A 224,402-nucleotide genomic window follows, 5' to 3' on the forward strand; every position below is an offset into this window, starting at 1 on the left:
ACCCGAACCGGCTGATGATCGTCTGCACGTTGGTCGAAGGGGAGCGATCGGTGAGTGAGCTTGAGGGCCTGCTCGGCATTCACCAGCCGACGCTATCGCAGCAACTGGGTGTCCTTCGCGATGGCGGTTTCGTCGAAACGAGGCGGGATGCCAAGCAGATCTTTTACCGCCTGACCGAAGACAGGGCCGCGCGCCTCGTCACCGCCCTCTACGACATCTTCTGCGCCGATGGAGGCGGCATATGAGCGTATACCTGATCTCGCTTGCGGGCGGCATGCTGATCGGCCTTTCGGCGGTGATCCTGATGTTGGCGAACGGCCGGGTCGCCGGAATAAGCGGTATTGCCGGGCGGCTTCTGCAGGGCCGGCAAACGGGTGTGGGTACTGCGTTCGTAGCCGGCCTCATGCTCGGCCCCATATGCTACCGGGCCATCGCCGGGGCATGGCCGGCAGTCACGATACAGGCCTCGACGCCGCTTCTGATCGTTGCCGGCCTGCTCGTCGGCTTCGGCACGCGGATGGGCTCCGGCTGCACCAGCGGCCACGGCGTCGTCGGGCTGGCGCGCCTGTCGCCGCGCTCGCTTGTCGCCGTCGCGACATTCCTGGCAACGGCGGTGCTGACGGTATTTTTAATGGGAGCCGTTTCATGAGAACGCCTGCCGGCCCCCGCATGATCGCTGCCCTGGTTTCCGGGCTTGTTTTCGGTCTCGGCCTGTCTTTGTCCGGAATGCTCGATCCCGCCCGCGTGCGTGGTTTTCTCGATATCACCGGTGCCTGGGATCCGAGCCTTGCCTTCGTTCTCGGGGGCGCGGTCGCGGTCGCGGCTTTGGGCGCGCTTGTGGCCAACCGCATGCCGGCGCCGATGCTTGACGACCAGTTCCATTTGCCGCACGGCCGGCTGATCGATAGCCGCCTGATCGCCGGCTCGGCCATCTTCGGCATCGGCTGGGGTATTGGCGGGCTTTGCCCCGGACCGGCGCTGGCATCGCTGCCGCTCGGATTACCGGCGACGGTCTGGTTCGTCGCTGCCATGCTGGCGGGCATGATCGTTCACGACCGTTTCGTGGTGCCAAGGACATGAGCGCCACCCTTGTCGCTACGCTCTGTTCGGGTGGCATCGTCGGCTTTACCCTCGGTCTCGTCGGTGGCGGGGGATCGATCCTCGCCGTGCCGCTGCTTCTCTACGTGGTCGGCGTCGCCAATCCACGTGTGGCGATCGGGACGAGCGCCGTTGCCGTTTTGGGTCAATGCCTTCGCCAAGTTCGTCTCTTCTGGCCATTGGCACATTCGGGCTTGCGACAGCGCTGAACCATGCCGCCTCCGGCCTGATTGACTGGGTGGTGGCCGCTGAATTCGTCGCCGGCGGAATCCTGGGCGGCATTGGTGGAACCATGCTCGGGGCACGCCTAGCGCGGCGCAAGGCGGTCCTCAACCGGATATTCGCGGTGCTGATCCTGGCAGTCGCACTCTCTGTCCTTGCCCGCAGCGCCTTGGTCTTCTGATCCGCTCGGGCAAAAAAAGGCATCTGCCTATTTTTGCGATGCCGGGGTGAACATTGCTGCGGAAAGGTCCATATAGAGCATCTCTTTCTGCACCTACCCCTCCGGAACACAATTCATGGCACCCATCGTTTCCGTTTCCAATCTGGTGAAAACCTATGCGTCCGGCTTTCAGGCGCTTAAAGATGTCAGCCTCGAGATCGAGGAAGGCGAAATCCTCGCGCTGCTTGGCCCGAACGGTGCCGGCAAGACGACGCTGATCTCGATCATCTGCGGCATCGTCAATCCGACGAGCGGCGAGGTCAGGGTCGGCGGTTTCGACGTCATTCGGGATTTTCGCGAGACGCGCTCGATCATCGGCCTGGTGCCGCAGGAACTGACGACCGACCAGTTCGAGACCGTCTGGAATACGGTGTCCTTCTCGCGCGGTCTGCACGGCAAGAATCCGGACCCGGCGCATATCGAGAAGGTGCTGAAGGACCTGTCGCTCTACGACAAGAAGGACAACATGCTGCGCGAGCTTTCCGGCGGCATGAAGCGGCGGGTGCTGATCGCCAAGGCGCTTTCCCACGAGCCGCGCATCCTTTTCCTCGACGAGCCGACAGCGGGTGTCGACGTCAACCTTCGCAAGGACATGTGGCAGGTAGTCGAGAAGCTGCGCGCAACGGGCGTAACGATCATCCTGACGACGCACTACATCGAAGAGGCGGAAGAGATCGCCGATCGGGTCGGCGTCATCAATGGCGGCAAGATCCTGTTGATCGAGCAAAAGAACGAGCTGATGAAGAAGCTCGGGCGCAAGGAACTGCGTGTCGATCTGCAGGAGCCGATCTCGATCATCCCCGAAACGCTGTCCGGCTACGAACTGACGATCGAGGACGGGGGGCATTCGTTGATCTACGATTACAACACGGCAAGCGAGCGCACCGGCATTACCACGCTTTTGACGGCGCTGGCCGAGGCCGGGATCAGGCTCAAGGACATCTCGACACGACAGAGTTCGCTCGAGGATATTTTCGTCGAACTGGTGGGAGCACGCGCATGAACGTCGAAGCGGTCAAGTCGATCTATTTCTTCGAGATGGCGCGGACAAGGCGCACGCTGCTGCAGAGCGTCGTCTCGCCGGTCATCTCGACCTCGCTCTACTTCATCGTCTTCGGCGCCGCCGTCGGCTCGCGCATCCAGGAGATTGACGGCGTCTCCTACGGTGCCTTCATCACGCCGGGCCTGATCATGCTGACGCTGCTCACCCAGTGCATCGGCAACGGTTCCTTCGGCATCTACTTTCCGAAATTCACCGGCACGATCTACGAGATCCTGTCGTCGCCGGTGTCCATGACCGAAATCGTGCTCGGCTATGTCGGGGCGGCGGCGACCAAGGGGGTGATGATCGGCACGATCATTCTCGGCACCGCGGCGCTGTTCGTGGACCTGCACATCGCCCATCCCCTGGTGATGATCCTTTTCTTCGTCTTGACGGCCATCACCTTCAGCCTGTTCGGCTTCATCATCGGCATCTGGGCCAAGGATTTCGAACAGCTCAACCTGATCCCGATGCTGGTCATCCCGCCGCTCGTCTTCCTCGGCGGCAGCTTCTATTCGATCGACATGCTGCCGCCCTTCTGGCAGGCGGTCAGCCATTTCAACCCGGTACTCTACCTGATCAGCGGCTTCCGCTGGAGCTTCTTCGAAATCGCCGATGTGAATCCGATCGCCAGCTTAACGATCATCATCGTCTTCCTGGCGGTGCTGATGGGACTGCTGACGTGGATTTTCCGGACGGGGTATCGGTTGAGGAATTAGGACCGCCACCTTTGCGACCAAGCCTGCGGGCTCAGCTTCTGGTCGTCGGGTTTTCCTCGGACGGCTTCCTGTAAATTGCCTTGATCGAGCTGGTCGTGCCGTCCTTGGCTTTGACCAACATCAGCAGGTGCAGGTCTTCGCCGCTGAGCGCCAAGCCGATATCGAGGGGCTGATTTCCCTCCCGTTTGCTGCCCGATCCCGTGGCGAAACTGGAATGCCCTGGAAGTTCCGTTTGCCAAATCGCCGACCAGCCCGTGTTTGCTGTGAGCATCAGCACAGTCCCGTGTTGGACGACTGCGATCAGGCAGGACTTGCAGAAACCGGCGCTTGAATACACCTGCTGCCACCGTCCAGCGAACTGGTTTTCATCGGCATGCGTAGCGCTTGCCGACAGAATCGCCGCGGATAGAAACAGGAGAGTGTTCCACGGCATCACATCACCTAATCCCTCAACCGCAACTCATCCGTCTGCATCTGCAGGAAACCCAGCGTCGAGAGAAAGCTCATGCCGAGCAGGCTCTGGTCGAGCTTGCCTTCCTCGGCGACGCTGGCGCGGATGTTGTTGCGGACGATCGCGCCGATGGCGACTTCGGCGAGCGTGACGGGGGCGGCGCGAGCCGTGCCGTTGGCGGTCAGCACGGTCTGGGAGTAGGTGAGGCCGGCGGGATCGAGGCCGAGCTTTTCGGCGTCCTCGAAGGATATTGCGACGGTACTTGCGCCTGTGTCGACCAGCATCTGGACGCTTTCTCCATTGATCGTCACGGGCGTTTCGAAATGGCCGTTCAGAACCTTGTGCAGCACGACTTCCTGGCGACCCTCATTGTCGGTGAAGACCGTTGCGCGGCCGGGAATGAGACCGCCCGCCAGCCGGTTGCCGAAGGACTGCAGGTCGGTGCGGTAGAGATAGACCGCAACGAGAACCAGGATGATCAGCACCCAGATGGCGAACTGGCGCAGGCTCTGGCCGATATGGCGCCGGCTCCGAAGGATGCCGGTGCTGATCAGGGCCGCGATCGCGCCGAGCGAGACAAGACGGCCGAAGTCGTCGTTCATGATGCCGAAGGTGCGGCCGCTGTCGTGGTTGAGGATGAGAAAGAGGAGCCCGACCCCAAGGATACCGAGAAGGATGGCGAGCCTGTTCATTCGCTCTCGACCCTTTCGCGGGCCATGCGGGTCCGGCGTGTTTCGCGGCGCGGCTTGCGCTCCACGGTTTCGAGCCGGGCGGGCAAGAGGTCCATGATGTTGCGGCGCTCTTCGGACGTATAGAGCGTCCAGGCGCCTATCTCGTCACGCGTGCGGCCGCAGCCGAAGCAGTAGCCGGTTTTCATGTCGATCGAACAGACGAGAATGCAGGGCGATTCCATATAGGCGTAACGTCCATCAAGAGCGGTTCGAGATTATATCGGCGTTTCAAATCGCCAGCGCAAGGGCGGCGAGAACGGCGATTTCGCTCAGTTGTTGCGCGGCGCCGATTGTGTCGCCCGTGTGGCCGCCGATCTTGCCGGCGACGATCCGGGTGAAGGCGGGAACGGTGGCGGCAAAAGCGGCAATGGAAAGCACCGCGGCAAGCAACGAAACACCCGAGACAAGCAGAAGAAGAGCCGCCGAAACCACGCCGAGAACAAGCGCGAAGGTCACCGCAGCCGCATCCGGTTCGCCCGCCGATGCGGCAACGCCATCCTTGCGAGCCGGCGGCAGTTTCGACCAGTGCCAGACCATCGCCGTGCGGCTGAGTGCGGCGGCGGCAAGGACCAGCAGACCGGCGCCGCTCGGCGAGACCAGCGGGATCACCGCGGCAAGCGCCGAGACCCGGAGGCCGAAGGACAGGATGAGCGCGACCGCGCCGTAGGTGCCGATCCGGCTGTCCTTCATGATGATCAGCGCGCTTTCCTTCGTTCGGCCGCCGCCGAAGCCGTCGGCGGTGTCGCTGAGACCGTCCTCGTGCAGGGCGCCGGTGATCAGCGTCTGGATGGCAACAGCAATGAAGGCGGTGAAGAGCGGGGCCGCCTGGATGGCGCTGAAGATCGACACGATGGCGGCGGCCGGCAGCACGATCAGCAGGCCGGCCACCGGAAAGGCGCGCACGGCGCGGCCGAGGCGTCCGTCGAAATTGACGAAATGACGCTGCGGCATATGGATGCGGCTGAGGAAGGCGACCGAGCGCGCCACGTCGTCGATGAAATCGCGGAATTCGAACATTGATGCTCCCCCCGCGTTTTTCCGCCGTTCGAGCGAACGTGGCAAACGCTTCGATGTGATTTTAGGGCATCTTATCCGCTTGCAAGTGCTTCCACTTGAAGCGGGGATGCTTCCCCCGCGAATCGGTGTTTTCAGGCTGATCATGCGACGGCGACACGAACAGGCGCAAATGCCGTTGCCGGATTTGTCATCGCGCTCTATGAGGAAGCACCTTTGCGGGCGAAACATCCGCTGACGACGAGACGACAAGAGGATACCGATCATGAGTGCCAGCGGCCTGCCGTTCGACGATTTCCGTGAGTTGCTGCGCAACCTGCCTGGCCCCGACAGCGCGGCGCTGGTGGCAGCCCGCGAGCGCGACGCGCAGCTGACCAAGCCGCCGGGTGCGCTCGGCCGTCTGGAGGAAATCGCCTTCTGGCTTGCCGCCTGGACGGGCAGGGCGCCTGCCGTCAACCGGCCGCTGGTGGCGATCTTTGCCGGCAATCACGGCGTGACGAAGCAGGGCGTGACGCCTTTTCCGCCCTCGGTGACGGCGCAGATGGTCGAGAATTTCGCAGCCGGTGGTGCTGCCATCAACCAGATCTGCGTCAGCCACGATCTGGGTCTGAAGGTGTTCGATCTGGCGCTGGACTACCCGACAGCCGATATCACCGAAGAAGCGGCGCTTTCGGAGCGCGACTGCGCGGCCACGATGGCTTTCGGCATGGAGGCGGTTGCCGGCGGCACAGACCTTCTGTGCATCGGCGAGATGGGCATCGGCAACACGACGATTGCCGCCGCCATCAACCTGGCGCTTTATGGCGGGACTGCTGAAGACTGGGTCGGCCCCGGCACCGGTTCGCAGGGCGAGGTGCTGGCGCGCAAGATCGCCGCCGTCGAAAAAGCGGTTGCGCTGCATGCCGACCATCTGTCCGATCCGCTCGAAGTGCTGCGGCGTCTCGGCGGCCGCGAGATCGCCGCGATGGCCGGCGCGATCCTTGCCGCGCGCATGCAAAAAATCCCCGTCATCATCGACGGTTACGTGGCAACGACGGCTGCCGCCATTCTGTGCGCCGCCAACCCGGCAGCGCTCGATCATTGCCTGATCGGCCATGTCTCGGCCGAGCCCGGCCACATGAAGGCGATCGAGATGCTCGGCAAGACGCCGCTTCTGGCGCTCGGCATGCGGCTCGGCGAGGGCACCGGTGCCGCGTTGGCCGCAGGCATCGTCAAGGCCGCCGCCGCCTGCCATTCGGGCATGGCGACGTTTGCCCAGGCTGGCGTCAGCAACAAGAGCTGACGGGCGTTCACGGTAGTACGGCCGGTTGCGTCGATGAATGCGGCCGGGCGATGCATGGATTTGTTCTGATGCAGGCCTGAAGGCCGGTTTATACGGTTAATTGCAGCGCTTGCCGCCATCGTCCGGCCATGATGGGGCTTGATACCGCATGCCTTCTCACTTATGCGGAAGCGGCGATCTGATCACAACCCGCAGCCGTTCGACAACATTCAGGCCGGTGTCAGAATTGCATGCTCGATGCATTCGCTCCACGCGGCGCTAGGAGCGAACATGTATCTGGACAGGGACTTTCGTGGCATGGGCAAGCCGGTAAAGAAGCACACGGGCATCCGGCATTTCTTCGCCGCTGCGAGCTACTCGCTGGGCGGTGCCAAGCGCCTGTTGAGCGAGGCCGCGTTTCGCCATGAGCTCATGGCCTTCGGGATCGCCATGGTTGCCTTCGTCATCAGCGGCGCGACCTTATTCCAGTATGTTGCGATGCTGGTCTTGTTCCTGCTGATGATCGCCTTTGAAGCGCTGAACACGGCGATCGAGGAGATCGTCGATCGCGTCTCGCCGGAAATCTCCGAGATGGGCAAGAATGCCAAGGATCTCGGATCGCTGGCCTGCCTTTGCCTGATCCTCGCCAATGCCGGCTACGCGGGCTATGTTGTTTTCCTTTCGAAGATTTTCGCCTTCTGACGCGCGAAGGCTTTATTCCCCTGTGAGCGGTCAAATTAATTTGAGCGGCGGTACGGCATGCCGGAGCCGATCAAAGTTGACGCCGGAAATCATAATTATATACCGGAACCGCTGGGCAGATGGTCCGGCCAAACATTTCGAGAGGCTTCCATGAAAATTTCGATCCCGGGTTCCGCACGTGCGCTTGCGCTGGCAACTACGCTGTTTGGCGCGTCGATGCTTGGCGCGACCGCCGCCAAGGCCGACGACATCGGCATTGTCGTCTACAACGCCCAGCATGAGAGCCTCGGCGTCGCCTGGGCCGAGGCCTTCGCCAAGGAGACCGGCATCCCGGTGACCTTGCGCAAGGGCGGCGACATGGAGTTCGCCAACCAGATCGTCCAGGAAGGTGCGGCATCGCCGGCCGATGTGTTCCTGACCGAGAATTCGCCGGCGATGTCGCTGGTCGACGGGGCGGGCCTGTTCGAGCCGGTCGCCGCCGACACGCTCAAGCAGGTGCCTGAGAATTTCCGCCCGTCGAACGGCCACTGGATCGGCGTTGCTGCCCGCTCGACCGTATTTGCCTATGACAAGACCAAGCTGAGCGAAGACAAGCTGCCGAAATCGATGCTCGATCTGGCGGATCCGAGCTGGAAGGGCCGTTGGGCCGCGTCGCCTTCCGGCGCCGACTTCCAGGCGATCGTCAGCGCGCTTCTGTCGCTCAAGGGCGAGGAGGTGACGGCCTCCTGGCTCACCTCGATGAAGGAAAACTTCACGGCCTACAAGGGCAACTCGACGGCGATGAAGGCGGTCAATGCCGGCGAAGTCGAGGGCGCGGTGATCTATCACTATTACTACTTCGGCGACCAGGCGAAGACCGGCGAGAACAGCAAGAATGTCGCGCTGCATTTCTTCAAGAACGAAGATCCGGGCGCTTTCGTCAGCATTTCCGGCGGCGGCGTGCTTGCCTCCAGCCAGCACAAGGAAAATGCTCAGAAGTTCCTCGCCTGGGTAACGGGCAAGGGCGGCCAGGCAATCCTGCGCGACGGCAATTCCTTCGAATACGCTGTCGGCAATGGCGAAGCGTCGAACGCAGCGCTGCCGGCTCTCTCCGATCTGCAATATCCGAAGGTCGATCCGGCGACGCTCAACAGCGCAAAAGTCACGGACCTGATGACGGCGGCCGGTCTGCTGTGATAGGCAGGGCTTAAACCTGAACGGAACTCTCCGCTTAGGTATGTGATCGGAACTACTGGTGATGTTCGCAGCGGTTCGGGACGGGCGGTTGCGAATATTCTTTTGGTTTGAAGGCAGAGATATTGAGTGCCACTGCGTTTCACGTCGAATCCACCCCCGCCCTGCGGCGGCTGGTTGTTGCCGCCAGAGGCCGTGCACGGGTTCCCTATCTCTGGGTCACGATCCTTGCGGCCCTCGTTTCGCTCGTCAGCCTCGTGCCGCTCGGCTTCATCGCCTGGATCACCATCCAGACCGGCTGGGAGACCGCGTCAAAGCTGATCTTCCGCGCTCGCGTCGGCGAGTTGCTGATCAACACGGCGCTGCTTGAACTCTGCACCATTCCGCTGACCATCGTGCTTTCGGTCGTGCTCGCCTGGCTGACGGAGCGGACCGATCTCCCCGGTGCACGCCTCTGGGCGTGGCTTGCGGTGGCGCCGCTCGCGGTCCCGGCCTTCGTGCACAGCTATGCCTGGATCAGTCTGTTTCCCGGCCTGCACGGCCTGCCGGGCGGCGTGCTGGTTTCAGTGCTTGCCTATTTCCCGTTTCTCTATCTGCCGGTTGCCGCGCAACTCAGGCGTCTCGACCCGGCGATCGAGGATGCGGCAGCCTCCCTCGGGCTCAATCCGTGGCAGGTCTTCTTTCGCACCATCCTGCCGCAGTTGCGACTGGCGATCTGTGGCGGCTCGCTGCTGGTGGGCCTCCATCTTCTGGCCGAGTACGGTCTCTACGTGATGATTCGCTTCGACACGTTCTCGACCGCCATCGTCGACCAGTTCCAGTCGGCCTTCAACGGCCCGGCAGCGAACATGCTGGCCGGCGTTCTCGTCTCCTGTTGCCTGCTGCTTCTCGGCATTGAGCTGATTGTGCGTGGCGGCGAGCGCTATGCCCGTGTCGGTTCAGGTGCTGCACGGCCGGCGGACAGGCGGCGGCTCGGCTTCATGGTGGTTCCGGCGCTTGCGCTCAACATCGTGACGATGGCGCTTGCGATCGGCGTGCCCTTCGTCACCCTGACGCGCTGGCTTTATATCGGCGGTGCCGAGATCTGGCGGATCGATCTTGTCGGTAGCGCGTTCGGGCAGACCATCGTGCTGGCCGTCGCGGGTGGCGTTATGGCGACGATCACTGCTGCGCCGATGGCCTGGCTGTCGGTGCGGGCGCCCGGTCGGCTGCAGCGGATTTTCGAAGCCTGCCATTATTATGTCGGCTCGCTTCCCGGCGTCGTCGTGGCGCTGGCGCTGGTGACGATCACGGTGCGGCTGATCCTGCCGCTCTACCAGACATTCGCGACGCTGTTCCTTGCCTATGTGCTGCTGTTCCTGCCCCGCGCCATGGTCGGTCTGCGCACCAGTATCGCGCAGGCGCCGGTGGAGCTTGAGCGCGCCGCGATGGCATTGGGGCGCACCCCGTTCCAGGCGGTTCGCCAGACGACGATGCGGCTGGCAGCACCCGGCGTTGCGGCAAGTACGGCACTGGTGGCGCTTGGCATCACCAACGAACTGACGGCGACGTTGATGCTGTCGCCAACCGGCGTTGAGACCTTGGCCACCAAATTCTGGTCGCTCACCAGCGAGATCGACTATGTCGCGGCAGCGCCCTATGCGGTGATGATGGTGATTTTGTCGCTGCCGCTGACCTTCCTCCTTTACATCCAATCCAGACGGGCAGCCGGGCAATGACGTTTCTGACCATCGACGCCATCAGGAAATCCTACGGCCCGACAGTGGCATTGGACGCGATCGACATGACAATCGAGGCGGGTGGCCGCACGGCGATCGTCGGACCCTCCGGCTCCGGCAAGACGACGCTTTTGCGCATCATCGCCGGTTTCGAGACGCCCGATGTCGGCTCGCTGATCCTGGACGGACGAGCGCTGGCCGGCAAGGGTGTGCTCGTGCCGGCCCACAAGCGCGGCATCGGCATCGTTTCGCAGGACGGGGCGCTCTTCCCGCATCTGACGGTGGCCGACAATATCGGTTTCGGGTTGGCCAAGAAGGCCGCGGACCGTGACAAGCGGATCGCCGAGCTGATGGAAATGGTCGAGCTCGACGGCATCATGGCGGCACGGCGTCCGCATCAGCTTTCCGGGGGGCAGCAGCAGCGTGTCGCACTGGCGCGGGCGCTAGCGCTGAAGCCCCGGCTGATGTTGCTGGACGAGCCCTTCTCGGCGCTCGATACCGGCTTGCGTGACACGATGCGGCGGACGGTCGCGCGGGTGCTGCGCGCCGCCGGGACGACGGCGATCCTGGTTACGCATGATCAGGCCGAGGCACTGTCCTTCGCCGATCAGGTGGCCGTGCTGCGACAGGGGCGGCTTGTCCAGTTCGGGTCTCCACGCGCGCTCTACGGAAAGCCGCGTGACCGCGAAACAGCGACCTTCCTCGGCGAAGCCATTCTGCTCGACGCCGATATCGTCGCTGGCCGCGCAGACTGTATTCTGGGTTCGCTCCCCGTGGAGCCGGGATCGAAAACGGGGCAGGCGACGATCATGCTGCGCCCCGAACAGATCCGGCTTACGACAGCTGTTGCCAGGAGCGTGCCGGATGGCCCTGTGGGGCGCATCGACGATGTCGAGTTCGGCGGCGGCGACTGCATGGTTCTCGTCCGGATCGATCGCACCGACCGCGCGATGCCGGATTTCCTGTCGATCAAATGTGTCGGTTTCGAAATTCCCGAGCCGGGCGATCTGGTGCAGATCAGCGTCCACGGCCCGGCGCATGTGCTGGCCGACTGACGAGCATCGCGGCGCAGTTCGAGCGAAAGGCTTGGCGGCCTCAGGCGAAGCTTTTCCGGCGCCGCTCGATCGCCGGCGCGTCCTCGACGGCGGGGATGCTCTGCAGCACCCGCTTTGACGGCAGGATGGCGATGGCTTCCGTGCCTTCGCGCAGCTTGGAGCGCAGGATGAACTGGCCATTGTGCTTGGCAAGGATCGCCTGCACGATCGGCAGGCCGAGGCCGGTTCCCTGTTCGGCGCTCTTGATGGCGATCGACCCCTGGCCGAAGGCCGAGAGCACGACCGGGATTTCGTCTTCGGGAATGCCGGGGCCATTGTCCTTGATGGAGAGATACTGCCCGCCGCCGGCCGTCCAGCCGGCCTTCACCGAAATTTCGCCGCCGGACGGCGTGAACTTGACGGCGTTCGACAAGAGATTGAGCGTCACCTGACGCATCGACTTCTCATCGACCCAGACCGCCGGCATACCGTGTTCGAACTGCTCGGTGATAGTGATGTTCTTGGTGCGGGCGCGCAGCTGTACCATGCCGATACAATCCTCGGTGATCTCGACGAGCTGTACTGCCTCCTCGTTGAGGTCGTATTTGCCGGCCTCGATGCGCGAAAGGTCGAGGATCTCGTTGATCAGGTCGAGCAGGTGCTGGCCGGAGCGATGGATATCGCCGGTGTATTCCTTGTAGATCGGATTGTTGAGCGGCCCGAGCACTTCCGTCGACATGACCTCGGAAAAGCCGAGGATAGCGTTGAGCGGGGTGCGCAGCTCGTGCGACATCGAGGCAAGGAAGCGGGATTTGGCGAGGTTTGCCTCCTCGGCGCGGCGCCGCGCTTCGTCCGACATCGACTTGGCGACTTCGAGTTCGGCGATCAGGTCGTCCTTTTCGGACTGCATCGACAGAATATGGATATTCGAACGGTGCATGCGGTTCGTCATGAAGACGAGGAAGATCAGCGACGTCGAAACAACCGCGGTCAAGGCCAGGTAGCCGGGGCTGCCGGTCTTGAGCGTCAGGCCGGCAAGCACCAGCATGACCGGAATGAAGGTGAAGAGCAGGGCATTGCGCAGCAGGAAGGTGCCCATCGCCGTTGCGGCAAGCGCAATCAACAGCACGGCGCCCTTGTAGAAACCGAAATTGACCTCGCCGCAGCGATCGCAATCCTGAAGCATGAAAGCTGCCCAGCAGAGGCCGAGAACGATCTGCACGATCAGGAAGCGGCGGTGCCAATAGGATACTTTTTCTGCAGTGATCTCACGGGTCTTGGCCCGGCGTGCCAGGAGAATGCCGATGGCATGGACGCAGAGCGTCATCAGGCCCCAGGCGACGATGTCGAGTGTTTGAGACAGGTAGACGCCGACGCCGGTGACCAGAAACAGGAAGAGCGGCGTGGCGATGGCGCCCTGCAGCATCGCATCGACATGGAGCCCGAGCATCTCCCTGGCAAAACCGGACGCATTCGACGGGCCGGCCTGCAGCCGTTCGCGGGTCGCGCGCACGGCTTTCGACACAGCCTTGTTGCGATGGCTGCGCGACTTGTCGACAATGATCTTGTCGGTCGAGGTGCTGACGCCCTTACTCATGATCTCAAACGCGTTAACGGAATCCGTTGAACCATAAGGGGAAATCCTTAAGAAGTTGCTGCGATTTCTTGTTTTTAGAGCTGCCTTCCGTAAGGTGAGTTTATCGTTTGCGGCAGTAGGGATAACCATGAAACGTCTGGTGAGCGTCAGCCGCGATCTTCTCCTGACGGTTTTGATTCTCCTCTTTCTCGGGCTTGTGGTGACACGCCTCGACGCTGGCCGTCAGGAACTGAGTTCGGGCCACGTGAAAGTTGTCGATGGCGACACGCTGGTTCTTGACGGCAAGCGTATCCGGCTCGTCGGTATCGATGCGCCGGAACTCCGGCAGATCTGTCAGCGCGACAATCAGCCATGGCCGTGCGGCAAAGGGGCCAGGGACCATCTGGACGCTCTGATCGGTGACGCGAAAACCACATGCGACGCGGGTGGCAGCGACCGCTATGGCCGGCTTCTGGCCGTGTGCTCGTCGGGCGGCCGCGACCTCAATGCGGCGATGGTCGGTGCAGGTTATGCCGTTGCCTTCGGAGACTACGAGGCCGAGCAGGATGCCGCGAGGGCGAAGCGGCTCGGCATCTGGGAGGGTACGTTCGATGCGCCGCGCACATGGCGCCAGACCCATGGCGGAATGGAGGAGGCACCCCATATACCGGACGGCTGGCTTGACGCGGTGATATCGCGGCTTGGCGCATGGTTGAAGACGTAGCTTTCAAGGCTTGAGGGAATGACGGACAAGGCAAGGGATGATCTGGCGGATTTATGCGCGGCGATTGCCGCCTGCCGGATCTGTCGAGACACGCCGGCGCGCGGCCCCGACCATCGGTTGCCGCACGAGCCGCGTCCGGTCGCGGTCATCTCGCCGACGGCGCGCATCCTGATCTGCGGCCAGGCGCCGGGCCTGCGCGTCCACGAGAGCGGTCTGCCGTTCAACGACGCGTCCGGCGATCGGCTCCGGCAATGGCTCGAGGTGACGCGCGATGAGTTTTATGATGCGAGACTATTTGCCATCGTGCCGATGGGTTTCTGTTTTCCTGGTTATGACGACAAGGGCAGCGATCTGCCGCCGCGCCGGGAATGCGCGCCGCGATGGCGGCAAAGGGTCATGGATGCCATGCCGCAGATCGAGCTTGTGCTTGCCATCGGCCAATATGCGCAAGGCTGGCACCTGGGCGACCGCCGCGCCGCGACGATGACCGAGACGGTGCGCAACTGGCGCAGCTATGTGGGCTCCAACACCGGACCGGCGGTGCTGGCCCTGCCGCATCCGAGCTGGCGCAATACCGGCTGGCTGAAGAGGAATCCGTGGTTCGAGGCGGAGGTGTTGCCGGTCTTGCGCGAGCGGGTCAAAAAATTGATTTCCTGAAACAATTTTCTTCCATTTGGCTTTTTTCGCGTTATAGAGAGAAAAATATTCGAAGGAGCTACTTGATGGATCGTCTTGACCGCAAAATCCTGCGTCTTCTGCAGGAAGATTCCACACTCGCCGTTGCCGACCTCGCCAAGAAGGTCGGCCTGTCCACCACGCCGTGCTGGCGCCGGATCCAGAAGATGGAAGAGGACGGCGTGATCCGCGGCCGCGTGGCGCTGCTTGATCCTGTCAAGGTCAATACCAAGGTTACGGTCTTCGTCTCGATCCGCACCAATACCCACTCCATCGAATGGCTGCGGCGCTTTTCCGAAGTGGTCGGCGAATTTCCGGAAGTGGTGGAGTTCTACCGCATGAGCGGCGACGTCGACTACCTGCTACGCGTCGTCGTGCCCGATATCGCGGCTTATGATGCCTTCTACAAGCGTCTGATCGCCAAGATCGAAATCCGCGATGTCTCATCGGCATTCGCGATGGAGCAGATCAAGTACACGACGCAACTGCCGCTCGACTACATGCAGATCGAACAGGCGAAATCGGGCGAGGAGTGAGGCCGGCGGGGCTACAGGCTCAGACGGTCAAGCACCGTGGCGCTCGCCAGTTCGCGGACGGCATCCTTGCCGATCCATCGAGCACTGCGATCCTGGCGTGCGGCGAGCGTCTCAGCCAGCGACAGGGCAGGGCCGTGGCAGCAGGCGCTACGCTTGCCGATCTGGCGTAGCGCCCAGTTTACGGCTTTTTTAACGAAATTGCGCTCGTCGCCGGCATAGGCTTCGATCAGCGCAAGCCAGGCGAGGATGGTGTCATCCGGCTCGTCCCGCAGATGAACGGTACTGACGGCGATCATCGCAAAAGCGGACCGCCGGACGAATTCGCGTTCGTCGGCGGCAAACTCCGGGATGAGGATGTCTTCCAGCCGGGCATCGACAAAGAGATCGGCGACGCCGTCAACGATTTCCCAGGAATTGAAATCCCCGGCCCAAACTCTGGCCGTCTCCAGTGCCAGCGCCTTCGGCTCGGCCGTGAACGACGCAAGCAGCCGCGCCTCGCGGATGCCGCTGGTCCACAGTTCGAGTGCGCGGCTATGATCACGCTTGATCGCCCGCGCGATCCGCCGCAGTTCGGCATTGGAAATGCCGAGCGCCGTTGTGGTTTCGATGCCGAAACGCGCCATTCCCGCACGGTTTTCCTCCCTCCGCAGTGATTTCAGATGGGCAATGACCGCATCTGCCGGAGAGGAAGGCGACAGGTTCATTTTTCCAGCCGCGCCAGCAGCGAGGAGGTGTCCCAGCGGTTGCCGCCGAGCGCCTGTACGTCGGCGTAGAACTGATCGACGAGGGCAGTGACCGGCAGCTTGGCGCCGTTGCGGCGGGCCTCGGCGAGCAGGATGTCGAGGTCCTTGCGCATCCAGTCGACGGCGAAGCCGAAATCATATTTGCCCGCGTTCATCGTCTTGTGGCGATTTTCCATCTGCCAGGAGCCAGCGGCACCCTTGGAAATGACGTCGATGACCTTCTCGATATCAAGCCCGGCCCTCTTGCCGAAATGGATGCCTTCGGCAAGCCCCTGGACGAGGCCGGCGATGCAGATCTGGTTGACCATCTTGGTGAGCTGACCGGAGCCTGCGGGACCCATCAGGCCGACCATGCGGGCATAGGCATCGATGACGGGTTTGGCGCGTTCGAAGACAGCGGGATCGCCGCCGCACATCACCGTCAGAACGCCGTTTTCGGCGCCAGCCTGGCCGCCCGACACCGGGGCGTCGATGAAATGGAAGCCGCCAGCCGACGCGGCCGTGTCGAGCTCGCGGGCGACTTCGGCAGACGCGGTCGTGTTGTCGATGTAGATCGCGCCTTTCCTCATGGTTTCGAACGCGCCATCCTTTCCGATCGTAACGGAGCGAAGGTCGTTGTCATTGCCGACGCAGGAGAAAACGAAATCCTGTCCGTCCGCCGCTTCGGCAGGTGTCGCGGCCGCGCGTCCGCCAAATTCTGCCACCCATTTCTCGGCCTTGGCGGCGGTGCGGTTGTAGACGGTCAGGTCATGCCCGCCACGCGTCTTGAGGTGACCGGCCATGGGATAGCCCATGACGCCGAGACCGATGAAAGCGACCTTTGCCATTCCAATGCTCCTCTACCGCGTATCGCGAGAGACTTAGCGGAAATGGTCCGGAGGCGGAAGGGAGAATGCCGCCGTGCGGCAGCATTTCATGAAAATACGCGGCATGGCAATCAGGATGCGAACGAACTCAGGGTGAAGTAGGCGGCTGCACCAGCAGCGATGGCCGCAAGCGTCGCCAAAGTGAGCGTTGTCGCGTAGGGTCCCTTGCCGCCAGCCGTGAATGCCAGCACGACTTTCGTCATGAGATTGACGACGACCGCGATCAGGATCGCTGCGACGGCGGTGGGAAGATCGACCGACGTCCCTGCCATACGTGCCGTCGAAAGCGTGATGGCGTCGAGATCCATCAGGCCCGACACGGCCGCGACGGCAAAAAGCATGGTTTGGCCGATCCTGTCGACCAGAACCTTTGACACCACGATGACGACGCCAAGCAGGGCGCCGAAACGCAGCACCTCGCCAAGCTCGAATGGGTTTTCGAGTTGAAGATCCGGCGCACCATGCTTGCCGTTGCCACGGCGCACGATCCAGAAGCTTGCGGCCAGCATGACAAGTACGGCCGGCACCAGCGCAATCGCCAGCGGTATCAGAAGGACGGGTGCCAGGGCGGCGCCGATAACGAGGACGCGGATGAGCGACAAGGCCCCGGCAATGGTGGCGCCGGACCCCAGTTGCCGGGCGCTTTCCGGTGCTTCGGCGGCGAAGCGGGCGAAGGAGAGCGTTAGCGCCGTCGAGGAGGCCAATCCGCCGGCGGCGCCGGCAAACAGGATGCCGCGACTGGGTCCGGCAACACGGATGGCGACATAACCGGCGAAGGAGATGGCGGCGATCGTGACCGTCAACAGCCAGAGAGTGAAGGGGTTCAAGGTGTCCCAGGGATCGATGGTCTCGTTCGGCAGCAGCGGCAGGGCGACGAGCGTCATGGCCAAAAGAATGAGGGCTGCCCTGATCTCCAGCCAGGTCAATTTCTCCAGAAAACCGTGGAGGCTGCGCTTGGCGGCGAGCAACGCGGTGGTTATGACCCCGCTGGCCGCCGCGGCCCGCACGTCGCCGACGACCGCTATCGCACCAAGCGCGAAGACAACGAAGGCCGCGACGACAGTGGTGGCGCCATAATCCTCGTCTGCCTCCGACTCTCGCAGTTTGAAGACGACGAAAGCAGCGCCGAAGAGCAGCAGCAGCACTGCAGGCAGGATGGGTCCGGCGAGTGTCTGGATATAACCGGCAAGCCCGCCGAGAAAGCCCGAAAGGCCGAACGTGCGGATACCGGCGGTTCTGCCGCCAGAGGGCACGTCGCGGTCCTGCCAGCCCCTCTCGCAGCCCACGAGGAGGCCGATGGCGAGCGCCACACCGAGGCGCTGGAAAACTTCGACAATTTCCATTCGAGAATGATAGGGCCCGGCGGCGTCAGGGCAAGAGTGGCATTCCGGCTTGCGTCACCGCGGTCCGACACGGAACACGGGAGGATGATTTTTTGCGGAAGAGGGCGGTCAGGCCCGCAGTCTTGCAATCACCAGATGGCCGGCGATCGGTTCCCCCTCTTCCATGCGCACGATGATGTCTGTGAGTTCGACGATGTCGAAGCCGATGGCGTCGAGGCGTTCGCGGACGTAGGTTTCGGCATGGGCGAAGCGCTGGTGCGGGCCGACCATGAAGGTGCGGCCGGCGAAGGTTTCCGCTGGCAGGGTTTCGCTTGAGAAGATGAACAGGCCGCCGGGGTTCATGTTTTCGGCAGCGCCGAAGAACAGGGCCTCGAGCGCGCCGAGATAGGGCAGGACGTCGGTCGCGGTGATCAGATCGAAGGGCTCGTCGTCATTGTCCTCAAGGAAATCGACGACTTCGGCGACATAGAGCGTCTGGTAGAGGTCCTTCTCGTGGGCGATCTCGACCATGTTCTCGGACAGGTCGATGCCGGTGATATCGTCTGCCATGTCGCGCAGCGCGCCACCGGTCAGGCCCGTGCCACAGCCGAGATCAAGCACCCGGGCAAACGGGCCGAGCTTTAGAGCCTGCAGCCGTTGGCGCACCATCATCGGTACGTGATAGTCGAGCTGCTCGACGAGCACATCCTCGAAGACATCGGCGTGCTGATCGAAGAGAGTAGTTACATAGGCGTCCGGCGCCTTATCGGGCGTGTCGCCACGGCCGAGCGACGCGATGCGGATGGCCGCGCCGCCGTGATCGTCCGGATCGATCGCAAGCACCTCCTCATAGGCTTTCACCGCGGCATCGACATTGCCGGATTTCTCCAGTGCAAGGGCACGGTTATAGGCTTCGGCGAGGGCTTCTTCATCAATCTTCTGCATGGCCGCGTCTTTACGGCCGCGCCGTTCTTTTGGCAATGCGAAAACCCGCTTTCCCGGGCATTTTGGGGGTGAAAAACGTTTATCGTGGCCAAAATTGAGCGCATGATAGGCCCAATAACAAAAAGCCCCGGAGGAAAATGGTCATGGACGAACTCAGCCCGGTCGAACTGCTGAAGGATGATAACGAGGCGAAAAGCCCACCCTTGCCGGCAACGCCACCGGAGACCATCACGGCCCTCGTCCACTATTATCGCGGCGAAATCGGCCGCATGGCCGGCTGGCGCGACCGCATTGACCGGACGTCGAACTGGGCGATCACCGTAGCCGCGGCATTGCTTTCGGTTTCACTTTCAACGCCGACCTCTCATCACGGGGTACTGCTGTTCGCGATGCTGCTCATCTCGCTGCTTCTGTTCATCGAAGCGCGGCGATACCGCTTCTTCGACGTCTATCGCGCTCGCGTTCGCAGAATGGAACGCGGCTATTTTGCGCAGGTCCTCAGTCCGCAAGCGCCGTTCAAGGTGAACTGGGCGACGCCGATCGCCGACAGCCTGCGGCGGCCGGCCTTCCTGATGAGCTATCGCGCGGCCGTCTGCCGGCGGTTGCGGCGCAATTATTGCTGGATGTACCTGATCCTGCTCTTGGCCTGGGCCTTGAAAATCTCGTCGCCAGTTCTACAGCCCGATGGTAGCGAGACACGGCATGTGCGCTCCCTCGCGGACGTGGCTACCAATGCGGCGCTCGGGCCTGTTTCCGGCTGGGTGGTGTTCGGCCTTGTTGCCCTGTTCTACGCTGCGATCGCCTATTTTGCGCTTCACAAGGAGCTGGGCGAGGGCGAGCTGGCACATGGCGAGGTTCATGTCTGATCCGTTGCTGCATAATTCCTTAAATCGGAATCGATCTAGGGATAAAAGTGCAGCACTTTAAAATGCTACAGCGTCCGTTGCGCGTCAGGTTTGACGTGCGGCGCTGTAGACGATATCCGCTGATGGCATGTGCAGGATTTCTTGATTGTGATTGGCGACAACTGCTGATTTTATCGCGCCTTCATTGACATGAGGAGACGACGATGACGGATCGGAAGGTTGCAATCATCACTGCGGGCGGGTCCGGCATGGGGGCTGTATCGGCGCGACGGCTGGCGGCGGAGGGCTACCGCGTCGCGATTCTTTCCTCTTCCGGCAAGGGCGAGGCGCTGGCAAACGAACTTGGCGGCGTCGGAGTGACGGGTTCCAACCAGTCCAACGACGATCTGAAGCGGCTGGTGGATACCGCCTATGCCAAATGGGGCAGGGTGGATGCTCTGATCAATTCAGCCGGGCATGGGCCGCGCGCGCCGGTGCTGGAACTGACCGACGAGGACTGGCACAAGGGAATGGACGTTTATTTCCTGAACGTCGTGCGGCCGACGCGGCTGGTGACACCGATCATGCTGGAGCAGAAATCCGGCAGCATCGTCAATATCTCAACCTATGCCACTTTCGAGCCGGACCCGCTGTTTCCGACATCGGGCGTCTTCCGCTCAGGTCTTGCCGCCTTCACCAAGCTGTTTGCCGACAAATATGCGGCCGACAACATCCGCATGAACAATGTTCTGCCGGGCTTCATCGACAGCCTGCCGGAGACCGAGGAACGACGCCAGCGCATTCCGATGGGTCGCTATGGCACATCGGAGGAAGTGGCCGAACTGGTGGCGCTTCTGGCGACCGACCGCGGCGGGTATATCACCGGCCAGAACATCCGCATCGATGGCGGCATCACCCGATCGGTGTAAATTCCTCAAGCTTCGGGGCGAGACACAATTTAACACTGGAGCGACCTTAGCGCGTCCGAAAGGACGCGCGGCGCTCTAGTTGATGATGAACTCGCCCTTGAGTGCCCGCCAGTCCGAGGCCGAGATCAGTTTCCGGTGCACGTAGCGCACTGAATGCAGGGGCCCCTCGAGCGATTCCTGCCAGAATTTCAGGAAGCTTTTCATTTCCGGAAAATCGGGCGCGATATCGTAGTGCTGCCAGATATAGGTCTGCAGGAAGCTCGGATGATCGGGCATGCGATAAAGGATCTGGGCCGTCGTCAGGCCGTAACCCTTGAGCTGCAGTTCCAGTTCATTTGTCATTTGGAACCTCATTCTCGTCAATGATGGTCCCTGGAATTGAAGCACCGATTTGGTTAATCGGGAACTAACAAAATTGTCGCACTGAAATAAATATTCAGCGAAATCAATCTATTAGCAGCGCATCGGCGTGAGTGCTGCTAAGGATGGCATCTGCGCTCAGCGCTTGAGGTGACGGGTGATCCGATCTTCCAGCCAGGCCCAGAGATTGCGCAGAATCTCGACCATGATCAGGTACAGGATCGCTGCCCAGACATACATCTGATAGTCGAAGGTGCGTGAGAAGGCGCGGCGGGTTTCACCCATGAGGTCGAAGACGGTGACGATCGCAACGATGGCCGAACCCTTGATCATCAAAATGATCTCGTTGCCGTAGGGACGCAGCGCCACGATCAGCGCCTGCGGCAGGATGACCTTGAAGAAGGCGATGCGCGCCGGCAGCCCGAGCGCTGCGGCGCCCTCCGTCTGGCCGCGCGGCACACTCTGGATGGCGCCGCGCAGGATCTCCGCCTGATAGGCGGCCGTATTGAGCGTGAAGGCGAGCAGTGCGCAGTTCCAGGCGTCGCGGAAGAACCACCACAGTCCGATCGCTTCCATCTGCGGCCGGAAACTGCCGAGGCCGTAGTAGACGAGAAACAACTGGGCGATCAGCGGCGTGCCGCGGAAGAAATAGACATAGGTATAGGCGGCCCACCCCAGGATCTTGTTTTTCGACATGCGTGCGAAGGCGATCGGCAGCGACAGGATCGCGCCGAGCGTGATGGAGCTGCCGACGATCCCAAGGGTGACGCCGAGGCCGGAGAGGAAGCTCGGTCCGTATTTGGCGAATTTTTCCGGGTCCCAGCCATCGACCATCAGCAGGAAGAGCCCGACGCTTGCCGCGAGCCAGACGCCGAGCGCAATGTTGCCGACCAGGCGTTGTGCGGTAAAGGGCCGGACTGTGCCCGGTGGAGCCGGTTGCGGCGGGATCATGGTTTCGGAGTGGCTCATCGGACCGCCTCCGAACGCTTGGTCCAGCGCTCCAGCGCCGAGAAGACGATGGAGGACAGCATGGCGAGAATGAGAAACAGAAGGCAGGCAACGGCGAAGAACTCGAAGGCCTGCTTGCTGACGCGAGCGGCGACGCCCGTCTGGCGAAGGATATCCGGCAGACCGATCACCGAGACCAATGCGGTATCCTTGAGAAGCGCCATCCACAGATTGCCGAGGCCGGGCAGGGCGATGCGCACCAGCTGCGGCAGGATGATCAGCCGCATCGTCTTGCCGCGATGGAAGCCGAGCGCGTCGCCCGCCTCATACTGGCCGCGCGGTATGGCCTTGAACGCCGACAGGAGCACTTCCGAACAATAGGCCGAGAATACCACGCCGAGCGCGATCATGCCCGCCACGAAGGCGTTGATCTCGACCGCGCCCTGATAGCCGAGCGAGGCGAGGAACTGCTGCACCAGAATCTGCAGGCCGTAATAGACGATGAACAGCGTCAGGAGCTCCGGCAGGCCGCGGAAGATGGTGGTGTAGATGTTGGAAGCAAGCCGCAGCGATTTTTCCTCGGACTGCTTGGCAAGCGCAATGAAGAAGCCGAACACCAGCCCGATAGGCAGGGTCGCAAGTGCCAAAGTCGCGGTGATCATGAAGCCGTAGGAGATTTCGTCGCCCCAGCCGGCATCGTCGCAGGCGAGCAGCGTGCCCGAGCCGAACAATCGGAAAATTCCGATGGGACCGCACAATGGGTCGATCACCGAGCCGAGCCAGACCACGGCGGAAGAGAGGGCGGCAAACAATCCGCTCATGCCAGAACATTCCCCTTTGAAGCGTTTTTAGATGAGCTTCTTTTTATATAGTCCTTGTCAGGCAAAAACGGCGGAAGGGCAAGCCTTCCGCCGTCGCATTTTCGTCATGGGCCAATGCTTTTCCCGCATGGGCGCTTCCCGAATACGGGATGCTCGGCCACGCTCCGGTTCAGCTGCCGTAAACGTCGAAGGGGAAATACTTGTCGTTGATTTCCTTGTATTTGCCGTTCTTGCGGATCGCGTCGATCGCGGCGTTGAATTTTTCGCGCAGCGCATCGTCACCCTTGCGCACAGCAATGCCGGCGCCTTCGCCGTTGATGACCGGGTCGATCGGCAGCACGCCGAGCAGCTTGCAGCAGGCGCCGTCAGCCGTCTTCAGCCATTCCGACAGCACGACGACGTCATCGATGACGCCGTCGATGCGGCCATTGGCGATGTCGAGCTTGTATTCTTCCGAGGTCGGATAGAGCTTGAGCTCCGACTTCTTCATATGCGCTTCGGCATAGTTGGAGTGGGTCGTTGCTGACTGGGCGCCGAGTATCTTGCCGTCGAGCGCGTCTTCCGTCGCTTCGGTGATCGGCGAATCCTTCGGGACGACGATGGCCGGCGGGGTGTTGTAATACTTGTTGGTGAAGTCGACCTTTTCCTTGCGCTCGGCGGTAATCGACATCGAGGCGATGATGGCGTCGAATTTCTTCGAGATCAGCGCCGGAATGATGCCGTCCCAGTCCTGCGTCACGAACGTGCATTCGGCCTTCATTTCTTCGCAGAGCGCCTTGGCGATGTCGATGTCGAAGCCGGTCAGCGAGCCGTCGGACTCCAGGTTGTTGAACGGCGGATACGCGCCTTCCGTGCCGATCACGATTTTTTCGCCCGCAGCCATGGCGGTGCTTGCCATCAGCGCGAGTACGGCTGCTGAAGCGGCCATGGCGAGACGTCTTGAAATACGCATGTTGATCCTCTCTGTTGGCTGGCGGCCGATTTTTCTTCTTCGCGGCCGCCGATAAGCCGACCGTCGTTGTGGTCGGGCTGGCGCGGATATTCCTACGCTTTACGCGAAAAAATCAACAGGAAAGCAGCAAAACCTTCATGAAAAGTCTGAACATCGCCATGCCCGGGGTGGCTTCCCGGTGATGCCGACCTATGTCTGCCCAACATGAACGGACTATTCATGTTGAGTTAATGCAGGATTGGCTAATCCTCGTGGGGTGATTTGGCCGGTGTGCCTTTTTTTGACCGCCTTTTGACGGCTTGGGATTGCCCAAAAGGCGAAGAAAGAAAAAGGCCGGTACGTCCTGCCGGTTGAAAACGACGAAACGGGACCTCTGAAGGAGGAATACATGACCATTCGATCCAAACTCTTTGCGACCGTCGCGTTGCCGATGCTGTCGATGTCGATCGCCATCCAGCCGGCGCTGGCCGATAGCCTGATGAAGCCGTTCCAGGTCGCGCAGGAAGAGGGTATCGCGCAGGAAGGCGGCGAGCAGGTGCCGGAAGAGCTGCTGCGCAAGAAGCGCAAGAAGCGGCAGGACGCCGAGCAGCCGCAGGAACAGCCGGCTGAAGAAGCCCAGCCGCAGCAGGAACAGCCGGCTGAAGAAGCCCAACCGCAGCAGGAAGAGCAGCCGAGCCGCGCCGAACGCCGCAAGAAGCGGCAGGACGCCGAGCAGCCGCAGGAACAGCCGGCTGAAGAAGCCCAGCCGCAGCAGGAACAGCCGGCTGAGGAAGCCCAGCCCTCGCAGGAAGAGCAGCCGAGCCGTGCCGAACGCCGCAAGAAGCGGCAGGAGGCCGAGCAGCAGCAGGAACAGCAGCAACAGCAGCAGCAGCAGCAGGAAGAGGCTCAGCCGTCCGCCGATGACGAGGCGGCCCGCCAGGCGGCCGAAGAAAAGCAGAGGATTCGCGCCGAACGCAAGAAGCGCCAGCAGGCCGAGGAGCAACAGCAGTTGCAGCAGCAGCAGGAAGAGGCCCAGCCTTCCGCCGAGGACGAAGCAGCCCGCCAGGCCGCCGAAGAAAAACAGCGTGCCCGCGCCGAGCGCAAGAAGCGCCAGCAGGCGGAGCAACAGCAGCAGCAGCAGCAGGAAGAGGCTCAGCCGTCCGCCGAGGATGAGGCTGCCAAGGCCGCCGAGGAGCGTGCGAAGGCGCGCGAACAGCAGCAGCAGCAGGAAGAAGTCCAGCCGTCCGCCGAGGATGAGGCTGCAAAGGCCGCCGAGGAGCGCAGGAAGCTCCAGCAGGCCGAAGGGCAACAGCAGGAAGAGGGCCAGCCGCCCGTGACCGAGGAGCAACTGCGCCCGGCGGTCGAGGGTGAGGCCGAGCCGACCGAAACCCGCCGCAAGCGGCGCGACCGCCGCGAGCCTATCCCGGAGATCGTCGATACGCGCACCGAGGAGGAAAAGCAGGAGATTGCCCGCGATCCGGCGGCGACTGACGATACGGTCGTGCTGCCCGTCGATAAGGGTGCTGCCGTTCTCGACAGCGACAAGGAGGCAGACAATGCCGGCGACGAGGGTGTGCGCGAGAAGCGTCGCAAGCGTCGTGAACAGGCGCGTGCCCAGGAAGAAAACGTCGAAATTCCGAAGAGCGACGAGGAAGCCCAGTCGAGCCGCACCGACAGCCGTCCAACCCAGGAGGAACTGGGCGCTGCCATTCGCGAGGAGGGCCGCCGGGTCGAGCGCGTTCCGGAGTTTGGCGTCAATGATCTGATCGACGCCTTTACCGGCGCCGACCGGCCGCGGATCGATGAGACCCGCGATAACCGTGTCGTCCTTGATTTCGGCGACCAGATCATCGTTCGCGGCGACGATCGTCCCCGCCTGCGCCGCAATGCCCAGGAAACCTATTATGAAGAGCTTTCGCGTGGGCGGACCCGCGAGATTATCGAGCGGCCGAACGGTATCCGCATCGTGACGATCTACAATCGCTACGGCGATATCGTGCAGCGCCTGCGCATCGATCGGGACGGACGAGAATATCTGATGATCTATGCGCCGGAGGTCGATGAAGGCCCACGTCCGCCGATTTACGATGTCGGTGAAGAATTGCCGCCGATGCGCCTGCGCGTGCCGGTTCGTGACTACATCATCGATACGTCGAGCGAGCCGGATCGCGATTACTACGACTTCCTGGCCGAGCCGCCGGTGGAACAGGTCGAGCGTGTCTATTCGATCGACGAGGTGAGGAACTCGGCTCGTATCCGCGACAAGGTGCGCCGTATCGATCTCGATACGATCACGTTTGCGACCGGCAGCGCCGAAGTGCCGATGTCGCAGGCCAAAACCCTGCGCAAGGTTGCCGACGCCATGCTGCGGGTGATCGAGAAGGATCCGGGCGAAACCTTCTTCATCGAAGGCCACACGGACGCGGTCGGCAGCGATCAATCGAACCTCGTTCTCTCCGACGAACGGGCTGAATCGGTCGCCTCGCTGCTGACGGAAGTCTACGAAATCCCGGCCGAAAACCTGGTGACCCAGGGCTATGGCGAGCGCTTCCTCAAGGTCCGCACGCTGGAAGCCGAACAGGAGAACCGCCGCGTGACGATCCGTCGCGTGACGCCACTTGTCCGTCCGGTGGCACAGAACTAGCCATAGTCCGGCTTCTCAAAGAGACGCCGCAGGAACGGCCCGGTGCCCAGTGCACCGGGCCGTTTTGCGTTCGCGCCGGTGCAGCCAGATGGATCGACGGGGTCCTGCAATTCGAAGTTCGGGGATCAGTCCGGCTGCCTGGCCGGCTGCCTGGAAAGCCCCGTTGTGGCTTCGATGAAGTCGGCGATCGCCATCGTATCGTTGAGATCGAACAGGCGCAGCCCTTGATCCTCGACCGGATGGTCGGATGCGATGGCGACGATATGCGGGTCGGTGGGGGCGAGCGGTTCGCGGTTTGCCGCCTCCAGCCGCCGTGCCTCGATCTTGGGGATCGGCTCGCGTTTGTAGCCCTCGATCAGGACGATGTCGCACGGGGCGAGGCGGGCGAGAATCTCCGGAAAGCTTGGCTCGGGCGCGCCGCGCAATTCATGCATGATGGCATAGCGGGTGCCGGAAACGATCGTCACCTCATGGGCGCCCGCCTCGCGATGGCGAAAACTGTCGGCGCCGACCTTGTCGATATCGAAATCATGATGGGCGTGCTTGACCGTCGAGACGCGATAACCGCGCCGCGTCAGCTCGGTGACCAGCCGGACGGCGAGGCCGGTCTTGCCGGAGTTCTTCCAGCCCGCGATTCCGAAGATCTTTGGTCCGAAGATTTTTGGAGACGTCATCTTTCCAGGTCCTCGATGAGCGGCAGCCAGCGTTCGGCCGTTTCCAGGTCCGCCGGCGTGTTGATGTTGAAGAAGGGGTCGATCGGGCCGGCGGCGGTTTCGATCAGGGGGAAATCGACTGCTACCATTGCATGGCTCTCGATGAAGCTGCGCACCCGGCGCTTGTCGTCGGTCAGTAGCCAGTGCTCAAGCTCGCCCGCGAGACCGACCGGCCAAAGTGCGAAGACCGGGTGCACTGCGCCCGCCGAATAGGCGACGGCGATCTGTGCGGGGCCGGTGATTGCGCCCCGCAGGCGGGGGACGAGGTTGCGCGGGACGAACGGGGTGTCGGTTGGCACCGTGGCGACGTGGCTTGCGGCGGGAAAGCACTCTGCTGCGTGACGCATCGCGGCGAGCACGCCCGCCATGGGGCCGGCATGGCCTGGAACTGTATCGGCGAAGACGGCAATGCCCGGAGCGAAGTCCAAGCGCGCATTGGCGTTGCTGTTGACGCTGAGCCCGGCGGCCTGAGGGGTGAGGCGTTCGATGATGTGGCTGAGAAGTGGCCTGCCGCCCAGCATCACCGCCGCCTTGTCGCTGCCCATGCGCGAAGACCTGCCGCCGGCAAGGATGACGGCGGGCGGGCGATCTGTCGATGCGCTCATCGAATGTCTCTGTCGTTGCATCCGCTCATTTCGGCGATCCCGGGTCCGATTGCTGCGCCAAGGCCGCCGCCCGGCGCTTGTTCTCGCGGGCGAAGGCATAGAGGCCGGAGGCGATGATAATTATAACGCCGGTGACCATCCAGAGATCCGGTTCCTCGGCAAAGAAAAGGACGCCGATACCGATCGACCAGATGAGGCTGGTATAGCGGAAGGGAGCGACCATGGCGATTTCGCCGTTTCGCATCGCGAGCACGATGCACTGGTAGCCGACGAAGAGCAACAGGCTTGCTGCTGCGAGATGTCCGACGGATATCAGCGACATCGGCTGCCAGCCGCCCAGCGGCACCACAAGGGCCGCGCCGACAAGCGTGATGACCACTGCGGTAATGACGGAGATGAAGAGCGACGGCACGGCCGGATCGATCCGCCGGGTGCACAGGTCGCGGATCGCCGCGCAGACGACGGATGCGATCACGCTGAGTGCCGCGCCGGTAAACCCCTCGGGTCCGGGGCGAAGCACGACCAGCACGCCGATGAAGCCGGCAAGGATCGCGAGCCAACGCCGCCAGCCGACCGGCTCCGAAAGGAACAGGGCGGCGCCGAGGGTCACGGCAAGTGGCAAGGCCTGCAGAATGGCCGAGGCGTTGGCAAGCGGGATCTGGCCGAGCGCCGTGATATAGGTGATGGATGCGAAGACTTCCGCCACGATGCGCAGCGCGATGACGGGGGTCAGCACGAGGCGGACCGAGCGCATGGCGCCGAAGTGGCGGGCAAGCAACAGCACGAACAATGAGGTGAAGAAGCCGCGCACCAGCATGATCTGACCGGCATTCATAACGCCGGTGACGGATTTCACCAGCGCGTCATTGCAGGTGAAACCCGCCATGGCGAGGCACATGAAGATTGCACCGCGAAAATTGGCGTTGGATTGCATTATTTTTATTGGCCTATTCTCGTCGCAATCCGGCCTTTTGGCATGGAATGCATTCGCTTCGAAAGCACTGGGGATTGGTCTTGCCTATCTCTAAAGCATCGGCACGCCTTTTATGCAACGTCTATCGGATGGCTGACTTATTTCTCGGCAGATTTGAAAGAATAGTCGTTTCTATCAATATTTTAGAATGTACAAAAAGACTCCGCGCAATTTCGCGCGTACCGGCTAAACCACCGGATTTTTTGGGAAAATATTAAGCTTCGCTGCCTATTGTGCCGATATTCCGCTGCCCTTCGCATGACGCGATTATGGTTGACGTAACGGCAGGTACTTCCGTTCGAGGTCAACCGGATGATGTTCCGGACAAGCGCCATTGGTCGCGTGCCGGTATGTCCGTTCTCCACCGGGAGAGCAGTCTGGCGGGAATGTCCGATTTGCTCAAACTGGAGTTCGGAATGTCCCTGATCGATCGTTCGCTGCAGCGTCTTCGCATTGTCACCAAGGTTCTCCTGTTCGTCGTGCCGCTGGTCGCTCTCATCGCCGGCATCGGCCTTGTCGGCTATTTCACCGCCAGCACGCTCAACGGGCACATGACCGTGACGCGCGAAACGATCAACAACCTTTCCGATTTCCAGGCGCTGCGCAGCGGACTGCAGAGCTTCGCCGACAACCCGACCGAAGAAGCGCGTGCAACGCTGATCGGCCGGATCGATGAGCAGGAAGCAGGCATCCGTGTGCTGAACGACCTGCTGACGGCTGAGGCTGACAAGGCCAAGATCGGTTCGGTCGTCGCGCTCGGCGAGGCGATGCGCGGGCAGCAGGAGAAACTCTGGGCGATCAAGACCGAACGCGACGGTGTGACGGCATCGCTCGACGCCGCCCTTGCCGATATGACTGCACAGGGCAACACTGCCTTCAAGCAGATCGACATCCTGCGCAAGGAGGCCGGTGAGAAGGAATCCTTCGCAAAGGCGCTGCTTTTCGATGCGGCGGCCTATCAGGGGCTTGCCGAGCGCATCAAGAAATTCCGCCTGCCGGTCACCATGGCGATTGCTCCGGACGCCAAGGTGCAGCAGGCCACAAATCTCCTGCCGCATCTGTTGAAGCAGATCGCCGAAGCCGAGAAGATCGCTTCCGACAAGGTGCTGAAGAAGATCGCCGTGGTGAAGGGTGACACGCAGAAAATCCAGGACATCCTGAAGAGCAGCGATACGAATGATATCAAGAAGGGCCTCTTGAGCACGGCGCTGATCAAATTCTCCAAATACGAAGCCGATTTCGCCAAGGAGGCGGTGACCAATTCGGATACCGCCGCGAAGCGCTTCGTCGGCATGGACGGCGAGATTTCGCTTCTGAAGACGCTGATCGGACTGATGAACGAAACCTTCAAGGGGCTCGACGACACGCGGCTGCACATCAGCGAACTGCATCGCAAGCTTGATACTGCAGGCCGCGAGCGCGTGATCGCCGACATCTCCGCCGTGCGTGCGAGCGTGAAAAAGCTTTCGGAAACGGGCGGCAAGAACGCCGCCCTGCGCGATCTGGCGGGCAAGCTGAAACCCTCGCTCGAAGCGATCGATACCGGTACCGCACAACTGATCGATGTCGGTGGACGCTGGCAGACTGCCAAGGCCGAGGCTTCTGCGCTGGTGGCCGACGCCAGCCAGACACTGGAAAACTTCGTCAGCAGCGCACAGGAAGCCGGCAAGCAGGACAGCCAGCGTTCCGCCGACGTCTCGATCATCGCCATGGTCGCCGGCACGCTGCTTGCCATCATTGGCGGCCTCATGCTGATCGAAACCCTGCGCGGACCGCTGAAGCGGGTGACCGAGACGATGACGCGGCTTGCGCAAGGTGATCTCGAGGTCGCGATCGAAGGCCGCAACCGCGGCGATGAGATCGGCGACATGGTGCGCTCGGTTGCCGTGTTCCGCGACAATGCGGTGGAGAACGTCCGGCTCGGGCAGGAAGCCGAAGCCGCCCGCACGCTGTCGGGCGAAGAGGAAGCCCGCCGCCGCCAGGAGCGCGCCCGCATCGAGGCCGAACAGATGGAGGCGCTGAACGCTCTCTCCGACGTGCTGGCCAAGCTTGCCGACGGCAATCTGGAAGAGGGCATGGCGGAAAACCTGTCGGAAGACTACATCGTCATGGCCAGGACCTATAACAATGCCGTCGAGGCGCTGCGCGCGACGCTGATCGACGTGCGTACGGTCACCGACGAAATCACCGGCGGCACCGGGAACCTGGCCTCGTCGGCAGATGACCTTGCCCGCCGCACGGAGCAGCAGGCGGCGGCGCTTGAACAAAGCTCGCGCGCTCTGCGCCAGCTGACGGAAATCGTCCGCTCGACCGCCGAAAGCGCGCGCAAAACGACGGTGTCGGTTGACGAGACTCACAGCTATGCCAAGCATTCCGGCGAAGTCGTCGGCAAGGCGATCGATGCGATGGCAGCGATCAATCGCTCCTCGGAGAAGATCAGCACGATCATCGGCGTCATCGACGAGATCGCCTTCCAGACCAACCTCCTGGCGCTGAACGCCGGCGTCGAGGCGGCCCGCGCCGGTGAGGCCGGCCGTGGCTTCGCGGTCGTCGCACAGGAGGTTCGCGAGCTGGCCCAGCGTTGCGCCGGTGCTGCCCGCGAGATCAAGGGACTGATTTCCGAAAGTTCGGCGCAGGTCCGCGGCGGTGTCGAGCTGGTGCAGGAAACCGGCAAAGCGCTGACCGTCATCAACGACCACATCTCGACGATCCATCAGCTCGTCAGCAACATCGAATCGGCCGCCGCCGACCAGTATCGCGGTTTGAACGAGGTCAACCAGGCCGTCCATGAGGTCGAGCTCTTGACCCAGCAGAACGCTGCGATGGTCGAGGAGAACACCGCCGAAATCCACGGCCTGCGCCACCAGGTGGATACGCTCAACGAAAAGATCGAGCGCTTCAAGACGGGCACGCGCCGGTCTGTCGCGGGTGGCCGAATGCAGGGCTACGGCCGAAGCTACGCCGCCTAAGTGGCAGGCATCAACGAAGATCAAACTCGCGCCTGGACCATGGGCGCGGGTTTTGTCGTTTCAGCCGGGTAGGTGTGAGACCGGACCGCCGGGCGGTAGGCCGAAGAACACCTCTACCGAATGGATTTGCCCTTCCGATACCTCGAAGAGCTCGGTGTTTCGTGCGCGGTTTCCGTTCTTCCACGTTGCGTCGTAAAGCACGAAACATCGGTTTTCAGAAACGACGAGATGCTGCAGCTCCAACGATTCGAACGTACCGGCGACCGGCCAGCAGCGCTCGAAATACGTCCTGCGATCGATATGGTCGTCGTAGGGGCTGGTGAAAGTGAAATCCTGTGCGAGCAGCGTTTCCAGACGAAGCCTGTCGGCCGTAAGGTAACAATCGAAACTGCTGCGTACTATGTCTTCGATAGAAGCGAACATGACAGCGTTCCGCAGATTGCGTTGATCGGTTCAGCCGAACGTGATCCGCGGAAGTTTGTTCCGTTGGCCGCATCCTACAGAGCAAGAAGACTGGTCGCGGCGAGGGGATGTCTACAACGCTTTTTCCGGCCCGTGACAGGTTCAGCCGCCCGTGACGCTCATGTGACGGGCGACGGCGGGTTTGTTGCGGGTGCGGTCGATGATGAAGTCGTGGCCCTTGGGCTTGCGGGTTATGGCCTCGTCGATGACGCGCGACAGATAGGCATCGTCGTCGGAGGCGCGCAACGGCGTGCGCAGGTCGGCCGCGTCGTTCTGGCCGAGGCACATATAGAGCGTGCCGGTGCAGGTGAGGCGCACCCGGTTGCAGCTCTCGCAGAAATTATGGGTCATCGGCGTGATCAGGCCAAGCCGGCCACCGGTCTCGGCGACACTCAGATAACGCGCCGGGCCGCCGGTTTTGTAGGCGATGTCCGACAGGCTGAACTCTTCGGCAAGGCGGTCGCGCATCTCGGAGAGCGGCAGGTAGTGATCGGTGCGGTCCTCGTCGATCTCGCCCATCGGCATGGTCTCGATCAGTGTCAGGTCCATGCCGCGGCCGTGCGCCCAGCGCAGCATGTCGGGGATTTCTGCATCGTTGAAGCCCTTGAGGGCGACGGCGTTGATCTTGACACGGATGCCGGCAGATTGCGCCGCGTCGATGCCTTCCATGACCTTCGACAGCTCGCCCCAGCGGGTGATCTGCCGGAACTTGTCGGCGTCGAGCGTGTCGAGCGAGACGTTGATGCGCCGGACGCCGCAATCGGCGAGTTCTTCAGCGTATTTCGAAAGCTGCGAACCGTTGGTAGTCAGGGTCAGTTCATCGAGGGCGCCGGAATGGACGTGCCTGCCGAGTTCGCGCACCAGGAACATGACGTTCTTGCGCACCAGCGGCTCGCCGCCGGTGAGCCGCAGCTTACGCACGCCCTTGGCAATAAAGGCGGAACAGAGCCGGTTGAGCTCCTCCAGCGTCAAGAGGTCCTTTTTCGGCAGGAAGGTCATGTTCTCCGCCATGCAATAGGTGCACCGGAAGTCGCAGCGGTCCGTCACCGAAACCCTGAGATAGGTGACGGCGCGCCCGAACGGGTCGATCATCGGCGTTTTGGCATCGACCAGCTTGTGGGCGCCGGTCCTGTCGATGGTGACGGTATTCAACGAAATTCTCCCTGTTGCATCAATGTCGTGAGCAAAGCAGGCGGCGTCAAGGCGAAAGCACTTAAAACCGTAAGAAAACCGGCGAAACATTGTCTTTCATCGGAAGGAAGCGAAGGCCCGGAATTCCCTCCGGCGGGAATCTGCGCTAGAGCATGATGCCGAAAAGTGTAAGCGGTTTTCGGACGACATCATGCTCTTCTTTGATACTAGAGCGGATTCAGATTTCAGGTCGATTCGACCTAAAATCATCCGGCTCTGGTGCTCGGGTGAAGCAAGGAGACTGACATTATGAGCGACATCTGGCCGACCGAACTGCGCGTCTCGAAGGACCGCCACCGGCTGACGGTGACCTTCAACGATGGCGCTTCCTTTGATCTTTCGGCGGAGATGCTGCGGGTGCTGTCACCGTCGGCCGAGGTTCAGGGCCACGGGCCCGGACAGGGGCTGACGGTGCCTGGCAAACGCAACGTTTCTATCATCTCGATGACGCCGACCGGCAATTACGCGGTACGCATCGGTTTCGACGATTTCCATGATACCGGGATTTTCACCTGGACCTATCTGCGCGAACTCGGGGAAAACGGCGAAACGCTGTTTGCCGCCTATGAGCATCATCTTGCCGAAAAGGGCATGACCCGCGACAAGGCGGAAAAACCGCGCTGACCGGCATCGCGCCCTGTTTCAGTCGAGATCGTTCTCTTCCTTCAAAAGGCGGCTGATCAATCGCTCCATCGACTTGGCGACAATCAGGCACTCTTCGATCGGTTCGTTGTCCAGCGATTTCTCGATCAGCGTAGTCTGAATTTCCATTGCTTGCTCGGTCAGTTCCCGGCCGCTCGTCGTCAGCGACAGCCGCAATACGCGCTTGTCCTTCGCGTCGCCGCGCCGCTCGATCAGCCCGCGTTTTTCGAGCTGGGGCAAAAGCATGCTCATGTTGGAGCGTCCGACCAGAAGTTTTCGCGCGAGTTCCTGCTGCGAGATGCCGTCGAAGCGATAGAGATTGATCAGGATGTCGAGATGCGGCGGCTTGATGTCGAGGTCGGTGAGTGCGCGCGTCAGCGTCTGCTGCATCAGCTGGCAGGCGCGTGCGACTGCGATCCAGCTGCGGAAACGCGGATGGTCCCAGGGAAAATGATGGTGTTCGATCGTTGCTTGCTTTTTGTTCATCGTTGTACAATAATGTTCATCATTGAACATTTTAGAGGGAATCCCACTATGGCATCCTTTGCGATCGAGGTCACCCGTCTTGCACTCAGATGCGTGTCGGCCTTTTCTCCGGAAACGGCGGGGCGGCTGGCGTTTCGGCTGTTCAGTGTCACACCCGGCCGTAAGCCGTCGAACGGTAAGGAAAAGGCGTTGCTGGCGGCGGCCGCGCCCGCGATGGCCAAGGCACGACCTGTCACGCTGTCCTTCTCCGGCGGTTGGGTTATGGCCAGGCATTTCGAAGCGCGGGCTGACCGCGGTGCGACGAAACGCGTGCTTCTGGTCCACGGCTGGGGATCACGCAGCGATTATCTGGCGGCGATGATCGAGGGGCTTCTGGCCGGGGGTGCCGAGGTGGTCGCGCTCGACTGGCCGGGACACGGCGCCTCACCTGGGCGAACGTTGACGATGCCGGCCGCGGTGCGGGCGATCGATGCCGCCTGGAGGCATTTCGGCCGGTTCGACGTCGCGGTCGGCCATTCGTTTGGCGGTGCGAGCCTCGCCTGTGCTGCGGGTGGCCTTGTTTGCGACGTCCCGCCCCAAATCGCCAAAAGCATGGTGCTGATCGGCGCGCCGAGCGAGATGACATGGCTTTTCAAAGGGTTCGGAAAGCTTCTTCACCTTTCTGCGAAGGCCCAGGGCGCGCTGGAAGGCATGGTCGTGCAGCTATCCGGGCGGCGGATCGAGGACTACGATGCAGCCCGGATTCTCGGTGTGCTCACCGTGCCGACCCTGGTGATCCATGCGGAAGACGACAAGGAGGTTTCTGCCGATCATGCGCGCCGTTATGCGGCGGCCGGCCCGAATATCGAACTTCATTGGGCCAACGGTTTTGGCCACCGCCGTATCGTTTCGGCGACGCCGGTGATCGAGCGGATCAATGCCTTCATTCATGCGGAGGATAGAAGGGCTGCCGCCTGAGCAATTTTTGCGGGTGTCGTCCTGAAGCCGTCATGCTACGGTCGAAAAGATCGCTCGGACCCTGGGAGAACAGCATGACGATCATTCGCTCGGTCGAGGCACTGAACGCGCTCTATGGGGAAGCCGGTGAGGCGTCGCTGGTCAAGGTGACGACCAGGCTGACGCCGGACTATGCCCGGATGATCGAGGCTTCCCCATTTGCCGCGCTCGCCACCGTTGGCCCCGAGGGGCTCGACTGTTCGCCGCGCGGCGACGATGCCCGTGTCGTCAGGATAGAAGACGAGAAGACCGTGCTGATGCCGGACTGGCGCGGCAACAACCGGGTCGATTCGCTCGCCAACGTCGTGCGGGATCCGCGCGTGGCCCTGATGTTTCTCGTTCCCGGCTCGAACACGACGATGCGGATCAACGGCACGGCCGTTGTCAGCGTCGATCCGGCGCTGACCAATTCCTTCGAGGTCGACGGCAAGCATCCGCGCAGCGTCATCGTCGTCACCATCGGCGAGGTCTATTTCCAATGCGCCCGCGCATTGATCCGCTCGCAACTCTGGAACCCCGAGCGCTTCGTCGATCCGCAGTCGCTGCCGACGCCGGGCGCGCTGTTGAAGGCGGCGAAGGCCGATTTCGATCGGGAGACGTATGATCGCGAATGGCCGGAGCGTGCCGCAAAGACGATGTGGTAGGCGCTTGCGCACCCTGAATAAAACAGGTCAGTCGCGCGTCATTTAGAGGACGGCGCGCGTGCCCTGATGGATTGGGCTGGCTTTGGGCGCCGCGGATTGGGGAACATATGAAAAACAGGGGCGTCTTCTTGCTGACGGTCGCGGTGACGGTCGGACTTTCCACCGGAGTGGCGAGGGCCGATCGGCTCGTTGAGGAATACGATGCCTATATCGGCGAGCAAGATCTCTATAATTCCTATGGAGAGCGGCTGTCCGAGCCGTGGCAGATCATCCGCCAGGACCGGGCGAACTATCATCGCTTCGGCACTTCCCAGCCGGGCGATGAAGGCGACAGCTTCTTCGGTTCCGCAGGGAACCGCGAAAAGGCCGAGCGCATGATCGAACATGGCACCATCGAAACGCGTGCCGCCCGGGCGCTGGTGCGAGGCAATGTGCTGATCAACGTGCAGATTTTTCGCGGTGCCGACGGCGACTATATCAATGTCACCGTCGACTGACCGGGCGTCGCTTGTTTTCGCTGCAATGCTGCTTGTGGCTGTTGCGGCTCAAGCCGACGATCTCAGTCTCGCGCAAAAAATAGATCTGCTGACCGACGCCTATCCGGAAACCCTTGGTGGGAGCGAAGACGGATCAATCCTCTTTCGTGATGGCGGACAGAGCCTGCCGATCGATGACGGCAAGACGAAGGACCATGCGCAGAAACTGGCGTCCGGCGATATCGAGGACAGCCTGTCGCAGGTGTATCCGCCGGGACCCTGCGAAAGCCGGCCGGAGGTCAATTTCGATCCGGGCCGCATTCGCAGCGAGGTGCTGATGAAACGCCTTTACGGCGGATCGGCACGGGACGTGGAAGCGTCTCTGGTGGAGGTCGACTGGTTCGGGAGTAAGCTGCCAGTGACAAAAAGACAGGGCGTGGCGCAGGCGCTGGAGCAAGTTCGTGACGAGCTGAAAGCAATGCCCGACCTCAAGGTCTTTCTCACGCCTTCCGCCGGCACTTTCAACTGGCGCAACGTTGCCGGCGCTTCGAACCTCTCCGTGCACAGCTTTGGCGCGGCGATCGATCTCAATACCCGTTATGCCGACTACTGGATCTGGGCGGGCGGCAAGCCGGGCAGGGTGCCGCACTACAACAACAAATATCCGATGACGATCGTCGATGCCTTCGAGCGGCACGGCTTCATCTGGGGCGGGCGCTGGTATCACTACGACACCATGCATTTCGAATACCGGCCCGAACTTCTGGCCATCGCCAAAGCGGCCGGCGTTTCGGCCTGCCGCTAAAGAGTGTTCGCCGTAAAATCAGGTCAGTCGCGGACGATGACCTTGGTGCCGATCATCACATTGGCGTAGAGATGCTCGACATCCTCATTGGCCATACGGATGCAGCCGGAGGACATCGCCTTGCCGATCGAGGACGGCTGGTTGGTGCCGTGGATGCGGTAGATGGTCGAGCCGAGATACATGGCGCGGGCGCCAAGCGGGTTATCGATGCCGCCCTTCATGGTGACGGGCAGGATATGACCCTTCCTGGCTTCACGGACGCGCATCTCCGCCGGCGGGTTCCAGGTCGGCCATTCGGCCTTGCGGCTGACCGTATTGGTGCCGGTCCAGATGAAGCCATCGCGGCCGACGCTGACGCCGTATTGCATGGCGACACCGTTGCCCAGCACGTGGTAGAGGCGGCGGTCGGAATTGTCGACGATGACGGTGCCAGGCGCGACGTTTTCGTTGAAGGCGACCAGTTCGCGCGGGACTGGCGACTGGTTGATGTCCTTCTTCGCGGTCTTGGTCTTTGCCTGCTTGCCCTGCGACAGAATCTGCAGCCAGCCAGTCTTTTCGGTCGCGGTCTGGAGCGAGGCGACTTCGAAGGCTCCGTCCCGGTCGGCGGCCTGTGCGGCAGGGCTGAGAAGGGCGGTTGTGATCAGGGCTGCGATGATGGTCTTCATGTCCGTATCTCCCAGTTCGTGCGGGAGATTTTTTCCGGTTCACTCCGGCTCGCTCCCTTGCATGGAGCCTTTCTAGACAATCACCGGGAGAGCGGCTGTTTCCTGGGGAACGCGAAAAAAAACGGCAAAAGGCGCCGTTTGGGCTCCTTCGGCCGAGATGTATCTTTTTGCTATTTCCGGTAGATGAGCCAGCTTTTGCCGGTGTCTTTCCTCATTCCTTCCTCAAACAGCATGGATCTGTTTCGGCCGGCATTCTTGGCGCAATAGAGCGCTATATCGGCCTTATTGTAGAGGTCGGTCGGGTCGTCGGCCTGCGTTGCCTGGCAGAGGCCGACGGAAAGCGTGATCGGGCCGTAATTGACGCCGGTCTTGGAATTCTTGAAGGGTGTCGTCGCCAGCGCGGTGCGGATGCGCTCGGCCACCTGAAGACTTTCCTCGAGCGTATTGTCGCCGAGGATAATGGCGAATTCCTCGCCGCCGGTACGCGCAACAAAGGCGTCGCGGCGCAAATTGGCACGGATGACCGTACCGACGGTTGCCAGGATCTTGTCGCCGACCGGATGGCCGTAGCTGTCGTTGATCTTCTTGAAATGATCGATATCGGCGACCAGAAGACCCGTTTGGGCGCGAAGATGCTCGGAATTGTAGACGGCGGAAAGTTTCTCGTCAAAGGCCCGGCGGTTGGCGAGACGCGTCAACGAATCGGTATTGGCGATGCGCTTGTACTCGTCGAGCTCCTGCCGGATGATCTCCATTTCGAAGGACTTCAGCGAGACGTTTTCGACCCGTTCCTTGCCCTGGTTCATCGTATCGGCGGTCGCTTCCGTCAGGATGCTGACCGCCTGGCGCAGGATTTCGGCGCTGGCGTTGCTCTTGCAGGTTATGTTCTGATAGGTTTCGTCGAGCAGCCGGTTGTAGTTCTCAAGTGCCGACTGCTCTTCCTTCAGAAGCTGGAGAAGATCGCCGAGTTCGCTTGCCAGATGTGTATGCGCCCGGTCGATGCCGGCTGCGTGGTGTACGTGGGCGAAGTAGCGCGCGCCGATCTCGTCCAGTTCCTCCTGGGTGGCGCGGCTGCCGAGCGCTGCCAGTTCCTTGGTCAGCTTTGGGTTCGAGCCGATATAGGCTTCGTAGTAGAGCTCATAGTTTCGCGGAAGGGGGGCGATCCCCATGATCCGCATGGCATAGGTCACCTGCGCCGCGATATCCGGTATCTGCGCCTTGCTCAAAGCCGCTCGCATTGCAGGCTCCCGTCTTATTGTCTCCAATTGCAAGTTTTAGGGATAAATGATTTTGGAAGGCTTAACGTTTGGCAAAATCGATCGGTAAAATTGAATGCACTTGAAGCCGGTACTCAAACGACAATCAGGCAGCGATCTCTCGCTGCCTGATGTGATTGGTGAATGATGTCAAGGGACTGATCAGGAAGGGCTGATCATGGTTTCCGGGCGGACCACGGCGTCGAATTCCGCGTCGGTGACATAGCCGCCGCCGACGGCTTCCTCGCGCAGCGTCGTGCCGTTCTTGTGGGCCGTCTTGGCGATCTTGGCGGCGTTGTCGTAGCCGATCTTCGGGGCAAGGGCGGTGACCAGCATCAGCGAGCGGTCGAGCGCCGCCTTGATATTGTCCTCGCGGGCCTCGATGCCGGTGACGCAATTGTCGGTGAAGGAGACGCTAGCATCGGCCAGCAGCTGCACCGATTGCAGGAAATTGTAGGCCATCAACGGATTGTAGACGTTGAGCTCGAAATGGCCCTGGCTGCCGGCGAAGGTCAGCGCCGCATTGTTGCCGAACACCTGGACGCAAACCTGCGTCAGCGCTTCGCACTGGGTCGGGTTGACTTTGCCCGGCATGATCGACGAGCCGGGTTCGTTTTCCGGCAGCGACAGTTCGCCGAGACCGGAGCGGGGGCCGGAACCGAGCAGGCGGATGTCGTTGGCGATCTTGAACAATGCAGCTGCGGCGGCATTGATCGCGCCGTGGCTGAAGACCATCGAATCGTGGGCGGCCAGCGCCTCGAACTTGTTGGGAGCGGTTACGAAGGCGATGCCGGTGATCTCGGCGATCTCTGCGGCGACCTTCTCGGCAAAGCCGATCGGCGCGTTGAGGCCGGTCCCGACGGCGGTGCCGCCCTGCGCCAGTTCGCAAAGGCCGGGCAGCGTCATCTCGATCCGCTTGATCGATGAGGCGACCTGTGCGGCATAGCCGGAAAATTCCTGGCCGAGCGTCAGCGGTGTCGCGTCCTGCGTGTGCGTGCGGCCGATCTTGATGATGTGATCGAAGGCCTTCACCTTGGCTTCGAGAGCCGCGTGCAGATGCTTCAGAGCCGGAAGGAGGTCGTGAACGACGCGCTCGGCGCAGGCGATGTGCATGGCCGTCGGATAGGTGTCGTTCGACGACTGGCTCATGTTGACGTGATCGTTCGGATGCACCGGCTGCTTCGAGCCCATGACGCCGCCGAGCATTTCGATCGCACGGTTGGAGATCACTTCATTGGCATTCATGTTCGACTGCGTGCCCGAACCGGTCTGCCAGACGACGAGCGGGAAGTGGTCGTTGAGCTTGCCGTCGATGACCTCCTGGGCCGCGTTGATGATGGCGTTGCCGATCGTCGGGTCAAGGCCCTGCAGTTCCATGTTGGCGCGGGCGGCGGCCTGCTTGACGATGCCGAGCGCGCGGACGATGGCGAGCGGCTGCTTTTCCCAGCCGATCTTGAAATTGCCGAGGGAGCGTTGCGCCTGAGCGCCCCAATAGCGGTCGCTCGCGACCTCGATCGGGCCGAACGTATCTGTTTCCGTGCGCGTTGGTGTCATCGTAATCCCTGCTTTCGTCATGCGGTATCAAGACCGGGAGGTGGATATGGCCGCCGCGTCACGGCGGTCCGAGGCTGTTATGCGGTTCTCTCTGGCCCAGTGCCCGGTGCTTGTAAAGAGGTTGCGAGGGGCTGCAGCATGCTACAATCGTTTAAAATACGGTGCTTCATCAAGCCTTCCATTCCCGCTGGGAAATCGCTCTGCGCGAGCAAGCGCTGCTGGCATGCTGTGCCTTTTCAGACACATCCCGCTGGATAGTTTCCTTGGCCCCGTTGGCGATTTTCGCAGGTCGGGGCGATTTTTTGGGTACGCAAAAAAATAATGCAAAGAATTCAAATTTTTGGCCGCGTTCACCCGTCTTTCTAACCGGGCGCCGTGACGGATTTGTAACGGCCGCGGGAGACCGGGAATGGGTGGCGTTTCCTTTTCATTCACCATCCTTTCTTATAAGTACCAAAGCTCGGTGACATGAAGGGCATCGGGCGCGAACCGCTGATGGCGGCAATGCGATACGGGGACGTGTGAGCCAATGAAATTGATGAAATCTGCAGCGATCGTGACACTCCTTGCCGGGTGCGCGTTCACCTCTTTCGGCGTCCAGGGCGCAGAGGCATATACCTTGATGGATCTCTTTCGCAAGAAGAGGCCGCCCGTGGAAGAGGTGCAGGTGTGGCCCCGCTTTGGCGGCATGCAGGAAGCGAACCCGGCGCAAGATTCGGTGCCCCGTGCCCTGCCGCGCGTGACCTCGCCGCGCTACTACACCTACAAGGCCGAACCGCTGCGGCGCATCGACACTGCAAAGCTTCTCGATCCTGTCGTTACCGGTTCCGTGCGCAACGATGCGCTGCCGCTGGCGCAGGGTACGTCGCTTGCCGATGCCCGCCAGTTCCTGCCGGATGTGGCGGCCTATGCGCCGGCCGATGTGGCCAAGGCCGTCGAGGCCTTTTACGCTGGCCGCGAGGGGTTTGTCTGGATTGAGGGTGACAGCCCGAATGCGGCGGCGAAGGCCGCTCTGGCTGTCCTCGGTGACGCTGCAAGCGTCGGGCTTGATCCGCAGGATTATGCCGTTTCCGTGCCGTCCGACACGTTCGAAGGCAACGACATGATGGCGCGTGAGAAGGCGCTGGTCGATTTCGAAATCCGCATGTCCGCCGCGACGCTGACCTATGTCCAGGATACCGTTCGCGGTCGCATCGATCCGAACAAGATTTCCGGCTATCACGACTTCAAGCGCAAGAGCGTCAACCTGACGGGCAAGCTCGAGAACATCGCCAGAAGCCATGATGTTGCAGCCTATCTCAAGGCCCAGACGCCGACCGGTCCGGAATTCCTGGCGCTGAAACGGGAGTTGGAAGCACTTCAGGCCAAGAGTGGCGATGCGCCGCGGATCACCATTGCGCCGGGCACGCTGCTGAAGCCGGGCATTGCCAATCCGGAGCTTGCCAATGTCGTCGCGGGCATCCGGCAAAAAGGTTCTGACGCGCTGAAGGTCGAGCACGCGCTCACACTTTCCGCCTATCAAGGAACGCCGGACTATACGCCGGAGCTGGTAGCGCTGGTCGAGGGGTTCCAGAAGGAAAACGGCTTGAAGCCGGACGGTATCGTCGGCAAGGCATCGATCCGCATCCTGAGCGGTGGCGATACGACCGAAAGTAAGATCGACAAGGTGCGCGTCGCCATGGAGCAGGCGCGCTGGCTGCCCGCCGACCTCGGCAGCCGTTACGTCTTCATCAACCAGCCGGCCTTCATGGCCTATTATCACGACCAGGGTGCTGAGCAGTTTTCGATGCGTGTGGTTGTCGGCTCGAAGGCGAACCAGACCTATTTCTTCGAGGACGAGATCCAGACAGTGGAATTCAACCCCTATTGGGGCGTGCCGCAGTCGATCATCATCAACGAGATGCTGCCGAAGCTCAGGAACGATCCGGGCTATCTCGACCGCCTCGGCTACCAGGTGGAAGTGGCCGGTCGCGCCGTTTCGTCCTATGACGTGAACTGGAACGGCTCGACCAGCGGCGTGGCCGTGCGCCAGCCTCCAAGCAGCGACAATGCGCTGGGCGAATTGAAGATCCTCTTCCCGAACAGTCACGCGATCTACATGCACGACACGCCGTCGAAGAGCTTCTTCCAGAAGGACCAGCGGGCGCTCAGCCATGGCTGCGTGCGTCTGGCCGATCCGCGCCGGATGGCTGCTGCCGTGCTCGGTACCACCGTCGATGACGTGGCCCAACAGGTCGCCGACGGCCGCAACAAGGGCGTTCAGGTGCCGCAAAGGATTCCGGTCTATGTCGCCTATTTCACCGCCTGGCCGAACAAGGACGGGGCGGTCGAGTATTTCGACGATGTCTATGAGCGCGACATGTATATGAGCCGCGCATTCGAGGCGACGCGGGTCGCCCGCCGCGCCGAAGGCTGAGTGCAGGAAAATCGATGATTCCATAAAGGCGGCTTGAAGGCCGCCTTTTTCATGCCTGCGCGATCAGTCGCTCGATCAGGTCCGGCGTCAGTTCATCGAAATGGCGGATGACGAGATCGGGCGCCAGGCTTTCGACCGGCACGTCGGAATAGCCGAATGGGATGCCGATCGAGCGGACGGATGCGTTGCGGGCAACGAGGATGTCGTTGAGGCTGTCGCCGATCATCACGGATTTTTCTGGCGCGCCGCCAGCAAGGCGGATCGTGGACAAGAGGTGTTCGGCGTCCGGCTTTCTCACATGAAATGTGTCGCCGCCGGTGATCGCGGCGAAGCGCGGGGTGAGGGCGAGCCCTTCCAGCAGGCTTTTCGCCAGCATTTCCAGCTTGTTGGTGCAAACGGCGAGTGTGTAGCCGGCTTCGGAGAGCCGGTCCATAGCCGCGATGACGCCGGGATAGGGGATGGACAAGCCCGGCATCGAGCCGTGATAGAAATCCACGAATTCCTTCATCTGCCAGTCGAGATCGCCGGCGCTCAGCGGTTTGCCGCGCAGCGTGAACGTGCGCTCGATCATCGCCTTGGCGCCGTGTCCGACGAGATGGGTGAGGTCGTGATAGGTCACCGGCGCAAGGCCGGCCTGGGTAACGGCATGGTTGAGGCTTGCAACGAGATCCGGTGCGGTATCGACCAGGGTTCCATCAAGATCAAAGACGACAACGGGGGCGGACACGAAAACCTCTCGGGTGGACTGCGAAACGTTGCAGTTCGGGTAGGGGAACCTGTGGAAAAAAGCAATCGCCACTTTCCGTTTAAGCTGTGGCAGCCATTTGTACCTCGCCTGCTATTTGGGCTTTTGTTTGCCGTGGCAGCCGTGTAAACGTCTCAGCGGAAAAAAAGGACCGGGCGTCTTCGCTCTGGTCCTTGGGATAAGATTTGGGGAGTGCGTGGCGCATGGACGCCCGTGAAATGAAGATCAAGGCTGCCGCGGCAGCACTCGACTATGTCGAAGACGGCATGCGGCTCGGCATCGGCACAGGTTCGACGGCGGAGGAGTTCGTTCGTCTGCTCGCCGAAAAGGTGGCGTCCGGTTTTCGCATCGAAGGCGTGCCGACGTCAGAACGCACGGCGCGGCTATGCCTGGAACTCGGCGTGCCGCTGAAATCGCTGGACGAGCTTCCCGAACTGGATCTGACGGTCGATGGCGCCGACGAAGTGGACGGCAAGCTGCGCCTCATCAAGGGCGGCGGCGGCGCGCTGCTGCGTGAGAAGATCGTTGCTTGCGCTTCATCGCGGATGATCGTGATTGCCGACGAAACGAAGGTGGTCGATACGCTTGGCGCCTTCAAGCTACCGATCGAGGTCAATTCCTTCGGGCTTGCCGCCACGCGTATTGCGGTCGAAAAACTTGCCGCACGGCAGGGGCTTTCCGGCGAAATCGTCGTGCGCGCCTCCGGCGACGGAGCCTTCATGACCGACGGCGGACATTTGATTCTGGATGCATCTTTTGGCCGTATTCCTGATGCAGATGCGCTGGCACATGAACTCAATGCTATTCCCGGCGTGGTCGAACACGGGCTATTCATCGGCATCGCTTCCCTTGCCATCATTGCCGGTCCGGCGGGGGCGCGGGTGATGACGGCCTAGAGGCGAGATTTCCAGCCGTGGCCGAAGGCGGGCGCGGCGGAGTGTTACAACAGCGTTGCCGCCCAAGGGGATCGAGCCCCGATGGTGGCGGCGGCTTAGAAATTGGATTATGCGGGGTTCGCAGGAGCAAGACGCGCACGGAACCCGGCGTCAACTGACAGGAGCGTTTCAGATATGATCAATCTCGCAGGCCTCGGCCGTACAGTGGCTGCAACCGCCATCATCCTTTCCGCCGTCATGGTTCCTGCCGTGCGGGCGCAGGATGTAACGGACGAGCAGGTCAAGGCTGCCCGCGCCGCGATCGAGGCAATCAACGCCACCAACGGCTTCGACAATATTCTGCCTAATCTCGCCGAACGCCTGAAGACGAATTTGATCCAGTCTTCGCCGAACCATCAGGAACTGATCACCAAGACGGTCGATGAAAAGGCGCTCGAGCTTGCTGTGCGCCGCGCCGATCTGGAGCGCGAGGCCGCGACGATCTACGCAAAGACCTTCACCGTCGATCAGCTGAATGCCATTACGGCTTTCTACACGTCGGACGCGGGCAAGAAGCTTCTGAAGGATGGCCCGATCGCCTCGCGCGAAATGATCAAGGCTGCCGATATCTGGGCGGCGGGCATTTCCCGCGACCTCAACACGGCTGCGACCAAGGAACTCGGCGCGACCCTGACCGCCGGGCAGCAGCCGGTACCGGACGCCACGGCCGAAAAGCCCGCTCAATAAGCGGCTTGCCGGTTTCGCCCGGTGCACGCCGGACGACGAATTGCAAAGCCCGGATCATTCCGGGCTTTTCATTTTGTATCGCTCCACCCTATATCAGCAACACATGGCGGGAATCGCCGGGGTCCAGCATAGCCGACCCGGCTCCCAGACGATCCGCCTCCCTCGCACTGACCCGTCCGGGAGTTTTTCAGCATGACGTCTTTCGACTATGACCTTTTCGTTATTGGCGGCGGCTCCGGCGGCGTGCGCAGCGGCCGCCTCGCAGCAGCCATGGGCAAAAAGGTCGCCATCGCCGAGGAATTCCGCTACGGCGGCACCTGCGTCATTCGCGGCTGCGTGCCGAAGAAACTCTACGTCTATGCGTCGCAGTTCACCGAGCATTTCGAGGACGCGGAGGGTTTCGGCTGGAGCGTCGGCGAGCACAAATTCGACTGGACGAGGCTCGTCGCTGCCAAGGAGAAGGAAATCACGCGGTTGGAAGGCCTTTACCAGAAGGGGCTTGCCAATGCCGGCGCGGAAATCCTCAACACGCGGGCTGAACTGACCGGGCCGAACAGCATCCGGCTAGTCGCCACGGGAAAGACCGTGACGGCGGAGCGCATCGTCATCGCCGTCGGCGGCCACCCGACGCCGCATGAGGCGCTGCCCGGTCACGAACTCTGCATCAGCTCGAACGAAGCCTTCGACCTTGCGGAACTGCCGAAATCGATCGTCATTGCGGGCGGCGGCTATATCGCCGTCGAATTCGCCAATATTTTCCATGGCCTTGGCGTCGAGACGGCACTGATCTATCGCGGCCGCGAAATCCTGTCGCGCTTCGACCAGGATATGCGGCGCGGTCTCCACGCGGCGATGGAAGAGAAGGGCATCCGCATCCTGTGCGAGGACCTGCTGCAGTCGATCACGAAGAATGCTGACGGCAAGCTGGCTGCCGAAACCCTGAAGCACGGTACGCTGATTGTCGATCAGGTAATGCTGGCGCTTGGCCGGGTGCCGAATACCAGGGGGCTTGGCCTCGAGGCGGCGGGAGTTGCGGTCAACGAGCGCGGTGCCATAATCGTCGATGCGTTTTCCCGCACCAGCGCGCCGGGCATTTATGCACTCGGCGACGTGACGGATCGCGTTCAGCTGACGCCGGTAGCCATCCACGAGGCCATGTGCTTCATCGAAACGGAATACAAGCGTAATCCGGTCTCACCGGATCACGACTTGATTGCCACCGCCGTCTTCTCTCAGCCCGAAATCGGCACCGTCGGCCTCTCGGAAGAGGATGCTTCAAAGAAATACGACGAACTCGAAATCTACCGCGCCGAATTCCGGCCGATGAAGGCGACGCTGTCGGGACGCAGCGAAAAAACGATCATGAAGCTGATCGTCAATGCCGCCGATCGCAAGGTCGTTGGCGCTCACATTCTCGGCCACGAGGCCGGCGAAATGGCGCAACTGCTTGGAATTACGCTAAAAGCCGGCTGCACCAAGGACGATTTCGATCGCACCATGGCGGTGCATCCGACGGCGTCGGAAGAACTGGTGACGATGTACAACCCAAGCTACCGCCTCAAGAACGGCGAGAGGGTCGGCTAGGCTCCGGCCGGCAACGAGCGAGTTTACCGGCAAACTGCGTGCCAAAATCTCGCAGTGCGTACTTTGGTGGAACAATCGCTTTTCAATCCCCATGTTAACGTTTATAAGCCCGCATCCGCAAAATCGCCGTTTTCCCGGCTGGGGAAGCTGCGGTCAGGAATTGGGCCGATGGAAACGCGATTTCAGATTCCGTTTCCAGCCAGCGTTGACCGGACCTCTCCGGAACGCGGCAGCGACGGCGGACCTCGCGCAAGAGAACAGGTGATTGACATGGCACAGAATTGGACCCCGAACAGCTGGCGGCAGAAGCCCATTCAGCAGGTGCCGGATTTTCCGGATTTGGCAGCGCTCAGCGCAACCGAAGCGCAGCTCACGACCTTTCCGCCGCTGGTGTTTGCGGGGGAGGCACGCCGTCTGAAGAACCAGCTTGCCAACGTGTCGGAAGGCAAGGGCTTCCTGCTGCAGGGCGGCGATTGCGCCGAGAGCTTCGCCGAACACGGCGCCGATACGATCCGCGATTTCTTCCGCGCGTTCCTTCAGATGGCCGTCGTCCTGACCTTCGGTGCCCAGCAGCCGGTCGTCAAGGTCGGCCGCATTGCCGGCCAGTTCGCCAAGCCGCGTTCGTCGAACATCGAACGCCAGGGCGACGTCGAGCTGCCGAGCTATCGCGGCGACATCATCAACGGTATCGAGTTCAACGAAAAGGCCCGTATTCCGGATCCGGAACGTCAGATCATGGCGTACCGCCAGTCGGCTGCGACGCTCAATCTGCTGCGCGCCTTTGCGATGGGCGGTTATGCCAATCTCGAAAACGTGCACCAGTGGATGCTCGGTTTCATCAAGGACAGCCCGCAGGCCGAACGCTACCGCAAGCTCGCTGACCGAATCTCCGAAACCATGGACTTCATGAAGGCGATCGGCATCACGTCCGAGAACCATCCGAGCCTGCGCGAGACCGATTTCTTCACCAGTCACGAGGCGCTGCTGCTTGGCTACGAGCAGGCGCTGACCCGCGTCGATTCGACCTCCGGTGATTGGTACGCGACCTCCGGCCACATGATCTGGATCGGCGATCGCACGCGCCAGCCCGACCATGCACATATCGAATACTGCCGCGGCATCAAGAACCCACTCGGTCTCAAGTGCGGCCCGTCGCTGACGGGTGACGGGCTGATCGAGCTCATCGATCTGCTCAACCCGCAGAACGAGCCTGGCCGCCTGACGCTGATCTGCCGCTTCGGCCACGACAAGGTTGCCGAGCACCTGCCGCGCCTTATCCGCGCCGTCGAGAAGGAAGGCCGCAAGGTCGTCTGGTCCTGCGACCCGATGCATGGCAACACGATCACGCTCAACAGCTACAAGACCCGGCCGTTCGAGCGGATTCTGTCGGAGGTCGAAAGCTTCTTCCAGATCCACCGCGCTGAAGGCACGCATCCGGGCGGCATCCATATCGAGATGACCGGCAACGATGTCACCGAATGTACCGGTGGCGCCCGCGCGCTCTCCGGCGCCGATCTGGCCGATCGCTACCACACCCATTGCGACCCGCGCCTCAACGCCGATCAAGCGCTTGAACTGGCCTTCCTTCTTGCCGAGCGCATGAAGGGCGGTCGCGACGAGAAGCGAATGGTCGTGAATGGCTGATCTTGGGGGCGATCAGCGCCGCTGATCCTCGGCTGAATGAATTGAAATTGACGAAACCGGGCTGGCTGGAGAAGCTGGCCCGGTTTTTTCATGCCCGCGCGATGGGCCAGTCATAAGCTTGAGGGGATAAACATGGCGGAAGAGCATACTGGTTCCTGCAATTGCGGCGCGGTCCGTTTTCATACGCGGGGAAGGTTGCGGGAGGTGATCGCCTGCCACTGCTCGCAGTGCCGCAAACAGACTGGACTCTATTATGCGGCAACCAATGTTCTCGACGCTGACCTGGGCATTCAGGGCGCCGACGCCATCACCTGGTACCGCTCGAGCCCGCAAGCATGCCGGGGCTTCTGCAAGACCTGCGGTTCGGCGCTGTTCTGGAAGATGGATGGCCTCGACTACACCTCGATCATGGCCGGTGCCTTCGATCCGCCAACCGGGCTGGCTTTCGGCTATCACATCTTCTGCGCCGACAAAGGGGATTTCTACGAGATCAACGACAGCCTGCCGCGATTTGCGCAGTCAAACGCCTGACGGGCTCGTATCGGCACGGTTCGGTTCGAGGTCATGCTCCTCTGCCTCAATCGAGCGGACCGCCTTGCTAAAGGCCTGGTCCAGTGCGCAGAATTTGATCGATTGCCAGCGCTTGTAATCATCCACGAACGAGGCCGCGACCCATACCTTGTTCCGGTTGTTGCTGCGGTCCCGCCAGCCAAGCGATCCGAACGCTTCGGCGCGGGCAAAGAGGCGCCGGATATGCGTGCGCGACAGGGAGTAGTGGTTGGACAATTCTGCGAAACGAAGGTCTTCCACCCAGTGGTAACCGTCCTCGGGGACCGCATTGACAATCCGTGAGACGAAATCGTCGAGGATCAGTCCGCCATATTCCGTCCAGACGAAACAGGCGATGCTGAGCGGCGGTTCCCGCCACGCCCTGTCGGCGATCAGCCGCTTGGCGGCGATCGGCTGGGCGCGGCGAAAAATTTCCGGATTGGCCTCCAGCCGCGTGACGCGCTCGCCGCCGTCGAGAAGATCAAGGCTGCGCATCTGGCCACGAAACCACAGCATCATCGCGTCGTGGCTGACCTCGGTCGGCTCCAGGGGACGGCTGCGTTTGCTGGGCGACCCCGGTACGTCGCGGATCAGCTTGTAGGCGAGCAGTTCGGCCAGAAAGGCTGTCGCCGTGTTGCGGCTGGCTGCGCCGAATTCGACGATGATGTCGAGAAGCCGCGAGGCTGTGATGCCGGAGAGGGGATCGGTTGGGTTGCGCTGCAGGTGCAGCGCGTAGGCAGCCTGGGTAAGGAGCCATTTCTGCTGGGCGGCGACCAGGCGACCGATCCTCGGAAAACGGTCATAGAGCTCGATCATGTGTCGCGCGCCCTGTTGCAGAACCGCAAACAACGCCGGGTTCGATGCAAATGTCTCAATCTCGGCGGACGCGCCGGTTTCCGGGCTTTTGATCTCTGGCAACGGCGTACCTGTCATGGCTTTAACGAAGTCTAATAGATAGGCTCATCGGTTTCGGAATTAGGGTGTGTGCAGATAATATTGCTCGTAAAGAGTGTAGTGTCCATCTTTTGTTTCAGGAACAGGCCGGTTGGTTGTCGAAATAAGTGTCGCATAGTCACATTGGCTTTCAAGGAGCCACCGTCGATCCGGCTACCGCAGCAACGCTTCGCTATCCATGGACCAAGGACATTTCAATACACTCTATTGCGCGCTAAAATGACACAAGCAACTCCTGCCGGCGGCGCAATTGTCCCCATCGGTTGCCGGATAAGCGCGAGATCGCGCCGCGATGCGCAAAATCCCTGAGCGGATGGGAGAGCAAACGGTGCACATGAGCGCTTGCAGGAAAGGCAGCAGTCCCATGGCCATGAACGAGACACGCGAACCTACCCGCCGTGACTTTCTCTATATTGCGACAGGCATGGCCAGTGCTGTGGGTGCCGCTGCATCGGCCTGGCCATTCATCGATCAGATGCGCCCCGACGCATCGACGCTTGCGCTGGCCTCTATCGAGGTGGATGTATCCTCGCTTGCCGAAGGTATGGCACTTACGGTCAACTGGCGCGGTCGTCCGGTTTTCATTCGCAACCGGACCTCCAAGGAGATCGAAGCGGCAAATGCGGTTGCAATTGAGGAGCTCAAAGACCCCGTGGCGCGGAACGCCAATCTTGACGACGATCAAACGGCGACTGATCTTGCCCGCTCTGCCGGCGAGGGGCGGGAGAACTGGATCGTGATGATCGGCGTCTGCACCCATCTGGGCTGCGTCCCGCTCGGGCAGGCTGGCGATTTCGGAGGCTGGTTCTGCCCGTGCCACGGATCGCACTACGATACCGCAGGTCGGGTCCGCAAGGGGCCAGCACCGGAGAACCTCGCCATTCCGCGCTTTGAATTCATCTCCGAAGCTGTCGTGCGGATCGGCTAAGCTCCCGCTCGTAAAGACCGTTGTTCGCCTGCCAGAGCATTGTCATGAGGCTCGCCGATGCTTCTGGCCAAAAAGGCTCGAGACCCGCTCGCCAGGGTGTTCGGTACCTTTTTTTTCATCGGCCCGAAGCGCCCCACCCAAGATAATCAAAGATGAGCTCACGCCGAATGTGCCATCCAATCCATCATCACATCGGAGGATTGGCCCCTGCACCTCTTACCAACTTTGGAAGTGTCGTGCAGACCGATTGCTAAGGTCTGCGGTCCGGCAAAAGCTGGCAGGATGGGTGTAGAAGCTTGATCTGGTCAACCCATTTTGGGCGGCAGCCACGTGGATGAGAAAATCCATGCGGTCGCAAGGCCAGGTCAGACGTCCCAACATGATCCAAATTGCCCCGGGAAACACCATGACCCATTTTCGCGAGATCGCTTTCATCGACCCCGCCGTAGCGGATTTCGAGACACTGCTTGCCGGTCTCCGGCCCGACGTCGAACCCGTCGTGCTTTCGCGGGACGAGCCGGCCATTCCGCAGATGGCGCGGTTCCTGCAGGGGCGGACGAACCTGGATGCGATCCATGTGATCGCGCACGGCCGGCCCGGCGAAGTGAGCTTCGCTGCGGGCGCGGTCTCGTACGAGACGATCAGGCACGAAACTGCTGAACTTTCCGGCTTCGGCACAGCGCTTGGAAAAGAGGCGGCGCTGCAGATTTGGGCCTGCGAGGCCGGCGCCGGGGAACGGGGGACGGCCTTCGTCGATTTACTTGCAGCAAGGACGGGCGTTTGTGTCGCGGCTGCGAGTGGCATCGTCGGTGCGGAATTCCGCGGCGGAACCTGGTCGCTGGATCGCGGTGCCGGCCCCGGACGTCCTCCGCTTACACCGGAAGGCATGATGACCTATGCCGGGATCATGGCGACGTTCACCGGTACCAGCGGCAACGACAGGGCGAACGCGACGACGGGGACGCTCACCGGATTCTCCGGCGGTACGGTCGCTCAGCTTCAGGACGCCAGCGGCGACACCTTCAATCCCGGCAGCGGCGCAGATGAAATCGTCGCCGGCAGCGGCGACGACACGATCAACCTGGGTAGTGGGCAGTTTGTGGCCGGCGAGTCGATCGAGGGCGGCGGCAACAGCGCCAGCGGCACACGCGACCAGATCGTGCTGACTGCCGGCGGTACGTTCAACTTTTCGCTTGGCATGGTTTCCGGCATCGAGACGCTTACCGGAAGTACCGGCAGCGATACTGTAACGATGACCGCGTCGCAATGGGCCGGGTTCATCACAATGGATCTGGGCAGCGGCTTGTTGACCACCGATGTGCTGAATGTCCTGGCGAGCGGAAGCATCTCGGCGCTCGCCACACCGACGATCAGCAATGTCGAAACCGGCAATCTCACCGGCACGTCCGGCACTGACACGGTGACACTGAGCGGCGCCCAGCTCGACGCGATCCTGATCGGCACGGGCACGATCAATCTCGGCAGCGGAACCGGCGACACGATCAATCTGACTTCGACCTCGTCCGACCTTAATACACTCGGGGCGACGATTCAGGGTGTCGAGGTGATCTCCGCTTCGGGCGCAGCTGCCGGCGTGACGGTCACGCTAAGCGGCCAGACCGAAGCGTTCACCGTCACCGGCAGCAATCAGGCCGACAATATCACCGCCGGTTCCGGTGGCGACACGATTGTCGGCGGTGCTGGCGCCGACACGATAAACGGCGGGGCAGGCAATGACACGATCACCTATGACGGCACGGATGTTTCGATCGCCGGCGGAACGAACACCGACACTTTGGTGGTAACGGGAGCGGCGACGATCAACCTGTCGTCTGCCGACCAGAGTTCCGGCGACACGGCGAATATCACCGGTTTTGAGAACGTCAACGCGAGCGGATCGAGCGTGGCCCTCAGCCTGACCGGCAGCAGCGCCGCGAACGTGCTCAACGGCGGGTCCGGTGCCGATACGATCGTCGGCGGTGCCGGCACGGACACGATCGCCGGCGGAGCCGGCAATGACACGATCACCTATGACGGGTCGGACACATCGATCGCCGGCGGGGCGGATATCGACACGCTGCTGGTCAACGGTACAGCGACGATCAACCTGTCGTCTGCCGACCAGAGCTCCGGCGACACGGCGAACACGACCGGCTTCGAGAACGTCAATGCGGGCGGATCGAGCTCGGCGGTCAGCCTGACCGGCAATGGTGGCGCCAACGCGCTCACGGGAGGGTCGGCAAACGACACGCTTAACGGCGGCGGCGGCAATGATACGATCAATGGCGGCGGTGGAACAGGCGACACCGTGGTCTTCAGCGGGGCATTCGCGAACTATACGATTTCCCTGGCAGGAGGCACCTACACGATTGCCGACAACCGCAGCGGCTCGCCGGACGGTGCCGATACCGTCACCGGTGTCGAAAATTTCCAGTTCTCCGATGGAACGCGCACCGCAAGCCAGCTCAACCCGACCCAGAACAAGATCGTCCTGGAGAACCAGAAGCAGGGCAATCCGGTCAGCGAATGGGGCATCATCGGCGACGGCGACGTCAACATCCAGGGCTTTGCAACCGAGATCAGCACCAATATCGGTGGGACGGTCAGTTTCAAGATCGCCACCGATTCTACCGACTACCGGATCGAGATCTACCGACTGGGTTATTATGGCGGCGCCGGCGCCCGCAAGGTGGGGACCGTCGATGTGAACCTCGCATCCGCGCAGGTCCAGCCGCATCCGATCGTCGACATGTCGCGCGGCCTGATCGATTGCGGCAACTGGTCGGTCTCGGCAAGCTGGGCCATCCCTTCAGACATGGTCTCCGGCGTCTACATCGCCAAGCTTGTCCGTGAGGACGGCACGGCAGGCGCCAGCCACATCCCCTTCATTGTCCGGGACGATAGCTCGACCAGCGATATCGTCTTCCAGACTTCCGACACCACCTGGCAGGCTTACAACGCCTGGGGCGGCGCCAGCTTGTATTATGGAGAAGTGCCGGTCGATCCAGCCGATATGATCGGCTACAGGCCGCCCAACTGCGGTTGCGGCCTGACCGCGATCGGTCGCGCCTCGGCAGTCAGCTACAATCGCCCGTTCATCACCAACACCAGCCCGATCGGCGGCACTCACGATTTCATATTCGGGGTGGAACATTCGGCGATCCGCTGGCTCGAGCAGAACGGCTATGACGTCTCCTACGTCTCCGGCGTCGACGCAACGCGAAGCGGTAGCCTGTTGCTCAATCACGAGGCTTTTCTTTCGGTCGGCCATGACGAGTACTGGTCGGCTGAACAGCGCACCAACGTTGAGGCGGCGCGCGACGCGGGCGTCGACCTCGCCTTCTGGAGCGGCAACGAAGTCTACTGGAAGGTTCGCTGGGAAACCAGCATCGACGGCAACGGCACGCCATACCGCACGATGGTCTGCTACAAGGAAACCTGGGGTGGGACCCCAGATCCGAGCTCCACGGGCACCGGTACCTGGCGAGACCCGCGGTTTGCCGATCCAGGGCAGGAGCCGGAGAACTCGCTGACCGGCACCATGTTCACGGTGGACAGCTACCGGCAGGACACGATCACCATCCCTTACGACTATTCCAACCTGCGGTTCTGGCGCAATACAGACGTCGCCGAGCTGCAGCCGGGCCAGACCTACTCCCTTGTCCAGAACCTGCTCGGCTACGAGTGGGACTCCGACGTCGAAAACGGCTACCGGCCCGCCGGGCTGATCAACATGTCGCTGTCGACGGTTTCGGTTAACACCTATCTGCGCGACTATGGCACGACGGTCGGTCCCGCCGATGTGACACATAGCCTGACCATGTATCGGGCTGAAAGCGGCGCCCTCGTCTTCGGTGCGGGTACCGTCTTCTGGTCCTGGGGTCTTGATTCGAACCATGAGGGGGCGAATACACCAACCGATCCGAATGTCCAGCAGGCGATGGTCAACATGTTCGCCGACATGGGCATCCAGCCCGGAACGCTCGACGCAAGCCTGATCCTGGCGACGCAATCAACCGACACGGTCAAGCCGACCTCGACCATCACCTCTCCGACCTTGGGCGCGAGTTTCGTCGAAGGACAGAAGGTCACTGTCACCGGCACTGCACAGGATTCCGGCGGCGGCATCGTCGCGGGCGTCGAGGTGTCCCTTGATGGCGGCCAGAGCTGGTGGAAGGCCACGGGCCGCGAGGCCTGGACCTACAACTGGGTCGTGCAGGCGTCCGGGACCTACAACATCATGTCTCGCGCGGTGGACGACAGCCTCAACCTGGGCAATCCTTCCGCGAGCGCCCAGGTCACGGTCAACCTGCCTTCGACATCGAGTGTCTGGACCCTTGCCAGCAAACCGCAAGTCGAAACCAATCTCGACCGGGACGGGGTTGAACTTGGCGTCCGCTTCCAGGCGTCGACGGATGGCGTTATCAACGGCATTCGGTTCTACAAGGGTTTCTATAATGTCGGCCAGCACGTCGTCAGCCTTTGGACTTCCACCGGCACGCGGATAGCCACCGGCACGTCCATAACGGGCTGGCAGACGGTGACGTTCGCCAATCCGGTGCGTCTCACCCCCGGAACGACCTATGTCGCGTCCTATCACACGGGTGGATATTGGTCGTCGAACGCCAACTATTTCACGTCGAGCTATACGAACGACCTGCTCACGGTTCAGGGCGGTGTCTACGCGTATACCAGCAGCAACGGCGTGTTCCCGGGCAACAGTTCCAACACAAACTACTGGGTCGACGTCGTATTCAGCCCGGACCCCAACCAGGCGCCGACAGCGACGGCCGATTCGGGGTTCTCGGTCGGCAAGAACGGGATGCTGCCGATCTCCTTCACCGCACTGGTGGCCAATGACAGCGATCCTAACAACGATCGGCTGACGGTCAGCGCGGTCAGCAATGTCACCAATGGAACCGCGACGCTGGATACGCAGACAGGCAATGTCATCTACACGCCCAACACCGACTATAGCGGGCCGGCAAGCTTCACCTACACGGTTTCGGATGGGCGCGGCGGCACGGCGACCGCCAATGTATCCCTGACAGTTGAACAAGACCCCGCCGGCGTGTCGCTGTTCCAGTGGACAGAAGGGCCAGCGGGACCGGCGGTCAGCGACGGCCAGCCACTGGAGCTTGGAATGAAGTTCACCGCATCCGTGGTCGGCACGATCACGGGCATACGCTTCTACAAGCCAGCCACTGCCACCGGGCCGCACACCGGTTCGCTGTGGTCGTCAACGGGCACGCTGCTGGCGACCGTCACCTTCACCAACGAATCCACCAGCGGCTGGCAGACTGCCACCTTCTCCAATCCGGTTGCGATCACCGCGGGAACGACCTATGTCGCCTCCTACCACACGACCGGAGTCTATGCGACTACCGCGAACTATTTCAACAGTGCGAAGGTGAACGGGTCACTGACGGCCCCCTCAGCGGCGACAAGCGGTGGAAACGGCCTCTATGTCTATTCGTCGGGCACCGCGTTTCCAACGACTGCGAGTTTCCAGGCCTCCAACTATTGGGTCGACGTCGTCTACAAACGTTCGACGGTCAACACCGTGCCGATTGCCAGCAACGACAACGGCTTTACGGTCTCCAACCGCAACTCGATTTCGATTGCCGCATCCACGCTGCTTGCGAACGACAGTGACCCCGACGGCGATCCTCTGACGATCACCGGCGTGGGCGGCGCCACAAACGGCACGGTGGCGTTCAACAGCCAGACCAACGCCGTCACGTTCACGCCGACGTCAGGCTATATCGGGCCGGCAAGCTTCTCCTACACCATATCGGATGGCTGGGGCGGAACGGCGTCTGCCGTCGTAAGCCTGACGGTGGGCCAATCGGAGACGACGGTGAGCCTGTTTTCTCCGTCCAACGCGCCGAGCACCGCTTCCGCCAACGACCCCGGGTCCGTGGAACTGGGGGTGAAATTTATCGCTTCGTCCGCCGGCATCATCACCGGGTTGCGCTATTACAAGAGCGCCCAGGACACCGGCACGCATACTGGCTCGCTGTGGACCAGCGGCGGCAATCTGCTCACGTCTGCAACCTTCACCAATGAGAGCGCCAGTGGCTGGCAGACCGTGACCTTTACCCAGCCGGTCTCGATTTCCGCGGGGGCGACCTATGTCGCAAGCTATCATTCCAATGGCTTCTACGGGGTGACGCCGAACTTCTTCGCCACCAGCTACACCAACGGCCCGCTGACGGCGCCCTCCAGCGCGTCGAGCGGCGGCAACGGTGCCTATGCTTATGGCACGAGCAGTCTCTTCCCGACCGCCACCCACAATGCGTCGAACTACTGGGTGGATGTCCTCTACGAGCAGGCGACGGGAAATCTTAGCCCTGTAGCACTCGACGATTCCGGATTTGAGACGCCGTTCAACACAGCGTTCTCCGTTCAGGCGAGTACACTGCTTTCGAATGACAGTGACCCCAATGGCGATCCGGTGGTCATTACCGGCGTCGGAAGCGCCGTGAACGGCACCGTCACCTTCGACAGCCAGTCGAATGCCGTCACCTTCACGCCGACGGGCGGCTACTCCGGTCCGGCGAGCTTTACCTACTCCGTCTCCGACGGGCAGGGCGGAACCGACACGGCCCAGGTGTCGCTCAACGTCCTTCCCCATGAACAGACCCTGTTTTCGTCGGCCAGCACGCCGGCGACCGTGACGGTGAACGACTCCGGCGATGTCAATCTCGGCATGAAGTTCCAGGCGGACGTGGCAGGCTCGATTACCGAGATCCGCTTCTACAAGGGCCAGAGCAACACCGGCCCGCATACCGGATATCTCTGGACGTCGACGGGAACGCTGCTCGCAAGCGCCACCTTCACGAACGAGGGCGCCAGCGGCTGGCAATCAGTCAATCTTGCCCAACAGGCGATCCAGGCAAACACAACCTACGTCGTCTCCTACAGCACCAATGGTTTTTATTCGGCGACCGGCAATTTCTTCAGTTCCAGCGTAGACAACGGCAATCTGCATGCCTTGTCGTCGGCGCTCAGCGGCGGCAACGGCGTCTATGCCTATGGCGCAGCCGGGCTGTTCCCGACGAACAGCTACAACAGCACCAACTACTATGTGGATGTGGCGTTCAGGCCGCAACTGGCGGCGTAGAGGCGGGCTCGGGCGGGCCCGGCGGACCAGTACTGTGGCTGAACGCGTCGGTGACGGACGTAGTCGTCATTTGTCCCGCGCAAGGCAGGGCAACTCCTTAAAGAGGCCGCCCTGTCGTTTGTGTTTCTGGTGATGATTAGAGCGTTCCATCCGCAAGCAGTTCGCGGGTCCGCTTCAGCGTCGCCAGCAGGGCGGCCTTGTAGCCGTTTTCGCCGCCGAGCTGAGCCTGCTGGGCCTGCTCCTCAAGAGAATTCGGCTCATTGCCGCGCAGGCCCATGTAGCAGTAGAAGCGAAGCTGCAGTGCGCCTTCCTCATCTTCGAACAGTTCGTTGATAATCACTCCCTCGCGTGGACCGGCCGCCTGGAAGAAGGTGATCTTGCTTTCCGGCTCAAGAATGACGATTTCGCGCAGGTCGTGGCCACCGATCGTGGCTTCACGCACGAAGTGCGTCGCGCTTTCCTCAACAACCTCACAACGGGTGCAGAGACCTGGGACGAGGAACAAGCGCGCGTCGCGTGCCTTGAGTTCAAGACCCTTCCACGCCTGAGCGCGCGTCAACCGGATTTCGCCTTCCGGGTTTACCGGAACAATGGCGGTCGAATAGATCATGGTGATAATCCTTTCGAGATGACTGTTGCGTCTGTTAGGCGGAAGCAGCAGTTTCAGAGGCGAAGTCACGATATTGGCGCAGTGGGCGGCCAAGAAGCGCAGTCAGGCGCTCGACATCGCCAGCATCGGGGAGCATCCCGTCGGTCAGGAAGCGCTCGCCCATCAGGCGCATGTCGTAGGCCATCCAGGCGGGCACGAACTGCTTGAGATTCTGCTCAAAGCCCTCGGTATTGTTGCCGCCGTAGTTGATCGGGCGGGCAAGCACGTCTGACCAGATGGCAGCGATATCCGCCCCAGTCAGTGTCTCTGGACCGACGAGGTTGATCCGGTCGAGCGCAAGCGGCTCAGCGGCCTGTTCGCGGCGCAGCAGCTCAAGGGCGGCGATCTCGGCGATATCACGCACGTCGATCATGGCGAGACCCTTGGCACCGATCGGCATTGTGTAGGTGCCGTAGCTGGTGATGACGTCTTTGACCATCAGATCGTTCTGGATGAAGTAGGCCGGGCGCAAGATCGTGGCCTTGAAGTCCATCTGCTCGATCATGCGCTCGACGCTGAATTTTCCCGCGAAATGCGGCACGTTCACATAGACGTCGGCGTGGATTACCGACAGATAGACGATCCGTTCGATGCCAGCCGATCGGGCGACGTTCAGCGCGACCAAAGCTTGGGTGAATTCGTCCGCCACTACTGCATTCAAGAGGAACAGAGTGGAAACTCCAGACATGGCTTTGCGCAGCGAATCGACATCGAGAAAGTCGCCTTGCACGATGGATACGCCTGCCGGGACGTTGGCTTTCGACCGATCGCGGATGAGCGCACGTACATCAGCGCCGCGCTTGACGAGGTGTTCGACGACTTGGCGGCCAACATTGCCCGTAGCGCCGGTAACTAGAATGGTCATGAATTTCTCCGTGTGGGGTTGCTTGACACGTCCAACATGTGTGGTTCACTGAGAGTCCAATAGACGGAAATTTTAGACACACCGTCTCGCTGGCGGAACACATATGGATCTTCTTGCCCTCGCCGATTTTAATCTCGTTGCCCGCCATGGTGGCTTCGGCAAAGCGGCAAGGGCCACCGGCCGGCCTAAGGCAACCCTGTCCCGGCGCGTCGCGGAGTTGGAAAGCAGCCTTGATCTGCGCCTGTTTGAACGGGGTGCGCGTAACCTGAAGCTCACCGAAGAAGGACGGGCGCTGTTCGAGCGGACGGGGGCGTTGCTCGCCGAACTGGACGAGACGGCTTCGGCGATTGCCTCGGGCGGTCAGAGACCCAAGGGGAGATTACGGATCAGCGCACCTTTACATTTTTCTCAGACCGCAATGGGGAGGATTGCTGCAGGGTTTGCCCTTAAGTATCCGGAGGTAAGGCTGGAGGTGACGACCGAGGACCGGCCCGTGGACATGATCGAGGAAGGCTACGATCTGGTAATCCGAGTCAATCCAGATCCCGACGAAAGCCTGGTCGGACGGGCGTTTCTGCGTGACCGCCTGGTCGTTGTGGCGAGCCCTAACCTTCCCCGCCCGACCGGTGGGCTCGCCGCTCCTGGCGTTGCGCGCGGGGCAGGCGAACCGCAAACATGGAACGTGAAGACACCCGGTGGCCGGTCAACCATCAAGATCGAACCTGTGCTCACTTTGTCAACGCTCATCACGATCCGGGATGCGGTGCGAGCCGGCGTCGGTGCAGGACGTCTTCCCATTTCGTTGGTGAGCCACGACCTGGCTGACGGCACACTGGTAAATTGGGGGGATATCGACGGTCCCGAGATCGCTCTATGGACGCTCTACCCATCCCGGCGGCTGCTCAGCGCGCGAGTGTCGGCGTTCTTGGACTTTCTAAAACAGGCCTTCCCAAATGGGACGCCGGACGAACTAGCCGCCTATATTGGCAGATGATCACCGAACCCGCTTTCGGGCGTCATAGATCACTCCGTCGATCCTCATGCCCTTGTCATTATTTGTTTTGCGATGAAGGCGTCTACGTCAATCGCCCTTGAAAAGCCTGCTTCGAACTCACATTTACTGTCCTCACCCGTAGCGATAACTTCCTGCAACGACGATGTCGTGCGTTCGAAGCTGTCCGGGTTTGCGAGGGCGCTCCCCGAAAGGGTCGAGCGCCTTTCGTGTTTTGATCGAGTGATCTTTGACCGCTAGTTCAATGCGCAATCGCGAGAAAGTCTCCGGGCTCCGCGACATCAGTAGCGGAACTCACCATTGCGCTCGCAAACAGATCCGCGTGCGACTGGAAGAACCGGTCGGTCCCGAAACGCTTGCCGAACATCATATCGTGCTGCAGGAAGCGATAGTCGCGAATAAGCGACGGAACCGTCTTCTTGCGGCCCCAGGCGAGCGTATCCTTGCCGGCGGTATCAACGAGCATGTAGCGGTCGATGACGTGATACTGGTCGAAGACATTGCCGAGGAAACCCGTGTAGTAGGGATGCTCGAAGCCGCCCTGCTTGAGGATCTGATAGGATAGGAAGGCCGGGCTGATCGTGCCGATATCCTTGACGGGGCCGGTTTTGTTCGACCAGACCACCAGCGGCGTCTCGTGCTGCGCCTTCATCTGCTCGAGCGAGCCCTTGCGCGAGGCCGTGACGTCGTTCATGTAGCCGGTATTCGGATAGACCGTGTTGAGCGGCGGCAGGTGATCACCGAAGAGCACGATGATTGTTTCGCGGTCGCGTTCCTTTGCCCAATCCATCAGCATCTTCAGGCTGTCATCGGCTTCCTTGATGCCTTGCGCAAAGGTCGCCAGCACCTGCCTGTCGGCTTCCGGCAGGTTTCCTTCGACCTTGATGGTGTTCTTCGCATAGCGGTTCGCCTCGTAGGGGCCATGGCCCTGCAGCGTGACGGTGAAGAAGAAGAACGGGTCGCGCAGTTGATCCGCCTGGCGGATGATCTCCCTGGTCAGCGATTCATCCGAGGCGAACATGCCCCGCTTCTGCATGACCGGCAGGTTCTCTTCGGACCTGAACTGTTCGAAACCGAAGGCCTTGTAGACGGCGCTGCGGTTCCAGAACCATTTCTGGAATGGGTGAACAGCGCGCGCGACATAACCTTCGCCGCGGAAGAAGGTGGCCAGCGACGGGATCGGGTTGCGGATATACTGCTGGTAGGGAATGCTGCCATAGGGCAGAAAGGCGTTCGAAAAGCCGGTCAGTGCTTCGAACTCGACATTGGCGGTCATGCCGCCGAACTCCGGCGAAAACACGTTGCCGGACTGCATCTTGCGAATGGTCGGCATCGGATCGGGCGAAAGCTTGACATTCGGCAGGCGCGTTGGATCCCAGAAGGATTCGCTCATCAGCACGATGACATCCGGCTTGCCACGATGCGTCGTCCCGGCCGGCACCGGCTTTGTCGGGATCTTGTCGATGGCATCGGACATGTAGCCAGACGGGGCCGTGACATTGGCCATCGGCAGGTTGAGGGCGAACGCCATGACGAAACCGTTGTGGCGGTAGTTTTCCGTCTGGTCCCACATGATCGGGATGACCTGCAGCCGATCGCGCAGCCAGGAGAAATTGTTGTAGTCCATGATGTGGTGGAAGGAGGCAAGCAGCGGCAGGGCGATCGCCAGCCGCGCCAGCCGCTGGCGGCGTGCCAACCGTGGAAAGCGGCGCCAGGCGAAACGGGCAAGCCAGGCAAGGGCGATGATCGAGGCGATGAGGCCGACGACAATGCCGGCGGCAGTCCAGGGGCGGTCCCGCACGAGGACGGGCATCAGTTCCATGATCTGGCGTCCGAAGAGAAAATCGGTCGGATAGAGCGGGTCGGAAAGAAAGATCTGCTTCTGGCGGCTGACGAGCGCCGGTATCAGCGCGAGCGGGGCGATCAGGACAATGCTGTAGTTTTCGCGCCCGAGTGCAGCGTCGAATGCCAGGAACAACAGAAAAAAGACGCCGACCGTCGTCCAGGCCGGGCGCACCGGATCAAGGAAATACGATACGGTTTCGGAGGCCGAACTACGCGCGATCCATTCAACGGCGAAGATGAGAGTAATCGACAGCAGCACTGACAGAGAAAGGCGTCCTGCGATCGACAACACTTTGCTGTAGCGGGCGCCGAACGCGATAGAGGGGCCATAGACCTCGGTGGCGGTGGCAGCATGGACTGCCGATTCAAAATTGGCCAAGGCCTTCTCCAATTTTCACAAAACTGTCGTCTCAATGTCATACAGACGTCATCTTGAACGGAGGATGAATAAGCCGGACAAGGCTTTCTCCGTGCCTTTTCCCGTCCGGATTCGATGCGCGAAACGCGCACGCTGGCGCGGTCCTGCGGTTGTGCCGTGGGTCCACAGATCCCAAGCCGGCGCTTTTTTTCTATTTTGACGGCAGGTACGGGTTTTTTTGGCGCGGAATGCGTTAGATATCTCCCCGGGTGCCGCCGCATCCGCGACAGCAAGATAAAGTACGGGCCTGTTTCATGAGCGCGCAAAAGACCATTTCGAACACGTTCCGCATCGCCGTTGCCCAGCTCAACCCTGCCGTTGGCGATATCGCCGGCAACCTTGCCAAGGCGCGCGACGCCCGTGCCGACGCGGCCCGCCACGGGGCCGACCTGCTTCTTTTGACGGAACTCTTCATTTCAGGCTATCCGCCGGAAGACCTGGTGGTGAAACCCGCATTCCTGAAGGCCTGCCGCAAGGCAGTCGATGCGCTGGCGGCGGACACCGCCGATGGCGGACCGGGGATCGTGATCGGGTTTCCGCGGCAGGACAATACGGGGCGTTACAATGCGGTCGCGGTCCTTGACGGCGGGCAGGTGATCGCGATTCGCGACAAGGTGGATCTGCCGAACTACGGCGAATTCGATGAAAAGCGGGTGTTCGATCAGGGACCAATGCCCGGACCCGTCAATTTCCGCGGCGTGAGGCTTGGCATCCCGATCTGCGAGGATATCTGGGGCGAGCTCGGTGTGTGTGAAACGCTCGCCGAAAGCGGCGCCGAACTCCTGCTGGTGCCGAACGGATCCCCCTACCACCGCGCCAAGATGGACGTGCGCCACCAGGTCGTGATCCGCCAGGTGATTGAGACCGGCCTGCCGATGCTCTATGCCAACCAGCTCGGCGGCCAGGATGAGCTGGTTTTCGATGGCGCAAGCTTCGCCGTCAATACGGACCGGCAGGTCGCCTTCCAGATGAGCCAGTTCGAAGAATCCGTATCGATTTCCGAATGGAAAAAGCAGGAGAGCGGCTGGGTTTGCACGCCTGGAATGATGTCGCGCCTGCCGGAGTTGGAAGAGGCGGATTATCGCGCCTGCATGCTGGGCTTTCGCGACTACGTCAACAAGAACGGCTTCAAGAATGTCGTGCTCGGCCTCTCCGGCGGCATCGATTCGGCCATCTGCGCGGCGCTCGCCGTCGATGCGCTCGGCGAAGAGCGCGTGCGCACCGTGATGCTGCCCTATCGCTATACGTCGTCGGATTCCTTCAGTGATGCCGAGGATTGTGCCAGGGCGCTCGGCTGCCGCTACGATATTGTCCCGATCGAGGAGCCGGTCCAGGGCTTCATGAGCGCACTTTCCGAGATGTTCGAGGGCACGGAACCGGGCATCACCGAAGAAAACCTGCAGAGCCGTACCCGCGGCACGATCCTGATGGCGCTTTCGAACAAGTTCGGCTCGATGGTGGTGACCACCGGCAACAAGTCGGAAATGTCGGTCGGCTATGCGACGCTCTACGGCGACATGAACGGCGGCTTTAACCCGATCAAGGATCTCTACAAGATGCAGGTCTACAGCCTGTCGCGCTGGCGCAACACGACCGTGCCGCCCGGTGCGCACGGTCCTTCCGGCGAGGTGATCCCGAAGAACATCATCGACAAGGCGCCCTCTGCGGAGCTTCGCCCGAACCAGACCGACCAGGATTCCCTGCCGCCCTATCCGGTGCTGGACGATATCCTTGAATGCCTGGTCGAAAAGGAGATGGGCACCGAAGAGATCGTTGCGCGTGGTCATGACGAGGCGACGGTGCACCGCATCGAGCATCTGCTCTATATCGCCGAATACAAGCGCCGCCAGTCGGCGCCGGGCGTGAAGATCACCAGGAAGAATTTCGGCCGCGACCGCCGCTATCCGATCACCAACCGGTTCCGCGACCGGTAGTTTTCGGAACGAGGGGAAACGATATGCGCAGTTCGGTTGAAATCTGCACGCTTGAAACCGGCGAAAGCCGCGTCGTCTGGCAGACTGAGCAACTGGTCGAAGCGCCGAATTGGTCGCCGGATGGACAATCGCTCGTCATCAATGGCGACGGGCTGCTCTATCGGCTGCCACTTTCCGGTGGCGAGCCGGCGTTGATCGATACCGGCTTTGCCCGCACCTGCAACAATGACCACGGCATCTCGCCCGACGGCAAGACGATCGTCATCAGCGACAAGACTGAGTTCGGCGCATCCACGATCTATACCCTTGCGGCGACGGGTGGTCTCCCGAGGCAGGTGACGCAGAACAGGCCGTCCTATTGGCACGGCTGGTCGCCGGATGGAACGACGCTTGCCTATTGCGGCATCCGCAACCAGGTCTTCGATATCTATACTATCCCAATTGAAGGCGGCGACGAAACGCGGCTGACCTTTGGCGAGGGCCGAAACGACGGCCCCGACTATAGCCACGACGGAAAATGGATCTACTTCAACTCCAGCCGGACCGGCCGGATGCAGATCTGGCGTGTCCGCCCGGACGGCTCGGATGTCACGCGCATCACCGACAGCGAGTTCGGCGACTGGTTTCCGCATCCATCGCCCGACGGAAAACACCTGCTTGTGCTCTCCTATGACGGCGACGTCTTCGATCATCCGCGCGACCTCGACGTGCGGCTGCGGCTGATGGACCCGGACGGCGGTAATGCGCGCGTCCTGTTCGAGTTGTTCGGCGGGCAGGGCACGATCAACGTTCCCAACTGGTCGCCTGACGGCAGGGCGTTCGCCTTCGTCAGGTATGAGCCGGTGCCCTGAGCGGTATGAAATACGCCTTTCGGTGATTGTGTCTGAGCCTTGTGCGCAACCATTCCCGATCCTATTGTTTTTCTAAAACAGGGGAACGGGAAATGCCCATTCATCAGCGTTCGTGAATCGCTCCGACGCTTCCATGACGATATCGATGCCGAATTTCCGCCCCTCCATGCCTGCCTGTTGTTTTTCCAATTCGCGGATGGCGGCGTGCACGCAGTCTGGTCTGCGTGCGAACACCTTGGCGGCCGTTCAGGTCGTGATCGACGGTGGCGGTGCTCAAGCCGGCCCGGAAGGCGATATCCTGGACCAGAAACTCACGGGTCATTTGGTTTCGCTCTGATGGATTTTTGATGGATTCCTGCTCTATATCGGATTTCTTCGCCGCGTATAGTCAAGCCATCGAACGGCATCCAGCGGGAGGAAAAAAGATGAAGACCGACAATGTCCTGAGGCAGCGCGCCGATCGAGTGTGGCTAACGGCGGCGGCCTGTGATCTGGAGGATTTCCGCGCCGAAGTGGAGAAAACCACCCAACGCGGCGACTATCCGCATGCTGCACGTGTTGAGAAAAACGTGCTGATTTATGACGGTGCCAGCGTTCTGAAGGCGGCGTCGAGCGAGGAGAGACGCCGTGCGGTGCTGGCGGAGATCTGCGAGGCCTTCGCGACCGGGCCGGGCGTCGTCGTTCTGAAGCGGGCTTTTGAGGATACGGCGGTCATCGATGCGGCAAGTGGCATCTTCGACGAGATCATCAACGAGCAGCGTCGCACCAATACCGGCGGCGGCGACCATTTTGCCAAGCCTGGCGCCAATGACCGCATCTGGAATTCGTTGGAAAAGCACTGCCTGACGGATCCGGAGAATTTCGCGGCCTATTACGGCAATGCGCTGATTGCGCTGGTCAGCGAAGCCTGGCTTGGACCGAGCTATCAGATGACGGCGCAGGTCAACCGGGTCAATCCGGGCGGCGCGGCGCAATCGGCGCATCGCGACTATCATCTCGGCTTCCAGACATCCGCTGTGATCGAGCAATTTCCGGCTCATGTACATAGGCTGTCGCCGGTGCTCACCTTGCAGGGTGCGGTTGCGCACTGCGACATGCCGCTCGAAAGCGGGCCGACGCTGTTCCTGCCCTACAGCCAAACCTATGTGCCGGGCTATCTGGCACTGACGCGACAGGAATTTCGCGACTATTTCGATAGGAACCATGTGCAGCTACCGCTGTCGAAGGGGGATCTGGTGTTCTTCAACCCGGCGCTCTTCCACGCTGCCGGCACCAATCGTTCGGCCGGCATCAAGCGGGTCGCCAATCTGCTGCAGGTTTCCTCCGCCTTCGGCCGGGCGATGGAGACGGTTAACCGCGAGCGGATGAGTGCAGTGCTCTATCCGGCCCTGAAAGCCATGCTGGCCGATGGCCGTCTATCGGTTGCGCAGGCGGCCAATGCGATCGCGTCCTGCGCGGAAGGCTATTCCTTCCCGACCAATCTGGACCGCGACCCGCCGCTCGGCGGTCTGGCACCGAAGACGCAGGCGCAGTTGATGCATGAGGCGCTGTCCGGCGGGTGGAAGGCGGAGACCTTCGCTGCCGCGCTTGCGGCACAGGCGCAGAAGAAGCTGAGCTGATGCCAAACTCGCCAAATATTTCAAACTTTCGTCCGGTTCCGGGCGGACGTTTTTCCGGTCATGGATATCAAAAAATGGAGGAACGGAATGAGCAAGGATTATGGGCGGCTCGACGGCAAGATTGCCATCGTGACCGGTGGCACGCAGGGGCTCGGGGCAACGATTGCGGCGCTGTTTGCCGAGCGGGGAGCTGCAGGCATCGTCATCTGTGGGCGCAATGCCGCGAAAGGCGAGGCCAAGGCGGCCGAGATCGGTAAGGCGACGGGTACCAAACTGGTGTACGTACAGGCCGATCTCGGAAAGGTGGAGGATGCTCGCAAGGTAGTCGCCGCCTGTGACGCGCAGTTCGGCCGTGTCGACGCACTGGTGAATGCGGCTGCGATTACCGACCGCGGCACCATCATCGATACAAGCCCGGAACTGTTCGACCGCATGTTCGCCGTCAACGTGCGTGCGCCGTTCTTCCTGATGCAGGAGACGATCAAGATCATGCGGCGGCAAAAGATCGAGGGAACGATCGTCAATATCGGTTCGATGTCGGCCAAGGCCGGCCAGCCTTTCATTTCCGCCTATTGCGCTTCCAAGGGGGCGCTGGAAACGCTGACCAAGAACACCGCCTATGCGGTGCTGCGTAACCGCATCCGCGTCAATGGCCTCAACATCGGCTGGATGGCGTCGGAAGGCGAGGATCGCATCCAGCGCGAGTTTCACGGGGCTGCCAGCGACTGGCTTGAAAAGGCGGCGGCAACCCAGCCCTTCGGCCGTCTCGTCGATCCTGCCGAAGTGGCGCGGGCCTGTGCCTATCTGTCGTCGGCCGAATCCGGCCTGATGACCGGATCGGTCATCTGCTTCGACCAGTCGATCTGGGGCGCCTATGATGGTTCGCCGCATCCGATTGCCGCCTTGTAAAGAGAACAGGCGGGGCCGCTTGCATTCGGCGGCCCACTATGCCTTTATCGGTTTGGTTCAGGTGCCTGCGAAAGCGGGAGAATCGGGAATCCGGTGAAAGTCCGGGACGTGCCCAACGCTGTGACGGGGACGGCTCTTGCTATAATGAATTTCTGATTATTTTCAGAATTCTGCCACTAAATCCTCATGTGATTTGGGAAGGCGGCAAGGCCGGTTGATCCGCAGTCAGAAGACCGGCCTGACGAGATAGACCAGCCCCGCGCGGACGGCGGGAGGTTTCGCATTGTTGGGGATCAAACGATGCAAACGGAACCGCAAGACCGCCTTGTCAGGGCGGAGGCATTTTCATCGGACGAGCGCGCCGCCGTCTACCGCGCCATCGAGACCCGCCGCGACGTGCGGGATCAGTTCCTGCCAACGCCGTTGCCGGATGACGTGATCGCTCGGCTGCTTGCCGCGGCCCACAGCGCGCCATCAGTCGGCTTCATGCAGCCATGGAACTTCATTGTCGTGCGCGATGAAGACAGGCGCCGGAAGGTGTTTGAAGCCTTTCGGCGGGCCAATGAGGAGGCGGCGCTGATGTTCGAGGGTGCCGCGCGCGATACCTATCGCTCACTTAAGCTCGAGGGTATCCGTAAGGCGCCGGTGAGTGTCTGCATCACCTGCGACCCCACCCGCGCCGGCAAGGTCGTTCTCGGCCGGACACATAATCCGCGCATGGATGCGTTTTCGACGGTCTGCGCGGTGCAGAACCTTTGGCTTGCCGCGCGGGCCGAAGGCGTCGGTGTCGGCTGGGTCAGCATTTTCCATGAGCGCGACATCAAGGCAGTTCTCGGCATACCCGATCACATCGAGATCATTGCCTGGCTTTGCCTCGGCTATGTCGATCAGCTCTACGCGGAACCCGAACTGGCGATCAAGGGCTGGCGGCAGCGTCTGCCGCTCGACGAGCTGGTCTTTGCCGACGCCTGGGGGATCAAACCGGGCGAGTGATCAGTTGGGCTGCTGCGGCTGGTATCCGGGGCCGGCCGGATGCATCAGGTCGATCGACGATTCCTGAGAGGGCAGGAAGCGCGGTCCGACGACGCGTACCTTGCTGTTCTGCGGGTCATAGGGACGGTCCGCAACCAAAGCTTTTGCCTCCGTTGTGTCAGCCTTGCGGGTTCGGATTTCAAGAACGCCGGTGCTGTCTGCCGGCGTGCTCTGGTTCGTCGCGGTCTGGCGGGCGGGCGCACAACCGCACTGACCGGGCTGACCGAGGTCACGCGTCTTATAGGCGAAAGCCGTCGGTAGTTCGATATAGGGCTCGCCGGTTGACGCCGAGACCATCTGATCAGTCTCTTCAGTCGCAAGCGCATGGTAATACAGCGCTGTTTCCGCGCCCGGGCATCGGCGCTGGCAAGCCTCGGCATCGCGCAGGAAATCGGCGGGCGTAGCGCGCGACGAGATCGGGAAGAAAGCGCCGTCGCAGGTACGAACGCACAGGGTCCGCAGGCTGCCGCCATAGTCGTCACCCGGATGGGTGAAATCGAAGACATCGGTACTGCCGCGCAGGGGCGGGTCGCTTTCGCTGATCGGCGGCAGGTCCTCCAGGATGTTGCGGTGCGTTTCCGGCTCTTCGCCCGCAGCCACCGTTTCGTCCTGTTCTTCGAAGCACCGATTGACATAGAGCGCGGTAAGAATCCGCCGGCGGCTGATTTCGCTATCGCCGCCGGTGACAAGGTTTTCGCGGCGGGCCTTCAACGTTTCGAGTTTGATTTCCATCTGTGAGATTTCGCTGTCGAGGGCCTCGCAGATCTCCTCGTTCGGATCACCCACGACGATCACGCTACCGGAACTGCATCCAAGGCGCCGCCGGTCGCTGCGCGCCTTGCGCAGATCAAGGTTCTGCCGTGCGATTGCGCCGGTGTAGTCGCGCAGATTGGCAGTGGAGGCGACGATCTTCGGCAGGTTCGACAGGCGCGCATTTAGCCGTTCGCACACCGTCGAGGCGTCGGCAGGGGCCGTCATAGCAATAAGTAGCGGAGCGATAAGCGCCGCGAAGCGAACGGAACGGAAAATCACTGTTTTCTCTCGTCTGAGCGAACCGGCACTCTATCGGATGCGGCGGATTATTGCCGCGCTCCAAGCCATGTGCCTATCATATCGCCATTCGAAAGAGGTGCAACGCAGTCCGCTTGCCAGCGTTAACGCGAACCCGGGAAATTCTGCCGATGTGGCCGGAGAGCCGCGGTCGCAGCCCTCCGGAAGCTGGCGTTAGGCGGCGCGGGCGGTTTCGAGCGACATCGGCCGTTCGAGCACCGATCCGCCGATCTCGGCGACGGCTCTCATCGTCTCCAACAGTTCGCGTGTCACTTCCCAGGCGACGGCGACCGCATAGACGGAACCGATGCGCTGCGGTTCACCGATCCGCTCGCCGGGGCAACCCATGCGGCGGAACATCCGCTCGAGGAAGACATCCGTCACGGTGACGATGTGGCTGAGGCCGGAGGACAGTCCGAGTTCGCCGACGCCGCACATCAGTTCCGCGGCGGCGATGGTCACCTGATTGGAACCGCGATCCTGCGAAATCTCCGGGTCGATGCAGAAACGGCTGGATTCCCATATGGAGGCGCTGCGGACCTCAGGATTGTCACCGAGCAGGATCGGGAAGGTGTCGTCGAGCATGTTTGGCCCAAGTGTCGGAAGCAGTCGCAGTGCACCGCGCAGGCGGCCGGTCTGGTCCGAGTAAGACAGGACGTAGAGCGGGTTGGCGTCGTCGTAGTGGTCGATCTCCCAATCGCCGCGCACCGACACGTCCCATTTCAGCAGATCATGGAAAACGCGCTTGCGCAGCCTGAACATGGCGTCAATATCCTGGGGGTATTGCTTGCGGCTGTTGCGGTTGAAAATCCTGATCATTTTTTTGCTCCTGTGATTGCCAATGCGAGGAGCAAATGCTGTCAGTGATCGGCGATCGGCAAAACTGTCGGTAGTGACAGGTTTCAAATGCACGCCAATATGCGATGAAATCCAGTGCGTCCTTTTGGACGCACTGAGTTGGCGATTGCGGGACCAGAAATGGGTTGCAGGCGGCGTGGGATGAAGCCGCTTCGCGCGGTCAGAAAGTCGGGATAAGGTCGCGCCGGACGGCCTGGGCGACGGCTTGCGTGTTGGAGACGACGTTCAGCTTGCGGCGGGCATTGGTCATGAAGAAGCGGACGGTCCGCTCGGAGATGCCGAGGATGGTGCCGATTTCCCAGTAGCTTTTGCCGGCCGCTGCCCAGCCGAGCACTTCGGTCTCCCGATGGGTCAGTGTCTCGTTACCATGCTCCGAAAGGTGGATCCTGTCGTCGTTTTCCAGAAGAGAAGCATGAAAAAGATTGGCGAGCAGCTGGAAATCACGCAGATGGCAGCGCCGGTAGGCCGGCCACTCTTCTTCGGGGACATCGGCATGGATCGCTAAAAAAGCGAGGCGGCGTGTCGGTGTCGCGAGCGGCAGGGTCACGCCATCGACACCAAGCCCGAGTTGCGCCGCGGCGGCAAAGAGCGGCTCGCTTTCGGGGTGAAGCGCGCGGGCGGTTGCCCAGTCCACCGGCCTGACGCCACCCATGATCGAGCGAAGGACCGGATCGATCCGCAGAAATCCTTCATCAATATAGGTTCTGGCTACACTGGCGTTGAAGGTATGGTGGAGCCTGTGTACGACGAAGCCCGATGCCAATATATCAACATCGGCGTACAGTAGATTTGCAATACTGAAAGTGCTGCGCATCAGGGCGAAAAACCGTTTTGCTTCAACGAGTTTCTCGTTTTCCATAATGTCCAGCAGGTCAAAGAACGCCTGTTGGTCAGTCATGTTGCAAATACCCTGTTATTTAAAGGTATTTTACCATGATAACTGTTTTCGCTCTTTGTCTAGTGCAATCTTTGGTTAATGATAAGTTTCCAAATATTTCAATTAAAGGTGGTATTTTTGAGCAGATCTATTGTGTCGATTGAGCCGGTTCCGGTCCGGCTCAATCGATCAGCCTCACGCCGGATGCGACGCTTCGACCACAGCGAGTGCCGCCATATTGACGACACCGCGCGAGGTGACGGACGGCGACAGGATGTGGGCGGGCAGGGCGGTACCGAGAAGGATCGGGCCGACATGCAGGCTGTCGGTCATGGTCTTGACGACGCCGAGCGTGATATTGGCCGCATCGAGATTGGGGAAGACAAGCAGGTTGGCTTCTCCGGTCAACGTGCTGTTGGGCATGACACGTTTGCGCAGAATTTCCGAAATCGCGGAATCGCCGTGCATTTCGCCATCGACCTCGAGATCCGGCGCCAGTTCATGCACGATCTGCATCGCCTTGCGCATCTTGGACGCGCTGTCTGAATCCCGTGATCCGAAATTCGAATGCGAAACGAGGGCGGCGCGCGGCGTGATGCCGAAGCGGCGGATTTCCTGGGCGGCCATGATCGTCTTCTGGGCGATCTCCTCCGCCGTCGGATCGAAAGTCACGTAAGTATCGGTCAGGAAGGTGGTGCCGCGCTGCGAGATCAACAGGCTGAGCGCCGAGAAATCGAGCACGCCTTCGCGCTTGCCGATGATCTGCGAAACGGCGCGCAGATGGGTGCTGTAACGGCCTTCGACACCGCAGATCAGCGCGTCGGCTTCACCACGCCGGACGGCGAGGGCACCGATAACGGTCTGGTTGGTTCTGACGATCGTGCGCGCCGCTTCCGGAATGACGCCAAGGCGGCCGACCAGCGAGAAATACTCATCGACATAGTCACGGAATCGCGGATCGCCTTCCGGATTGACCACCTCGAAGTCGGTGTCCGGGCGGATGCGCAGACCGTAGCGCTTCAGGCGCGTCTCAATGATCTGCGGGCGGCCAATCAGGATCGGGCGGGCCGTGTCTTCTTCCAGGAGCACCTGGGCTGCGCGCAGCACACGCTCATCTTCACCTTCGGAGAAGATCACCCGGTTCTTCTGGGCGTTCTTGGCTGCGGCGAAGATCGGCTTCATGATGAAGCCGGACCGGAAGACGAAGCGGTTGAGCTGGTCGAGATAGGCGTCGAAATCGGTGATCGGCCGGTTGGCGACGCCGCTTTCGGCGGCAGCCTTGGCGACAGCCGGCGCGATGCGCAGGATCAGACGCTGGTCGAAGGGCGAGGGGATGAGGTAGTCCGGGCCGAAGACCGGCGTTTCGCCGGAATAGGCGCGCGCCGCGACGTCTGACGGCTCTTCTCGGGCAAGGGCTGCGATGGCACGCACCGCGGCCATCTTCATTTCCTCGTTGATCGTGCGGGCGCCGCAATCGAGCGCGCCGCGGAAGATATAGGGGAAACACAGGACGTTGTTGACCTGGTTCGGGAAGTCCGACCGTCCGGTGCAGATCATTGCGTCAGGCCGAGCGGCACGGGCAATTTCCGGCATGATCTCCGGATTGGGGTTGGCAAGCGCCATGATGAGTGGTTTTTCGGCCATCTGCACCAGGAGTTCCGGCTTCAGAACGCCGGCTGCGGACAGGCCGAGGAAAACGTCGGCACCGGCGATGCTGTCAGCGAGGACACGGTTTGCGCTGTCCTGCGCATAGACCGACTTCCACTGGTCCATCAGCACTTCGCGGCCGACATAGACGAGGCCTTCGAGATCGTGCACCCAGATGTTTTCGCGCCGAGCGCCGAGCGTGACGAGGAGATTGAGGCAGGCAAGGGCTGCGGCGCCTGCGCCGGACGTGACGATCTTTGCCTTGGCGATATCCTTGCCGGCGAGTTCGAGGCCGTTGAGAATGGCCGCGGCGACGATGATTGCTGTACCATGCTGGTCATCGTGGAAGACCGGGATATCCATCTTCTCGCGCAGCTGGCGCTCGACCTCGAAACATTCCGGCGCCTTGATATCCTCAAGGTTTATGCCACCGAAGGTAGGCTCCAGCGCTGCGACGACATTGACCATCTGGTCGATCTCGGGCGCGTCGATCTCGATATCGAACACATCGATGCCGGCGAATTTCTTGAACAGGACGGCCTTGCCTTCCATGACGGGCTTGGAGGCGAGCGGGCCGATATTGCCGAGCCCGAGTACGGCTGTTCCATTGGAAACGACGGCGACCAGATTGGCGCGGGCCGTGTAATCGGCGGCAGTCGACGGATCGTCGCGGATGGCAAGGCAGGGGGCTGCGACGCCCGGTGAATAGGCGAGCGCCAGGTCGCGCTGGTTGCCGAGCGGCTTGGTCGGCTGGATTTCAAGCTTGCCGGGACGCGGATAGCGATGGAAGAACAGCGCCTGTTCGTCAAGATCGCCGCTTGCTGGAACCGTAGGGGTCTTGGCTTTGTCGCCGGTGCTCATGTTCGTGAATCCTTGCCTTTTCGTCGCGGCTCTTTTTGCACGAAACGGAGGCCCCGTACAGTTTTGAACTACTCAATCACCTGCGGTTTTCCGCAACGGTCGTTTCAGCCGGAAAATGGCCGATCCACAGGCTGTCATTCTCCTGAAACAAGAGTCTGTTTTTGACAGGGGTAAAAGAGGCCCGATAGATCTGCGAGGCAGCATGACTGAGAAAGAGCAAGACCCAGCCATTCGCCGTTTCAGGACCCTGTTCATTTCCGATGTGCATCTGGGATCGAAAGCGGCCAAGACCGACTATCTTCTGGATTTCCTGCGTGTCACCGAGGCCGAGACGATCATCCTGGTCGGCGACATCGTCGATGGCTGGCGTTTGAAACGCAGCTGGTATTGGCCGCAGGCGTGCAACGACGTCGTCCAGAAGCTGTTGCGCAAAGCCCGCAAGGGCAGCCGCATCATCTACATTCCCGGCAACCACGACGAATTCATGCGCGATTTCCCCGGCGTGCATTTCGGCGGCATCGAGGTTGCCCAACGGCATATCCACGAGGGCGCCGATGGAAAGACATATCTGGTGCTGCATGGCGATGAATTCGATGTCGTGGTGCGCAACGCGCGGCTGCTCGCCTATCTCGGTGACTGGGCCTATGACATGGCGATCCTCATCAATATCGGGCTGTCCGCCGTCCGCCGTCGTCTCGGGTTGCCTTATTGGTCGTTCTCAGCCTGGGCGAAACTGCAGGTCAAGCATGCGGTCAATTTCATCGGCGAATTCCAGAAGGTGGTCGCCGACGAGGCGCGGCGGGAAAATGCCGATGGCGTCATCTGCGGCCACATCCATCATGCGGTGATGGAGGATATCGACGGCGTCCGCTATATCAACACCGGCGACTGGGTCGAAAGCTGCACGGCGATCGCCGAGCATCACGACGGCACGATGGAGCTGATCACCTGGCGCGAGTTGAGCGGCGTTCCTGCCGTTCGTGAGGATACGACCGAGGTCGAAGCGATGATGGCGCGGGCTCTATCGCAACAGGCGGCATAAAAGCGACCGAGCAACGACTGTAGGGAAATCTAGCTTCTAGCGCCGCTCGTAGGCGCTGTGATAAATCATGGATGCGTTCATCAGGTCCTTCCATGATTCCCTCGTCTCCGCCTCCTTATCGTGAGGATGCGCCGGCTTATTTCGTGCCGCGCATCGCCTTGCTCTTCTGTGCGCCATTGATCGTCAACGGTTTTGCCATGCCGTATTTTCCGGTCTGGTTGAGCACGCTCTCCCTTAGCGATGCCGAGATCGGTATCATTCTCGCAGTGCCGATGTTCGTGCGCGTCATCACGGCGCCGCTGGTCGGGCTCCTGGCAGACAGGATCGGCGAGCGCGCTCGCGTGCTCATCTGGTCGGCGGTTCTTTCGCTGTTGACGGGCCTCGCCCTCTTCGTCTCCCACAGCTTCTGGTTCGTGCTGGTCATCTGCGCGCTGCAGGGCGGCGTGTACTCGCCCTACGTTCCGATCGTTGAGGCGATCGCGCTGACGGGCGTGCGGCGCTGGGGTTTCGACTATGCGAGCATGCGCCTGTGGGGGTCGGTGGCCTTTATCGCCGCAACGATGCTCGGCGGCACGATGATCGGTCTCTATGGCGGCGCTTTGGTGCTGCCCGCCATGGTGGGCGGTTTTCTGCTGATGATCCTCTTGACGCTGATCGCGCCGCGCGTCGGCCGCCCGCGGCGCCCATCGACGCTGACGACGCTGACCGAGCCGCCGCCCAAGGCCTTGCGCAAACTCGACCTGCAATTGCTTCTGATCGGCGTGACTTTGGCAAACAGCAGCCATGCGATGCTGTTTGCCTTCTCGGCGATCTACTGGCAGCATATCGGCTTCAGCGGCACGCAGATCGGTCTGCTTTGGAGCGCCGGCGTCGCAGCGGAAGTGGTGATGTTTGGTTGCGCCAAGATGATCATCCGGCGCTTCAGCCTGTGGACGATGATCTTTTCCGGCTGTGGTCTTGCCGTCGTGCGCTGGATCATCTTTCCGATGGAACTCGGTTTCTGGGGCTATTTCGTCCTGCAGTGTTTTCACGCCTTTACCTATGCGATCATGCATACGAGCATGCAGACAATGCTGGTCCAGCGGGTGCCGGAAGAGCAGGAGGCTTCGGCGCAGGGGCTGTATTTTTTTTATACCGGTGTGTTTACGGCGATCTGCACCTTTGCGTCCGGTTACTTCTATGCCTGGTTCGGGGTCCACGGGTTCTATTCGATGTCGGTGGTGGCGATGATCGGCTGCGGCTCGGCCTTGACGGCCTGGTATCTTCAGCCCCAGAGGGCGGGAAGCGGCGGGAAGACCAGCGAGGCCTCGTAGCGCAAACCCGGCTCGCGGTCGCGGGCGAGAAGCAACGGTCCGTCGAGATCGACGAATTCGGCTCCCTGCGCCAGCAGCACGGCCGGTGCCATGCCGAACGAGGTGCCGACCATGCAGCCGACCATGATCTTCAGGTTCAAGGCGCGCGCCGCATCGCGCATGCGCAGCGCCTCCGTCAACCCGCCCGTTTTGTCGAGCTTGATATTTACGGCATCGTAGAGCCCGGCGAGCTTCGGCAAGTCCTCGGTCTTGTGCACGCTTTCGTCGGCGCAGACCAAGACGGGGCGGGACACGGACGCCAGCAGATCGTCACGCCCTGCGGGAAGCGGTTGTTCGATGAGGGTGACGCCCGATTCGGCGCAGACGGCGAAATGATGGGCGAGATTCGCCTCCGTCCAGCCCTCATTGGCATCGAGAATGATGGCGCTGTCCGGTGCCGCGGCACGCACCGCACGAATGCGGGAGGCGTCGTCAGCGGTGCCGACCTTGACCTTGAGCAGTGCCCGGTGGGCGTATCGCGCGGCTTGACTTGCCATGGCCTCCGGTTCGCCGAGCGAGATCGTATACGCCGTCGTAAGCGGCTGCGGTTCCGCGAGATTTGCTATAGCGAAGACGTGCTTGCCCGATGTTTTTGCTTCGAAATCCCAGAGCGCGCAGTCGACGGCGTTGCGTGCCGCACCGGCCTTCATGGCCGTCAGCAAGCCGTTGCGGCCAAGGCCCGCCTCAATTTCCGGGCGGATCGCTTCGATTTCGGCGATCACGCTGTTGATGGTCTCTCCGTAGCGACCATAGGGCACGCATTCGCCGATACCGGCAAAACCGTTTTCAGAGATGCGGCAGGTGACCACGGAGGCTGTCGTCTTGCTGCCGCGAGAAATCGTGAAGCTGCCGGCGATCGGGAAATGTTCAATGGCGGTCTTGAGCGAACGTGTCATCGGTGTCTCCTGTGACATCCATATCGCAGCGGCCAACCGTTTGTTTCAGAAACGTCTCAATCGGTGACAGATGAGGCTCGAGCGGTTATGAGTCGCTGACCTTTTATCAAATGCAGCCATCTCCGGAAGACAAGAACAGACGTGACGCCTTCGCAAATGAAAACCGACGCCGACGTGCAGCTCGATGAGGCTGGCAAGACCGGAACGCGGATCTACCGTTTCAGCGGTGATTGGCGCAGCGCGACTGTGCACACGATCACGCAGCGATTGGGCGAGCTGTCGTTAGAGGACGGCGGACCGGCAGAATTTGACCTTAGCCGTGTCACGGCTATGGATACAGCGGGCGCGTGGCTCATTCGCCGCCTGATGACGCGCGTGGGCGGTCAGGTCAGGCTGACTGGCGACAAGCCGCGCTATGTCGAGCTTCTCGGCGCCTTGCCGGAGGAATTGCCCGAACCGGCCGAGGATAACGCGAGCCGCGGCTCCCGCTTCACCCGGTTCTTCGCGCCTGTCGGTGAGGCTGTAATGTCAGCCTGGGAAGACACTGTTGCCGCGATGTTCATTCTCGGCTCCGCGGTTCGGGGCGCGCAACTGAAGCTTGGACGCCACAGCGGCCTTTCGCCGGCCGCGATCGTCAACCAGATCGATCGCATGGGCGTTCAGGCCGTGCCGATCATCACGCTGATGTCCTTCCTGATCGGAGCGATTATCGCTCAGCAGGGTGCTTTCCAGCTGCGCTATTTCGGCGCTGAACTTTTCGTCGTTGATCTGGTCGGTATCCTGCAACTGCGCGAAATCGGTGTGCTGTTGACGGCAATCATGATCGCCGGGCGGTCCGGCAGCGCCATCACCGCCGAAATCGGCTCGATGAAGATGCGTGAAGAGATCGACGCGCTCAAGGTGATGGGGCTCAGCCCGATCGGCGTGCTGGTATTTCCGCGGCTCGTCGCCCTCACGGTGGCGCTGCCGCTTTTGACGATCATCGCCAACTTTGCCGCATTGACGGGCGCCGCCGTCGTCGCCTGGAGCTATTCCGGCATCACCTTTGCGACCTTCCTCGCCCGGCTGCAGGAGGCGATCGATTTTTCCTCCGTGCTGGCCGGTATGATCAAGGCGCCCTTCATGGCGCTGATCATCGGCGTCGTCGCCGCGGTGGAAGGCCTGAAAGTCGGCGGCAGTGCCGAATCGCTCGGCAGGCACGTCACGCAATCGGTCGTGAAGTCGATCTTCGTGGTCATCCTTGTCGACGGCTTGTTTGCGATGTTTTACGCGTCGATCGATTTCTGATGGAAGAGGCTTTTACGGTGGAACCGACAGATGATGATATGGCGGGCCGTAAAAACGGCGCGGAGACCGTTCTGGCCGTCCGAGATCTGACTGTCGGCTTCGGCTCCAATATCGTGCTCGACAAACTCAATCTTGACATCTATCGCGGCGAAATCCTTGGTTTCGTCGGCGCTTCGGGCACCGGCAAATCGGTGCTGATGCGCACGGTGCTACGCCTGCTCCCGCGCCGCTCCGGCTCGATCAAGATCCTCGGCGTCGAATATGACGAGGTCAGCGAAGAGGAGCGCATGGAACTCGATATGCGCCTCGGTGTGCTCTTTCAGCATGGCGCCTTGTTTTCCTCGCTGACTGTGCTGGAAAATATCCAGGTGCCGATGCGGGAATATCTCAACCTGCCGCAGGACCTGATGGACGAACTGGCACGGCTGAAAATCGATATGGTAGGCCTGGCTCCGGAGGCGGCGGACAAGTTTCCCTCCGAGCTCTCAGGCGGCATGATCAAACGCGCGGCGCTTGCCCGCGCGCTCGCGCTCGACCCTGACCTGGTTTTCCTCGATGAGCCGACCTCAGGGCTCGATCCGATCGGCGCTGCGGAGTTCGACAACCTGATTGCCAAACTGCGCGACACCCTGGGTTTGACGGTGTATATGGTAACTCACGATCTCGACAGCCTGTTTTCGGTCTGCGACCGGATCGCGGTACTCGGGCAGAAGCGGGTCCTGGTCGAGGGCACGATCGAGGACATGCTCGCCTGTGAGGACGATTGGGTGAAGTCCTATTTCCGGGGCAAACGTGCGCGCTCAATTGTCCGTGACGACTAAAGGGCATCCTGACCGCGCCATGATTTTGATTGAAGCAAGGAACCGCGTGCGCGGCCTCCCTGAAGGACACCGGTAGCAATGGAAACAAAAGCCAACTACGCCATCGTCGGTTTTTTCACCGTCATGGTCATCTTCGCGGCCTTCGGCTTCGTCTACTGGATGTCGCAATATGGCCGCAGCGGCCAGATGGTGGAACTGGTGATCAGCATTCCGGGCTCGGCCAATGGGTTGAGTGTCGGCTCTCCCGTGCGGTTCAACGGTATTCCCGTCGGTTCGGTCCGCAGCCTGGCAATCAATGCCAACGACCCCCGTTTTTCCGTTGCCGTAACCGAGGTCTCCGCCGAGGCGCCCGTTCTCAAATCGACGACCGCAACGCTTGAAATCCAAGGGCTGACCGGTGCTGCCTATATCGAGCTCAGCGGTGGCAATAGAGGCGAGGAAAACATCCTGAAGAAGGCGCTCGAGGAGGGCAAGCCGGCGCAGCTGCAGGCCGATCAGTCCAGCGTCACAAGCCTCCTGGCAACCGCCGACAAGATCATGGATCGGGCGAACGCTGCGATCGGCGATATTCAGGGGTTCGTCAAGGATGTGCGCGGGCCGCTGACCAGCACGATCTCCAATGCTGACCGCTTCAGCCGAGCCCTGGCCGACAACTCGGAAGGTATCGACGAGTTCCTGAAGAGCGTCAGCGCCCTGTCGACCTCGATTACGGCGGCAGCCGGCAAGCTCGATTCGACGCTGACAGCAGCCGAAGCGCTGGTGAGCTCCGTCGATGCGAGGAAGGTTGATCACATCGTCAGCAATGTCGAGAAGATGAGCAATGAGCTGAGCGCGGCATCCAGCAGCGTGGCCGACACCATAGCCAGCTTCAGGAAGACGGCCGAGACCTATCAACGGTTTGGCGAGAATGCGACCGCGACGCTTAGCCGTGTCGATACCCTGATTGCAGCCGTCGACAGCCAGAAGGTGACCGGCGTCGTCAATGACGTGTCGGCGGCAAGCGCTGACGCACGCAAGACTGCCGCTTCCATCAGCGAACTGGCCGATCGGATCAAGGGCCGTCAGAACGATATCGACCAGACGATTACCGACGTTACCCAGATGGCCAACAAGCTGAATGCCGCATCGAGCCGCGTCGATGGTATTCTGGTCAAGATCGACGGCTTCCTCGGCGATGCTGACGCGCCTTCCTTATCGGCCGATGCCCGTGCAACGCTCGCCTCCTTCCGCAAGATGGTCGACAATCTGAACGCGCAGATCGCACCGATCGCTGACAATTTGAAACGGTTCTCCGGCTCGGGGCTGCGGGACGTCGAGACGCTGGTCGGCGAGACGCGGCGGGCGATCCAGAACCTCGACACGACAATCTCGACTTTCGATAGGAATCCGCAACGGCTGTTGTTCGGAGGCGAGACCGTCAAGCAGTATGACGGCCGCACACGCCGTTAGCGAGTCGTCCTTCAAATCCTGCCCTTTCTGTCGATGCGGCCGGCTCGGAAAGGCCGGCGCAAATCGCCGCCGACAAGATACTGCCGGCGGAGCGTGCGAATCAAAGAACGTCAGGCGGAGGACCGGTGACTCTGGCCGTTATTCTTCGATAATTCTCGCTCGGATGACGCACGAATCGCGTATTGCGCTGCTGCGTGCCGATCTCGCGTGGCAAGGGTGCAAGCATCGTCGGATTTTTGCTGTGTCTGCGCCCGCCTAGCCGCTTTTGTGCTTGTCTTGACCAGACGAGCCTCTAAGTTGCGGCTGATTGGGCAAGGATAGTGTTTGAAATGAATTTTCCCGGTGTTTCGTGTGGTCGAAAGGCAGGATTGATCCGGGCCTGCATCCTTCTTTCCCTGGCAGCCACAGTGTCGGCCTGCGCCAGCAAGGCCGCCCCCAACGACACCTATAGTCTTTCCACTGCGCCAGTCCTCGTGGGACCACCGTCCACCGCCAAGCAGATCCTCGTTCCCGATCCGACCGCGCTGAAGGCGCTCGACGGCGATCAGGTCGTCATCCGGCTATCCAACTCGGAAATCCAGTATCTGGCAAAATCCCAATGGAGTGACCGCCTGCCGAAGATGGTGCAGGCGAAACTGGTGCAAACTTTCGAAAACACCGGCAAGGTCGCTGGCGTCGGCAAGCCGGGCGAGGGGCTCGCGATCGACTATCAGGTGATCACGAACATCCGTGCGTTTGAAATCGCGACGCAAGGCGCCGACACGGCGGTCGTCGAGATTTTCGCCAAGATTCTCAATGATCGCAACGGCACGGTCATTGCGCAGAAAGCCTTTAAAGCAACGCTGCCCGTGACCGGAAGTGGAAACCTGGCCTTTGTCGCCGCGCTAGATGGGGCCTTTGCACAGGTCGCTGCCGATATCGTTGCCTGGACGCTGACGACGATCTGATCAGGCGACCGCAATTCTGTTGACGATTTCAGCGACCCCTTCAACCGTCCTTGCGGCCTCTTCGGCCCTTTCAACCTCTTCGATCGTGGAAACGGTGCCGGTCAACAGGACCGTGTTTCCCTTGGCGATCACGGAGACATCCGAGGCATCGAGCCCGTCGACCGTTGCCAGGCAATTGGCGACGCGCGTCTCCAGGTCAGCCCGGTCCTGCGGAAAGAATTCCTCCGGTGTCTTGCCGTAAAATGTACGCTCCTTGAAGATCATGGCTTCAGGTCTCCACTCTCGGTTCACGCACAGAACAACGCACATGCCGGGCTTTTGTTCGGCGCTGTTCCATTCGAAACAGCGCAGATAAGGGCCTCGTGAGATTGTTGGGTCACTGGATGAGACGACCTCATCAGCAACCAACAGAGGAGAACAACATGCGCAAGTTCATCATTTCTGCCACCGTCGCTGCAATCGCAGCTATCTCGTTTGCAGCTCCGTCGTACGCCGGCGGTTATGGTCACCACCACGGTCACCATCGCCATCACGGCCACTATCATGGCGGTTTCTCGATCGGCTTCTATGACGGCGGTTATTACGGCGGCTACTATGAACCGTCCTGCTACATCAAGAAGGTGAAGCGCTGGGACCGCTGGGGCAACCTGCGCATCAAGCGCGTCCAGATCTGCGATTAATGCGCAGGCGTTCCTCTCAACGAAAAAACCCGGCCGTTTGCGCGGCCGGGTTTTTCGTTTGGAAAACAGGCCCGTATCAGGGCCAGCGCACCACCGGTGGCAGCGACGACAGGATCGATTCGACATTGCCGCCTGTCTTCAGGCCGAAGATTGTTCCCCGGTCGTAAAGCAGGTTGAATTCGACGTAGCGGCCGCGGCGCACCAGTTGCTCGTCGCGGTCCTCCTCCGTCCATGGCTTGTTGAAGTTTGTCCGCACGATCTTCGGGTAGATCAGGCTGAAGGCCTTGCCGACGTCCTGGGTAAAGGCGAAGTCGGCATCCCAGCCGCCTTTCTCGTCATCCGAATGCAGCCAGTCATAGAAGATGCCGCCGATGCCGCGCGGCTCGTTGCGGTGCTTCAGGAAGAAATAGTCGTCGCACCATTGTTTGAAGCGCGGATAGTCGGCAACCGGATGGCGCTTGCAGGCGATTTCCATGCCCTTGTGAAACAGCATCGTGTCCGGATCGGTCTGCGTCCGGCGGCGATCGAGCACCGGTGTCAGGTCGGCGCCGCCGCCGAACCAGTGGCTGGTGGTGACGACCATGCGGGTGTTCATATGGACGGCGGGCACGTTCGGGTTCACCGGATGGGCAATCAGCGAGATGCCCGAAGCCCAGAACCGCGGATCTTCGTTGGCGCCTGGTATCTGGCTGCGGAATTCCGGCGAGAATTCGCCGTGCACCGTCGAGGTATGGACGCCGACCTTCTCGAAGACGCGGCCTTCCATCATCGACATGCGGCCGCCACCGCCTGACCCTTCGTCGCGCAGCCAATCCTTGCCGATGAAGCGGCCGGGTTCGCGATCGGACAAGGGACCGGTGAGTTCGTCCTCGATCGTTTCGAACGCCACGCAGATGGTGGTGCGCAGGCTTTCGAACCAGGCCTTCGCCTTGGCCTTCTTGTCCTCGATATCCGCGGGCAATCCCTGCGGCAAGTCCGGTCGTTCCATGGAAATCATCCTGTCTGGCGGGGGATGGGAGTTGCGAACCCGCCCATATATAGCGATTCTGGAAAGATCATATTTCTGCCATGCTTGGCAACGGCGCCAGCAGTCTTAGGTCAGTCTGCCGCAGGGCGGGCGGCTGAAATTCAGACTGGCAAAAACAGGGCGATCTCCCTATCTTTGTTTCAGAAGGCTCGACTGGCGAAAGGTGAGCTTCATGGCGAAAATTCCCGCAGGGCCGCCGCTCGAAGGTTTGCGGCGACAGATTGCCCGGCATCGCAGCGGCAAGCCGCAGCGAAGCGATGGCCTGTTTGTGCGTGAGACGTTCCGCCTTGACCGGATGCATGCCCGGCAAAAGGCGCAGGAATGGTTCGACAGATGGCCCAAGGCCGCGTATTGGACCGAGGTCGAAAGCTGGCGGCAGCTCGAAGGCGATGAAATCGAGTTCACGATGCGGCGCCTGCCAAGCGCAGACTGATTGCAGTTCTACCTGTTAAGCGCATAGTCAGCGCGATCCTTACCCGCCGATTCGGGCCGTTCCCAAAGCTTCCGCTATGCCTTTTCCGTGCTCATCCATCACGCGCTCCGTTGTCATTCTTTCGATCACCCAGATCATCGGCTGGGGCGCGTTGTTCATGGCGATCTCGGTGACCGGTGAGGCGATGGCCGCGGACCTTGGCCTCAGCCGCGCAACGATCTTTCTCGGGCCGACGCTGATGCTCGTCGTGATGGCGGTCTGCTCGCCGCCGATTGCGGGGCTTTACCGGCGGTATGGCGCCCGGCTGGTGCTGGCGGCGGGCTCGCTTCTTGCCGTTCCGGGGCTCTGGCTGCTGGCGGTTGCCGGCGGCCCCATCGGCTATTTCATGGCCTGGGCCATTTTTGGGATCGCCGGCGCCGCCTGCCTGACGACATCGGCGCATGTCTTCCTGGCAGAACTCGCGGGCGAGGGGACCCGGCGGGCGATCGGCGCGCAGATGCTGTTCATGGCGCTGGCGCCGAGCCTGTCCTGGCCGGCGACCGATCTCCTGGAAGCCCAGTTCGGCTGGCGCGGCGTGTCAGTCATTTACGGCTGTCTCATGCTCGTCGTTTGCCTGCCGCTGCATCTCTTTGCGTTGCCGAAGATGCCAGTTGCCGCACTATCGCGTGAAACGACAGGAGCTGTCAGTACAAAGCCAGGCGGAGAACATCGCCGCATCATCGCGCTGATCACGGCGGCGATCGCACTCAACGGTTTCATCACCTGGGGTTTCCAGCTCGTTGTCATCGACTTGTTCCGAAGTTTTGACGTGGCCGACTATCTGGCGGTCGGCTTCGGATCGGCGATCGGCGTCGTACAGATGTCGGCGCGGCTGTTCGATTTCCTGGGCGCCAACCGATGGAACGGGCTGTCCACCGGACTGGTTGCGGCTCTGATCATGCCGGTCTGTCTCATCGTCCTTTCGGTGGGCGGCGGGACGGCATGGTCGATCCTGCTTTTCCTGCTGCTCTACGGGCTTTCGAGCGGCGCGATGTCCGTCAGCCGGGCAACGCTGCCGCTGGTGTTCTTCACGCCTGCCGAATATGCCGGTGTCGCCGCGCGTCTGGGTCTGCCCCTCAATCTCGCTTTCGCTGCCGCGCCACCGTTCTTCACCTATGTTCTGAGCGCCTATGGCAACCGCGCGGCGCTCGCCATTGCCTTCGTCGGTTCGCTCGGCACGCTTGCCAGCATGCTGGCGCTGCAGCGCCTGCTTCAAAAAACTGCCGGCGTGTCGGCCTGACCAACGCCATCGCCTTCTTCGCCGGCATGTTCGATCAGATAGGCGCCGGTGCCTTTTTGCGACAGCGTGTCGTGTGGATTGCGGAGCGGGCAATCGCGCATTGAAAGGCAGCCGCAGCCGATGCAGGAGGTGAGTTGATCACGCAACGCAGTCAGCTTGGCAATGCGCTCGTTGAGGTCCGCTTTCCAGTTTTCCGACAATCGCTCCCAGTCGCTGGCCAAGAGTTGCCGGTCGTCCGGCAGCGCGGCGAGCGCCTTCTGGATATCGGCGAGCGGGATGCCGGTGCGCTGGGCGATCTTGATGACGGCGATTCGGCGCAGCACGCTGCGGGGGTAGCGGCGCTGGTTGCCGCGGCTGCGCATGCTTCTGATCAGGCCCTTGGCCTCGTAAAAATGCAGCGTCGAAACGGCGACGCCGCTGCGGGCAGCGACCTCTCCGACACTGAGTTCGCGGCGCGGCAAATCGGTTTTGCTTTTTTCCATAGGGTGCCTTGACCTAAAGTTTAGTTGAGGTTTTATACCAGTTGCTCCAACCTATCAACAACGGAGCAACCGCAAGCATGAACGAGAAAATGACCATCGCCGTCGTCTATGGCAGCGCGCGGCAGGGCCGCTTTTGTGACACAGTCGTCAACTGGGTCCTGAACGAGCTCTGGGCCGAAAGCGGCATAAGGGTGACGCTGATCGATCCGCAGCTCAAGGGGCCGGCAGACGAGGCGGCCATCAATGTCGCCACGCTTGAGGAGAAGATCGCCGAGGCGGACGCTTTCATCGTCGCGACGCCGGAATACAATCATGGTTATCCGGCGGCGCTGAAGGAACTGATCGATTCGTGCTACGAGCCATGGCACGCAAAGCCTGTCGGCTTCATCTCCTATGGTGGCGTGTCAGGCGGGTTGCGGGCCGTCGAGCAACTGCGCCAGGTCTTTGCCGAACTGCACACCGTAACCATCCGCGACAGCGTCAGTTTCTCCAATGTCTGGGCGCAGTTCGATGCCGCAGGCAATCCTTTCAAGGCGGACGAAGCCAAGGCCAGTCTGCTCGTCATGTTGCGGCGGCTGAAATGGTGGGCAAGCGCGCTGAAGGCCGCCCGGGCTGAAAACGCCTATAGCGGAGCGGCCGCATGAGGGGCGCTGGCTGGCATCAGATCGACACTTGCCGGATGGCTTCGCCCGCAATCATCGCCACCGACATGGCGATGTTGAGCGACCGCTGGCCCGCGACCATCGGGATGATGATCCGGCCGTCTGCCCTGTCGTGCACATGATCGGGAACGCCGGCGCTTTCGCGGCCGAAGAGCAGCGTGTCGCCGGGCAGGAATCGGAAGCGGGTATAGGGTTCGGCCGCCTTGGTGGAGGCAAGCACCAGCCGCCGGCCCTCTGCCAGCCGTGTCTCCTCGAAACGGTCCCAACTGACGTGGCGGGTCAGGGTTACCGAGGCGATGTAGTCCATGCCGGCGCGTTTCAGGTTCTTGTCCGACAGGTCGAAGCCGGCCGGCTCGATGATATCGACCGGCAGACCCAGACATGCGGCAAGGCGCAGGATCGTGCCGGTGTTGCCGGGAATGTCCGGCTGGTAGAGGGCAATGCGGAGCGGATGTGCGGACATATCAACACGGCTTATGGGGTTCATCACAGCCCGTAATCAATCTGTGCCGTAATGGCAACAGAATCCCGGCAGAGATGGAAACGATGAAAAAAGTGGCTGCAACAATCTGGCATATCGACGCAAAACACTCTAAGTCTGGCACATCTTCAACGCGAACCGACGGAGGCATGAATGGATTTCCTAATGATCGCCAGCCTCCAGGCTGTGTCTCCAGTCCTGATGGACTGACCGGTTTCGCGCTTTTCCTTTGTTGGCATGACCACGCGCGACCGACCGCTTTCCGGGCGAACACGTCTCGCGTGCAAGATTGCGCTGTTTTCTCCGGTCTTAAATTTCGAATTGATGAATGCGGGTCTCCCGCCTTCCTTCACTGGATTCCTGAAGGAGCTTGATAATGTTCGGCTGGTTTGAATCCCGCCTCGATCCCTATCCTGCCGAGGAGCCGAAGGTTCCGCCGCAGGGGCTGTTTGCCTTCTGCTGGCACTATACCAGGCCGGCGGCGCCCTGGCTCTTGACCATGGCGTTCTGCACCATGCTGATCGCCATCGGCGAGGTGGCGCTGTTCCAGTTTCTCGGCAATCTCGTCGATTGGCTGTCCTCGGCCAGGCAGGACACCTTCATCGAAACTGAGGGTACGAAGCTGTTCTGGATGGGCGCGCTCATCCTGATCGGCCTGCCGTCCATCGTCGCCTTCGATTCGCTGATCATGCACCAGATATTGCTCGGCAATTATCCGATGATCGCGCGCTGGCACATGCACCGTTACCTGCTGCGCCAGAGCATGACTTTCTTCGCCAACGAGTTTGCCGGCCGCGTCGCCACCAAGGTGATGCAGACCTCGCTTGCCGTGCGCGAAACGGTGATGAAGGTCCTCGACGTCTTCGTCTATGTCGTCAGCTATTTCGTCTCGATGCTGGTGGTCGTTGCCGCGGCCGACTGGCGGCTCCTCGCGCCGCTCGTCATCTGGATCGTCGTCTACGTCTGCATCGTCACTTATTTCGTGCCGCGCCTGCGCAAGATCTCCAAGGATCAGGCCGATGCCCGTTCGATGATGACCGGTCGTGTCGTCGACAGCTATACCAACATCGCCACTGTGAAGCTGTTTTCGCATGCGGGCCGCGAGGAGATCTATGCCCGGGAAAGCATGGACGCGTTCCTGCAGACCGTGCACCGGCAGATGCGCAAGGTGACGCTGTTCCATGTGTTCGTCTATACGAACAACTGCATCGCGCTGTTTTCGATCTCGGCACTCGGCATCTATTTCTGGATGACCAGCGGCATGTCGGTCGGCTCAATCGCGATTGCCGTGGCGCTCGCCATGCGCATCAACGGCATGTCGCAGTGGGTGATGTGGGAAGTCTCGGCGCTCTTTGAAAACATCGGCACCGTCTATGACGGCATGGGCATGATGACCAAGGCGCACGACATCGTCGACAAGCTGGAGGCGCCCGCGCTCAAGGCTCCGCATGGGGCGATCACGTTCGAGAACATCCGGTTCCACTATGGCAAGAGCAAGGGCGTCATCGACAACCTGTCACTGTCCATCAAGCCGGGCGAAAAGATCGGTCTCGTCGGGCGCTCGGGTGCGGGCAAGACGACGCTGATGAACGTGCTGCTCCGGTTCTACGATCTCGAATCGGGCACGATCCGCATCGACGGGCAGGATATCGCCGCGGTGGCGCAGGACAGTCTGCGCGGCCAGATCGGCGTAGTGACGCAGGATACCTCGCTGCTGCACCGCTCGATCCGCGACAACATCGCCTATGGTCACCCGGAAGCCGATGATGCCGACATCATCGCCGCCGCCAAGCGGGCCAATGCCTGGGACTTCATCGAGTTGCTCGAAGACAACCAGGGCCGCAAGGGGCTGGACGCACAGGTCGGCGAACGGGGTGTCAAGCTCTCTGGCGGCCAACGCCAGCGGGTCGCGATCGCCCGCGTCTTCCTGAAGGACGCGCCGATCCTCGTCCTTGACGAGGCGACCTCGGCGCTCGATTCAGAAGTGGAGGCGGCGATCCAGGAAAACCTCTTTGCCCTGATGAAGGGCAAGACGGTGATCGCCATCGCCCACCGCCTGTCGACGTTGACTGAGATGGACCGGCTGGTCATCCTCGAAGCCGGCAGGATTGTGGAGACCGGCAGCCATGCCGAACTGATCGCCAAGAGCGGCCTCTATGCTGACCTTTGGTCGCGGCAGTCCGGCGGCTTCATCGCCGACGATGCCGACAAGGAAGAGGCGGCGGAGTAGCGCCGACCGCAATCCTTCTCCGCGAAGACGGGGGACACTGGTTCGAAATGCCCATGGCCGGCCGCATTACGCAATTGTAATCCGGCCGGCCTGCATTCCGCATTGCCGCATTTTTGAAAAGAGCTATATCGGACACATGCTGCGCGCCCTGTTTGCCTTTTTTGAAAACTGGATACAGCCTTTCGCGGCGCGCGAAGGCCTTCAGCCGCCGGAGCGGCTGATCCCCTATGTCTGGTTCTACATCCGGCAGGCCAAAGCGCCGTTCATTGCAATGCTCGTCCTGGGAGGCATGACGGCGGCGATCGAGGCGACACTGTTCTGGTTCGTCGGTCGCGTCGTCGATATCCTTGCGACGGTCAAGCCGAGCGATGGCTGGAGCGGGCTGCTTGCAAGCCATGGAGCTGAGCTGTTCGGCATGCTGGTCCTGATCGGCATCGTGCGCTTCCTGGTTTCGCTGGCGATGGCGCTGGTTGATCAGCAGATTATTACGCCCGGCTTCTACAATCTGGTGCGCTGGCAATCCTATCTGCACGTGGCGCGACAATCGCTGTCCTTCTTCCAGAACGATTTTTCCGGCCGCATCGTCACCAAGGTCTGGTCGGGCGGGCAGGCGGTTGGCGACGTCGTCACGTCGTTGATGGAAAGCGTCTGGTTCGTCGGCATCTATTCGGTATCGACCTTGGTGCTTGTCGGCCAGCTTGATGCCTCGCTTGCGGTCGTCGTCCTGCTCTGGCTGATCGGCTTTGCGTTCCTCGCGCGCTATTTCGTGCCACGCATCCGCAAGCATTCGCGGGAGACGGCCGAAGCCTCGTCGATGTTGAGCGGTCGCATGGTCGATGCCTACAGCAATATCCAGACGCTGAAGCTCTTTGCCCGCGACGAGGAAAACGACCGCTACATGCGGCAGGGCTTCGACATCTTTCAGGATACGATCATCCGCTTCACCCGGTTCATTACCGGCGTGCGTGCGTCGATGGCGCTTTTGTCCGGGATCATGATCGTGACGATGGCGGCCCTGAGCGTCGACCTCTGGCTTTCGGGGTCGATCAGCTCCGGTGCTGTTGCTTTCACGATGGCGCTCATCCTCCGGCTGAATTTTCTCCTGGGACGGATGATGGTTCAGTTCAATGGTATCATGCGCAATATCGGCACGATCCAGAATGCCGCCGACATGATCTCGCAATCGATCCAGCTGGTGGACCGGCCGGGCGCTGCAAACCTGGTCATCACCAGTCCTTCCATCCGTTTCGAGAAAATCCGCTTTCACTATGGCAGGGGCAATGGCGTCATCGATGACCTGTCGCTCGTCGTCAGACCCGGCGAGAAGGTCGGCATTGTCGGCCGGTCGGGCGCCGGCAAGACGACGCTCGTCAATCTGCTGCTGCGATTCTACGATCTGGAGGGCGGCCGCATTCTGATCGACGGACAGGATATCGCCGCGGTCCGGCAGGAGTCCCTGCGCAGCCAGATCGGCGTCGTCAGCCAGGATACGTCGCTTCTGCACCGCTCCATCCGTGACAACATCCTGTTCGGTCGTCCGGACGCGGACGAGCACCGATTGCGTGATGCGGCAAAAAAGGCCGAAGCGCTTGGCTTCATCGAAAAGCTGCAGGACCAGCGCGACCGCACTGGCTTCGACGCGCATGTCGGCGAGCGCGGTGTAAAGCTCTCTGGCGGCCAGCGCCAGCGGGTTGCGATCGCCCGGGTGATGCTGAAGGATGCACCGATCCTCGTTCTCGACGAGGCGACCTCGGCGCTCGATTCGGAAGTGGAAGCAGCAATCCAGTCCAATCTCGACCGGCTGATGCGCGGCAAGACCGTGCTTGCGATCGCGCACCGGCTGTCCACCATCGCCGCACTCGACCGGCTGATCGTCATGGACGAAGGTCGGATCGTCGAAGATGGAATGCACGAACAGCTGGTCGCCGCCGGCGGTCTCTACGCCGATCTCTGGCTGCGCCAGTCCGGCGGCTTCCTTGCCCGTGATGCCGCCGCCGAATGACGGCTTCAAAAACCGTCGCCCGCACGCCTGGGAAAGCCGTGTTTTGACCAGGCCGGACCGCCAAAAGCGGTTTGCGAACATCGGCTTCGGTTTTCCCGCGACATTGTGGCCCACCTCCCGTCCTCAAGGCTAGACATCCCTTGCGATCAAGCATAGAACGCGCCGGATTGCCGGGGAATCTGCCGTTTCTTTAACGCGTGGGGTTCGCCCGGTTTTGATGCATAAGGTGGAAGGGCGAAAGTTTTCTTCGAATCGTGCATCGGCTTATTGATTTGGCGCTGTTCTTTCGCTCAAGTGGCAGCACGGGGCGGGTCGACGCCGGGGACAGTGCGGTTTCCGCAAACATTGCGTGAGAGGATGGTTTAACCGTGAGCGAACACGAGACATCAAGCGAAACCCTGGGCGAGCCCACTCGCCGCGACTTTTTGTATCTGGCGACCGGCATGGCGGGCGTCGTGGGCGCCGGTGCGGTCGCATGGCCGTTCGTCGACCAGATGCGGCCCGATGCCTCGACGCTGGCGCTTGCTTCGATCGAGGTCGATGTCTCCAGCCTGCAGCCGGGCATGTCGCTGACGGCAAAATGGCGCGGCAAGCCGGTCTTCATCCGTAATCGCACGGAGAAGGAAGTCGAAGAAGCCAACGCTGTTGCGCTTGGCGACCTGAAGGACCCGGTTGCGCGAAACGCCAACCTTCCGGCCGACGCACAGGCGACCGATGTTGATCGCTCCGCCGGCAAGGACAAGGAAAACTGGATCGTCATGATCGGCTCGTGCACGCATCTCGGTTGCGTTCCGCTCGGTCAGGCGGGCGATTTCGGTGGCTGGTTCTGTCCGTGCCACGGCTCGCACTACGATACGGCCGGCCGTATCCGTAAAGGCCCGGCGCCGGAAAACCTCGCCGTCCCGACTTTTGCATTCACTTCCGACACAGTCATCAAGATCGGTTGAGGGGAATACTGATTATGAGTGGTGATCATTCAACCTATATGCCGACGACCGGGATCGAGAAGTGGGTCGATTCGCGCCTGCCGCTGCCGCGGCTCGTGCATGACAGCTTCATTTCATATCCGGTTCCGCGCAACCTGAACTATGCCTATACCTTCGGCGCCATGCTGTCGGTGATGCTGATCGTGCAGATCCTGACCGGTGTCGTTCTCGCCATGCACTATGCGGCTGAGACGACGGTTGCCTTCAACTCCGTCGAAAAGATCATGCGCGACGTCAACCAAGGCTGGCTCTTGCGCTACATGCATGCCAACGGCGCGTCATTCTTCTTCATCGCCGTTTATCTGCACATCGCCCGCGGTCTCTATTACGGCTCCTACAAGGCGCCGCGCGAAATCCTCTGGATTCTCGGCGTTGTCATCTACCTACTGATGATGGCAACCGGCTTCATGGGCTATGTTCTGCCCTGGGGTCAGATGTCCTTCTGGGGTGCCACGGTTATCACCGGCTTCTTCTCCGCCTTCCCCTTGGTGGGCGAGTGGATCCAGCAGTTCCTGCTCGGCGGTTTCGCCGTCGATCAGCCGACGCTCAATCGCTTCTTCTCGCTGCACTACCTCCTGCCGTTCATGATCGCCGGCGTCGTGGTCCTGCATATCTGGGCGCTGCATGTCGTCGGCCAGACCAACCCGACCGGCGTTGAAGTCAAGACCAAGACGGACACGGTTGCCTTTACGCCTTACGCCACCCTCAAGGATGCGCTCGGTGTATCGATATTCCTGCTGGTCTATGCCTGGTTCGTCTTCTACATGCCGAACTTCCTTGGCCATCCGGACAACTATATTCCGGCCAACGCTCTGAAGACCCCGGCCCACATCGTTCCGGAATGGTACTACCTGCCGTTCTACGCGATGCTGCGCGCCATCACCTTCAATGTCGGCCCGATCGATAGCAAGCTCGGCGGCGTTCTGGTGATGTTCGGTGCGATCATCGTCCTGTTCTTCCTGCCCTGGCTCGATACCTCGAAGGTGCGCTCGGCCGTCTACCGTCCGTGGTACAAGCTGTTCTTCTGGCTCTTCGTGATCAACGCCATCATCCTTGGCTGGCTCGGCTCGCGCCCGGCGGAAGGCCTCTACGTGGTGATGTCGCAGCTCGGCACTCTCTACTACTTCGGCTTCTTCCTCGTCATCATGCCGGTTCTCGGCCTGATCGAAACGCCGAAGCGCATCCCCAATTCCATCACCGAAGCGGTTCTGGAAAAGCAGGCTGCGACGAAGAAGCCCGTTGCCGCGTGATGTCTGCGAAGATTAAGGAACCCACAACAATGAAAAAGCTTGTTACAGGCATTCTTTCGCTCGCAGTCGTCGCAGGCCTCGGCGCCGGTATGGTGTTTGCCCAGGAATCCGGCGAACACAAAGCCGAAGGCGCAGCCGCCGAGGGGGAGCATGCTGCCGGTGGTACGCCACACTTCCCGATCCACAAACCGGAGCAGGAAGAATGGACGTTCGCCGGTCCTTTCGGCCATTATGACAAGGGTCAGCTGCAGCGCGGCCTGAAGGTCTACACCGAAGTCTGTTCCGCCTGCCATTCAATGAACCTCGTCGCTTTCCGCACGCTGGAAGGTCTGGGTTACTCCGAAGCGCAGGTGAAGACCTTCGCGGCGAACTACGAGGTCCAGGACGGCCCCAATGCCGATGGCGAGATGTTCAGCCGTAAGGCTCTGCCTTCGGATCATTTCCCGTCGCCTTACCCGAACGTCGAAGCTGCGGCTGCCGCCAACAACGGCGCAGCACCGCCGGATTTCTCGCTGATCGCAAAGGCGCGCGGCATCGAACGCGGTTTCCCGACCTTCATCTTCGACATGTTCACGCAGTACCAAGAAGGCGGACCGGACTATATCCACGCGCTCCTGAACGGCTATCAGGAACCACCGGCTGGCACGGAAGTGGCGGAGGGTACGCATTACAACCCGTACTTCGGCAGTGCTGCGGCCCTTGCAATGGCAAAACCGCTTTCCGATGACCAGGTCACCTATGACGATGGTGCGCCGCAGACGGTGGAGCAGTATTCCCGCGACGTCGCCTCCTTCCTGATGTGGGCCGCAGAGCCGCACCTTGAAGATCGCAAGCGCACGGGCTTCATGGTCATGGTTTTCCTGCTGATCTTCACCGGCCTGATCTATCTGACGAAGAAGTCGGTTTACGCCAAAAAGGAACACTGATCCGGTCACGGATTTTCAGCCCACGATCGAAACCTCCGGCTCCGGCCGGAGGTTTTTTGATTCCGGGGGGCGTTCGGCTTCCTCCCGGACATTGCTGCTGCGTGCAGCACGCGCAGATGCTTGGCAAAGGCCAGGAGCCAAGCATTGTCGGTGGCGGCGATGACGCCGGTAGCAAGGCAGCAAAGGTCGCCCCACTGGGGCTCCCCTCCGGAACGATCCGCTTCCGTATCGGGCCGGTGCAGCAACCGTCGCGGCGGCACTTTCGAATGCGGCAGAAGGTGTGGATGTCCATGTCAGTCGCCGTTACTCGGCTGATCCGCTCGAACTCGGCTTGTGTCAAAGGTTCGGTATTGCCCGGCCTGCTTTCGCCCATTGGATTTTCCTCCTTTCGACGGGCAACCGACAGCGTTCACGCGGCGGCTTTCCGTCCGTGTTTTGCGACGCTCTCTTTATATCCCGTGACCAGATCGGCCGGGGCCCGGCACGTGCCGTGACAAAGAGAATTGAACTGACACGATGCCGTGCCCCGTTCGGTGTCTTTTGCCGCGCCTCTAGGTTCTTCTACGTCCTTCGCCATTGCGGCCAAGGATTTGTGTGCCCGTGGCAGGGCCACTTATCCGCCCCGCCTTTCCGTCGGTAGACCATGCCCTGGACCAAGTTGGCGTGGCATGCCCGGCACGCCCGGCCTCTTGCATTTCGAGGCCGGAGGAGAACCACCTTCCGCGCAGCCCCTGAAATCCGGCGTGCGTTTGCACCGAAATTCCAGGGCACCGGTCCCGCCTCGCCGGTAACGCTCACCGGTGTATCCGCGACAGGACACAGGCATTGTATGCGCGGGCTGCGGGGCGGGGAAAACGGCGGGGTGCTTTTGTGGATTTTATTGAGATGTTTTGGAACGCCAGTGCTCGCGAAGTGGGCGCGGAGCCTCACCGTTGATTTGCAACGACACTCTCACTCGTGTGATCCGGCGCCAACGCCGGGGACTTCGGCCTTACCAGTGAAGCCGCAGCAAAAAGCAGCGTACATCAAATACGGCCAGATATTCCTCAACGGAGCGGCCTGCATTCTCCTGCGCGCTCTGTTCAGCACCCACTTCTGCCCAGCGGGAAGCATATGCGAGGCGATAAGGGGTCTCCGCGATTTCGGCGCCAGCCGCCCCCTTATCCGGCGCTCCGCGCCACCTTCTCCCCATCGGGGAGAAGACGGTGCAAACCGCAAATCCAGGGGTCGCCTTCGATCTTGCCTGGCTACGCCACGTGGACATGCCCCCGGCGAGGAGAAGGGGCAGGCCGATTGTGCCCAGCGTATCGAAAGGCCCTTCGGCCGCTGACTTAGCTGAACCGTCCAGCCGCGTGCGCCAGCATCGTGTAGACCTTGCCGGTATCGGACGTCAGGTAGCTCTGCGTCATCACCTTGTCGCTATCGTTGCGGGCGACGTCGCCGAGCAGTTTTTCGAAATCGGCGATGTACCGGTCGACGGCGGTGCGGAACTCCGGCTCGCGGTCGTATTTGCGCTTGATCTCGTCGAAGGTCTGCTGTCCCTTCAACGTGTAGAGGCGACGGGTAAAGACGTCGCGCTCGCCGCGCTGGTAACGCCGCCACAGATCGACCGAGGCGTCGTGGTCGATCGCACGGGCGATGTCGACCGACAGCGAATTCAACGATTCCATGACATGGCGCGGATTGCGGGTGTCGCCGGCACGGGCGGCAGGCTGGGCTTCGCTTGGGCGTTGCGCAGGGACGGGCACCGGTGTCTCGTCATCGCGCGATGCACCGCGCAGCAGGTCACGCATCCAGCCGCTGCCTTCCGCGGACGGACGTGTTGCCGTGGCCGGCTCCTGCTGCCGGACAACCGGCTGCTGGGAGTGCGGCTGCTGGGCGGCCGGGCGCGGCTGTTCCAGACCGAGGCTTCCGCGGAGCAGGGGCTCCTGCGCCTGGCGGCGCGGCTCGACGGCCGGCTGCTCTGCAACGGCGCGGATCGGGGCCGCGGCCACGGGCTGCTGCTGCGCCACCTGCTGGCGCGGCGCCGGCTGGGCGATTTCGAGCTGGCCGGAGGACTTGCCGATGATGTCGGAGAGTTCCTGCAGCGCCTTGATCTGCTCGGCAACGGCGCGGCGCATGACCGAGGCGTTTTCCTTGGCTTCCTCCGGCAGATCGAAGGCGCCGCGCTTCAGTTCCTCGCGGGTCATGTCGAGCTCGCGGCGGATCTCGTTGGCCGAGCGGCGGATTTCCTCAGTTGCGCCACTGAAGCGGCCGACGGCTTCTTCGATGGCTTTGCGGATCGCTTCGCTCATCTGCTGGGCGGCACCGTCCGACTTCTTACCGGTTTCGGTCATCATCCGGTCGATATCCGACATTGAGGCGCCGACGCTGCCGCGCAGGCGCGAGGCTACCTCCTTGGAGCGCTCCTCGGCGCGGGCAAAGGCACCCTCGACGGAAAGACCTGCATCCTCGCCGGCCTTGGCAACGGCGGCGCGCATGGCTTCGCTTGCCGAGGTTGCGCGGGCTTCCGCTTCCGTCAACGTCTTGCTGACATCGGCGAAGGAAGCCTGGACGCCGGCGCGCAGGTTGCTGGCGATTTCGTTCGAGCGTTCCTCGGCGCGAACGAATACCGATTCGACTGACATGCTGGCTTCATCGCCTGCCTTGACCACTGCATCGCGCATGGCCTCGGCAGCGGAGGCGGCGCGCTGTTCGGCGTCCGTCAGAATACGCCCGACGTCGTTGAAGGACGTCTGGATGCCGGAGCGCAGGTTGCCTGCGATCTGCGCCGAGCGGTCTTCGGCGCGCTGGAAGGCGCCATCAACGAAGCCTTCAAGGGCATGCATGGTCTTCTCGATCTCTTCCGAGCGGCTGACAAGACCGACGGAGAGGGTGCGCAGTGCATCCTGCCGTTCTTCGAGCGTGCTGACCAGGTTTGACTGTGCTGCGCCCAGGAGGTCGGAGGCCTGGCTGAGCACCTTGGAGTGATCTTCGAAGCGCCCGACGATGCCGCCGATCTGCGACAGGGTCGAGCCTGAGATATTGGCGAGCTTGTCGACCTTGCCTTCGAGAAGGCGGGTCGAGGTGGAAAGCATGTCGGAAGCGCGACTGGCCGATTCCGAGAAGCGCGTGGTGGTCGTTTCCAGTTGCTGGTCCATGGCGCCGAGATTGGCGCTTGCCTGCTCGATGACGCCCGCGATCGACGAGTTGCTCGCCGCCAATTGATCGATCAGACCCATGGCCGTCGACTGCAGACGGCTCTCGACCATCTTCATCGCCTTGGCGGTTTCTTCCGCGCGGCTCGAGATGGCATTCAACGTCTCGCCGGTGCGGGTGGTCAGGCTCTCGAGCAGCGTCGCATTTTCGGCGCGCAGGCGTTCCGCGCTCTCGCGGGCAACCTCGCTGATGCGGTCTGCGGCTTCCTTGCCGGTGGCGGCGTACTGATCGATGACCGGGCGAGCCTTCTCGTCGATCAGGCGCGACAGTTCGGCGGAACGGCCGGCGAGCATCGAGTTGAGCTCGCGCGTGCTGTCATCAAGGGTGGTGCGGATCGTGTTGCCGCGGGCTTCCAGGGCCTTCTCCACGTCGGCAAGGCTTTGCTGCAGCGACGACGCCTGTTCCGCCACACGCGATTGTGTCTGGGCGATCCGGGTGGCCGCACCATCGGTTGCTTCTCCGACGGAACGCGCCAGTTCGGCGCTGCGCATCGCTGCCGTCGCTGCGGTCTGCTCGATGCTGGACTGGAAATCGGACTGGCGCGCGGCCATTGCCTGCGCAAAATCCTCGCCGGCCTTGGCCAGCAGCTCTGCAGAGCGCACGGCTTCGGCATCGATGCCCTGCGCCGCGTCGCTGACGGCGCCGCGGAGGTTCGTCACGAGACCGGCAGCCTTGCCTTCGATCGTCCGACTGACATTGTCGAGGCCGACCGACAGGGCACGATCCATGGTTCCGAGCCGCTCTTCGATGCGGCCCGTACCGCCCTCGATGCTGGCTTCGATACGAGCGGCTGCTTCGTCGCTGACGCGGCCGAGTTCCGCCGTATGACTGGAGAGCGTATCGGCAATGCGGGTTGCAGCCGCGCCGCTGATGCGGTCGATCTCGTCCGTGCGCCCGGCCAGGCTGTCGGAAATGCGGGTTGCGGCGGCCGCGCTCACCCGATCCAGCTCCGCCGTGCGGTCAGACAATGTTTCTGCGATCCGTGCTGCGGCGCTGTTGCCGATGCGGTCGATTTCTTCGGTGCGGTTGGCAAGGCTGTCAGCAATCATCGCGGCAGCGGCCGTGCTGACCTGGTCGAACTCGGCCGTGTGGTCAGAGAGGGCGTCGGCGATGCGGGCGGCAGCGACGCTGCCGATGCGGTCGATTTCTTCGGCGCGTCCGGCAAGGCTGTCGGCAATGCGCGCTGCAGCCCTGTCGCTGACATGGTCGAATTCGGAGACCTTGGCGGACAGGGTGTCGGCGATCCTTCGGCCGGCATTGTCGACGAACTCGCTGACGCCGCCAACGCTGTCGCGAATACGACCTTCCAGCGTACCAAGGCTGCTTTCAATGCGCGCACCGGTTTCGTCGACGCTGCTGTTGATAGCGGAGAGGGACGTGTCCATCCGGTGCGTCAGGGTATCGGCGGCGCGGCTGATATGATCGGCGGTTTCGCCGAGCTGGGTTGCGACGTGGCTGGTGCTTGCCAGCATACGCTGTTCGAGTGCTGCGGCGCTCTTGTCTATGACGCCGCCGAGGTCTGCCTGACGCTCTTCCAGCGTCATTTCCAGCATGCTGGCGCTGGTGGCGATCGTCGTGGCAATGGAGGTCGCCTGTTCGCTGAGCACATCGGAAAGCTGCTCGGTTCCATGGGTGACCGCTACGTTGATCGCGTTGAGGCGGTCGTCCAGCGTTACCCGGATCTGATCATGGGTGGAGGCAAGCGATGTCGCCAGCTGACCGGCGCGGCCGGACAGCGTCTGTTCGATATCGGACGCCTTGTCTGCCATCGACACGGCCAGCTCCGAAGCATGGCTGGAAAGGGCAGTGGCAATCTCGGCCGAAGTGCTGGTCATCGTGCCGGCGATCTCGCTGACACGGCCGCTGAGGTTTTCGGCGATCGCTCCAACACGGCCTGAAAGCTGCTGCTCGATATCGCTGACCCGGTCGGCCATGGTTTCTGCGATCGCGCTGGCGCGATAGGAGAGGCCGTCGGCGATTTCTTCCGTGCGGCTGCTCAGCGTATCGACCATTTCGTTTGCGCGGGCGGACAGGGTGCCGGTGATCTCCGCCGAGCGCTCGGAAAGGAGAGTGTCGAGCGTCGCCGTCTGGCTGGCAAGCGTGTCGCCGAGCGTGCGGCTGCGTTCGGACAACAGCGATTCCAGCCGTTCCGTCGTGCCGCCGATTGCGCTCTCGATCGCGCCTGCGGACGAGGTGAGAACGTTAGCCAGCGAGCCGGTGCGCTGCGAGAGGATCGCGTCAATGCGTTCTGCCGTGCCGTCAAAGGCGCTGTCGATTGCTGTCGTGGACGATGTCAGCACGTTTTCGAGTGCGCCGGTGCGCTGCGAGAGGATCGCATCGATCCGTTCCGCCGTGCCGTCAAAGGCGCTGTCGATCGCGGCCGTTGACGTAGTCAGCACATTGGCGAGCGCGCCGGTACGCTGCGACAGGATCGTATCGATCCGTTCCGCGGTACCTTCGAAGGCGCTGTCGATGGATTCCGAGCTTGCGGCAAGCAGGCTCGAAAGTTCGACCGTGCGCTCCGAAAGCGTGTCGTCAAGGCGCAACTGGCTGGCGGCGATGGCGGTGGTGATCTCGTCGGCGCGGTTGGTCAGCGTGTCTTCGATACGGCCGTGGATCGCCTGCAGGCCGTCGATGAGGCCACTGGTTTGCGTGACGATGTTTTCCGCAAGCTGCTGGTTGCTGGCGGCGATGGCGCTGGTGCGGGCATCAAGCGTTTCGGCGAGCCGTTGCTGACTTTCCGTGAGCGCAGTTTCGAGCGAACCGGCACGCTCAGCGAAGCCGGATTCGATCCGGTCCTGCGCCGCAGTGAGCGCGCTCATCAACGAGCCGGAGCGTTCGGACAGCACACCGTCGATGCGGGCGTGCGCATTGCCGATCGCTTCGCTGAGCTCGGCAGTCCTGCCGCTGATCGTGTGCTCGATGAAGTCCTGTGTCGTGCCAAGCGTGGTCGCGAGCGTCAAAGACTGTTCGGACAGGGCGGCTTCGAAGCGTTCGATACCGCCGTCCAGCATGCCGCCGATGGATTCCGCGCCGCCGGTTACCGACTGGTTGATGCGGGCAAGGCTTTCCATCAGCTTGGAATCGAGCATGCCGGCGCGCTTGTCGAAGGCGGACGCAAATTCGTGGAAACGGGAATCGAAGGCCGTCGCCAGTTGTCCAACCGTTGTCTGCAGCTTCTCCTCGAAGAAGCCCGAGCGCAGGTCGAGATCCATGATCATGTCGTCGGAACTGGACTTCAGGCTCTGGCGGAAGCTCGCGCCCTTTTCGTCCAGTGTGGCGTTCAGCGTGTTGAGAATATCGTCGAGACCGCCGGTGATGGCCTGCTGGCCGACATTGAGGCTCTCGTTCAGATCGCGCGTGCGGGCGATCAGCGTCTCGTTGAGCTGGCGGGCGCGCTCGTTCAGCGCGGCATTCAGCTTTTCGGTATTGGCGTCGAGGGTCGAGGCGCGTGTTTCAAACTGACCGAGTAGCTGCTGGCCGCGCTTGGCCAACGTCTGGCTGAGATTTTCGAGGCGGGTATCAAACTCGTTGCTGAGCGACACGCCGGCTGTGGTGAGGCCTGAGAGCAAGGCATCGGTGCGGGTCGAGAGCATGGCGCCGATCGTTTGCGTTGCGCTGTCGGAGCGCTCCATCAAAGCCGCCGCGCGGGTCTCGATCATTGAGGCGAAGGCTTCGCCCGAAGTGGCAATACGGCTGGCGATATCATCCCCGGCAGTCGAAAGTTCATCCTTCAACTGTGTGTGGGCGCCGGCGATCGACGAGCGGATGCGCTCGGCATGGCCGACGATGGATTCCCGCTCCAGTCCAAGTTCCTGGACCAGCGTGCGCACGCGCAGTTCGTTATCGCTGTAGCTACGCTCGAGCGCGTTGACCTCGGAATGAACCAGCGTCTCAAGTTCGGTCGCACGCGCAATCGTGCGCTCGATGCCTTCGTTCATCGCCGAGACTTCGCGGCGAACGGCCTGGCCGACCGTCATGATGCGCTCGGAAGCTGCCGTTTCAGGCTCGGCAAGGCGCAAGGCGACCTCGGCCATTGATCGCGCGGCGTTGCGCAGTTCCTGCGCGCGCGAAATCATGATGGCGAAGGAGAAGAACAGCATCACCGGCAGGATGATGAAGATCGCCACCCCGATGGCGCCCGGCATGGCCGACAGGTCGGCAAGCGAGCGGATCTGCCAGATTTCCGGTCCATAGAGCAGGTTTGCGACACCAAGGCCGCCGATCGTCCAGAGGGCGGAGAAGGCAGCGGCGACACGCATCGCCGAGCGGCTGGAGCGGACGTCCAGCGAGCGCAGGATGGCGGCCGGCGTTCTGCGGCCGTCATCGTTGGCAGGCGCAAATGAAGGCGCCTTGGGAGCCGGTTCGGGCGAGAGGCTTCTTGGCGTTTCGGTCGCGCGTCCCGAGCGGGCTGCCTGGCCCTGTGGCTTCGTCGTCTTTGCCTGGCTGGGTGCCGGTGCCTGGCTCACTGGTTCAGACACTTTCCCCTCCGGATCATCCGAGGAAGTCTTTTCGTTCAGGGCAGACTTAAGCTCGTCGAAGTCGATTTTCAAAGCGTCTTCCAACGCCTGAAATGCCTCGTCGTCGATCGACTCGTTGCTTTTATTTGTCGCCATGCGGATACGCCTCGTTACTAAACTGTCCTTTCGAAAGGACCCTCCGCAACACCGCCTGCATTGGGGGAGCACCTCCGATACTCGGACGGTGACAGCAGGAAACGCGCATCTCATCTACGCAGAACCTGACATGCACCCATTTCAACCACGCACCGACGGAACAGCACATCAGCCCCGTAGGTGCTTCATTCGATGCGGTTTTCCGCCAGGACTGTCTGCACCTTATGGCATAAACATATCCGTCAACGTACCGTAGTGACACATTCACCGGTTTCTTACAATTAAGTGCCCCCGGCATTCGTTAAAATCCTAACAAGTTCTTAATGAAAAGTGGACCTGTTTCCCGCAGAAACCCTTGTAATCAGGCGGTTTAATGGCCGTTAACCATGCCGAGCGAAACCTGCCCTTATTGCGCCGCGTTTTAATCAGATAGCAGCGCCGATCCGGCCTAATAGGCTCATGAAATGAGCAAAATGACAGCCGGACTGGGCATCGAGAGGGTAACGCCCGCACCATCTTCGAGCCTCATAATAGCCTGACGGGTCAAGCACTTCCAGACAAACCGGAGGCAAATCCGGCGTCAGGGACGGGTAACTAAAAAGACAGGACGTGGGCGGTGACGGGCCGGTTGCGTCAGAAAAAAACAGAATAAGGATATTGGCATATGGCGGCACTCAAGATCGCGTTCGAAGCACCCGACAATCTCGCCGGGGCATGTCCCTCGAAGTCGCGGCCGATCGATCTGGTTCACCTTGCGACGCAGACGATGGGCGACAAGCTCCTGGAAATCGAAGTGCTGCAGTTGTTTGCGCGCCAGACGCGGCAGCTGATGAAGGAATTGTCGTCCGCCGATGCGGACGCCACCGTCACGTCTGCGCACCGCCTCAAGGGTGCTGCGCTTGCCGTTGGGGCTTTCGGTGTTGCCGAGGCGGCCGGCGCAGTTGAGACCGAGCCAGAGCAGGCGGTCCATCTTGCAGCGTTGAGCGCTGCCGTGATCGAGGCCGAACTGTTCATCCTGAAGCTCTGCCGCTAAAAGCCGCTGTTTGAAAGTTGCTGGCCAGTGCGGCACGCAGTGACGAAGCGTCGCGGCCGAACGCCGGATGCCAAATCCCTTCGTGTTGACTGGCGATGCGAATTGTTGGAAGAAATCGCACGAATTTGCCGCATTCCGCCGCCGCCTCTGCTATGAGGGGCGGCGCGATTGTTCCTGCGGTATACCGATACAACGCCAGCATCCGGAAAACCAAATGCCTAAACTCACCATTATCGCCTTCGACGGCACGCAGTATGACTTTGACGTTCAAAATGGCTCGACCGTCATGGAAAATGCCGTGCGCAATTCGGTTCCCGGTATCGAAGCCGAATGTGGCGGCGCCTGTGCCTGTGCGACCTGTCATGTCTATGTGGATGAGGAATGGTCGGCGACGGTCGGCGCTCCCGAGGCGATGGAAGAGGACATGCTCGATTTCGCCTATGATGTGAAACCGACATCACGGCTCTCCTGCCAGATCAAGATGAGTGACGGCCTGGACGGGCTCGTGGTTCATGTTCCCGAGCGCCAGGCCTGATCATCATGCGACGGAACCAGCAAGAAAAAGCCCCGCGGGTCGCGATCGACGAGCGGGGCTAGGAGGGCGTATCGCATACAGATGAGGGAGGGAGAACATCTGCTGCTTCAGGATACGCCAGGAGAACGCCACATGCGCGATGCACCGGGCCGGTCGAACATCAATCCGGAACAGAACAGTCAAGCGCGAAACAATACTTCCGGTTCAAGGCGTCCCGCATGGAGGCGGGCGACTAAATTCGGGGTCTGGAATGAAGAGAGTTTGTTTTCCTGCTCTTCATTCAATGCCTAGACTATACCGTATCTTTCGGTGTTGTTATATGGTGAGAAATCACCAGTGATATGCTGTTGACGTGCAAGTTTTTCGCAAGTCGAGTGATTCGCGTTTCCGAGCTTTGCTCGCGGCGTAGCAGTCTTGCTGACGATTTAGCGCTTGGCCTTCGTCATCCCGTCTAGCCTGTACTGCAGCAGCCGGATCATGCGGCGGTCGAAATTGGCCGCTTCCGTCTTGTCGAAGCGGGCCTGGTCGCGGTCGTGTTGCTGGATCCCCGTTTCGCTCAACCGGGCAACACGTGCCTGCATGCGCTCGCAATCCGATTCGGGTTTCAGCGCCAGAAAATCCTTCTCCAGCTTGCGGGCATGGTTGCGGGCGATCTCGGCGTGGCGTTCCTCATGGCGCTTGATATCACTTGCCAGCGTGTCCCAGACGAGCGCCAGATCGCGGTTTGCGGTTCTGCGGTTTTTCCAGCGCGGCAGGATGAGCTTGGTGCTAAGCGTCACCTTGGCGCTGCCGACGGCGCAGCGATTGCCGTGTTTCACATAGGTTACCGTGCCGCCGAACTTGATCTTGGTGGCGCCGGGATGGCGTGCGCCGGTCGAATTCATCATCGGACCGCGCTCAGACAGCGCCTTGTCGAGTTCTTCGGCCGTGCGGCCACCCACGGAGAAATAGGTGATGCTCTTGCTCACCACCGTGTCGCCATACGCTGACGAGGAATGGCCCGCGACGATACTCAAAATCAAAAACGCGGCAAAGGAAATGCGGCCAGTCAGCATAGGTTTACAGGTCTCGACAGTTGAACTTCCTTAAAGCTTGGGGCATAGCCAGCCGGAGCGCAACAGCAAATAACCGGCATTCCGGACAAAGCGGAAAACGAGCGAGTAATCCGAGCCCTTGCCGCAAGCTGTGGGCACACTGGCCTCCATTTGTGGTCAAAGTTGCGTCTGCTGGTGCCGCGGGATGGCGAGGAGGGAGTGAAACCATGGTGGACGACCCTTTCGATCTCTTCGAATGGAAACTGGCCCATAGCCGAAAACTCACTCTTGGTCCGACAGGGCTGCTGATGGCGATCATCAATGTGACGCCGGATTCGTTTTCCGACGGTGGCGCCTATGACGACACGGAAGCCGCTGTGTCCCACGCCTTGCGCTGTCTCGACCAGGGAGCCGCGATCCTCGATATTGGCGGCGAGTCGACCCGGCCCGGTGCTGCCGCGGTCACGGCGGCCGAAGAGCAGGCGCGGGTGCTTCCGGTCATTGCGGCGCTTGCCGAACGGACGGATGCAATCCTCTCCATCGATACTTACAGGGCCGAGACCGCGCGGCTCGCGGTTGCCGCCGGCGCGCATATCATCAACGACGTACACGGCCTGCAGCGCGAGCCGGAGCTTGCGAATGTCGCTGCGGCGACCGGGGCAGGGCTCTGCATCATGCATACCGGCCGCGACCGCGAAAAGCTCGCCGACCCGGTGCGTGATCAATATCATTTTCTCGATCGCTCCCTGGAAATCGCGGCGGCCGCCGGCGTCGAGCGCAACCGGATCGTGCTCGATCCTGGCTTCGGTTTTGCCAAGGACACTGACGAGAACGTTGAACTGATGGCGCGTTTCAGTGAACTGCGCGGTTTCCGGCTGCCGCTTCTGGCAGGCACGTCGCGCAAGCGCTTTATCGGCGCCATCACCGGCCGCGAAGCGCAAGAGCGGGATGTCGGCACGGCAGCCACGACAGCATTGCTCAGAATGGCGGGTGCTGCGGTTTTCCGGGTACATGATGTCGCAATCAACAGGGATGCGCTTCTGGTGGCGGATGCTATGCTTGCGTCTAAAAGACGGGCGCAGAAAAACCGCGGGCCAAAAAAACACGGGACGGAAAATCAGCCATGACAGCGATCTACACGATCACCCTCAAGAATTGCGCCTTCTTCGCCCGCCATGGTGTTCACGACGAAGAGGAATTTCTGGGGCAGCGTTTTTTCGTCGATGCTGAGCTGGATGTCGCGCAGGGAACGGCGCTCATCGAGGATTCGATCGACGATACAGTGCATTACGGCGTCGCCTTCACCGAGATCGAGAAGATCATCACCGGCCGCCGGCGTTATCTGATCGAGGCCTTAGCACTCGAGGTTGCCACCACGCTCTGTTCAGTCTTTCCACAGATTCGCCGCGCGAAAATATCGATCCGCAAGCCGAACGCGCCGGTTCCCGGTGTCCTCGACTATGTCGAAGTGACGGTTGAGCATTTTGCCTGAGATGCCGACTCATCTGGCGACACTCGGCCTCGGCGGCAATATCGGCGATCCTGCCGCTTCGATGGCGCGGGCGCTTGTGCTTCTCGATACGCGGCCGGACTGCGCGGTGACGCATGTCTCGAAACTCTACCGGACGCCGCCCTGGGGCAAGACGGATCAGGCCTGGTTTTTCAATACCTGCGCCGCGGTTGAAACCTCGCTTTTGCCCGACGAACTGCTCGACGCATGCCTATCAATCGAGCGCCAGATGAAACGGGAGCGGCTGGAGCGCTGGGGGCCGCGCACGATCGACATCGACGTGCTCACCTATGACAGTCTGAGCCAGCATTCCCAGACGCTGGAAATACCGCATCCGCGCATGACGGAACGGGGTTTCGTGTTGAAGCCGCTCGCCGATTTCGCTCCGGATCTCATTGTTGGCGGAAAATCGGTGGCGGAATGGCTCAAGGATGCCGATATCTCCGGCATCGAAGTGGCTGATCCGCGAGATGACTGGTGGCGGCAACGCGCTCCGGAATCAGCCGTCTGAAACGCAAAAGAGCCGGACGAGCCGGCTCTTTTGAAAACGTTGCAAAAAAGCCGTTACTTCTTGATCGAGCCGACAGCGACGGTGTCGAGCTGGCGGTTGAGGCTGACGCCGATCACCGGCACCATGGTGTCCTCGACCTTCACGGATATGGTGATGTTGAGCTTCGCGTCGCCCTGCAGGCGGGCGATCATGGCGCCGTTCAGCTTCTTGCGGTTGATACCGACGACGACCTTGTCCTTGCCGACATTGCCGGAGACGATATCAAGGCCCTTGCCATCGGCGCCATCGAGGAATTTGCCGTTGTAGCTTTTGCCGGATTGGGTGATGACGGCGGACATCGGCTGCTTGAAGACCCCGACGCGGCAGAAACCGTCAAGCTTGATGCCGGCTGCGCTTTCGCTGGCTTCACCGGTCAGGTCGCAGGTGAATTTCGTGCCCTTGTATTTTCCCGCGACGATCTCGCCCGGGCCTTTCCACTGGCCGGAAACCTGCTCGAAAAACGCCTTGTCGTTGCCGCCCGAGAGTGCCGGAGAGGCTGCGCAGGTGAGGGCGGCAAGCGAGGCTACGGCAATGCCGCGAGCGATCAAAGATGGGCGCGAAAACATAAACGATCCTTGATGGTCAGTGTCAGGAATGTGAGGCTACATTTGCACTTAAATGGTTAATGGAGTGTTGCTCCGGCCCTGCGGAAGGCCGGTTTTGAGGCTCACGAAATGTTTCATGCGGACTTTCTTCGACGACTGAAATCATTGGAAATCCTGGGCTTCACGCACGCCTCACTGCGATGTGTGCGCGGGTGAGTGGAGTTGCGTTGAAACCGAACCAGAGTTTGCTACGTAGTTGCGCATATAAGGAGGCTTGCCATGACCATCATTGACGATATCGAATCGCGTTTAACGCATCAAGGTGGCGAGGGCAGGGTGATCTACCGACACCGGATTGCCACACGCATCACACACTGGACCTGGGCGATTGCGCTGTTCTTCCTGCTGCTGAGCGGGTTGCAGATCTTCAATGCCCATCCGGAACTCTATATCGGCGAGCAATCGGGTTTCGAGTTCGACAACAGCGTCCTGTCCATGCGCGCCATGCAGACCGCCGACGGCAAGGTCGATGGTTACACCACGATCTTCGGACAGAGCTACAAGACGACCGGTGTTTTCGGAATGAGCGGGCCGGAGGACAATCCGTCCTACCGTGGGTTCCCGGCCTGGGCGACGCTGCCATCCTACCAGGATCTGTCGACCGGGCGGGTCATCCATTTCTTCTTTGCCTGGTTCTTCGTGGCGGCTTTCCTCACCTGGTTCGTCGCGAGCCTGATCAGCGGCCACCTCAGGCGCGACATTCTTCCATCCGTCGCGGATATCAAGGGCTTGCCGAAAAGCCTTTCCGATCATCTGCGATTCCGCTTTCATCACGATGGCCGCTACAACGTCCTGCAGAAGCTCGCCTATGCCGGCATCCTGCTCGTCATCTTCCCGCTGATCATCCTGACGGGCATTACCATGTCGCCCGGCATGAATGCCGCCTGGCCTTGGCTGCTCGACGTTTTCGCCGGACGGCAGACGGCGCGCACGATCCACTTCGTCTGTATGGCGCTGCTGGTGGCCTTCTTCCTGATTCACATCTTCATGGTCATTGCAGCCGGTCCGCTGAACGAGATGCGCTCGATCATCACGGGCTGGTATCGCACCGATCCCGAAAAGAAAGAGGAGCACACGGCATGAGCGGGTTCATCATCAATCGCCGCAGGTTCCTCACTGTTGCCGGGGCGGCGGCTTCGAGCATTCCGCTGTCCGGTTGTGATGCGTTCGACGGCTTGCTGTCGAACCAGAGCCCCGTGCGGGATGTCTTGGCTTCGGCAAACAGCCTGACCTATCGCGTCCAGCGCATGCTGATCGATGCCGACGCGCTGGCGCCGGAATTCTCGGCGAGCGAGGTGCGCCAGGGGCAGCGGCCGAACGGTTCGACCGACCCGACCGACGCGGACTATCTGGCGCTGAAGGCGAAGACATTCGCCGATTATCGGCTGACGGTTGGGGGGCTGGTCGAAAGGCCGCTGAGCTTCAGTCTCGATGAACTGCGCAACATGCCGGCCCGCACGCAGATCACCCGGCACGACTGTGTCGAGGGCTGGAGCTGCATCGCCAAATGGACCGGCGTGCCGCTCGCAACTATCCTCGACGAAGCCAAGATGAAGCCGGAAGCGCGCTTCGTCGTCTTCTATTGTTACGACAGCATGGACCTCGGCCTGTCCGGCGCCGTGCGCTATTACGAATCGATCGACCTTATCGACGCGCGCCATCCGCAGACCATCCTCGCCTATGGCTGCAATGACGAGGTGCTGCGCGTTGCCAATGGCGCGCCACTGCGGCTGCGTGTCGAGCGGCAACTCGGCTACAAGATGGCGAAATACGTTAGGGGTATCGAACTGGTCTCGACGCTCGCGCCGTTCGGTAGCGGCAAGGGCGGCTTCTGGGAAGATCTCGGCTACGAATGGTATGCCGGCATCTAGCCAGCGATTTCGTCGGAGGTTTTCGATCTTGATGCGCCCGGTGCCAGATCGCTGATGAAATCGCCGATGCCGGGGCGTTTCAGGGCGCGAAACGGCATCGGCCGGCAGAGATCCATCGCGGCGATGCCGATGCGGGCGGTCATCAGGCCGTTGATGACGCCTTCGCCGAGCCGGGCCGACAGTCTAGAGGCAAGACCATGACCCAGCACCTGCTGGATCAGGCTGTCTCCGACAGCGATGGAGCCGGTGACGGCGAGGTGGGCGACGACGTCGCGCATGAGCCGCAGCAGCCCGAACGTGCCTGGCCGCCCGCCGTAGAGATCGGCCATCGCCCGGATCAGCCGGGCGGATTCGTAGATGACGTAACCGAGATCGACGAGTGCGCGGGGGCTGACGGCAGTGACGATGGAGACGCGCTTCGAGGCGTTGAGAATAAGCGCCCGGGCTTCGCGATCGAGCGGCGTCAGCAGTTCCCGCTCGGCAAGGTCAAGCAGATGCGGGCCGTCAATGATCTCGGTTTCTGTTTCCTTGAGGCGCAGGCGTCCGCGCGCTGTCTGCGGCTTGGCGGCAACGAGATGCACGAGATGGGCCATTACCTTGCGGGCCGGCTTTGGCGTCGACGCAAGGCTCGCGTCGATGGCCTCCTGCTTCAGCGCCTGGACCGCATTCAGCCGCATGATGCCTGCCAGCTCGCGGGCGATGACCACGAGGAAAGCGAGCAGGCCGATGGTGACGACGGCGATTGCAAGATAGCCAAGCCAATCGGCGCGGCTGAAGAGATTGCGCACCAGGCTGTCGATCCACAGCCCGACGGCCAGGGAAACCAGAACACCGAAGGCGCCAAATGCGAGTTTGCCGAAGGAGAAGCGGCGCTTGCGAGGGATCGCCTCGGCCGGCGCGGGTAGAGCCGTGGTGGTTGCAAGGAACGGGTCATCGGCGTCCGGTGTCATGACGACGTTTTCGTCGAAACTGGCGGGTGAGCGGCGCACGGGATCGCGGCGTGCTGCCGTCGTCGATGGTTCGCCTTCGACCGTAAAAGCGGCCGGCTTCCGCTTCGGCGTTTTTGGCGTATCGCTCATGCCAGTCGATCTCCGAACAAAAACTGCATTGCCCGGTCCAGCCTGATGTGCGGCACCGACAGTTTCAGCCCACCGCCGGTTTCCTCGATATGCGGCGGCCGGAAACGCACGAAACGCAGGTCAGGAACCAGGGTCTCCTCCGGTTTTGATTCAAGGTCCTGAAAAAGTGAATCAGGATTCGCCGGTAAGTCGCCGGTAAATATGGCTGTTTTTCGCTCTCCGTCAAAGGTTTCGCCGTTGATTGTCTCGCCGGCGATCGGGGTACCGACGATAACCGGCAAGGTATGGCCGTCGTGATTGACCGTCGCCTCGCGGGTCGCGCGGACGGAGGCGATGGCCATGACTGCGAGCCCTGCACCACTGACGCCAATACGGTCGATGGCGCGCTGCACCAGCCGGGCGGCGATTTGCTCCAGGCGATCATGGCTCTCGTGGTGCAGATGATCGGCCTTGGTGGCGGCGATCAGCACCTTGTCGATGCGCTTGGTGAGGAACGACGACAGGAAGGAATTGGTGCCCGGCCGGAAACTGCCAAGGACGTCGGACAAAGCGCCTTCAAGGTCGAGCAGCGATTCCGGTCCGCGATTGATCGCCTGCAGCGCATCGATCAGGACGATCTGCCGGTCGAGCCGGGCAAAGTGTTCGCGGAAGAACGGCTTGACCACATGGGTCTTGTAAGCCTCATAACGCCGCTCCATCATCGCCCAGAGCGAGCCTTTTGGCGCGCGGCCTTCGGGCAGGTTGGCGAGTGGTGAGAAAGTCAGCGCCGGGGAGCCTTCGAGGTCTCCGGGCATGAGGAAGCGGCCCGGTGGCAGCGTTGACGGGGAACGTTCGTCGGATTTGCAGGCCTGCAGGTAGCGTGTGAAGGCTACCGCAAGCCGCTGCGCGTCCGATTCGACAGCGGGCATAGTGATATCAAGCGATCTGGCGAGTGAAAGCCAATCCGTGGAGAGCCCGGCGCGGATGCCGGTCTTCGCTCGTTCGACCGTCTTGTCGCTGAAGGCGCGAAAATCCTGTGTCAGCAGCGGCAGATCGAGGAGCCATTCGCCCGGATAGTCGACGATGTCGATGGAGAGCCGGCCCGGGGAGAACATCCGGTTCCAACCGCTGGCGCTTTCGTAGTTGACGGTGATGCGCAATTGCGAGATCGCCCGCGTCGAATCCGGCCAGACCCGATCGCGGACAAGCGCTGCAATGTGATCCTCGTACTGGAAGCGCGGCACCGCGTCGTCCGGCTGTGGTTCCAGTCTTATTTTCGAGACGCGCCCGGAACGAACCGCTTCGAATACCGGCAGGCGGCCACCATTCAGGAGATTGTGAACAAGGGACGAGATGAATACCGTCTTGCCGGCGCGCGAAAGCCCGGTCACGCCAAGCCGCAGCGTCGGATGCACGAAACCGGAAGCGCGATCTGTCAAAGTATCGAGTGCAAGCCGGGCATCGTCGGAAAAGCGGGTCAGGAGTGATGGCAAAATTTCGGGCCTCGGAACACGTTATATCATGGCCTCGGGGCCAGCTTGATCGTTTGCGATATAGGACGCCTTGGCGGCCGAAAAAAGTGTCGCCATGCGGCATTCATCGGACGTGACATTCCGGATCAAGCCAGGCCACGAGTTTACCCGGCGGCAGACTGCCAGCCTGCGGACGTTCGCGGAAATCAATCACCGCAAGTGCGCCTGGCGGGTATCCGTAGGGGATCGCCGCTGCCTGTTCGCCGAGGACCTCGCGCAGGATTTCCTCGATCACCGGATTGTGGCCGACGACCAACAGCGACGCGACGGCGGTACTCTGCCCGATGATAATATCGCGATAGGCATCCTCGGCGCCGGTATAAAGCGCATCGCTGTAACGGATATTCAGGTCTTCGCCCACTGCGCGCCGGAAAGCCTCTGCCGTCTGCCGGCAGCGAACCGCCGGGGAACTCAGAATAAGCTCCGGCGCAAAATCGCGATCTGCCGCCATTTCGGCAATCATCTCGGCTTCGGCAAAGCCAGTGTGGTCAAGCGTCCTGTCGAAATCCTTCTGGCCCGGAAGCGCCCAGCCGGCCTTGGCGTGTCGGAGAAGGTAGAGCCGGAAACCCGGGGCAGGTGGGGCAGGCATAAGGCGGGATCCCAGAAAGTGGATTGACGGCAGCAGCGTCGATCGCTCGGCTTCAAACGAACTTTGTCCGCCGGCCTCGCGGAAAGATCAAGTCACGGCGCCTTGTTTTTCAACAGGCCGGGCATCAGCGGTCTGCAGACCTGTCGGTTTTAGGACAGTGATACCCAATATGGGCGCGTTCGCGTCTTCTGCAGCAGACCGAGATGGGAAATATGCGCCCATTTTTTGTGCGCCGGCTGTATCGAAATCCGGCAGTTGCGGATTTTTCTGGTCCTGCGCCCGCAACTTTTGGCATGTATGGCGATTATCGGTTGTAAGACAATTTCGCGAAAAATGACAAACCTGTAATTTTGATGAAATATTAGCCCGTTAGCCTCGGGACTAAGCAAAGCTTAAAAAATGGTGTGCTATTTTTCAGAGACTTGAAACGGCGCCTGCATGGGTCTATACACCGCCGCAATGAGATGTTCTTCAGGAGAATCGCGTTGAGTGAGAAGATCGATCTTAGTTCCTTTGTCCTTTCCGAGGCAGAGGAATTCATGAATACCAACCAGCGTGCATATTTCAGAGCAAAGTTGAACGCTTGGAAAAACGACATCCTGCGTGAGGCGCGTGAGACGCTCGGGCACCTCGCCGAGGAAAGTGCAAACCATCCTGATCTTGCCGACAGGGCATCTTCGGAAACCGACCGGGCGATCGAACTCAGGGCCCGTGACCGGCAGCGCAAGCTGATCTCCAAGATCGATGCAGCCCTGCAGCGGCTGGACGAGGGTACCTACGGCTACTGTGAGGAGACGGGCGAGCCGATTGGATTGAAGCGGCTCGACGCACGGCCGATCGCCACTCTCTCGATCGAAGCACAGGAACGCCACGAGCGGCGGGAAAAAGTCTACCGCGACGAATAACCTTCCGGTCCAGAACCATTAAAAAACGGCGCGAGATTTTCGCGCCGTTTTTGTTTGCGTGCTACTGCATAATTCCTTGGATAAAATTATGCATCAAATCAAAGTGCAACAGCGACCTTTGCGCGTCTGATAAGACGCGCGGCGCTGTAGAACGCCTTTGCATCCCAATGCAACGGGGTCGCTCAGTTCTTCCGGTTGACGGCTATCTCGTTCAGCATTCGGTTCATTTCGTCTTCCAGTGTCGGTTCCGCCCGCCCGCCCGCAAGGCTGCCACCGAGCCGTGGTTCCTGGCGGATCGTTGGGTTGGGCGAGGGCGCGTTCGCGCGCTGGTCATTGTCGACGCGAACGTCATCGGCAGTCAGCTTGCCGAGGTCACCAGTGATCTGGGCGTCGAGGATGCGTTCGAATTCGGTGCTGGAGGTATCCGGCTGGCTCTGTGCAGCCGGCAGGACTGCGCCCGGCACGGGCGTTGTCTGCGTTAGGGGACGCTGCGCTGGAGCTGGCTGGTTCGTGGCCAGCACGCGCGTCCTCGCTGCCTCCAGAATGTCCTCCGGGGACCCGGCCGTCTCGACCGCGACCGTTGGTGTCGTATTCGAGGCCACGGGTTGCGGGCGCGGCTGGGCAACCCTACGCTCGGGCATCACCTGGCGGGTGTCCGCCTGCGGCCGTGCCAGGGCGTTTGTGACTGTCGCCGCTGAGACTTGGTCAGTGCTTTCGCCATAGAGAACCTGACCCATTGCCGAGACTGGCGCGGGCCGGGTTTCCGGCTGCGGCGCAATACGGCGTTCCGCGATGGGGCGCGCGGCGATGGTTTCGGGAAGAGGCGAGGCGACGGCCACCTGTGGTGCAGCCTGCGCAACGATGCGGCTTTCGATGACGATATCCGTCGGGCCACCGATCATGATCAGATGCTCGACATCGTCCCGGCGGACCAGAACCAGGCGCCTGCGCGTATCGACGGCGGCGGCGTCGAGCACGGCGAGCCGCGGCTGGCGGTTCTTGCCGCCACGGATGAAGGGAGAGGACGGCCGGTTGCGGATGAACCAGAGCACGGCCACGAGGCATAAAAGGCCAAGAGCCACTGCGCCCGCGGCAATGATGAAACGGGTACCGTTGTTGCCAACGATATCTTCGATCATGTGCGTCCTCCTTCGTGATATCCTGACTTGCGCCCATTTGACGGCTTTTTTCTGATCGAGACAAGCGATGTTCCATTTTGTCCAAGTCTCATTGGTTTATCATCGATGTAGTGCCGTTGCGGACCTTTGGCGACATCAGGCTGGACATTCCCTGTGAATTCACGCCAATGGCTTTCATGCAAGTGCTTTCTGCACTTCCCCGTGGCTGTTAAAGATGATTCCTGCTTGGTGTCTCGCGGTCCGCCGGCGCGGATTGCATATCCGCCCCGGCTGCCGTTGAACGGAGCAGATGGACCGAACCCACGCATTCATTCCGGAGGCGCGCGGCACCGGTTGCAAACGAGGGCCCTATGACGAAATTGCGGCAGGCAGGTGACTATCACATGCCGATTGTGGACCGTGGAAGCCGGCCGGGAACGGTGCTGCGGATCATTCTGCTCGCCATCGTTCTGACCGGTTCAGCAGTTGCCTTCGTCATCTTCAAGAACCAGCTCGAAAATGAGATTGTGCTCGGCATTCTCGGCGTGCTGGCCATGGTCGGTATTTTCTTCCTGGTATCCTCGGTCATCGGCTTCATCGAGGTCATGCCGCAATCCCGGCCCGACGAGCTTGCGCGCGCCTTTCTCGACGGCCATCAGGACGGTACACTTGTCACCGATCGTAAGGGCCGGATTATCTATGCCAATGCCGCCTATGGCGCGCTCACCGGCGCCACCAAGGCGACGGAAATCCAGTCGCTCGAAACCATCCTGTCGCGCAACCGCGAGGCGACAGAGGCGATCTACCGGCTGACCAACGGCCTGCACGAGGGCAAGCCCGGTCACGAGGAATTCCGTCTGCTGAAGCCTTTAAGCTCGGGCGGCGGTACTGCTGGATCGGGTGCGCACTGGTTTCGGCTGAAGGCGCGCGTACTGCCGCTTGAAGACGGCGATCGCAACCCGCTCTACATCTGGCAGATTTCCGACATCACCTCCGAACGTGATGATCAGGAACGCTTCTTCAAGGAGTTGCAGAACGCCATCGACTATCTCGATCATGCGCCGGCCGGCTTCTTCTCCGCCGGCAAGAAGGGCGAGATCTTCTACGTCAACGCCACGCTCGCCGATTGGCTGGGGCTCGACCTGACGAAATTCCAGCCGGGATCGATGACGATCGCCGATCTGGTGGCCGGCGAGGGGCTGGCGCTCGTCCAATCCGTGCAGGCCGAACCGGGCCTGAAAAAGACCAAGACGCTCGACCTCGACCTCAAGAAGGCCAACGGCCAGAGTTTTGCGGTGCGCATGGTCCACCGCGTGTCCTCGACCCGCGACGGTGCGCCGGGCGAAAGCCGCACGATCGTGCTTGCCCGTTCCAATGACGATGAAAGCGACCAGTCGGCGTCGATCGCCGCCATGCGCTTCACTCGCTTCTTCAACAACACGCCGATGGCGATCGCCTCCGTCGATGGCAATGGGCGGATATTGAGAACCAATGCACCCTTCCTGAAGCTGTTTTCTGCCGTCGTATCGCAGGATGACATGGAGCGCGGGGCATTGCTTGAAGCCGTCGTGCATGATGCGGAGCGGCCGCAGCTGCGCGAGGCGCTGGAAGCCGCCAAGGACCGGCAGGGCGATATCGCGCCGATCGATTCGCTGCATCCGACCGATGAGACGCGGCATTTCCGCTTTTATGTGCACGCCGTCATCGACCAGAGCGATCAGGCGCCGGAAGAAGCCGCAATTGTCTACGCGGTCGAGATCACCGAGCAGAAGGCGCTCGAAACCCAGATGGCGCAGACGCAGAAGATGAATGCGGTCGGCACGCTCGCAGGCGGCATCGCGCACGACTTCAACAACGTCTTGACGGCAATCCTCCTCTCCTCGGATCACCTGCTTCTCTCGGCCCGTCCTTCCGACGCGAGCTTTGCCGATTTGATGGAGATCAAGCGCAACGCCAACCGCGCCGCCGTGCTGGTTCGCCAGCTTCTCGCCTTTTCCCGCAAGCAGACCATGCGCCCGACCGTGCTCAGCATGACCGACGTCGTCGGCGACCTGCGCATGCTCGTTGACCGCATGACCGGCACGAATGTCAGGCTGGAAGTCGATTACGGTCGCGATCTCTGGCCGGTACGCACCGATCTTGGCCAGTTCGAACAGGTCATCCTCAACCTCGCCGTCAACGCCCGCGATGCCATGCCCGATGGCGGTGTGATCACGCTGCGCACGCGCAACCTGCCGGCCTCCGAAGTCGCTTCTCTGAACCGGCGCGAACTGCCGGAGGAGGATTACGTGATGGTCGAGGTGTCCGACCAGGGCACCGGCATTCCGCCGGAAATTCTCGACAAGATCTTCGAGCCCTTCTTCACCACCAAGGAAGTCGGCAAGGGCACCGGTCTCGGCTTGTCGATGGTCTATGGCATCATCAAGCAGTCCGGTGGCTATATCTATCCCGAATCCGAAGTCGGCAGGGGAACGACGTTCCGCATCCTCCTGCCGCGTTACATCGAGGAGACGCCCCTGCCGGGCGAGGTGGCAGAGGCGCCGGCCGCGACCATGCTCGGAACGAAACCTCCGTCCAAGGCGGAGGAGCCGACGGATCTCACCGGCAACTCCGCCGTCGTGCTTCTGGTGGAGGACGAGGAGGCCGTCCGCCGCGGCGGCAAGCGCATGCTGGAAACCCGTGGTTATACCGTGCACGAGGCGGGTTCGGGGGTCGAGGCGCTCGAGATCATGGAGGAACTGAACGGCGCGGTCGATATCGTCGTCTCCGACGTCGTCATGCCGGAAATGGATGGGCCGACGCTGCTGCGCGAAATCCGCAAGAACTACCCGGAGCTGAAATTCATCTTCGTCTCCGGCTATGCCGAGGACGCCTTCGCCAAGAACCTGCCGGCCGACGCCAAGTTCGGCTTCCTGCCGAAGCCGTTTTCGCTGAAACAGCTTGCCGTTGCCGTGCGCGAAATGCTGGACAGCTGATTGCCGGCAACCGCTTGACCTCAACGGAAAAAGCTGGCGTCGAGCGCATCTGCCTCTCGCTGTTGGAAGGGCTAGGCGACGGTAGTTTCGCCGCCGGTTTCGGTTGCAGCAACAGGCGTATTTTGCGATGTCGCACGTATCAGCTGCGCAACTGACGCTTTCGTCCAATCTAGGAAAGGGCAAGCCGATATGAGCAATCCGACGTGGGGCGAGCTGGTAGAAACCAATGTCGAGCGGTTCGGCGATCTGGTCGTGGGCATTGATCCGTTTTTACCGGAGGTTCCAGGCTTCTTTGATCAGCACGATGAGGGAGCCTGGATCGGCGACTTCGTGAATTTCGTTCTTGACACCGTTGAGGCGCATGTGGGGTTCGTGAAATTCCAGTCAGCCTATTTCGAAGCCTGCGGCCTCGTCGGCCTGGCAGCACTTTCCGCGGGAATGAAGAGGGCAAGAGAAGCAGGTATTGGTGTCATTCTCGATGCCAAAAGGGGAGATATCGGTGCGACTGCCGCTGCCTATGCCCGCGCCTATCTGACGCCCGCATCTCATGGTGGAAGCGCCGACTTTGAAGCCGATTGCCTCACCGTCAATCCGTTGATGGGGCCGGACACTCTCGAGCCCTTTGTGGATTGCGCCACCCGTTTCGGCAAAGGCTTGTTCGTTCTGTGCCGAACATCAAATCCCGGCGCGGGCTGGCTTCAGGACAAGATGGCCGGCAACCGGCTTGTCTCTGATCGCGTGGCCGATTTGATCGGCGGATACAGCACTATTCCCGATTCTACCTCTCGCCTGGGCTCCGTCGGAGCGGTGATCGGAGCGACAGCGCCGAATGAAGGCCGGCGATTGCGGCAGTTGCTGCCCCGCACGATCATTCTCGCGCCGGGCCTGGGTGCACAAGGCGGCGATCCCGCTTCAATCCATTCGCTGAGAGGCACCATACCGGGCGACCTGCTCGTGCCTGTGTCTCGCGGCCTCAGCCGTGTCGAGGATCGAGGAATTTCAGCCAGTGACTATCGCCAACTCATGCTAACCAGGATTGAAGGGTTCAAAGCCGCAATTGCCTTTGACTACGCCGATATCCGAACTCGTCTGGCTTAAAGAACAGACGTGTCGCAAAATGCGCGCAAAAGACTGAATTCTGCGAGCGAGTTTTGCTAAACCAACTTGCCAATTTCAGCCAGTGCCACGGGCTAGGCGCCACGCCAGCCGTCGCGTTTCCCAGCGCCCGTTGGCCCTATTCCAGCGCAACCGCGATCTCGGCTGCGAGACGGGCATTGTTTTCGACCAGTGCGATGTTGGTTTCGAGGCTGCGGCCGTCGGTCAGGCCAAAAATGCTCTCGAGCAGATAGGGCGTGACCGCCTTGCCGGAAATCTCGTCGCGTTCGGCGTTGTCGAGCGCGCGGGCAATGTAGATCTCCATTTCGTCGCGCGGGATCTCGTTTTCCTCGGGCACCGGGTTGGCGATCAGCATGCCGCCGTCGACGCCGAGCAGGTCGCGCATCTTCTGAAAATTGGCGATTGCCGCCGGGCTGTTGAGCATCAGCGGGCTCTTCAGGCCGGAATCGCGCGACCAGAAGGCCGGGAAGATGTCGCTGTCATAGGTGACAACCGGAACGCCGCGGGTTTCCAGCACTTCGAGTGTCTTCGGAATGTCGAGGATCGCCTTGGCGCCGGCTGAGACGACGATCACGCCGGTGCGGGCCAGTTCGTCGAGGTCGGCGGAAATGTCGAATGTCTCCTCGGCCTTGCGGTGTACGCCGCCGATGCCGCCGGTCGCAAAGACGCGGATGCCGGCGCGGGCTGCGGCGATCATGGTTGCCGCAACCGTCGTTGCGCCGGTGCGGCGTTCGGCAATCGCAAAGGCGAGGTCGGCGCGCGACAGCTTCATCGCGCCTTCGGTCTGCGCCAGCGCTTCCAGCTGCGCGTCTTCGAGGCCAATGTGCAAGACCCCGTCGATGACGGCGATCGTGGCGGGTACTGCACCTTCCTCGCGGATGATCGCCTCGACGCTGCGGGCCATGTCCAGATTGCCGGGGAAGGGCATGCCGTGGGTGATGATGGTCGATTCCAGTGCAACAATCGGCGCGCCGCGTGCTTTGGCGGCCGCGACTTCGTTGGAATATTCCATCGGTAGAAGGGGTGAAAACGGCTTGGTCATCGCATGTCCTTTGTGGCTTTTTAAGGCGCGTTCATGACAGGATTTCGGCCGGCGGCACAAGCCGAATTGCTTCTCTCAGCATCTCGCGCGACATTTTTTCCGACACGGCGAGCGGTGAGCGGACGGTGATGCCGGCAGCCGCGACACCGGAACGCAGGCAGCTATCCAGCGGTTCGCCGCCGAGGTATGCCGCAAGGAAACCGGCCGCCACCGCATCGCCGGCGCCTGTCACATCGCCGAGCGCATCGAGGGCAGGTGGGGTGACGGTCACGGCCTCTCCCAGCCGGAAAGCGATCGCCGGCTTGCCGCCACGGGTGATGACGCCGCCGGAAAGGCCGATGGCCCGCAGCAGGGCAGGCCACTCTGATGCCTCAGTCACGTCACGGCCCGTGAGCGCACGCGCCTCGGCTTCGTTCATGAAAAGGAAGCTGACGCCGGAGAGACTGTTTGCAAGACGCACCACCTTGGCGGGTGAAATGGCGATGGCGGCGAGCGGCTTTGTTTCCTGTGCAGCCCGCTCAATGAGGCTCGCGAGGGTCTCTTCCGGCAGATTGGCATCGGTGACGATAAGGTCGCTGGAAGAAATGGCCTCCCGCATGGCACGTTGCTGCAGACGCCGCGGCGAAAACAGCTGGTAGAGGTCCATGTCGGCGAGCGCGATCACCAGATTGCCGTCGTTTTCGAGAATGGCCGTGTAGCTCGGCGTCTTGCGGTCGAGGAAGATGAACGGGCTGTCGATGACGCCGGCAGCGGCCGCAGCCTGGGCAACCGTCTCGCCAGCGGCATCGCCACCGCGCGGGCTGATCATGCGGACCTCGAGCCCCAGTCGCGCCAGATTGCGTGCCGCGTTGAAGCCGCCGCCGCCGGCCTCTTCGAACCACATGCCCGGATTGCTCGCGCCCGCCGCCGTCGTGCCGGAGATACGCCCCCGGCGATCGATATGCGCGCCGCCGAAGATGGAAACTTTACTGCCGGTCATGCGTTTTCCCGTGTGCCCCCGCGATCCGATTCGTTCAGCCCGTCTGCTGACGGCATTGTCTGTTCCACGTCCTACCTGCTTCCGAAGGTCTAGAACAAGAAAAGAACATACAGTAATTTATTGCATAGATTCAATGTATAGACACCCATTGCAAAATGAGAACAAAAAGTGTACATAGCTTTCATCGGCAGCTTCATTGCCTCAGCAGCTTCCATAACCTAAAGGTGGATCAAATGGCACAAAACTCTTTGCGGCTCGTAGAGGACAAATCGGTGGATAAAAGCAAGGCACTTGAAGCGGCACTCTCCCAGATCGAACGGTCGTTCGGCAAGGGATCGATCATGAAGCTCGGTGGAAAGGACAGCATCGTCGAGATCGAAACCGTTTCGACGGGCTCCTTGAGTCTCGATATCGCACTCGGCATCGGCGGGCTGCCCAAGGGGCGCATTGTCGAAATCTACGGGCCGGAAAGCTCGGGCAAGACCACGCTCGCACTGCAGACGATTGCCGAGGCACAGAAGAAGGGTGGCATCTGCGCCTTCGTCGATGCCGAACATGCGCTCGATCCAGTCTACGCCCGCAAGCTCGGCGTCGATCTGGAAAACCTTTTGATCTCCCAGCCGGATACTGGCGAACAGGCACTCGAGATCACCGACACGCTGGTGCGCTCCGGTGCGATCGATGTTCTCGTCATCGACTCCGTGGCGGCGCTGACGCCGCGGGCTGAAATCGAAGGCGAGATGGGCGACAGCCTTCCCGGTCTTCAGGCGCGTCTGATGAGCCAGGCGCTGCGCAAGCTGACCGCATCGATCTCCAAGTCGAACTGCATGGTGATCTTCATCAACCAGATACGCATGAAAATCGGTGTCATGTTCGGTTCGCCGGAAACGACGACGGGCGGCAACGCGCTGAAATTCTACGCCTCGGTCCGTCTCGACATCCGCCGCATCGGCTCGGTGAAGGAGCGCGAAGAGGTCGTCGGCAACCAGACCCGCGTCAAGGTTGTCAAGAACAAGATGGCGCCGCCCTTCAAGCAGGTCGAGTTCGACATCATGTATGGCGAAGGTGTTTCCAAGACCGGCGAACTCGTCGATCTTGGCGTCAAGGCCGGCATCGTCGAAAAGTCGGGCGCCTGGTTTTCCTATAATAGCCAGCGTCTCGGCCAGGGCCGTGAGAACGCCAAGTCCTTCCTGCGCGACAACCCGGATACGGCGCGCGAGATTGAGCTCGCCCTGCGCCAGAATGCCGGTTTGATCGCTGAAAAATTCCTTGAAAACGGCGGTCCGGAAGCCGGAGACGATGGTGACGATGCTGCTCTGGCATAAGATCGCCTGATTTTGCCGGATGACACCGCCGGCCGCTCCTTGACAGGGCGGCCGGTTTTCCTTTGCCGTCTGGACAGGGGTTTGCGCGAACGATAAAAGCCTGTGTTCCAAACGGGCGGGAGCAGGATTGTCGGCAACTATCGGCGATCCGCGATTTTCAAGAGTTTTCCGGTTCGCGGTTCGGCCATGTCGGCTGCGGACGTCTGATGCAGAGGTAAGGGCGCACTATGAACGGCGTGAATGAAATCCGGTCGACGTTCCTCGACTACTTCAAGAAGAACGGCCATGAGGTCGTGCCGTCGAGCCCGCTGGTTCCGCGCAACGACCCGACCCTGATGTTCACCAATGCCGGCATGGTGCAGTTCAAGAACGTGTTCACCGGCCTCGAGCAGCGGCCCTATTCGACGGCTGCGACGGCGCAGAAATGCGTGCGTGCCGGCGGCAAGCATAACGACCTCGACAATGTCGGCTATACCGCACGCCATCACACCTTCTTCGAAATGCTTGGCAACTTCTCCTTCGGCGATTATTTCAAGGATCGGGCGATCGAGCTTGCCTGGAACCTGATCACCAAGGATTTCGGCATCGACGCCAAGCGCCTTTTGGTCACCGTCTATCACACCGACGACGAAGCATTTGACCTCTGGAAGAAAATCGCCGGTCTCAGCGATGACCGGATCATCCGCATCCCGACCAGCGACAATTTCTGGGCGATGGGCGATACCGGTCCCTGCGGCCCATGTTCGGAAATCTTCTACGACCACGGCGATCATATCTGGGGTGGCCCTCCGGGCTCGAAGGATGAGGATGGTGACCGGTTCATCGAGATCTGGAACCTCGTCTTCATGCAGTATGAGCAGGTGACAAAGGAGGAGCGCGTCAATCTTCCGCGTCCGTCGATCGACACTGGCATGGGGCTCGAGCGCGTCGCGGCCCTGCTGCAGGGCAAGCACGACAATTACGACACCGACCTCTTCCGCACGCTCATCGAGGCGTCCGAAGAGGCGACCGGCATCAGGGCTGAAGGCGACCGCCGCGCCAGCCACCGCGTTATCGCCGACCATCTGCGTGCTTCCGCCTTCCTGATCGCCGATGGCGTTCTGCCGTCCAACGAGGGCCGCGGCTACGTGCTTCGCCGCATCATGCGCCGCGCCATGCGCCATGCACAGCTGCTCGGCGCCAAGGAACCCTTGATGTGGAAGCTCCTGCCGGCGCTGGTCAGCCAGATGGGCCGGGCCTATCCGGAGCTGATGCGCGCCGAGGCGCTGATTTCCGAAACCCTGAAACTCGAGGAAACCCGTTTCCGCAAGACGCTGGAGCGCGGCCTCGGCCTTCTCGCCGATGCGACGGCCGACCTGTCGGAAGGCGACCGACTGAACGGCGAAACTGCCTTCAAGCTCTATGACACCTATGGTTTCCCGCTCGACCTGACGCAGGACGCGTTGCGCGCCCGCGGCATTGGCGTCGATACCGATGCGTTTTCCGCTGCCATGGAACGGCAGAAGGCGGAGGCGCGCGCTTCCTGGTCTGGCTCCGGCGACAAGGCGACGGAAACCATCTGGTACGAACTCAAGGAAAAGCTCGGGGCAACCGATTTCCTTGGCTACGACACCGAGACCGCCGAAGGCGTCGTTCAGGCGATCGTGCGCGATGGCAAGGCGATCGAGGCTGCCTCCAGGGGCGAGACGGTCCAGCTGGTGCTCAACCAGACGCCGTTCTACGGCGAATCGGGCGGCCAGATGGGCGATACCGGCGTGATCTCGACCGACGGCGCCAAGCTTTCGGTTACCGACACGCAGAAGCGTGGTGAAGGCCTTTTCGTGCATTCCTGCGTCGTGGAGGAGGGTGCGGTCAAGGTCGGCGACGCCGCTGCGCTCACCGTCGATCATGCGCGCCGTTCGCGCCTGCGCGCCAACCATTCGGCGACCCATCTTCTCCACGAGGCGCTGCGCGAAGTGCTCGGCACCCATGTGGCGCAGAAGGGCTCGCTGGTCGCGCCCGAGCGCCTGCGTTTTGACGTTTCGCATCCGAAACCGATGACGGTCGACGAGCTGAAGGTGGTCGAGGAGATGGCGAACGAGATCATCGTGCAGAACTCGCCTGTGACAACGCGGCTGATGAGCGTCGATGATGCGATCGCCGAGGGCGCGATGGCACTGTTCGGCGAGAAATACGGCGATGAGGTCCGTGTCGTGTCGATGGGGCAGGGTATTCATGGCTCCAAGGCCAACCGGCCCTATTCGGTCGAGCTTTGCGGCGGCACCCATGTCGGCGCCACCGGCGAGATTGGCCTGGTGCGGATCGTCGGCGAAAGCGCCGTCGGCGCCGGCGTTCGCCGCCTGGAGGCCCTGACTGGTGCGTCGGCGCTTGCCTATCTCAACGAGCAGGATGAGCGGGTAAAGACGCTCGCCACCACCCTGAAGGTACAGCCCGTCGACGTTTTGACCCGGGTCGAAACACTGATGGACGAGCGCCGTAAGCTGGAGCGTGAGCTGAACGAGGCAAAGAAGAAGCTGGCGCTCGGCGGCGGTGACGCCAACGGCTCTGCCGATCAGGTGCAGGAGATCGCCGGCGTCAAATTCCTCGGCAAGGTGGTGACCGGCGTCGAGCCGAAGGACCTGAAGAGCCTTGCCGACGATGGCAAGAAGAGCCTCGGCTCTGGTATCGTCACCTTTGTCGGCGTTTCCGCGGATGGCAAGGCGAGCGCCGTGGTTGCCGTTACCGACGATCTGACCGGCCGCTTCAGCGCTGTCGATCTGGTCCGCGTCGCTTCTGCCGCGCTCGGCGGCAAGGGCGGCGGCGGCCGCGCCGACATGGCGCAGGCCGGCGGCCCGGACGGCGCAAAGGCGAAAGATGCCATCGACGCGGTTGGTGCAGCGCTCGCGGCGTAAGCCTGCTTCAACTGGATTGTTTGGAGATGGGAAACCGGGCTGCGAGGTCCGGTTTTTCTTTGGCCGATTGCTTTCCCGTGCTCAAATCGCGCCACCCAACTCCGCAGGATTTGTCAAATCCGGATATGGTTCTCTCTCGTTGTTCGGCTTGCATGAGGATCGACATGAGGGAAGAGAGCATCTGGGCGGTTTACGAGCAGCGCCTGCATCGGGTGTCGGCTTATATCCACGACCACCTGGACGAGGAGCTCGATCTCGATCGGCTTTCGGAGATCGCCTGCCTGTCGCCGCATCACTGGCACCGGATCTACCGGGCGGTGCACGGCGAAACGCTGGCGGTGACGGTCAAGCGGCTTCGGCTTCATCGGGCCGCAGGCGACCTGGTGCGCACCAGCCTTCCGGTCGAGGAGATTGCAAGACGAACGGGCTATCCCAATCTCCAATCCTTCAACCGGATTTTCAAATCGGTGTTCGGCATGCCGCCGGCCCGGTATCGGCGGGAGGGAAGCCACACGGTCTTTCAATCGATATCGCAAAAAGGACTTGGCGAAATGTACGATGTGACAACGAAAACCCTGGCGCCGCGCGAGCTGGTCGGCGTCAGCCATTCGGGCTCCTATATGGGGATCGGCCGCGCTTTCGAAACGCTTGGCGGCACGCTGCAGGCGCGTCATCTCTACCGGCCGGAGATGAAGATGATCGGCGTCTATCTCGATGATCCGGAACTGGTGCCGGAAGACAAGCTGCGCTCGTTTGCCTGCGTGACTGAGGGCGAGCATGTCCCGGCGGAAGCGCCGTTGGTTCACCGGCATCTCGATGGCGGCGAATATGCGGTTCTGCGGCACAGAGGCCCCTATGCCGACATGCACAAGGCCTATCAGTGGCTCTATGGCGAATGGCTGCCGCACTCCGGCAGAGAAGTCCGCGACACGGTGATGTTCGAGGAATATATCAACAATCCGCGTGACGCGGCTCCAACCGAACTGCTGACGGATATCCATCTGCCGCTGAAATACTGAAACGGTAGCATCGCGGCACCCGGTGCGAGCGCCGGGTGCCGCGAATATCGTTCGCTGGCTAACGATGTTTTCTTGCTCGTCAAAATATTCACGTACGCGTATCGGGTGAGGACATGCTGAAGACGCCCCAGTTCACCAGTCCCTCCAATACACCATCCGCCGTTGAGCCATTGGCACGATAGATGTCCGGCCTGTGGTCAGCGATGGCCCGCAATTCCGGAAGGGCGTTGCCAACGACAATGCCGCGCACGCCCGGCAGGTCGAACATGCTGCGATCATTGTTCGTGTCGCCGGCAACGACGACATCATCGTGAGAAAGACCAAGTTGACGGCAGAGCCAGGAGAGCGCCGCTCCCTTGTCGACGCCCGCCGGCAGGATGTCGAGATCGCGGTTGCTGGAATAGACCAGCCGGGCTTCTATCCCCGCCGCTGCCAGCCTTTCCTCGATGCTTGTCAACGTCGCCGCGTCGGCATCGCGCAGGTACCAGCTTGATTTATGGGCATGCTGATATGCATCTGGCTGGACGACGACATCTGCAACGTCCGCGAGCGCTGCGGCAATCCGCGCCCGGTCGAAACCGGCACCGATGGAGCGGGTGTAGAGCTGCGCGTGGTATGGGTCACTCTCGTTGTGCAGCATGGTTCCGACGCCGCCGATATAGACGTCCGGCGGTGGAAGGGCCGTTGTCGCGATAAACGCTCTTTGATCCTCGATCAGCCGGCCGCTGTTGACGACAAGGAGCGGCCGGTTTTCCGGTTGAAGACTTTGCCATGCCTTGCAAAACCGCGTCTCCGCTTCCCGGTCGCCGGCCAGCGTGCCGTCGATGTCGCTGCAGAGCAGCCGCACGCGCCTCAATCCCCGTCGGTCCATGGCTCGGCCCATTCGTTGTCGTCCACAGCCTGTGGCATCGGGCGCCCCTCGACGACACCGATCAGTTGCTGGGCGATCCCGGTCCAGGTGAACAGGCTGCGCGCCTTGTGGGCGCCCATGCGCGACAGGCGGCCATAGAGCCGCTCGTGTTTCAGCGGTTTCATCATGGTGATGCCGAGATCGTATTTATCGAAAGGATCGGCAAACAGCGCATGGCGACCATAGGTGACCGCTCGAAACAGCCCGCCATGAATGGTGATGATGGTCGGCGTGCCACTGGCCATCGCTTCGATCGCCGTCATGCCGAAGGGCTCGTAGCGGCTCGACAGCACGAAGAGATCGGCGGCGCGGTAGAAGTCCGGCAGATCCTCCTCGGTGACGAAACCGGAAAAGACAACCTTGTCTTCCAAGTCCAGCGAGGCGACCCGCTCCTTCAACTCGGCGAGAAGTGCGGTATCTTGCGCATCCATGTTTTCGCCGCCCACCGCAAGATGAAGCCGCGCCTCCGGCTCGCGTTCGGCAAGCACGGAAAAGCCGTCGATCAGGAGGTCGTAGCCCTTGTTGGTGGCGAGCCGACCCATCGCCATCACGACCTTTCCTTCGAAGCCGAAGCGCTGGCGGGCCATTTCGCGCGTCGCCCTGGAGACGGGGAAAAAGCGGTTGTCGTCATAGCCTGGCGGGATCATGTGCACCCGATCGCGCGGCAGATTATAGTCGTCGACGAGCACCTCCACCTGGATCGGTGTCGTGGCGATCACCATGCTGCAGGAGCGGTAGATGATCAGTTCGTGCTTGATGCGTTCGGAAAAGTTGAATTCCTTGTCGAACGTATCCGCCTTGTCGGGATAATCCGTCTCCATCTGCCGTTTCTTCCAGAGGCCGAGCGAATGGGGCGTGTGGATATGGGTGACGCCAAGCGCTTCCGACAAGCGCTGGCCGGCGATGCCGGCGTCCCAGTAGTGGCTGTTGATCAGCGTGTAGGTGAAATTGTTCCTGCGGACGAAGCGGACGGCATTTTCGCACCATTCCATCAGGTGCCTGTAGAGATATTCCTTCGGAATGAACTCTCTTCCGCCGCAGGGGATGCGGATCACGCGGACGCGCTCGTCGACCTGGTCGAATTCCGGCTGATCCTCGAAACGGCGCGTGTAGATATCGACCTCATGGCCGAGCAGCGCCAGTTTTCGGGCGAGTTCGATGACGTAGACGACTTGGCCGCCGGTATCGGCAGCGCCAAGCGGCGGTTCGGCGGCAACGTATCCGTGGGTTGATACGAGGGCGATGCGGGGAAGATGCGAATGGGGTTTGTCAGTAGTAACGGTCATTTATCAGCTGTCACGATCTTTTTTGGGAGGTGAAACGTGCTGGGCACGCGGGAAGGTTCACATCGCGAACGATCGGAAGCGGAAAAGGTTCCAATAAAAAAACCCGGCACTGGGCCGGGTTTCTTAAGGTCACTCCTGGTGGCCGAGATCAGGCCGCCATCGCCTTGCGCAGGTTCTCGTCGATCTTGTCGAGGAAGCCGGTGGTCGAGAGCCAGGGCTGGTCGGGGCCGATCAGTAGCGCGAGGTCCTTGGTCATGAAACCGGCTTCGACGGTATCGACGCAGACCTTTTCCAGCGTATCGGCGAACCTTGCCAGCTCGGCGTTGTCGTCGAGCTTGGCGCGGTGGGCGAGGCCACGAGTCCAGGCGAAGATCGAGGCGATCGAGTTGGTCGAGGTTTCCTCGCCCTTTTCGTGCTGGCGGTAGTGGCGGGTGACCGTACCGTGCGCGGCTTCGGCTTCCACCGTCTTGCCGTCCGGGGTCATCAGGACCGAGGTCATCAGGCCGAGCGAGCCGAAGCCCTGCGCGACGATGTCGGACTGGACGTCGCCGTCATAGTTCTTGCAGGCCCAGACGTAGCCGCCGGACCACTTGAGCGCCGAAGCGACCATGTCGTCGATCAGGCGGTGTTCGTACCAGATCTTCAGTTCCTTGAACTTGTCGGCGAATTCTTCTTCGAACACCTTCTGGAAGATGTCCTTGAAGCGGCCGTCATAGACCTTGAGGATGGTGTTCTTGGTCGACAGGTAGACCGGAACCTTGCGCTGCAGACCGTAATTTAGCGAGGCGCGGGCGAATTCGGTGATCGATTCGTCGAGGTTGTACATGCCCATTGCGACGCCGGCTGCCGGGGCATCGTAGACCTCGTGTTCGATTTCCTTGCCGTCGTCGCCGACGAACTTCATGTAGAGCTTGCCCTTGCCGGGGAACTTGAAGTCGGTGGCGCGGTACTGGTCGCCGAAGGCGTGACGGCCGACGATGATTGGCTTTGTCCAGCCCGGAACGAGGCGCGGCACGTTCTTGCAGATGATCGGCTCGCGGAAGATGACGCCGCCGAGGATGTTGCGGATAGTGCCGTTCGGCGACTTCCACATCTTCTTCAGCTTGAACTCCTCGACGCGGGCCTCATCCGGGGTAATGGTCGCGCACTTGACGCCGACGCCATGCTTCTTGATGGCGTTGGCAGCGTCGATCGTCACCTGGTCGTCGGTGGCGTCGCGGTTTTCCATGCCGAGGTCGTAATATTCCAGATCGACGTCCAGATACGGATGGATCAGCTTATCCTTGATGAACTGCCAGATGATGCGCGTCATCTCGTCGCCGTCGAGCTCGACGACCGGATTGGCGACCTTGATCTTTGTCATGATGCAAACCTCTGCATGGGGTTGGGATGGAAAAGGATTGGGCCCCTATAGCATCCGGTTCACGACAGGCAAAGGCATAGAGTGCATGAATTCCTTGGCGTTTCGTAGGGGGCGGGGACGCAGTTCAATGTCCCCGTGCTGCCCTTGGAAAATAGCCGGCGGGCAACTTTGTATAGCCGCGCTTCTCCGTTGCAAGAATGTTGGGTGCATCAAGGGAGGAGATCGGCGCTTCGCGGCTGGCTGGCACCAGTCCATCAAGCTGCAAGGCAAGATACCGCCCGCAGCAGACCCTGAGGAAGGACGTGAAGTTTTCCGGAGCATGGCCTTCCTCGATCGATTCCATATAGAGCCGCCCGATCAGGCGGCCGACCGACATGCCGTCGCGTTCGCCAATGTCCTCGAGAATGGACCAGAAGAAACTTTCAAGCCGGATGCTTGTCGCCACGCCGTCGATCCGCACCGAACGGGTGACACTTTGCCAGAGTGCCGGATCGGCACCGATGAATAGCCTGCACATCTATTCCTCCCGGGATTCCGGCTTTCCATGAGCCATGATGTTGTCCGATTTTGCGCGTTTCGAACAACATCTTGGGCCGGAGTGTCCGCGCTTTGGTGCGGTCTGGCAAGGGGTTGTCAGGCTGCCGAGCGTGTCAGCGACGGGCTATGGCGGATCTCGGTGCCGAGAACCTTGAGGAACTGGCCGATCCATTGAGGATGGGCAGGCCAGGCCGGAGCGGTTACCAGATTGCCGTCGGTGACAGCCTGATCGACCGGGATCTCTGCATAGTGGCCGCCCGCCAGCTCGACGTCGAAACGGCATGCCGGATAGGCCGAGCAGGTTCGTCCTTTCAGCACGCCAGCAGCAGACAGTAGCTGTGCGCCGTGGCAGATGGCTGCGACCGGTTTTCCCGCATCGAAGAAATGCCGGACCATGGCGATGACGGCGGCATCGAGCCGAAGATATTCCGGCGCCCGACCGCCGGGGATGACAAGGGCATCGTAGGTATCGGCCTTGGTGTCGGCGAAAGTGGCATTCAGCGTGAAATTATGGCCACGTTTTTCCGAATATGTCTGATTTCCCTCGAAATCGTGGATAGCCGTCGCGATCTGTTCGCCCGCCGCCTTGCCGGGGCATATGGCGTGAACGGTGTGACCAAGGGCGAGCAGCGCCTGGAACGGCACCATGGTCTCGTAGTCCTCGGTGAAATCGCCGCAGATCATCAGAATTTTCTTGCCGCTCATCTCATCCTCCATCGTGTTGCGTGCGCGAAAACAATGCCATGGCCGCTTTGCGGCCGGGTATTAGCCGGTTACTACATCGGTAGGACACGGATAGGCCGGCGAAAGCCGATGTTATCGGCCTCGCGCGCTGCCGGGAAAATGGCTATGACCGTGATCGCCCGGCGCTGGCGTCGGTTATAGATGTGAATCGGGAGATAATTATGAAGCGCTTCGTGCTTTTGCTTCTTGCCTGCTGCGCCGTCTCGACGGCTGAGGCGGCCGATCCGGCGGCGCCCGTCAACGAGATCATGCAGGAAGCGGTCAAGGGCTGGGCAGAACAGGCTCAGCCGGGCGAGGACTATTTCTCCGAAGCCCGTCTCGGGCGCATCTACAGCCAGGATTTTACCAAAATCTATCGCGAAGCGGCAAAGTTTCCGGCCTATGACGAAGGTGACTCGCCCTTCGAATATGACATCATCGTCAGCGGGCAGGACAGTTGCGCGATCAAGGATATCTCTGTTGCCACCGGAGCGCAGGCCGATGGCAAAAGCGACGTGAAGGTCACTTTCGACAATACGCATTGCCTTGGCGAACGTACCGCCGACTGGAAGCCGAATGAGCTGCATTTCATGGTCATCGAGGAAAACGGCCGTGCCGTCATCGACGATATCGTGAGGACGGGCGATGCCGGTTCTCTCAAGACGGAATTACAGGGCATTGCGAGCCAGGGTGCGGGAGCGCAGTGATCGGGCTGTTGCTGCCGATCGCCGATTCGCGCTAAGTGCCTGTTGTTGCGGTGAGGCGAAAGCGGGGGCGCTGGACGAGGTGAAGATGGCATGCATCGCATTGGCCATGCTGGCGGTGTCGACGCCAGCTCTTGCGGATGGGCGCGAGGAACTGGTGCGCAGCTATGTGGACCGGATCGTCGTCAATTCGCTGGACGAGCCGGAACGCCATGATCCCTATTTCACCGAAAGCCAATTGCTGAACGACTTCAGCGGCGATTTCGTCAATGCTTACGCGAAGGCGCTGAAGGCATCGCGCAAGCGGGGCGATACGACTTTGTTTGAGACCGATCCGATGACCGGCGATGCGAACAGATGTCCCATCGGCAAGACCGGGATCGTCGACCGAACCCGCAGAGACACGCGCAACATGCTCGACGTGACAATGGATCTGCCGTCCTGCGATGGTGCCGCCGCGCATTCGATCCGCCTGATGTTCTTCCTTGAAAAGGACGGATCGGGGCCGTACCGGATCGACGACGTGCTGCGCTTCGTCGAGGAGGGAAAGTGGTTTTCGCTGCAGGCGTGGCTGGAGCGGCGGGCGCGGCCTTGATGCAGCCCCCCTGTTGATCATCCTTTTTGATTTTCTCGCCGCTTTGTGCCAGTGAGGCGCCCTAATCTTCGGGAAGGCACGAAATGGCAGGAACGAACAGCGAGCGCGAACTACTGACGGAAGGCCCGGCGATCATTCTGGTGCATCCGCAGCTTGGCGAGAATATCGGCATGGTGGCACGCGCCATGGCCAATTTCGGCCTTGCCGAACTGCGCCTCGTCAATCCGCGCGACGGCTGGCCGAGCGAAAAGGCGAAGTCGGCGGCGAGCCGCGCGGATCACGTCATCGACAATGCCAAGCTCTATGCTTCAACGGAAGAGGCAATCGCCGATCTCAATTTCGTCTATGCGACAACAGCGCGGGATCGTTATGGCTACAAGCCGGTCCGGTCTCCGCTTGTCGCCGCCGAAACGCTCAGGCAGAAATTCTCGGCAGGGCAGGCGACAGGCATCCTGTTCGGCCGGGAGCGCACGGGGCTCACCAACGAGGAAATCGCGCTCGCCGACGAGATCGTCACCTTTCCCGTCAATCCCGCCTTCGCCTCGCTCAATCTGGCACAGGCGGTTCTGCTCATGTCTTACGAGTGGCTGAAGACGAGCATGGTCTCGCCTGAGGAAACGTCGTTTCAGGCGCTCTCGCAGAAGCCGGCCACAAAGGAACATCTGCAAGGCCTGTTCGATCACGTCGAGGAGGCGCTCGATGCGCGCGGATACTTTCGCCCGGCGGCCAAAAAGCCGAAATTGGTGGAAAATCTGCGCGCCGTCCTGACCCGCCCGGCCTTTACCGAATCCGAAATTCGTCTTGTGCGAGGCGTCATTTCTTCGCTAGATCGCTTCACCCGCGAGGCGCCGCGCGGTGCCGGAGCACCGGAAAACTCGCGCGCGAAAAAGGCAGACGATGCCGGCGACGACCTCTGAACTGAAACCCATCCTCGTCTTCGACAGCGGCATCGGCGGGCTGACCGTGCTGCGTGAGGCGCGTGTCCTGATGCCGGAGCGACATTTCATCTATGTCGCCGACGATGCGGGCTTTCCCTATGGCGGCTGGGAGGAGGCAGTGCTGAAGGAACATGTCATCAGACTGTTCGGCCAATTGCTGGCCGAGCATGATCCGGAAATCTGCGTCATCGCCTGCAACACCGCCTTTACGCTCGTGGGGGCGGATCTGCGCGCCGCCTTTCCGGACATGCGTTTCGTCGGCACCGTGCCGGCAATCAAACCGGCGGCGGAGCGCACCCGTTCGGGACTGGTTTCCGTGCTGGCGACGCCCGGGACGGTCAAGCGCGCCTATACGCGCGATCTCATCCAGTCCTTCGCCTCGCAATGTGATGTCCGCCTTGTCGGCTCGGAAAACCTGGCGCGGATGGCGGAAGCCTATATCCGCGGAGAGCCCATCGGCGATGCGGCGGTTCTTGCCGAGATAAAAGAGTGTTTCGTCGAAGAGGATGGCCGAAAGACCGATATCGTCGTGCTTGCGTGCACCCACTATCCCTTCATGGCCAATGTCTTCCGCCGCCTCGCGCCCTGGCCGGTCGATTGGCTCGATCCGGCAGAGGCGATCGCACGGCAGGCGCGCCGGCTGGTGCCGCTGCCGGATGGTTTCGAACCTCTGAACGGGATCGACCCTGCGATCTTCACATCGGGCCGACCGGATTTCACCACGCGCCGGTTGATGCAGGGGTTCGGGCTTACCATACGGTAAACGAAGTCCTTCATAAGCTGTGGGTTTCGGCCCAGTCGGGGCGCACAGTGGCGGAAACGATGCTAAGGCTCGCTACCTGCGGGTTCGTGGCGGCGCATCCGGCATGGCAGTTTCAACGAGGTGGATATGAAAGTCGGCATCGATATGGGGACGGCGTCCGATGGCGCATCCGTTCCGCTCGATATCGAGGAACTTCTGGCGACGCGCCTTCTGGTGCAGGGCAATTCAGGCTCCGGGAAATCGCATCTCCTGCGCCGGCTTCTCGAACAGTCGGCGCCCTGGGTGCAGCAATGCATCATCGATCCCGAAGGCGATTTCGTGACGCTTGCCGACAAGTTCGGCCACGTGGTGATCGAGGGCGAGCGGACGGAATCTGAACTGATCGGCATCGCCACCCGTATCCGTCAGCATCGCGTTTCCTGCGTCCTCTCGCTCGAGGGCCTCGATATCGAGCAGCAGATGCGCAGTGCCGGCATCTTCCTCAACGCCATGTTCGATGCCGACCGCGATTACTGGTATCCGGTTCTGGTGGTCGTGGACGAGGCGCAGATGTTTGCCCCGTCCGTGGCGGGCGACGTCTCGGAAGAGGCGCGCAAAATCTCGCTCGGCGCCATGACCAACCTGATGTGCCGCGGCCGCAAGCGCGGGCTTGCCGGCGTGATCGCGACGCAGCGGCTGGCAAAGCTTGCCAAGAACGTTGCGGCCGAAGCCTCCAACTTCCTGATGGGCCGGACCTTTCTCGATATCGACATGGCCCGCGCCGCCGATCTGCTCGGCATGGACAGGCGCACGGCCGAAATGTTCCGCGACCTGAAGCGCGGCTCCTTCGTGGCGCTTGGTCCGGCCCTTTCGCGCCGTCCGCTGCCGGTGACGATCGGTCACGTCGAGACCTCGGCCCGGTCCACCAGTCCGAAACTGACGCCGCTGCCGGAAGCGGTCACCGACGTCGAAGACCTGATCTTCACGCCGGACCCGGAGGAACTGATCCGGCCGATCGTTCGCCGCCAGAGCGCCCAGCCGCGACCGGCGACCGATATTCTGGCGGAACTGTCGCGCCCGCGGCCCGAACCGGCAACACTTGCAGAGCCGAAGGCGCCGGTGCCGGAAATGCCGGCGACGGAACGCGAAGCGCTGCTCGACAGCCTGCTTGCCGAAATCCTCGAAAATCCGGAAGCCGCCTTCCGCGCCGATGCCGAACTGTTCCAGGATTTCCTGGTCCGTTGCCGCATCCGCCGCGTGCCCGGCGCACCGTTGTCACTGAGCGCCTTCCGCCGCAAAATGGCAGTCGCGCGCTCGGGCGTTGATCCGGAAACGGCAGCAAGCGAAATCTGGGCTTCAGCGCTGGAATTGTCGCGGCAGGTGACCGAGGACCTGCAGGGCGTCTTTCTGCTCGTGGCGCAATCCGCTGTCCGTGGCCTGCCTTGTCCTTCCGACCCGATGATCGCGCGGGCCTACGGCACCCATTCGGCCCGCCGCGCGCGGCGCCTGCTCGGCTATTTCGAGGAGCAGGGATTGATCGTCGTCCACAGCGATCTCTCCGGCAAGAGAATCGTTGCGTTTCCCGATCTGCAGGCAGAGACGGCGCCGGGAGCGGCGGATGCCGTTTACGACGACGCACGAAGCCGTAGCGCAGCGGAGTGATCCTCCGTCGTCTGGGCGGTTACACCCATGTCTGGATGACGCGTTCCGACGCATGGATGCAGGTCAGCTCCAGCCGGCCAGCGCCCGTATTGACGAAACGGTGCGGCGTTTCGGGGTTGACGACGATGATATCGCCGGGATTGGCATCGATCGTTTCCCGGTCGACGGTGAACTGCGCCTGTCCGGAGCGGACGATCCACGTTTCCGTATAGGGATGCGTGTGAAGAGCAGGACCTTCGCCGGGCGCATTGTCTACCAAAAACAGCGAGATCGGCGCGCCATATTGCCCGCCCTCGAAGAGAATCGTCCGGTTCGGGCGCTGGTCCTGTTCGGCGCGCGGGATGACATGAAACATGCTGGCCTCCATGGGATTGAACCGACCGTCGAGCGAATATATCTTAACGAGAAGATATATCGGAAAACTATCTTCCTATCAAGATATAATTGCGAGAAGTGGAAGCGGGCCGTGGCGAATGAGCGTGAAAACCTGGATCATGTGGACCGGTTGCGGCAGCAATGGGCGAACGAATTGCCGGACCTCGACACAGAACCGATGACGATCCTAGGGCGCGCCTACCGGCTTTCCAACCTCGTGCGGCCGTCGATCGAGGGGACTTTCGCCTCCTTCGGTCTCGATCGTGGCGAGTTCGACGTCATTGCGACATTGCGCCGCTCAGGAGCGCCTTACAAGCTGACGCCGACGGTGCTCTACACCTCGCTGATGATCTCATCGGGCGGCCTAACGCATCGGCTCGACCGGTTGCAGAAGGCGCGCCTTGTCGTGCGGGAGCGCTCGGCAAAGGATGGACGCAGTTTCGTCGTCGGTTTGACCGACGAGGGTGCGCGCTTGGCCGAGACCGCATTTCGCACCGACATGGCCAGCGAATCCTCTTATCTTGCTGGTCTGAGTGCCCAGGATCGAGCCAATCTGGCGTCCTTGCTGCGCAAACTCCTGATCTCGCTGGAGGCGCGGAACGACGGCGAAAATGCCTGACCCACGCCAAACGCGCAAATTCGTTTGACAATTGCAGCTGAAGCCACTAAAGCCGCCTCAACGCCGGGCCGAAATGCCCGGTGTTACTTTTTAGTGGCGCATATGCTTGTCCTCTCCGACAACGGCGGAACAGCAAGTGCCCGAACCGACATGTCCCGTGGCTTCTCCGTCAGCGTGATCGTGAGAAACCTGTCAGAGCTTCTAAAACGAGGTTCAGAGGAGGGCGTGTTTCCTTGATCCGGTTTGGCAACAGACCGGTGTAACCATTTGAAGGGAAATGCGATGAGCAAGCGCGAATCGTCCAAGTACAAAATTGACCGCCGTATGGGCGAAAACATCTGGGGCCGTCCGAAGTCGCCGGTCAACCGCCGCGAATACGGCCCGGGCCAGCACGGCCAGCGCCGCAAGTCCAAGCTTTCTGACTTCGGCGTACAGCTGCGCGCCAAGCAGAAGCTCAAGGGCTACTACGGCGACATCCGCGAGAAGCAGTTCCGCGCGATCTACGACGAAGCCAACCGCCGCAAGGGCGACACCTCGGAAAACCTGATCGGTCTGCTCGAATCGCGCCTCGACGCAATCGTTTACCGCGCCAAGTTCGTTCCGACGGTCTTTGCTGCCCGTCAGTTCGTCAACCATGGCCACGTCAAGGTCAACGGCGTTCGCGTCAACATCGGTTCGTACCGCTGCAAGGCCGGCGACGTCATTGAAGTCCGCGAAAAGTCCAAGCAGCTCGTTACGGTTCTCGAAGCCGTTTCGCTCGCTGAGCGCGACGTTCCGGACTACATTGAAGCCGACCACCACAAGATGGTTGCGACCTTTGCTCGCGTTCCGGGCCTGACCGACGTTCCGTACCCGGTCGTCATGGAACCGAACCTCGTCGTCGAATTCTATTCGCGATAATTCTTCTGGCCTCGGCCTTGTGATACGGAAAAGCCACTCAGAGATGGGTGGCTTTTTTGTTGCCCAGCACTTATGCGGAGAATGGCTGATGCCCGGCACGGAACCGTTGGACCTGCAGTCGATTGTCGATGATATCCATCGTGAGCTGACACCAAGGCTCGGCGAGGGGAAGGTTGCCGACTATATCCCGCAACTCGCCCACGTCGATCCCAAGCGCTTCGGTATGGCCGTCGTGACCGTCGACGGTCATGTCTACAAGGCCGGTGATGCCGAGGTTCCCTTCTCGATCCAGAGTATCTCCAAGGTTTTTATGCTGACGCTGGCGCTCGGCAAACATGGCGAGAGCATCTGGAATCGCGTCGGCCGTGAGCCGTCCGGTTCCGCCTTCAACTCCATCGTGCAGCTTGAACATGAGCACGGGATTCCGCGCAATCCATTCATCAATGCCGGCGCAATCGCCATTACCGACCTTGTTCTGGCAGGCCACACACCGCGCGAAGCGATCGGCGAAGTCGTCCGCTTCGTCCGCTACCTTGCCGACGAGGAAGACATCGTCATTGATCACGAGGTGGCGCGCTCGGAGGCCGCGACCGGTTATCGCAACGTCGCGCTCGCCAATTTCATGCGTGCCTTCGGCAAGCTCGACCATCCGGTCGAACACGTGCTCGGTGTCTACTTCCATCAGTGCGCCCTGGCGATGAGCTGCGTCCAGCTGGCAAAGGCGGGCCTGTTCCTCGCTGCTTCAGGCAGCAATCCGCTGACCCAGCATTCCGTCGTCTCGCGCCAGAGGGCGAGGCGCATCAACGCACTGATGCTGACCTGCGGACATTACGACGGCTCGGGCGATTTTGCCTATCGCGTCGGCCTGCCTGGCAAGAGCGGCGTCGGCGGTGGCATCCTGGTCGCGGCGCCCGGCAAGGCTTCCATCGCCGTCTGGTCGCCCGGCCTCAACCATAACGGCAACTCGCTACTTGGCTCCCTTGCGCTTGAAATGCTGGCAAGCCGCACCGGATGGTCCGTGTTCGGCGCCTGAGCAAGGGCGTTACGGAAGTTTCACACCGATACGCGTGCATTTTCCTTGATCTTGCCGGCTTACCCGGGCAAGTGCAGTTCACAACGACGCGCCTCGGCGCGTTTCCAATCCGGGACTTTGTCATGGATATTTCCACCCCATTGCCGGCCGCCGACCTCGAAGACCTTTCATCCGGGCCGGACAAGGCCATTGACGATGCGCTGCATCCGATCTTCGCCAAAATGCCGTCCTCGGTTTCATTCAATAAGCTGCGCAAGCGACTGCTGCGGCAGGTGCGCCAGGCGATCGAGGATTTCGGTATGCTGAAGGGCCAGAGGCGCTGGTTGATCGGCGTTTCCGGCGGCAAGGACAGCTACAGTTTGCTGGCGCTCTTGATGGACCTGCAATGGCGCGGCCTGCTGCCGGTCGAACTGGTCGCCTGCAATCTCGACCAGGGCCAGCCGAATTTTCCCAAGCATGTGCTGCCGGATTACCTGACCTCGATCGGCGTCAAGCACCGGATCGAATATCGCGATACCTATTCGATCGTGAAGGAGAAGGTGCCGGCGGGCGGCACCTATTGCGCGCTCTGTTCACGCCTGCGTCGCGGCAATCTTTACCGGATTGCGCGCGAGGAAGGCTGCGACGCGCTGGTGCTCGGCCACCACCGGGAGGATATCCTCGAGACCTTCTTCATGAACTTCTTCCAAGGGGGAAGGCTTGCCTCGATGCCGGCCAAGCTGTTGAACGACGACGGCGATCTGATGGTGCTCAGACCGCTTGCCTATGCGGCCGAGGATGATCTCACAAAATTCGCAGCGGCGATGGAGTTTCCGATTATCCCTTGCGATCTCTGCGGCTCGCAGGATGGGCTGGAGCGTAATGCCATGAAGGCGATGCTGGCCGATATCGAGCGCCGTATGCCGGGTCGCAAGGATACGATGCTGAGGGCGCTCGGCCACGTCAATCCGTCGCACCTGCTCGACCCGAACCTGTTCGATTTCCAATCCCTGCTCGCGGAGCCCAAAGCATGACATCTGTCATAGATATCGCAGCCATCGCCAATATCCTGCAGGAGGCTGCGGTCAAGGAGATCCTGCCAAGGTTCCGCAATCTCGGCGCTGGTGACGTGCGGATGAAAACGGAGGCCATCGACCTGGTGACCGAAGCCGACGAAGCGGCGGAGCGCCTGATCAAAGCGCGCATGGCGGAGGTTGCGCCCGACGCGCTGTTTATCGGCGAAGAGTCGGTTGCCGCCGACCCGGCGCTCCTGGATCGCCTTGCCGGCGCCGGTCTGGCTGTCATCGTCGATCCGATCGACGGCACCTTCAATTATGCTGCCGGCATGCCGTTGTTCGGCGTCATGGCGTCCGTCGTCGCCAAGGGCGAAACCGTCGCCGGCCTGATCTATGACCCGATGGGTAATGACTGGGTGATCGCCGAAAAGGGCGCTGGTGCCTGGCTTTGCAGGGCGGATGGTTCGCAGGAGCGGTTGAGCGTCGCGCCGTCTGTGCCGCTGGAAAACCTCGTCGGCTGCGCATCGACCGGCTTCTATTCGGCGGAAAACCGACGCATCGTCATGGGCAATATGGCGAAGGTGCGGATCGCCACGAGCTATCGCTGCGCGGCGCATGAGTACCGCGCCTTCGCTAGCGGACATTTTCACTTCCTGATGTATCAGAAACTGATGCCCTGGGATCACCTTGCCGGAACGCTGATCGCCGAAGAGGCCGGCGCTTATGCCGCGCGTTTCGATGGTTCGCCCTATCGCCCGGATCATGTCGATGGCGGCCTTCTGGTGGCCTCCGACAGGGATTGCTGGCAAGCGCTTCGCCGTGAGGTCTTTACCGTCTGAGGCGGCAAGATAATGCACACCAAAAGGCCCGCTTGACATCAGTCGAGCGGGCCTTTTTCGTGTCGCGTGATCACATATGGCCGCCGCCTGCCTCGAGCGTAGCCTGATCGTCGCCCGGATGCGTGAAGAGTTTGCCCTTCTCTGCCCAAAGCGTCGCGAGGATCGTCACCGCTCCGAAAGCGGTGAACCCCGCAAACAGCGGCTGCACCGTGCCGTTGAACATCTGCCCGACCGCGCCGCCGAGCAGCGCGCCGCCAGTCGTCGAAACGAAACCGGTGATCGCCGTTGCCGTACCCGCCAAATGCCCCATGGGCTCCAGGCTGATCGCTGTGAAGTTGGTTGCGATGACAGCGAACATCATCAAGAGAACGGAGAACAGCAGGTAGGTGAGCTGGAAGTCCGGCTTGCCGCCGAGCGAAATCACCAGCCCGACGGCGGCGAGCAGCGTGAACAGGATCATCGCCGCATGCGAGATGCGCCGCATGCCGAAGCTGCGGACGAAATAGCCATTGGCGAAGTTGGCGAGGGCTATGCCTCCGGCGGTTCCGGCAAAGGCAATCGGCAGCCAATCGCCGAGGCCATAGACTTCGCCGAAGATCTGCTGGACCGTGACAACGTAGGCGCAGATGACGGCAGTGAACAGGGTCATGCCGATCATGTAGCCGCAGGTGGTGCGGTTGGTGAGAACAGTGCGGAAGCCGGCGGCGACGGAGGCCACCGATAGGGGCAGGCGCTCTTCCTGCGGTAGCGATTCCTTCAGTCGCAGCCCGGCCCAGACGAAAAGGATGGCGCCGACGCCGCCGAGCAGAATGAAGATCCAGTGCCAGTTCGCGTAATAGATCACGGCCTGGCCGAGTGAAGGGGCAACGATCGGCACGATCATGAAGACGATCATCACATAGGACATTACACGCGCCATTTCGCGGCCGCCGAAACAGTCGCGCACCACCGCCATGGTGGTGATGCGAACCGCTGCAGCACCGATCCCTTGCACGAACCGCAGGAGGAGCAGCATTTCGAAACTCTCTGTCGCAGCCGCACCAAACATCGTCATGGTGAAGAAGGCGAGACCGCCGAGCAGGATCGCGCGGCGCCCGAAGGTGTCTGACAGGCTGCCGAAAATGATCTGCGAGCAGCCGAAGCCAAGGAAGAAGACGCCGATGATCAGCTGCGTGTCGTTGGTGTTGGCAACGCTGAGGGACTGACCGATGGCGGGCAGGGCCGGCAGCATGATGTCGATGGCGATCGCGACGCTCGCGGTCATGAGCGCGATGGTGATGACGAATTCGAAGAAGCCGAGGCCTATTCGGGAGGAGCCGATATTTTCGATGTGTTCAGCGGTCGTGGTGGCGGACATGGAGGGACCTATGGATGTCTTGGGAGGAGACAGTCGTTAAATGGACGGATTATGTGGGCTGAAAAGCCTGCCTTTTTCGGCGACGAGCACGAAGATCAGGCCGATGACGGAGACCGTCAGGAAACCGATGGCAAGCGGCGTAACGGTGCCGTCGAACGCCTGTCCGATCAGTGCGCCGATGGTCGCGCCGCCGATCGTCTGGGTGAAACCGAGCACGGAAGATGCCGTTCCGGCGACGTGTCCGAGCGGCTCCATCGCCATCGCGTTGAAATTCGGACCGATCAGGCCGAATTGAAACATGGCCGCGCCATAGAGCAGCACGAAAAGCCAGAGAGGCAGCATGCCGAAGAACGAGGCCATGGCCCAGGCGAAACTGGCGAGCGCAAACCCGATCAGCGCGCCGTGCGACAGGCGGCGCATGCCGTAGCGCTTGACGAGCCGCGAATTGGTGAAGGAGGCGGCGGCCATCATGCCGGCGAAACCTGCAAAGACCAGCGGGAACCAGTGTCCAAGCTGGTAGATGCCGACCAGGATCTGCTGCGCGGAATTGATGAAGCCGAACAGCGAACCGAAGATGAAGGACGCGGCCAGCGAATAGCAGAGCGAGACGCGGTTGGTCAGCACGATGCGGAATGCGTCGACGATGGAGGCGACTGTGAAAGGGCGGCGATGTTCGACTGCGAGCGTCTCGGGCAGCCGCAGGGCGACCAGCGTTGCCACCAGAGCCGCAAATGCGCAGATGACCACGAAGATCATGTGCCATTCGGCAAAGATCATGATCAACTGACCGACGCTTGGTGCAATGACCGGCACGATCATGAAGACCATCATGACCAGCGACATGACCTCGGCCATCATCCGCCCGCCATAGACGTCGCGAACGATCGAAATGGTGATGACCCGCGTCGCGGCTGCACCAATACCCTGCATGAAGCGCAGCGCCAGAAGCCCGGCGAAGGACGGCACGAAGACGATGGCAAGCGCGCAAAGTGCATAGACGCCAAGGCCGCCGAGAAGCGGCAGCTTGCGGCCGAACCGGTCGGAAAGCGGACCGAAGAACAGTTGCGCGCAGCCCATGCCGAACAGATAGGCGGTAATGATGTATTGGCGCGTGTTCTCATCGGCGACGCCGAGGCTGGCGCCGATCTCCTGCAGGCCCGGCAACATGATATCGATCGAGATCGCGTTGATTGCCATTAGCATGGCCATCAGCGCAACGAATTGTGGTTTCGACAAAGCCTGAAGGCCCGGTTCTTCGGTGGTAACGGTCATCGGAATATTCCTGGGCAGAGGTGCCGGCGCCTGAGCTGAAAACGAATAGGTTCCAGCAGGAAACAGGCGCGGATGAAAATGCTGAAGCCGGTAGTCCCATATCTGGTCGAAAGCGAGGCTCCGAGCGCTTTCAAAACAATGAGCTGGTTGGCGTGATGCCGGCACTTGTTCGGAATTGCGTGCTTACGCCTTGTAACGCGACTATCTTGTGACAGCCGCTTCATATTGACTTCGACTGTTAAAGGTCGCGCAACATTAGGTAGCCTTCACAATTCGCAGGAATCAAAAAAGGCGGTGACCCGCCTTTTCCGGTGCTCTGTAACCGAAGTCAGATTTCAGGCTGCGCCCTTGACGGCGATACCGGCTTCTTCGAAATGCGACTGGAGTTCGCCAGCCTGGAACATTTCGCGCACGATGTCACAGCCGCCGATGAATTCGCCCTTGATGTAGAGCTGCGGAATGGTCGGCCAGTTGGAATAGTCCTTGATGCCCTGGCGAAGATCGGCATCAGCAAGCACGTTGATGCCCTTATAGTCGACGCCGATATGGTCGAGCATCTGGACCACTTGGCCCGAGAACCCACACTGGGGGAATTGCGGCGTGCCCTTCATGAAAAGAACGACGTCGTTGCTCTTTACTTCGTTGTCGATGAAATCGTTGATTCCGCTCATATGTCGTAGTCCTTCCTGCTCCAGCTTCAAGGGCCGGGGGTGTCGATCCATTCTAGATAGCATGCAGAACGGTGATTTTCATCACCCGATCCGAACAAAAATTGATGGCTTGCCCGGCGGCAACATGCCGCCGGCGAAATCATCGCGTCTTGCTCCGCGAGGCGGCCGTCCGGCGGCGGTTCACCTGCTTTTTCGCGGGCTTTACGGCTCTTTTCGCGGTCGCTTTCTTGAACCGGCCGGTGGTGGCAGACCGCGCCTGCCGCTTCTGGCGTTTTGTCGCCGTGCGGCCACCGGTCTTCTTGAGAATTTCCTTCAGAACACTCTCGACGACGCCACTGACCAGTTCATTCATCAGTCCGGCCATAAAGCCTTACTCCGGCGCAGATGTCTGAAGGGCGAGCGCGTGCAAAACGCCGCCCATATTTCCCTTCAGCGCATTGTAGACCATCTGGTGCTGCTGAACGCGGCTCTTGCCGCGGAAGGCTTCTGCCACGACCTCAGCGGCATAATGATCGCCGTCTCCGGCCAAATCCCGGATTGTCACCTTGGCGCCTGGGATACCGGATTTGATCATGTCTTCAATATCGCCCGGTGTCATCGGCATACGCTACTCCCTCAGTTCTTTCTTGCTCCACAGTGGCAATCCCGTCGATTCTGCCACATGGGGATCACTTGTATAGAGGCGAAAACCGCGTTCCAACAGTTCCATCAATATTTTTACGTCGGTATCGGCATGCAGCCTCTGCATTTTGAGATCGTTGTAGACATGACCGGTCGACGACGGATCGATTCCTGTGATGATGACGTCCGTTGCACCGCTGTGAATGGCGTAGAGAACGGCGGTGACACCGTTCGAGAATTTGGATTCGTTGTCGCTCTCGGGCACGACGCGGCCGAGCACGACGTCAGCCAGCCGGGTTCGGTGATACTGGTTGATGAGCCGCAATTCATTGAAGCCATAATCAAACGCGGCGAGACCTTCACGCAATCGCGTTTCGCTTCTCGGCCATCGCAGCACATAGAGAATGCCGCAGCGCTTGCCTGACAGAGCGCGGCGCACGGCGACAGCGCGCTCGCCTTTGCCTTCCACCTGGTTGAATTGCAGGAAGGTGACGTCCGGCGCGTCTATGCCCCAGCCAGCTGTCGCAGCCTGGGAACCGTTTACGCAAATAACGGCAAAACGGCTGTCAAATCCGTCTGGCAAATTGGAAACCGGCGCTGAACCAACAATCAGCGCCGGGCCACGGAAAGGGGTAGGGTGTTTCGGCGCCTGCGGCCGCGCCAGCCGATAAGCCAGCTGATACCGCCAGGAGCGCCGCAATCTGTTCAACCAGGCGTACCAGTGCACTTCACCTCCGCTCATGCGTTCCCCTGTAACCTTTCCGTGTGATCCCTTTGGATCAGATAGTTCAGATAGGCTTCGGAAAGACCGCTGTCGCGTTTCAGCAATCTTTCTTACGCGAGGCGACCGTGGCAAGTCATGCTGCTAAATTGATGACCTGCACAGCGGAGAAACCCGGGCGGAATCAAAGCCGTTTCAGTTTGATTCCGGCAGGCTGCCTTCCATGAAATCCGGGAACCAGGATTCATGTTCCGAGCGCAATTGCACAACTGCAAGCGGCTTGGCCGAGCCGAGCACGACTTCGGTGCCGCCAGTCGCTCCAATCACGGGCGCGGACACGCCCGCGGCTTTTGCCCGCTCGGCGACAACGTCTGCATGCTCCGGCTTTACCGTCACGACGTAGCGTCCCTGGTCTTCTCCAAAGAAGACGGCGATCGGATCGCGGCCCGTGACTGCCGAAACCTTTGCACCGATGCCCGACGCCATCGCCATTTCGGCAATCGCCAGCGCAAGGCCGCCGGAAGAGCAATCATGCACGGCGGTCGTCAGGCCGTCGGTGATCAGCTCGCGGACGAAGTCGCCGGTCTTGCGCTCATGGGCGAGATCGACATGCGGGGCAGGACCATCGGTGCGGCCGTGAATATCGCGCAGGTAGACGGACTGGCCTAGATGCGTTCCGAGGCCTTCCGGCGCGCCGACGAGGAGGATATCATCACCTTCGGCCGCAAACCGGATGCGCGCCATCTGCGACCAGTCGCCGAGCAGGCCGACGCCGCCAATGGTCGGAGTCGGCAGAATGCCCTGGCCGTTCGTCTCGTTGTAGAGTGAGACGTTGCCGGATACGATCGGGAATTCGAGCGCGCGGCAGGCCTCGCCGATGCCCTTGATGGCATGGACGAGCTGGCTCATGATTTCCGGGCGTTCCGGATTGCCGAAATTGAGGTTGTCGGTCGCCGCCAGCGGCAAGGCGCCGGTCGCGGTGATGTTGCGCCAGCACTCGGCTACGGCCTGCTTGCCGCCTTCGAAAGGGTCGGCCTCGACATAACGCGGCGTCACGTCGGAGGAGAAGGCGAGCGCCTTTGTCGGGTGGCCCTCGACGCGCACGACGCCCGCGTCACCGCCCGGCAGCTGAAGCGAATTGCCCTGGATCAGCGTGTCGTACTGCTCATAGACCCAGCGGCGCGAGGAGTTGTTGGCAGACCCGACTAGCGACAGCACGGCATCGGCGACATCCGCCTGGGGGATATCATCGGCAGCAAGCGGCGCAGCCGTTTTCGCCGGTGTCCACGGGCGGTCGTATTCCGGCGCCTGGTCGCCGAGTTCCTTGATCGGGAGGTTTGCAACTTGCTCGCCCTGATGGATGACGCGGAAACGCAGGTCGTCGGTGGTCTTGCCGACGATGGCGAAATCCAGGCCCCACTTGACGAAGATCGCCTTGGCGACCTCTTCCTTGGCCGGTTCCAGGACCATCAGCATGCGCTCCTGGCTTTCCGACAGCATCATTTCATAGGCGGTCATGCGCTCTTCGCGTACGGGAACCTGATCGAGTTGCAATTCGATGCCGAGGTCGCCCTTGGCGCCCATTTCGACGGCGGAGCAGGTGAGGCCGGCAGCCCCCATGTCCTGGATCGCGATGACGGCGCCGGTCTTCATCAGTTCGAGGCAGGCTTCGAGCAGGCATTTTTCCGTGAAGGGGTCTCCGACCTGGACGGTCGGACGCTTCTCCTCGATCGACTCGTCGAATTCGGCCGACGCCATGGTCGCGCCGCCAACGCCATCGCGGCCGGTCTTGGCGCCGAGATAGACGACCGGCAGACCGACACCCTTGGCTTCCGACAGGAAGATCGCGTCGGACTTGGCGAGGCCGGCGGCAAAGGCGTTGACGAGGATATTGCCGTTGTAGCGCGCGTCGAACTCAACCTCGCCGCCAACCGTCGGCACGCCGAAGGAATTGCCGTAGCCGCCGACGCCGGCAACGACGCCGGACACCAGATGGCGGGTCTTCGGATGGTCAGGCGCGCCGAAGCGCAGGGCGTTCATCGCCGCGATCGGCCGTGCGCCCATGGTGAAGACGTCGCGCAGGATGCCGCCCACACCGGTCGCCGCACCTTGATAGGGCTCGATGTAGGACGGGTGGTTGTGGCTTTCCATCTTGAAGACGACGCAATCGCCATCATCGATATCGACGACACCGGCATTCTCGCCAGGCCCCTGAATGACGCGCGGACCGGTGGTTGGCAGCGTGCGCAGCCATTTCTTCGAGGACTTGTAGGAGCAGTGCTCGTTCCACATCGCCGAGAAGATGCCGAGTTCCGTGAAGGTCGGCTCACGGCCGATCAGGTCCAGGATGCGCTGATACTCATCCGGCTTCAGGCCGTGCGAGGCAATGAGGTCGGGCGTGATGGGGCGGGTATTGGAAATGGTCATCGTGGTCCATTCGGTCCGTTGGAGCATCCCGGACGGCAACGACACCGTCTGCCTGAAGGAATGCGTCAAAACAAAGAGATCGCGTCGGCGTTTCTTTAGCCGATGCTCTCCCGGGATGCGACAGGAAAATGCCGGAAAAGCACAGGAGATCGCGTGCTTTTTGCCGACCGGGCGGCGGTTCGATCAGGCGAAGCTGTCGTAACCGGTGCGGCCGCTGTCGAGCAGCCGGCGAAGGGTAAGGAAACCGCGCCGCACCTCGCTGCGGTCGGCAGGCGAGGAAAAGCCGATCCGCACCCGATGAAAGACGCTGTCGGTCCGCCCTGCCTTGAACTCGTCCTCGTCGTCAACCAGCACGTCCTCCTCAAAAGCTGCGTGCTTGAAAGTGCCGGAGAACCATGGCTCGGACAGTTTCAGCCAGAGGAAGGGCACATGCGGATGCGAGTTGAATTCGATGCCCGAAAATATCTCGCGGGCCATCTGCTCGCGCGCGCGGATCTCATCGATGCTTCTCGCGCGCAGGATCGCGGCTTCACCGCTCGCCACCAGGCGTGCGCAGAGCTCGGCAAGCAGAAACGGCATGCCGCCACTCACCATCTTGTGGGCAATGCGGATACGCTGGCTGAAATGGGCAGGGCAGGCGACCCAGCCGCCGCGCACGCCGGCCGCAACCGATTTCGACAGGCCGCCGACCAGAAATGTCCGCTCCGGCGCAAGTTCGGCGAGAAGCGGCGTCATATCGCCGGTCATCGCGCCATAGAGATCATCCTCCAGCAGCCAGACGCCGTAGCGGCGGGCAATGTCGGCGATCGCCTGCCGACGCTCCAGGGACAATGTCACAACCGTCGGGTTCTGTGCGGTCGGCATCAGAAAGGCGAGTTTCGGGTGCTGCTGGGCGCAGACGCGCTCAAAGTCCTCCGGGTCGAGGCCGTGGTCGTCGGTGCGCAGAAGGATCGTGCGCCGGCCGATCAGGCCGGCGCTACGGCTGATCTGCGAATAGGTGATGTTTTCGAAGGCGATTTTGTCGCCTGGAGCAGTGACGGCCGCAATAACGGCGACTGCACCGGCATGGGCGCCAAGGGTGGGCACGATGCGATCGGGCTGCGGCTTGAATGTGCCCTTGGCAAGCCACTGGCTGCCCGCCTCGAACCAGTGCGCCGGAAAATCGCGCGCATAGCTGGCGATGTCGGCGGGGTGTTCGCGGCTGATGTCGATCAGCAGCTTTTCGAGAGATTTGCCCTGACCAATGTCCGGTGCCGCCGTGCTGTCGAAGCGGAGCTTGCCCGGAGGCGCCTTGATCGGCCGGGTGCCGGCGAGTGCCGCGGTCATCGGATCGGCCTGTTCGGCCGGCCGCATGTTCGCATTGTCGAGCACATAAGTACCGCGGCCGACCTCGCCGCTAACGAGACCGCGTTCCCGCACCAGGTGATAGGCGCGACCAATTGTGCCGATTGTCACGCCGATATCAAAGGCGAGATTGCGCTGCGGTGGCAATTTCGTTCCGGATGGCAGCACGCCACCGGTAATCGCCTGCTCGATCTGGTCGGCAATACGTGCGTAAAGGGGGCCTTGGCCGAGGCCGGGGTCTGGCATCCAAGTTGTCATGGTAACAATTTCTACATTGCATCAATTTCCGTGTCAATTATGACAATGCAATATCACAAAAGTAACCGTGACAATCAACGGAGTGGGTGCAATGGGTGCAATTTGTACTGCAGATGACACAATTTGCTCGTTGGAGACAAATACAATTCGTCCGCCCGTTGGCGTCATGCCACGCGCAAAAGACTTTTTCGGGCGGGCAATCTCATGGATTGCGGTCCGGGAGGAAAAGCGGCTCAGCCGCCTTGCCCTCGCCGAACTGACGGATGACCAGCTTGCCGATATCGGCGTGACACCGGCGGAGGCGAAGCGCGAAGCCTCGGAACCGTTCTGGAAATGACGGGGCCTGCCAGCTACAGGAGTTCGAGAACCTTCGTCTTCGGCCGGCAGATGGCCACGCCCTTTTCGCTGACGACGATCGGCCGTTCGATCAGTTGAGGGTGGGCCAGCATGGCATCCAGGATCTGGCGGTCCGTCTTGCTTACATCGTCAAGCTCTAGTGACTGGTAAGAGCTCTCTTTCGTCCGCAACACGGCGCGCGGTGACAGGTCCATTTCCAGGAGAAGGGCCAGCATCTGCTCGTGGGTCGGCGGCGTCTTCATGTATTCGATGATAATGGGCTCGATACCGGATTCGCGGATCGTCTCGAGCACCGCCCGGGACGTGGCGCAGCGGCTATTGTGATAAATCGTAACGCTCATGACTATGCCTTTGATGACCGTTGGGCCACGAAGAATGACAACACTGACCCAGCCGGTCTACGCCTTTGAGGGACGTAACACAATTTCGTGACATATGTGAGAACGGGCATTTCGGGTTGGAAACGCTACGAAAACGCAGCCGGCACCGTTAGAGCCGGATCGTCGAGCAAAATGCTTAAAAGAACTGCGAGAGTTAGCCGGCACCGCGCCCGGTGCCGGCTAACGTTGTGCTATCGGCAACCGGTGCCGCCTGCGGCCCAGCGCTTTACATCCGTTGCCATTCTCGCTCCAACCGCTTCATTGAACAGCGGTCCGAAGGCTTGAAGCCGGGCAGGGTGTCCTTCCGCCTGGACGACGGCGAGCGGGCGTGATTCGGGTGAGTTACGCTTGACCAGCAGGATGCGCGGGCGTCCGGAGAAGGAGTTGAGTTCCGGAGCCAGGCGATATGGCTTGAAGGCTGCGTCGCCAGACTTGAACCAGCAGGCGTTGGCGCCGAGCGCGACGCGTTCCATGGTCGGCAACGCCGCCGTGCTCTGCGCAGGTGCTGGCGGCTTGGCCGACTGGCAGCCGGCGGCAAGCGCCACAATGGTAATGCAACCTGCAGTTGCAATAAAACGGATAAATGCTGCGGCGCGCATCGGAAAGCCCCTTTGATTCGGTCTCAGAAGCTGCCTTCTAGCAGACCGAATGTTAAGCGGCGATTACATCAAGAGCGGAAGCGAAGAGGCCGCGGCCGTCGGCGCCGCCATGGGCCGCCTCAATCAGGTTTTCCGGGTGTGGCATCATGCCGAGAACATTGCCCTTTACATTGACGATACCGGCAATGTCGTTGATGGATCCGTTCGGATTGGTGCCGGCTGCGTAGCGGAAAACGACCTGTCCATTGCCCTCGATGGTCTTCAGTGTTTCCGCGTCAGCAAAATAATTGCCGTCGTGATGAGCGACCGGGCAGCGGATGATCTGGCCCTGTTCGTAGGCGCGGCTGAAATCGGTATTAGCGTTGACGACCTCCAGCTGGACTTCCTTGCAGACGAATTTCAGCGAGGCATTGCGCATCAGCGCGCCCGGCAGAAGGCCCGCTTCGACGAGAATCTGGAAGCCGTTGCAGACGCCCAGCACCCTGACGCCGGCCTCGGCCTTCGCCTTGATCGCCTGCATCACCGGCATGCGCGCCGCGATCGCGCCGCAGCGCAGATAATCGCCATAGGAGAAGCCGCCGGGGATGACGATCAGATCGACGTCCGGGATATCCGTCTCGGTCTGCCAGATCGTTACCGGCGCCTTGCCGGAAATCTTGGTGAGCGCCGCGATCATGTCGCGGTCACGGTTGAGGCCTGGAAGCTGGACGACGGCTGATTTCATGGGTGCGGTTCAAACCTGGATTGGGCCTCGGCAAGCTCGCGCAGTTCGAGGCGGTTTTCGATACGTTCGAGGCGCTGATCGGACCTGTCAAGCCTAGTATAGATATTGTGCAGGTCCATCTGCACGGACACCATAGTGCCGCGAGTATTACTGAGCTCCGTCTTTACGCCGGACATCACTTCGGCCATGCGGCAACTCAATCAACCTTCAGTCGAGAGCGATAGTGTAGTTCTCGATTACCGTGTTTGCCAGAAGCTTCTCGCACATGGCTTTCAGGTCTGATTCGGCCTTTGCCTTGTCGGTGGTCTCGATCTGCAGATCGAAGACCTTGCCCTGGCGGACGTGGCCGATGCTGTCGAAGCCGAGAGCCCCGAGGGCGCCTTCGATGGCCTTGCCCTGCGGGTCAAGAACGCCGTTCTTCAGCGTCACTGTTACGCGTGCGTTGATCACTTTGTCTTTTCCTGCTTATTTCACCAGCACGGGGCCGGTGCCGCGGGGCGGCTCGTTCTCGTTCATGATGCCAAGGCGGCGGGCGACTTCCTGGTAGGCCTCGACGAGGCCGCCCATGTCGCGGCGGAACCGGTCCTTGTCCATCTTTTCCTTGGTTTCGACGTCCCAGAGACGGCAGCTGTCCGGCGAAATTTCGTCCGCCAGGATGATGCGCATCATGTCGCCTTCGAACAGGCGGCCGCATTCGATCTTGAAATCGACGAGCTGGATGCCGACGCCGAGGAACAGGCCGGTGAGGAAGTCGTTGATGCGGATGGCGAGCGCCATGATGTCATCGAGTTCCTGCGGGCTTGCCCAGCCGAAAGCGGTGATGTGCTCTTCGGAGACCATCGGGTCGTCGAGCGCATCGGCCTTGTAGTAGAACTCGATGATCGATCGCGGCAGGACGACGCCTTCCTCGATGCCGAGACGCTTGGAGAGCGAGCCTGCGGCCACGTTGCGCACGACGATCTCGAGCGGAATGATTTCCACTTCCTTGATCAGCTGTTCGCGCATGTTGAGGCGGCGGATGAAGTGCGTGGGAATGCCGATCCTGTTCAGATGCGTGAAGATGTATTCCGAAATCCGGTTGTTGAGCACGCCCTTGCCATCGATGACATCGTGCTTCTTCTTGTTGAAGGCGGTGGCGTCATCTTTGAAAAACTGGATCAGCGTGCCTGGCTCAGGACCCTCGTAAAGGATCTTGGCTTTGCCTTCGTAGATACGGCGGCGACGGTTCATCAATGGTGTTCTCTATGGTTGTCGGCGCTCTTGGGCTGCGCCATTGGCATTTTCTAATCGGGTCCATAGCTGAAAAGAAACTATTTCACAATCGGCGTCTGATCCGATCCCCTGAATTAGCAAGAGGGTAACACGGAAAGTCATCAAAGCGGAAAACTTCGCATTGCACTTTTGGCGGGCTTTTGGTTTATGGGCGAAAAGCTGTTTGCGGCGTGGTTTTCAGGGAGAGCAAAGGATGACCAGTATGCAGGATCGCGAGAAGGCGTTTGAGGCGAAGTTTGCGCTGGATGAAGAACTGCGGTTCAAGGCCGAGGCGCGCCGCAACAAGCTGCTCGGCCTCTGGGCCGCGGAGCTTCTGGGCAAGAGCGATCCTGCGGCCTATGCCACGGACGTCATCGCTGCCGATTTCGCCGAGGCCGGGCATGAGGACGTCGTGCGCAAGATTCGCGCAGACTTCGATGCTGCCGGCATTGCCCAGACTGACGACGACATTCGCCTGAAGATGCTGGAGCTTCTCTCCGAGGCGGTTACGCAGATCCAGAACGGCTGATACCAGGCCCCGCAATATTTTATGGGCCGTCCGCTTTCGGGCGGCCTTTTTTGTTCGGCCCAACTGGCCGGCTGCCTGCGGTTCGATTATCGATAAACGCGCTCGGAAAAAGCGCTCATGCCTGAGCGGATCATCAGTTCGTAGACCATCCGGCGGCTGATCGGGTTGTGGAGACGGGCAACCTTCGAGCCCAGAAATTCGGTTTCGACGTGATCGAATGCGGCGAGATCGGCTGAATTGGCGATCAGTTCGGCGTAGAGCGCGTGGAATTCGCGGCGGCAGACATAGGTTTTATACTTGGTCATGCAGAAGGCGGAAAAGGCTCCGCCGCAGTCCCGCAGGAAATCAGCCATGCCGATTGTCACCTCCGGCCAGGCCGGATTGAACGTATCGTCAAACGCAATGACGCCGTGATCCGCAATCGTTTCCATCGCAAGCCTGCTATCGGCCGCGACATGTCGAAGCATGTGGCCGCCATCGATGCTGAAGAACCGGATTTTACCGATCTTGTCGGTGAGTTGGTCTGGCTCCAGCAGTGTGCTGTCGCCTTTGATGATCAGCTCTTCGTCCACGGGCATGCCGAGCCGGCGTCCGTTTTCCAGAAAACGGCCGTATTGCGCGCTGACCCCATCGGCCGTCTGACCGATGTTGAAAAGGTCGATTGCCAATACCTTCTCGTCGCTGCCGCTGATCTTTCTGAGCAGAAAATAGGAGCGGCCATAGAACACGCCGATCTCGGCAAGGGCGCCGCCAAGGCTTCTGTCTTTCTGACTTTGCAGAAGCGAAAGGAAAACAAGTGCGTCCGGCGGATCGATATAGCCCTCGATCGTCTGGAGATCGTGGAAAATGAATTTTCGAATGACTGAGGTCATCAGGTCGCGAATCCGGTTGGTTGAGCCAAGAGATCGGATGGAACTCGATCGGAGCTGACAGCCGGCGAATGGGACGTCAGGCTGTTTGCGAGACTCAAAGCTTTGAGCCGAAGCATTCTATTTGCACTGCAGCAAAGTTCATAAGTAGGGCCATTCTGGGGCCACCCAGCGGCCAAAGCGCGTCATTTCCACTATCAAGAGTTGAGTAAAATGATGCGTTTCGAGCGGGCGCGATCGGCTCGTGATTGCTTTCGGGTTATAGTTGTCCCAAGAAGCGGACGCTGCCCGGGCTAGCGGTTGGCACGGAAGCCGTGGTGATCCCGTTCCGGCGGCGTTGCTGTGATAGGCGCGCGCTCGCCGCCGGGTCAGGGTCGAAGCCGGCTGAGAAACTGGGCAAAAACCATCGTGCCTTCCGGCCACGGACCGTGACCGGATTCGGTGTTGATGTGGCCGGATTCGCCGGCGTCCACCAGCAGCGAACCCCAGGCGTTTGCGATATCGCCGGCATGATCATACGATCCGAACGGATCGTTGCGGCTTGCGATCACCAAGCTCGGGAACGGCAGCGGATCGCGCGGATAGGGACCGAACGTCATGAAGTGCTTCGGGCGGATTTTCGGATTCGTCACTTCCGGCGGGGCTACGAGGAAAGCGCCGGCAATCTGCTTTTCCGCGAGCGGCAGGGCATGAATGGCGGTCGCAACGCCGAGCGAATGCGCCACGATGACGACAGGCTTGGTCGCGGAATTGATCTCTTCGATCATGCGCCGGACCCAATCCTCGCGTACGGGCTTTGCCCATTCGGCCTGCTCGACGCGGCGCGCGGAGGCGAGCTTGTTCTGCCATCGGGTCTGCCAATGGTCCGGTCCCGAATTGGTATAGCCGGGAACGATCAGGATATCTGCTTCGGATGCTTTCATAATAACGGCGATTTGTGCCCGAGGGCGACGGAAGTCAAGTGAAAGAGACGCAGATCTGGTATATGCTTGCTGCACGGGACGGTTGGTCACGACGTTCCGTGACGGCGAATGCCGCCAATATCGAGAGCACTGGATTGAGGTCAGCGATGCCGAGATCCCTCGAAAATACTGATTGTTCTCGAATGGCGTGACGATGCGTGTGTTCAAGGAGGAGAATTGGTCATGACGACATTCCATGTATTGGCAGGCTCCAGCACCACTATCGAGCATCCGGTAATTCGCAAGATCGGCGTCGCCGATGTCTTCGACGCGTTGCGTCTCGGCTGGCAGGATTTCAATGCCAAGCCGTCTCATTACGTCTTCCTCTGCCTGATTTACCCGATCGCCGGTGTTGTGCTTGCCGCATGGAGTTCGGGCGCCAACATGTTGCCGATCCTCTATCCGCTGGCTTCCGGTTTTGCCTTGCTCGGCCCGGTCGCCGCCATCGGTCTCTACGAGATCAGCAGGCGCCGCGAAAAGGGGATGAACACGTCGTGGCGGCACGCTTTCGATGTTCGCCGTTCTCCAGCCTTACCGTCGATCATCGCGCTTGCTTTCATGCTGTTTGTGCTGTTCGTCGCCTGGCTGCTCGTTGCCCAGTCGCTGTATGTGCAGATGTTCGGTGACGTGCCGCCGGCATCGATTTCAGCCTTCGCCAACCAGGTTTTCGCAACAGATCAGGGATGGAACCTCATCCTGGTCGGCAATGCCGTCGGCTTCGTCTTTGCCGTGATCGTGCTGTCGACCGTCGTCGTGTCGTTTCCGCTATTGCTCGACAGGGATGTCGGCGCCGTAGCGGCGGTCGAGACGTCGGTGCGGGCAACGCTCACCAATCCGGTTCCCGTTGCCGTTTGGGGGCTGATCGTCGCCGCAGGCCTCGTTATCGGCTCGATCCCAGTCTTTGTCGGGCTCGCCGTCATCATGCCGATACTCGGACATGCGACGTGGCACCTCTATCGCAAGCTCGTGGTTGCGCCGGAGACCAAATGAAGTGGGCACGAAACGAACGTGCCGCCAGATAGGCGGCACGTTCGTGCTTTAGTGTGCGCCGCTTAGCGGAAATATTTGAAATAGGATGAGATTTGCGCCGAGGTATTCGACGACGGGTCGAGACGAATGCCGATTCTGTCGCCGCGATACCATTGCACGGCGCCGGTCAGGTGACCGAATTCGTTGCTCTCGATCGAAACGTCCTGGCCAGTCCTGGCATTGATATCAAAATAGAGCTGGAAGCAAATTCCGGCCTCTGACAGGTCCTTGACGATCCCGCGGCTCGATCCGCCCTTGCAAGTCACCGTACCGGTGAATTTGGTTGTAGTGCGTTCCACCTTGCGTTGGATCACCTGCTGATGCCGCATATTTCCACCCGGTTTCCGTGTTCTCGTTTTTCGCAGCCTCTCACGAAAGGCTGACGAAAGGCTTGAGAAAACCGTTCAAAATGGAGCGATGTGGGCTGAAACCGGACACCCTGCGCGATGGTGGAACGGGGGAGCCTCTTCGGCTCCCCTCTACAGTGCCGCGCGTCAAATATGACGCGCAAATGACGCTGTAACACTTTGAAACTGCTGCATAATACTTAAATCTGTGCCGATTTAAGGAATTATGCAGCAGGCATCAACCGAAGACGCGATTGAAGATCGTATCGACGTGCTTCGTATGATAGCCGAGGTCGAATTTCTCGCGGATATCCGCTTCGGGCAGGAAGGCCCTGACTTCGCTGTCGGCGAGCAGTTCCTCGAGGAAATCCTTGCCCTGCTCCCAGACCTTCATGGCGTTGCGCTGCACGAGGCGATAGGCATCCTCGCGTGACGCGCCGGCTTGCGTAAGTGCAAGCAGGACGCGCTGCGAGTGAACAAGTCCGCGGAACTTGTTCATGTTCTTCATCATGTTGTCCGGATAGACGAGCAGTTTGTCGATCACGCCGGTCAGGCGCGCCAGCGCGAAGTCGAGTGTCACCGTCGCGTCGGGGCCAATCATTCGCTCGACGGAGGAGTGGGAAATATCCCGCTCGTGCCACAAGGCGACGTTTTCCATGGCGGGCAGGGCGAAGGCGCGCACCATGCGTGACAGCCCGGTGAGATTTTCCGTCAGCACCGGGTTACGCTTGTGCGGCATGGCCGACGAGCCCTTCTGGCCCGGCGAGAAATATTCCTCGGCTTCGAGCACTTCGGTGCGCTGCAGGTGACGGATTTCGGTTGCCAGGCGCTCCACGCTCGAAGCGATGACGCCGAGGGTGGCAAAATACATCGCATGACGGTCGCGCGGGATGACCTGGGTCGAGACCGGCTCAGCGGCAAGGCCCATGGCCTTGGCGACGTGTTCTTCCACACGCGGATCGATATTGGCAAAGGTGCCGACGGCCCCGGAAATGGCGCAGGTGGCGATCTCTTCGCGGGCAGCGATCAGGCGCTTCTTGCAGCGTTCGAACTCCGCATAGGCCAAGGCGAGCTTGATGCCGAAGGTGGTCGGCTCGGCGTGGATGCCGTGCGAGCGGCCGATCGTCACCGTGTCCTTGTGTTCGAAGGCACGGCGCTTCAGCGCCTCCAGCAGCCCGTCGAGGTCGGCGAGCAGGAGGTCGCTCGCCTTGACGAGTTGCACGTTGAAGCAGGTATCGAGCACGTCGGAAGAGGTCATGCCCTGGTGCACGAAACGCGCGTCCGGACCGACGATCTCGGCAAGATGCGTCAGGAACGCAATGACGTCATGCTTGGTGATGGCTTCGATTTCGTCGATGCGCTCGACGTCGAAGGTGGCAGCCCCGCCCCGTTCCCAGATGGTCTTTGCAGCCTCCTTCGGGATCACGCCAAGCTCGGCGAGCGCGTCGCAGGCATGCGCCTCGATTTCGAACCAGATGCGGAATTTGGTTTCCGGCGACCAGATGGCCACCATTTCCGGACGGGAGTAACGGGGGATCATGGGCTTTCAGCTTTCGTCATAGGTGGCGTTGCCTGAGCCTCTAGCAAAGATGGCCGGCAATCTCAACGCCGCTGATCGGGCATCTTGCACGCGAGCCACAAGCTGGCGGCTGCAAGGGCGGCAAATCCGACCGGCAGATACAGGCGAATGCCCATCACGACAAACTGGTAAACGGCCGCAACCGACGTGAAGATGAACTGATAGATCCAGAGGCGGCTGCCGAATGGGCCGTGCCACCGCGCGTAAAAAAGGCGGTAGTCCATGGCAAACAGAAAGGCCGTTGCCGCAATGGTGCAGACCGTCAGGCAAAGAAAGAAGGCAGCGAAGCGGGTCTCCCGGCCGCGGCCATCGGCGCAAAAGCGGCCAAGAAGGACGCCGCAGGGCCATGAAACAATGCCGCCGCAGAGGTATAGCACAAGGATACTGTAGAGCTGGTAGGTTTCGGCACCGTTTTGCAGGCAGAGCGCTACGAGCGCGGACGCCGCCATCATCATGCCCCAGAGCGGTGACCCGAGAAGAATTTCCCGCACGCTCGGACGCGAGGCGAGAAGCCGCCGGCCCAGTCGCCGCATCAGGCCTGATTGCGGCCGAACCTCGGCAACCTGAAGGTCGATCATGGCACCACGGGGACCGGAACTGCAATCCACCGACCGTCGCGACCCTCGAAACCGAAGCTCAGCACCTGCACGAGCACGACGTGGACAGGGTCCAGGCCGGTCGGGTGATGAACCATGACGCCGCCGATCCGGTAAGCGGTCGGGCATTTGCGGCTCTCGGGGACGGCCGTGTCGGTGTGAAGGACGCGGTCCGACGCCTGTCCATCCTCGCTTTCGAATGAAAGGCTGAATCCGATCGATTGCGGCGTGACGTCCTTGCAGGGGCCGGATGGTTGCAGCGCGATTTCCTTCAGCGCCAGCGTGAAGGCGCCGCCAACCGGCGGCTCGACGGCATATTGCCGGTAGACCAGGCGATGCGCCGGAACCTCGGTCTCGGTGACCGGATTGAAGGCCGCCATCAATCCCGGATTGGCTGCCATGCTATAACGATCGACGAGTGCGCCGGCTTTCGCCAGCGTCTGCGCCCGAACCTCGCCAAGACCGGCCTTCTCGTCATCGATCCGCGCGCGGATCGGCGTGCCCGGCAGGTACGTGTCCTTGCGCGTGTCGATGAAGAAGATGTTGGAGTAGGGAAAGCCGGAACCGTCCTGAACGCCATATTCCTCGAAGGCGAAAACGCCGCCGTCCGGGGAAAAGCCGATGGACTGGAACGAGGCGATGTCGCCGGCGCAGGCCACCTCGGCCATCACGGCCGAGGCAAAAACCGCGGCAGCGATCCCGCCCGAAAACTTCACCCGCGTGCTCCCTCGGCATTGGCGCGCAGATTGTCGATGGTTTTGCGATAGGCGTCAACATGGCCACCGCCGAAGACCGCCGAGCCCGCAACGAAGACATTGGCGCCGGCAGCGGCGGGACGCGCGATCGTGTCGATCGTGATGCCGCCATCGACCTGAAGATCGATGGGACGATCGCCGATCATCGCCCGAATGCGGCGGATCTTTTCTTCCATTGCCGGGATGAACTTCTGGCCGCCGAAACCGGGATTGACCGTCATCACCAGAATAAGATCGAGCTTGTCGAGCAGGTAGTCGAGAACGCTTTCGGATGTTGCAGGATTGATCGAGACACCAGCCTTCTTGCCGAGCGCCTTGATCGCCTGCAGAGAGCGATCGAGATGCGGGCCTGCCTCTGCATGCACGGTGATGCTGTCGCAGCCGGCCTTGGCAAAGGCTTCGAGATAAGGGTCGGCCGGCGCGATCATCAGATGGCAGTCGAAATAGGCGTCCGTGTGCGGACGCAACGACTTGATGATGTCTGGGCCGAAGGAGATGTTCGGCACGAAATGGCCGTCCATGATGTCGAGATGGATCCAATCGGCGCCGGCGGCGACGACATCGCGCACTTCCTGCCCGAGCTTGGCGTAGTCAGCGGCAAGAATGGACGGTGCGATCCGGATGGGCAGGGACATGATCTAGGCTCCAAAAACTGTTTTGCGGCCAATAACACTGCTTTTCGCCGCAAACAACATTGGTGAACGACGCTTTGGCGTCATGCGGTTCTGTCTTCCTGCGACCAGACGGGAAGGAGATCGTTTTCCGCGGTCGTCGCATCGTGGACGCCGCGCGCGATCGCACGCGCCATGGTCGATGCCGCCACGGCGCCAAGATCGATGAAGTCCTGTACTGAAACGGTTTTTCCGCTCGTGCCTGTCGCAAGGGCAAAGACGAGATCGCCGTCGAGCGGCGTGTGTGACGGCCAGAGCGCCCGCGAAAAACCGTCATGGGCCGCGATTGCGAGCCTCTTTGCTTCCGCCTTGGTCAGGATGGCGTCGGTGGCGATGACGGCGATGGTGGTGTTTTGCGTTTCCTTCTGTCCGGCGCGGAATTTGACGCGAAGCTCGCGCGCATCCTGTGGGAAAGGCTGCGGCATGGCGAGCCCACTGAATTCAGCACCTATTTCGAACGGGGCTGCCCAGAAATGCCGGGTATCGCCGATGGTTGCCGAGCCGAGCGCGTTGACGGCAACCAGAGCGCCGATCGTGATGCCGTTGTCCAACACCGTCGAGGCTGTGCCGAGGCCGCCCTTGAAAGTCGCGGTCATTGCCCCGGTACCGGCGCCCGCGGTGCCTGTCATGAAATCCTCAGATGCCGCCTCGACCGCCGCGTAGCCGAGTTCGCGATAGGGTGGATACAGCCCCCAATCCTTGTCGCCGCCGTTGATCAGGTCGAACAGAATGGCGGCAGGCACGATGGGAATACGAAACGGGCCGACGGCAAAGCCGCGTCCCATTTGCCGAAGCGCCGCCTGGACGCCCGATGCCGCGTCGAGACCGAACGCCGAGCCGCCGGACAAGACCACCGCATCGACCGTCTGCACCGTATTGTGCGGATCGAGCAGGTCCGTCTCGCGCGTGCCGGGCGCCCCGCCCAGCACCTGAACAGCGGCGATGGCAGGCTGATCGCAGACGACGACGGAAACACCGGATTTCAGGCGAATATCCTCGGCATTACCGACCCTGAGGCCTGCGACATCGGTAATCGAATTTTTCGGGCCGGCGCGCATCATTCGGTTCCCGTGGCAGTGGGGGCGGGCACGAAACGGCCGTCTTGCCACCGGAGGAGCCGGTAGGGATTGTCCGCTAGTTCATGGTCTGCATTGAAGCGGATCGGGCCGATCGCGGTCTGATAGGGACCTTTGAGGAGCGCCTCGAGAAGCGGCGCGTCGTCTTTGCCGGCCTGGTCCTTCGCCTGCTCCAAAAGGGTAACGGCGGAAAACGCCGGCAGGACATAACCTTCCGGAATGAGCTTGGCCGCCGTCATCGCCTCGCTTGCGACCTTCGCCTCCGGCCGCGCCGCGTAGTCCGGCAATGACACGGCCAGCACGCCGTTCGCCAGCGAAACAGGCTGGTCGGCCGCGTTCAAGGTCTCGCCACCCATCAGCGTCAGAGCGACCTGTTCCGAGGCAGCGTCGCGGGCGACGATAGCTGTGTCCGGCCGGTCGCCGCCGGTGAAGACATGCGTGGCACCGCTCTTTGCCAACCGCCGCACCAGGCTGACCTGCTGTTCCTGCGCCGGACGGTAGGTGTCGGAAAACACCGGCGTCAGGCCGATTTCAGCCAGCGCCGCACGCACGCTTTCCACCAGTTCGCGCCCATGGATCGTCCCGTCCTCGATCAGTGCAAGCGGTTCGTTCTTCCAGCGGGACGCGATGATCTCGGTCACCTTGGCCGCCTCCATCCGGGCGCTCGGCACGAGACGGAAGAACGGCCACTTCTTTTTCAGTGCGTCCTCCATCAGGACATCGGAACGCACGCTGAGTGACAGCGCAGGAATGCCCGCCTCGGCAAGTGCGGGAAGCGTTGCCTCGAGGCTTTCCGTGCAGAGAAACCCGATTGCGGCTTCCGCGCCGCTGGCAGCCAGGGCCTTCCTCAGGTTTTCCGCGTCGTTCGGTTCGCAGGTTTCAGGTACCGAGATGATCTCCGACCCGCGATCGCCGGCCTCAAAGCGCGCGCCATCGAGCATCTGCTGTCCGAGCAGCGCGAACGGTCCTTCAACCGGCGCGACGACAGCGATCTTCACGCCTGCCGCCAGCACAGGAGCCGGCTGCACCGATCCGGCAATGAGAAGGCTTGCGACAATCGAACGGAACATGTGTTTTTCCAGGTGTATACAGCGCATGTTTTAAAGATGTGGCCGAAAGCGTCAAAGGAAAAGATCGTGACCTTCGCCGCCTGAACGGCAATTGCCGCGCATGACCAAGAAAAACTGCCTGACGGCTTTCATATTTTGTTGCAGCGTCTATGTGTAGACGTGAACACCGATCTGGAGACTGCCGTGTTGGACAAGACCCAACTGGATCCGCTGACTTACCGCGACGCCATGAGCCGCCTGGCCGGCCACGTCCATATCGTGACAGCAGCTCATGAAGGCGAACGCCGCGGCGTGACGATCACTGCGGCATGCTCGGTGTCCGACAGTCCGGCGACGCTGCTCGTCTGCCTCAATGGTGCCAACCCGAGAAATGATATTTTTGCGCGCAGCGGCAGCTTTGCCCTCAATCTGCTCGGCGCCGACCAGATGGATCTCGCCCATGTCTTTTCCGGCCGGAACAGTATCGATCCTGTGGAACGGTTTGAACACGGCACATGGGATGAATTGAAGACCGGCGCGCCCATTCTTCGCGAGGCCGTCGCGGCCTTCGATTGCCGGCTGATCGATATCAAGACGGTCGCCACGCACATCGTGCTGTTCGGCGAGGTCGTCGGCGTCACCCTCGGCGAACAAAAACCGGCTCTCGTCTACCTCGATCGGGATTATCGCACGTTGTAGATTTCCTCTAAGGGAACCGAAAAAAACAGAGCGAAAGGTCAATGGAAAATGGACAATGCCGCAATCGAGGAGATGTTTGCGGCCCTCGGTCCGGTTACGGTCAGGCGCATGTTCGGCGGCAAGGGCATCTATTTCGAGGGCCGTATCCTGGCGCTGGAGGTGGATGGCGACATCTTGCTCAAGGCCGATGCCGACAGCGCGTCGGAATTCGAGGCTGCCGGAAGTTCGCAATGGGCCTATGACGGCAAGGGAAAGCCGGTGAAAATGCCGTACTGGTCGATTCCGGACGAGGCGTTCGACGATCGGGACGAGATGGCCCGCTGGGTACGGCTTGCCTATGAGGCCGCCTTGCGCGCTAGGAAATAGCCATCGACTTCAGCGCCTTGACTGCGTCCTGCGCGAACACCGACAGCGGTTGCGGCAGGTCGTCGAGCGCAAACCAGCCGATTTCGGAGAGCTTATCGGGCTCCATCAGCTTCGGTTCGCCGGAGAAATCCTCGGTCACGAAAATCAGTGAGACCCAGTGGTGGCGGTCGGCTTCGACGCGTTGCTCGCTGAGGCAGAGAAACCGCGTGGAATGGATCGTCAGGCCGCTTTCTTCTTCCGCTTCACGGCGCGCGGCCTCTGCGGCCGGCTCCATATGATCGACCTTGCCGCCAACGATGCTCCAATGGCCGGCTTCAGGCGCCTTCAAGCGCTTGCAAAGCAAGAGCTTGCCGTCGTTCAAGACGGCAAGCCCTGATCCCACACCGGGGAAATCAATGCCTGGATGGGCCATGCGACTGCCTGAATCAAGCCTTGCCGGCGATCAGCATGAAGGCCGGAATATCGTCGCCGAAGCCGATCGGCGTCGGACCATCATCGTGATCGCGGCGATAGCGGTTGCGCCGATCGCGATTGTCGTCGTTGGCAGGATGCGGCTGAGGCGCAGGGCGATTGCTGTGGCGGCCGGCATTCTGCGGTTTCGTGTCTGCCTTGCGTTCTGATCTCACAGGTTCTGCCTTTGCTGTAACCGGTTCCTGGTCCGTCGATATATCGTCTGATTTGATGTCCGATTTGTGACTGGACACCGGACGGGGGGCGTGGTCACGGTCCCTGTCGCTGCGGCGTCCGCCACGCTTGCCGTCACGTCCGCCGCGCTCGGACCGGCCACTGTCGTGGCTTTCCATCGGGGCGGGCAGGGCGGAAAGATCGCCGTTCAGCCATTCGATCTTCTTGTCGATCAGCTTTTCGATGGCGTCGGCAAACTTCATGTCGCGCTTCGAAACCAGCGTGAAGGCGGCACCGGAACGGCCGGCGCGACCTGTGCGGCCAATGCGGTGGACATAGTCTTCCGCGTGGATCGGCACATCGAAGTTGAACACGTGGCTGACATCCGGGATATCGAGGCCGCGGGCTGCAACGTCGGAGGCGACGAGCAACTGGATCTGGCCGTCCTTGAAACTTGCGAGCATCTTCGTGCGCGAGCTCTGGTCCATATCGCCGTGCAACGCGCCAACAGAGAAACCGTGGCGGCTCAGCGAACGGAACAGATCGGCCACATCGAGCTTGCGGTTGCAGAAAATGATAGCGTTCTTCAGCTCTTCCTGGCTCTGGATCAGATCGCGCAGAACCGCGCGCTTCTCGTAATCCTTGCTGTGGGTCGCGACCAGGCGCTGCGTCACAGTCGTTGCTGTCGAGGAGCGGACGGAGACTTCGACGCGTTCCGGGTTCTGCAGGAAGCGGTCGGCGAGCTTCTGGATTTCCGGCGGCATGGTGGCCGAGAAGAACAGCGTTTGGCGCGTAAAGGGGATCAGCTTGGCGATGCGCTCGATATCCGGAATGAAGCCCATGTCGAGCATGCGGTCGGCTTCGTCGATGACGAGGATTTCGACGCCGGTCATCAAAAGCTTGCCGCGCTCGCAGTGATCGAGCAGGCGACCGGGCGTGCAGATCAGCACGTCGGCGCCGCGCTCAAGCTTGCGGTCCTGTTCGTCGAAGGACACGCCGCCGATCAGGAGGGCGATGTTGAGCTTGTGGTTCTTGCCGTATTTTTCGAAGTTCTCGGCAACCTGGGCTGCAAGTTCGCGCGTCGGCTCAAGGATCAGCGTGCGCGGCATGCGAGCACGGGCGCGTCCCTTTTCGAGCAGCGTCAGCATCGGCAGCACGAACGACGCCGTCTTGCCGGTTCCCGTCTGGGCGATGCCGAGAATATCGCGCCGCTGCAGGGCTGGCGGAATGGCGCCGGCCTGGATCGGTGTAGGAATGGTGTAGCCCGCATCGGTAACTGCGGAAAGAACTTTTTGGCTCAGGCCAAGGTCTGAAAAAGTGGTCAAAGGGAAATCTGTTTCCGTTCCGGTTCGGTCGAACTCTTGTGACTCGGCAAATGCTTTCGTTGCCGTCGCTGGGGCTCATAGTCCCATAGGCAGACAAAGTCAAGAAAACCGGCATTCTGCTCCGAAACAGAGTGAATAAACGGCCTGCCATCAATAGGATGGCTCCGGGTGACCTCCAAAGGTCCCGGTCACAAAACGACATTTGTCAGTTGATATAGTGGCTAAGCTTTATGCCGGCCGTCAGGAAGCGTATCGGATCGACGGCCTCGCCGTTCAGACGGACCTCATAATGCAGATGCGGCCCGGTCGAGCGGCCGGTGCTGCCGGAGCGGCCAATCGCTTCGCCTGCCGAAATCGTGTCACCGACATTCACGAGAATGGATGACAGATGGGCATAACGCGTCGTGATGCCGTTGCCGTGGTCGATCTCGACCATATTGCCGTAGCCGCCGCTCTTGCCGGCCGTGATCACGGTTCCGGGCGCTGTCGCGACGATCCGCGTTCCTATCGGCGTGCGAAAATCGATGCCGGCATGCAAGGCCAGCCGCCCGAGAAACGGGTCGAGGCGATTGCCGAAGCGGCTGGTGATGTCGCTCGCCGGAGAGGGATTGTTGAACGGCAGTTTCCGCGTCTGGCTGCGGACGTGTTCGAGCCGGGCAAGCGCCGTGTCGAGCGCGACGAGGGAGTTGTCGTAGACCTCGGTGGGTTCCGGCTCGACGAACGGCCCGCCGATCGCAGTTACGTCGTCCACTTCAGCTCCAACGGTCGCCTGTGGCTCGTCGTCAACGACCTTGATACCCGTGCGGGCGACAATGTTCACGATGGCATCGGTGGCCTGCGAAGCGCCTGCCGTCAGCGTCTGGATGCGATGCTTCTGTGCCTGTTCTATGTCCTTTAGCGAAAGGGTAACCTTGGAGAACAGCCGGTCGGCCCGGTCAGACATGGTTTCCTGGCCGCCACTGGCAGATACCGGCGCATAGGCGATCGCCATCTGCTGTTGCGCCGGCTGGCCGCCGATACCCATCAGCCGCTCGATCGCCTTGATCCCGCCGCTTGCATCGGCGCGCTTTTCATCGGTCTCCGGTGCCCCGACTGGCTGGGCATCTTCCTGCGCAAGACCGGATTCCTCCGCCCGATCGAGAAGCGTGCCGAGCTTGCCGTGACGGGATGTCAGCGCCATTTGCCGTTGGAGCAGTTTTTCGACCTTGTCCTCGACGACCTGCTGGTCGAGAAGCTGGCGGCTTGTCACCCGGTCGACCTGGGCGCGCAGGGCGGCGATCCGGTCCTCATACTCATGCTGCATGCGCGCCTGGCGTGCCATGGTGCCGCCGATCAGATCATCGCGCAGCACGAGATAGGAGGTTGCCGCAAGATAACCGATCGAGAAGACCGAGATGAAGCAGATCGACAGCGCGGCCATCCAGGGCTGGAAGGTCATGTGGCGAACCTTGTCGCCGCTTGCGACGATGATGATGTGCTTTTGTGCGCGCTTGCCGAAGACCCGGCTTTCCGTAGACACCAACTCACCCCCACCGCGTGCGATTCTGCGTATTCTGATGAGGTTGATTAGATACTGTTAAGGTTAATAAAGCCTTTGCCCGTAGGCCGCGCGCGGCTTCGTCAGGTGTTCACCGAGGCCGTCATCGACCGGTAGAACGACGGTGTCAAACCGGCTTCAGCCCGCGCTATGTCGTTGAACGGCGCCTTCAGGGGGCCACGGAAATTGGCCCGGACAAGGGCTTGAAATGCGGCGGCAGGATCCTTCTTCTTGCGGGCGCAGAGAAAGCGGAACCATTTGGCGCCGACGGCGACATGGCCTTTTTCGTCTTCATAGATCACGTCAAGCACAGCGGCGCTTTCAAGGTCGCCGGCTTCCCTCATCTTCGCCTGCAGGGCAGGCGTGACGTCGAGGCCGCGTGCCTCGAGAATCAGCGGCACGACGGCGAGACGCGCTGTAAGGTCATTGCGCGTATCGTGCGCCGCCTGCCAAAGACCATCATGGGCGGGCAGGTCACCATAGTCGGCGCCGAGCTGCCGCAACCGGTCGCGGACCAGGCGAAAATGCTTGGCTTCCTCGAACGCCACCCGCATCCAGCCGTCGAAGAAGGAGTTCGGCACCGGCTCGCTGGCAAAACGCGCGACGATGTCGAGCGCGAGATCAACGGCATTGAGCTCGATATGGGCAATGGCATGGAGCAGAGCGATACGCCCCTTCTCCGTCGTCAGTGCTCGCTTCGGCACTTGCCGTGGCGGAATGAGATCGGGCTTCTCAGGGCGGCCGGGCCGATCGGGAACTTGCGTATCGAGCGGCGACCGCAAGGACAGGCTGCGCGCACTCCAGCGACGCGCGACTTCCTGTGCCAGAAGCGTCTTCACGTCGAGGTCGGCGGCGCGGATCGCGCGCGCGGCGCCGTCACGCAGGCTGTGGATCGCCGGCAGGTCCGTCATTTTTGGCCGCTTTCTGCAAGACTTCTCACCGCCGCCAGCACCTCTTCGGCGTGCCCGGGAACCTTCACTTTTTCCCAGACCCGCCGGACAATACCCTTTGCGTCGATCAGCACGGTGGTCCGCTCGACGCCCATATATTTCCTGCCATACATGCTTTTTTCGACCCAGACGCCGTAGTCGTTCAGGACAGCCTTTTCTTCGTCGGCAGCGAGAATGACAGAGAGATCGTATTTCTTCGCGAACTTGTCGTGCTTCTTGACCGAATCGGGCGACATCCCGATCACCACGGCCCCGGCGGCTGCAAAATCGCCGGCGAGCGCCGTAAAGGCAATGGATTCCGCGGTACAGCCGCTGGTATCGTCCTTCGGATAGAAGAACAGCACGACGGATTTTCCCCTGAATTGCGCCAGCGAGACGGTGCCGCCGCCATTGCGGGGAAGAATAAATTCCGGCGCAACGGCACCTTCTTTCAAATTCGCCATGGATATTCCTTTTTTCTGCGCCATGTGCTGCGGCGGTTGTCGCAAGAGGCTTATCGAATCTGAACCCGCCGCGTCCAGCGCCGAGTGGCCAGCGCCAAGTGGAATGAGCGATCCTGTTGGACAGGAAGATGGCCCCGGCTGCAGACATCGTTTGCCCTGCCTTTCTTCTTTAACTACTGTGGAACTGACGCAAATGCCTGTGGGGGAGCAGCGCCCCTTGGCATTCTCGGATGAAAATCCGAATGAAATCAGCCACGACAGCGTGAGCAAGGTGCGGATGGCGAACCGTCGTCTTGCGGCGCTGCGAGATGGAATCTGGAAAAGGCACCGCATGAACTTTTTGAAAATTCCGGGAGGCTGCCGGCGCCGATGAATGAAATCCGCGGCGAAAAGGTATCGTTTCGCAAGGAGGACATCGTCGCTCTGCATTCCCTGCCGTCGGCGCAGGCGCACGACCCGTGCATCGTACGTGCGCCGCACAAGCGCGGCATGGTGAAGCTTGTTTTCGTAACGACTGTTGTCGTTACCGCAATCGTCTTTCTTCTCGGCGCCGTGCTGTTGGCAATGATTGAAGGCGGGCTGCTGGACGGACCGCTCAATGCGCGGGCGCAGACGGCGTTGAACGCGGCGATCGGCGACGGCTATCATGCAGAGGTCGGCAGCACCGTGCTGCGCGTCACATCGAACGGCGGCCTCGCTCTCAAGGCGCAGGACGTCGCGCTGGTCGAAAATACCTCCAAAAAGCGCCTGGTGACCACCAATTCCGTGTTTATCGAACTCAATCCGATCGCGCTGTTAAGCGGCAGGATTGCCGTGTCGCGGCTGGAGGCAGAGGGGGCGAGGCTCGATTCCTCCTTGCTGCCACAGGGCAAACCGATCGATCTGACGGCGATACGCGTTGCCGATGTTGCCAGCGGACTGGAATTCGTTTTCAACCAGATGGACGGCATCTCGCAGCTGATCAGCCGCAGCAATACCGAATCGGTCCGGATCGCGGACCTGCAACTGTCTTTTGCGGGACCGCGCAAGCGTATTGTTCCTGTGGTCGTGGATGCCGTTGATTTCAAACGCAGCAATGACGGCTCCATGCAGATCGACGGGGCTTTCTCTGTGGCTGGTGATGCCGCTGAACTGCATCTGCGCGCCAGCCGGCAGAGCGACCGCATCGCCCGGCTCGATGGCGCGGTGACCGGACTGCCGCTTTCGGCGTTTCTGCACCGGGATGAGACTGCCACGGAGCCAGCCTTCGGCATCAAGAGCGGTGCTGATCTCAGCATTACCGCGACGCGCGCCGCCGATGGCGCGACGCCAACGCTTGAACTGAGCACCCGGACAAGCGCGGGGGCATTTGACGCCGGCGGCTTCACCTCGGAGCTGAAACAATCCGAGCTTAACGTCACCTATGACTTCGCTCGCGGCAGGATAGAAATTCTGCCGTCCATCGTGCGGGTTGGCCGGTCGGCCTTTCCCTTTACCGGGGCGATCGCCGACCTCGATCACACAACGTCGGATGGAAAAAAGGGATTTTCGCTCGATCTCCTTTTGCAGTCGGCCAGTTCCGCGCCTGTCGATGTGGCGGAACCACCGCTGATCTTCGATGCCAAGGCGCAAGGCCGGTTTCTGTCGGAGAGCCACCAGCTTGTCTTCGATGAGCTGGCGGTATCGAGCGGACTTGGCACGGCTGCCGGTTCGCTTGCCATGACCTTCGGCGAAATGTCGCCGCAGGTCAGCTTTGCGCTTGTCGCAGACAAGTTGCAGTCGGCGGCGGTCAAGCAGCTCTGGCCCTGGTGGGTCGGAAAGAACGCGCGCCGCTGGGTGGTCAACAATATCTTTGGTGGAACCGTGACCGACGGCAGGATTGAAGTCTTCCTGCCGATGGGGCGCATTACCCGCACCGTCGGTCCTGTCGATCTGAACGGCGATGAACTCAAAGTCCGCTTCGACATCACGGACGCCCGTGTGAATATTGCCGGCGACATCCCGCCGCTGCGCGACGCGGCCGGTGCATTCACGCTGAAAGGCGAGCACCTTGACGTGCAGATCGATCGGGGAACCGCCTATTTCCCGTCCGGCCGTTCGGTAACCCTCAATGGCGGCAATTTCGTCATCCCGAACACCTACGAAAAGCCGCTGATCGCCGAGATGAAACTGGACGTTGGCGGGCAGGCGGACGCAATCGCGGAACTCGTCACCTACCGGCCCATTGCCGCCCTGCAGAGAACGCCGTTCAAGCCGGAGGACTTTTCGGGTGAAATGACGGCGCAGGTCGGCGCGCGGTTTGGGCTTGTGAGAGCACAGAACCCACCGGAGCCGCAATGGCAGGCGCAGATGCTGCTCAACGGCGTGACCGTCAACAAGCCGATATCCGGACGCGCGATCTCAAACATCGCGGGTACGCTCAGGATCGATCCGCAACAGGCGGTATTGGAGGCGAAAGCCGACATCGATGGTGGCGCGATGGATATCTCGCTCGTAGAACCTGTCGGCGCCGGCAGTACCGTAACGCGAAAACGCGAGATTTCCGGGACGCTTCGAGAAGGAATGCTTGCCAAGCTGGCCCCCGGCCTGGCGCAAATCATCAGCGGACCTGTTTCGCTGGATATCCGGATTGATGACAAGGATCAGCACAGGGTTTCGGCCGACTTTGGCAATGCGTCGATCTCGCTGCCCTGGATCGGCTGGTCGAAAGGCCCGGGGATTGCGGCGAAGGCGACGTTTTCGGCTTCAACCACCGGCGGCGTCACGCAGATCGATGACCTGAAGCTCAATGGCGGCAGTTTTGGCGCAGCCGGCAAGCTCGTGATCGACAAATCGGGGCTGATTTCCGGCCAGTTTTCGTCGGTGCGGCTGGCTCAGGACGACAACTATGCCGTCAGCATCAAGCGCCAGAAGGGTGGCTTTGCAGTCAAAGTCAACGGCAGCGTTGCCGATATCCGCCCGGTCATCGAACGACTGCGCACATCTTCCGGGAAGGACGAGATGGATTCGACACGAATCGCCTTGGACGCGAACCTGCAGCAGGTGATCGGGTTCCATTCCGAGACCCTGTCGGACCTCAATCTGAATTACATCGCAAGGGGCAAGCAGATCGATGCCGTCAATCTCTCCGCGGTCACCGATAGCGGCCAGGCGGTCGTGGCCAGGCTCACGCAAAATGGCCCGGACAATATTCTGGAGCTGACCAGCGGCGATGCCGGCTCGCTGGCCCGGTTCGCAAATGTCTACAGCAACATGCGCGGCGGCCTGTTGAACGTGAAGCTGCGCGACAGGGGCGCCAGTTCCTGGCGGGGAAACGTCGATATCCGCAAATTTTCGCTTGTCAACGAAGCGCGGCTGCAATCCATCGTTTCCACGCCAACCGGCGCCGATGGGCGAAGCCTGAACCAGGCGGTAAAAAGGGACATCGACGTCAGTTCGGCGCGTTTCGAACGTGGTTTCGCAAATGTGATGCTCGACGACGGGACGGTCGCGGTCGACCGCGGGGTCGTACGCGGTACTGATATCGGCGCAACCTTCCAGGGGACGGTACGCGACAGGAACGGCAATATGGACATGACCGGCACGTTCATGCCGGCTTACGGCCTGAACCGATTGTTCGGCGAATTGCCGCTGATCGGCGTGCTTCTCGGCAATGGCCGCGACCGCGGCCTGCTCGGGATCACCTTCAAGCTGACAGGACCGTTCGTAAAACCAAACCTGACGATCAACCCGCTGTCGATCATCGCGCCGGGTGTGTTCCGCAGCATCTTCGAGTTCCAATAAAAAACCGGCGGGGTTGCCGCCGGTTTCAGTGATTGCTCGGCGTTGCCGCCGATCAGGCGGGCCGCACGAGAATGTGCTTCTTCTTGCCGAGCGACAGCTTGATGACGTTTTCGGCAGTGATCTCGCCGGTGCCGATGATGTCCCGGTCGTCGCTGATCACCTTGTCGTTGACACGAACCGCACCGTCTTTCAGGAACTGGCGGACCTTGCCGTTGGATTCCGCCAGACCGGCACGAACAAACAGGGTCAGAACGCCGACCCCTGCTTCGAGCTCTGCCGCCGGCACATCGATCGATGGCAGGTTTTCGGCAAGCGCGCCCTCTTCAAAGGTCTTGCGTGCGGTTTCCGCTGCTTCCTCAGCGGCAGCACGGCCGTGCAGCATGGCAGTGATCTCGGTCGCGAGGATCTTTTTGACCTCGTTGATGTCCGCGCCGCCAAGCTGTGACAGACGGCCGATCTCGCTCATTGGCAGGGTCGTGTAGAGTTTGAGGAAGCGCGACACGTCGGCATCCTCTGTGTTACGCCAGTATTGCCAGAAGTCGTAGGCCGACAGCATTTCCGGATTGAGCCAGATCGCGCCATTGACCGACTTGCCCATCTTGGCACCAGAAGAGGTGGTAAGCAGAGGCGAAGTCAGCGCGTAGAGCTGCGGCGTGCCCATGCGGTGACCGAGGTCGAGGCCGTTGACGATGTTGCCCCACTGATCGGAGCCGCCCATCTGCAAGCGGCAGCCGGTGCGCTTGTAAAGCTCGACGAAATCGTAGGCCTGCAGGATCATGTAATTGAATTCCAGGAACGACAACGACTGCTCGCGGTCGAGCCTCATCTTGACGCTGTCGAAGGCAAGCATGCGGTTGACCGAGAAGTGGCGGCCGACGTCGCGCAGGAATTCGAGATAGTTGATGCCGAGCAACCAGTCGGCATTGTTGATCATCCGGGCATCCCTCGGCCCATCTCCATAAGTCAGGTAATTGGAGAACACGGTTTTGATGCTGGCGATGTTGGAGGCAATCGTTTCCGGCGTCATCAGCTGCCGTGCCTCGTCCTTGAAGGACGGGTCACCGACCATGCCGGTGCCACCGCCCATCAGCGAGATCGGCCGGTGGCCGGTCGCCTGCAGCCAGTGCAGCATCATGATCTGGATGAGGCCCCCGGCATGCAGGCTGGGCGCCGTCGGATCGAACCCGATATAGGCCGTCACGATTTCCTTGTTGAACAGCGCATCGAGGCCAGCGTCGTCGGACGTCTGGTGGATGAAACCGCGTTCCTGGAGGGTGTGAAGGAAATCGGACTTGAACTCGGACATGACCTGTCTCTTTCGGGGGGCTATGTGGATTAACGCTTGTTGGATATTTGCGCGGCGTTTAGCACTGTTTCTCGAAAAGTGCACCTGTTTGCGTCGGGAATGTTTGAGGAAGCACCAATGCCTGCGAGTTGGGAGCGCTGATGACGAAGATCATAAGAACGGCCATCGGCCTGATGAGCGGCACGAGCATGGATGGCATCGATATCGCTCTGTTGCGCACGGACGGTGAAAACGTGGTCGAACGCGGGCCGTCCATGGGCAACCAGTATGAGCCGGCTTTCCGCAATCGGCTCAAGCAGGCACTGGTCGATGCGCGGGATTTGACCGACAGGACAGCGCGGCCGGGCGATCTTGCTGCCGTGGAACGAAACCTGACGTTACGGCATGCCGTAGCGTTAAGCGATTTTCTCTATCGGCATGATGTGCCGCCCGCCAAAATCGATGTGATCGGTTTTCACGGGCAGACCGTTCTCCATCGCCCGGACGAGGCGCTCACCGTGCAACTTGGCGATGGCGCGCTGCTTGCGCAGGTGACCGGCATTCCGGTCGTCTATGACATGCGCGCAAACGACATGGTTCACGGCGGCCAAGGCGCACCGCTCATTCCCATCTATCATGCCGCACTCGCCGCAAGCGCGGGCCACGCCTTGCCGACGGTTTTCGTCAATATCGGCGGCATCTCCAATCTCACCTTTATCGGCAGGAACGGCGAGATCGTGGCCTACGACAGCGGGCCGGGAAATACGCTGATCGACCAATGGGTGGAAATGCATACGGGCGCCGCTTACGACCACGGCGGAGAAATCGCCAGCACCGGACAGGTCTTGCCGATATTGGCCGACCGCTATCTTGGCAATTCCTTCTTTTCCTCCAATCAGCGCCGGTCGCTGGATCGCAATGATTTCCGCCCGCCTGAGATCGGTGAGGCCGGCCTTGCGGACGGTGCGCGCACGCTTGCCCATGTCACGGCTGCCGCCATTGTCAAATCGGCAAGGCATCTTCCTGAGCCTCCAGCGCGCTATGTCGTCTGCGGCGGCGGTCGGCTGAACCACGTCATCATGCGCGATCTCTCGGAGTTCGCCCGGTCACAAAACGCGGCGGTCATTGCCGCGGAGGAGGCGGGCCTCGATGGGGATGCCATGGAGGCGGAAGCCTGGGCCTATCTTGCCGTTCGCTCGTTGCGAGGTTTGCCGCTGACATTCCCGGGCACGACCGGCGTGACCGCGCCGGTCACCGGTGGCATCCTCGGCATGCCCGAAAAATCAGGGCTTTTGCGCGCCGATTGATGTTTCCTTTGCGCACTGGCCGCTGCCGCGGGTTCCAGCGCAGGGTTCCATCGCAGATGCGATCAACGGGTGGATGGCGCGCTGTATGATGCCAAGAAAAGCGGACGCAATCGAGTTAACCGGACGCGCCATGCAACGGCGACAAGCGGGAAACAGTGGCAGGCCAGGCGTGACGATGAGCAGCAAATGAAAAGGCCGGGAACTCCCCGGCCTTTTCTAGATCTCAGCGGATGCGCTTGGCCGCTGGCTCCGGCGTCAGTTCGCCGGCCAGCCGCCGGTCGAGATAGTCTTCGCATTCCGCCATCAGCGTGTCGACCTGGCCATTGAAGAAGTGGTTCGCACCCGGCACGGTCTTGTGGGTGATCAGGATACCCTTCTGTGCCTTCAGCTTGTCGACCAGATTGTTGACGTCTTTTTCCGGCGCCACCTTGTCGAGATCGCCATTGATGATCAGGCCGGATGACGGGCAGGGCGCCAGGAACGAGAAGTCGTAGGTGTTCGGCTGCGGCGCGATCGACATGAAGCCTTCGATCTCCGGCCGGCGCATCAGAAGCTGCATGCCGATCCAGGCCCCGAAGGAATAGCCGGCGACCCAGCAGCTCTTCGAATCCGGGTGCATGCTCTGCACCCAGTCGAGCGCCGAGGCAGCGTCCGACAGCTCGCCGGCCCCATGGTCGAATTCGCCCTGGCTGCGGCCGATCGAACGGAAGTTGAAGCGGAGCGTGGTGAAGCCGCGCTTCTGGAACATGTAGAACAGCTGGTAGACGATCTGGTTGTTCATCGTCCCGCCGAATTGCGGGTGCGGGTGCAGGACGATGGCGATCGGGGCGTTCTTCTGCTTGGACGGCTGGTAACGGCCTTCGAGGCGACCGGCCGGTCCGTTGAAGATGATTTCGGGCATTGGCTCTCCGGGCATGTTTATGGCACTAAAAAACGCGTTCCGGGGCTTCAGCAGTCTTGACGAAAGCAGTCAGCTTTTCTAAAACGTAGTTTAGAACCATTCAAAACTTTGACACGGTCTTTCCGTGGCGAGTGTCGTCTCTTACGGCAAGAGACGCGAAAATTTCAAGGAAAATGCACCGGCCGCCGCCTTTAACATGGCAACCGGTTATTCTTTGGCAAGGGAACATGAGGGAAGCGCGCATTTATATGGACTGGAATGCCACCGCGCCGCTTTTGCCGGCAGCGCGCGAGGCCTGCCTGTCTGCGCTCGACCTTGCCGGCAACCCGTCATCCGTCCATGGTGAAGGCCGCAAGATCCGCGCGTTGATCGAGACTGCCCGGCGCGATGTTGCCGCATTGTGTGGCGCGCAGCCGGCCAGCGTGACGTTCACCAGCGGCGCGACCGAGGCGGCCAACTGGGTGCTGACGCCCGATTTCCGCATGGGCAAGACGCCGCTGAAGATCGGCCGTCTCTATATTTCGGCCATCGAGCATCCCGCCATTCGCGAAGGCGGCCGTTTCGGCAGACACGAGATCAGCGAGATCGCGGTGACGCCGGCAGGCATACTGGACCTTGCAGCGCTCGAAACAGCACTTGCGGCGCATGACCGCCAGACCGGCCTGCCAATGGTCGCCGTCATGCTCGCCAACAACGAAACCGGCCTCGTTCAGCCGATCGCGGAGGTCTCGCACCTCCTCAAGGCGGCCGGCGGCATTCTGGTCGTCGATGCGGTCCAGGCCGCAGGCCGACTTCCGCTGTCGATCGAAGATCTCGGCGCCGACTTCCTGATCGTCTCGTCGCACAAGATCGGCGGGCCGAAGGGGGCAGGCGCGCTGATTGCACGCGGTGAAATCCTGATGCCGGCAACGCTGATCCGTGGCGGCGGCCAGGAAAAGGGACATCGTTCGGGCACCGAAAATCCTACGGCCATCGCCGGGTTTGGGGCTGCGGCGCGCGCCGCGGTAGATGACCTTGAAAAACGGATGACCGCCGTGTCGGCGTTGCGCGACGATCTGGAAAGCGCGATGGCCGCCGCAGCACCAGACGTCATCATTCATGGCAGAAGCGGGCCTCGGCTCGGCAATACGATATTCTTCACGTTGCCCTGCCTCAGAGCCGAGACGGGCCAGATTGCTTTCGATCTGGAAGGCGTCGCTTTGTCGGCAGGGTCGGCCTGTTCGTCCGGCAAGGTCGGCCAGAGCTATGTTCTGTCGGCCATGGGGCACGATCCGGGACAGGGCGCATTGCGGATATCGATCGGGTCGTCTACCACGCAGGCCGAGATCGACCGGTGTGCAGAGGTCTTTGCAAAGGTCGCAGCGCGGCGCAGGCTTTCGGGTGCTGCCGCCTGATGACGATAAAGTTGCGGAAATTCAATTTTCCACTTGGCAAACGGGGTGAAAATCGCCCCTTAGCCATTACATAAGCGGTGCGACGAAAATCGCACCGTACTGACAAGCTGCCGGACCTTGTATCCGGCGAGATTGGAGAACGACATGGCTGCCGTGCAGGAAACAATCGATCAGGTCGCCCTGATCGATGTGGACCAGTACAAATACGGGTTTGAGACGAAGATCGAGATGGACAAGGCGCCCAAGGGCCTGTCCGAAGAGATCATCCGCTTCATTTCGGCAAAGAAGCAGGAACCGGAATGGATGCTCGAGTGGCGTCTCGGTGCCTATCAGCGCTGGTTGACGCTTGAGGAGCCCACCTGGGCGCGGGTCAACTATCCGAAGATCGATTTCAACGATATCTACTACTACGCCGCGCCGAAGAGCACACCCGGCCCGACCTCGATTGACGACGTCGATCCGGAAATTCTTAAGGTCTATGAAAAGCTCGGTATTCCGCTGCGCGAGCAGGAAATGCTCGCTGGCGTGAAGACCTCGAGGATTGCCGTCGATGCGGTATTCGATTCCGTTTCGGTCGTCACCACCTTCAAGGAAGAGCTGAAGAAGGCCGGCGTGATCTTCATGTCGATTTCCGAAGCGATCCGCGAGCATCCGGATCTCGTCAAGAAATACCTCGGCACCGTCGTGCCGACGACCGACAACTATTATGCGACACTGAACTCCGCGGTCTTCACGGACGGTTCCTTCGTCCTCGTGCCGAAGGGCGTCCGCTGCCCGATGGAGCTGTCGACCTATTTCCGCATCAACGAGAAGAACACCGGTCAGTTCGAGCGCACCTTGATCATCGCGGAGGAAGGCGCCTATGTCTCCTACCTCGAAGGCTGCACCGCGCCACAGCGCGACGAAAACCAGCTGCACGCAGCCGTGGTCGAACTGGTCGCGCTGGATGATGCCGAGATCAAGTATTCCACTGTCCAGAACTGGTATCCGGGCGACAAGGAAGGCAAGGGCGGCATCTACAACTTCGTGACCAAGCGTGGCGATTGCCGCGGCAAGAACTCGAAGATCTCGTGGACACAGGTTGAGACCGGCTCCGCGATCACCTGGAAGTACCCGTCCTGCATCCTGCGCGGTGACAATTCGCGCGGCGAGTTCTATTCGATCGCCGTTTCGAACGGTCATCAACAGATCGATAGCGGCACCAAGATGATCCATCTCGGCAAGAACACGTCGAGCCGCATCGTTTCCAAGGGCATCGCTGCCGGCGTGTCGCAGAACACCTATCGTGGCCAGGTCTCGACCCACCGCAAGGCCGCGAACGCCCGCAACTTCACCCAGTGCGACAGCCTACTGATCGGCGACAAGTGCGGCGCCCACACGGTGCCCTATATCGAAGCGCGCAACGCCTCGGCCCAGTTCGAGCATGAAGCGACGACGTCGAAGATCTCGGAAGACCAGCTGTTCTACTGCCTGCAGCGCGGCATTCCGACGGAAGCGGCGATCGCGCTGATCGTCAACGGCTTCGTCAAGGAAGTCATCCAGGAACTGCCGATGGAATTCGCGGTCGAAGCGCAGAAGCTGATCGGGATTTCGCTGGAAGGCTCGGTCGGCTAAACGGCATCACACACTTGAACCCGATGCGCAGACCATCGCGCACGATGTTTATTCTTTTCCCAAAGGGAAGATCGAAATGCTTGAAATCAAGAACCTGCATGCCCGCATCGCCGAAGACGGCACTGAAATCATCCGCGGCCTTGACCTGACCGTAAAGGCTGGCGAAGTCGCCGCTATCATGGGCCCGAATGGCTCCGGCAAGTCGACGCTGTCCTACATCCTGTCGGGCCGCGAAGACTATGAAGTCACCGAGGGCGACATCCTCTATAACGGCGAGAGCATTCTGGAGCTCGACCCGTCCGAGCGCGCCGCCAAGGGCATCTTCCTTGCCTTCCAGTATCCGGTCGAAATTCCGGGCGTCGCAACGATGCAGTTCCTCAAGGTGGCGCTGAACGAGCAGCGCAAGTATCGTGGCGAGGAAGAGCTGTCGACGCCGGACTTCATCCGCCGCGTCAAGGAAGCCTCCGCCAAGCTGCAGATCAACCCGGACATGCTGAAGCGCCCCTTGAACGTCGGCTTCTCCGGCGGCGAGAAGAAGCGCGCGGAAATCCTGCAGATGGCGCTGCTTGAGCCGAAGCTCTGCGTGCTCGACGAAACCGACAGCGGCCTCGACATCGACGCGCTGAAGATCGTGGCCGACGGCGTCAACGCGCTGCGGTCGCCGGATCGCGCCGTCGTCGTCATCACGCACTATCAGCGCCTGCTCGAATATATCGTGCCGGACAGCGTCCACGTTCTCTACAAGGGCCAGATCATCAAGTCCGGCGACAAGTCGCTGGCACTCGATCTCGAAGCCAACGGCTATGCCGATATTATCGACGCGGCGGCCTGAGGAGTGCTGGGGATGAACATGCAAACGGCGATAACGATGACGGCCGCCGAAACGGCCCTAGTCGATGCCTATGCCGCCCAGATCGGCGAACTGCCCGGCGAAGGTGCCGTCTTGTCGGCGCGCGACACGCTGCTCGCCGATCTGAGAAAACAGGGCCTGCCGACGCGCCGCGTCGAATCCTGGCATTATACCGATCTGCGCGCGCTTCTGCGCAGCGTTCCGGCTGTCGATCCGACGGCTTTCGCGGAGCGGGTCGACCCGCTGGTTGCCGGTTCGTCCGTGCTCTCCGTTCTGAACGGCAAGGCCGATCCGAAGGGCGCGCCGGCCGGGGTCAACGTCCGCTCCTATGCCGAAAGCCTCGTTGACGGCGTTGCCGCAGCCGACCTCGTCGAGCGCGACGCCGACGACGCGATTGGGCGCATCAACGGTAGCTTCGTGTGCGACGGCTTCGAGATCGAGGTTCAGGAGGGCACCGAGCTCGAACAGCCGCTGGAGCTTCAGCTGGTGCAGAGCGCCGGCCAGAGCCACACGCGGTTCCCGGTAACGTTTGGCGCCAATACAAAGGCGATGGTCATCGAGCGCCATCTCTCCGTTAGCGACGCGCCGAGCCTCGTGACGACGGTTTGTGACCTGATCCTGGACGACGGTGCGGAGATCACCTGGGTCATCCTGCAGCAGCAGGGGGGCGCCGATAGCCATCTCGCCCAGGTCAATTTCGATCTCGGCGCGAACGCAAAGTTCAGGCTGTTCGTCATCAATGCCGGCGGCAAGCTGGTGCGCCAGGAGGTTCATGGCGTCACCACGGGCGAGGGCTCCGATTTTCAGCTGCGGGGCATCAACCTGCTCGGCGGCGAAACGCATACCGATGTGACCTTCACGCTCGGCCACGACGTGCCGCACACGACATCGACGGAAGTCATTCGAAACGTCGTGCTCGACCGCGCCAAGGGTGTCTTCCAGGGCCAGATCCGGGTCGCCCCCGACGCGCAGAAGACCGATGCAAAGATGGCGTGCAACACGTTGCTCCTCTCCGACGACGCCGATTTTTCGGCAAAGCCGGAGCTGGAAATCTTCGCCGACGACGTTCAGTGCGGCCACGGCGCAACGGTGATCGATATCGACGCGACGCACCTTTTCTACCTGCGTGCCCGCGGCATCCCGGAAAACAAGGCGCGGGCGATGCTGGTCAATGCCTTCGTCGACGAGATCGTCGAGGAGTTGGAAGTCGAAGCAGTGATCGAGCCATTGGAAGCGATCATCGCAGCCTGGCTCGAGAAGCACGCCTGATTGGATAATTGACATGGAACATACGGTGCCGGTGCCTGCCTATAACGTCGAAGCGATCCGCAAGGATTTTCCGATCCTGTCGCGGACCGTCTACGGCAAGCCGCTCGTCTATCTCGACAATGGCGCCTCGGCGCAGAAGCCGCAGGTGGTTATCGACGCCGTTGCCCATGCCTATGCCAACGAATATGCCAATGTCCACCGTGGCCTGCATTTCCTGTCGAATGCCGCGACGGATGCCTATGAGGGCGCGCGTGAAAAGGTGCGCCGCTTCCTGAACGCGCCGTCGGTCGACAATATCATCTTCACCAAGTCCTCGACGGAAGCGATCAATACGGTTGCCCATGGCTACGGCATGCCGAAGATCGGCGAGGGCGACGAAATCGTCATTTCGATCATGGAACATCACTCCAACATCGTGCCATGGCATTTCATCCGCGAACGCCAGGGCGCCAAGCTCGTCTGGGCGCCGGTCGACGACCAGGGCGTGTTCCATATCGACGATTTCGTCAAATGCCTGAGCGATCGCACCAAGCTGGTGGCGATCACGCATATGTCGAATGCGCTGGGCACCGTCGTTCCGGTCAAGGAGATTTGCCGTATTGCCCATGAGCGCGGCATTCCGGTGCTGATCGACGGCAGCCAAGCCGCTGTCCACATGCCGGTCGACGTCCAGGATATCGATTGCGACTGGTATGTCATGACCGGCCACAAGCTCTACGGCCCCTCAGGCATCGGCGTGCTTTATGGGAAGGCGGATCGGCTCAAGGAAATGCGCCCCTTCATGGGAGGCGGCGAGATGATCGTCGAGGTAACCGAAGACAACGTCACGTACAACGATCCGCCGCACCGTTTCGAAGCGGGCACGCCGCCGATCGTCCAGGCGATCGGCCTCGGTTACGCGCTCGATTACATGGAAAAGCTCGGCCGCGCGGCAATCGCCGCCCACGAGGCCGATCTCGCCGCCTACGCGTACCAGCGTCTTTCGTCCGTTAATTCGTTGCGCATCTTCGGGACGGCGCCCGGCAAGGGTGGTATCTTTTCCTTCGAACTCGAAGGGATCCATTCCCATGACGTGTCGATGGTGATCGACCGGGCGGGGGTAGCGGTGAGGGCAGGCACGCATTGCGCCCAGCCGCTCTTGAAACGCTTCGGCGTGACCTCCACATGCCGTGCATCCTTCGGTCTCTACAATACGCGGACCGAAGTGGACGCGCTCGTCGATGCGCTGGATCAAGCCCGCAAGTTCTTTGCGTAAGGAATAGTCTGATGAGCCTTGATACGACCGAAGACAAGATCGATGTCCGCGAAGGGATCGTTCATTCAGCAATCCCGGCAGACGAACTGGCGCGCCTCAGCGACGACATCATCTCGGCTTTGAAGACGGTCTACGATCCCGAAATCCCGGCCGATATCTTCGAGCTCGGGCTGATCTACAAGATCGATATCGAAGACGACCGGATGGTCAAGATCGCCATGACGCTGACGGCGCCCGGCTGCCCGGTGGCCGGCGAGATGCCGGGCTGGGTGGAGAATGCAGTCGGCGCCGTCGAAGGCGTGTCCGGCGTCGAGGTATCGATGACCTTCGACCCGCCGTGGACGCCGGACCGCATGTCGGAAGAGGCGCAGGTCGCTGTCGGCTGGTACTGATCGGCGCCACTGGTGTATTGATCCCTTAACCGCCGCGCATTACATTCAGGACTCGGAAAGCATCAGGCCTTGAACCTGGTTGCGCTAAGGAGAATGGCCGATGGGCTTTGCAGTCATGAGTTTGAGCGATGCGGCAGCTGGCCGCGTCAAGGCGATCATCGAGAATGCCGGCGGCGAGGCCGAGGGTATTCGTGTGTCGATCAAGAAGGGCGGTTGCGCCGGCATGGAATATGCCATCGATCTGGTGACCGCAGCCAACCCCAAGGACGACCTGGTCGAGCATCAGGGCGCCAAGGTCTGGGTAGCACCTGAAGCCGTCCTATACCTCCTCGGCACCCGCATGGACTTCGAAGTCACGACGCTGCGCTCGGGCTTCACCTTCAACAATCCCAACCAGACCTCGGCCTGCGGATGCGGCGAATCGGTCGAGCTCAAACCGGCCGACCTTGCAGCGCTCGCAGCCAAGGGCGACGCTGTCGTGCGCGCCGGCTAAGCGTTTCGGAGCAAGGCTTATACTTGCATAAGAATTCGAAGAGAGACTGGTTTCCGCCAGTCTCTTTTTCTGTTCTTATGCACTGCTGACAACCGCGGCCAGGCATGGATCGAGTAACGCGATGCCGATTGCGCAGAAACATTTCGTCCAGGCCCTCTGCGGCAGCTTTCCCGATCCTGTTGTCATCGTCGATTCCAGCCGGGTCATCCTTTTCGCCAATCCCGCGACCGTGAAGCAATTCGGTTATGCGCTGGATGAGATCGCCAATCTGCCAGAGCGGATACTGTATGCCTCGGACCAAGACTACGACTCGTGTCTCAGCCGGGACTGGCGCGAACGCGCCGGCGAGGACGTTTGCGATGGCGTCCACCAATACCGTCGCAAGGACGGATCGGTGTTTTCCGGCCGCCTTCGCGTCACCGCCGTCACTGGCGAGGATGGCGCTGCGCTAGGCTTCATCGGTGTCGTGCACGATATTTCGGACCTTCTCGAACTCGACAGGGAGCGAAAGAAGACCGCCGAGATGTTCGACGCCGGCCTTCAGGCGATACCGGAAGGCTTTGCGATTTTCGACGGGCAGGAAAAACTGATCGCCTTCAATGAAGCCTATCGTCGCGTTCTGGGGACGGCCGGTCACGGCCTGCAGGCAGGCATGACCGCGGAGGAAATCCTTGTTGCCGTCCATCAAGCCGGCAACTATCCGTTTGTGCCGATCGGCTCGCCGGATGCCTCGGCATGGATCGAACGCCGGCTGCATGATTTTCGGCACCCGAGCGGCAAGGCGCATGTCTTTCCGTACGGCAACGGGCGCTGGCTGCAGGCTGAAAACCTGAAGGCTGGTGACGGCAATACGGTTGCCCTGCGCATCGATGTCACGGCATTGAAGGAGGCGGAGCTCGCGCTCGACCGGCAGCGGCTGGAATATTACACGCTCGTCCAGAACATACCCGATTTCATCTGCCGGATTTCTCCGGATCTGAGATGCACCTTCGTCAACAGGACCTATGCCGAGTTCGTCGGCAAGCCGGCCAGTGAGCTTGCCGGAAAGCCTTTTTTGGATTTTGTTCCGGAACGCGACCGCGAGCGCTTGGCCCGCCTGCTGAAGAACTTGTCGCCGGAGCAACCGATCTTCGCGCGCGAACAGCGCCAGCAATTGGCCGACGGCGGTGATTTCTGGATCTTCTGGTCCAACATGGCGGTCTTCGACGGCGACAAACTCGTCGAATACATCACTGCCGGGCGCGACATCACCGAGCTGAAGCGACAGCAGGTGCGGATCGCCCAGCAAAGCGCCGAACTGAAGCGCAAGAACGAAGCCCTCAACCAGTTCACCGGCACAGTTTCACACGACCTGAAGGCGCCGCTGCGCCACATATCGATGTTTTCGGAGATGATCTGCGAAGATGTCACAAGCGGCAATTTCGAAGAACTGCCGGTCTATGCCTACCACCTGCGCCAGAGCGCCCGGCGGATGGATCAGCTGATCGACAGTCTGCTCGACTACGCCCAGATCGCTGACCAGATTGCAAACTGGCAGACGGTTTCCATGGCAGACGTTGTTTCAGACGCCATCCTCAATCTTGATAGTTTCATTCGCGAGGCAGGCGCGCAGTTCGAGTTCGATGTTCTGCCGCAGGTGAAGGGCGATCCCGAACTGCTCAAGCGCCTTTGCCAGAACCTGGTCGGCAATGCGATCAAATATCGTCGCGAAGGGATCAAGCCGGTCATCAGGATCTATTGCGAAAAGAATGACCATTGGATCCGGATCTATTTCCAGGACAACGGCATCGGCGTCGACCCACGGTTTGCAAGGAAGATATTCGATGTGTTGCAACGTCTTCACCAGGATGAAACGACCTATCCGGGCACCGGCATCGGGCTCGCATTGGCAAAACGTATCGCCGAAAGCCACAATGGCTCCATCGAGCTCGACACCTCTTTCACCCAAGGTGCACGCTTTGTCCTGGCCCTGCCGCACATGATGTAATCTTTTGGAAGGCAAGGCGGACAGTCAGGCGAAAGTTCGCGCGTTTCTGTGCCGGTTCGCCCACAGCGATCGCCGTCACCCGCGACCGCGGTACGAAGGGGCGCATCGCGCGCCCCTTTCGGTTTTGCGCTTTACTCTGCCGCCTCGGCGTAATCCTCCAGCGGCGGGCAGGTGCAGACGAGGTTGCGGTCGCCGTAGACATTGTCGACGCGGTTGACCGGCGACCAGTATTTGTCAACACGGAAGGCGCCCGGCGGGTAGCAGGCCTGTTCGCGCGAATAGGGGCGATCCCAGTCGCCGACAAGGTCTTCCACCGTATGCGGCGCATTCTTCAGCGGATTGTTCACCCGGTCCATCCGCCCATCCTCGATCGCCTGGGCTTCGGCACGGATCGCCAGCATCGCATCGCAGAAGCGGTCGAGCTCGGCCTTGGTCTCCGATTCCGTCGGCTCGATCATCAGCGTGCCGGCAACCGGCCAGCTCATGGTCGGCGCGTGGAAGCCGCAGTCGATCAGTCGCTTGGCGACATCGTCCACGGTGACGCCGGCACTGTCCACCAGCGGGCGCGTGTCGATGATGCACTCATGCGCGACGCGTCCCTTCGCCGACTTGTAGAGCACGCCGTATGCGCCCTTCAAGCGTGCAGCAATATAGTTGGCGTTGAGGATCGCCACCTTGGTCGCCTGGGTCAGGCCTTCGCCACCCATCATCAGGCAGTAGCTCCAGGAGATCGGCAGGATCGAAGCCGAGCCGAAAGGCGCAGCCGAAACGGCACCTTCGCCGCCGTCCGTTTCCGGATGGCCCGGGAGGAACGGCGCCAAGTGCGCCTTGACGCCGATCGGTCCCATGCCCGGGCCGCCGCCACCGTGCGGGATGCAGAAGGTCTTGTGCAGGTTGAGATGGCTGACGTCGGAGCCGATGTCGCCCGGCCGGGCAAGGCCGACCATGGCATTCATGTTGGCGCCGTCGAGATAGACCTGGCCGCCATGCTTGTGGACGATGTCGCAGACCTCGCGCACATTCTCCTCGAACACACCATGGGTCGACGGATAGGTGATCATGCAGCATGAGAGGTTTTCCGCGTACCGGTCTGCTTTTGCTCGGAAATCCTCCATGTCGATGTCGCCGTTGTCGCTAACCTTGACGACGACCACCTTCATGCCAGCCATCTGCGCGGAGGCCGGATTGGTGCCGTGCGCCGAGGTCGGGATCAGGCAGACGTCGCGATGGCTGTCGCCATTGGCAAGGTGATAGGCACGAATGGTAAGCAGCCCGGCATATTCTCCCTGAGCACCCGAATTCGGCTGCATCGAGACCGCGTCATAACCTGTGATGGCGCAAAGCTTCTGCGACAGGTCGGTGATCATGTGGCGGTATCCTTCCGCCTGATCCGCCGGCACGAAGGGATGGATTTCTGAGAATTCCGGCCATGTGATCGGCAGCATTTCCGCCGTTGCGTTGAGCTTCATCGTGCAGGAGCCGAGCGGGATCATCGACCGATCGAGCGCCAGATCGCGGTCCGACAGCCGGCGGATATAGCGCGTCATTTCGCTTTCCGCCCGGTTCATGTGGAAGATCGGATGGGCCAGATACTCGCTGGTGCGCAGCAGCTCTCCCGGCAGCCGATAACCCGGCTCGAAGTCGTCGACGCTGAAATCGCCGCCGAACGCCCGCCACACGGCCTCCAGCGTTACCGGCCGCGAACGTTCGTCAAGGCTGATGCCGATCTTGGTCGTGCCGATCCTGCGCAGGTTGACCTCCTCGGCGACGGCGGTCTTCAGAATGATGCCTTGAAGCTTGCCGACATCGACGGTGATCGTGTCGAAGAACACGTCGGGCTCGACGGTGTAGCCGAGCTTCTCGAGCCCCATGGCGAGCCGAACCGTCTTCTGGTGTACGCTCTGGGCGATCGCCTTGATCCCCTTGGGGCCGTGGAAAACCGCGTACATCGACGCCATGACGGCAAGCAGGACCTGCGCCGTGCAGATATTCGACGTCGCCTTTTCGCGGCGGATATGCTGTTCGCGCGTCTGCAGCGACAAGCGGTAGGCGCGGTTGCCGCGGCTGTCGACCGATACGCCGACGAGGCGGCCGGGCATCGAGCGTTTATAGGCATCCTTGACCGCCATGTAGGCCGCGTGCGGGCCGCCGTATCCGACGGGAACACCGAAGCGCTGGGTGCAGCCGATGGCGATGTCGGCACCCATTTCGCCGGGGGATTTCAAAAGCGCCAGGGCGAGGGGATCGGCGGCAACGACGGCGATCGCGCCGGCCTGATGCAGGCGCGCGATGAGGCCCGTAAAGTCACTCACATGGCCGTAGGTGCCGGGGTACTGGAAGATCGCACCGAACACGCTTGCGCATTCGAGATCAGTATGCGGATTGCCGACGGTGACCGTCCAGCCAAGCGGCTCGGCGCGTGTCTGGATCAGCGCGATCGTCTGCGGATGGCAATTTTCGTCGACGAAGAACGCGGTTTCCTTGGATTTCGACACGCGCTCGGCCATCGCCATGGCTTCGGCAGCAGCGGTCGCTTCGTCGAGCAGCGAGGCATTGGCGACATCGAGGCCGGTGAGGTCGCAGACCATCGTCTGGTAGTTCAACAGCGCTTCCAAACGGCCCTGACTGATTTCCGGCTGGTAAGGCGTATAGGCCGTGTACCAGGCCGGGTTTTCCAGAATGTTGCGCTGGATCACCGGCGGCGTGATCGTGCCGTAATAGCCCTGGCCGATCAGCGACACGAGCTTTTGATTGCGGTTGGCTGTCTCGCGCATCTTGTCGAGCGCTTCGCGCTCGGTCATCGCAGCCCCCCAGGCAAGCGGCGTCTTCTGGCGGATCGACGGCGGAACCGTATCGTCAATCAGTGCGTCAAGGCTGTCATAGCCGATCACCTGGAGCATCGCCGCCATTTCGTCGGGCGAGGGCCCGATATGGCGCCGGTTGGCGAAGTCGTAGGGCTTGTAGTCGGTGAAGGTGAAGTCTTTCGGCATGCTCATCAGGCAATCAGCTCCTTGTAGGCGGCTTCATCGAGCAGCGCGTTAGCGGCCGACGGGTCGGCGAGCTTCAGCTTGAAGAACCAGCCGGCGCCCTGCGGGTCGCTGTTGACCAGAGACGGGTCGTCGACGATCGCCTGGTTGGTTTCGACGACGTTTCCATCCAGCGGACAATAGACGTCGGAAGCGGCCTTGACGGATTCGACCGTGGCCGCCGTTGCGCCCTTGTCGAGGCTCGTTCCGGCTTCCGGCAGTTCGACGAAAACGAGATCGCCAAGCTGTTCGGCGGCATGCGCGGTGATGCCGACGGTCGCCACGTCACCCTCGATCTTCAGCCATTCATGTTCGTCGGTAAATTTCAGCATTGGATTTTGCTCCAGATCAGCGTTTGTAGGTCGGGGTGATGAAGGGAAGGGATGAGACGGTGACGGGCAGGTATTTGCCGCGCACCTCCGCGAACAGGCGTGTGCCGTTCGCGATATAGGGCGCTGCGACATAACCCATGGCGACCGGATGATCGACGCTCGGGCCGAAGCCGCCGGAGGTGACGACACCGGCTTCGACGAGACCCTCCGCATCGGCATAGAGCATGGCACCGCCGCGCACTGGTGCTTTTCCCTCCGGCTTCAGGCCGACACGGCGGCGGTCGGCGCCATCGGCAAACTGGCGAAGAATGATGCCCGCGCCGGGGAAGCCGCCTTCGCGCGCGCCGCCTGTCCGCCGGGCCTTTTGCATGGCCCATTCAAGCGCCGCCTCAACGGGGGTCGACATGGGATCGATGTCGTTTCCGTAGAGACACAGCCCAGCCTCCAGCCGAAGCGAGTCGCGGGCGCCGAGACCGATCGGCAGCACATCGGGGTGTTCGAGAATCCGCCGGGCCACATCTTCGGCAGACGCGGCGGGGATGGAGATCTCGAAACCATCCTCCCCGGTATAACCGGAGCGGGAGATGATGCATGGGACGTCGTGAAGATCGGCTTCGGCCACGTCCATGAAGCGCATGGTCGCGACATCGGCCCAGAGTTCAGCCAGAACGCATTCGGCGCGGGGGCCCTGTAGCGCGATCAGCGCGCGGTCATCGAGTAAGGTGAGATCGCAGGTCTCGCCGAGTTGTTTTTGCAGATGCGCGAAATCGGCATCCTTGCAGGCGGCATTGACGACGAGGAACAGGTGATCGCCGCGATTGGCAATCATCAGGTCGTCGAGAACACCGCCCTGGTCGTTGGTGAACAGCCCGTAGCGCTGGCGGCCTTCGCCGAGACCGAGCACGTCGACAGGTACCAGCTTTTCAAGAGCAAGCGCCGCATCCTCGATTCTTCCGGATTTCGCCCGCAGGATGATCTGGCCCATATGCGAAACGTCGAACAGGCCAGCGGCGGCGCGAGTGTGGAGATGCTCCTTCATCACCCCGGTCGGATATTGCACCGGCATATCGTAGCCGGCAAAAGGCACCATGCGGGCGCCAAGCGATAGGTGCAGGGCATGCAGCGGCGTCTGCTTCAGGGGGGAATGATCGTCCAAATCCGGCCTCCAGGTCTGGCGCAACGCGCCGGCTCATTTCCACGGCGCATTTTATGCGCAGTTTCCTCGAGCCCCCTCTGTCCCTTTGCCTGAGATTGTTATCCCTTCGGCGAGCGGAAATGCTTCTCTCCAGAGTCCTACCGGCACCTTGCTGGTCCTTTGGCCTGAGAGTTTCCGGGGCGGTTGCTCCTTCGGCACCGGTATTACCCGGATTCTCCCAACAAGATCGGGTTCAGATAACGGCGATCCCGATTGCTTGGCAAGCGCAAAATGTCGCGCTCGAACAGATTTTTGTCGCCACTGTTTCAACATGCCTCCCCGGTGCGGCAAAGCGACCTTTGCTTTTTTTGCGCCAAGACGATAATGCAATCGGCCAACACGGGGATGATCGATGGCCAGAGCCGGACGACAGTGGCAGATGACGGTGCGCGTGCTATCGGCACTTGCCCTGCTGTTCCTGTCTTTTGCGCATCAACCGGTCTTCGCCCGGCAGCTCGCCCCGGCGATGACGGCGAACTATGTGCTGCCGGATGGAACGATTGCCGACATCTGCTTCGGGTCAGACGGTGTCGACGATCACAAGTCCCCGCATGAGGGGCTTGCGCCGGTCTGCGACTATTGCCGGCTCGCCGCATCGATCGCCTTGCCGCCGCCTCCGAGCGACAGTTATCTCATCATTCGAGTCGCCGCGTTTGCCGAGAGCAAGACGGATTTTCCGGCCATTTTTGTCGAATACCCGCGCGCACTGCCGCAGTCGCGTGCTCCTCCGCTGTCGCTCTGACGTCATCGCTTCGGCGATTCTTCCATCTTTTCGTCATTTCAGCCGCCTGGTGCGGCGTTGACCGGCGTGCCGTGATTGGCAACGACCGGTCTGGAGACAGATCAATGACACAGACCAGAACAACAACCCTCCTTGCGTTGGCCTTTTCTCTTGCTGGCGCTGGCGCCGCCTATGCGCATGCGTCCTTCGAAACCGATAAAGTTGCCTCGGAAAGCAACTTCAAGGCCGTGCTGCAGGTCCCGCACGGTTGCGACGGCAAGGCAACGACCGAAGTCCAGGTGAAACTGCCGGAAGGCTTCGTCTTCGCCAAGCCGCAGCCGAAGGCCGGCTGGGAGATCGAGATCATCAAGGGTGACTACCAGAAGAGCTACGACAACCACGGCAAGACGGTAACGTCCGGGCCGCTCGAAATCCGCTGGAAGAACGGCAATCTGTCCGACGACTATTACGACACTTTCGTCATCAAGGGGAAAATTTCGGGCTTCGACAAGGAGAGTGAGATCGCCTTTCCGGTGACGCAACTGTGCGGAGCGACGGACAAGGTCGTCTGGGACGAGATCGCGGCGCAAGGCCAGGACGCCCATTCGCTCGAGCGTCCGGCGCCGACGATCACCGTGACACCGGCGCAGGGTGAAGGTCATCACGGCGATCACATGGCAGCGATGGCGGGGACGGGCGGCGTATCGGTCAAAGTCGGTTCGCTCGAGATTTCCGACGGCGCCGTCAAGGCAATGCTGCCCGGCGCCAAGGTCGGCGGCGGCGGCTTCAAGGTCAAGAACGATGGCAGCGAAGACGATAGGCTGGTCGCGGTCGAAAGCCCGGCGGCCGGCCGCGTCGAACTGCACGAAATGACCATGCAGAACGACGTGATGAAGATGCGCAAGCTGGAAGGCGGTATTGCCGTTCCGGCCGGCGAAACCGTCGACCTCAACAGCGGCAGCCTGCACCTGATGTTCATGGCAGTGGAAAAGCCGTTCGCCGAGGGCGACAGTGTGCCGGTGACGCTGACGTTCGAAAAGGCCGGCAAGGTCGACTACATACTTCCGGTCGGCGATACTGCCGGCGGGACGCACAAGCACAACTGAGTTTCCGGCACAACCGAGTTTCCGGATTTTCTCGACATGAAGGCGGCGGCGCGGGAACACTGTGCCGCCGCTTTTCTTACGGGGAGGGGCGGCTTACTGCTCGGCAGCCTCATCGTTCTCGTCGGCTTCCGGCTCATCCGGTCCGAATTCCATATAGCGGCGAACCACGTCGCCGCGTGTGCCCTGCGGCGGATGGCCGTTGGAACTCAACAGCATCAGCGACAGCGCGGTCGGGCTGCGCAGTGCCGCAACCGACGCATGCCTGTTGGCCGCATCGTCCTTCGGCAGTGCCGACAGCAACGTGATCGCCTCCTCGGTCGGGCCATCGCCGCTCACGCGCGCGGACGGCTTCACGGATTGCGCCGCGTAAGCCGCCGTGGTGGCTGACATGGTAATGACCTGGGCCATGACGATCTGCCCTGTGAGGGCGCTCCTTCGGATGTGGCAACACAGCCCTCTTAACCCGGGCGCCATTTCATCCGCGTGAAATCGGGCGCCTGCATTTAAGGCAAATTTTATCGGTCATCCGAAGAAGGAGGGGGAGTGCAAGGGGGGGCTGGTGGAGGCTTGACGCCTGCCAGCGTCATTCCGCCGTCTCTTTGAACGGCGAAAAGCCTAGCGGCGCCATGTCAGTTCGACGCGGTCTCGTCGATAGAACGGCCGACCACGAGCGCAGCCTTCAGGCCCGGCTCCAGCTTTTCGTAAATGCCGTCGGCTTGCACACCGAGCGCGTCAAGTGTCTTCGAGAAGAAGCAGCGGACGGCGGCGGCGGTGACGACGTCGAAGATTTCCGCGTCGGAGAGGCCGTGCCGCTTCATCGACATCCGGCTTTTCGATCGCGGTCGCATCACGCACCACCTTGGCGGCAAATCGCATGATGGCGCGTTCAGCCTCGTCGATCGGCGCCTCGTTCGGATTTTCCGCGACTTGCTGCACCGCGTCGGCGATAAAGATATCGCGCAGCAGGACGGAGCTGCCGTGAGCAAGCATGCAGTAGGAACTCTTCAATTCCTTTGCCGCCGCCATCGTCACCAGTTCGTAGCGGCGCAGGTCCATGTTGGCCCTGATGCTGGCAAGCAGCGCGCTCCAATTCGCCATCACCTCCGGCCGGTGACCGAAGGCCTTCATCATGTTCGGCAGGTAGCCATAGCCGGCCTCGGCCTGCGCATACATCGCCGCTGTCTGCTCGCCGGCGGAAGCATCGGGTGTTTCGATGAAAGGCATCGTGCAGGTCTCCCAAGGCGGAAAAGGCACAATAGGCGCGCCTGAGTTGCATTGCAAGAAAGGCGGAACACGACCCATCACGATGTGGTGACCGGGCTGGAATCGTGACGGCAGAAGCAGGTGACACCGTTGGAACCGGCCGCGATTGGCGGCATAACGGGTTCTGCTCCGATTCTTCCGGACGAGGATAGGTCGCGCACTGCTTTCATCGGCAAGCGTGCCCGGCTGCTTCGTTCGGCTGGGTAGGACACGTTGAAGCGGATTGATGGGGCTCATGACAATCGACCATAGTTTATCCCGCCGCGGCTTTCTCGCGGCGCTTGCGGCATCGGCTGGCACTTTGGCCGGCTGCACGACGTCCGGTCGCCCCGTGCCGAAGCCGGTGACGGTCGCGCGACCCATCGGGCCGCCGTCGGAAGCGGAACTGCAGGTGATGTATGGCCCGGTCGAAGACGGTGGCTACCTCATCCCGGCGGTGCCCTACCGAGAGATCGATCCGCAATTCTACCGGCAACGCGTCTTCGACCGGACGGGCGAGGCGCCAGGCACCGTGGTCGTCGATACGCCTTCGCGGTTTCTCTATGTCGTCGAGCCGGGCGGCACGGCGATGCGCTACGGCGTCGGCATCGGCCGCGAAGGCTTTGCCTGGCAGGGCGACGGCGTCATCCACTGGCGCCAGGCCTGGCCCCACTGGAAGCCGCCGAACGAGATGGTCGCCCGCCAGCCGAGCCTTGCGAGATACTCGATCGAGAACGGCGGCATGCCGCCGGGGCTGGACAATCCGCTCGGCGCGCGGGCACTCTATATCTTCCAGAACGGCGAGGACACGCTCTACCGGCTGCACGGCAATCCGGAGTGGCAGTCGATCGGAAAGGCGGTGTCGTCCGGCTGCGTGCGGCTTCTGAACCAGGACATCATCGATCTCTACGAGAGGGTGCCCTACAAGGCGAGGATCGTCGTCTGGCAATGACATGCCGGTGGCCGCCGCAACAAACCCGGCCCTGATTAACGGAATGCTAACCGCTCTTTCGGATTCTGTCCGGTATCGGGGCGGACGGCGCCCTGATTTGCACCGTTCGACACAACTTTGGCACGATTTCAAGCAATAGACGCCTTCATGCTTCCTTCGATTTCCCTTTCCAGCGCCGCGATGCGCACCGCCCGCCGCGTTCTTACCCGGACGGTGGCCGCCCTTTTCCTCGGCGTGGCGCTCTCCGGCTGCATGGGGCTGGACGATCTCTCCGAGGCGCCGCCGAAGCTCTCCGGCAAGATGATCGCGGAGATGTCGAAGAAAGGCATGAAGCCGGAAGGTCCGGTGCTGATCCGCATCTTCAAGCAGGAAAGCGAACTCGAAGTCTGGAAGGTCGGCAAGTCCGGCACTTATGCGCTGTTCAAGACCTATCCGATGTGCCGCTGGTCGGGAAAGCTCGGTCCGAAGACGAAGATCGGCGACCGGCAGGCGCCCGAAGGTTTTTATCACGTCTCGGCAGGCCAGCTTAATCCGAAGTCGCAGTATTACGTCTCCTTCAATCTCGGCTATCCGAACCGGCTCGAAGCAGCGCTCGGACATACCGGCGAGGCGCTGATGGTGCACGGCGCCTGCTCGTCCTCCGGCTGCTACGCCATGACCGACCAGGGCGTCGGCGAAATTTATGCGATCGTGCAGAAGGCGCTTTCGGGCGGGCAGGAGAATTTCCAGGTCCAGGCCTTTCCCTTCCGCATGACGGCCAAGAACATGATCGAACACCGCGACGATCCGAACATGTCCTTCTGGCGGACGCTGAAAGAGGGCTACGATGCCTTCCAGGTGACGCATCGGCAGCCGAAGGTATCCGTCTGCGAAAGCCGCTACATCTTCAACAAGGACTTCGAGGGCGGCGAACCCGCCGATCCGCTCGCCGCCTGCCCGGCGGTCGTCAACCAACTCGAGCCGCAGGCGATGGCGAAGATCGAGGCGGAGGAGCGCCAGGTCGAAGCGGCGATGACGCAAGCCATTCCCGCGAGCACGTCGATGACAGCCTATGTCGATGGCGGCATGCATCCGAGTTTCCGCACGCTCTTGAAGCGCGAGGGGCCGAAGAAGCTGGCGGCCAGCATTTCCGGCACCAAATACCCGATCAGCCGCCCGGAAGCGGCGCTGGCGGACCCGTTCGCGGGGCGGTGAAGACTGGTGCCTGGTCGCGTCTGTCTGCATGATGGGGGCGTTATCGGAGGATTCGTCATGCGCTACAGTCTTGACCATGTTGCGCTGCTCGTCAGCGACCTCGAGCGCAGCGTCGCGTTCTACCTGGAGATCATGGGCTTCGAGCCGATCGCGCGGGAAGGCAGCGCCAATGTCGCCTGGCTCACAATCGGCGGCGGCGATGCGATCCATCTCATCGCCGGCGATTTCGGCGCGACGCACGTGACGAAGGAGACGCATGTCGCCATCTCCACCGCCGATTTCGACGCCTTCGTCGCCCATATCGGCGCGCTCGGCGTTCCCTTTACCGACTGGCCGGGCAATCCCGGCCGTATAGGCCTGCACCGCAACGGCTTCCGCCAGGTCTACGTTCAGGATCCCGATGGGTACTGGATCGAAATCAACGACCACCGACCACCTAGCGCGGTTTGACGGGCAGCCGCTTGCGGGCGTGCTGCTTCGTTCACGCGACAGGTAGTGCGCCGTCCTGCTTAATCAGGCATGCTTTGGACAGAATGTCAGATTTTGACGAGCATGGCAGTCGCGTACATGAAGGCAATGCCTGCCGCCAGGCCGCCGAATGACGCTGGTGCCAACAGGGCCTTGATACCCTGTCCGTTCGAACGGCCCATAAAACCGCAGACCTCGACGACGACCTGGGCGATCGCGCCAGCACCGATGGCAAGTGCGATCGCCGTCCACTGCGGCGCATAGGCAAGGCTGCCCGCCCAGATCCCCACGACGGCCGGTCCGCCGGCGAGAAGAGCCAGCCCTACGAAGGAAAGCAGGCTGGGCCTCACCTTGAGGATCGGCGCGGCAATCCCGATGCCCTCGGTAATGTTGTGCAGGGTAAAGCCGAGGACGAGGAACGTGCCCAGTCCCGCACTGCCTGCTGCAAAGGCCGCGCCGATGGCCAGACCTTCGCCGAAGTTGTGGAGGCCGATACCAAGTGCGATGAAGTTAGCCAGTGCCAGTCCCGTCGGGGTGCCGCGGCGGCGGCCGATCGCTATCAGGACGAGGAAGCTGCCCACCGCCGTCAGAACGACCATGGTGCTGCCTTGGAAGATGGGCGCCGACGCGCTGGCGAACTCCAACGCCTCGACGACGGTATCAACCAGCAGGAACGCAAGCAGTCCCACGGTCAAGGCAAGCAGGAACGTCATGGCCCCCTGGCCCGCGCCACGCAGAGCCGGATAGCACATGAGACCGATCGCGACGGGCAGAATGCCGACAAAGGCTCCGAGAATGGCCTGCGACCACAGGCTGCCGGATGTCGCAACAGGAGTTGGTACGGCTACGGCGATTTCGTGGTCGAAAGTGGCCCCCGTATTGGTGACGAAGGTCACATTGTGGGTTTCGCCCAGAACCCAGGGGAAGGGGAGGCTGATCCATGCCGTGTCGCCGCGGGCGATCGGGCCTTGCGGCTCCTGCCTGAATTCCCAATAGGCGGCATCGACCTGGACCTGCGCGATCGCCATCGGGTCCGACCCACCAGCGCGAACGAGTAACCGGAGGCCGTCGTGATCTAGGATCGTGCGCTCGATCGTCAGGTTCTCGACGGGCGGAGCGCCGTTGTTGAAGCCTTGCAGCGGGTTTGTCTGGAGCAGCCAGACGATGGCCATGGCAAGAACCGCGACGGGCAACAGCAGCCAGAGATAGCGAGAGAAGCCGGAGGCTGAGGCCGCAGCGTTGATCTTTTCGTGCATCATGACAGCGTCTCCACAACGTCGAACATGCCCATCCAGCCAAGTTCGGCGAATTCCGATTGATGCGCGTGGAACATGTAAAGCCCAGACTCGTGGTCCTCGAAGGTGAATTCGAGAATTCCCCGCTGCGCCTGGCACTGCACGACAAGATCGACAGTCTTCAGCGTCGGCGTCAGCGTCGTTCCCTGATCGTAGTAGTCGAAAAAGTTCGCATGCAGGTGGAACGAGTTGATCGGGTCGAATTCGACGGTGTTGACGAGATAGATGCGGACCGGCCGACCCTTGGCGATCTTGATTGGTTCCTTCGCGTAGCAGTGCGCGACCGTGTTGCAGGCATAGAACTCGTTCTCGCCATCGAAGTTCGTGTCGAAGGCGTTCATGACCATCGCCATTTCCTGCCATCGCCCATTTTCAGGCGAGCCGAGCAGCCGCGACTTGGCGATCTCGAGATGATCGGGGTGGCGGGCCGGATCGGGATCGATCACGAAGAGGCCATACATGCCTTTGTGGATATGGCGTGCAAGCGGCAGGGCGTGGCAGTGATAGAGGTGGCAGCCGAAGGGTTTGGCGTCGAACTCGTAGACGAATTCCTCGCCGGGGCCGATGACGCCTGCGCCGGGCACGCCATCCATTCGCGCTGCATGAATACCGTGGAAGTGCAGAGAATGGGGATGCGAACCGTTGTTTATGAGCTTGATTTTCAGGCGCTCTCCCTCGGTCGCGCGAAGGGCGGGGCCGGGGACACGGCCGTTATAGGTCCAGGCGGGAAACATGACACCGGGCGCGATCTCGATTTCCTTTTCTTCGACCATGATTTCGAAGCTGCGCAGCTTTCGCCCGTCCGGCAGGTCGCTCAATTCGCCCGTATACCAGTCAGTGAGCATGCTTGTCGGATCGAAGCCGTTGCGGGCGTTGTCGACGTTTCCGATGGTGATCATCGCGCCATGCGCGGATCTGTGGGTGGGTGCGATGTCGCCGCTCTTCTCGGCAGACGCTGCGGCACCATGATCGCCGGAGTGGGTTTCCTGAGCCGCCATGTTGCTGGTGCAGATGCCCGTCGCACCGAGCGTTGCAATCCCCCCACCCAGCAGGCTTCGTCTACTCAAGACGGTCTGTGCCCACTTCAGCATTTTGGCCGATTCTCCAATTAGCAATTTCAATGAAATAGAGCATCATAACATGATTATAGCAAGTGCTATACTAATGCCTGCGATCGGAAAGGGCAAGGGGGCCGTCATCGGATCCGATTCACATCAGGACTTTTGTCAATTGTTCATTCGACTGGCATCGTATTTCTCCGTGATAGGCGGATCCACGGTCTGAGCCCATAGCATTTACCGGCCCATTCTCAGGCCTATACAACCTCACATCCGGTCGCCGTTCTTGGCGGCTGCACCATTATCCCGCTTTCGACGGGCACGGGCTCAGGAGAACGGGGCCAAACTCAAGGTCGGCGTTTAAAGCCAAAAGGATCCCCGGTCCGTTCACCTGGATCCGTCAGGACTGATCAGGCCCTGAGGATTAGAAACGGTGTTTCGCAGCAGTTTGTGTTTCAGGCAGTTTTCATGATTGCCCCTTCAATTACGACGCCGGAGTTCACGTACTTCCAGAGTGCAACCAGCAACTTACGGGCCAGCGCTACTATCATCGGCGTTTTAAGGCGGCCGGCATTGCGTGCGATGCGTTCCTTGAACCATAACGTTAACGCCGATTTCGGTTGATGCCGCAACCATAGCCAGGCGAGTTCGACCATTGTCGCTCGTAGTCGCGGGTTTCCCGCCTTCGAGACTCCTTGCTCGCGACTGATGTTACCGCTTTGCCAGGGGGAGGGGGCGAGGCCCGCGTAAGATGCAATTTGCCGTCGATTATCAAAGTGTCGGAACAAACCTTCCGTGTAGAGTATCGTCGCGAACTCGGGACCAATTCCTCTGACCTTCAAAAGCGCGACCGCTCTAGCCGGTGTTTCCGGTGTCTCGCGGACGATCAACGCATCTCGCTCTGCTTCCACGGCCTTGATTTGCGTTAGCAGCAATTCCAGACGATCGAGTTCTCTGCAAATTTCGGCTTTGAGATGCTTGGACAGCACTCTGCCATCGCCAGTTCGAAGCTCGTCCAGACACTGACGGCGATCACGGCGCAAAGGCTCGTAATCTCGTATTCCTTGTGTAAAGAGCAGTCCCTTGATGCGATTGACGTGGAAAACACGTTCCGCAATCAGAGTTTTCCGCTCCCGCCCGATCCGACGGTTGTCGTCCTGCTCGGAGGTGAGAAGTTTGACCATCGAGCACGCACGCGGCTCGCCGCGTTTCCAGGCCATCAAAGCGCGTATCAGTGTTTCCCCGTCGATCCGATCCGTCTTTGCCCGGCGATGGCGGCGCGGCATGGCAATAGATGCAGCTTCCACAATATGGCTCTCGATCCAGGCTTCCTTGCTGAGAACGCGCCCCAGCCAGAAGCCATCAAGTCCGGCCTCCTGGATCACCACCAGCGGAAAAAGCCTCGCCTCGCGCCGCTGGGCTTTCTGGCGAAGGGCGGCAAAACACGAGAACAAGCCGGCGATATCGCCTCCGGTAACTGTATGGCGAGACATCTTTTCACTTCCCGGCGATAGAGCTGTCACGAGCCATGTCGATTTGCTCAATTCCAACGAGACGAAAATTGCTCCAAGATCGATGAGGGTAGCGGTCTGTGCTTGAGTTTGATCTGCTGTCATCGGCATGATTGGCCTCCAGAGAGTTTTCTAGCGACCTCACCCTGCCACGGTGCAGGCCGCTACTCACCCCTGATGGGATCTCAAGTGGGGATTGGAAATATAGCCGTTGCTATGTTATTGTGATCAGTGGTTGAATTTATGAGCAGGCGGAATTGAATTGAACGAAAAGAATGGTCAGTCGATCGAGATCGAGAGTTCGCTTATCGCCCCCGATACCCAGATGGAGAGCTTCAAGCAGGCTCGGCACAACCGCCGCAGTGAACTTGTAGAGGACTACGTCGAACTCATAGCCGACCTCCTCGCCGATGGCGGCGAGGCGCGACAGGTGGACATTGCCCTGCGGCTGGGCGTCGCGCAGCCGACCGTCGCCAAGATGCTGAAGCGGCTGATTGCAGAGGGCTATATCCAGCAGCGCCCTTACCGGGGTGTTTTCCTCACAGATACGGGCAAGGAATTGGCCCGCGTCAGTCGCGAGAGGCACCAGATCGTGGAATCGTTTCTCTGCTCGATCGGCGTCAGCGTCGAGACGGCGCGGATCGATGCGGAGGGGATCGAGCATCACGTCAGCCCGGAAACGTTGGAAGCCCTGAAGGCGTTCACTTTGCAGCGGCGATCTTGAGGTTATGCCCTAACCTAAGTTGACGGCTCCATGCGTGAGCAGGCGAGCGCAAAGACCCTGCGGCGCGGAATGCCAAACTATCCGACGATCAACCGGCGACCCATGCGCAATTCACCGACACGCTCGCCCACGGCTATGATACAATTTCTCCTTCGCATGAACCAAGGGAGGGGTGAATGCGTAGCGTTGCGTCAGTTCTCGCGCTGGAAGTGTTGCTCTTGGCCAGCCCGGCAGCAACGGAGCCTATTGTCTTTCATACGGCGCACTTCGGCGACGACACGGTTGTGAACCTCTGTCTTGTTGCCAATCAGGCCGCGGAACGAGTGGGGTACGACTATGACGTGCTCATCTCGCTCTCAGAGACGAACGGGCTGGGCAAAGCGCTCTACAGCGACCCCGGAAAACATCGGGCACTTGTCAGATGCAATCCACCGGAGACTGTCGCGGTCAGCGGCGTCGATTATCCGGTCCGCGCATCGGACGCGGGAGGGGATGACTGGAAGGACGACCTTTGGAGGGTGGTCTGTATGACCCCTGTCTCGTAGCCAAGTTATCCTCGGGGTGAGTGAGCCCGCTTCGCTATCCGCTGTCCAGAACGCCGCCGACGACCTTGCCATGGTGCAGGCCGTGCCTGCGTATAGCGAGCTGGGTAGCCGTTCAGCATGCCGTGGTTTCCTCCAGTTGTTCAGTGCATCGACGGGATTGAGAGCGCATGCCAAGCCCGGTCTGTGTCGATGTCGGCGAGTCCGCTTCTCTCGGTCAGCGTGAAGGTGTGTGGGGGATACGGCCATGCAAACGGCCGTATCCCTGATGATATCGGTTTACTTGACCTCGGTGACGGTCAGCTTGCCCTCGACGCGCTTGGCGACGAACTCGATGCTCGCACCCTCCTTGAGCTTATCGAGCATGGCGTCGTCCTTGACGCGGAACACCATCGTCATCGCCGGCATTCCAAGGTCCTTGAGTTCCTCGTGGATGAGGGTGACCTTCTTCGCCTTGGCGTCGACCTTCTTGACGGTGCCCTTGGTGAATTCGGCAGCGAACGCGGCAGACGCGAGGACGACGGCGAAAGTGGCCGCCGTAGCGAACGTGATGATCGATTTCATTGTCGTGGCTTCTTGATTTGGCTTACTTCTTGGCTACGGTCACGTCGCCGTGCATTCCGGCGTCGTAGTGACCGGGAACGAGGCAGGCGATCTTGAACGTGCCGTCATTGGTGAACTTCCAGATGATCTCGCCGGATTTTCCGGCGGTCAGACGGATCGCGTTCGGATCGTCGTGCTCCATCTCCGGGAACTTCTCCATCACGGCCTTGTGTTCCATGATCTTGTCTTCCTGGTCGAGGACGAACTCATGATCGAGTTCGCCCGCGTTCTTGATGGCGAAGACGACGGTCTGACCTTTGCGGACCTTGAAGGTGCTCGGGGTGAAGATCATCTTGCCGTCGTCCGTCTCCTTCATGGAAATGCGGATGGTCTGGGTGGCCTGCGTCTTCTTGCTGGGCTCACCGACAGCCATGGCTTCACCGTGACCGCCAGCGTGTGAACCGGAGGCAAGGGCCGGAGACGCGAGCGCCGCGAGGCACAATGCGATAATTGCAGTCTTCATCATTCAGTCCTTAGGTTGGTTGGGAGATGAGATCAGCCGTGCTTCATGGGCTTGGGCGTGATCTGGGTTTTGGCATCCTTGGCCTTGGTCGTGTCGGGAAGTTCACCCGTCCACTCCCAGGCCTGCGTACCGGGTGGGTTTTCGTACCAGCCGGGATCGGTGTAGTCGTCGGCCGCGATCCCCTCGCGGACCTTGACGACGGAGAACATGCCGCCCATCTCGATAGGGCCATGCGGTCCCCACCCGGTCATCATCGGAACGGTGTTCTCCGGAATTTCCATTTCCATCTCGCCCATGTCGGCCATGCCAGCGGTTCCCATCGGCATGTATTCGGGGCGGAGTTTCCTGATTTTTTCCGTGACTACCTTCTTGTCGACGCCGATGAATGTCGGGATGTCGTGCCCCATGGCGTTCATCGTGTGATGCGACTTGTGGCAATGAATTGCCCAGTCGCCAACATACTTGGCGTCGAACTCGTAGGCTCGCATCGCGCCGACGGGGATGTCGATGCTAACCTCCGGCCATCGGGCTTGCGGCCGCACCCAGCCGCCATCCGTGCAGGTGACCTCGAAGTCGTAGCCGTGCATGTGGATCGGATGGTTGGTCATGGTCAGGTTGCCGACGCGGACCCGCACCCTGTCGTCTTTCGACACCACGAGCGGACTGATCCCCGGAAAGATGCGGCTGTTCCAGGCCCACAGATTGAAGTCCGTCATTTCCATGATGCGGGGAACATAGGTGCCTGGGTCAATGTCATAGGCGCTGAGGAGGAACACGAAGTCGCGGTCCACCGGCATGAACTTCTCGTCCTTCGGGTGGATGATGAACATCCCCATCATGCCCATGGCCATCTGGACCATCTCGTCGGAATGCGGGTGGTACATGAAGGTGCCCGATTTCACGAGGTCGAACTCGTAGACGAAGGTCTTGCCGACCGGGATGTGCGGCTGCGACAGGCCGCCGACGCCGTCCATGCCGGACGGCAGGATCATGCCGTGCCAGTGGATGGTGGTATGTTCCGGCAGCTTGTTGGTGACGAAGATGCGGACGCGGTCGCCTTCGACGGCCTCGATGGTCGGACCCGGCGACTGGCCGTTGTAGCCCCAGAGGTGGGCCGTCATGCCTTCCGCCATCTCGCGCTCCACCGGCTCGGCAACAAGGTGGAATTCCTTGACGCCGTTGTTCATGCGGTGCGGTAGCGTCCAGCCGTTGAGGGTCACGACCGGGGTGTAATCCGGCCCCGATGAGGGGCGGACGGGCGTCTGCGTTTCGGCGGTTTCCATCACTGCAGCCTCAGGCAGCCCCATGTTGGAGGTCTTCGCCCAGGCGGCGGTCGAAACCAGGGCCGCGCCTGCGCCGAGCATCTGTCGTCTGTTGAACATTTGCTTGTCCTTTCTCAATGGCCGCCACCGCCGCTTTCGGCGGCCGCTGCGACTTCCGTTTCTCCGCCTGCTTCTCCCGCGCCGCCGCCATAGATCGCCGGTGCGAGATTGGCTTCGGCCAACCAGAAATCGCGTTTTGCGTTAACGGCCAGGAGGATCGAGTTGACCTTCTCCCGGCTGTCGGCGAGCAGTTCGAACGTGTTGGTGATCATGCCGTTGTAGGTGAGGAGGGATTCTTCCTCGATCTTCGTGCGCAGCGGTACGACGCTGTTGCGGTAGTGACGCGCGATGTCGTAGTTCGACCGATAGGCCTGGTAGGCGGACCGCGCCTCGGAACGAACGTTCACAGCTTTTTCTGCGAACAGGTTGGCGGCCCGCATGTAGGCCAGCTCCGATTTCCGCATCCGGGCCTTGCCGCTGTCGAAGATCGGGATCACGAACTCCAACTCGACGTTGCCGGTCGTGTCGACCTTCTTCTCGCCGTCCTCGAGTTCTCGTTCGGTCTCGAAGCCCGTCAGGATCTCGAGATCGGTCACGTACCGCGTCGCCTCGGTGAGGTTGTACGACTTGGCCGTGGCCTCGAGATCGAGCTTGGCCATCTGCAGGTCGACGCGACGCTGCAGGGCTTCGGCCTCGATCAGGTCTCGCTGGATCAAACCCTTCGGAAGCTGCGCCAGGCGATTGGGAACCTGGTAGTCGGTGTCCGATCCCCAAAGTCCCATCAGCCGCGTCAGTTCTTCTTTCGCGAGACGGGCCGCAAGCCGGGCCTTTGCGGTCTGCCCCGCCAATTCGGCATAGAACACGTGCTCGCGGGTCTGGCCGCCCTTCGTCATCGAACCTGTTTCACCGAGTTTTTGCGCAAGCTCAGAGGCCGCGTCTGCCGTCGCCTGCGCCTGGTTCAACTGGGCGACCGTTTCCCAGGAGGCAACGGCACTGATCCACGCCCGCCGGGTATCTGCGGCAAGCTGCAAGGTCTGCAGGGCCGCATTGAGCTGGGCCTTGCGGAATTCGGTATCGGCAATGCCCACGTTCCGCTTGTGCGTGGCGAGGGCCAGGATGTTGGTAGCGATCACACCCTCGACGGTCTTGAACGCCTCCAACCCCGGTGTGCCGATCCCCGTCAGCCCGACACCGACGGTCGGGTTCACCAGCATGGTCGACTGCCATGCATCCGCAGCAGAGTCACCGAGATCGGCATAGGCTGCCTGGAGGCCCTTGTTGTTGAGCAGGGCGACCTGTACCGCTGTCTCGACGTCGACGTTTTTCTTCGCAAGCAACGTCTTCACCCGACCGGAGACGGCCTGGGCATCGTGGCGGTTCTGAATCCAGACCGTGTCTTTTCCAGTCGCTTCTGCGCTTTTGTTGGATACGGACGAGAATCCGGAGTTCGGAGCGGAGTATTCGGCCGCCGAGACGCAGCCGCCGAGAATGAGCGGGAGCGCGACAGTCGCCGCGAGCTTGAGTTTCGTAACGTTCATGACGCGCCTCCGTCCGGAGCCTGCGCGTCGTTCTGGTTTCGCCACGGTTTCGGATCGACCGGGACGCGGTGCGTGTAGCCTGTAACGGGGCTCTGGTAGCGGACCGGGCGAACGTCGGCCGGGAGGTCAGCAAGATCGCCCGAAGCAATAACTTCAGGGGGCAACGTGGCAGCGCAACCGCTTGCGAAGAGCGGCAAGGCAACCACCAGAAATATAGGTTTCATGGTGTAATCCGAATAGGAGATGGCAGCGGCGCAGCAGGTAATAACACCCACCTACGCACGTTCAGACCCGCAAGGACGGGCTTGTCCTATTCAGATATTCGGGGGCCGATGCAGCGGCACGAGTTCGCCGACGACACGATTGTCGTTTATGAATTCGCGGATGGAAGCCATCACGACGGGGCCGCCGACCACATCGGCGGTCGCGAAAATCGCAAAACTCACGCAGAAGTCTTTGCAGCACTCCTGCTTCGCAATTTTCTGCATGTCATCCGGAGAGGCGCTTTCGTCTCCATGGACGTGGTCGCCGTTTGTCATCTCGTGGTGGTCGTCAGATTGGACGGTCGTCGATGTCGCTATCGCCCCATGCATCGCTGCCGAAGCGGCAGGCAGGGAGTATCCAGCCAGTGATGCGATGATCACCAACCGAAGCAGAACCAGCATTTTTGCCAATGTGATTCGATACATACCCATGCCCGAGGACTACCATCAGCCCGGAAGTTGTCAATTACGCGCTTCATGTAGCCGATGATTCGCGACGAATATGTGGCACCGCACAACGATGTTCCCGCAAATGCAACGTCTGACGAAGGGTCTAGGGGTTCCAACCATGGTAAGGTCAAGCGGAATATTCATGCCTGAATGGCGCAACATTGAAGCCTCGGGTCCTCCCTGGGTCGGACGATCACGAGGCGTGCGCGCGGGACTAAGGCGACCCGGTACGCTTGTTGACTTTGGACTGCCACCGTCCTTAGCCAGGAGCTGATCCCTCACATCCTCACCGTCTTCAGCCTCAGGGCGTTTCCGATCACGCTGACCGAAGACAGGGCCATGGCCGCAGCAGCGATGATCGGGGACAGCAGGATGCCGAAGACCGGGTACAGAAGTCCTGCGGCCACAGGGACCCCGGCAGCGTTGTAGATGAAGGCGAAGAACAGGTTCTGACGAATGTTCCTCATCGTCGCATGGCTGAGTTGCCGTGCCCGGACTATGCCCTGGAGATCACCCTTGAGAAGCGTTACTCCGGCGCTTTCGATAGCCACGTCCGTTCCTGTTCCCATCGCTATGCCGACGTCCGCAGCAGCAAGGGCAGGGGCGTCGTTGACCCCGTCCCCCGCCATTGCGACGACACGGCCTTCGCCGCGGAGCCTGGACACGATCTTGCTCTTGTCTTCGGGCAGGATCTCCGCCTCGACATCCGTGATGCCAAGCCTTCGGCCAACGGCTTGCGCTGTCGTCCTGTTGTCGCCCGTCAGCATGACGACACGGACACCTTCATCGACAAGGGCCTTCACGGCAGCAGGCGTCGTCGCCTTGATCGGATCCGCTATGGCGAACAGTCCCACGAGCTTTCCGTCCATCGTGACGAAGATGACGGTCGCTCCGTCGTCACGCAGTTCTTCGGCCTTCGCCGTCATGGATAAGACGTCGATACGCTCCTCCTCCATGATCCGGTAACTTCCGATAATGAGCCTGCGCCCCTCGACAATCCCTGTGACTCCCTTGCCGACCGGACTGTCGAAGTCTTGGGCGTCGCCAAGAGAGATGCCATGCTCGTCGGCGGCGCTGACGATCGCGGCGGCCAGCGGATGTTCGCTCGAACGCTCGAGCGTCGCCGCCAGTCGCAGCAGCTCCGCCTCCTGCATGCCTTCTGCGGGCACGATCGCGGTGACCTTGGGCTTGCCTTCAGTCAGCGTGCCCGTCTTGTCGACGACGAGCGTATTCACTTTCTCCATGCGCTCCAGCGCCTCGGCATTCTTGATCAGCACACCCAGGCTTGCGCCACGACCGACGCCGACCATGATCGACATCGGAGTCGCCAGGCCGAGCGCGCAGGGGCAGGCGATGATGAGCACAGCGACGGCGGCGACGAGACCATGTGCGAACCTCGGCTCCGGCCCGATTGCCATCCATGTCGCGAACGCGATCACGGCCACGCCGATGACGACGGGCACGAACCAGCCGGAAACTTCGTCGGCCAGCCGCTGGATCGGCGCGCGCGAACGCTGCGCGTCGGCGACCATCCGGACGATCTGCGAAAGCATCGTATCCCGGCCGACCTTCCCGGCCTCCATCACGAAGCCACCGGTCTGGTTCATGGTGCCGCCGATAAGCGTCGCCCCGGCCTCCTTCGTCACGGGCATGGATTCACCTGTGATCATGGATTCGTCGACGGAGCTTCGTCCTTCAAGCAGCATGCCGTCGACGGGGACCTTCTCGCCCGGACGGACGCGCAGGCGGTCGCCGACGACCACCGCTTCTAGGGCGACGTCTTCATCCGAGCCATCAGCGTTTATGCGGCGCGCCATCTTCGGAGCAAGGTCGAGCAGCGCGCGGATCGCGCCACCCGTCTGCTCGCGGGCCTGCAGCTCCAGCACCTGTCCGATTAAGACCAGCACGGTGATGACGGCGGCCGCCTCGAAATAGATAGCCACTGAACCGTCTACGGACCGGAAGGTCGCAGGAAAGAGACCGGGCGCAATCGTGGCGACAACGCTGTAGACCCAGGCCACGCCCGTGCCCATTGCTATCAGGGTGAACATGTTGAGGCGCCGGGAGACGACGGATCGCCACGCGCGTTCGAAGAACGGAGCACCTGCCCACAACACCACGGGTGTTGCAAAGACGAACTGCAGCCAGTTCGATGCCTGCGCACCGATGAGCATGTGCAGATTGGTGAGATGGCCGCCCATCTCCAGTGCGAGCACCGGTACCGTCAGGACCAGTCCGATCCAGAACCTGCGCCTCATATCGGTGAGTTCGGCGCTTGGCCCTGTTTCGGCCGTCATCACTTCCGGCTCGAGCGCCATACCGCAAATCGGGCAGTTTCCAGGACCGATCTGCCTTACCTGCGGATGCATGGGGCAGGTGTAGATCACGCCATCGGTCTGATCGGTGAGCGCACTCTTTCTGACTGCCATCGTGGCCTGAGCATCGTGCCCATGATGATGGTGGTGCGTTTCATGGTCTTTTTGATCGTCCATGGCTTAACTCCGGGATGGTTTCATCTCTTGTCCGGGACGTTCCGGTGGCTGGTCCGACACTTCGCAAGAGACGCGGTACATCGGTATCGGCGATTGCCGACAAAATGGTCACCATGCGATGCGATGTTTCGTCGCCTCGCCACTGAGGGTGCAACGGCGAAAGGCTATTGCGGGCGAGAACGCAAAGCGCTCATTTCAGCGCGGAAACGCCGAAGCGGGCGTTGATTTCCGGAATTTCTTTGTCGGACGCGTTCGCGATCTCGTCGATGATCGGGCACTCCGGGCGGTCATCGCCATGGCAATGGCTCGCGAGATGCCTGAGTGTCCTGATCATTTCCTGGATCGCGGCTGCCTTGCGCTCCAGTTCGGCGACGTGATCGAGCGCAAAGGTCTTGACGTCGGCGCTCGCTCTCGAACGGTCGCGCCAGAGCGCCAGCAGCGCCTTCATCTGCTCGACCGAGAATCCGAGGTCGCGTGCCCTGCGGATGAAGCGCAGCGTATGGACGTCGTTGTCGGCGTATGTCCGGTAGCTGGATTGGGTCCGGAGCGCGGGCGAGATCAGCTTGATCTGCTCGTAGTACCTGATCATCTTCGTCGAGACGCCGGACGCCTTCGAGGCTTCGCCGATATTCATTTCCGTGCTCCTTGAATGCAAGAGAGTGCGTCACACGGACGCCCCTGGTTTTAGTTCGTCTTGAAGCGCCGCAATCTCAATGCGTTCGCCAGCACGAATACGCTCGAAAGGCCCATCGCAGCCGCGGCGAGGATCGGCGACAGCAGCGTGCCGTTCAGCGGGTAGAGAACACCTGCAGCGACGGGGACCAGGCTGACGTTGTAGCCGAACGCCCAGAACAGGTTCTGCCGGATGTTGCGGATCGTCGCCTTGCTGATGGCAATCGCCCGCGGCACGCCGTTGAGATCACCCGACATCAGCACGACGTCGGCGCTCTCGATGGCGATGTCGGTTCCGGTTCCGACCGCAAGACCTATGTCTGCTTCGGACAAAGCGGGCGCGTCGTTGATGCCGTCACCGATGAAGGCGACCTTGCGGCCACCCGCGCGGAGCTTTTTGACAGCGTCGACTTTGCCGTCCGGCAGGACTTCGGCGATCACCTCGTCGATACCGAGCTGGCGGGCGATGGCTTGCGCGGTGTGGCTGTTGTCGCCCGTGATCATCGCCACCTTGAGGCCGAGCGCGTGCAGCGCCTTGATCGCTTCCCGCGTCGTCTCCTTTACCGGATCGGCGACGGCGATGATGGCGGCGAGCCTGCCGTCGATCGCGGCATAGAGCGGCGACCTGCCTGCGTCGCCAAGTGCCGTGGCTTCCTCCGCGAACGATGCCACCTCGATGCCGTTCTTCACCAGGGACCGGTCAGCGCCGACAAGCACCTCGTGACCGTCGACCCTGCCGCTGACGCCATATCCCGGAGCCGCTTCGAAGCTGGCGACGTCCGCCAGTGGCAGCCCCTTGGTTCTGGCCGCGTCCACGATGGCCTCCGCGATCGGATGCTCCGACCGTGCCTCGAGACTGGCGACCAGCCGTAGAACCTCGGTGCGGTCAAAACCTTCCGCGGTGACGACGTCGGTCAGTTCCGGTTTGCCCTTGGTGAGCGTGCCCGTCTTGTCCAGCGCAATGACATTGACATCGCGGAGTGTCTGCAGAGCCTCGCCCTTGCGGAAGAGGACACCCAGTTCCGCGGCCCGGCCTGTGCCGACCATGATGGAGGTCGGGGTCGCCAGGCCCATGGCGCACGGGCAGGCGATGATCAGCACCGCGACGGCGTTGACCAGCGCGAAGGTGAGCGCGGGCGAAGGGCCGAGCAGCAGCCATGCGACGAAGGTGAGGGTGGCTGCCGCGATCACGGCGGGAACGAACCATCCCGTGACGCGGTCGACCAGCGCCTGGATCGGCAGCTTTGAGCCCTGCGCTGCCTCGACCATCTTGATGATCTGGGCAAGCAGCGTGTCCGAACCGATCTTCGTCGCTTCGAAGGTGAAGGACCCGGTCTTGTTGATCGTGCCGCCGACGACGTTTGCGCCGGCCGCCTTTTTCACCGGAACGGGTTCGCCTGTAATCATGGATTCGTCGACGTAAGACAGGCCATCGACGACGCGGCCGTCGACGGGAACCTTCTCGCCGGGACGGATGCGGACGATATCACCGAGCGCGACGCCGCCGATCTCGATCTCCACGAATTCTTCGCCACGCTTCACATATGCGGTCTTCGCCTGCAGGCCGATCAGGTGTTTGATCGCCTGGCTGGTCTTGCCCTTGGTACGGGCCTCGAGATAGCGGCCGAGCAAGATCAGCGTGACGATGACGGCGGCCGCCTCGTAGTAGACGTTCTCCGTTCCCGATGGCAGGATCCATGGCAGGAAGGTCGCCACCACCGAATAGCCCCAGGCGGCCGACGTGCCGAGCGCCACCAGCGAATTCATGTCCGGTATCCAGCGCAGCAGATTGGGTACGCCCTTGCTGAAGAAGCGCAGGCCGGGGCCGAAGAGGACGAGCGTCGCCACGACGAACTGGAGGACCAGATTGTTCCCCATACCGACATTGATCATGATCCAGTCATGAACGGCCGGGATGAAATGCGATCCCATTTCCGCAACGAACAGCGGAAGGGTGAGGGCAGCCGATAGCGCCAGCGACAGTTTCAGGCGCGCGGTCTCGCGGCTGCGCCGTTCCTCGTTGTCATCCGCGGGAGTGTCCACTGTTACTTTACGGACATCGTATCCCGCGGCACGAACGGCACCTTCCAAAGCGGAGACAGTCGTGCCGGCGACGATGCGGACGGTCGCCCTCTCCGTCGCGAGGTTGACCGTGGCTTCTCTGACGCCTGGAACGGCCTTCAGAGCTTTTTCCACACGGGAGACGCACGACGCGCATGTCATGCCTTCAATGCCCCACTCGCGGGTCTCGATCCTGGGTTCGTAGCCCGCATTCTCGATGGCCTGAAGGACGGCTTCGGTTGCGACGGGTGCGTTGTATGTGACGGTGGCCCGTTCGGTCGCCAGGTTCACCGTGGCTGAGGCAACGCCTGGAACAGCGGCGATGGCCTTCTCGACCCGGACGACGCAGGACGCGCAACTCATGCCTCCGATCCCGAAATCGGTCAGAACGGGCAGGGACTTGGATGGGGCGATCATGGAAACGGCAGTCATTGGGACGATCCCTCTGTTAACTGCTCATATAGCTAATCCTTCCAATGATGGGAAGGTCAAGGGCTGTTTTTGAAAGAACCCGTACCTTTGTCGAGCAATCTCAAGGGTCGTCGCAGAATTTCCGTGGAGACCATCTTATGAAGCTGCCCATCACACTTGCCCTGACTTTGCTGCTTCCGGCAACGGCAGGCGCGCAGCAAGCCCATCATGATCACAAATCCGCCTATGCCGGGGAGGAGGTGCGTTCGATCAAGAGCCTCTCGGAAGACGACATATCCGAACTGCGCCGCGGCGGCGGCTGGGGTCTGGCGAAAGCGGCCGAACTCAACGGCATGTCCTGAAAATGGCGGCCGAGCTGGAACTCAGCGCGGACCCGGAGAGACGGGTGCGCGCCGTGGTTCCAACACATGCAGCGCGACGCGATTGCGGAAGGTGCGCGGTATGTTTCCCTCGAGGAACAACTTGAAGCGAAGTTCCGCGATCGGACCATTTCTGCCCAAGGACGAGCCCGCCAGATAGGTGGCGAGGATCGACTTGCTGTGGCCGGGCGTCATCGCGTGGACAGCACCGAAAGCGATCCCCATCGGTAGGAAGGCGAGGAAGGCACGCCAGCCGGCCCCGCTGGCAAACGCCTTGATGTGGTCCGCAAAGCCCAGATAGATGTCACGCTGGATATCGACGACGAACTGCCACATCGATCACATCCAGCTCAGCGTGATTGCCGTCAGCACCAGGTAACGGGAAACCTTGGCGATGGTGACCAAGATCAGGAACATCCAGAACGGCTCCTTCAAAACGCCCGCAATGACGGTGAGGGGATCACCGATGATTGGCAGCCAGCTTCCGAGCAACGACCACTTGCCGTATCGTTGATACCAATGTTGGGCCTGCGCAAGCCGTTCCTTGGTCACCGGGAACCAGGGCCTTTCCTTGAAGCGTTCAATGCCGATCCCGAGCAGCCAGTTCGCGGCCGATCCGAGGACGTTCCCGGCGCTTGCAACGGCAACCAACAACGCCGTCGGGTAATTCCCCGTCAGGAGCAGCCCGACGAGGACCGCCTCAGATTGCGCCGGCAGGATCGTCGCGGCCGCGAACGCCGCGACGAACAGGCCGAAATAGGCGGCGAGATCACCCACGGCTGGACGCCCGCGTCACGCCTCTAATGATGATGTCTCTCAGGCTCGAGCATCCTGAAGGCCAACCGCTCGCTGACCGAAGCGTTGGAAAGCACAAGTTCTGCATCGAACTCGTGCGGTTCGGCGGGAGCCTCGACGCTCTGCAGAAGGTGGTGGTCGCCCGCGACGGGGACCAATGTGTGCTGTTCGAGGCCAGCGTCGCGTTTGATGGCGACTGCGGCCGAGAGCCCCTCGGCATGCCGCGAAACGCGCAGGCGGAAACGCTCTCCGTCCGCGGTATCGACGATTTCCAGGAGACCTTGCGCCAGCTTGCCGTCCACCTGGAACGGGTCAGGAGCATGATGGTGTCCCCGGGGTTCGGGTGCGGCGATCCTGACGGTCGCGATGGCAAGCGCCGGAATGTGGGCGAAGAGTTCGCCTTGCAGCCTGCTCGTAATGACGTTCGCTTCCGCAAGCACTACGCTCTCGTCAATGACCACCGCGACATCGATATGAAGCTTGTGGCCCAGCCATCGCGCTTTCGCCTCGGTAACCTTGTCGATGCCTTTGACATGGGCGGCGGCGTGCTCGATCTCGTCGACGATCCCGGGCTCGACGCCATCCAGCATACGCGTCAGCACCGATCGCGCCGACTGCCAGACGATACCGAAGATGGCCATTGTGATCAGCAGGCCGACGATCGGATCGGCGATCGGAAAGCCCAGCCAGACGCCGATGGCTCCGGCGACGACCGCGAGGCTGGTGAGGCCGTCTGTGCGGGCATGGAACCCGTCGGCGATCAGCGCCGCGCTGTTGATTTCCCGACCGACACGGATGCGGAAGACCGCAACGGCTTCGTTGCCGATAAAGCCGATGATGCCAGCGGCGACCAGCCAGCCGAGATGGGAGATGGGTTCCGGATTGATGAGGCGGTTCATGGCTTGGTAGCCGGCGACAAGCGCACTGAACAGGATGATGAGCACAATGACGATACCCGCCAGGTCTTCGACGCGGCCGAGACCGTAGGTGAAGGTCTTTGTCGGCTGACGCCGCACCAGCACGAACGCGATCCAGAGGGGGATCGCCGTGGTGGCGTCTGCGACATTGTGGATGGTGTCGGCGAGGAGCGCGACGCTGCCCGACAGCGCAACGACGACGATCTGCATCGCCGCGGTCGCCGCAAGAATGACGAATGACCACTTGATCGCCCAGATACCGCGGTCCGTCGTGGCAATGGTCGCGTCGATCACGCCGTGCGTATGGCCGTGCGGACCGTGGTGATCATGACCATGGGGTTCGTGGCTGTGGCCATGGCTTCCAAAGCCAAACCAGTCGAGACCTTTGTTCCACATTGCTAACTCACATTCTTTTTCGCTGTCCCGACACCGCATGGGTGCCGATGCAATGCTCGTTCAAAGGTATTTGGTGATCGTCTTGAATTCGTCGATGGTCCGCCGCTGGTCGCTGCCGAGTGGCCCGACCGCATCTTCCAGGCAGTGATCGAGGTGGTCTTGGATCAACGTGCGTTTGGCGTTGGTTATGGCCTTCTCGACCGCTTGAAGCTGCTGGGCGAGGTCAAGACATGGCCGACCGCTTTCGATCATCGCGATGACGCTTTTCAGATGTCCCTCGGCCCGCTTGAGCCGCTTGACGATTTCGGAATGGGTTTCGTGTCGGTGTCCTGTCATGGTTATTACCTATCCCCCTGGAGAGGATATTTCAAGCGCTGATCCCTGCCCGAATCCGCGATGCCGGATGCGCCCATGATCCCTCGTGCGGGAAAGAGACCTCTCAACATTTTCGCCGCCTTCATGGCGGCGATTGCGGTTTTGTTTCTGGCACTTGCGGGCGTAGGCCCACGGCCGCCACGAGACCCCCCTTGTCGTGGGCGTGGTCGGCATGATGATGGTCGGCGAGGTCATCGAAAGGTCGGCAGCAAGGTCGAGATCGTCGTGGGAATCGCCGTGATCATGGGCGTGAGTCTCCATAATCAAACCTCATGGACCAGATACAAGCATCAGGAAAAATAGAGCAGCGACGCGAAACGGCATGATTGTGTCATAACCGGCCTGCCAACGCAGGCGACGATCGTCGTGATTAGGTCACCGTGAGACGTCATGGCTTCTCATGAGAAGAGCGGCCTCTCGGCCGCTCTCTGACATTTCTATGGGTGCAAGGTGTTCCGAAACTTGGGCCCTATGACTTTTGTGACGAGCCCCCCACGCATAGAAGAAGAAGACTGCCCGCAAATCAGCTGCACCCGCTCGTCGCACCGCACGTGTCGCACTTCTCGCAGGTCCCGTTCCGGACCATCGTGAAGTTCTGGCATTCGGAGCACATATTGCCCGTATAGCCTTGCGCGATCGAGCGCATGCGGCGTTCGGCCTCCAGTTTCTTGGCGTCCGACTTGGCAGCGGCAGCTTCGGCGGCAGCCTTGTCGGAGAAGAGGGCGGTCACTTCGCTTCCGGCCTCTTCGGCGGCCTCTTCGGCGGTCTCCTCGGCCAGTTCGACGGCGCGTTCCTCGTAGTCGCGCTTGAAAGCGACGATTTCGGAGGTGGCGATTGATGTTACCGGTTCGAGCTTGCGGGCGGCGGAGCCTGCAAACGCGGTGACGTTGGTGCCGCCGGAGGCTTTGGCCGGGGCCGCGGTCGCAGCCCCCTTCGGCTCGCCGGACGTGCGGTCGATCTGGCCGCCCTGGACGAGCGTCGGCTTGTGGCCGCGGGTCCAGCCGGTGGAGATCAGGTTGGTCTTGCCTTCCTGGATGCCCTTGCCGAGCGCCGTGTTGGAGAAGTCCGATGTATCGACATGGGCGAGGTCATGGCGGTTCAGGTACGAGACGGCGAGTTCGCGGAACACGTAGTCTAGGATCGAGGTGGCGTTCTTGATCGCGTCGTTGCCCTGCACCATGCCGGCCGGCTCGAACTTGGTGAAGGTGAAGGCCTCCACATATTCTTCCAGCGGTACGCCGTATTGCAGGCCGAGCGAGATGGCGATGGCGAAGTTGTTCATCATCGCCCGGAAGGCAGCACCTTCCTTGTGCATGTCGATGAAGATCTCGCCGAGGCGGCCGTCACCGAATTCGCCGGTGCGCAGATAGACCTTGTGCCCACCGACGACCGCCTTCTGGGTATAGCCCTGGCGGCGGTTCGGCAGCTTTTCACGCTCGCGGGTGACGCGCTCGATGACGCGCTCGATGATCTTTTCCGTGACCGCGACGGCCTGGGCTGCTGCCGGGGCCTGGATGAAATCCTCCATCGCATCCTCGTCGTTCTCGTCCTCGATCAGCGAGGCGTTGAGCGGCTGGGAAAGCTTCGAGCCATCGCGGTAAAGGGCGTTCGCCTTCAGCGCCAGCTTCCAGGAGAGCATGTAGGCGGCCTTGCAATCCTCGACGGTTGCCTCATTCGGCATGTTGATCGTCTTGGAGATCGCGCCCGAGATGAACGGCTGGGCGGCCGCCATCATGCGGATATGGCTTTCGACCGAGAGATAGCGCTTGCCGATCTTGCCGCAGGGATTGGCGCAATCGAAGACCGGCAGGTGTTCGGCCTTCAGGAACGGCGCGCCTTCGAGCGTCATCGCACCGCAGACATGGATGTTGGCGGCCTCGATCTCCTTCTTCGAGAAACCGATGTGCTCAAGCAAGTTGAAGCTCATGTCGGCGAGCTGCTCGTCGGACACCTTCAGCGTGCCTTTGAGGAAATCGGCGCCGAGCGTCCACTGGTTGAAGACGAACTTGATGTCGAAGGCAGCCTTGGTGGCGGCGTTGATCGCCTCGACTTTGTCGTCGGTAAAGCCCTTGGCACGCAGCGAGCCGGGGTTGACGGCGGGCGCCTGGTTGATGTTGCCGTGGCCGACGGCATAGGCCTCGATCTCGGCGATCTGGCTTTCCGAATAGCCGAGCGTGCGCAAGGCTTCGGGAACCGCGCGGTTGATGATCTTGAAGTAGCCGCCACCGGCGAGCTTCTTGAATTTCACCAGCGCGAAATCGGGCTCGATGCCGGTCGTGTCGCAATCCATGACGAGGCCGATCGTGCCGGTCGGCGCGATGACGGAGACCTGGGCGTTGCGGTAGCCGTGCTGTTCGCCAAGCGCGACGGCCTTGTCCCATGCAGCCTTGGCATGGACGATCAGGTCTGCATCCGGGCAATCGCCGTGGATGAGGGCGACCGGCTCGACCGAGAGCTTCTCATAGCCCTGGGTTTCGCCGAAGGCGGCGCGGCGATGATTGCGCATGACGCGCAGCATGTTGTCGCGGTTCGGCTTGAAGCCCGGGAAGGGGCCGAGCTTGGCGGAAATTTCCGCCGAGGTCGCGTAGGAGACGCCGGTCATGATGGCGGTCAGCGCACCGGCGATCGCCCGGCCTTCCTTCGAATCGTAGGGAATGCCCGAGGACATCAAGAGGCCGCCGATATTGGCGTAGCCGAGGCCGAGCGTGCGGTATTCATAGGAGAGCTCGGCGATTTCCTTGGACGGGAACTGCGCCATCATCACGGAGATTTCGAGCACCAGCGTCCACAGGCGCACGGCATGCTCGTAGTCGGCGATGTTGATGTTCTTGGTGGCAGCATCCTTGAACTGCAAGAGGTTCAGCGAGGCAAGGTTGCAGGCCGTGTCGTCGAGGAACATGTATTCCGAGCACGGGTTGGACGCGCGGATCGGGCCGGCGGCCGGGCAGGTGTGCCAGTCATTCATCGTCGTGTTGAAGTGCAGGCCCGGATCGGCCGACGCCCAGGCGGCGTAGGAGATCGATTCCCAAAGGTCGCGCGCCTTCAGCGTCTTCATCACCTTGCCGTCCTTGCGGGCGGTCAGGTTCCAGTCGCCGTCATTCTCGACGGCGCGCAAGAAGTCGTCCTTGAGCGAGACGGAGTTGTTGGAGTTCTGGCCGGAGACTGTGAGGTAGGCTTCCGAATCCCAGTCCGTGTCATAGGTCTTGAACTCGATGTCCTTGTAGCCCTGCTTGGCGAACTGGATCACGCGCTGAACGTAGTTTTCCGGAACCTGATCCTTCTTGGCCGCCTTGATTTCGCGCTTCAGGGCAGGGTTCTCGGCGGGATCGAAGCAGGCATCGTTGTCGGCGGAGCAATTGACGCAGGCCTTCATGATCGCCTTCAGGTGCTTGGCGACGATCTTCGAGCCGGTGACGAGGGCAGCGACCTTCTGTTCTTCCTTGACCTTCCAGTTGATGTATTCCTCGATATCCGGATGGTCGATGTCGACGACAACCATCTTGGCGGCGCGCCGCGTGGTGCCGCCCGACTTGATTGCGCCGGCAGCGCGGTCGCCGATCTTCAGGAACGACATCAGGCCCGACGACTTGCCGCCGCCGGAGAGCTTTTCGCCTTCGCCGCGCAGATAGGAGAAGTTGGAGCCGGTGCCGGAACCGTATTTGAACAGGCGCGCCTCACGCACCCACAGGTCCATGATGCCGCCTTCGTTGACGAGGTCGTCGCCGACCGACTGGATGAAGCAGGCATGCGGCTGCGGGTGCTCGTAGGACGACTTCGACTTGACGAGCTTGCCGGTGAAGGGGTCGACATAAAAATGGCCCTGGCCGGGGCCGTCAATGCCATAGGCCCAGTGCAGGCCGGTGTTGAACCATTGCGGCGAGTTCGGCGCAACGCGCTGGGTGGCGAGCATGTAGGCGAGTTCGTCGCGGAAGGCGAGCGCATCGTCTTCCGAGGCGAAATAGCCGCCCTTCCAGCCCCAATAGGTCCAGGTGCCGGCCAGGCGATCAAAAACCTGGCGGGCGTCGGTTTCGGAACCGTACTGCTCGTCCTTCGGGAGATCCTTCATCGCGGTCACGTCCGCTTCGGAGCGCCACAGCCAGGAGGGAACGGAATTTTCCTCGACCTTTTTCAGGCGCTTCGGCACACCCGCCTTGCGGAAGTATTTCTGGGCGAGAATATCGGCCGCGACCTGGCTGAACTGAGCGGGCACATCGATGTCCGCCAAACGAAACACGATCGAGCCATCGGGATTCTTGATCTCGCTGATGGCCTTGCGGAATTCAATCTCGGCATAGGCCGACTGGCCTGCCTTGGTGAAACGACGTTCGATCTGCATCTGTCCCTTGTCCTTTGTTTGGCGCATGCCCGAACCGCCGAAGCGCTGGGCAAAATATCCCCGTCCGGCTGCACGGGTGGTTGCGCAGCCAGCTCTCGTTTTTCCGCTCTCTGTGGGAAACCCGTCTCGGGTTATCCTGTATCTTGTGCTGATTTTGGCTGCAAACACTAAATATAGTATTAACAACTTCTTTACGCCAGCTTTTTGTGCCGTGTTTGGCATCAGGGGCAATCACAAAAAATAACCGTCGCGACCGGCGATCTTTCACCGGACTGCCTGAACCAAACGATTTTTTCTGAAATGAACCGGCCTCGTAATGTGTCCGGTCCCGCTGACGCCGCAACGTGAGATCCATTAACGGCATCAGACCCGATTCCGTCAAGGGCTGGTTTGCGGCGTATTTATGAACACCAGATGTTGTGTGCACTACCTGTGGAAAACGGGGACAGAAACCAAACCCAGCAAAATCAGGCGCTTCGTCGGCTTGGCTGCTACGGCTCCTCTAAAGGCAGGCGGATTTCCGAAAATTTTGCGGGTAAGAATTGACCGTAGTGATCATCCGCCATAGCCAAACGGGCTTTCTTATGGCGCTGGGGAAAAACTGATTCGGGCACGCGGCTGGCGCTTGAAAGCCGGTTCGCTTCAATTCCAAACCGCCCTCCGGCAAGCCCTTTGGCCTGTCACAGGGCGTCCAGATTGATGCCGACGGTGAGCGTGCCGATCGGCTGGTGCGTCTGCGGATCGGACACCGTCAAACTTGCCTGCGATTGCAGCGTTTGCGTCGATTCATCCTTCTCCGCCCGGTCAACAAAAAGCACGCCGGCGCCGGCGGGGTACGTCTTTTGCCATTTCTGCTCGTCGCCTTGCCAAAAGTCGGAACTGGGCTCGCTTTCGCCGATGCTGAGGCCCTTGGCATCGATGACGATGATCTCGGTGATGGCCCCGCCCGAGGCCGCCTGCTTGGCCTTGAGGAATTTCGCCAAGGGGGTGCCCGTGACCGAATCGATCAATGGATGATGATCGCTTGAAAGTTCGACGTGCCACGCGGCATCCATGCGATCGATATCGGACAGGGTCAGATGCGTATGACGTTCATTGTGATCCTTCAGCGCTTCGACGATGAGAGGATCCTCTATCCACGACCGGACATTGGCCTCGACATAGGCGGTGACCGGTCCGATGTGGACGTCGCTGGCCATCGACCCAATGATCGGCAGCGACCAGAGGCACGTGCCAACAGCGATCGAAACGAGCGCCCCGCGTATGATGGTCTGTCCTCCCACTGACAATCCGTATCGCGCAGCCATCGGCCTGCGCGATCGATTTCTTGCCACCGCAGCGGAAATCGCGGCGCAGAATGGTTTAATCTATGGGGTCAAATCATTCAAAAATAGCTAACATTCGCCATCACTCATAAATAAATCGCCGCCGCCTTCATGTAAGCGCAGGATATCGCAAGCCGAAACGCATGGTTGCGTCAGCCGCGGGAGCCTTTCGCAATCGGCTCCTGATAGGTGAAGCCCATGTCCCAGGGAAAATAGATCCAGGTGTCCTGGCTGACTTCGGTGACGAAGGTGTCGACCTGCGGCCGGCCCTTCGGCTTGGCGTAGACCGCGGCGAAATGCGCCTTCGGCAGCATGGCCCGCACCACGGCGGCCGTCTTGCCTGTATCGGTCAGGTCATCGATGATCAGTACGCCTTGCCCGCCATCGGCCTTCAACTCCTCCGAAATGCCCTTGAGTACATACATCTCACCCTGCGCGTCATAGTCGTGATAGGAAGCAACGCACACCGTCTCGATCAGGCGGATGTTCAATTCGCGGCAGACGATTGCCGCCGGAACGAGCCCGCCGCGGGTGATGCAGACGATCGCCTTCCATTCGCCGCCATTGCCGGCAAGGCGCCAAGCGAGCGCACGTGCATCGCGGTGAAACTGGTCCCAGGAAACGGGAAATGCTTTATCAGGAAGTGACATTGCGAAGCTCCGGTTAATGGCGGCATCTTGTATTCGGGAAAGTGGTGCGGACGACGGGGGTCGAACCCGTACGGATTGCTCCGAGGGATTTTAAGTCCCTTGCGTCTACCAGTTTCGCCACGTCCGCGTGTTTTTCCTTTCAGACACTTGGCTGATTTCGTCAAGCGAATGTTTTGCGGAGGCGGAGCACAGCTCGCGCTGGGCAACGGCGAATTCGATCGCAGCAAAGAGCCGCTACCGGCCAGACGGCCATGCCGGAACCGAAAAACCCCTCAAACGATGGGGTTATGCCAGTTTGGCAGGCGCCCTATATTTCGCGCTCACAGGGAAATATGGAGGCTGGTCGAGGTGTTGCAGGAAATCCCATTGACATGGAAACCGATCCGAAATCGTTCCTATGCCGGTATGCTGGGTCAGCATCAACTGGCCTATATATTGCAGCATGACGGGCAAACGACCTGGAAATGGATGGTTTCCGGTTGCAACGGCACGATCCGCTACGACTTCCAATCCGCCGATACGCTGGAGGAGGCCAAGGCTGCTGTGCAGGCGAGTATCGAGCAATGGTTCCGTCAGGCGGGATTGCTGGGCGCGGAAATGCCCTCTGAACGGCTTTCCGTCGTCTTCGGCGCTGCATAGCGCCCGTAGATGTTTTTTGATCGAATATCAATCGCGGCTCTGCAGTGGTGACTAACCCTACGCGTGAGGTCAACCAACGGTTCCGTTGATGCGGCAGGCCGTTGCCGCTTTAATCGCGATGCCGAGGGAGGGACACTCGGCATTTTCAGCATCCAAAAAATACCCCCTCTTCGGTGCCGGAGAGGGGCATGCACCTGAATTTCCGGTGTCCTCTGGATGTCCTGCCTGTTGCCGCCAGTTCAGCGGATATCGCCGTCCTCGACGATCGCTTCGGGACGATCGCCGCCGTCGGCGTGTTCATAATGCCAGAGGCCGCTTGGATCCTGAAAGCTGATTTCCTCGTCATCGCCGCCGACCTGCTGTTCGGCTGCTGCGGCTTTTGCCGCCGCCAAAGCTATTTCGCGGCTTGGGAAGGTCTCGGAAAAGACGTCGGCAAGCTTGTAGGCCCATCCGCCATCATGCTCAACGATCGCATATACCACTCTGGCCATGTCTTACTCCCTGGAGCGCGCCGCATTCGATTGCCTTGGCGGCGTCGGCACGACCGGACCGGAACAGCCCATGCAGGCGTTGTTCCAATTGCCGAAATGCGGGTCGCAGGTTTTTCCCATTTGCGTCCGGGCAGCCCAAGGTATCACGAAATTCGCCTCGTTTGGTAGTTTCGCGACTGGGCGGGCTGAGAACCAGCAATGGTTGACCGCCGTCAAGAAGCGGGTGGCCCTGAAAAAGGGCAGCCTTGCCGTCGGAGAACCCTGGTCGCGATCCCGGCGAGGCCAGGTCTGGTGGTCTTTTCCATAGAACCGGCAATTCCTCTTGATTGCCGCTGGAGATCGGATTTATCAGTTTGCAGGTTCGCCGTCAGAGCCCAAGGGGCGACCGTCGCGACTTTCGACTGAACGATCCGAACAGGACTTGCCGATGACCAGCGAAAAAATCGTAACTGCCGCCATGCTCGCCATTGGCGACGAATTGTTGTCCGGCAGGACCAAGGACAAGAATATCGGCCATCTTGCCGACATGCTGACGATCGCCGGCATCGATCTCAAGGAAGTGCGTATCGTCTCCGACGACGAGGCGGCGATAGTCGCCGCCTTGAATGGCCTGCGGGGTCAATACGACTATGTCTTCACCTCCGGCGGCATCGGCCCCACCCATGACGACATCACCGCGGACGCGGTTTCGCGGGCGTTCGGTGTCGAATGCGTTCATGATCCCGAGGCGATGCGCCTCCTCGGCGCGATGTATGAGCGGCGCGGCATGGAGTTCACCGAAGCGCGGCGGCGCATGGCGCGCATGCCGAACGGCGCCCGGCATATCCCCAATGCGGTTTCGACGGCGCCGGGCTTCATCATCGGTAACGTTTATGTCATGGCCGGCGTGCCGCAGGTCTTCCAGGCCATGCTGGACGCGCTTTTGCCGCAACTCGAGACCGGCACGAAGGTCAAGTCGCGCTCGGTGCTGTCACCCTTTGGCGAGGGGGATATCGGCGGCCCGCTGGGCGAGGTGCAGAAGGCTCACCCAATGACGAGCATCGGCTCCTATCCGAAGTTCGACGGCAAGTCGTTTTCGACCGACCTTGTCATCCGCGCCCGTGACGAGGCAGTGCTCGATGCGGCAGAGGCGGATGTGCGGGCGATGATCGAAAAGATCGCGGCTGCGAAGCGCGTAACGCGCTGATTCCTTACGGCGTTTGAGGCGCCGCGATGGTGAATTTCTGCTCGACGCTGGCGGTCTTGCCGCTGTTCAGATCGTTGAAATGAAACCGAAGGATATAGTCGCCTGCCGCAGCGCCGCTGACATCGGTGGTCAGCGTCGCATAGATTTCCTGGTTGCGGAAAAAGCCGGTGAAGGTGAAGTCGCCAAAGGCTTTCTGGCTGGCGAGAACTTCGCCGGAGGCGCTCAGGATATCCAGATCGACGGTGAAATGCGACTGGATCTTGCCCGCCTCGCTTGCCGGCTTCCAGCTCAGCCCGACGGGCTCGACATAGGAAACGAGGGCTTCGCCGGGTTTGAACTGCGGCTCCGGCTTCGGCTCATACATGGCGTATCCCGCCGGGTCAGTCGTGACGAACACTGCCTTGCCGATGGAAAAGGGAAGTGTCGCGGAGAAATCGCTGATTGCAGTGCGCATGACGTCGTGAGCGCCGATCGCGTCGCCGGATGCGGCCAAAGCCTCGGCTTTGGTGGCCGCGTCCGCAAGTTGACCGGCCGCGGCCGGCCCAGCCAGCAGCGCCAGCATTAGAGCCGCACGGACCGCAATCATCGCAGCCTCTCTTCGTTTACCGGCGCGCATTGTCTCTCCCCCGCGATCCCATGGTCGCCACGGATTTTCGGGATTTGCAGGCTGGTGTCAAGGCGAGGCGCATTCGGCTTTTTAAACATGATTATAATAGTATACTTAATGCGAATAGCTGTGGTTTCGCGCCTTCCGTTGTGGCATAGGCATGGCGACACGAACCCGAGCGAAAGACCCGCATTCCATGAAGCAGAACGTTGATCACGCCGTCGAGGCACTGCGCACTCTGTTCCCGGCAACGCCGCTGCAGCTCAACGAGCACTTGAGCGCACGCTACGGCGCGACGATCTACCTGAAACGCGAGGATCTTTCGCCGGTTCGCTCTTACAAGATCAGGGGCGCTTTCAATTTCTTCCGCAAGGTGATCGAGGCAGGCGGCACGGGCAAGACCTTCGTCTGCGCTTCGGCCGGCAACCACGCCCAGGGGTTCGCCTTCGTCTGCCGGCACTTCGGCGTACCGGGCGTCGTCTTCATGCCGGTGACGACGCCGCAGCAGAAGATCGACAAGACGACGATATTCGGCGGCGAGTTCATTAGCATCCGGCTCGTCGGCGATTTCTTCGACCAGTGCTATCAGGCGGCGCGCGATCATGTGGAAAAGATCGACGGCGTCATGGTGCCGCCCTTCGACCATGCCGATATCATCGAAGGGCAGGCGACGGTCGCGGCCGAAATCATCGAGCAATTGCCCGAAGGCACGATGGCCGATCTGGTGATCATGCCGGTTGGCGGTGGTGGCCTTTCGGCCGGGGTGACCGGTTATCTGAAGGGCGTGGTTGCCGCGGAATCCTTTGTCTTCTGCGAACCCGAGGGTGCCCCGAGCCTGCGGCGCAGCCTGGAGACGGGCGCGGTGGTGACGCTCGACCAGGTCGACAATTTCGTCGATGGCGCCGCCGTGGGGCGGGTCGGCGACCTCAATTTCGCGGCGTTGAAGGATTTTTCCACCGACCAGGTGCTGTTGCTCGCAGAAAACGCCATCTGCGTGACGATCATCGATATGCTGAATGTCGAGGGCGTCGTGCTGGAACCGGCCGGCGCGCTTTCAATCACGGCGCTGGAGGCGCTGGGGCGCGACAGGCTGGAGGGCAAGACCGTCATTGCCGTGGTCTCCGGCGGAAACTTCGATTTCGAGCGCCTGCCCGACGTCAAGGAACGGGCGATGCGGCATACGGGCCTGAAAAAATACTTCATCGTGCGCATGGCGCAGCGCCCCGGCGCGCTCAAGGATTTCCTCGGCCTGCTCGGCGAGGAGGACGATATCGCCCGCTTCGAATATCTGAAGAAATCGGCGCGTAATTTCGGTTCGATCCTGATCGGCATCGAAACCAAGCATCCGGAGAACTTTCCCCGGCTGAAGGCCGCATTCGACGCCGCCGGGCTGCGCTATCAGGATATCACCGACAACGAGATTCTGGCCAACCTGGTGATTTAGATGGATCTTTTTTTCACGTTATTTCTTGTGGTTGCTCGATTGCCTTAAACCATTTTATGATTTAGCCGGCGATCGGCGGCGATCGCCGGGATCAATATGTCGATCAGTGCAACTGCAAAAGGTTTCGTCACCATGCGGGCAAAGCCGTTGCTGTCCCACGTCCTCCCCCCGCCCGTTTCGAACTTAGTCTTTGACAGGTTTGCTTGTCATGATAAGTCTTCCGCATGGCTTCGTTCTTGTCAAAATTGTTCGGTTTTTCCGGCGGCTCCAAAGTCGAGATCGCTGCATCCTCCGCAAAGACGGAGACCTATGGCGACTGCCTGATCCGGGCGACGCCAAAGAAGGAAGGCGCGCAATTCAGGCTGGCCGGCTCCATCGAAAAGAATGTCGGTGGCGTCATTCGCGTCCGTACCTTCATCCGGGCCGATCTGTTCAGCTCGGAAGAGGATGTGATCGACGCGACCTTGCGCAAGGCGCGTCAGATCATCGACCAGCATGGTCCCGCGCTGTTCGCTGATGACGTGGTTTCCCGGCAGGTCTAAATCAAGATATCCGCAACACCTGCCACTCGGCCGACGGGTTTGATAAACGTTTCTTTAAATTTGAGATTTATAAAATTCCGGAATCAAATCCGGGCGCACTGTCGATGACCAATGTATTTCTTTTTCTCGGCGAAGGTCTTGTCTA

General features: G+C 61.1%; 207 protein-coding genes, 1 tRNA gene, 5 pseudogenes and 2 riboswitches (2 of these 215 running past the window's edge). Of the genes and pseudogenes, 104 read left to right on the plus strand and 109 right to left on the minus strand.

Translation table 11 applies throughout. From position 1 onward, the window contains the following. The 6 genes and pseudogenes from ACSQ2W_RS16105 to ACSQ2W_RS16130 all read left to right on the plus strand — a co-directional run. A protein-coding gene (locus ACSQ2W_RS16105; protein ID WP_436087154.1) for a metalloregulator ArsR/SmtB family transcription factor crosses the window boundary here: on the plus strand, positions 1-245 show its 3' portion. Its footprint begins 94 nt before the window's first position; 245 of the gene's 339 nt are visible here — the last part of the coding sequence; its start codon lies beyond the left edge, outside the window; it ends in the stop codon at positions 243-245. After that, complete coding sequence (locus ACSQ2W_RS16110) at positions 242-649, plus strand: YeeE/YedE family protein (protein WP_436087155.1); 408 nt, start codon at positions 242-244, stop codon at positions 647-649. Before ACSQ2W_RS16105 ends, ACSQ2W_RS16110 begins: the two co-directional genes overlap by 4 nt. Continuing rightward, positions 646-1,080, plus strand: coding sequence for a DUF6691 family protein (locus ACSQ2W_RS16115; protein WP_436087156.1), 435 nt, complete (start codon positions 646-648; stop codon positions 1,078-1,080). Before ACSQ2W_RS16110 ends, ACSQ2W_RS16115 begins: the two co-directional genes overlap by 4 nt. Further along, a pseudogene (locus tag ACSQ2W_RS16120) lies at positions 1,077-1,501 on the plus strand (TSUP family transporter). Before ACSQ2W_RS16115 ends, ACSQ2W_RS16120 begins: the two are co-directional and overlap by 4 nt. A gap of 115 nt (positions 1,502-1,616) precedes the next feature. Then, positions 1,617-2,543: an ATP-binding cassette domain-containing protein gene (locus ACSQ2W_RS16125; RefSeq protein ID WP_436087157.1), complete on the plus strand. Its 927-nt coding sequence runs from the start codon at positions 1,617-1,619 to the stop codon at positions 2,541-2,543. Further along, entirely contained in the window at positions 2,540-3,301 is a 762-nt protein-coding gene (locus tag ACSQ2W_RS16130) for an ABC transporter permease (protein ID WP_436087158.1), read from the plus strand. Before ACSQ2W_RS16125 ends, ACSQ2W_RS16130 begins: the two co-directional genes overlap by 4 nt. A 31-nt stretch (positions 3,302-3,332) precedes the next feature. On the opposite strand, the gene ACSQ2W_RS16135 is transcribed toward ACSQ2W_RS16130, so the two are convergent. Genes ACSQ2W_RS16135 through ACSQ2W_RS16150 form a run of 4 tightly spaced genes read right to left on the minus strand, consistent with a single transcriptional unit; the run spans position 3,333 to position 5,500 of the window. After that, complete coding sequence (locus ACSQ2W_RS16135; protein WP_436087159.1) at positions 3,333-3,734, minus strand: hypothetical protein; 402 nt, start codon at positions 3,732-3,734, stop codon at positions 3,333-3,335. Positions 3,735-3,742: 8 nt separating this feature from the next. Further along, positions 3,743-4,444: a retropepsin-like aspartic protease family protein gene (locus ACSQ2W_RS16140; protein WP_436087160.1), complete on the minus strand. Its 702-nt coding sequence runs from the start codon at positions 4,442-4,444 to the stop codon at positions 3,743-3,745. Then, the gene (locus tag ACSQ2W_RS16145) at positions 4,441-4,665 is read right to left on the minus strand and encodes a DUF1289 domain-containing protein (RefSeq protein ID WP_436087161.1); all 225 of its coding nucleotides are present in this window, start codon (positions 4,663-4,665) and stop codon (positions 4,441-4,443) included. The genes ACSQ2W_RS16140 and ACSQ2W_RS16145 overlap by 4 nt, the downstream gene beginning before the upstream one ends. Positions 4,666-4,711: 46 nt before the next feature. Continuing rightward, positions 4,712-5,500: an adenosylcobinamide-GDP ribazoletransferase gene (locus tag ACSQ2W_RS16150; RefSeq protein ID WP_436087162.1), complete on the minus strand. Its 789-nt coding sequence runs from the start codon at positions 5,498-5,500 to the stop codon at positions 4,712-4,714. Between the two features lie 262 nt (positions 5,501-5,762). Between ACSQ2W_RS16150 and cobT the strand changes: the two genes are divergently transcribed. The 5 genes from cobT to ACSQ2W_RS16175 all read left to right on the plus strand — a co-directional run bounded on the left by cobT (position 5,763) and on the right by ACSQ2W_RS16175 (position 11,406). Next, a complete protein-coding gene (cobT, locus tag ACSQ2W_RS16155) occupies positions 5,763-6,779 on the plus strand; it encodes a nicotinate-nucleotide--dimethylbenzimidazole phosphoribosyltransferase (RefSeq protein ID WP_436087163.1) in 1,017 nt (338 codons plus the stop codon). 270 nt (positions 6,780-7,049) lie between these two features. After that, a complete protein-coding gene (locus ACSQ2W_RS16160) occupies positions 7,050-7,460 on the plus strand; it encodes a diacylglycerol kinase (protein ID WP_436087164.1) in 411 nt (136 codons plus the stop codon). A gap of 150 nt (positions 7,461-7,610) precedes the next feature. Further along, the gene (locus tag ACSQ2W_RS16165; protein WP_436087165.1) at positions 7,611-8,636 is read left to right on the plus strand and encodes an iron ABC transporter substrate-binding protein; all 1,026 of its coding nucleotides are present in this window, start codon (positions 7,611-7,613) and stop codon (positions 8,634-8,636) included. 161 nt (positions 8,637-8,797) lie between these two features. After that, complete coding sequence (locus tag ACSQ2W_RS16170; protein WP_436087810.1) at positions 8,798-10,351, plus strand: ABC transporter permease; 1,554 nt, start codon at positions 8,798-8,800, stop codon at positions 10,349-10,351. Continuing rightward, positions 10,348-11,406 carry an ABC transporter ATP-binding protein gene (locus ACSQ2W_RS16175; RefSeq protein ID WP_436087166.1) on the plus strand — a complete coding sequence of 353 codons (1,059 nt, stop codon included), beginning with the start codon at positions 10,348-10,350 and terminating at the stop codon, positions 11,404-11,406. The genes ACSQ2W_RS16170 and ACSQ2W_RS16175 overlap by 4 nt, the downstream gene beginning before the upstream one ends. Positions 11,407-11,446: 40 nt before the next feature. On the opposite strand, the gene ACSQ2W_RS16180 is transcribed toward ACSQ2W_RS16175, so the two are convergent. Beyond that, positions 11,447-12,982, minus strand: coding sequence for a sensor histidine kinase (locus ACSQ2W_RS16180; RefSeq protein WP_436087167.1), 1,536 nt, complete (start codon positions 12,980-12,982; stop codon positions 11,447-11,449). 127 nt (positions 12,983-13,109) lie between these two features. Here ACSQ2W_RS16180 and ACSQ2W_RS16185 point away from each other — a divergent pair, with 127 nt between their 5' ends. The 3 genes from ACSQ2W_RS16185 to ACSQ2W_RS16195 all read left to right on the plus strand — a co-directional run bounded on the left by ACSQ2W_RS16185 (position 13,110) and on the right by ACSQ2W_RS16195 (position 14,896). Beyond that, complete coding sequence (locus ACSQ2W_RS16185; protein ID WP_436087168.1) at positions 13,110-13,685, plus strand: thermonuclease family protein; 576 nt, start codon at positions 13,110-13,112, stop codon at positions 13,683-13,685. A gap of 18 nt (positions 13,686-13,703) precedes the next feature. Next, positions 13,704-14,342, plus strand: a complete 639-nt coding sequence (locus tag ACSQ2W_RS16190) for a uracil-DNA glycosylase family protein (RefSeq protein WP_436087169.1) — start codon at positions 13,704-13,706, stop codon at positions 14,340-14,342. A 65-nt stretch (positions 14,343-14,407) separates the two neighbouring features. Next, a complete protein-coding gene (locus ACSQ2W_RS16195; RefSeq protein WP_436081055.1) occupies positions 14,408-14,896 on the plus strand; it encodes an Lrp/AsnC family transcriptional regulator in 489 nt (162 codons plus the stop codon). A gap of 11 nt (positions 14,897-14,907) precedes the next feature. Here ACSQ2W_RS16195 and ACSQ2W_RS16200 read toward each other — a convergent pair whose 3' ends face one another. From ACSQ2W_RS16200 to ACSQ2W_RS16215, 4 genes are all read right to left on the minus strand, one after another. Next, positions 14,908-15,600 carry a DNA alkylation repair protein gene (locus tag ACSQ2W_RS16200; RefSeq protein ID WP_436087170.1) on the minus strand — a complete coding sequence of 231 codons (693 nt, stop codon included), beginning with the start codon at positions 15,598-15,600 and terminating at the stop codon, positions 14,908-14,910. Further along, positions 15,597-16,466, minus strand: coding sequence for an NAD(P)-dependent oxidoreductase (locus ACSQ2W_RS16205; RefSeq protein ID WP_436087171.1), 870 nt, complete (start codon positions 16,464-16,466; stop codon positions 15,597-15,599). Before ACSQ2W_RS16205 ends, ACSQ2W_RS16200 begins: the two co-directional genes overlap by 4 nt. A gap of 110 nt (positions 16,467-16,576) precedes the next feature. Then, positions 16,577-17,848: an MgtC/SapB family protein gene (locus ACSQ2W_RS16210; RefSeq protein WP_436087172.1), complete on the minus strand. Its 1,272-nt coding sequence runs from the start codon at positions 17,846-17,848 to the stop codon at positions 16,577-16,579. 108 nt (positions 17,849-17,956) lie between these two features. Continuing rightward, entirely contained in the window at positions 17,957-18,772 is an 816-nt protein-coding gene (locus tag ACSQ2W_RS16215; protein WP_436087173.1) for a methyltransferase domain-containing protein, read from the minus strand. Between the two features lie 143 nt (positions 18,773-18,915). Between ACSQ2W_RS16215 and ACSQ2W_RS16220 the strand changes: the two genes are divergently transcribed. Together ACSQ2W_RS16220 and ACSQ2W_RS16225 are read left to right on the plus strand one after the other, a co-directional pair. After that, the gene (locus tag ACSQ2W_RS16220; protein ID WP_436087174.1) at positions 18,916-19,638 is read left to right on the plus strand and encodes a DUF2270 domain-containing protein; all 723 of its coding nucleotides are present in this window, start codon (positions 18,916-18,918) and stop codon (positions 19,636-19,638) included. A gap of 203 nt (positions 19,639-19,841) precedes the next feature. Beyond that, the gene (locus tag ACSQ2W_RS16225) at positions 19,842-20,546 is read left to right on the plus strand and encodes an SDR family oxidoreductase (protein WP_436087175.1); all 705 of its coding nucleotides are present in this window, start codon (positions 19,842-19,844) and stop codon (positions 20,544-20,546) included. A gap of 75 nt (positions 20,547-20,621) precedes the next feature. Here the strand turns inward: ACSQ2W_RS16225 and ACSQ2W_RS16230 are convergent, their stop codons facing one another. The 4 genes from ACSQ2W_RS16230 to ACSQ2W_RS16245 all read right to left on the minus strand — a co-directional run bounded on the left by ACSQ2W_RS16230 (position 20,622) and on the right by ACSQ2W_RS16245 (position 23,627). Continuing rightward, entirely contained in the window at positions 20,622-20,888 is a 267-nt protein-coding gene (locus ACSQ2W_RS16230) for an usg protein (protein ID WP_113006516.1), read from the minus strand. A gap of 156 nt (positions 20,889-21,044) precedes the next feature. Continuing rightward, the gene (locus ACSQ2W_RS16235; RefSeq protein WP_436087176.1) at positions 21,045-21,875 is read right to left on the minus strand and encodes an ABC transporter permease; all 831 of its coding nucleotides are present in this window, start codon (positions 21,873-21,875) and stop codon (positions 21,045-21,047) included. After that, positions 21,872-22,675 (minus strand): ABC transporter permease, encoded by an 804-nt coding sequence (locus ACSQ2W_RS16240; protein ID WP_436087177.1) that lies wholly within the window; start codon positions 22,673-22,675, stop codon positions 21,872-21,874. The genes ACSQ2W_RS16235 and ACSQ2W_RS16240 overlap by 4 nt, the downstream gene beginning before the upstream one ends. Before the next feature lie 169 nt (positions 22,676-22,844). Then, a complete protein-coding gene (locus tag ACSQ2W_RS16245) occupies positions 22,845-23,627 on the minus strand; it encodes an ABC transporter substrate-binding protein (protein ID WP_436087178.1) in 783 nt (260 codons plus the stop codon). A 388-nt stretch (positions 23,628-24,015) separates the two neighbouring features. On the opposite strand from ACSQ2W_RS16245, the gene ACSQ2W_RS16250 reads away from it, so the two are divergent. Beyond that, complete coding sequence (locus ACSQ2W_RS16250; RefSeq protein ID WP_436087179.1) at positions 24,016-26,250, plus strand: OmpA family protein; 2,235 nt, start codon at positions 24,016-24,018, stop codon at positions 26,248-26,250. Between the two features lie 125 nt (positions 26,251-26,375). On the opposite strand, the gene mobB is transcribed toward ACSQ2W_RS16250, so the two are convergent. From mobB to ACSQ2W_RS16265, 3 genes are read right to left on the minus strand one after another with little or no spacing between them, the layout of a single operon-like run. Further along, positions 26,376-26,924, minus strand: coding sequence for a molybdopterin-guanine dinucleotide biosynthesis protein B (mobB, locus tag ACSQ2W_RS16255; RefSeq protein ID WP_436087180.1), 549 nt, complete (start codon positions 26,922-26,924; stop codon positions 26,376-26,378). Then, positions 26,921-27,568: a molybdenum cofactor guanylyltransferase MobA gene (gene mobA, locus ACSQ2W_RS16260; RefSeq protein ID WP_436087181.1), complete on the minus strand. Its 648-nt coding sequence runs from the start codon at positions 27,566-27,568 to the stop codon at positions 26,921-26,923. Before mobA ends, mobB begins: the two co-directional genes overlap by 4 nt. 25 nt (positions 27,569-27,593) lie before the next feature. Beyond that, positions 27,594-28,502: a DMT family transporter gene (locus ACSQ2W_RS16265; RefSeq protein WP_436087182.1), complete on the minus strand. Its 909-nt coding sequence runs from the start codon at positions 28,500-28,502 to the stop codon at positions 27,594-27,596. Positions 28,503-28,957: 455 nt separating this feature from the next. On the opposite strand from ACSQ2W_RS16265, the gene ACSQ2W_RS16270 reads away from it, so the two are divergent. Continuing rightward, the gene (locus ACSQ2W_RS16270; RefSeq protein ID WP_436087183.1) at positions 28,958-31,510 is read left to right on the plus strand and encodes a methyl-accepting chemotaxis protein; all 2,553 of its coding nucleotides are present in this window, start codon (positions 28,958-28,960) and stop codon (positions 31,508-31,510) included. Positions 31,511-31,570: 60 nt separating this feature from the next. Here the strand turns inward: ACSQ2W_RS16270 and ACSQ2W_RS16275 are convergent, their stop codons facing one another. Next, on the minus strand, positions 31,571-31,933 hold the full coding sequence (locus tag ACSQ2W_RS16275; RefSeq protein ID WP_436087184.1) for a nuclear transport factor 2 family protein: 363 nt from the start codon (positions 31,931-31,933) through the stop codon (positions 31,571-31,573). Between the two features lie 141 nt (positions 31,934-32,074). Beyond that, on the minus strand, positions 32,075-33,124 hold the full coding sequence (moaA, locus tag ACSQ2W_RS16280; protein ID WP_436087185.1) for a GTP 3',8-cyclase MoaA: 1,050 nt from the start codon (positions 33,122-33,124) through the stop codon (positions 32,075-32,077). Positions 33,125-33,412: 288 nt separating this feature from the next. Between moaA and ACSQ2W_RS16285 the strand changes: the two genes are divergently transcribed. Next, positions 33,413-33,787 carry a gamma-butyrobetaine hydroxylase-like domain-containing protein gene (locus ACSQ2W_RS16285; RefSeq protein WP_436087186.1) on the plus strand — a complete coding sequence of 125 codons (375 nt, stop codon included), beginning with the start codon at positions 33,413-33,415 and terminating at the stop codon, positions 33,785-33,787. A gap of 18 nt (positions 33,788-33,805) precedes the next feature. On the opposite strand, the gene ACSQ2W_RS16290 is transcribed toward ACSQ2W_RS16285, so the two are convergent. Further along, the gene (locus ACSQ2W_RS16290; protein ID WP_436087187.1) at positions 33,806-34,291 is read right to left on the minus strand and encodes a MarR family winged helix-turn-helix transcriptional regulator; all 486 of its coding nucleotides are present in this window, start codon (positions 34,289-34,291) and stop codon (positions 33,806-33,808) included. 48 nt (positions 34,292-34,339) lie between these two features. Here ACSQ2W_RS16290 and ACSQ2W_RS16295 point away from each other — a divergent pair, with 48 nt between their 5' ends. From ACSQ2W_RS16295 to ACSQ2W_RS16310, 4 genes are all read left to right on the plus strand, one after another. Then, on the plus strand, positions 34,340-35,248 hold the full coding sequence (locus ACSQ2W_RS16295; protein ID WP_436087188.1) for an alpha/beta fold hydrolase: 909 nt from the start codon (positions 34,340-34,342) through the stop codon (positions 35,246-35,248). 74 nt (positions 35,249-35,322) lie between these two features. After that, positions 35,323-35,931: a pyridoxamine 5'-phosphate oxidase family protein gene (locus ACSQ2W_RS16300; protein WP_436087189.1), complete on the plus strand. Its 609-nt coding sequence runs from the start codon at positions 35,323-35,325 to the stop codon at positions 35,929-35,931. Between the two features lie 107 nt (positions 35,932-36,038). Continuing rightward, entirely contained in the window at positions 36,039-36,428 is a 390-nt protein-coding gene (locus tag ACSQ2W_RS16305; protein WP_436087190.1) for a hypothetical protein, read from the plus strand. Next, on the plus strand, positions 36,412-37,212 hold the full coding sequence (locus tag ACSQ2W_RS16310; RefSeq protein ID WP_436087191.1) for a M15 family metallopeptidase: 801 nt from the start codon (positions 36,412-36,414) through the stop codon (positions 37,210-37,212). Before ACSQ2W_RS16305 ends, ACSQ2W_RS16310 begins: the two co-directional genes overlap by 17 nt. Positions 37,213-37,235: 23 nt before the next feature. On the opposite strand, the gene ACSQ2W_RS16315 is transcribed toward ACSQ2W_RS16310, so the two are convergent. From ACSQ2W_RS16315 to fumC, 3 genes are all read right to left on the minus strand, one after another. Further along, positions 37,236-37,877: a L,D-transpeptidase gene (locus ACSQ2W_RS16315; protein WP_436087192.1), complete on the minus strand. Its 642-nt coding sequence runs from the start codon at positions 37,875-37,877 to the stop codon at positions 37,236-37,238. 170 nt (positions 37,878-38,047) lie between these two features. Continuing rightward, positions 38,048-39,115, minus strand: coding sequence for a GGDEF domain-containing protein (locus ACSQ2W_RS16320; protein WP_436087193.1), 1,068 nt, complete (start codon positions 39,113-39,115; stop codon positions 38,048-38,050). A gap of 180 nt (positions 39,116-39,295) precedes the next feature. After that, complete coding sequence (fumC, locus tag ACSQ2W_RS16325; protein ID WP_436087194.1) at positions 39,296-40,708, minus strand: class II fumarate hydratase; 1,413 nt, start codon at positions 40,706-40,708, stop codon at positions 39,296-39,298. Between the two features lie 508 nt (positions 40,709-41,216). Between fumC and ACSQ2W_RS16330 the strand changes: the two genes are divergently transcribed. Next, positions 41,217-43,103 (plus strand): L,D-transpeptidase family protein, encoded by a 1,887-nt coding sequence (locus ACSQ2W_RS16330; RefSeq protein ID WP_436087195.1) that lies wholly within the window; start codon positions 41,217-41,219, stop codon positions 43,101-43,103. 49 nt (positions 43,104-43,152) lie between these two features. Here ACSQ2W_RS16330 and ACSQ2W_RS16335 read toward each other — a convergent pair whose 3' ends face one another. Continuing rightward, the gene (locus ACSQ2W_RS16335) at positions 43,153-43,830 is read right to left on the minus strand and encodes an HAD family hydrolase (protein WP_436087196.1); all 678 of its coding nucleotides are present in this window, start codon (positions 43,828-43,830) and stop codon (positions 43,153-43,155) included. 221 nt (positions 43,831-44,051) lie between these two features. Here ACSQ2W_RS16335 and rpiA point away from each other — a divergent pair, with 221 nt between their 5' ends. The 5 genes from rpiA to ACSQ2W_RS16360 all read left to right on the plus strand — a co-directional run bounded on the left by rpiA (position 44,052) and on the right by ACSQ2W_RS16360 (position 49,229). Then, complete coding sequence (rpiA, locus tag ACSQ2W_RS16340) at positions 44,052-44,744, plus strand: ribose-5-phosphate isomerase RpiA (protein WP_436087197.1); 693 nt, start codon at positions 44,052-44,054, stop codon at positions 44,742-44,744. A gap of 174 nt (positions 44,745-44,918) precedes the next feature. Next, on the plus strand, positions 44,919-45,470 hold the full coding sequence (locus ACSQ2W_RS16345; protein ID WP_436087198.1) for a DUF2059 domain-containing protein: 552 nt from the start codon (positions 44,919-44,921) through the stop codon (positions 45,468-45,470). A gap of 192 nt (positions 45,471-45,662) precedes the next feature. Further along, positions 45,663-47,054, plus strand: coding sequence for a glutathione-disulfide reductase (gene gor / locus ACSQ2W_RS16350; protein WP_436087199.1), 1,392 nt, complete (start codon positions 45,663-45,665; stop codon positions 47,052-47,054). Between the two features lie 270 nt (positions 47,055-47,324). Next, entirely contained in the window at positions 47,325-48,698 is a 1,374-nt protein-coding gene (locus tag ACSQ2W_RS16355; RefSeq protein ID WP_436087200.1) for a class II 3-deoxy-7-phosphoheptulonate synthase, read from the plus strand. Between the two features lie 132 nt (positions 48,699-48,830). Next, positions 48,831-49,229 (plus strand): GFA family protein, encoded by a 399-nt coding sequence (locus ACSQ2W_RS16360; protein WP_436087201.1) that lies wholly within the window; start codon positions 48,831-48,833, stop codon positions 49,227-49,229. Here ACSQ2W_RS16360 and ACSQ2W_RS16365 read toward each other — a convergent pair. Then, positions 49,218-50,180 carry a hypothetical protein gene (locus ACSQ2W_RS16365; protein WP_436087202.1) on the minus strand — a complete coding sequence of 321 codons (963 nt, stop codon included), beginning with the start codon at positions 50,178-50,180 and terminating at the stop codon, positions 49,218-49,220. The genes ACSQ2W_RS16360 and ACSQ2W_RS16365 overlap by 12 nt on opposite strands. A gap of 385 nt (positions 50,181-50,565) precedes the next feature. Between ACSQ2W_RS16365 and petA (ACSQ2W_RS16370) the strand changes: the two genes are divergently transcribed. From petA (ACSQ2W_RS16370) to ACSQ2W_RS16380, 3 genes and pseudogenes are all read left to right on the plus strand, one after another. Then, positions 50,566-51,129, plus strand: a complete 564-nt coding sequence (gene petA, locus ACSQ2W_RS16370) for a ubiquinol-cytochrome c reductase iron-sulfur subunit (protein ID WP_436087203.1) — start codon at positions 50,566-50,568, stop codon at positions 51,127-51,129. Between the two features lie 406 nt (positions 51,130-51,535). Beyond that, positions 51,536-52,861 (plus strand): annotated as a pseudogene (locus ACSQ2W_RS16375) (DUF4347 domain-containing protein); the annotation flags it as partial. A 93-nt stretch (positions 52,862-52,954) separates the two neighbouring features. Then, positions 52,955-58,255 (plus strand): DUF4082 domain-containing protein, encoded by a 5,301-nt coding sequence (locus tag ACSQ2W_RS16380; protein WP_436087811.1) that lies wholly within the window; start codon positions 52,955-52,957, stop codon positions 58,253-58,255. Positions 58,256-58,391: 136 nt separating this feature from the next. Here ACSQ2W_RS16380 and ACSQ2W_RS16385 read toward each other — a convergent pair whose 3' ends face one another. Then, positions 58,392-58,865: an AtaL-like protein gene (locus ACSQ2W_RS16385; protein ID WP_436087204.1), complete on the minus strand. Its 474-nt coding sequence runs from the start codon at positions 58,863-58,865 to the stop codon at positions 58,392-58,394. A gap of 34 nt (positions 58,866-58,899) precedes the next feature. Then, the gene (locus ACSQ2W_RS16390) at positions 58,900-59,769 is read right to left on the minus strand and encodes an NmrA/HSCARG family protein (protein WP_436087205.1); all 870 of its coding nucleotides are present in this window, start codon (positions 59,767-59,769) and stop codon (positions 58,900-58,902) included. Positions 59,770-59,872: 103 nt separating this feature from the next. On the opposite strand from ACSQ2W_RS16390, the gene ACSQ2W_RS16395 reads away from it, so the two are divergent. Next, entirely contained in the window at positions 59,873-60,763 is an 891-nt protein-coding gene (locus tag ACSQ2W_RS16395) for a LysR family transcriptional regulator (protein WP_436087206.1), read from the plus strand. A gap of 259 nt (positions 60,764-61,022) precedes the next feature. Here the strand turns inward: ACSQ2W_RS16395 and ACSQ2W_RS16400 are convergent, their stop codons facing one another. Beyond that, positions 61,023-63,005, minus strand: a complete 1,983-nt coding sequence (locus tag ACSQ2W_RS16400) for an LTA synthase family protein (RefSeq protein ID WP_436087207.1) — start codon at positions 63,003-63,005, stop codon at positions 61,023-61,025. A 293-nt stretch (positions 63,006-63,298) separates the two neighbouring features. On the opposite strand from ACSQ2W_RS16400, the gene ACSQ2W_RS16405 reads away from it, so the two are divergent. Together ACSQ2W_RS16405 and ACSQ2W_RS16410 are read left to right on the plus strand one after the other, a co-directional pair. Further along, complete coding sequence (locus ACSQ2W_RS16405) at positions 63,299-64,978, plus strand: NAD+ synthase (RefSeq protein ID WP_436087208.1); 1,680 nt, start codon at positions 63,299-63,301, stop codon at positions 64,976-64,978. 23 nt (positions 64,979-65,001) lie between these two features. Beyond that, the gene (locus ACSQ2W_RS16410) at positions 65,002-65,829 is read left to right on the plus strand and encodes a TolB family protein (RefSeq protein WP_436087209.1); all 828 of its coding nucleotides are present in this window, start codon (positions 65,002-65,004) and stop codon (positions 65,827-65,829) included. Between the two features lie 90 nt (positions 65,830-65,919). On the opposite strand, the pseudogene ACSQ2W_RS16415 reads toward ACSQ2W_RS16410, so the two are convergent. After that, positions 65,920-66,151 (minus strand): annotated as a pseudogene (locus ACSQ2W_RS16415) (helix-turn-helix domain-containing protein); the annotation flags it as partial. 103 nt (positions 66,152-66,254) lie between these two features. On the opposite strand from ACSQ2W_RS16415, the gene ACSQ2W_RS16420 reads away from it, so the two are divergent. The 3 genes from ACSQ2W_RS16420 to bluB all read left to right on the plus strand — a co-directional run bounded on the left by ACSQ2W_RS16420 (position 66,255) and on the right by bluB (position 69,350). Further along, positions 66,255-67,448, plus strand: a complete 1,194-nt coding sequence (locus tag ACSQ2W_RS16420) for a phytanoyl-CoA dioxygenase family protein (RefSeq protein ID WP_436087210.1) — start codon at positions 66,255-66,257, stop codon at positions 67,446-67,448. An 87-nt stretch (positions 67,449-67,535) separates the two neighbouring features. Further along, a complete protein-coding gene (locus ACSQ2W_RS16425; RefSeq protein ID WP_436087211.1) occupies positions 67,536-68,357 on the plus strand; it encodes an SDR family oxidoreductase in 822 nt (273 codons plus the stop codon). A 42-nt stretch (positions 68,358-68,399) separates the two neighbouring features. Next, positions 68,400-68,613: riboswitch (cobalamin riboswitch) on the plus strand. 44 nt (positions 68,614-68,657) lie between these two features. Next, positions 68,658-69,350, plus strand: coding sequence for a 5,6-dimethylbenzimidazole synthase (gene bluB, locus ACSQ2W_RS16430; RefSeq protein ID WP_436081104.1), 693 nt, complete (start codon positions 68,658-68,660; stop codon positions 69,348-69,350). Here the strand turns inward: bluB and ACSQ2W_RS16435 are convergent, their stop codons facing one another. The 4 genes from ACSQ2W_RS16435 to ACSQ2W_RS16450 form a co-directional block, all read right to left on the minus strand. Beyond that, on the minus strand, positions 69,351-70,421 hold the full coding sequence (locus ACSQ2W_RS16435; protein ID WP_436087212.1) for a DUF2865 domain-containing protein: 1,071 nt from the start codon (positions 70,419-70,421) through the stop codon (positions 69,351-69,353). Positions 70,422-70,613: 192 nt separating this feature from the next. Beyond that, entirely contained in the window at positions 70,614-71,258 is a 645-nt protein-coding gene (locus ACSQ2W_RS16440) for an acyl-homoserine-lactone synthase (protein ID WP_436087213.1), read from the minus strand. A 199-nt stretch (positions 71,259-71,457) separates the two neighbouring features. After that, positions 71,458-72,195, minus strand: coding sequence for an autoinducer binding domain-containing protein (locus ACSQ2W_RS16445; RefSeq protein ID WP_436087214.1), 738 nt, complete (start codon positions 72,193-72,195; stop codon positions 71,458-71,460). Between the two features lie 174 nt (positions 72,196-72,369). Further along, positions 72,370-74,682, minus strand: coding sequence for an NADP-dependent malic enzyme (locus tag ACSQ2W_RS16450; protein WP_436087215.1), 2,313 nt, complete (start codon positions 74,680-74,682; stop codon positions 72,370-72,372). Between the two features lie 202 nt (positions 74,683-74,884). Between ACSQ2W_RS16450 and ACSQ2W_RS16455 the strand changes: the two genes are divergently transcribed. Together ACSQ2W_RS16455 and ACSQ2W_RS16460 are read left to right on the plus strand one after the other, a co-directional pair. Then, positions 74,885-75,724, plus strand: a complete 840-nt coding sequence (locus ACSQ2W_RS16455; RefSeq protein ID WP_436087216.1) for a UDP-2,3-diacylglucosamine diphosphatase — start codon at positions 74,885-74,887, stop codon at positions 75,722-75,724. A gap of 92 nt (positions 75,725-75,816) precedes the next feature. Next, the gene (locus ACSQ2W_RS16460; RefSeq protein ID WP_436087217.1) at positions 75,817-77,037 is read left to right on the plus strand and encodes an MFS transporter; all 1,221 of its coding nucleotides are present in this window, start codon (positions 75,817-75,819) and stop codon (positions 77,035-77,037) included. Here the strand turns inward: ACSQ2W_RS16460 and dgcA are convergent. After that, positions 76,989-77,972, minus strand: coding sequence for an N-acetyl-D-Glu racemase DgcA (dgcA, locus tag ACSQ2W_RS16465; RefSeq protein WP_436087218.1), 984 nt, complete (start codon positions 77,970-77,972; stop codon positions 76,989-76,991). The two genes, ACSQ2W_RS16460 and dgcA, sit on opposite strands and share 49 nt — an antisense overlap. 156 nt (positions 77,973-78,128) lie before the next feature. On the opposite strand from dgcA, the gene ACSQ2W_RS16470 reads away from it, so the two are divergent. From ACSQ2W_RS16470 to ACSQ2W_RS16485, 4 genes are all read left to right on the plus strand, one after another. Beyond that, complete coding sequence (locus ACSQ2W_RS16470; RefSeq protein ID WP_436087219.1) at positions 78,129-79,259, plus strand: ABC transporter permease; 1,131 nt, start codon at positions 78,129-78,131, stop codon at positions 79,257-79,259. A gap of 38 nt (positions 79,260-79,297) precedes the next feature. Continuing rightward, positions 79,298-80,080, plus strand: coding sequence for an ABC transporter ATP-binding protein (locus ACSQ2W_RS16475; protein WP_436087220.1), 783 nt, complete (start codon positions 79,298-79,300; stop codon positions 80,078-80,080). A gap of 78 nt (positions 80,081-80,158) precedes the next feature. Then, positions 80,159-81,529: an MlaD family protein gene (locus tag ACSQ2W_RS16480; protein WP_436087221.1), complete on the plus strand. Its 1,371-nt coding sequence runs from the start codon at positions 80,159-80,161 to the stop codon at positions 81,527-81,529. Positions 81,530-81,858: 329 nt separating this feature from the next. After that, positions 81,859-82,476: an ABC-type transport auxiliary lipoprotein family protein gene (locus ACSQ2W_RS16485; RefSeq protein ID WP_436087222.1), complete on the plus strand. Its 618-nt coding sequence runs from the start codon at positions 81,859-81,861 to the stop codon at positions 82,474-82,476. Here the strand turns inward: ACSQ2W_RS16485 and ACSQ2W_RS16490 are convergent, their stop codons facing one another. After that, positions 82,477-82,740, minus strand: a complete 264-nt coding sequence (locus tag ACSQ2W_RS16490) for a BON domain-containing protein (protein ID WP_436087223.1) — start codon at positions 82,738-82,740, stop codon at positions 82,477-82,479. A 158-nt stretch (positions 82,741-82,898) separates the two neighbouring features. Between ACSQ2W_RS16490 and ACSQ2W_RS16495 the strand changes: the two genes are divergently transcribed. Beyond that, positions 82,899-83,156 carry a hypothetical protein gene (locus ACSQ2W_RS16495; RefSeq protein WP_436087224.1) on the plus strand — a complete coding sequence of 86 codons (258 nt, stop codon included), beginning with the start codon at positions 82,899-82,901 and terminating at the stop codon, positions 83,154-83,156. A 76-nt stretch (positions 83,157-83,232) separates the two neighbouring features. On the opposite strand, the gene hemF is transcribed toward ACSQ2W_RS16495, so the two are convergent. Further along, complete coding sequence (gene hemF / locus ACSQ2W_RS16500; protein ID WP_436087225.1) at positions 83,233-84,144, minus strand: oxygen-dependent coproporphyrinogen oxidase; 912 nt, start codon at positions 84,142-84,144, stop codon at positions 83,233-83,235. A 211-nt stretch (positions 84,145-84,355) separates the two neighbouring features. Between hemF and ACSQ2W_RS16505 the strand changes: the two genes are divergently transcribed. Beyond that, entirely contained in the window at positions 84,356-84,616 is a 261-nt protein-coding gene (locus ACSQ2W_RS16505) for a hypothetical protein (RefSeq protein WP_436087226.1), read from the plus strand. 76 nt (positions 84,617-84,692) lie between these two features. After that, complete coding sequence (locus tag ACSQ2W_RS16510; protein ID WP_436087227.1) at positions 84,693-85,895, plus strand: MFS transporter; 1,203 nt, start codon at positions 84,693-84,695, stop codon at positions 85,893-85,895. On the opposite strand, the gene soxR is transcribed toward ACSQ2W_RS16510, so the two are convergent. Then, complete coding sequence (soxR, locus tag ACSQ2W_RS16515; protein WP_436087228.1) at positions 85,868-86,377, minus strand: redox-sensitive transcriptional activator SoxR; 510 nt, start codon at positions 86,375-86,377, stop codon at positions 85,868-85,870. The genes ACSQ2W_RS16510 and soxR overlap by 28 nt on opposite strands. Before the next feature lie 77 nt (positions 86,378-86,454). Between soxR and ACSQ2W_RS16520 the strand changes: the two genes are divergently transcribed. After that, positions 86,455-87,021, plus strand: coding sequence for an NADPH-dependent FMN reductase (locus tag ACSQ2W_RS16520; protein ID WP_436087229.1), 567 nt, complete (start codon positions 86,455-86,457; stop codon positions 87,019-87,021). 16 nt (positions 87,022-87,037) lie between these two features. On the opposite strand, the gene ACSQ2W_RS16525 is transcribed toward ACSQ2W_RS16520, so the two are convergent. Beyond that, the gene (locus tag ACSQ2W_RS16525; RefSeq protein WP_436087230.1) at positions 87,038-87,502 is read right to left on the minus strand and encodes a tRNA (cytidine(34)-2'-O)-methyltransferase; all 465 of its coding nucleotides are present in this window, start codon (positions 87,500-87,502) and stop codon (positions 87,038-87,040) included. Between the two features lie 394 nt (positions 87,503-87,896). Between ACSQ2W_RS16525 and ACSQ2W_RS16530 the strand changes: the two genes are divergently transcribed. From ACSQ2W_RS16530 to ACSQ2W_RS16550, 5 genes are all read left to right on the plus strand, one after another. Further along, positions 87,897-89,750 (plus strand): ABC transporter ATP-binding protein, encoded by a 1,854-nt coding sequence (locus tag ACSQ2W_RS16530; protein WP_436087231.1) that lies wholly within the window; start codon positions 87,897-87,899, stop codon positions 89,748-89,750. A gap of 136 nt (positions 89,751-89,886) precedes the next feature. Next, complete coding sequence (locus ACSQ2W_RS16535; protein ID WP_436087232.1) at positions 89,887-91,752, plus strand: ABC transporter ATP-binding protein; 1,866 nt, start codon at positions 89,887-89,889, stop codon at positions 91,750-91,752. 368 nt (positions 91,753-92,120) lie between these two features. Next, complete coding sequence (gene petA / locus ACSQ2W_RS16540; RefSeq protein WP_436087233.1) at positions 92,121-92,699, plus strand: ubiquinol-cytochrome c reductase iron-sulfur subunit; 579 nt, start codon at positions 92,121-92,123, stop codon at positions 92,697-92,699. Between the two features lie 14 nt (positions 92,700-92,713). Next, on the plus strand, positions 92,714-93,988 hold the full coding sequence (locus ACSQ2W_RS16545) for a cytochrome b (protein WP_436087234.1): 1,275 nt from the start codon (positions 92,714-92,716) through the stop codon (positions 93,986-93,988). 29 nt (positions 93,989-94,017) lie between these two features. Next, positions 94,018-94,914, plus strand: a complete 897-nt coding sequence (locus ACSQ2W_RS16550; RefSeq protein ID WP_436087235.1) for a cytochrome c1 — start codon at positions 94,018-94,020, stop codon at positions 94,912-94,914. Between the two features lie 1,331 nt (positions 94,915-96,245). Here the strand turns inward: ACSQ2W_RS16550 and ACSQ2W_RS16555 are convergent. After that, positions 96,246-102,728, minus strand: coding sequence for a kinesin (locus ACSQ2W_RS16555; RefSeq protein ID WP_436087236.1), 6,483 nt, complete (start codon positions 102,726-102,728; stop codon positions 96,246-96,248). Positions 102,729-103,392: 664 nt separating this feature from the next. Between ACSQ2W_RS16555 and ACSQ2W_RS16560 the strand changes: the two genes are divergently transcribed. Together ACSQ2W_RS16560 and ACSQ2W_RS16565 are read left to right on the plus strand one after the other, a co-directional pair. Then, the gene (locus ACSQ2W_RS16560; RefSeq protein ID WP_436087237.1) at positions 103,393-103,761 is read left to right on the plus strand and encodes an Hpt domain-containing protein; all 369 of its coding nucleotides are present in this window, start codon (positions 103,393-103,395) and stop codon (positions 103,759-103,761) included. Between the two features lie 214 nt (positions 103,762-103,975). Continuing rightward, on the plus strand, positions 103,976-104,296 hold the full coding sequence (locus ACSQ2W_RS16565; RefSeq protein WP_112846812.1) for a 2Fe-2S iron-sulfur cluster-binding protein: 321 nt from the start codon (positions 103,976-103,978) through the stop codon (positions 104,294-104,296). Positions 104,297-104,721: 425 nt separating this feature from the next. Here ACSQ2W_RS16565 and ACSQ2W_RS16570 read toward each other — a convergent pair whose 3' ends face one another. Then, positions 104,722-105,351 carry a DUF922 domain-containing Zn-dependent protease gene (locus ACSQ2W_RS16570; RefSeq protein WP_436087238.1) on the minus strand — a complete coding sequence of 210 codons (630 nt, stop codon included), beginning with the start codon at positions 105,349-105,351 and terminating at the stop codon, positions 104,722-104,724. 206 nt (positions 105,352-105,557) lie between these two features. On the opposite strand from ACSQ2W_RS16570, the gene folP reads away from it, so the two are divergent. Genes folP through folK form a run of 3 tightly spaced genes read left to right on the plus strand, consistent with a single transcriptional unit; the run spans position 105,558 to position 107,351 of the window. Further along, positions 105,558-106,457: a dihydropteroate synthase gene (gene folP, locus ACSQ2W_RS16575; RefSeq protein WP_436087239.1), complete on the plus strand. Its 900-nt coding sequence runs from the start codon at positions 105,558-105,560 to the stop codon at positions 106,455-106,457. Further along, entirely contained in the window at positions 106,454-106,822 is a 369-nt protein-coding gene (folB, locus tag ACSQ2W_RS16580) for a dihydroneopterin aldolase (RefSeq protein ID WP_436087240.1), read from the plus strand. The genes folP and folB overlap by 4 nt, the downstream gene beginning before the upstream one ends. A 1-nt stretch (position 106,823) precedes the next feature. Continuing rightward, complete coding sequence (gene folK, locus ACSQ2W_RS16585) at positions 106,824-107,351, plus strand: 2-amino-4-hydroxy-6-hydroxymethyldihydropteridine diphosphokinase (protein ID WP_436087812.1); 528 nt, start codon at positions 106,824-106,826, stop codon at positions 107,349-107,351. 53 nt (positions 107,352-107,404) lie between these two features. Here folK and ACSQ2W_RS16590 read toward each other — a convergent pair whose 3' ends face one another. Beyond that, entirely contained in the window at positions 107,405-107,956 is a 552-nt protein-coding gene (locus tag ACSQ2W_RS16590) for a hypothetical protein (protein ID WP_436087241.1), read from the minus strand. A gap of 258 nt (positions 107,957-108,214) precedes the next feature. Here ACSQ2W_RS16590 and ACSQ2W_RS16595 point away from each other — a divergent pair, with 258 nt between their 5' ends. Both ACSQ2W_RS16595 and ACSQ2W_RS16600 read left to right on the plus strand, forming a co-directional pair. Beyond that, the gene (locus ACSQ2W_RS16595) at positions 108,215-109,078 is read left to right on the plus strand and encodes a cytochrome b/b6 domain-containing protein (RefSeq protein WP_436087242.1); all 864 of its coding nucleotides are present in this window, start codon (positions 108,215-108,217) and stop codon (positions 109,076-109,078) included. Next, positions 109,075-109,866, plus strand: a complete 792-nt coding sequence (locus tag ACSQ2W_RS16600) for a molybdopterin-binding protein (protein WP_436087243.1) — start codon at positions 109,075-109,077, stop codon at positions 109,864-109,866. Before ACSQ2W_RS16595 ends, ACSQ2W_RS16600 begins: the two co-directional genes overlap by 4 nt. Here the strand turns inward: ACSQ2W_RS16600 and ACSQ2W_RS16605 are convergent. The 3 genes from ACSQ2W_RS16605 to ACSQ2W_RS16615 form a co-directional block, all read right to left on the minus strand. Then, positions 109,863-110,945, minus strand: a complete 1,083-nt coding sequence (locus tag ACSQ2W_RS16605) for a YcjF family protein (protein WP_436087244.1) — start codon at positions 110,943-110,945, stop codon at positions 109,863-109,865. The two genes, ACSQ2W_RS16600 and ACSQ2W_RS16605, sit on opposite strands and share 4 nt — an antisense overlap. Continuing rightward, a complete protein-coding gene (locus tag ACSQ2W_RS16610) occupies positions 110,942-112,417 on the minus strand; it encodes a YcjX family protein (protein WP_436087245.1) in 1,476 nt (491 codons plus the stop codon). The genes ACSQ2W_RS16605 and ACSQ2W_RS16610 overlap by 4 nt, the downstream gene beginning before the upstream one ends. Positions 112,418-112,520: 103 nt before the next feature. Further along, positions 112,521-113,045, minus strand: a complete 525-nt coding sequence (locus tag ACSQ2W_RS16615) for a SixA phosphatase family protein (RefSeq protein ID WP_436087246.1) — start codon at positions 113,043-113,045, stop codon at positions 112,521-112,523. A gap of 485 nt (positions 113,046-113,530) precedes the next feature. Between ACSQ2W_RS16615 and dksA the strand changes: the two genes are divergently transcribed. Next, positions 113,531-113,950 (plus strand): RNA polymerase-binding protein DksA, encoded by a 420-nt coding sequence (dksA, locus tag ACSQ2W_RS16620; protein WP_436087247.1) that lies wholly within the window; start codon positions 113,531-113,533, stop codon positions 113,948-113,950. A gap of 182 nt (positions 113,951-114,132) precedes the next feature. Here the strand turns inward: dksA and ACSQ2W_RS16625 are convergent, their stop codons facing one another. Then, entirely contained in the window at positions 114,133-115,089 is a 957-nt protein-coding gene (locus tag ACSQ2W_RS16625) for a flagellar biosynthetic protein FliO (protein ID WP_436087248.1), read from the minus strand. A gap of 383 nt (positions 115,090-115,472) precedes the next feature. On the opposite strand from ACSQ2W_RS16625, the gene cckA reads away from it, so the two are divergent. Then, positions 115,473-118,043: a cell cycle histidine kinase CckA gene (gene cckA / locus ACSQ2W_RS16630; RefSeq protein WP_436087813.1), complete on the plus strand. Its 2,571-nt coding sequence runs from the start codon at positions 115,473-115,475 to the stop codon at positions 118,041-118,043. A 189-nt stretch (positions 118,044-118,232) separates the two neighbouring features. After that, positions 118,233-119,141, plus strand: coding sequence for an orotidine-5'-phosphate decarboxylase (gene pyrF, locus ACSQ2W_RS16635; RefSeq protein WP_436087249.1), 909 nt, complete (start codon positions 118,233-118,235; stop codon positions 119,139-119,141). Between the two features lie 136 nt (positions 119,142-119,277). Here pyrF and ACSQ2W_RS16640 read toward each other — a convergent pair whose 3' ends face one another. Then, positions 119,278-120,201 (minus strand): pseudouridine-5'-phosphate glycosidase, encoded by a 924-nt coding sequence (locus tag ACSQ2W_RS16640; protein ID WP_436087250.1) that lies wholly within the window; start codon positions 120,199-120,201, stop codon positions 119,278-119,280. Between the two features lie 31 nt (positions 120,202-120,232). Beyond that, complete coding sequence (locus ACSQ2W_RS16645; RefSeq protein ID WP_436087251.1) at positions 120,233-121,180, minus strand: carbohydrate kinase family protein; 948 nt, start codon at positions 121,178-121,180, stop codon at positions 120,233-120,235. A gap of 233 nt (positions 121,181-121,413) precedes the next feature. Here ACSQ2W_RS16645 and recA point away from each other — a divergent pair, with 233 nt between their 5' ends. The 3 genes from recA to ACSQ2W_RS16660 all read left to right on the plus strand — a co-directional run bounded on the left by recA (position 121,414) and on the right by ACSQ2W_RS16660 (position 126,415). Further along, positions 121,414-122,505, plus strand: a complete 1,092-nt coding sequence (gene recA / locus ACSQ2W_RS16650) for a recombinase RecA (protein WP_436081142.1) — start codon at positions 121,414-121,416, stop codon at positions 122,503-122,505. A 227-nt stretch (positions 122,506-122,732) separates the two neighbouring features. Continuing rightward, the gene (alaS, locus tag ACSQ2W_RS16655; protein WP_436087252.1) at positions 122,733-125,396 is read left to right on the plus strand and encodes an alanine--tRNA ligase; all 2,664 of its coding nucleotides are present in this window, start codon (positions 122,733-122,735) and stop codon (positions 125,394-125,396) included. A gap of 164 nt (positions 125,397-125,560) precedes the next feature. Continuing rightward, a complete protein-coding gene (locus ACSQ2W_RS16660) occupies positions 125,561-126,415 on the plus strand; it encodes an AraC family transcriptional regulator (protein ID WP_436087253.1) in 855 nt (284 codons plus the stop codon). Between the two features lie 88 nt (positions 126,416-126,503). Here the strand turns inward: ACSQ2W_RS16660 and ACSQ2W_RS16665 are convergent, their stop codons facing one another. The 5 genes from ACSQ2W_RS16665 to ACSQ2W_RS16685 all read right to left on the minus strand — a co-directional run bounded on the left by ACSQ2W_RS16665 (position 126,504) and on the right by ACSQ2W_RS16685 (position 131,216). Continuing rightward, on the minus strand, positions 126,504-127,262 hold the full coding sequence (locus tag ACSQ2W_RS16665; protein ID WP_436087254.1) for an HAD-IIB family hydrolase: 759 nt from the start codon (positions 127,260-127,262) through the stop codon (positions 126,504-126,506). A 5-nt stretch (positions 127,263-127,267) separates the two neighbouring features. Continuing rightward, positions 127,268-128,611 (minus strand): glycosyltransferase family 4 protein, encoded by a 1,344-nt coding sequence (locus ACSQ2W_RS16670; RefSeq protein ID WP_436087255.1) that lies wholly within the window; start codon positions 128,609-128,611, stop codon positions 127,268-127,270. Positions 128,612-128,759: 148 nt separating this feature from the next. Next, complete coding sequence (locus ACSQ2W_RS16675; protein ID WP_436087256.1) at positions 128,760-129,974, minus strand: NADP-dependent isocitrate dehydrogenase; 1,215 nt, start codon at positions 129,972-129,974, stop codon at positions 128,760-128,762. A 124-nt stretch (positions 129,975-130,098) separates the two neighbouring features. Continuing rightward, the gene (locus tag ACSQ2W_RS16680) at positions 130,099-130,491 is read right to left on the minus strand and encodes a ribbon-helix-helix domain-containing protein (protein WP_436087257.1); all 393 of its coding nucleotides are present in this window, start codon (positions 130,489-130,491) and stop codon (positions 130,099-130,101) included. 116 nt (positions 130,492-130,607) lie between these two features. Beyond that, positions 130,608-131,216 carry a DJ-1/PfpI family protein gene (locus ACSQ2W_RS16685; RefSeq protein WP_113003406.1) on the minus strand — a complete coding sequence of 203 codons (609 nt, stop codon included), beginning with the start codon at positions 131,214-131,216 and terminating at the stop codon, positions 130,608-130,610. Between the two features lie 200 nt (positions 131,217-131,416). Here ACSQ2W_RS16685 and ACSQ2W_RS16690 point away from each other — a divergent pair, with 200 nt between their 5' ends. From ACSQ2W_RS16690 to ACSQ2W_RS16710, 5 genes are all read left to right on the plus strand, one after another. Then, positions 131,417-131,941: a hypothetical protein gene (locus tag ACSQ2W_RS16690; protein WP_436087258.1), complete on the plus strand. Its 525-nt coding sequence runs from the start codon at positions 131,417-131,419 to the stop codon at positions 131,939-131,941. A gap of 85 nt (positions 131,942-132,026) precedes the next feature. Further along, on the plus strand, positions 132,027-132,533 hold the full coding sequence (locus tag ACSQ2W_RS16695; RefSeq protein ID WP_436087259.1) for a hypothetical protein: 507 nt from the start codon (positions 132,027-132,029) through the stop codon (positions 132,531-132,533). 83 nt (positions 132,534-132,616) lie between these two features. After that, on the plus strand, positions 132,617-133,450 hold the full coding sequence (locus ACSQ2W_RS16700; protein ID WP_436087260.1) for an RNA methyltransferase: 834 nt from the start codon (positions 132,617-132,619) through the stop codon (positions 133,448-133,450). Beyond that, positions 133,431-134,234 (plus strand): glutamate racemase, encoded by an 804-nt coding sequence (gene murI / locus ACSQ2W_RS16705; protein ID WP_436087261.1) that lies wholly within the window; start codon positions 133,431-133,433, stop codon positions 134,232-134,234. Before ACSQ2W_RS16700 ends, murI begins: the two co-directional genes overlap by 20 nt. A gap of 126 nt (positions 134,235-134,360) precedes the next feature. After that, positions 134,361-135,875 carry a helicase HerA domain-containing protein gene (locus ACSQ2W_RS16710; protein ID WP_436087262.1) on the plus strand — a complete coding sequence of 505 codons (1,515 nt, stop codon included), beginning with the start codon at positions 134,361-134,363 and terminating at the stop codon, positions 135,873-135,875. A 19-nt stretch (positions 135,876-135,894) separates the two neighbouring features. Here the strand turns inward: ACSQ2W_RS16710 and ACSQ2W_RS16715 are convergent, their stop codons facing one another. Further along, complete coding sequence (locus tag ACSQ2W_RS16715; RefSeq protein WP_113003403.1) at positions 135,895-136,230, minus strand: cupin domain-containing protein; 336 nt, start codon at positions 136,228-136,230, stop codon at positions 135,895-135,897. A 111-nt stretch (positions 136,231-136,341) separates the two neighbouring features. Here ACSQ2W_RS16715 and ACSQ2W_RS16720 point away from each other — a divergent pair, with 111 nt between their 5' ends. From ACSQ2W_RS16720 to ACSQ2W_RS16740, 5 genes are all read left to right on the plus strand, one after another. Further along, on the plus strand, positions 136,342-136,869 hold the full coding sequence (locus tag ACSQ2W_RS16720) for a MarR family winged helix-turn-helix transcriptional regulator (RefSeq protein ID WP_436087263.1): 528 nt from the start codon (positions 136,342-136,344) through the stop codon (positions 136,867-136,869). 282 nt (positions 136,870-137,151) lie between these two features. After that, positions 137,152-137,769, plus strand: coding sequence for a 30S ribosomal protein S4 (rpsD, locus tag ACSQ2W_RS16725; RefSeq protein WP_436087264.1), 618 nt, complete (start codon positions 137,152-137,154; stop codon positions 137,767-137,769). 88 nt (positions 137,770-137,857) lie between these two features. Next, positions 137,858-138,802 (plus strand): glutaminase, encoded by a 945-nt coding sequence (locus tag ACSQ2W_RS16730; RefSeq protein ID WP_436087265.1) that lies wholly within the window; start codon positions 137,858-137,860, stop codon positions 138,800-138,802. Positions 138,803-138,924: 122 nt separating this feature from the next. Next, positions 138,925-139,815 (plus strand): tRNA 2-thiocytidine(32) synthetase TtcA, encoded by an 891-nt coding sequence (ttcA, locus tag ACSQ2W_RS16735; protein ID WP_436087266.1) that lies wholly within the window; start codon positions 138,925-138,927, stop codon positions 139,813-139,815. Then, the gene (locus ACSQ2W_RS16740) at positions 139,812-140,636 is read left to right on the plus strand and encodes an inositol monophosphatase family protein (RefSeq protein WP_436087267.1); all 825 of its coding nucleotides are present in this window, start codon (positions 139,812-139,814) and stop codon (positions 140,634-140,636) included. Before ttcA ends, ACSQ2W_RS16740 begins: the two co-directional genes overlap by 4 nt. A 70-nt stretch (positions 140,637-140,706) precedes the next feature. Here the strand turns inward: ACSQ2W_RS16740 and ACSQ2W_RS16745 are convergent, their stop codons facing one another. The 8 genes from ACSQ2W_RS16745 to ACSQ2W_RS16780 all read right to left on the minus strand — a co-directional run bounded on the left by ACSQ2W_RS16745 (position 140,707) and on the right by ACSQ2W_RS16780 (position 149,307). After that, positions 140,707-141,993, minus strand: coding sequence for a multidrug effflux MFS transporter (locus ACSQ2W_RS16745; RefSeq protein WP_436087268.1), 1,287 nt, complete (start codon positions 141,991-141,993; stop codon positions 140,707-140,709). A 36-nt stretch (positions 141,994-142,029) separates the two neighbouring features. Further along, positions 142,030-143,265 (minus strand): multidrug effflux MFS transporter, encoded by a 1,236-nt coding sequence (locus ACSQ2W_RS16750; protein WP_436087269.1) that lies wholly within the window; start codon positions 143,263-143,265, stop codon positions 142,030-142,032. A gap of 335 nt (positions 143,266-143,600) precedes the next feature. Beyond that, positions 143,601-143,936 (minus strand): Grx4 family monothiol glutaredoxin, encoded by a 336-nt coding sequence (gene grxD, locus ACSQ2W_RS16755; RefSeq protein WP_436087270.1) that lies wholly within the window; start codon positions 143,934-143,936, stop codon positions 143,601-143,603. A 139-nt stretch (positions 143,937-144,075) separates the two neighbouring features. Beyond that, entirely contained in the window at positions 144,076-144,300 is a 225-nt protein-coding gene (locus ACSQ2W_RS16760; protein WP_436087271.1) for a hypothetical protein, read from the minus strand. 6 nt (positions 144,301-144,306) lie between these two features. After that, the gene (locus tag ACSQ2W_RS16765; protein ID WP_018324712.1) at positions 144,307-144,540 is read right to left on the minus strand and encodes a BolA family protein; all 234 of its coding nucleotides are present in this window, start codon (positions 144,538-144,540) and stop codon (positions 144,307-144,309) included. 3 nt (positions 144,541-144,543) lie between these two features. After that, on the minus strand, positions 144,544-145,299 hold the full coding sequence (locus tag ACSQ2W_RS16770) for a membrane-anchored protein (protein ID WP_436087272.1): 756 nt from the start codon (positions 145,297-145,299) through the stop codon (positions 144,544-144,546). Between the two features lie 174 nt (positions 145,300-145,473). Next, entirely contained in the window at positions 145,474-147,705 is a 2,232-nt protein-coding gene (gene purL, locus ACSQ2W_RS16775; RefSeq protein ID WP_436087273.1) for a phosphoribosylformylglycinamidine synthase subunit PurL, read from the minus strand. A gap of 183 nt (positions 147,706-147,888) precedes the next feature. After that, positions 147,889-149,307 (minus strand): PLP-dependent aminotransferase family protein, encoded by a 1,419-nt coding sequence (locus ACSQ2W_RS16780; RefSeq protein ID WP_436087274.1) that lies wholly within the window; start codon positions 149,305-149,307, stop codon positions 147,889-147,891. 166 nt (positions 149,308-149,473) lie between these two features. Between ACSQ2W_RS16780 and ACSQ2W_RS16785 the strand changes: the two genes are divergently transcribed. After that, the gene (locus ACSQ2W_RS16785; protein ID WP_436087275.1) at positions 149,474-149,644 is read left to right on the plus strand and encodes a DUF1127 domain-containing protein; all 171 of its coding nucleotides are present in this window, start codon (positions 149,474-149,476) and stop codon (positions 149,642-149,644) included. 13 nt (positions 149,645-149,657) lie between these two features. On the opposite strand, the gene arsC is transcribed toward ACSQ2W_RS16785, so the two are convergent. The 6 genes from arsC to purC form a co-directional block, all read right to left on the minus strand. Next, positions 149,658-150,005: an arsenate reductase (glutaredoxin) gene (gene arsC, locus ACSQ2W_RS16790; protein WP_436087276.1), complete on the minus strand. Its 348-nt coding sequence runs from the start codon at positions 150,003-150,005 to the stop codon at positions 149,658-149,660. A gap of 230 nt (positions 150,006-150,235) precedes the next feature. After that, positions 150,236-150,643: a hypothetical protein gene (locus ACSQ2W_RS16795; protein ID WP_436087277.1), complete on the minus strand. Its 408-nt coding sequence runs from the start codon at positions 150,641-150,643 to the stop codon at positions 150,236-150,238. A 52-nt stretch (positions 150,644-150,695) separates the two neighbouring features. Further along, positions 150,696-151,367, minus strand: a complete 672-nt coding sequence (gene purQ, locus ACSQ2W_RS16800) for a phosphoribosylformylglycinamidine synthase subunit PurQ (protein ID WP_436087278.1) — start codon at positions 151,365-151,367, stop codon at positions 150,696-150,698. Continuing rightward, on the minus strand, positions 151,364-151,555 hold the full coding sequence (locus ACSQ2W_RS16805; protein WP_436087279.1) for a hypothetical protein: 192 nt from the start codon (positions 151,553-151,555) through the stop codon (positions 151,364-151,366). The genes purQ and ACSQ2W_RS16805 overlap by 4 nt, the downstream gene beginning before the upstream one ends. Positions 151,556-151,574: 19 nt before the next feature. Beyond that, positions 151,575-151,817 carry a phosphoribosylformylglycinamidine synthase subunit PurS gene (gene purS, locus ACSQ2W_RS16810; protein ID WP_436087280.1) on the minus strand — a complete coding sequence of 81 codons (243 nt, stop codon included), beginning with the start codon at positions 151,815-151,817 and terminating at the stop codon, positions 151,575-151,577. A 15-nt stretch (positions 151,818-151,832) separates the two neighbouring features. Further along, on the minus strand, positions 151,833-152,597 hold the full coding sequence (purC, locus tag ACSQ2W_RS16815) for a phosphoribosylaminoimidazolesuccinocarboxamide synthase (protein WP_018324721.1): 765 nt from the start codon (positions 152,595-152,597) through the stop codon (positions 151,833-151,835). Between the two features lie 235 nt (positions 152,598-152,832). On the opposite strand from purC, the gene ACSQ2W_RS16820 reads away from it, so the two are divergent. Next, on the plus strand, positions 152,833-153,147 hold the full coding sequence (locus ACSQ2W_RS16820; protein ID WP_436087281.1) for a DUF1476 domain-containing protein: 315 nt from the start codon (positions 152,833-152,835) through the stop codon (positions 153,145-153,147). Between the two features lie 86 nt (positions 153,148-153,233). Here ACSQ2W_RS16820 and ACSQ2W_RS16825 read toward each other — a convergent pair whose 3' ends face one another. Continuing rightward, a complete protein-coding gene (locus ACSQ2W_RS16825; protein ID WP_436087282.1) occupies positions 153,234-154,019 on the minus strand; it encodes a class I SAM-dependent methyltransferase in 786 nt (261 codons plus the stop codon). A 365-nt stretch (positions 154,020-154,384) separates the two neighbouring features. After that, on the minus strand, positions 154,385-154,939 hold the full coding sequence (locus ACSQ2W_RS16830; protein ID WP_436087283.1) for an RBBP9/YdeN family alpha/beta hydrolase: 555 nt from the start codon (positions 154,937-154,939) through the stop codon (positions 154,385-154,387). Between the two features lie 222 nt (positions 154,940-155,161). Between ACSQ2W_RS16830 and ACSQ2W_RS16835 the strand changes: the two genes are divergently transcribed. Beyond that, on the plus strand, positions 155,162-155,968 hold the full coding sequence (locus ACSQ2W_RS16835; RefSeq protein WP_436087284.1) for a DUF2189 domain-containing protein: 807 nt from the start codon (positions 155,162-155,164) through the stop codon (positions 155,966-155,968). A gap of 62 nt (positions 155,969-156,030) precedes the next feature. Here the strand turns inward: ACSQ2W_RS16835 and ACSQ2W_RS16840 are convergent, their stop codons facing one another. From ACSQ2W_RS16840 to ACSQ2W_RS16870, 7 genes are all read right to left on the minus strand, one after another. Then, positions 156,031-156,336: a PilZ domain-containing protein gene (locus ACSQ2W_RS16840; RefSeq protein WP_436087285.1), complete on the minus strand. Its 306-nt coding sequence runs from the start codon at positions 156,334-156,336 to the stop codon at positions 156,031-156,033. A 256-nt stretch (positions 156,337-156,592) separates the two neighbouring features. After that, a complete protein-coding gene (gene purB, locus ACSQ2W_RS16845) occupies positions 156,593-157,894 on the minus strand; it encodes an adenylosuccinate lyase (RefSeq protein ID WP_436087286.1) in 1,302 nt (433 codons plus the stop codon). Between the two features lie 62 nt (positions 157,895-157,956). Then, positions 157,957-158,466 (minus strand): hypothetical protein, encoded by a 510-nt coding sequence (locus tag ACSQ2W_RS16850; RefSeq protein ID WP_436087814.1) that lies wholly within the window; start codon positions 158,464-158,466, stop codon positions 157,957-157,959. Positions 158,467-158,507: 41 nt separating this feature from the next. Further along, positions 158,508-159,245, minus strand: a complete 738-nt coding sequence (locus ACSQ2W_RS16855) for a DUF2259 domain-containing protein (RefSeq protein ID WP_436087287.1) — start codon at positions 159,243-159,245, stop codon at positions 158,508-158,510. Continuing rightward, complete coding sequence (gene rpe, locus ACSQ2W_RS16860) at positions 159,242-159,919, minus strand: ribulose-phosphate 3-epimerase (RefSeq protein ID WP_436087288.1); 678 nt, start codon at positions 159,917-159,919, stop codon at positions 159,242-159,244. The genes ACSQ2W_RS16855 and rpe overlap by 4 nt, the downstream gene beginning before the upstream one ends. Before the next feature lie 80 nt (positions 159,920-159,999). Next, positions 160,000-161,016 carry a P1 family peptidase gene (locus ACSQ2W_RS16865; RefSeq protein WP_436087289.1) on the minus strand — a complete coding sequence of 339 codons (1,017 nt, stop codon included), beginning with the start codon at positions 161,014-161,016 and terminating at the stop codon, positions 160,000-160,002. Beyond that, on the minus strand, positions 161,013-162,101 hold the full coding sequence (locus ACSQ2W_RS16870; RefSeq protein WP_436087290.1) for a branched-chain amino acid ABC transporter substrate-binding protein: 1,089 nt from the start codon (positions 162,099-162,101) through the stop codon (positions 161,013-161,015). The genes ACSQ2W_RS16865 and ACSQ2W_RS16870 overlap by 4 nt, the downstream gene beginning before the upstream one ends. A 228-nt stretch (positions 162,102-162,329) precedes the next feature. On the opposite strand from ACSQ2W_RS16870, the gene ACSQ2W_RS16875 reads away from it, so the two are divergent. Further along, positions 162,330-162,779, plus strand: coding sequence for a flavin reductase family protein (locus tag ACSQ2W_RS16875; protein ID WP_436087815.1), 450 nt, complete (start codon positions 162,330-162,332; stop codon positions 162,777-162,779). A gap of 48 nt (positions 162,780-162,827) precedes the next feature. Beyond that, the gene (locus tag ACSQ2W_RS16880) at positions 162,828-163,145 is read left to right on the plus strand and encodes a TfoX/Sxy family protein (RefSeq protein WP_436087291.1); all 318 of its coding nucleotides are present in this window, start codon (positions 162,828-162,830) and stop codon (positions 163,143-163,145) included. On the opposite strand, the gene ACSQ2W_RS16885 is transcribed toward ACSQ2W_RS16880, so the two are convergent. From ACSQ2W_RS16885 to ACSQ2W_RS16905, 5 genes are all read right to left on the minus strand, one after another. Further along, the gene (locus ACSQ2W_RS16885; RefSeq protein WP_436087292.1) at positions 163,135-163,557 is read right to left on the minus strand and encodes an NUDIX domain-containing protein; all 423 of its coding nucleotides are present in this window, start codon (positions 163,555-163,557) and stop codon (positions 163,135-163,137) included. The genes ACSQ2W_RS16880 and ACSQ2W_RS16885 overlap by 11 nt on opposite strands. A gap of 13 nt (positions 163,558-163,570) precedes the next feature. After that, on the minus strand, positions 163,571-165,094 hold the full coding sequence (locus ACSQ2W_RS16890) for a DEAD/DEAH box helicase (protein WP_436087293.1): 1,524 nt from the start codon (positions 165,092-165,094) through the stop codon (positions 163,571-163,573). Between the two features lie 205 nt (positions 165,095-165,299). After that, entirely contained in the window at positions 165,300-166,616 is a 1,317-nt protein-coding gene (locus tag ACSQ2W_RS16895; RefSeq protein WP_436087294.1) for a M23 family metallopeptidase, read from the minus strand. 98 nt (positions 166,617-166,714) lie between these two features. Continuing rightward, entirely contained in the window at positions 166,715-167,542 is an 828-nt protein-coding gene (locus ACSQ2W_RS16900; RefSeq protein ID WP_436087295.1) for a ferritin-like domain-containing protein, read from the minus strand. After that, positions 167,539-168,024, minus strand: coding sequence for a peroxiredoxin (locus ACSQ2W_RS16905; protein WP_436087816.1), 486 nt, complete (start codon positions 168,022-168,024; stop codon positions 167,539-167,541). Before ACSQ2W_RS16905 ends, ACSQ2W_RS16900 begins: the two co-directional genes overlap by 4 nt. Before the next feature lie 369 nt (positions 168,025-168,393). Between ACSQ2W_RS16905 and ACSQ2W_RS16910 the strand changes: the two genes are divergently transcribed. Next, on the plus strand, positions 168,394-171,786 hold the full coding sequence (locus tag ACSQ2W_RS16910) for a YhdP family protein (RefSeq protein ID WP_436087296.1): 3,393 nt from the start codon (positions 168,394-168,396) through the stop codon (positions 171,784-171,786). Positions 171,787-171,838: 52 nt separating this feature from the next. Here the strand turns inward: ACSQ2W_RS16910 and tyrS are convergent, their stop codons facing one another. Continuing rightward, positions 171,839-173,092 (minus strand): tyrosine--tRNA ligase, encoded by a 1,254-nt coding sequence (gene tyrS / locus ACSQ2W_RS16915; RefSeq protein WP_436087297.1) that lies wholly within the window; start codon positions 173,090-173,092, stop codon positions 171,839-171,841. Positions 173,093-173,232: 140 nt separating this feature from the next. Here tyrS and ACSQ2W_RS16920 point away from each other — a divergent pair, with 140 nt between their 5' ends. Beyond that, the gene (locus ACSQ2W_RS16920; protein ID WP_436087298.1) at positions 173,233-174,378 is read left to right on the plus strand and encodes an anhydro-N-acetylmuramic acid kinase; all 1,146 of its coding nucleotides are present in this window, start codon (positions 173,233-173,235) and stop codon (positions 174,376-174,378) included. 223 nt (positions 174,379-174,601) lie between these two features. Here the strand turns inward: ACSQ2W_RS16920 and ACSQ2W_RS16925 are convergent, their stop codons facing one another. Continuing rightward, on the minus strand, positions 174,602-175,279 hold the full coding sequence (locus tag ACSQ2W_RS16925; protein ID WP_436081194.1) for an alpha/beta hydrolase: 678 nt from the start codon (positions 175,277-175,279) through the stop codon (positions 174,602-174,604). A 227-nt stretch (positions 175,280-175,506) separates the two neighbouring features. On the opposite strand from ACSQ2W_RS16925, the gene ACSQ2W_RS16930 reads away from it, so the two are divergent. The 8 genes from ACSQ2W_RS16930 to ACSQ2W_RS16965 all read left to right on the plus strand — a co-directional run bounded on the left by ACSQ2W_RS16930 (position 175,507) and on the right by ACSQ2W_RS16965 (position 184,533). Then, positions 175,507-176,673 carry a cysteine desulfurase family protein gene (locus tag ACSQ2W_RS16930; protein ID WP_436087299.1) on the plus strand — a complete coding sequence of 389 codons (1,167 nt, stop codon included), beginning with the start codon at positions 175,507-175,509 and terminating at the stop codon, positions 176,671-176,673. Between the two features lie 144 nt (positions 176,674-176,817). Further along, complete coding sequence (gene sufB / locus ACSQ2W_RS16935; RefSeq protein ID WP_436087300.1) at positions 176,818-178,287, plus strand: Fe-S cluster assembly protein SufB; 1,470 nt, start codon at positions 176,818-176,820, stop codon at positions 178,285-178,287. 76 nt (positions 178,288-178,363) lie between these two features. Continuing rightward, positions 178,364-179,119 (plus strand): Fe-S cluster assembly ATPase SufC, encoded by a 756-nt coding sequence (gene sufC, locus ACSQ2W_RS16940; RefSeq protein ID WP_436087301.1) that lies wholly within the window; start codon positions 178,364-178,366, stop codon positions 179,117-179,119. Positions 179,120-179,131: 12 nt separating this feature from the next. After that, positions 179,132-180,406, plus strand: a complete 1,275-nt coding sequence (sufD, locus tag ACSQ2W_RS16945) for a Fe-S cluster assembly protein SufD (RefSeq protein ID WP_436087302.1) — start codon at positions 179,132-179,134, stop codon at positions 180,404-180,406. 13 nt (positions 180,407-180,419) lie between these two features. After that, complete coding sequence (locus tag ACSQ2W_RS16950) at positions 180,420-181,661, plus strand: cysteine desulfurase (protein ID WP_436087303.1); 1,242 nt, start codon at positions 180,420-180,422, stop codon at positions 181,659-181,661. An 11-nt stretch (positions 181,662-181,672) separates the two neighbouring features. Further along, positions 181,673-182,053: an SUF system Fe-S cluster assembly protein gene (locus ACSQ2W_RS16955; protein WP_436087304.1), complete on the plus strand. Its 381-nt coding sequence runs from the start codon at positions 181,673-181,675 to the stop codon at positions 182,051-182,053. A 100-nt stretch (positions 182,054-182,153) separates the two neighbouring features. Beyond that, a complete protein-coding gene (gene sufA / locus ACSQ2W_RS16960) occupies positions 182,154-182,546 on the plus strand; it encodes a Fe-S cluster assembly scaffold SufA (RefSeq protein WP_436087305.1) in 393 nt (130 codons plus the stop codon). Between the two features lie 121 nt (positions 182,547-182,667). Next, positions 182,668-184,533: a PAS domain-containing sensor histidine kinase gene (locus ACSQ2W_RS16965; protein ID WP_436087306.1), complete on the plus strand. Its 1,866-nt coding sequence runs from the start codon at positions 182,668-182,670 to the stop codon at positions 184,531-184,533. A 131-nt stretch (positions 184,534-184,664) separates the two neighbouring features. Here the strand turns inward: ACSQ2W_RS16965 and gcvP are convergent, their stop codons facing one another. From gcvP to gcvT, 3 genes are read right to left on the minus strand one after another with little or no spacing between them, the layout of a single operon-like run. Next, on the minus strand, positions 184,665-187,529 hold the full coding sequence (gene gcvP, locus ACSQ2W_RS16970) for an aminomethyl-transferring glycine dehydrogenase (protein WP_436087307.1): 2,865 nt from the start codon (positions 187,527-187,529) through the stop codon (positions 184,665-184,667). Next, positions 187,529-187,891 (minus strand): glycine cleavage system protein GcvH, encoded by a 363-nt coding sequence (gene gcvH / locus ACSQ2W_RS16975; RefSeq protein WP_436087308.1) that lies wholly within the window; start codon positions 187,889-187,891, stop codon positions 187,529-187,531. Before gcvH ends, gcvP begins: the two co-directional genes overlap by 1 nt. 16 nt (positions 187,892-187,907) lie before the next feature. Beyond that, positions 187,908-189,047: a glycine cleavage system aminomethyltransferase GcvT gene (gene gcvT, locus ACSQ2W_RS16980; RefSeq protein ID WP_436087309.1), complete on the minus strand. Its 1,140-nt coding sequence runs from the start codon at positions 189,045-189,047 to the stop codon at positions 187,908-187,910. A 142-nt stretch (positions 189,048-189,189) separates the two neighbouring features. After that, positions 189,190-189,277: riboswitch (glycine riboswitch) on the minus strand. Between the two features lie 161 nt (positions 189,278-189,438). Between gcvT and ACSQ2W_RS16985 the strand changes: the two genes are divergently transcribed. After that, complete coding sequence (locus ACSQ2W_RS16985) at positions 189,439-189,828, plus strand: hypothetical protein (RefSeq protein WP_436087310.1); 390 nt, start codon at positions 189,439-189,441, stop codon at positions 189,826-189,828. A 104-nt stretch (positions 189,829-189,932) separates the two neighbouring features. After that, complete coding sequence (locus ACSQ2W_RS16990) at positions 189,933-190,913, plus strand: DUF1775 domain-containing protein (protein WP_436087311.1); 981 nt, start codon at positions 189,933-189,935, stop codon at positions 190,911-190,913. A gap of 93 nt (positions 190,914-191,006) precedes the next feature. Here ACSQ2W_RS16990 and ACSQ2W_RS16995 read toward each other — a convergent pair whose 3' ends face one another. Beyond that, entirely contained in the window at positions 191,007-191,321 is a 315-nt protein-coding gene (locus ACSQ2W_RS16995) for a hypothetical protein (protein WP_436087312.1), read from the minus strand. Between the two features lie 221 nt (positions 191,322-191,542). Then, positions 191,543-192,137, minus strand: a pseudogene (locus ACSQ2W_RS17000) (carboxymuconolactone decarboxylase family protein). A 274-nt stretch (positions 192,138-192,411) separates the two neighbouring features. On the opposite strand from ACSQ2W_RS17000, the gene ACSQ2W_RS17005 reads away from it, so the two are divergent. The 3 genes from ACSQ2W_RS17005 (at position 192,412) to ACSQ2W_RS17015 (ending at position 194,751) form a co-directional block, all read left to right on the plus strand. Continuing rightward, positions 192,412-193,107, plus strand: coding sequence for a L,D-transpeptidase family protein (locus tag ACSQ2W_RS17005; RefSeq protein ID WP_436087313.1), 696 nt, complete (start codon positions 192,412-192,414; stop codon positions 193,105-193,107). Positions 193,108-193,254: 147 nt separating this feature from the next. Continuing rightward, on the plus strand, positions 193,255-194,301 hold the full coding sequence (locus tag ACSQ2W_RS17010) for a hypothetical protein (protein ID WP_436087314.1): 1,047 nt from the start codon (positions 193,255-193,257) through the stop codon (positions 194,299-194,301). A gap of 57 nt (positions 194,302-194,358) precedes the next feature. Further along, positions 194,359-194,751 carry a VOC family protein gene (locus ACSQ2W_RS17015; RefSeq protein ID WP_436087315.1) on the plus strand — a complete coding sequence of 131 codons (393 nt, stop codon included), beginning with the start codon at positions 194,359-194,361 and terminating at the stop codon, positions 194,749-194,751. An 86-nt stretch (positions 194,752-194,837) separates the two neighbouring features. On the opposite strand, the gene ACSQ2W_RS17020 is transcribed toward ACSQ2W_RS17015, so the two are convergent. The 3 genes from ACSQ2W_RS17020 to ACSQ2W_RS17030 form a co-directional block, all read right to left on the minus strand. Continuing rightward, positions 194,838-196,028, minus strand: coding sequence for a ZIP family metal transporter (locus ACSQ2W_RS17020; RefSeq protein ID WP_436087316.1), 1,191 nt, complete (start codon positions 196,026-196,028; stop codon positions 194,838-194,840). Beyond that, entirely contained in the window at positions 196,025-197,155 is a 1,131-nt protein-coding gene (locus ACSQ2W_RS17025; protein WP_436087317.1) for a multicopper oxidase domain-containing protein, read from the minus strand. Before ACSQ2W_RS17025 ends, ACSQ2W_RS17020 begins: the two co-directional genes overlap by 4 nt. Before the next feature lie 422 nt (positions 197,156-197,577). Next, a complete protein-coding gene (locus tag ACSQ2W_RS17030; protein ID WP_436087318.1) occupies positions 197,578-198,744 on the minus strand; it encodes an IS110 family transposase in 1,167 nt (388 codons plus the stop codon). A gap of 151 nt (positions 198,745-198,895) precedes the next feature. Between ACSQ2W_RS17030 and mntR the strand changes: the two genes are divergently transcribed. Both mntR and ACSQ2W_RS17040 read left to right on the plus strand, forming a co-directional pair. Beyond that, positions 198,896-199,357, plus strand: a complete 462-nt coding sequence (gene mntR, locus ACSQ2W_RS17035; protein ID WP_436087319.1) for a manganese-binding transcriptional regulator MntR — start codon at positions 198,896-198,898, stop codon at positions 199,355-199,357. Positions 199,358-199,533: 176 nt separating this feature from the next. After that, positions 199,534-199,902, plus strand: coding sequence for a hypothetical protein (locus tag ACSQ2W_RS17040; RefSeq protein WP_436087320.1), 369 nt, complete (start codon positions 199,534-199,536; stop codon positions 199,900-199,902). A gap of 276 nt (positions 199,903-200,178) precedes the next feature. Here ACSQ2W_RS17040 and ACSQ2W_RS17045 read toward each other — a convergent pair whose 3' ends face one another. The 9 genes from ACSQ2W_RS17045 to ACSQ2W_RS17085 all read right to left on the minus strand — a co-directional run bounded on the left by ACSQ2W_RS17045 (position 200,179) and on the right by ACSQ2W_RS17085 (position 210,195). Continuing rightward, the gene (locus ACSQ2W_RS17045; protein WP_436087321.1) at positions 200,179-200,463 is read right to left on the minus strand and encodes a copper-binding protein; all 285 of its coding nucleotides are present in this window, start codon (positions 200,461-200,463) and stop codon (positions 200,179-200,181) included. 22 nt (positions 200,464-200,485) lie between these two features. Further along, the gene (locus ACSQ2W_RS17050; RefSeq protein ID WP_436087322.1) at positions 200,486-200,965 is read right to left on the minus strand and encodes a cupredoxin domain-containing protein; all 480 of its coding nucleotides are present in this window, start codon (positions 200,963-200,965) and stop codon (positions 200,486-200,488) included. A 32-nt stretch (positions 200,966-200,997) separates the two neighbouring features. Further along, a complete protein-coding gene (locus ACSQ2W_RS17055; protein ID WP_436087323.1) occupies positions 200,998-202,347 on the minus strand; it encodes a multicopper oxidase family protein in 1,350 nt (449 codons plus the stop codon). 14 nt (positions 202,348-202,361) lie between these two features. Continuing rightward, entirely contained in the window at positions 202,362-203,825 is a 1,464-nt protein-coding gene (locus tag ACSQ2W_RS17060) for a TolC family protein (RefSeq protein WP_436087324.1), read from the minus strand. Beyond that, positions 203,822-204,049, minus strand: a complete 228-nt coding sequence (locus ACSQ2W_RS17065; RefSeq protein WP_436087325.1) for a hypothetical protein — start codon at positions 204,047-204,049, stop codon at positions 203,822-203,824. The genes ACSQ2W_RS17060 and ACSQ2W_RS17065 overlap by 4 nt, the downstream gene beginning before the upstream one ends. 90 nt (positions 204,050-204,139) lie before the next feature. Then, positions 204,140-204,520 (minus strand): hypothetical protein, encoded by a 381-nt coding sequence (locus ACSQ2W_RS17070; RefSeq protein WP_436087326.1) that lies wholly within the window; start codon positions 204,518-204,520, stop codon positions 204,140-204,142. A gap of 296 nt (positions 204,521-204,816) precedes the next feature. After that, the gene (locus ACSQ2W_RS17075; RefSeq protein ID WP_436087327.1) at positions 204,817-207,030 is read right to left on the minus strand and encodes a copper-transporting P-type ATPase; all 2,214 of its coding nucleotides are present in this window, start codon (positions 207,028-207,030) and stop codon (positions 204,817-204,819) included. Positions 207,031-207,220: 190 nt separating this feature from the next. After that, the gene (gene cueR, locus ACSQ2W_RS17080; protein ID WP_436087328.1) at positions 207,221-207,664 is read right to left on the minus strand and encodes a Cu(I)-responsive transcriptional regulator; all 444 of its coding nucleotides are present in this window, start codon (positions 207,662-207,664) and stop codon (positions 207,221-207,223) included. Between the two features lie 50 nt (positions 207,665-207,714). After that, positions 207,715-210,195, minus strand: a complete 2,481-nt coding sequence (locus ACSQ2W_RS17085) for a heavy metal translocating P-type ATPase (RefSeq protein ID WP_436087329.1) — start codon at positions 210,193-210,195, stop codon at positions 207,715-207,717. A 137-nt stretch (positions 210,196-210,332) separates the two neighbouring features. On the opposite strand from ACSQ2W_RS17085, the gene ACSQ2W_RS17090 reads away from it, so the two are divergent. After that, the gene (locus ACSQ2W_RS17090) at positions 210,333-210,536 is read left to right on the plus strand and encodes a hypothetical protein (protein ID WP_436087330.1); all 204 of its coding nucleotides are present in this window, start codon (positions 210,333-210,335) and stop codon (positions 210,534-210,536) included. A gap of 156 nt (positions 210,537-210,692) precedes the next feature. On the opposite strand, the pseudogene ACSQ2W_RS17095 reads toward ACSQ2W_RS17090, so the two are convergent. The 8 genes and pseudogenes from ACSQ2W_RS17095 to ACSQ2W_RS17130 form a co-directional block, all read right to left on the minus strand. Beyond that, positions 210,693-210,890 (minus strand): annotated as a pseudogene (locus tag ACSQ2W_RS17095) (ABC transporter permease); the annotation flags it as partial. A gap of 3 nt (positions 210,891-210,893) precedes the next feature. Then, positions 210,894-211,331 (minus strand): YqaA family protein, encoded by a 438-nt coding sequence (locus ACSQ2W_RS17100; RefSeq protein WP_436087331.1) that lies wholly within the window; start codon positions 211,329-211,331, stop codon positions 210,894-210,896. 23 nt (positions 211,332-211,354) lie between these two features. After that, positions 211,355-212,662, minus strand: coding sequence for a cation diffusion facilitator family transporter (locus tag ACSQ2W_RS17105; RefSeq protein ID WP_436087332.1), 1,308 nt, complete (start codon positions 212,660-212,662; stop codon positions 211,355-211,357). A 60-nt stretch (positions 212,663-212,722) separates the two neighbouring features. After that, the gene (locus tag ACSQ2W_RS17110) at positions 212,723-212,998 is read right to left on the minus strand and encodes a metal-sensing transcriptional repressor (protein WP_436087333.1); all 276 of its coding nucleotides are present in this window, start codon (positions 212,996-212,998) and stop codon (positions 212,723-212,725) included. A gap of 562 nt (positions 212,999-213,560) precedes the next feature. Continuing rightward, a complete protein-coding gene (locus ACSQ2W_RS17115; protein WP_436087334.1) occupies positions 213,561-217,373 on the minus strand; it encodes a vitamin B12-dependent ribonucleotide reductase in 3,813 nt (1,270 codons plus the stop codon). A gap of 680 nt (positions 217,374-218,053) precedes the next feature. Beyond that, a complete protein-coding gene (locus ACSQ2W_RS17120; protein ID WP_436087335.1) occupies positions 218,054-218,656 on the minus strand; it encodes a hypothetical protein in 603 nt (200 codons plus the stop codon). Between the two features lie 194 nt (positions 218,657-218,850). After that, complete coding sequence (gene gpt, locus ACSQ2W_RS17125) at positions 218,851-219,348, minus strand: xanthine phosphoribosyltransferase (protein ID WP_037160083.1); 498 nt, start codon at positions 219,346-219,348, stop codon at positions 218,851-218,853. A gap of 42 nt (positions 219,349-219,390) precedes the next feature. Continuing rightward, a tRNA-Leu gene (locus tag ACSQ2W_RS17130) sits at positions 219,391-219,475 on the minus strand. Between the two features lie 239 nt (positions 219,476-219,714). Between ACSQ2W_RS17130 and ACSQ2W_RS17135 the strand changes: the two genes are divergently transcribed. Beyond that, the gene (locus tag ACSQ2W_RS17135; RefSeq protein ID WP_436087336.1) at positions 219,715-219,987 is read left to right on the plus strand and encodes a hypothetical protein; all 273 of its coding nucleotides are present in this window, start codon (positions 219,715-219,717) and stop codon (positions 219,985-219,987) included. A gap of 239 nt (positions 219,988-220,226) precedes the next feature. Here the strand turns inward: ACSQ2W_RS17135 and ACSQ2W_RS17140 are convergent, their stop codons facing one another. Continuing rightward, positions 220,227-220,478 carry a DUF2188 domain-containing protein gene (locus ACSQ2W_RS17140; protein ID WP_436087337.1) on the minus strand — a complete coding sequence of 84 codons (252 nt, stop codon included), beginning with the start codon at positions 220,476-220,478 and terminating at the stop codon, positions 220,227-220,229. A gap of 427 nt (positions 220,479-220,905) precedes the next feature. On the opposite strand from ACSQ2W_RS17140, the gene ACSQ2W_RS17145 reads away from it, so the two are divergent. Beyond that, positions 220,906-221,664 (plus strand): competence/damage-inducible protein A, encoded by a 759-nt coding sequence (locus ACSQ2W_RS17145; protein WP_436087338.1) that lies wholly within the window; start codon positions 220,906-220,908, stop codon positions 221,662-221,664. Positions 221,665-221,668: 4 nt separating this feature from the next. On the opposite strand, the gene ACSQ2W_RS17150 is transcribed toward ACSQ2W_RS17145, so the two are convergent. Further along, positions 221,669-222,250, minus strand: a complete 582-nt coding sequence (locus ACSQ2W_RS17150) for a hypothetical protein (protein ID WP_436087817.1) — start codon at positions 222,248-222,250, stop codon at positions 221,669-221,671. Positions 222,251-222,467: 217 nt separating this feature from the next. On the opposite strand from ACSQ2W_RS17150, the gene ilvA reads away from it, so the two are divergent. From ilvA to ACSQ2W_RS17165, 3 genes are all read left to right on the plus strand, one after another. Next, the gene (gene ilvA / locus ACSQ2W_RS17155; RefSeq protein ID WP_436087339.1) at positions 222,468-223,715 is read left to right on the plus strand and encodes a threonine ammonia-lyase; all 1,248 of its coding nucleotides are present in this window, start codon (positions 222,468-222,470) and stop codon (positions 223,713-223,715) included. A 224-nt stretch (positions 223,716-223,939) separates the two neighbouring features. After that, a complete protein-coding gene (locus ACSQ2W_RS17160) occupies positions 223,940-224,257 on the plus strand; it encodes an HlyU family transcriptional regulator (RefSeq protein WP_436087340.1) in 318 nt (105 codons plus the stop codon). A gap of 104 nt (positions 224,258-224,361) precedes the next feature. Next, a protein-coding gene (locus ACSQ2W_RS17165) for a diguanylate cyclase (protein ID WP_436087341.1) crosses the window boundary here: on the plus strand, positions 224,362-224,402 show its start. It continues 1,204 nt past the right edge of the window; 41 of the gene's 1,245 nt are visible here — the first part of the coding sequence; it begins with the start codon at positions 224,362-224,364; its stop codon lies beyond the right edge, outside the window.

It is taken from the genome of Pararhizobium sp. LjRoot255 (assembly GCF_964252905.1).
GTDB lineage: Bacteria > Pseudomonadota > Alphaproteobacteria > Rhizobiales > Rhizobiaceae > Pararhizobium.

What these genes read in the sequence shown, in the direction of transcription:
- ACSQ2W_RS16175 (WP_436087166.1), top strand. Translation starts at nt 10,348, where the DNA reads ATGACGTTTCTGACCATCGACGCCATCAGGAAATCCTACGGCCCGACA.
- ACSQ2W_RS16140 (WP_436087160.1), bottom strand. Translation starts at nt 4,444, where the DNA reads ATGAACAGGCTCGCCATCCTTCTCGGTATCCTTGGGGTCGGGCTCCTC.
- ACSQ2W_RS16205 (WP_436087171.1), bottom strand. Translation starts at nt 16,466, where the DNA reads ATGGCAAAGGTCGCTTTCATCGGTCTCGGCGTCATGGGCTATCCCATG.
- ACSQ2W_RS17005 (WP_436087313.1), top strand. Translation starts at nt 192,412, where the DNA reads ATGACAATCGACCATAGTTTATCCCGCCGCGGCTTTCTCGCGGCGCTT.
- ACSQ2W_RS16920 (WP_436087298.1), top strand. Translation starts at nt 173,233, where the DNA reads ATGACGAAGATCATAAGAACGGCCATCGGCCTGATGAGCGGCACGAGC.
- ACSQ2W_RS16830 (WP_436087283.1), bottom strand. Translation starts at nt 154,939, where the DNA reads ATGAAAGCATCCGAAGCAGATATCCTGATCGTTCCCGGCTATACCAAT.
- ACSQ2W_RS16605 (WP_436087244.1), bottom strand. Translation starts at nt 110,945, where the DNA reads ATGAGCGATACGCCAAAAACGCCGAAGCGGAAGCCGGCCGCTTTTACG.
- ACSQ2W_RS16880 (WP_436087291.1), top strand. Translation starts at nt 162,828, where the DNA reads ATGGACAATGCCGCAATCGAGGAGATGTTTGCGGCCCTCGGTCCGGTT.
- ACSQ2W_RS16660 (WP_436087253.1), top strand. Translation starts at nt 125,561, where the DNA reads ATGAGGGAAGAGAGCATCTGGGCGGTTTACGAGCAGCGCCTGCATCGG.
- sufB (WP_436087300.1), top strand. Translation starts at nt 176,818, where the DNA reads ATGGCTGCCGTGCAGGAAACAATCGATCAGGTCGCCCTGATCGATGTG.
- ACSQ2W_RS16200 (WP_436087170.1), bottom strand. Translation starts at nt 15,600, where the DNA reads ATGAACCTGTCGCCTTCCTCTCCGGCAGATGCGGTCATTGCCCATCTG.
- mobB (WP_436087180.1), bottom strand. Translation starts at nt 26,924, where the DNA reads ATGACGTCTCCAAAAATCTTCGGACCAAAGATCTTCGGAATCGCGGGC.
- ACSQ2W_RS17140 (WP_436087337.1), bottom strand. Translation starts at nt 220,478, where the DNA reads ATGGCCAGAGTGGTATATGCGATCGTTGAGCATGATGGCGGATGGGCC.
- ACSQ2W_RS16785 (WP_436087275.1), top strand. Translation starts at nt 149,474, where the DNA reads ATGCCACGCGCAAAAGACTTTTTCGGGCGGGCAATCTCATGGATTGCG.
- ACSQ2W_RS16875 (WP_436087815.1), top strand. Translation starts at nt 162,330, where the DNA reads ATGAGCCGCCTGGCCGGCCACGTCCATATCGTGACAGCAGCTCATGAA.
- ACSQ2W_RS17045 (WP_436087321.1), bottom strand. Translation starts at nt 200,463, where the DNA reads ATGAAATCGATCATCACGTTCGCTACGGCGGCCACTTTCGCCGTCGTC.
- alaS (WP_436087252.1), top strand. Translation starts at nt 122,733, where the DNA reads ATGAACGGCGTGAATGAAATCCGGTCGACGTTCCTCGACTACTTCAAG.
- ACSQ2W_RS16615 (WP_436087246.1), bottom strand. Translation starts at nt 113,045, where the DNA reads ATGCCTGCCCCACCTGCCCCGGGTTTCCGGCTCTACCTTCTCCGACAC.
- ACSQ2W_RS16520 (WP_436087229.1), top strand. Translation starts at nt 86,455, where the DNA reads ATGAACGAGAAAATGACCATCGCCGTCGTCTATGGCAGCGCGCGGCAG.
- ACSQ2W_RS16345 (WP_436087198.1), top strand. Translation starts at nt 44,919, where the DNA reads ATGATCAATCTCGCAGGCCTCGGCCGTACAGTGGCTGCAACCGCCATC.
- ACSQ2W_RS17040 (WP_436087320.1), top strand. Translation starts at nt 199,534, where the DNA reads ATGCGTAGCGTTGCGTCAGTTCTCGCGCTGGAAGTGTTGCTCTTGGCC.
- cueR (WP_436087328.1), bottom strand. Translation starts at nt 207,664, where the DNA reads ATGAATATCGGCGAAGCCTCGAAGGCGTCCGGCGTCTCGACGAAGATG.
- ACSQ2W_RS16840 (WP_436087285.1), bottom strand. Translation starts at nt 156,336, where the DNA reads ATGCGGCATCAGCAGGTGATCCAACGCAAGGTGGAACGCACTACAACC.
- ACSQ2W_RS17160 (WP_436087340.1), top strand. Translation starts at nt 223,940, where the DNA reads ATGGCTTCGTTCTTGTCAAAATTGTTCGGTTTTTCCGGCGGCTCCAAA.
- ACSQ2W_RS16125 (WP_436087157.1), top strand. Translation starts at nt 1,617, where the DNA reads ATGGCACCCATCGTTTCCGTTTCCAATCTGGTGAAAACCTATGCGTCC.
- ACSQ2W_RS16640 (WP_436087250.1), bottom strand. Translation starts at nt 120,201, where the DNA reads ATGACCAAGCCGTTTTCACCCCTTCTACCGATGGAATATTCCAACGAA.
- arsC (WP_436087276.1), bottom strand. Translation starts at nt 150,005, where the DNA reads ATGAGCGTTACGATTTATCACAATAGCCGCTGCGCCACGTCCCGGGCG.
- rpsD (WP_436087264.1), top strand. Translation starts at nt 137,152, where the DNA reads ATGAGCAAGCGCGAATCGTCCAAGTACAAAATTGACCGCCGTATGGGC.
- ACSQ2W_RS17070 (WP_436087326.1), bottom strand. Translation starts at nt 204,520, where the DNA reads ATGGGTATGTATCGAATCACATTGGCAAAAATGCTGGTTCTGCTTCGG.
- ACSQ2W_RS16135 (WP_436087159.1), bottom strand. Translation starts at nt 3,734, where the DNA reads ATGCCGTGGAACACTCTCCTGTTTCTATCCGCGGCGATTCTGTCGGCA.
- ACSQ2W_RS16320 (WP_436087193.1), bottom strand. Translation starts at nt 39,115, where the DNA reads ATGCGAGCGGCTTTGAGCAAGGCGCAGATACCGGATATCGCGGCGCAG.
- ACSQ2W_RS16900 (WP_436087295.1), bottom strand. Translation starts at nt 167,542, where the DNA reads ATGACGGACCTGCCGGCGATCCACAGCCTGCGTGACGGCGCCGCGCGC.
- ACSQ2W_RS16405 (WP_436087208.1), top strand. Translation starts at nt 63,299, where the DNA reads ATGAGCGCGCAAAAGACCATTTCGAACACGTTCCGCATCGCCGTTGCC.
- ACSQ2W_RS16275 (WP_436087184.1), bottom strand. Translation starts at nt 31,933, where the DNA reads ATGTTCGCTTCTATCGAAGACATAGTACGCAGCAGTTTCGATTGTTAC.
- ACSQ2W_RS16550 (WP_436087235.1), top strand. Translation starts at nt 94,018, where the DNA reads ATGAAAAAGCTTGTTACAGGCATTCTTTCGCTCGCAGTCGTCGCAGGC.
- ACSQ2W_RS16180 (WP_436087167.1), bottom strand. Translation starts at nt 12,982, where the DNA reads ATGAGTAAGGGCGTCAGCACCTCGACCGACAAGATCATTGTCGACAAG.
- ACSQ2W_RS16770 (WP_436087272.1), bottom strand. Translation starts at nt 145,299, where the DNA reads ATGAGCGGAGGTGAAGTGCACTGGTACGCCTGGTTGAACAGATTGCGG.
- ACSQ2W_RS16190 (WP_436087169.1), top strand. Translation starts at nt 13,704, where the DNA reads ATGACGGACAAGGCAAGGGATGATCTGGCGGATTTATGCGCGGCGATT.
- murI (WP_436087261.1), top strand. Translation starts at nt 133,431, where the DNA reads ATGCCGGCGACGACCTCTGAACTGAAACCCATCCTCGTCTTCGACAGC.
- ACSQ2W_RS16750 (WP_436087269.1), bottom strand. Translation starts at nt 143,265, where the DNA reads ATGACCGTTACCACCGAAGAACCGGGCCTTCAGGCTTTGTCGAAACCA.
- ACSQ2W_RS16510 (WP_436087227.1), top strand. Translation starts at nt 84,693, where the DNA reads ATGCCTTTTCCGTGCTCATCCATCACGCGCTCCGTTGTCATTCTTTCG.
- ACSQ2W_RS16245 (WP_436087178.1), bottom strand. Translation starts at nt 23,627, where the DNA reads ATGCGTATTTCAAGACGTCTCGCCATGGCCGCTTCAGCAGCCGTACTC.
- ACSQ2W_RS16675 (WP_436087256.1), bottom strand. Translation starts at nt 129,974, where the DNA reads ATGACAAAGATCAAGGTCGCCAATCCGGTCGTCGAGCTCGACGGCGAC.
- ACSQ2W_RS16220 (WP_436087174.1), top strand. Translation starts at nt 18,916, where the DNA reads ATGGACGAACTCAGCCCGGTCGAACTGCTGAAGGATGATAACGAGGCG.
- ACSQ2W_RS16910 (WP_436087296.1), top strand. Translation starts at nt 168,394, where the DNA reads ATGAATGAAATCCGCGGCGAAAAGGTATCGTTTCGCAAGGAGGACATC.
- ACSQ2W_RS16445 (WP_436087214.1), bottom strand. Translation starts at nt 72,195, where the DNA reads ATGACTGACCAACAGGCGTTCTTTGACCTGCTGGACATTATGGAAAAC.
- ACSQ2W_RS17150 (WP_436087817.1), bottom strand. Translation starts at nt 222,250, where the DNA reads ATGATTGCGGTCCGTGCGGCTCTAATGCTGGCGCTGCTGGCTGGGCCG.
- ACSQ2W_RS16745 (WP_436087268.1), bottom strand. Translation starts at nt 141,993, where the DNA reads ATGTCCGCCACCACGACCGCTGAACACATCGAAAATATCGGCTCCTCC.
- ACSQ2W_RS17115 (WP_436087334.1), bottom strand. Translation starts at nt 217,373, where the DNA reads ATGCAGATCGAACGTCGTTTCACCAAGGCAGGCCAGTCGGCCTATGCC.
- ACSQ2W_RS16285 (WP_436087186.1), top strand. Translation starts at nt 33,413, where the DNA reads ATGAGCGACATCTGGCCGACCGAACTGCGCGTCTCGAAGGACCGCCAC.
- ACSQ2W_RS16985 (WP_436087310.1), top strand. Translation starts at nt 189,439, where the DNA reads ATGGCCAGAGCCGGACGACAGTGGCAGATGACGGTGCGCGTGCTATCG.
- ACSQ2W_RS16740 (WP_436087267.1), top strand. Translation starts at nt 139,812, where the DNA reads ATGACATCTGTCATAGATATCGCAGCCATCGCCAATATCCTGCAGGAG.
- ACSQ2W_RS16850 (WP_436087814.1), bottom strand. Translation starts at nt 158,466, where the DNA reads ATGCGGCGACTGGGCCGGCGGCTTCTCGCCTCGCGTCCGAGCGTGCGG.
- ACSQ2W_RS16440 (WP_436087213.1), bottom strand. Translation starts at nt 71,258, where the DNA reads ATGATCAGGATTTTCAACCGCAACAGCCGCAAGCAATACCCCCAGGAT.
- folB (WP_436087240.1), top strand. Translation starts at nt 106,454, where the DNA reads ATGACAGCGATCTACACGATCACCCTCAAGAATTGCGCCTTCTTCGCC.
- ACSQ2W_RS16410 (WP_436087209.1), top strand. Translation starts at nt 65,002, where the DNA reads ATGCGCAGTTCGGTTGAAATCTGCACGCTTGAAACCGGCGAAAGCCGC.
- ACSQ2W_RS17105 (WP_436087332.1), bottom strand. Translation starts at nt 212,662, where the DNA reads ATGTGGAACAAAGGTCTCGACTGGTTTGGCTTTGGAAGCCATGGCCAC.
- cobT (WP_436087163.1), top strand. Translation starts at nt 5,763, where the DNA reads ATGAGTGCCAGCGGCCTGCCGTTCGACGATTTCCGTGAGTTGCTGCGC.
- hemF (WP_436087225.1), bottom strand. Translation starts at nt 84,144, where the DNA reads ATGGAACGACCGGACTTGCCGCAGGGATTGCCCGCGGATATCGAGGAC.
- ACSQ2W_RS16885 (WP_436087292.1), bottom strand. Translation starts at nt 163,557, where the DNA reads ATGGCCCATCCAGGCATTGATTTCCCCGGTGTGGGATCAGGGCTTGCC.
- ACSQ2W_RS16460 (WP_436087217.1), top strand. Translation starts at nt 75,817, where the DNA reads ATGATTCCCTCGTCTCCGCCTCCTTATCGTGAGGATGCGCCGGCTTAT.
- ACSQ2W_RS16680 (WP_436087257.1), bottom strand. Translation starts at nt 130,491, where the DNA reads ATGTGCAGGCTATTCATCGGTGCCGATCCGGCACTCTGGCAAAGTGTC.
- ACSQ2W_RS16865 (WP_436087289.1), bottom strand. Translation starts at nt 161,016, where the DNA reads ATGATGCGCGCCGGCCCGAAAAATTCGATTACCGATGTCGCAGGCCTC.
- ACSQ2W_RS16950 (WP_436087303.1), top strand. Translation starts at nt 180,420, where the DNA reads ATGGAACATACGGTGCCGGTGCCTGCCTATAACGTCGAAGCGATCCGC.
- sufC (WP_436087301.1), top strand. Translation starts at nt 178,364, where the DNA reads ATGCTTGAAATCAAGAACCTGCATGCCCGCATCGCCGAAGACGGCACT.
- ACSQ2W_RS16315 (WP_436087192.1), bottom strand. Translation starts at nt 37,877, where the DNA reads ATGAAGACCATCATCGCAGCCCTGATCACAACCGCCCTTCTCAGCCCT.
- ACSQ2W_RS16955 (WP_436087304.1), top strand. Translation starts at nt 181,673, where the DNA reads ATGAGCCTTGATACGACCGAAGACAAGATCGATGTCCGCGAAGGGATC.
- ACSQ2W_RS16925 (WP_436081194.1), bottom strand. Translation starts at nt 175,279, where the DNA reads ATGCCCGAAATCATCTTCAACGGACCGGCCGGTCGCCTCGAAGGCCGT.
- ACSQ2W_RS17065 (WP_436087325.1), bottom strand. Translation starts at nt 204,049, where the DNA reads ATGAAACCTATATTTCTGGTGGTTGCCTTGCCGCTCTTCGCAAGCGGT.
- ACSQ2W_RS16560 (WP_436087237.1), top strand. Translation starts at nt 103,393, where the DNA reads ATGGCGGCACTCAAGATCGCGTTCGAAGCACCCGACAATCTCGCCGGG.
- rpe (WP_436087288.1), bottom strand. Translation starts at nt 159,919, where the DNA reads ATGTCCCTGCCCATCCGGATCGCACCGTCCATTCTTGCCGCTGACTAC.
- gpt (WP_037160083.1), bottom strand. Translation starts at nt 219,348, where the DNA reads ATGTCACTTCCTGATAAAGCATTTCCCGTTTCCTGGGACCAGTTTCAC.
- ACSQ2W_RS17025 (WP_436087317.1), bottom strand. Translation starts at nt 197,155, where the DNA reads ATGCTGAAGTGGGCACAGACCGTCTTGAGTAGACGAAGCCTGCTGGGT.
- ACSQ2W_RS16290 (WP_436087187.1), bottom strand. Translation starts at nt 34,291, where the DNA reads ATGAACAAAAAGCAAGCAACGATCGAACACCATCATTTTCCCTGGGAC.
- ilvA (WP_436087339.1), top strand. Translation starts at nt 222,468, where the DNA reads ATGAAGCAGAACGTTGATCACGCCGTCGAGGCACTGCGCACTCTGTTC.
- folK (WP_436087812.1), top strand. Translation starts at nt 106,824, where the DNA reads ATGCCGACTCATCTGGCGACACTCGGCCTCGGCGGCAATATCGGCGAT.
- ACSQ2W_RS16530 (WP_436087231.1), top strand. Translation starts at nt 87,897, where the DNA reads ATGTTCGGCTGGTTTGAATCCCGCCTCGATCCCTATCCTGCCGAGGAG.
- fumC (WP_436087194.1), bottom strand. Translation starts at nt 40,708, where the DNA reads ATGACGAAAGCAGGGATTACGATGACACCAACGCGCACGGAAACAGAT.
- ACSQ2W_RS16930 (WP_436087299.1), top strand. Translation starts at nt 175,507, where the DNA reads ATGAGGGAAGCGCGCATTTATATGGACTGGAATGCCACCGCGCCGCTT.
- ACSQ2W_RS17050 (WP_436087322.1), bottom strand. Translation starts at nt 200,965, where the DNA reads ATGAAGACTGCAATTATCGCATTGTGCCTCGCGGCGCTCGCGTCTCCG.
- ACSQ2W_RS16250 (WP_436087179.1), top strand. Translation starts at nt 24,016, where the DNA reads ATGACCATTCGATCCAAACTCTTTGCGACCGTCGCGTTGCCGATGCTG.
- ACSQ2W_RS16235 (WP_436087176.1), bottom strand. Translation starts at nt 21,875, where the DNA reads ATGAGCCACTCCGAAACCATGATCCCGCCGCAACCGGCTCCACCGGGC.
- ACSQ2W_RS16965 (WP_436087306.1), top strand. Translation starts at nt 182,668, where the DNA reads ATGCCGATTGCGCAGAAACATTTCGTCCAGGCCCTCTGCGGCAGCTTT.
- ACSQ2W_RS16150 (WP_436087162.1), bottom strand. Translation starts at nt 5,500, where the DNA reads ATGTTCGAATTCCGCGATTTCATCGACGACGTGGCGCGCTCGGTCGCC.
- ACSQ2W_RS16490 (WP_436087223.1), bottom strand. Translation starts at nt 82,740, where the DNA reads ATGATCTTCAAGGAGCGTACATTTTACGGCAAGACACCGGAGGAATTC.
- ACSQ2W_RS16165 (WP_436087165.1), top strand. Translation starts at nt 7,611, where the DNA reads ATGAAAATTTCGATCCCGGGTTCCGCACGTGCGCTTGCGCTGGCAACT.
- ACSQ2W_RS16690 (WP_436087258.1), top strand. Translation starts at nt 131,417, where the DNA reads ATGAAGCGCTTCGTGCTTTTGCTTCTTGCCTGCTGCGCCGTCTCGACG.
- ACSQ2W_RS17020 (WP_436087316.1), bottom strand. Translation starts at nt 196,028, where the DNA reads ATGATGCACGAAAAGATCAACGCTGCGGCCTCAGCCTCCGGCTTCTCT.
- cckA (WP_436087813.1), top strand. Translation starts at nt 115,473, where the DNA reads ATGCCGATTGTGGACCGTGGAAGCCGGCCGGGAACGGTGCTGCGGATC.
- ACSQ2W_RS16670 (WP_436087255.1), bottom strand. Translation starts at nt 128,611, where the DNA reads ATGACCGTTACTACTGACAAACCCCATTCGCATCTTCCCCGCATCGCC.
- ACSQ2W_RS16990 (WP_436087311.1), top strand. Translation starts at nt 189,933, where the DNA reads ATGACACAGACCAGAACAACAACCCTCCTTGCGTTGGCCTTTTCTCTT.
- ACSQ2W_RS16295 (WP_436087188.1), top strand. Translation starts at nt 34,340, where the DNA reads ATGGCATCCTTTGCGATCGAGGTCACCCGTCTTGCACTCAGATGCGTG.
- ACSQ2W_RS16385 (WP_436087204.1), bottom strand. Translation starts at nt 58,865, where the DNA reads ATGATCTATTCGACCGCCATTGTTCCGGTAAACCCGGAAGGCGAAATC.
- ACSQ2W_RS16525 (WP_436087230.1), bottom strand. Translation starts at nt 87,502, where the DNA reads ATGTCCGCACATCCGCTCCGCATTGCCCTCTACCAGCCGGACATTCCC.
- ACSQ2W_RS16355 (WP_436087200.1), top strand. Translation starts at nt 47,325, where the DNA reads ATGGCACAGAATTGGACCCCGAACAGCTGGCGGCAGAAGCCCATTCAG.
- ACSQ2W_RS16185 (WP_436087168.1), top strand. Translation starts at nt 13,110, where the DNA reads ATGAAACGTCTGGTGAGCGTCAGCCGCGATCTTCTCCTGACGGTTTTG.
- ACSQ2W_RS16230 (WP_113006516.1), bottom strand. Translation starts at nt 20,888, where the DNA reads ATGACAAATGAACTGGAACTGCAGCTCAAGGGTTACGGCCTGACGACG.
- tyrS (WP_436087297.1), bottom strand. Translation starts at nt 173,092, where the DNA reads ATGTCCGAGTTCAAGTCCGATTTCCTTCACACCCTCCAGGAACGCGGT.
- ACSQ2W_RS17090 (WP_436087330.1), top strand. Translation starts at nt 210,333, where the DNA reads ATGAAGCTGCCCATCACACTTGCCCTGACTTTGCTGCTTCCGGCAACG.
- ACSQ2W_RS16710 (WP_436087262.1), top strand. Translation starts at nt 134,361, where the DNA reads ATGAAAGTCGGCATCGATATGGGGACGGCGTCCGATGGCGCATCCGTT.
- ACSQ2W_RS16225 (WP_436087175.1), top strand. Translation starts at nt 19,842, where the DNA reads ATGACGGATCGGAAGGTTGCAATCATCACTGCGGGCGGGTCCGGCATG.
- ACSQ2W_RS16240 (WP_436087177.1), bottom strand. Translation starts at nt 22,675, where the DNA reads ATGAGCGGATTGTTTGCCGCCCTCTCTTCCGCCGTGGTCTGGCTCGGC.
- ACSQ2W_RS16795 (WP_436087277.1), bottom strand. Translation starts at nt 150,643, where the DNA reads ATGCGCGCCGCAGCATTTATCCGTTTTATTGCAACTGCAGGTTGCATT.
- ACSQ2W_RS16695 (WP_436087259.1), top strand. Translation starts at nt 132,027, where the DNA reads ATGGCATGCATCGCATTGGCCATGCTGGCGGTGTCGACGCCAGCTCTT.
- ACSQ2W_RS16475 (WP_436087220.1), top strand. Translation starts at nt 79,298, where the DNA reads ATGGCGGGCCGTAAAAACGGCGCGGAGACCGTTCTGGCCGTCCGAGAT.
- sufD (WP_436087302.1), top strand. Translation starts at nt 179,132, where the DNA reads ATGAACATGCAAACGGCGATAACGATGACGGCCGCCGAAACGGCCCTA.
- ACSQ2W_RS16495 (WP_436087224.1), top strand. Translation starts at nt 82,899, where the DNA reads ATGCGCAAGTTCATCATTTCTGCCACCGTCGCTGCAATCGCAGCTATC.
- ACSQ2W_RS16570 (WP_436087238.1), bottom strand. Translation starts at nt 105,351, where the DNA reads ATGCTGACTGGCCGCATTTCCTTTGCCGCGTTTTTGATTTTGAGTATC.
- gor (WP_436087199.1), top strand. Translation starts at nt 45,663, where the DNA reads ATGACGTCTTTCGACTATGACCTTTTCGTTATTGGCGGCGGCTCCGGC.
- ACSQ2W_RS16625 (WP_436087248.1), bottom strand. Translation starts at nt 115,089, where the DNA reads ATGATCGAAGATATCGTTGGCAACAACGGTACCCGTTTCATCATTGCC.
- ACSQ2W_RS16390 (WP_436087205.1), bottom strand. Translation starts at nt 59,769, where the DNA reads ATGACCATTCTAGTTACCGGCGCTACGGGCAATGTTGGCCGCCAAGTC.
- soxR (WP_436087228.1), bottom strand. Translation starts at nt 86,377, where the DNA reads ATGGAAAAAAGCAAAACCGATTTGCCGCGCCGCGAACTCAGTGTCGGA.
- ACSQ2W_RS16595 (WP_436087242.1), top strand. Translation starts at nt 108,215, where the DNA reads ATGACCATCATTGACGATATCGAATCGCGTTTAACGCATCAAGGTGGC.
- ACSQ2W_RS16820 (WP_436087281.1), top strand. Translation starts at nt 152,833, where the DNA reads ATGACCAGTATGCAGGATCGCGAGAAGGCGTTTGAGGCGAAGTTTGCG.
- ACSQ2W_RS16130 (WP_436087158.1), top strand. Translation starts at nt 2,540, where the DNA reads ATGAACGTCGAAGCGGTCAAGTCGATCTATTTCTTCGAGATGGCGCGG.
- ACSQ2W_RS16115 (WP_436087156.1), top strand. Translation starts at nt 646, where the DNA reads ATGAGAACGCCTGCCGGCCCCCGCATGATCGCTGCCCTGGTTTCCGGG.
- folP (WP_436087239.1), top strand. Translation starts at nt 105,558, where the DNA reads ATGGTGGACGACCCTTTCGATCTCTTCGAATGGAAACTGGCCCATAGC.
- mobA (WP_436087181.1), bottom strand. Translation starts at nt 27,568, where the DNA reads ATGAGCGCATCGACAGATCGCCCGCCCGCCGTCATCCTTGCCGGCGGC.
- ACSQ2W_RS16195 (WP_436081055.1), top strand. Translation starts at nt 14,408, where the DNA reads ATGGATCGTCTTGACCGCAAAATCCTGCGTCTTCTGCAGGAAGATTCC.
- ACSQ2W_RS16565 (WP_112846812.1), top strand. Translation starts at nt 103,976, where the DNA reads ATGCCTAAACTCACCATTATCGCCTTCGACGGCACGCAGTATGACTTT.
- dgcA (WP_436087218.1), bottom strand. Translation starts at nt 77,972, where the DNA reads ATGACACGTTCGCTCAAGACCGCCATTGAACATTTCCCGATCGCCGGC.
- purL (WP_436087273.1), bottom strand. Translation starts at nt 147,705, where the DNA reads ATGACCATTTCCAATACCCGCCCCATCACGCCCGACCTCATTGCCTCG.
- rpiA (WP_436087197.1), top strand. Translation starts at nt 44,052, where the DNA reads ATGGACGCCCGTGAAATGAAGATCAAGGCTGCCGCGGCAGCACTCGAC.
- ACSQ2W_RS16535 (WP_436087232.1), top strand. Translation starts at nt 89,887, where the DNA reads ATGCTGCGCGCCCTGTTTGCCTTTTTTGAAAACTGGATACAGCCTTTC.
- petA (WP_436087203.1), top strand. Translation starts at nt 50,566, where the DNA reads ATGGCCATGAACGAGACACGCGAACCTACCCGCCGTGACTTTCTCTAT.
- ACSQ2W_RS17055 (WP_436087323.1), bottom strand. Translation starts at nt 202,347, where the DNA reads ATGTTCAACAGACGACAGATGCTCGGCGCAGGCGCGGCCCTGGTTTCG.
- ACSQ2W_RS17010 (WP_436087314.1), top strand. Translation starts at nt 193,255, where the DNA reads ATGCTTCCTTCGATTTCCCTTTCCAGCGCCGCGATGCGCACCGCCCGC.
- ACSQ2W_RS16730 (WP_436087265.1), top strand. Translation starts at nt 137,858, where the DNA reads ATGCCCGGCACGGAACCGTTGGACCTGCAGTCGATTGTCGATGATATC.
- ACSQ2W_RS16420 (WP_436087210.1), top strand. Translation starts at nt 66,255, where the DNA reads ATGAAGACCGACAATGTCCTGAGGCAGCGCGCCGATCGAGTGTGGCTA.
- ACSQ2W_RS17085 (WP_436087329.1), bottom strand. Translation starts at nt 210,195, where the DNA reads ATGACTGCCGTTTCCATGATCGCCCCATCCAAGTCCCTGCCCGTTCTG.
- ACSQ2W_RS16455 (WP_436087216.1), top strand. Translation starts at nt 74,885, where the DNA reads ATGACTGAGAAAGAGCAAGACCCAGCCATTCGCCGTTTCAGGACCCTG.
- ACSQ2W_RS17110 (WP_436087333.1), bottom strand. Translation starts at nt 212,998, where the DNA reads ATGACAGGACACCGACACGAAACCCATTCCGAAATCGTCAAGCGGCTC.
- ACSQ2W_RS16265 (WP_436087182.1), bottom strand. Translation starts at nt 28,502, where the DNA reads ATGCAATCCAACGCCAATTTTCGCGGTGCAATCTTCATGTGCCTCGCC.
- ACSQ2W_RS17075 (WP_436087327.1), bottom strand. Translation starts at nt 207,030, where the DNA reads ATGGACGATCAAAAAGACCATGAAACGCACCACCATCATCATGGGCAC.
- ACSQ2W_RS16590 (WP_436087241.1), bottom strand. Translation starts at nt 107,956, where the DNA reads ATGTTTTCGCGCCCATCTTTGATCGCTCGCGGCATTGCCGTAGCCTCG.
- recA (WP_436081142.1), top strand. Translation starts at nt 121,414, where the DNA reads ATGGCACAAAACTCTTTGCGGCTCGTAGAGGACAAATCGGTGGATAAA.
- ACSQ2W_RS17145 (WP_436087338.1), top strand. Translation starts at nt 220,906, where the DNA reads ATGACCAGCGAAAAAATCGTAACTGCCGCCATGCTCGCCATTGGCGAC.
- ACSQ2W_RS16450 (WP_436087215.1), bottom strand. Translation starts at nt 74,682, where the DNA reads ATGAGCACCGGCGACAAAGCCAAGACCCCTACGGTTCCAGCAAGCGGC.
- ACSQ2W_RS16870 (WP_436087290.1), bottom strand. Translation starts at nt 162,101, where the DNA reads ATGTTCCGTTCGATTGTCGCAAGCCTTCTCATTGCCGGATCGGTGCAG.
- ACSQ2W_RS16825 (WP_436087282.1), bottom strand. Translation starts at nt 154,019, where the DNA reads ATGACCTCAGTCATTCGAAAATTCATTTTCCACGATCTCCAGACGATC.
- ACSQ2W_RS16160 (WP_436087164.1), top strand. Translation starts at nt 7,050, where the DNA reads ATGTATCTGGACAGGGACTTTCGTGGCATGGGCAAGCCGGTAAAGAAG.
- ACSQ2W_RS16485 (WP_436087222.1), top strand. Translation starts at nt 81,859, where the DNA reads ATGAATTTTCCCGGTGTTTCGTGTGGTCGAAAGGCAGGATTGATCCGG.
- ACSQ2W_RS16760 (WP_436087271.1), bottom strand. Translation starts at nt 144,300, where the DNA reads ATGGCCGGACTGATGAATGAACTGGTCAGTGGCGTCGTCGAGAGTGTT.
- ACSQ2W_RS16360 (WP_436087201.1), top strand. Translation starts at nt 48,831, where the DNA reads ATGGCGGAAGAGCATACTGGTTCCTGCAATTGCGGCGCGGTCCGTTTT.
- pyrF (WP_436087249.1), top strand. Translation starts at nt 118,233, where the DNA reads ATGAGCAATCCGACGTGGGGCGAGCTGGTAGAAACCAATGTCGAGCGG.
- ACSQ2W_RS17060 (WP_436087324.1), bottom strand. Translation starts at nt 203,825, where the DNA reads ATGAACGTTACGAAACTCAAGCTCGCGGCGACTGTCGCGCTCCCGCTC.
- ACSQ2W_RS16310 (WP_436087191.1), top strand. Translation starts at nt 36,412, where the DNA reads ATGTCACCGTCGACTGACCGGGCGTCGCTTGTTTTCGCTGCAATGCTG.
- grxD (WP_436087270.1), bottom strand. Translation starts at nt 143,936, where the DNA reads ATGAGCGGAATCAACGATTTCATCGACAACGAAGTAAAGAGCAACGAC.
- ACSQ2W_RS16505 (WP_436087226.1), top strand. Translation starts at nt 84,356, where the DNA reads ATGGCGAAAATTCCCGCAGGGCCGCCGCTCGAAGGTTTGCGGCGACAG.
- ACSQ2W_RS16685 (WP_113003406.1), bottom strand. Translation starts at nt 131,216, where the DNA reads ATGAGCGGCAAGAAAATTCTGATGATCTGCGGCGATTTCACCGAGGAC.
- ACSQ2W_RS16365 (WP_436087202.1), bottom strand. Translation starts at nt 50,180, where the DNA reads ATGACAGGTACGCCGTTGCCAGAGATCAAAAGCCCGGAAACCGGCGCG.
- ACSQ2W_RS16305 (WP_436087190.1), top strand. Translation starts at nt 36,039, where the DNA reads ATGAAAAACAGGGGCGTCTTCTTGCTGACGGTCGCGGTGACGGTCGGA.
- ttcA (WP_436087266.1), top strand. Translation starts at nt 138,925, where the DNA reads ATGGATATTTCCACCCCATTGCCGGCCGCCGACCTCGAAGACCTTTCA.
- ACSQ2W_RS17030 (WP_436087318.1), bottom strand. Translation starts at nt 198,744, where the DNA reads ATGCCGATGACAGCAGATCAAACTCAAGCACAGACCGCTACCCTCATC.
- ACSQ2W_RS16835 (WP_436087284.1), top strand. Translation starts at nt 155,162, where the DNA reads ATGACGACATTCCATGTATTGGCAGGCTCCAGCACCACTATCGAGCAT.
- ACSQ2W_RS16805 (WP_436087279.1), bottom strand. Translation starts at nt 151,555, where the DNA reads ATGGCCGAAGTGATGTCCGGCGTAAAGACGGAGCTCAGTAATACTCGC.
- bluB (WP_436081104.1), top strand. Translation starts at nt 68,658, where the DNA reads ATGCAAACGGAACCGCAAGACCGCCTTGTCAGGGCGGAGGCATTTTCA.
- ACSQ2W_RS16270 (WP_436087183.1), top strand. Translation starts at nt 28,958, where the DNA reads ATGTCCCTGATCGATCGTTCGCTGCAGCGTCTTCGCATTGTCACCAAG.
- ACSQ2W_RS16470 (WP_436087219.1), top strand. Translation starts at nt 78,129, where the DNA reads ATGAAAACCGACGCCGACGTGCAGCTCGATGAGGCTGGCAAGACCGGA.
- ACSQ2W_RS16765 (WP_018324712.1), bottom strand. Translation starts at nt 144,540, where the DNA reads ATGCCGATGACACCGGGCGATATTGAAGACATGATCAAATCCGGTATC.
- ACSQ2W_RS16300 (WP_436087189.1), top strand. Translation starts at nt 35,323, where the DNA reads ATGACGATCATTCGCTCGGTCGAGGCACTGAACGCGCTCTATGGGGAA.
- ACSQ2W_RS16145 (WP_436087161.1), bottom strand. Translation starts at nt 4,665, where the DNA reads ATGGAATCGCCCTGCATTCTCGTCTGTTCGATCGACATGAAAACCGGC.
- purB (WP_436087286.1), bottom strand. Translation starts at nt 157,894, where the DNA reads ATGATCCCCCGTTACTCCCGTCCGGAAATGGTGGCCATCTGGTCGCCG.
- gcvH (WP_436087308.1), bottom strand. Translation starts at nt 187,891, where the DNA reads ATGCTGAAATTTACCGACGAACATGAATGGCTGAAGATCGAGGGTGAC.
- ACSQ2W_RS16395 (WP_436087206.1), top strand. Translation starts at nt 59,873, where the DNA reads ATGGATCTTCTTGCCCTCGCCGATTTTAATCTCGTTGCCCGCCATGGT.
- purC (WP_018324721.1), bottom strand. Translation starts at nt 152,597, where the DNA reads ATGAACCGTCGCCGCCGTATCTACGAAGGCAAAGCCAAGATCCTTTAC.
- ACSQ2W_RS16425 (WP_436087211.1), top strand. Translation starts at nt 67,536, where the DNA reads ATGAGCAAGGATTATGGGCGGCTCGACGGCAAGATTGCCATCGTGACC.
- ACSQ2W_RS17015 (WP_436087315.1), top strand. Translation starts at nt 194,359, where the DNA reads ATGCGCTACAGTCTTGACCATGTTGCGCTGCTCGTCAGCGACCTCGAG.
- ACSQ2W_RS16645 (WP_436087251.1), bottom strand. Translation starts at nt 121,180, where the DNA reads ATGACCGGCAGTAAAGTTTCCATCTTCGGCGGCGCGCATATCGATCGC.
- ACSQ2W_RS16330 (WP_436087195.1), top strand. Translation starts at nt 41,217, where the DNA reads ATGAAATTGATGAAATCTGCAGCGATCGTGACACTCCTTGCCGGGTGC.
- gcvP (WP_436087307.1), bottom strand. Translation starts at nt 187,529, where the DNA reads ATGAGCATGCCGAAAGACTTCACCTTCACCGACTACAAGCCCTACGAC.
- ACSQ2W_RS16555 (WP_436087236.1), bottom strand. Translation starts at nt 102,728, where the DNA reads ATGGCGACAAATAAAAGCAACGAGTCGATCGACGACGAGGCATTTCAG.
- ACSQ2W_RS16210 (WP_436087172.1), bottom strand. Translation starts at nt 17,848, where the DNA reads ATGGAAATTGTCGAAGTTTTCCAGCGCCTCGGTGTGGCGCTCGCCATC.
- ACSQ2W_RS16110 (WP_436087155.1), top strand. Translation starts at nt 242, where the DNA reads ATGAGCGTATACCTGATCTCGCTTGCGGGCGGCATGCTGATCGGCCTT.
- ACSQ2W_RS16905 (WP_436087816.1), bottom strand. Translation starts at nt 168,024, where the DNA reads ATGGCGAATTTGAAAGAAGGTGCCGTTGCGCCGGAATTTATTCTTCCC.
- ACSQ2W_RS16715 (WP_113003403.1), bottom strand. Translation starts at nt 136,230, where the DNA reads ATGTTTCATGTCATCCCGCGCGCCGAACAGGACCAGCGCCCGAACCGG.
- ACSQ2W_RS16600 (WP_436087243.1), top strand. Translation starts at nt 109,075, where the DNA reads ATGAGCGGGTTCATCATCAATCGCCGCAGGTTCCTCACTGTTGCCGGG.
- ACSQ2W_RS16545 (WP_436087234.1), top strand. Translation starts at nt 92,714, where the DNA reads ATGAGTGGTGATCATTCAACCTATATGCCGACGACCGGGATCGAGAAG.
- ACSQ2W_RS16700 (WP_436087260.1), top strand. Translation starts at nt 132,617, where the DNA reads ATGGCAGGAACGAACAGCGAGCGCGAACTACTGACGGAAGGCCCGGCG.
- ACSQ2W_RS16780 (WP_436087274.1), bottom strand. Translation starts at nt 149,307, where the DNA reads ATGACAACTTGGATGCCAGACCCCGGCCTCGGCCAAGGCCCCCTTTAC.
- ACSQ2W_RS16215 (WP_436087173.1), bottom strand. Translation starts at nt 18,772, where the DNA reads ATGCAGAAGATTGATGAAGAAGCCCTCGCCGAAGCCTATAACCGTGCC.
- ACSQ2W_RS16480 (WP_436087221.1), top strand. Translation starts at nt 80,159, where the DNA reads ATGGAAACAAAAGCCAACTACGCCATCGTCGGTTTTTTCACCGTCATG.
- sufA (WP_436087305.1), top strand. Translation starts at nt 182,154, where the DNA reads ATGGGCTTTGCAGTCATGAGTTTGAGCGATGCGGCAGCTGGCCGCGTC.
- purQ (WP_436087278.1), bottom strand. Translation starts at nt 151,367, where the DNA reads ATGAAATCAGCCGTCGTCCAGCTTCCAGGCCTCAACCGTGACCGCGAC.
- ACSQ2W_RS16995 (WP_436087312.1), bottom strand. Translation starts at nt 191,321, where the DNA reads ATGGCCCAGGTCATTACCATGTCAGCCACCACGGCGGCTTACGCGGCG.